The sequence below is a fragment of the Actinoallomurus vinaceus genome (genome assembly GCF_039542055.1).
Lineage (GTDB): Bacteria > Actinomycetota > Actinomycetes > Streptosporangiales > Streptosporangiaceae > Actinoallomurus > Actinoallomurus vinaceus.
On sequence record NZ_BAABHK010000011.1, the window covers coordinates 22,227 to 251,149 of the forward strand.

Below are 228,923 nucleotides of genomic sequence, written 5' to 3' on the forward strand. Positions count from 1 at the left end.
GCCTCCGCGCTCGAATGGGACATCTCCTTGCTGCGCCGCGCCTCCACCGCCATGCTCGGTGCCCTTCGGGCACCTTTGCCATTTCCGGATTCCTTTCGGGTGCGGTCGAGGGTGAGGATGCAGAGGCCGCTTCGCGTGCCCGCAGTCAGGCCACCTGGAGGCGATGCTGTGCCCAGCCCCGGGCTACAGCCGTCAGCCGCGCCGAATGTGGTCGCGCGGACGGCGATCGCGTCTTGTGCCCCCACAGGCCCAGCACAGTGGCCGCGAACGCGCCCGGCCGAAGTCGGCGGCCTCCTCGGGTGTCCAGACGTCGGGCGCCCTCTGGCGGGCCCTTGGTCGCGGACTTCGAGGCGGATCTTGTCTGGGTCAGCGGTCAGTCGAAGGTTGATGTCTTTGCCATCTGCCACTGTGGAGTGCCGGACGCAGTTCGTCGTGTACTCGCTGGCGATGAGCTCCACACGGTCACGGATGTCCTGAGGAAAATCCCGGAGGACTTCCTGTATCCAGTGTCGGACGCCGGGCACTACGGATCGCGAACTCGCGACCTCCATGGCCCGTTCGCCCATCGCCAGCCTCGGCTCACCTGTGGATTCGTCAACATGGATTCCAGGATGTCAAGTCCTCTCCTACGATGGACCTTGATCGACGGGCGCCTTTCGAGGGGAGGCCACCGGAGTGCCAGCCGAAAACCTGCTCTATCTGCGGGTTGCAGACGATTTGCGCCGTCGGATCATCGACGGTGAACTTGCTGCGGGGTCGCGACTCCCCTCGCGCGCCCAACTCGCCGAGCAGTTCGACGTCAGCGAGAACGTCGTTCGCCGAGCCATCGACGTCCTGATGGCCGAAGGACTCATCGAGACTCGCACCGGCGCACGCCCCACCGTCCGGACGCGCCCGCAGCTGCGCCGCCTCACCCGCTCCTGGTACCGCGAGCAACGCGGCGGATCGCCCTTCCGCGCCGACATGGAGGCCCAGGGCCACGAAGCGGATTGGACGTGCAAGTCAAAGACCGCGACCGCACCACCGGCCATCGTCGAGCGCCTACGAATTTCGGCAGACGATCCGGTGATGCGAACGGACTACGTGTTCACCTCCGACGGCGAGCCCGTCATGATGAGCACGTCGTACGAGCCGCTGGAGCTGACGCGCGGCACGCCGGTGACGCTGCCCGAGCACGGACCGTACGCCGGCCGTGGTGTCCGGGATCGGATGTCGGCGATCGGCCAGCGCATCGTGACGGCCACCGAAGTGGTGACGGCTCGCCCCGTTATGCAGAACGAGGCAGCTGCTTTGAAGACCAGCGCGGGAACGATCGTGATGGTGATCCAGCGGACGTACTGGACGGAGGATCGACCAGTGGAGACGGCGGACATCGTCGTACCCGTCGATCGCTATGAGTTGCTATATGTGATCCCCGTCGAGGGTGATTGATCCGTCGTCCTGGACCGATGATCAGGAGCCGGGTGCCGGGTGATGGGCTTGGACTCCGATCCCTTGGACACGCCGTAGGACCGGGCGATCTCGGCCTGTGGGCGGCTCTCTACGATGACCGCGCGGATCACAAATCCTGGCTCGCCGGCACACCCGTGCCGACCTGGTCGGCGGCGGCGCCTACGACAACGACCTCATCGGCCTGTTCGAGTTCAGCACCGACGGCACCCTGTGCCTGCTCACCGAGTACTTCGCCCCCCGCATTCAGCACCGTAACCGGGTCGTGATCATCTGTAGTGGAACCGGACCGTCCGTTGCTTGATCTCAACCATCGGTCAGCGAAACGATCGAGGAGGACCGGTGCGTACCGTCCGTCTGCGGTTCGCGGCGTTCGCCGCGCTCACCGCCGCGCTGTGCAGTGGCTGCAAGAGCGATCCGCCCGACCACCACTCTGCGGCGAGGCCGTCGGTCACCGCCACCTCGCCCACGGTACGACCCTCCGTGACGCCGCACCGTCTCAGTGCGGTACTGGTGAGCGCGCGCAGTGCGGCCGGGCGTACCGAGGTGACGTACCGGCCGGCCAGGATCAAGCACGTCAGGGACCAGTACTCCGAGTACAACAAGGTGATCGTCACCGGTCCGCAGGCGACCCTCGAGCTGAGCCCTGACGTCCGGATCGTGCTCATGGTGCCGCTGCACGGAATGGACCCCAACCCCGACCGGGTCAGCACGGCCGTTTTCGTCGCTGCCCTGGCCAAGAATCGCAGCTATCTGCCCAATATCGGGTTCGAAGTCCAGGTCGGCGCGGACGGCCGGGTCGCCTCCCTGCAGCAGGTCTACACCCCTTAGCGGCTGATTCATGCCGCGTGACCGGGGCGGCTCTCCGGTCTTGTCTTGGCTTCTGTACCTACTGGTATGTACGATCAGTCTATGGATACCAGGGAGCGGCTGATCGAGAGCACGCGGGAGTTGTTGTGGGAGCGCGGGTACGTGGGGACGAGCCCGAAGGCGATCCAGCAGCGGGCCGGGGCCGGTCAGGGCAGCATGTACCACCACTTCACCGGCAAGCCGGATCTCGCGTTGGCGGCGGTGCAACGCAGCGCCAAGGAGATGCGGGCCAAGGCCGACCGTGAGCTCTCCGGGCCCGGCACAGCGTACGAGCGCATCGAGACGTACCTGCTCCGCGAGCGGGAGATCCTGCGCGGGTGCCCGGTCGGGCGGCTGACCCAGGATCCGGATGTCATCGCGGATCCGGTGCTCCGGCAGCCTCTGGAGGAGACGTTCGCCTGGCTGCGGCGACGGCTGGCGGAGGTCCTGGCGGACGGGCAGGAGAGCGGAGAGCTGCGGAGCGGCCTCGACCCCGTCGCCACGGCGGCGACGATCGTGGCCACGCTGCAGGGCGGCTATGTGCTGGCCCGGGCCGCCCAGTCGGTCGAGCCGTTCGAGCATGCGATCAAGGGTGTGCTGGGTCTGCTCGCCGCCCAGACGGCGTCGGCCCCGCAGTGAGCGCGCGGCACGTCACCGAGTACTTCGTCTGACGAGAAGGAGCATGCGCGTGTACGCGATGCAGTACGAGATCACACTGCCCGCCGACTATGACATGAAGATCATCCGGGAGCGGGTGGCGACGAGGGGCCGGGCCACGGACGACTTCCAAGGGCTGGGATTGAAGGCGTTCCTGATGCGGGAGCGCGGGGTCGGCGGGTCGCCGGTGAACCAGTACGCGCCCTTCTACCTCTGGGACTCCGTGGACGGCATGAACCGTTTCCTGTGGGGCGGCGGCGGGTTCCGGGGGATCGTGGACGACTTCGGCCGTCCGGCGGTGCGGCACTGGACGGGTGCCGCGTTCGAGCGCGGGCCGGCGTACGGTGCGACGCCGCGTGCGGCGACCCGCCGTACGGAGCCCGTCCCGGCGGGCGCGGACCCGGAGGGCGTGGTCGCGTCGGCGCTGGAGGAGCTGGGGAGCCGCACCCGTACGGACGGCGTGCACGCGACGGCGCTCGCCGTCGACCCCGGGCGGTGGGAGCTCGTGCACTTCACGCTCTGGGCGGACTCGCCCGCCGCGGCGGACGAGGACCGCTACGAGGTACTGCACCTGTCCACGCCGGACCTGCACGAGCTGACGAGAGGGCGGCAGTGGTGAGCGACGACCTGCGAGAGGCGCGTCTGGACCGGGAGGCGGGCCACCGCCTGCTCGAGGTCCTCCAGGACGAGCGGACCCGGCAGGGCACGTTGCCCTGGTTGGAGGAGCTCGCGCCCGGGTTTCCCGACTGGCTCGTGACCGCGCTGTTCGGCGGCACGTACCAGCGCGAGGGCCTGTCGCTGCGCGACCGGCAGCTGGTGAACCTGGCTGCCCTCACCGCGCTCGGCGGGGTGGATCCGCAGCTGACGGGCCACGTCCGTACGAGCCTGCGGGTGGGGTTGACCGCGGAGGAGATCGTCGAGGTGTTCGTTCATCTGGCGCCCTACATCGGGGTGCCGAAGGCGCTGGCCGGACTGAGGGTCGCCGCGGCCGTGCTGGAGGAGGACAGGTGAGGGCCGCCCGTACCGTTCTCGGCGACGTGCCGGCGGAGGACCTCGGCGTGTGCGACGCGCATGACCATCTGTTCTTCCGGAGTGCTCGGCTGCCTGGGCAGGAGCTCGACGACGTCGCCGCGGCGACCGATGAGGTGCGGGCGTTCCGTGCGCTGGGCGGCCGTACGGTCGTGCAGTGGACGCCGTACGGGCTGGGCCGGCGCGCGGACGCGCTCGCGGAGGTCTCCCGGGCCGGGGACATACATGTGATCGCCGCGACCGGGCTGCATCAGGCGGTGCACTACGAGCCGGAGGTCCTCCGGGAGGTCCGGGGGCGGCTGGACGAACTGTTCGTCGAGGAGCTGACCGACGGCATCCGCGGGGGCGTCCGGGCCGGGATGATCAAGGTGGCGGGCGGGTTCCACGGGCTGGACGAGCACGCCCGGTCCGTGATGGCAGCGGCGGCGCGGGCCCATCATGCGACCGGTGCGCCCATCGGCGTGCACCATGAGCTCGGGACGGCGTCGCTGGACGTCCTCGACCTGCTGTGCGGTCGGCATGGCGTGCCTCCGGAGCGGGTGATCCTCGGGCACCTGAACCGCTTCCCGGACTCGCGCGTACACGCGGAGGCGGGCGAGGCCGGTGCCTTCCTGGCGCTCGACGGGCCGTCGAGGGCCAACCACGCGACCGACTGGCGGCTGTTCGACCTGCTCGCCGCGCTCGTCGAGGCGGGGCACGCCGACCGGCTGCTGCTGGGCGGTGACACGACGACCGCGGCCGCCCGGGCGTCGACCGGAGGCGGGCCCGGCATGCCGTACCTGCTGCGGGTGATGCGGCCGAGGATCGTCCGGGATCTGGGCGAGGACGTTGCCGAAAAGATCTTCGTGGCGAACCCGGCGCGGGCGTTCGCGGTCGACTGGCGGCGCTGACGGCCTGTCCGGAGGGTAAAGGAAACTTGGTGCTCCGGTCGGCCGCATCGGGATCTAACGCGCCGCCACGGACGTCATGCTTACTGACCGGAGTAGTCCGGCCGAGCGCCGGGGGGTAGGGAGGGTCGTGTTCGGTCCACAGGGCTTCCTCACCTTCACCGTGCTCCTGATCGGTTTCATGGGCGCGCTGTACTGGCTGGTCAAGACGCGTCTGCTGGCGTTGAAGATGGTCGCCGGGGCGGTCGCCTTCGCCCCGGCGATGCTGTTCGGCGTCGCGCTGGTGAACAAGTTCTACGGCTACTACCAGAGCTGGGACGACGCGTGGCGCGACCTGACCAACCAGGCCCCGGCGAGCGTCGCGCGCGTGCCGGACCTCGGCGACCGGCTCGACCAGGTGCTGAACGAGGCGGTGAAGAAACGGCAGGCGCGTAAGAACGGTTTCGCCCTCGAGACCGTGCTGGCCGGCGCGAAGAGCAACATCACCCGCCAGGGCATGATCTACCTGCCGCCCCAGTACTTCCAGCGGCCGTACGCGGCGCAGCGGCTCCCCGTCATCGAGCTCATCCACGGCGCGCCGGGGAACCCGGGCGACTACGAGGGCCGGCTGAAGATCTCCGGGATGTTCCGCAAGCTGATCGCCGCGCACAAGGCCAAGCCGGCGGTGCTCGTCATCCCGGACGTCGGCGGCGGGCCGGACCGGGCCACGCAGTGCCTGAACACGGTCGGCGGCGAGCAGGACGAGACGTACGTGGCCTATGACGTGCCGGACCTCGTCGCCTCGCGGCTGCGCGTGGAGCCGCCCGGTCCCGCCTGGGAGATCGCGGGGTTCTCCGAGGGCGGCTACTGCGCGGCCAACCTGGCGCTGCGTCACCCGGACCGGTACGGGATCGCGGCCTCGCTGAGCGGCTATTACGAGCCGTTGCGGCACAACCGGCTGCCGCAGCCGGTCGACCCGTTCGCGGGCAACAAGGCGCTGCGCGACGCGAACTCCCCGCTGAAGGTGCTGGCGCAGCCGCGCCTCAATGGCCGGATGCCCAGGTTCTGGGTGATGACCGGCAGCGGCGTGCAGGTCGACCTGGTGCAGGCGCAGGCGTTCGTCGACCTGGTGAAGCGGATCGAGCCGGACGCGCCGTTCCTGATCGTCAAGGGCGGCCAGCACAACTACGGCGCCTGGCGGGAGGCGTTCCCCAAGATGTTCGAGTGGGCGACGCCACGGCTGTGGAACGCCACTCCCTGCCGGCCGGGGCCCGGCCGTACGTGCTGACCTAGTGCGCGCCCTCGTCCAGGTCGAGTACGCGGGCGTGGAGGACGAGGCGCTGGTGGAGGGCCGCCCGGAGCGCCCGGTGCAGGCCGTCCTCGAGGTACAGCTGGCCCTGCCACTGCACGACGTGCGGGAACAGGTCGCCGTAGAAGGTGGAGTCCTCGGCCAGCAGGGAGTTCAGGTCGAGCCCGGCCTTCGTCGTGATCAACTGGTCGAGGCGGACCTGGCGTGGGGGCACGTTCGCCCAGTCCCGGGAGCTGAGCTTGTGCTCCGGGTAAGGGCGTCCCTCGCCTACTGCCTTGAAGATCACGCCATGCAGTTTAATGCGGCTACGGCCTTAGCGGCGCCTGGACCGCCAGGCCCGGCCATGCGCCCGCCAGTCGTATCGGGTGCCGAACCCGGCGAGGTGCAGCGCGATGAAGAGCAGGCCGAGCGTGTCCAGCGTGGGGTAGTTGAAGAAGTCCGAGCCCTTGCCGAGCCAGTCCGCGAGTAGGGCGACGCCGAAGCAGATCGCCGCGACGATGACGAACATGGATGCCTCCTGAGGTAGATCCGCGTCCCCCGAGACGCCCAAGAGATCTCCAACAGGACGAAGGTCAAACCTCGTACGAGGCCGCTCTCTCCTTCTCGCGCAGGGTGGTCTTCTTCGCGCGGTTGCCGCAGGTCCCCATCGAGCACCAGCGCCGGGTGCCGGGCCGTGAGCCGTCGAGGAAGAGGGCCCCGCACCGCGGACCCGCGCATTCGCGGACGCGGGCGACGGCGGTCGAGGTGACGAGGTCCAGGGCGTCCCGCGCGATCAGGGCGAGCGTGGCCGTGACGGGGTCGCCCGCCCGCCACTGGACCCGCCAGGACGCGTCGAGGCCCGGCACCGGTACGGGGGCGGCGGCGGCCCGGTTGAGGTGATCCCGGACGGCGTCGCCGCAGGACGCCGGGTCTCCGGTACGGACGGCGGCGATGACGAGGGCGTGGACCGCCTCCCGGAGCTCACGGGCGCGGGCGGCCTGGTCGAGGCTCGGCACGACGGTCTCGTCGATCGGGCACGAGCCACACTGCCGGATCCAGGCGGCCAGAGCGGCGCCGTCGGGAAGCTCTTCCGTCTCCGAGGGAGTCCCCCGGTACCGCAGCGTGCGGATGAAGTCCAGGCACAGCCGGCCCGCTCCCTCTCGGAACCGCACGGTGTCGCTCGTCGTGGCCATGCCTCACCCTAACTCCAGAACCGGTTTAACTGGTACCGTTTGGAGAACCAGTTAAACAGGTTCTCCTTGTGAGGTGCCATGTCTCTCCGACCCTCGTCCCCCACCGAGGCGTCACCGTCCGCTCGATCCGTGTCCGAGTCCGGGCCACCGGGCTGGCTGGTGCTGCTGCTCGCGGTCTCCTGCGGCGTGACCGTCGCGAACCTGTACTACGCGCAGCCGCTCCTGGCCGAGCTCACCCGCTCCTTCGGCATCAGCGGCCTCGCCGCGGGCGGCCTGATCACCGTGACGCAGGTCGGATACGCGGCGGGAATGGTGTTCCTCGTCCCCCTCGGCGACCGCGTCGAGAACCGGCGCCTCGTCTCGACCCTGCTCGCGCTGACCTGCGCGGCGCTGCTCGTCTCCGCGACCGCGCCGGTGTTCCCCGTGCTCCTGGCCGCCTCGCTCGTCGGCGGAGCGACCTCCGTCGTCGTGCAGATCCTGGTCCCGTTCGCCGCCGACCTGGCCCCGGACCACACCCGCGGCCGCATCGTCGGACGCGTGGTGAGCGGCCTGCTCACCGGCATCCTGCTCTCCCGTACGGTGAGCAGCCTGGTGGCCGACCTCGCCGGCTGGCGCGTCATCTACTTCACGTCGGCCGTCCTCATGGCGGTCCTGGCGGTCGTGCTCCGGTCGGCCCTGCCGCCCCGCGCCCCCAGCACCGGTCTCCCGTACGGTCGGCTGCTGCGCACCACCGGCCACCTCGTGCGCGTCCACGCGCCGCTGCGGCGGCGGGCGCTCTACCAGGCCGCGATGTTCGGGACGTTCAGCGCCTTCTGGACGACGATCTCCTTCGTCCTGACCGGTCCGCCGTTCCACTACTCCCAGCTCGGGGTGGGACTGTTCGCCCTGGTCGGAGCGGGTGGCGCTCTGGTCGCGCCCTGGGCGGGACGTTGGGCGGACCGTGGACTGACCCGGCCGATGACGGCCGTCGCCTTCGTCGTCGCCGCCCTGTCCTTCGGCGTGGCCGGAGTGGGCCGGCACAGCGTGATCCTGCTCGCCGTCGCGGCGATCCTCATCGACATGGCCGTGCAGACGACCCTCGTGCTCGGCCAGCACACCATCTACGCGTTGGACCCCACCGCCCGCGCGAGGCTGAACAGCGCCTACATCGCGACCCTGTTCCTGGGCGGCGCGGTCGGGTCACAGCTCGGATCGGTCGCCTACCACGAGGGCGGCTGGACCGCGCTGGCCGTCTTCGGCGCGGCCCTGCCCGTCCTCGCCCTCCTCGCGTGGTGCACCGAACGCCGCGTCAAAGAGACAGCGCCCGCAGAGTGAGGACGACGGCGGCGACGATCAGCATCACCAGCGCGTTGGGCAGGCCCTTGAAGTCGCTCTTGCGCAGGTGGGCGCCTGCCGCGCCGATGAAGTAGAGGACGACGCCGATCGCGGCGGCGACGCCCAGCGGGCCGTACCACAGCCCGATGACCAGGCCCGCCGCGCCGGCGATCTCGCAGGCGGCCAGGAACGGGAACATGCCGAGCGGCACGCCGATGCTGGTCATGCCCTCGACGATCATCTTGTTGCGGGTCAGCTTGGCGAACGCGGAGAACAGCAGCGCGACCGCCAGCAGCAGGCCGACGATGGCATAGGCGACGAACATTGAGGCTCCCGACGATTGGGGCATTGGGAGCATGGAGATTAGCAGATCGTTGAAGGTTTTCAATGATATAGATCTGCCGATCATCGACGGCTTGTATCATCGAGGAGTGATCCCGCACCGTCCCGGCCTCGCCCTCGCCTACGCAGGACAGATCGCCAACGGTCGGATCAAGGAGGCCCTTGCGGCGCACGGTCTCAAGCCCGCCCACTCCTACGTCCTGATGCTCCTCACCGACAAGGGCGCCATGGGGCAGCAGGCCCTCGTGGAGGAGCTCAACGTCGACCCGAGCGTGCTGGTCGCCATCCTCAACGACCTGGAGAGCGCCGGCCTGGCCGAGCGCCGCCGCGACCCGGCCGACCGCCGCCGGCACATCGTCGAGATCCGCGACCGCGGCGCGGAGCTGCTCGAAGAGGTCGACCGCGCCGTCGCGGCCGTCGAGGCAGAGCTGTTCGCCGACCTGGACACCGACGAGATCGCGGCCCTGCAGCGCCTCCTCGAGCGCGTCAAACCCGGCACCGACGACGGCTGCACCGAAGACCACTGACGCGTTCGATCGGCCGCGTGGCGCCACCGCATCAGGTGCCGAAGGAGCAGGTTTCGCCTTCTTGGCGCCGACCGCCACGGTGGCCTCGGCGCGTGGTCTCACCGCCGTTCAGATCGGCGAGCGCCGTCAGGGCCGCGGCGATCGCGGGCTGGTGTTCGGCGCCCGCGCGTACCAGTGCCTCGACCGTCCGTCCTCGGCCGGGGAGCGGCAGCACCGCGACGCCTGCCGGTGGGTCGGCGCACAGGAGGTTCGGCAGGACCGTCACGGCGAGGCCGGTCGCTACCAGGGACAACGCCGATCGCAGATCGCTGTACCAGTGGTCGATCCGCGGGGTGAAGTCCGCGTTGCGACAGGCGTGCACGAGGACCTCGTGGCATGCGCTCGACGTGGGCGCCGAGATCCACGCTCGATCGCGCAGGGGCCCGAGTCCGCCGTCTTCCACGGCCTGCCGCAGGTCTTCGGGTATGGCGACCATGAGGGGGTCGTCGAAGAGCGCCACCGCGGTGATTCCGCTCCACGGGGGCGGACCGAGCAGGTGGTAGCGGTACGCCACCGCGAGATCGAGACCATGCTGCTTCAGCCGGGGCACGGAGTCCTCCGGTTCGGACTCGACGATCCGCGGCCGGAGCCGGGGATGGCGGGCGGTGAGCTCGGCGACGAGCGGTGCCGCGACCGTGGCCAGGGCGCTGGGGACGCAGCCGATCTCCAGCTCGCCGCTGGGCTCGGCGTCCAGGGTGCGGACGGCGCCCTCGGCGCGCTCCAGTGCGGCGAGCACGTGCTCGGACTCCGCGGCGAGCGCCGTCCCGGCCGCCGTGAGCCGCAGGATGCGGCCCTCCCGGCGGATCAGCGCCGCGCCGGCCTCCGTCTCCAGGACGCGCAGCTGCTGGGAGACCGCCGAGGGGGTCACGCCGTGGAGCTCCGCGACGGCCGTCACCCTGCCGTGTTCGGCCAGGTCGCGCAGCATCGTCAGGCGTTTCACGTCGAGCATGAGCTCAGCTTAACAAGTGCTGTAGTTGAAGTAGCTGGACTTCACTATGCCGCCGGGCGCATGCTTCCGACCATGAAGATCCTGCTGATCGGAGCGAACGGCACCCTCGGGCGAGCCGTCCACGCGGTCCTGTCGCGGCGCGGCCACGAGGTGGTCACCGCCTCCCGCAAGGACAGCGACCTGTACGTCGACATCACCGATCCCGCGTCCATCGGCGCGCTGTACGAGCGGGTCGGTACGGTCGACGCGGTCGCGTGCGCGGCGGGCCCCGTCCCCTGGCGGCCTCTCGCCGAACTCGACCTACGGGACGTCCGGGACGGCCTCGACGGCAAGGCCGTCAGCCAGATCGAGCTGGTCCGCCAGGGCCTGCACCGCGTCGCCGAGGACGGCTCGTACACGCTCATCACCGGCATCCTGGCCCGCGAGCCGATCCGTACCGGCGCCGTCGCCTCGCTGGCCAACGGCGCGGTGGAGGCGTTCGTACGCGCCGCCGCGATCGAACTGCCCGGCCGGCAGCGCATCAACGCGGTGAGCCCCACGGTCTTCGAGGAGTCCCTCGCGGAGTACGACGCGGTGTTCGCCGGCTTCGACGCCGTGCCGGTGGACCGGGCCGCCGCGGCGTACGTCCGTTCGATCGAAGGGCACCAGACCGGACAGGTCTACCGAGTGGAATGAGCGGTCACCGCGCCCGGCGGTCAGTCATGGCTGATGATCACCTTGCCGAAGCCGCCGCCGGACTCGACGTAGCCGAAGGCGTCGGGCACCTTCTCGAACGGGAAGACCCGGTCGATCACCGGGCGCAGCCGATGCGTCGTGACGGCGCGGTTCAGCTCGAGGAAGTGCGCGCGGCTGCCCGTGGCGACGCGGCGCAGCACCGCGCCCGCGCCGAAGAGGATCCCCGGATCGATCGCCTTCGCCCCCTCCGCGCCGGACAGCCAGTAGCCGACGAAGGCCACCTCGCCACTCGGCGCGACGGACTTCAGCGACTGCTCCAGCGGGCCGGTCGCGTCGACGACGCGATCGGCGCCCACACCGCCGGTCAGGTCGCGTACCCGATCCGACCACTCGGGGTTCTCCCGGTAATCGATCACCTCGTCGGCGCCCAGCTCGCGTAGCCGCGCGGCCTTGGCGGCGCTGGACGTGGTCACGATCACCCGCGCGCCCGCCAGCTTGGCGAACCGCAGGACGAACAGCGACACCGCCCCGGACCCCAGCGTCAGCACGGTCTCGCCGGGACGGGGTGCACCGCCGCCGGCCAGGGCGTTCCACGCGGTCACCGCCGCCAGCGGGAACGCCGCGGCCTCCTCGTACGACAGGTGCTCCGGGATGGGCACGACGCCGTTCTCGCTCAGCACCGCGTACTCGGTGAGCATGCCGTCGATCATCGTGCCGAGCTGCGCGGCGTTGTCGCGGCGGAACGGGCCGTCGAGCCAGTACGGGAAGACGGTGGCCGCCACCCGGTCGCCCGGCTTGACGCGGCCGACGCCCTCCCCGACCGCCACGACCTCTCCGACCCCCTCGCACCCGGGCACCACACCCGGTCTGATCGGCAGGGGATAGTTGTCGGCGAGCACCATCAGGTCACGGAAGCCGAGGGCGTTCGCGCGCACTCTGACCACCACCTGCCCCCGTCCGGGTTCGGGCTCGGCGTGCTCCTGGACCGTCAGACCGGCGAGTCCCCGGCCCGGGTCAAGGTGATAACTCTTCATCGAACGGCCTCTCAGTGTCATGGGTCGGCCCGTGGTGAGCCGCCGGGGGTGATCCTGCGGAGGGGCGTGACATCCGGCAATTCCCCCGAGGGAATCGCCCGGCCTCCCGAACGCCCGGTAGAACTGCGTTTGTGACCATTACGACGGAGCGGATCGGCGTCGGCGCGGAGCTGAAGCGCTGGCGCCGGGCTCGACGGCTGAGCCAGCTCGAGCTCGCCACGCTGACCGGCACGACCCAGCGGCACCTGAGCTTCATCGAGAGCGGCCGCTCTCAGCCCGGCCGCGCGATCGTGATCCGGCTGGCCGAGTCGCTCGGCCTGTCGCTGCGGGAGCGCAACGACCTGCTGACCACGGCCGGCTACGCGCCGGTGTTCAGCGAGTCGGGCCTGGACGAGGAGGCGCTGCGCCCGGTCCGGGCCGCGCTGGAGCAGATCCTGTACGGCCATCTGCCGTATCCGGCGCTCGTCGTCGGCCCGTACGGCCGGGTGGTGGCGGTCAACGACGCCGTCGAGGTGTTCACCGAGGGGGCGTCGCCGGAACTGCTCGAGCCTCCGGTCAACATGCTGCGGCTCATGCTCCACCCGGACGGCATGGGGCGAAGGGTGCGCAACCTGGGCGAGTGGGGCCGGCACGTCACCGAGAACCTCCGCGCCCGGGCACGCCGCAGCCCGGACCCTCGCCTCGACGACCTCGTCGCTGAACTGGCCGGATACGTACCTGACGTCCCGGTCGGCCCGGACCACCTGGGTTTCTCCGTGCCGATGCGGCTGGCGTCGGCGGACGGCGAACTTCGGCTGATCACGACGCTGACGTCATTCGCCACCGCGACCGACGTCACGCTCGCCGAACTCCGCCTGGAGGCATTCCTCCCCGCCGACCAGGCCACCGCCGAGCTCCTCCGGCTCCGGGCCGACCGCCACCAGTAGCATTCCGGCGTGCGGACTCTGGTTCTCTGGGACATCGACCACACGCTGGTCAGCATCACCGGGCTCAGCGCGGAGATCCACGCGGCGGTATTCCAGGCGATCATCGGCCGCCCTCTCGAACGCCTCGCGCACATGGCCGGGCGGACCGACCGCGCGATCATCTCCGAAACGCTGCAGCTGCATTCCCTCACGCCCACCGAGGACGTGATGACCGCCTTCGGCGACGCGCTGGCGACCGCCTTCACCGACCGCGCCGACGACCTCCGGAGGCGTGGACGGATCCTCCCCGGCGTCGAAGAGGCACTGTCGGCACTGGCGGCCCGGCCCGAGGTCGTTCAGTCCGTCCTCACCGGCAACATGGATTCGATCGCGTCCGCCAAGCTGACCGCCTTCGGCCTGCACCGCTTTGTCGATCTGGACATCGGCGCCTTCGGTTTCGACGGCCTGGAACGCCCACCGCTCGTCGGGCTGGCCCGCGAACGCGCGGCCGAGAAGTACGGCGGCTCGTTCGATCCCGCGCACACGGTTCTGGTCGGTGACACGCCGCACGACGTCCTGGCCGGTCACCACGGCGGCGCCCGGGTCGTCGCCGTGGCGACCGGCGCGAGCGACGAGGCGGCGCTGAGGGCGGCGGGCGCGGAACTCGTCCTCGCCGACCTCTCCGACACCGACGACGTCGTACGGTCGGTCCTCGGCCTCAGCGCGCCCTGATCTGGCCACGAAGGCTCAGTCCTCGACGGAGTACGGCGTCCAGGTCGGCGACGACGGGCAGCGGCCGCGCCCCGTACAGCGGCGCTGTCCGTCACAGTCGTCGTTCAGCGCGGCACGAGCCTGAGGGTCGTCTCGCGCGCGTCGGGAGCCACCATCGGGTCGACGTAGGTCGCGCTGTAGCGGCCGTACTTGGTGCGGTAGGCGGCGTCGATCCGGTTGTTGACGCCGGGGTCGGTCTCCTCGACGAAGGCGACGTCCCTGTCGACGCCGCCGGCGCGGATGCGGCCTTCATGGTTCGCCTGCGCGGCGCGGAACCAGGAGCCGCCGCGGCCCCGGTAGGAGCGGACGTACAAGTCGTCGCCGTCGCGGACGACCCAGATCGGCACAGGGGTGCGCGGCGTGCCGTCGCCTCGCAGTGGCGCGATCCGCAGTTCGTCCGCCGTCGCGATCCTCTCGAGCTCCTCGCTCGTCCACGTCATCATCTGTTTCCTCCTGTGACGTCAGGGGAGCAGCAGCGTCTTGATGGCGCGGCGTTCGTCCATCGCCTTGTAGCCTTTGGCGACCTGCTCCAAGGGCAGGGTCAGGTCGAAGACCTTGCCCGGGTCGATCCGGCCGCCCCAGACCCGGTCGATGAGGTCGGGCAGGTAGCCGCGTACGGGGGCCGGGCCGCCGCGCAGCCCGACGTGGGAGAAGAAGAGCTCCTCGCCTGGTATCTCCACGTCGTGGGGGACGCCGACGAAGCCGACGTTGCCGCCCGGGCGGGTCGAGCGCAGGGCCTGGAGCATCGACTCGGCGGTGCCGACGCACTCCAGCACCGAGTCGGCGCCGATGCCGTCGGTCAGGTCCTTGATGCGGGCCACGCCCTCGTCGCCGCGCTCGGTGACGATGTCGGTGGCGCCGAACTCGCGGGCGAGCCTCTGGCGGGGCTCGTGGCGGCTCATGGCGATGATGCGCTCGGCGCCGAGTTCCTTGGCCGCGATGACGCCGCACAGGCCGACGGCGCCGTCGCCGACGACGGCGACGGTGGAGCCCGGCCTGACCTCGGCGGCCACGGCGGCGTACCAGCCGGTGCCCATGACGTCCGACAGGGTGAGCAGGCTGGGCACGAGCTCGTCGGCGGGGCGGTCGGGGGTGGCGACGAGGGTGCCCTGGGCCTGCGGGATGCGGACGTACTCGGCCTGGCAGGTGCTCATGAACTCGCGGTGCACGCAGGAGGACTGGTACCCGTTGCGGCAGTTGGGACAGGTGTTGTCCGAGGTGGCGAACGAGCCGATGACGAACTCGCCCGGCTTCACCGAGGTCACCTCACGGCCGACCTCCTCGACCACGCCGACGTACTCGTGGCCCATCGGGTGCGGCTCGGTGACCGGTTCGATGCCCCGGTACGCCCACAGGTCCGACCCGCACACGCAGGTGGCGACGGTACGGATGATCGCGTCAGTGGGGTTGATGATCGTCGGGTCGTCGCGCTCCTCGAAGCGCACGTCCCCGGGAGCGTGAATGACGGCTCCGCGCATGATGGTCTCCTTGCTCTTGGGCGGGCCGAGCCCGCCCCGTCGTGCGATCGGCGGGTCAGCGGCGCGTGCTGACGCGGGGCCCCTGATACTCGGCGTCGGTGACGTGCTCGAGCCAGGAGACGCCGTCGCCTTCCCACAGCGCCAGGTGGCTCATGAACCGGTCCGGGGCGGCCCCGTGCCAGTGCTCTTCACCCGCCGGGGTGTGGACGATGTCGCCGGGGTGGGCCTCGATGAGCTCGCCGCCACGAGACTGGATCAGCGCGACGCCCTCGACGATGTAGAGGGTCTGGCCCAGCCCGTGCGAGTGCCAGGCGGTACGGGCCCCGGGCGAGAACCTGACCATGTTCGCCCTGGCCTGTGCCGGGAGGTCGGTCGGGGTGGGCCGGGAGGTCGGTCGGGGTCGGTTGGTCGGGGTGGGCTGGTCGGGAGGGAAAGGGTCCTCGCCCCGGTAGATCACGTCGAACCAGACGTCCCCCGTGAACCACTCGGCCGGTCCCTTGGCGGTCGACGGCTTCTTCAGTAGCTCCATCACGTTCTCCCTGATCCGCGCTGAGATGAGGTGCTGCCGCTCCGGCGCTCGCGACGGAAGCGGATTTGTGAGATGCGGCTGAGCCGGCCGCGATGGCGACGAAGCGCGGCCGGGTCGTTCCTGGTCGGCGACCAACGGCAAGGCGCGGCTTCGCCCGCACTACCCATGAAACAGCCGATGCTCCGGGCAAAGAAGGCTCTGCCGGTCCAGGTAATGACAGAACACCCCAGAGTTCGCGAGCCGTACGTAGCCTGGGGCCGTGGACAGCAGGAACGACGTTCGGGAGTTCCTGGCCTCCCGGCGCGCCAGGATCACTCCGCAGCAGGCGGGACTGCCCGCGTACGGCGGCAACCGGCGCGTTCCCGGGCTCCGCCGGGAAGAGGTCGCCATGCTCGCCGGGGTCAGCGTCGACTACTACAACCGCCTCGAACGCGGGAACCTCAGCGGGGCCTCCGAGAGCGTGCTCGAAGCACTCGTCCGCGCGCTGCAACTCGACGAGGCCGAGCGCGAGCATCTCTTCGACCTGGCCCGCGCGGCGAACTCCACGCCGCGACGCCGCCGCCCCGCGCGGCAGCGGATCCGGCCGGGCATCCAGCGCCTCCTCGACTCGATGACCGACGCGCCGGCGTTCGTCCGTAACGGGCGCCTGGACGTCCTCGCCGCCAACCGGCTCGGCCGCGCCCTGTACTCACCGGTCTTCGACGACCCGGCGCGACCCGTCAACCTCGCCCGGTTCCGGTTCCTCAACTCCCGCGCCAGGGACTTTTACCCCGACTGGGAGGATTCGGCCAACACCACCGTGGCGCTGCTGCGCACCGAGGCCGGCCGCGACCCCCACGACCGGGCCCTGCAGGACCTGATCGGCGAGCTCGCCACCCGCAGCGAGGAGTTTCGCACTCTCTGGGCCGCGCACAACGTCCGTCTCCATCACACCGGAGTCAAGAACTTCCACCACCCCGTCGTCGGCGACCTCAGCCTCCCCTTCGAGGCGATGCCGCTGCCGGCCGACCCGGGCCTGACGCTCACCGCGTTCAGCGCCGAACCCGGCACTCCGGCCCAGGACGCGCTCAACCTCCTCGGCAGCTGGGCGGCGAGCCTGGAGCAGACCGACGAGACGCAAGAAGCCAGGTCGGCCGAAGGCCCCGGCGCATAGCGGCCCATCGTCCGGGATACCGGCGACCACAATGGATTCACCGTCGCCTTGGTCGATTCAGCGGCACCCGCTGCGCGCGAACCGCCGGATCCGTCACGGGGGACTTTGCCAATCCTTTACCCTGATGCTGTGACCTGCCCTAAGTGCCACAGCCCGATGCAGACGTTCAACCGACAAGGCATCCACATCGAGCAATGCGCCGGGTGCGGCGGGATCTTCCTCGACCGCGGCGAGCTCGAACAGATCGTGATGGCGGAACAACGGCACTATGCCGCGCCGCCGCCCTACCCCGGCGGTTACTCGGACTCCCCGCCCCCGTACCAGGGGCACCGTGACTCTCCGCCGCCGTACCACCCGGGCCACGCCCCCCACCACGGGCACTACAAGGACTCACCCCCGCCGTACGGACATCGTGGTCGCAGACGGGGCTTCCTCGAGGAGCTCTTCGACTGACCGCCCGGTGAATCCGCTCATCTGCGTACGCTGCGGGGCCCGCGCGGACTCACCGCAGGTCGTCGCCGAGCCGCCCGCCGTCGTCTGTGCCGCGTGCGGCCATCGAGAGCCGTTCGTCCGGCTTCCCCTGTGGTCCCTCACCGGTCCCAGTGGCTGCGGCAAGTCGACCGTGGCCCGGCTCCTCGTCGAGCGACTGAGCGGGCGTTTCGTCGTCCTGGAGCAGGACGTGCTCTGGCAGGCGGGCCTCCACGACCCCGTACGCTTCCGGTCGGCGTGGCTGGCGATGGCCGCGATGATCCAGCAGAACGGCCGGCCGGTGCTGCTGTGCGGCACCGTGGTCCCGCCTGAGTTCGAGCCGCTGCCCGAACGGGCGCTGTTCACGGAGATCAGATACCTCGCGCTCACGTGCGACCCGGACGTCCTCACCGCCCGGCTCCGGGGGCGTCCGGCGTGGCGGGAGTGGTCCGAGCCGCGGATCGCCGAGATGCTGGAGTACAACGAGTGGGTCCGCGCGGAGGCCGCCTCGATGGCACCGCCGATGCGGCTCCTGGACACGACGAGCGCCACCGTCGAAGCCACGGCCGATCAGGTCTGCGCCTGGGTGCAAGAGGACGAGAAGTACGCTGCCGCACATGCCTGAAACCCTCACTTTTGCCAATCTCCTCGACGACGCGGCGATATTTTCGCTGGAGCACCAACTGCACTTGGGGGACGTCCTCGGCGAGCACAGCTGGCACGCGGACCTGCAGGCTCACCTGTTCGAATTCACCGGGAGCCGGCCCCTCACCTGTACCGGTCTCCACCTTCTCGGCAGCGCCGCGCCCGGCCCACGGTCGTGGCTGTGGGGCTGGGCGAACCCGTCCGGATTCCCGGAGCCGGTGACGGCGCTGTCCGCGACACTGCGCGATTTCGGGCAGCAGCACGGCATCGCGGAGCTCGCGTCCGCCGAGGTTCCGTTCGACGCGCTGCCCGGCTCACCCACCGAACCGGCCCAGGCCGTCGGCATCCTCACCGACGCAGCCAAGGCCGTGAGCGCCAACTGGACCTCCTACAACGGCCCCGTCGGCGGCGGCACCCGCGCCGCGTTCCTCATCGAGCACCCCGACTTCCAGCTGCCGCCGCCCGAGCCCGCCCGCGTCATGCACGTCATCCAGCAGGCGCTCTCCGGCCTCTGGATCACCGACCACCGCCGCGCGCTGCACGCCTACGCGGTACGGCGGCGGCTCGGCGCGGCGTTCAGCCCCGACGGCACCAAGCTCACCATCACCGGGCCAGGCCTCGAAGCGGTCATCGACTTCGACCAGTACGGCCGCGTCGCGAACATCAACGCCTCGCTGTCGGCACCCGGCGCGTAGCGGCACTGGGATCGGCCGTCCACCCCCGGCGCTCCGGGTGTCCTCCTAGGCCCGATTAGGCCCTGGGCTTCAACTCACGGCCCGGACAAATGGGCCCCTGGACTCTGTCTCGCGCCGCGGCCGACCGGGCAAGATCAACTTCTTGTACGAGCTTTCCCTCGGCAAGGAGGAACAATCCATGAGACGAGCGAAGCTGATCCCGGTCGCCATCGCCGCGGGCTTCGCGGCGATGACATTGGCCGCTCCGGCCGCCGACGCCGCCACCGAGGCCAAGGGTTCCGTCAGCGTGCAGTCGGTGAAGCTCACGGCGCAAAAGCCGAGTCGCCTCGTGAAGAAGAAGGTCGTATGGCTGCACGCCAGCGCCTTCTACGAGCTCAGTAAGGCCAAGACCTCGATCACCAGGGTCTGCGTGCAGGTGAGCAACTACAAGTCCACCAGGAACTGCGGGTCGGTCCCCCACCCTGTCTCGGGCGGCATCGGGTCGAAGGACCTGAAGTGTGGCAAGAAGGGCACCTGGCACGGGGTGCAGTCGTGGGCGTGGTTCGAGAACAAGAACCACGAGCAGATCGGTAACATGCGCAAGTCGGGGCTGTACATGATCAAGTGCTGACGGCTTCGGGGCCGACTCGTCCGACAGACGTCGGGCCGCATGCGGGCGAGCGACGAGGGGCGGTGGGGCGAGCGATCCCATGCCGCTGCTCGTCCCGCCCGACCAGAACGGTCGGGCGGGGTCTCTTCTCGAAGCGGCCCAATGGCCGACCGAGGCTATTTCTTGGGGCAGAGCACCGCTTCGGCGGCTTTGTTGAGAGCGGCCGGGTCGAAGGTCATGTTGGAGACGCTGAGCGTGGCCGACACGGCGAACTGAAGACGGCCATCGCGAGTGGCGAATGTGGTGGCGGCGAATCCCGGCCCACTCCCCGCCTGCATCTCCAGCGCGGGCTCACCTCCGCATAGGCGAGGGGGCTGCGTCGGCCCGCTCTCCTGCGGCTTTGGCATCGGCGGCACGATCTCCTGTTGAAGCTCCGGCGGCAGCAGTTTGCCCTGATCGAATGCGCGCCGGAAGATGCTGATGTCATGCGCGGTGGAGACGATCCCTCCGGCCGCGCCGCCGAAGCTCGCATTCTGCCGGTCCACGTCGCGTGGCCTGCCTGCGGCGTCGGGGTAGTAGCCATGCCCGTGCGGCCCCTTGATGCCCTGCGGAGGCTTGACGGTCAGATACGTGCTTTTCATTCCGAGAGGCGCGAATATCCGCCGGGCGAATTCTTTCGGCAGGGTATGGCCGGTGAGTCGCTCGATGATCATGCCGATGAGCACGTAGTTGGTGTTGGAGTAGGAGAACTTCTCTCCCGGCTCTCCGGTCCGGGGCAGGCTCCGGGAGGCCTTCACCAGGTCGATCGGGCGGTAGTAGGTCGTGAAGTCGAAGTCGTCGAACCGTCCGCTGCCGAAGAAGTCGGGGATGCCGGAGGTGTGCCGGATCAACTCTCGCACGGTGATCTCATCGGCCCGCTCCACCAGGCCCTGGGCAGCCACCTCCGGCAGGACCTTGCTGAGCTTGTCGTCCAGGCTGAGCCTGCCCTCCTGGACCAGTTTCAGCAGCACCGTGGCGGTGATCTGCTTGGTCTGCGACCCGATGCGGTAGCGGGAGCCGGCGGGGATCCTGCCGCCCGTACCGCCGAGCAGGCGGGAGCCGGCCGACCCCTTGCCGACGCGCCTGCCGTCGACGTACACCTCGCCGATCGCGCCCACCACTCCGGTGGTCTTGGCGAGTGCTTCCATCGCCTTCTGCACATTCCCGACCCGCGTCCGGCTGAGGTCGGAGGTGGCGGCGGTGGCGGGCGCGGCGATGCTCAGCGTCAGCATCGCGCAGGCCAGACCAGCGACCCGCGCTGTTGTCGCACGATTCACAACAATGATTCCTTTGCTCGGACTTCACGTCGTGAACCGTTCTAGGCAACGGACGGTCACACCACGGTCCGAGCACCTGTGACCGCGCTGTGACCGGTAGGGCAGCAACTCCATACCCGAACAGGCTGTGGATCGTGCAACGGTGAGACGGGTCTGGAGGCCAGGCTTGGTTCGATGACGGTCGTACTATGGCGTGACCGCATCGATGTCATCTCAAGGAGTCGCCGTGGCCCGCCCCCGTACCGCCGCTCGGACAGTGGAGCACCCCGACCTGTCGGAGGTCTCGCTCCAGCAGGTCCTGGAGGCGCTGGTGGATCCGGTCCGGCGCTTGGTGGTGTCCCAGCTGGCTCGGGCGGGTGAGGACAAGAGTTGCGGCACCTTCGATACGCCGGTGTCGCTCTCGACGCTTACCTACCACTTCAACGTGCTACGCGAGGCCGGTGTGATCCGGCAGTACTACAGGGGCACGGCGAAGATGAACACGTTGCGCACGGATGAGATGGAAGAGCGGTTCTCCGGCTTGCTGTCGGCCGTGGTGGCGGCCTCCGCCCCGGAGTCCTCGACCACATCGCCGAGTTCAAGAAGACCGCCCGCAAACCCGGCAGCGACCAGCCCATCCCCGTGACCCTCTTCGGCGGCGACCTCGACGACGTCGACGCCTATGCCGCCGCCGGCGTCGACCGCGTCCTGTCCTGGGTGCGGCCCCAGGACACCGCGCAGATGACCCGAACCGTTGACCGGATCGCCCTCCACCTCGGCAGCCGCCTACGGTGGCCCACGACACGTGCCGCCTCCAGTGGGCCCTAAGCCCGTTCCAGAAGAGCGATCCCGAGATCACTGGCCGCGTAATTCACCTCGCGCCGGTACCGGTGGCTCGTCACCAGGCCCGCCTCGCGCAGGATCGCCAGGTGCTGGGAGACCGCTCCCAGGCTCAGGCCGGTGCGAGCGGCCAGTTGGGTCGTGGTGGCAGGAGAACTGGTGTACGTCAACAGTTGGGCCCGGCTGCGACCGAGCAGCCGGGCCAGCCCGTCGCCGGACGTGTCGCGTCGTTCCCACAGGGTGCCTGCGGCCCGCGTGGGGTAGACGACGGCGGGCGGGGCGGGGCCGTCTCCGATGAGGAGGTGGCAGCGGGTCGCGAACGCGGTGGGCGCCAGCGTGATCCCGGCGCCGTCCAGGTCAGGGCCTGACGTCGGCAGGTCCGGCGAGACCAGGCTGTCGCCGACCCAGCGCATTCCCGGATGCAGGTGCGCGAAGACCTGCTGGATGCCGTCCTCGGCCAACTGGCGGGTGCGGTAGACGATGTCCGCCTCCAGGACGGCCCGGATACGCGGCCAGTACGGCTGGACCGCCGCCTGCCACCACGCCCGTACGGCATCGCCGAACTCGGGTGGGGCGGGCAGGAGGGCGAGTTCCTCCTCGATCTCGGCCAGTGGGCAGCGTGGCGGCGGTGTCAGGGGCAGGGCGCGCAGTGGCGCGGTCAGTTCGGCCAGGCCCGCGTCGCGCAGCAGGGCCACGGCCTTGCGAACCCAGGGCAGATGGATCGCGTGCCGCCCGGGATCGAGAGCGGCGTGGTAACTGGCGACGGTCTCCCACAACGGCGATATGGCGAACCTGAGGTTGGCGAGGTCGTCCACGCCGAACCGAACCGCACCCATGCCCACGTCTTCCCGTTGGCGATCGATGTTTTCGCCCAGACTAAAACAATGGTGCCTGCGGCTCCAGTGCGGTGATGTTGCCCGTCATGAAGCCGTCCCGTACCAGCCTCTTCTTCCACGCCGACTTCCGCAGGTTCTGGACGGCCGACTCGGTCAGCCAGGCGGGTGCGGCCGTCACGCTCGTCGCGCTACCGCTCGCGGCAATCGGCACGCTGCACGCCACGCCCTTCGAGACGGGCCTGCTCGTCGTGTTCGAGTACCTGGCCTTCCTGGGCATCGGCCTGCCGGCCGGCGCTTGGGTGGACCGCGTCCGCCGCCGCCCGGTGATGATCGCCGGGGGCATTGCCCGCGCCGTCCTACTGGGGTCGATCCCGCTCGCGTACTGGCTGGACGTTCTCACCCTGGCCCAGTTGTACGCCGTGGCCTTCGGCGTCTCGGTGTGCACGGTGTTCTTCGACGTGGCCTACCAGAGCTATCTGCCGCATCTCGTCGACGACGATCGGTTGCTGGCGGCCAACGTCAGGTTGGAATCCACGCGCAGCATCGCTCAAGTCGGCGGTCCGGCCTTGGGCGGTGTACTGGTCGGGGCGCTGACGGCGCCCGTGGCGATCATCGTCGACGCGATCGGCTTCGGGACTTCGGCGTTCTTCCTGGCGCGGATCCGCAGCACCGAGGCCAAGCCGGAGGACAGACCCGACGCGAAACTGCGGTCCGAGATCGGCGAGGGACTGCGCTTCGTCTTCGGCGACTCCTTGCTTCGGGCGATCACCTTCACCGCCGCGATCTCGAACATGTTCGCCACGCTCGGCGCGTCGATGCTGTTGGTGCTGCTCAACGACGAGCTGGGGTTGTCACCGTTCCTCTGTTCTCTGGTGTTCACCGCGGAGGCGGTGGGCGGCCTGCTGGGCAGCCTGGTCACGGCACGCATCGCGGCCAGGTTCGGGCAGGGGCGGGCGATGTGGTTGTCGGTCATCGGGAGCGGTCTGCTGTGGACGCTGGCGCTGCCGATGTTCCAGTCCGATTGGCGGTTCGCGATCGGCGTCGTGCTCCAGGGCCTCGGGTGGGTGGTGTTCATGACGTTCAAACTGAACTCGGTCACCCTGCGGCAGCAGCTGTGCCCAAAGCCGATGCTGGGCCGGATGACGGCGTCTGTCCGGTTCGTTGTCTGGGGGGCGATGCCGATCGGGGCGCTCGCGGGTAGCGCTCTGGGCCAGAGCATCGGCGTGCGGCAGGCGATGTGGGTCGGTGTTCTGGGCGAGCTGCTCGCCGTGATCCCGGTGCTTCTCTCGCCGCTGCGGACGATGCGCGAGCTGCCGACCCAGCCAGAGCATGCGGACTCGGAGGCCCCGGCCGTGGCCTAATGACGCCCGTCAACGCCCTGGTCAACCCCGCAGGTCCTCGCGAAGCACGTCGGGCCGGCACCTCTGGGGTACCGGCCCGACGTCGTGTCTGATCAGCTGGCGGAGGATGCGAGATTCGAACTCGCGAGGGGTTGCCCCCAACACGCTTTCCAAGCGTGCGCCCTAGGCCACTAGGCGAATCCTCCGCGGCAGAGCCTACCGGTTCTCCGGCAGTGCGCGAACCTCGATAACGGCGCTCGGCGGGATCGGGCCGTAGATGTGGGGGAAGACGTCGTCTCCGACGGGTTCCACCCGGACGTCCAGACCGGTCGGGTCGATGACGAGAAGGACGAGGTCGTCGAGGTCGGCGTAGAAGGCGCGCCGGACCTTGCGCACCTGTTCCTCGTCGCGGGAGGCGTGGATGAAGCCCTCCTCGGCCAGCGTACGGCCGCGGGTCGACACCTCGTACGGGCGGTCGGCGTCGCGGGCGGCCTCCCACTCGGTCCGCTCGGCGATGTGGAAGATCGGTGAACGCGTGTCCTCGGAATCCCCTGCCATGAAGCAGAGCGTACGGGCCGAACCCGTCCGCCGGATGCCATAGACTCGGGCTCAGACCCCTCGCACGGCGTCCATCCTGTGAACCTCCCCAGGGCCGGAAGGCAGCAAGGATAAGCAGGCTCTGACGGGTGTGCGGGGGGTCCTCTTTTCGACGAGGACGGACCCCCATGAGTCTGGCTCTGTACCGCAAGTACCGGCCAGCGACGTTCGCCGAGCTCAAGGGGCAGGAGCACGTCGCCGAGCCGCTTCAGCAGGCGTTGCGCAACGGGCGCATCAATCACGCTTACCTGTTCAGTGGGCCGCGTGGCTGCGGCAAGACCTCGAGCGCGCGCATCCTCGCCCGCTCGCTGAACTGCGAGAAGGGTCCGACTCCGGAGCCGTGCGGCGTGTGCGAGTCCTGCGTCGCGCTCGGGCCCTCCGGTTCGGGGCACATCGACGTCATCGAGATCGACGCGGCGTCCCACGGTGGTGTCGACGACGCCCGTGATCTTCGGGAGCGGGCGTTCTTCGCGCCGGTGGCGGCGCGCTACAAGATCTACATCATCGACGAGGCGCACATGGTGACCCGTGAGGGGTTCAACGCGCTGCTGAAGCTCGTCGAGGAGCCCCCGCCGCACCTGAAGTTCATCTTCGCGACGACCGAGCCCGAGAAGGTCATCGGGACGATCCGGTCGCGGACCCACCACTACCCGTTCCGGCTGATCCCGCCGGGCACCCTCCGCGAGCTGCTCGAGGACATCCTCCAGAAGGAGGGCGTGCCGTACGAGCCCGCCGCGATCCCGCTGGTCGTGCGGGCGGGCGCCGGGTCGGCGCGTGACTCCGAGTCGATCCTCGACCAGCTCCTGGCGGGTGCGGGCGAGGAGGGCATCACGTACGCCCGCGCGGTGTCGCTGCTCGGCTACACCGACTCGGCCCTGCTGGACGAGGTCGTGGACGCGGTGGCGTCCCACGACGGGGCGGCGGTGTTCGCGGCGATCGATCGCGTGATGGAAGGCGGGCAGGACCCGCGGCGGTTCGCCGCCGACCTGCTGGAGCGGTTCCGCGACCTCGTCATCCTGTCGAACGTCCCCGACTCCGGCGCGACGGGCCTGCTGAACGTTCCGCCGGACGAGCTGGAGCGGATGCAGGCCCAGGCGTCGCGGCTGGGCTCCGCCGAGCTGACGCGCGCCGCCGATCTGCTGCACACCGGCCTCACGGAGATGCGCGGGGCGACGTCGCCGCGGCTGCTGCTCGAGCTGATCTCCGCCCGGATCCTGCTGCCCAGCGCGTACGACGACGAGGCTTCGCTGCTCACCCGTCTCGAGCGGCTCGAGCGCCGCGTCGCGGTCGGTGGCCCGGCTCCGGCCGCGCCCATGCCGCACACTCCCCAGGCCCCGGCCGCGTCGCCGCAGCCCTCGCCCGTAGCCTCGTCCCAGCCGCCGGCCGCCCAGAGCCGGCCGCAGCCGGCGCCGCAGGACCGGGTCGCGGCTCCGCCCGAGGCCGATCGGCCGCAGGTCCCTGCCTCGCACGGGCCGCAGGCCACAGCTCAGACCCGGCAGCCCGCGCCCGCCGCGCGGGAGCCCGGGGGTGACGGGCCCGCCGGAGCCGGGAGCGCGGACTGGCCGGTCCCCGCCCGGCCTTCCAGCGGCGCGCAGCCATCCGGCCGCTCCTCGGAGGCCGGCCCGGCGCCCTCGTACGGCCAGTCGCCCGCCCCGGGGGGATCCTCGCCGTCGGCGGCTTCCAGCGCCCCGGCCGGCGGGGTGGACGTCGCCGCGATCCGGCGGATGTGGGTCGACATTCTCGAGGCGGTCAAGCAGCGGAGCAAGGTCGCCTGGATCGTCCTCATGGAGGGCGTCGAGGTGGCGTCCCTCGATGGGCAGGTGCTGACCCTCGCGTTCGCCAACGAGGGTAAACGGCGCGGCTTCACGACCGGGGGCAAGGACGTCGTCCTCCGCGACGCGCTGAAGGAGATCCTCGGCGTCGAGTGGCGCATCGACGCGGTTCTCGCGGGCGGCTCGGGGCAGGGCTCGCGGTCGGCGCCGCCGCCACCGGACCCCGGCGGGTGGGGCGCCTCGGCGGCCCCGCCGCGCGAGACCCGTACGACGCCGCCGCCCGAGTCGGCACCGGTTCCGCCGCCCAGCCCGCCGCCGCCTCCGCCGCCCGAGCCGGTGGACGAGGAGGACGAGGTCGACCCCGAGGGCGACGCAGACGCGGACGCCGAGGCCGTGCTCACCGGAATGGCCCTGATCGAGCAGGTGCTCGGCGGAAAGGTCATCCAGGAGTTCGACAACACCTGACGATCGGCAAAAGGCTCGGTAACGGTGTGGTCATGCCGTCCCGACGCCGATCGGTCCGCGGCTTCGCCGTGCCTTTCGTACGGGCCTTCGCCGGGCCGCGGGAGGCGTTTCGGCACGGCCGTACCGGTTGTCCGGAGCCGCATACCGGATTCGGGGCGGACCCCGTAGTCTCGTCTCATTGGACGATCTGAATGAGGAGAGCACCGTGGAACCCGGTGGCCAGCCGAATATCCAGCACATGCTGCAGCAGGCGCAGCGTATGCAGGAGCAGTTCATGAGCCTGCAGCGCGAACTCGCAGAGACGGAGGTCCAGGGCACCGCCGGCGGTGGCCTGGTCACCGCGACGGTCAACGGGCAGAACGAAGTCACGAAGATCGTCATTGATCCGGGTGCGATCGACCCCGAGGACCCGGCGGACACCGCCGAGACGGTCGCCGACCTGGTGCTCGCGGCGATCCACAACGCCGTGGAAGAGGCGCAGAAGCTGGCGCAGGAGAAGATGGGACCATTGACCGAGGGCCTGGGCGGCCTGGGTGGCGGATTGGGCCTGCCCGGTATGTGAGCCCGGGCGGCCGGGTGCCGTCCCCGCGGCGGCACCTGCCGCGCCACGGTCGCCGGACGTGCTTCGATCAGGGAGGTCTCGAAGGACGTCCGGGGACGTGACTCATGGTCGCCGAGTGCCGCATGAGGACCGTCCGCCCGCCGACCCGCCGACCGGGTCACGGGAAAGAGCCTCCCGGATGACACCACCGAAGACGGCGCTCCCGGTGAGCGCGTCGACGAGGAGAAGGGAGGGACCGTGTACGAAGGGGTTGTCCAGAACCTCATCGACGAGTTGGGCAGGCTGCCCGGCGTCGGGCCGAAGAGCGCACAGCGGATCGCCTTCCACCTGCTCGCCGCGGATCCCGCCGACGTCACGCGGCTGACCGAGGCGCTGAGGGAAGTCAAGGACAAGGTCCGGTTCTGCAGTATCTGCGGAAACGTCGCCGAGGCCGAACAGTGCCGGATCTGCCGCGACGCCCGCCGCGACACGCACGTGATCTGCGTGGTGGAGGAGCCGAAGGACGTCGTCGCGATCGAGAAGACGCGGGAGTTCCGCGGCCGCTACCACGTGCTCGGCGGGGCGATCAGCCCGATCGAGGGCGTCGGCCCCGACGACCTGCGCATCCGGGAGCTCATGAAGCGTCTCGCCGACGGCGAGATCACCGAGCTGATCCTTGCCACCGACCCCAATCTCGAAGGGGAGGCGACCGCCACCTATCTTGCCCGGCTCGTGAAACCGATGGGTCTCACCGTCACCCGGCTGGCCAGCGGACTGCCGGTGGGAGGCGACCTGGAATACGCCGACGAGGTCACGCTCGGTCGCGCGTTTGAAGGACGGAGGCTGCTCGATGTCTGAGAACAGCAAGTCTGAGCTCAGCTGGATGACGCTCGCCGACCGTGTGGCGAAGCACGCCGAGAACTACCTGACCGGGCTGACCGCCGTGGCGCGCGGCGAGGCCGGTGGCCATGCGGTGCCGTTGTTGCTGCTCGAGGTGTCGCAGATCGCGCTCGCCGGGGCCCAGCTCGGCGCCAGCACCGACGTGATCCTGCCGGACAACTGGGAGCCGGACGTCGGGGAGGACCCGGATCTGGACTCCACCCGTCAGGGGCTGGCCGAGCGCCTGACCGACGTCGACGAGTACACCGAGGTCTTCGACCCGTACAAGGATCCCGAGACCACCCCGTACCGCCTGTCGGACGACCTTGTGGACGTGGCCAGCGACCTGGTGCACGGGCTGCGTCACTATGACGCGGACCGCAAGCTCGAGGCGCTGTGGTGGTGGCAGTACAGCTACTTCAACCACTGGGGCAACCACTGCGGTGCGGCTCTGCGGGCGCTGTACGCCGTGTCGGCGAGCGCGCGGCTCGACGTCATGGAGGAGCCGGTCGCGGGGTAGATCCGCCGTGGATCCATTTCCGTCGCAAGGTTTCCGGGGCGTTACGCGACTTTCGGGAAATCTCGCATACCGGGACAAATCTGGCCGGGTATTGAGCTGACCTCGGTAGACTCGGATCTCGACCGCCTGATCCCCATCCGAGGAGTGCATACGCGTGGCTCTTGTCGTGCAGAAGTACGGTGGCTCCTCCGTCGCCGACGCTGAAAGCATCAAGCGCGTAGCCCAGCGGATCGTTTCCACGAAGCGGGACGGCCATGACGTCGTCGTCGTGGTGTCCGCCATGGGTGACACGACGGACGAACTCATCGATCTCGCCAACAAAGTCAGCCCCCTGCCGCCCGCGCGTGAGCTGGACATGCTGCTCACGTCCGGCGAGCGCATCTCGATGGCGCTGCTCGCCATGGCCATCGCCAACCTCGGGCACGAGGCGCGGTCGTTCACCGGATCCCAGGCCGGTGTGATCACGGACGGCACGCACGGCAGGGCGCGCATCATCGACGTCACGCCCGGCCGCATCCGGGACGCGATCGACGACGGCTCGATCGCGATCGTCGCCGGGTTCCAGGGCGTCTCCCAGGATTCCAAGGACATCACCACGCTCGGCCGGGGCGGGTCCGACACGACGGCGGTGGCGCTGGCCGCGGCGCTCGGCGCGGACGTCTGCGAGATCTACACCGACGTCGACGGCATCTTCACGGCCGACCCGCGGATCGTGCCCGCGGCGCGCCGCATCCCCGACATCTCCTACGAGGAGATGATGGAGATGGCGGCGTGTGGCGCGAAGATCCTGCACCTGCGCTGCGTGGAGTACGCCCGGCGGTACGGCATGCCGATCCACGTCCGGTCGTCGTTCAGCCACAAGACCGGCACGTGGGTCAAGAACAGCATTGAGGGAAGCCAGATGGAACAAGCGATCATCTCCGGCGTCGCACACGACCGGAGCGAGGCGAAGATCACCGTGGTCGGGGTCCCCGACAAGGTCGGCGAGGCTGCGACGATCTTCTCCACGCTGGCCGACGCCGAGATCAACATCGACATGATCGTGCAGAACGTCTCGGCCGCGGCGACCAACCGCACGGACATCTCCTTCACCCTGCCGCGCACGGACGGGCAGACGGCGATCAAGGCCCTCAACAAGATCAAGGAGCGCATCGGGTTCGACTCGCTCCGCTACGACGACCAGATCGGCAAGGTCTCGCTGATCGGCGCGGGCATGCGGTCCCACCCCGGCGTCACCGCCAAGTTCTTCGGCTCGATCGCCGACGCGGGCGTCAACATCGAGATGATCTCCACCTCGGAGATCCGGATCTCGGTGGTCGTCGACCAGGACGACGTGGACGCCGCCGTCACCGCCGCCCACCGCGCGTTCGACCTGGACGCCGACCAGGTGGAGGCCGTCGTCTACGGAGGTAGCGGCCGATGAGCAACCGCAAGCCCACCCTCGCCCTGGTCGGTGCCACCGGCGCGGTCGGCACCGTCATGCGGGACATCGTCTCCTCCCGCGAGGACGTGTACGGCGAGATCCGCCTCGTCGCCTCCGCCCGGTCCGCCGGCAAGCGGCTCTCCGTACGCGGCGAGGAGCTCGTCGTCCAGGAGCTGACCCCGGAGGTCTTCGACGGCGTCGACATCGCGATGTTCGACGTGCCCGACGAGGTGTCGAAGGTCTGGGTGCCGATCGCCGCCGAGCGCGGCGCGGTGGTCGTCGACAAGTCCGGCGCGTTCCGGATGGATCCGGACGTGCCGCTCGTCGTCCCGGAGGTCAACGCCGAGGCCGTACGGAACCGGCCGCGGAACATCATCTGCTGTCCGAACTGCACGACCCTGTCGATGATGGCCGCGATGGGCGCGCTGCACGAGGAGTACGGCCTGGACTCGCTCGTCGTAGCCTCGTACCAGGCGGTGTCCGGCGCGGGCGTGGCCGGCACGGAGCGCATGTACGCCGAGATCGAGGCCGTCGCCGGGGACCGTACGCTCGGCCAGACCGCCGGCGACGTGCGCAAGGCGATCCAGAACCGCCTCGGCGAGACCGAGTCGCCGTTCCCGGCCCCGATGGCGCTCAACGTCGTGCCCTGGGCGGGCTCGCTCAAGGAGGACGGCTGGGCGTCGGAGGAGCTCAAGCTTCGCAACGAGTCCCGGAAGATCCTCGGCATCCCCGACCTGAAGGTCTCCGCGACCTGCGTACGGGTGCCCGTGATCACGACGCACTCGCTGGCCGTCCACGCGACGTTCAAGCGGCCGGTCACGGTGGAGGGCGCGCGCGCGATCCTGGACGCCGCCCCGACCGTTGTCGTCATGGACGACCCGGCGAACGGCGTCTTCCCGACGCCCGCCGACGTGGTCGGCACGGACCCGACGTACGTCGGCCGGATCCGCCAGGCGATCGACTTCCCCAACACGCTGGAGCTGTTCGTCTGCGGCGACAACCTGCGCAAGGGCGCCGCGCTGAACGCCGCGGAGATCGCCGAGGTGGTCGCCGCCGAGTTCACGGCCTGACTCATTCGAGAGACGTCCCGGCGGTGCGACGCACCGCCGGGACGCGCCGTTCGCGTCCGTAGAAGGTAGCCGGCCGCCAAGGCGTCAGGTCGCCGAGTCTCGGCCAGGCACCGGGCTGTCAGGCGCCCGATCTCGGTCGGCCGCCTGGTGCTAGACCTCGGCCGGGCACCAGGCCGTCAGTTGCGGGGTCTCGGCCGGTCGCCGGGCCGTCAGTCGCCGGGCCTTGACCAGGCGCGATCACCGGCGGGGGCTCGCCGAGATCCCTCATCCGGTCGGGAGCGGGTTCCTTCGTCCGTCGCGGTGACCAGGGCGGTGAAGAGAGTGCCGTCGTCGCCCGCCTCCGGGTGCCACTGAACGCCGATCCCGAACGGGTACCCCGTGAGCTCCGCGGCCTCCACCAGACCGTCGTCCGCCCACGCCGCCGGGACCAGCCCGGTGCCGAGCCGGCCGATCGCCTGGTGGTGATAGTGCGCCACCGTGATCCGCTCCTCCGCGAACACGGCGGCGAGCCGGGTCCCGGATCCGATCGTCACCGGGAGGCGGCCGTACACGCCCGGCGCCGGGCAGTGCCGGTTATCGCCGACGACCTCCGGTACGTGCTGCTCAAGCGTGCCGCCGAGCGCGACGTTCAGCACCTGCAGGCCGCGGCAGATGCCGAGGACGGGGAGCCGCCGCTCGATCGCGGCCCGTACGAGGCCGAGTTCCGCCTCGTCGCGGAAGTCACGGACCTGGGCCGTCCGCTCGTGTGCCTCCGCGCCGTACCGGGCCGGGTTCAGGTCACCCCCGCCCGCCACGATCAGGGCGTCGAGGCGCTCGACGAGCGGTGCCGGATCGCCGACCGGCGGCAGCAGGACCGGCTGCCCGCCGGCCCGGACGACGTGCTCCACGTACGCGTGGGGCAGCAGCGTGGCCGTCATGTCCCAGACGGTGAAGCGGGCCGGCTCGACGTACGCCGTGATGCCCACGACGGGGGAAGAGTCGCTCATTCCGGCCTACAGCGGCGTCACATACGCGCCGGAGATGCCGCCGTCGACGAGGAACTCCGAGGCGGTGATGAAGGACGCGTCATCGCTGGCGAGGAAGGCGACGGCGGCGGCGATCTCCGTGGCCTCGGCGAAGCGGCCTACCGGGACGTGGACGAGACGGCGCGCGGCCCGCTCGGGGTCCTTGGCGAACAGCTCCTGGAGCAGCGGGGTGTTCACCGGCCCGGGGCAGAGGGCGTTGACCCGGATGCCCTCGCGGGCGAACTGAACGCCGAGCTCGCGTGACATCGCCAGCACGCCGCCCTTGGACGCCGTGTAGGAGATCTGAGACGTGGCCGCGCCCATCCGCGCCACGAAGGACGCGGTGTTGATGATCGAACCCTTGCCCTGCGTTCGCATGTACGGGATGACGTGCTTGCAGCAGAGGTACACGCTGGTGAGGTTGACCTCCTGCACGCGCCGCCACGCGTCCAGCCCCGTCTCGAGGATCGAGTCGTCGTCCGGCGGCGAGATCCCGGCGTTGTTGAAGGCGATGTCGACCGAGCCGTACGTCTCCTTCGCCGCGGCGTACATGGCCGTGACGTCGTCCTCGCGGGTGACGTCGGCCCGGACGAACAGGCCGCCGACCTCGTCGGCGGCGGCCTTGCCGGCGGTCTCGTCGAGGTCGGCGACGACGACCTTGGCGCCCTCCTGGGCGAAGCGCCGCGCGGTCGCCAGGCCGATGCCACTGGCACCGCCGGTGATGACGGCGACGCGGTCCTGCAGACGCTGCATGGGGATTCCCTCCGATGGGTGAAGCTGCGATCAGCCGGTGGCGATGAAGACGTTCTTGGTCTCGGTGAAGGCGGCGAGCGCGTCGGGGCCGAGCTCGCGGCCGAACCCGGACTGTTTGAACCCGCCGAAGGGCGTCCAGTACCGCACCGAGGAATGGGAGTTGACCGACAGGTTGCCGGCCTCGATCGCCCGCGCGAGGCGGAGGGCGCGGCTCACGTCGCGGGTCCAGATCGATCCCGACAGGCCGTACGCCGTGTCGTTGGCGATCCGGACGGCGTCCGCCTCGTCGTCGAACGGCAGGACGCTCACGACCGGCCCGAAGATCTCGTCGTTCCAGGCCCGCCGGAACGCCTCGTCACCCGGCGCGGCCGGAGGCGCGAGGACGGTCGGCGGAAACCAGAAACCCGGACCTTCCGGGCATCGACCCTGGAACGCGATGTCACCGGCGACGTAGCCGCGCACCCGCTCCCGCTGGGCGGCGCTGATCAACGGGCCGACCTCGGTGTCCTCGGCCCGCGGATCGCCGACCCGCACTCCCAGGACCGCCGGCTCCAGCAGCTCCATGAACCGGTCGTACACGTCGCGCTGGACGAGGATCCGCGAGCGCGCGCAGCAGTCCTGCCCGGCGTTGTCGAAGACGGCGTACGGCGCGGTCGCCGCCGCCTGCTCCAGGTCGGCGTCGGCGAAGACGATGTTGGCGCTCTTGCCGCCCAGTTCCAGGGTGAGCCGTTTCACGTCCGTGGCGCAGGCCGCCATGATCTGCTTGCCGACCCTGGTCGAGCCGGTGAAGACGATCTTCCGGACCCCGGGGTGCTCGACGAGCCGCCGCCCGGCGACCGGGCCCTCGCCGGGCACCACCTGCAGGACGCCTTCCGGGAGGCCGGCCTCCAGGGCGAGCCTGCCGATGTGCAGCGCCGTGAGCGGCGTCGCCTCGGCGGGCTTGACGATGACCGTGTTGCCGGCGGCCAGCGCGGGCGCCATCCCCCACGCCATGATCGGCATCGGGAAGTTCCACGGCACGATCACGCCGACCACGCCCAGGGGCTCCTGGAAGGTCACGTTGAGCCCGCCGGCGACCGGGATCTGCCGTCCGAACTGGCGCTCCGGCGCGGCCGCGTAGTACGTCAGCACGTCGCGGACGTTCCCGGCCTCCCAGCGGGCCTGGCCCACCGGGTGGCCCGCGTTGGCGACCTCCAGGGCGGTCAGCGCGTCGATGTTCTCCTCGACCTTGGCGGCGAAGGCGCGCAGCAGCCGCGCGCGGTCGCCGGGCGCGACGTTCCGCCAGGTCTCATGTGCCGCGGTGGCGCGCTCGACGGCGACGTCGATCTCGTCGGCGGTGGCCATCGGCACCGAGTCGACGACCTCTTCCGTCGCCGGATTGATCACTTTGAAGTCGGCCACGATCTCTCTCACTCCGGTCCTCAGAGCCGCTCGAAGCCGCGGAACAGCTCCCAGTCGGTGATCGCCCGGTCGTAGGCGTCGAGTTCGACGCGCGCGTTGTTGGCGTAGTGCTCGACGACCTCGTCGCCGAACGCCTCCCGGGCAAGGGAGCTCTTGCACCAGTCCTCGTACGCCTCGCGCAGCGCCGGGCGTACCTGCTCCGCGTCGGACGCGTAGGCGTTGCCGGTGAACGGCTCCTCCAGCGGCAGCCCACTCTCGATCCCGTGCAGGCCCGCGGCGACCAGGGCGGCCACGGCCAGGTACGGGTTGACGTCGCCGCCGGGCACCCGGTTCTCGATGCGCAGCGACGGGCCGTGCCCGACGAGCCGCAGCGCGCAGGTCCGGTTGTCCAGCCCCCACTTGATCGCGGTGGGCGCGAACGAGCCCGGCGCGTACCGCTTGTAGGAGTTGATGTTCGGCGCGTACAGCAGCGTGAAGTCCCTGATGCAGGCCAGCTGCCCCGCGATGAAGTGCTCGCCCAGCGGCGACAGCCCGTACGGCCCGTCGCCGGCGAGCAACGGCGTGCCGTCGTCGGACCGCAGCGAGATGTGGATGTGGCAGGAGTTGCCCTCCCGCTCGTTCGGCTTGGCCATGTACGTGATCGACATGCCGGCCTGGGCGGCGATCTCCTTGGCGCCGGTCTTGTAGAGCGCGTGGTTGTCGCAGCTGGTCAGCGCGTCGGCGTACCGGAAGGCGATCTCGTGCTGCCCGAGGTTGCACTCGCCCTTCGCAGACTCGACGTACATCCCGGCGCCGTCCATGCCGTTCCGGATCCGGCGCAGCAGGGGTTCCACGCGCGAGGTCCCGAGCACCGAGTAGTCGACGTTGTACTGGTTGGCCGGTGTCAGATCCTGATACCGGCGGTTCCACGCTTCTTCGTAGGACTCCTGGTAGACGATGAACTCCAGCTCGGTGCCGACGTAGGCCGTCCAACCGCGCTGGGCGAGCCGGTCGAGCTGGCGGCGCAGGATCTGCCGCGGCGCGGCGACGACGTCGGCGCCGTGCGACGCCTCGGCCCCCCACTCCAGGTCCGCGAACACCATGGCGGTTCCCTCGTGCCAGGGGATACGGCGCAGGGTCGACAGGTCCGGGCGCATGACGAAGTCGCCGTACCCGCGCTCCCAGGAGGACATCGCGTACCCGTCCACGGTGTTCATGTCGACGTCCACCGCGAGCAGGTAGTTGCACCCCTCCGAGCCGTGCCCGGCCACCTCCTCCAGGAAGAAGCGGGCGGACAGGCGTTTGCCCTGGAGCCGTCCCTGCATGTCGGGGATGACGATGAGGACCGTGTCGATCCGGCCCGCCGCCGCCTCGTCCTTGAGTTGCTCGAGTGTGAGCAGACCTCGATCGACCACGCTTCGTCCTCTCCGGACGCCGGACCGGGAGGCGGCCCAGGGGGAATGGTTTGGTTTAGGACCATTGATGGCTAGACCTGGGCATCTGTCAACCCCCTGGCGTCGTCGGGCGAATCCACGGCCGAATAACTACCCCCTTGACGTGAGGTCTTCCTGCTCGCACACTTCCGGGACAGTGAAAGGGCCGCTACGGGCCGTGTTTCGAACGGGTTACGGACAGTCCAAGACCCCCTCCGCTCTGCAGACCCGGCGCGCGCCGGCCGACCCCCCGACTCTCGACCTCCACCACCCCCCGATCCGAGGAGCCTCTATGGCCACCGGTCTCGACGAAGACGCCAGAAGACTCGCAGAACTCGGTTACAAACAGGAGTTGGAGCGGTCCTGGAGCGGCTTCTCCAACTTCGCCATCTCCTTCTCGATCATCTCGATCCTGTCCGGGTGCTTCACGACCTTCGGACAGGCATGGAACAACGGCGGACCCGTCGCCATCACCTGGGGCTGGCCGATCATCGCCGGCTTCATTTTGATCATCGGTTTCTGCCTGTCCGAGCTGGTCTCGGCCTATCCGACCGCCGGTGGCATCTACTGGTGGGCCGCCACCATGGGCAAGCCGGTGCACGGCTGGTTCACCGGGTGGCTCAACCTGATCGGCCTCATCGCCGTCACCGCGTCGGTCGACTACGGCTGCGCGACGTTCCTCAACGTCCTGCTCGGCATGCTGCACAAGGGCTGGGACGGCGGCCTCGGCTTCGTGTTCGTCCTGTTCCTGGTCATCCTGGCCCTGCACGCGCTGATCAACATCTATGGGCACCACCTCGTCGCGATCCTGCAGAACATCTCCGTCTGGTGGCACGTGTTCGGCGTCGCCGCGGTCGTGCTCATCCTGGTCTTCGGCCCGGACTCGCACCAGAGCCTGAAGTTCGTGTTCACCGAGCGGATCAACAACTCGGGCTTCTCCGGCGGGACCTACTGGTTCTACGTGCTGCCGCTGGGCTTCCTGCTGACGCAGTACACGATCACCGGGTTCGACGCGTGCGCACACGTGTCGGAGGAGACCCAGGACGCCGCGCGCACCGCCGCGAAGGGACTGTGGCGGTCCATCGCCTACTCCGCGGTCGGCGGCTGGATCCTGCTGCTGTCCTTCCTGTTCGCCGCCACGGACGTCAAGGGCATCAACGCCGCGCAGGGCTTCGCACCGGCGATCTTCACCAGTGCGCTCAGCCCGGCGCTCGCCAAGATCGTGATCGCGATCTCGGTGATCGGCCAGTTCTACTGCGGCATGAGCTGCGTGACGAGCATGTCCCGGATGACGTACGCGTTCTCGCGGGACGGCGGAGTGCCGGGCTGGCGGCTCTGGTCGAAGGTGGACAAGAACCGGACCCCGGTGAACGCGATCATCATGGGTTCGATCGCGGCTCTCATCCTCACCCTCCCGGCGCTCTACAAGAGCCCGACCGGAACGCCCGTCGCGTTCTACGCCGTCGTGTCCATCGCGGTCATCGGCCTGTTCCTGGCCTTCCTCATCCCCATCTACCTGCGGGTACGGATGGGCGACCGGTTCCAGCCGGGGCCGTGGACACTCGGCCGCAGGTACAAGCTGTTCGGCTGGATCGCGATCATCGAGATCGCCGTCATCTCGGTCTACTTCATCCTGCCGATCGCCCCGGCCGGCGTGCCGGGCAACAAGGCATGGAACTGGAGCGCGGTGAACTACGCTCCGATCGCCCTCGGCGTCGTACTGGCCCTGGTCGGTGGCTGGTGGGCACTGTCGGCGCGGACCTGGTTCACCGGGCCCCGCCGGACGGTCGACACCGACGAGCCGGCACCGACGATCGCCGACGGGCCGGCCGTGGCCGGCGGGCCCGCCCCCGAAGCGTCGCAGGCCTGACCGCGTCCGCCGGGCGGGTCTGAAACGTCCCGCCCGGCGGACGCGGTGGCCCGGCAACCCGCATCGTCGTCGGCATTACGCTGATGCGCATGAGCCCAGGACCGCGCCCCCCGCGCTGCTTTCCCGGCCGGGTGGTGTCCGCCGGGCGCGGTCGTCGCCGGTGCTGAAGGGCGGTCTTCGTTGAGTGACGAGCGGGATCCGGCCACTCTGGCGACCTCAACCGTCTTCCGGCCCGTCCGCGCGGGCAACGCCTTCGAGGAGACCGTGGAGCGCCTCCTCCAGGCGATCAAGCTGGGGGTGGTCGGTCACGGCGAGCGCCTTCCGCCGGAACGGGAGCTCGCCCCGCAGCTGGGGATAAGCCGTGTCACGCTGCGTGAGGCGATCCGCGCCCTGCAGGAGGAGGGATACGTCGAGTCCCGGCGCGGCAGGTTCGGCGGGACCTTCGTGACCTACCGGCCCCGGGCCCCGCGACGCGGCGACCTGGAGCGGGTCGCCGCGGGCATGGGCGAGGAGCTCAGCGACGCTCTGATCTACCGGATGGCGGTCGAGACCGGAGCGGGGCAGCTGCTGGCCGCGCAGCGGCTACGCGACGAGCAGATCGACCGGCTCCGGTCGTGCCTGCGGGACGCCGACACCGCGGCGCCCGCGGACTACCGGCGGCTCGACACCCGCTTCCACCTGACGATCGCCGAGCTGACCGGCTCGCCGCTGCTCGCCGCGGCCTGCGCCGACGCCCGGATGCGACTGAACGACCTGCTGAACGCCATCCCGGTGCTGCAGCGCAACATCGAGCACGCGTCGACGCAGCACGCCGCGATCGTGAACGCCATCCTGGACGGCGACCCGGAGGCGGCGCGCCGCGCGATCGTCGAGCACCTGGAGGGCACCGGCGCGCTGCTCCGCGGCTTCCTCGCCTGATCCCCTCAGGCGGATGTGCGAAACGCTCGGTGATCAGCACGGCAGGCAGCGGACAGACCACCGATAAGCGCGACAAATCGACATGGCCGGTTGAGTCGAGAGTGCTATTCGGTGTGAGGTCCCCTTAGGTGGAATTTCGGTTTCGATGAATGGGGACACTCGGTCGAGTAGCCAGCGTTATATCCGACAGCCCAGCCAAGGAGATAATTAGCAGTACTGGAAAGCTTTCGATGGACTTTGGTGCATGAATTACGGCCATCCTTGATGCCGAATTCGTAGCCGTGGTCATAGCCTGCACTGTATTGGGTATCCGTGTCTGACTGCGTTTCTGTGTCCGACTCGCGACCATGGTCGTCGGCCGGCGGAGAAACGTCGTCAACTATCGTCCTTTCCGACCCGGACGACGTCGATGCCTGTGTTGCAGTGCTGCCGAGAATGAGTCCGGCGCTGAGAAACGACGGCACCAACATGAGATGGTTTATGCGCCACATGCCTTCCTCCCCTGGATCCGACTGCGGGTGGTGGGCGGCCGATAGTCAAGTCTGTTCGCGTGACGGTAAAAAATGCATCCCGAGATCCTCCATTTTTGGCCGAAGTCGACCATGGATATGACTGTAAACAACCTTCTGGTCAACACTTCGCCAAGGCCCATCTCGCCACACCGCCCGATGAATCCGCCGATAGCTGACACGACGGGCCACGACACGATCGGAAGCTAGGGTCGAAGCCTGGAACATCTCCGACGGGTTGATGCACGGTCACATTGGAGCGGGCGATGGCGCCGACTGCGGCCTACGACGAGATCGCGGACTGGTACGAGCACGAGTTCCTCGGCGCGCAGAGAACCGGCAGGCCCCGGGACGGCAACCCCCTCGATCTCAACGACGTCTTGAGTCACCTCCTCGGCGAGGGCAGCGGGACCTGCCTGGAGATCGGGTGCGGCACCGGCGTCCACGCCGCCCAGGTCCGCGCGCTCGGCTGGACCCCCATCGGCGTCGACCTGTCCGCCGGGATGCTACGCCGCACCCGCGGCCGTCTTCCCGTCGCGCAGGCCGACGCCGAGCACCTGCCGATCCCGGACGCCTCGTTGCCCGCCGTCGTCGCGATGATGGTCCATACCGACATGCCCGCCTACCCGGCGGTGCTCCGCGAGGTGGCCAGGGTCCTGCGACCCGGCGGAGTGTTCGTGCACGTCGGCGTCCACCCCTGCTTCTGCGGCGGATTCGCCGACCGCAGCGACCTGGACGCGGTGGTGATCCACCCCGGCTACCTGGACAGCCACTGGACCAAGGCGTCCTGGACCGACCAGGGAGTACGCGCCAAGGTCGGTGCCACCCACCGCCCGCTCCCCGAGTTGATGCACGCCTTTCTCTCCGCGGGGCTAACGCTCGAACGATTCTCCGAAAGCGGCGAACCAACGCCCGTCGTGCTGGCCATCAAGGCCCGGAAGCACACAGAAGTCTGATCTCATCGGTCGGCGACCCTCTAACCGGCAGGGGCTTCGGCACCACCCGCCGCGCTGCCGCCTGGAGCAGGACCCGCACCGGGCCTGACGCGGTCGCCTGGGCTCGTCCGGCGGTGCGCCAGCAGGCCCGGGAACCGGTCGGCGCGGAACGCGGCGAGTGAGGCCGGGCGCCGGCCGGTCGTGATGTAGTCCGCCATCGCCTTCCCGCTCACCGGCGCGAGCGTGATGCCGAGCATGCCGTGACCGGTGGCCACGTACGCGTTCGGGCTGCCGGGCACCCGGTCGAGCACGGGCAGTCCGTCCGGCATCATCGGGCGTCCGCCGACCCATGGGTCGTGGATGAGGGCCATGAGGTCGTCGGCACTGTCGTACCAGTGACCGAGGTAGTCACGGCTGGCGTGGGCGATCGCGACGATACGCCGCCAGTCGAGCCGCCGGTTGTTGCCGCTGAGCTCCATCGTTCCGGCGATGCGTCCTACGAGGACGCGAAGGCCGCGCTGCGGCTCGGATCGCGTACCCGTCCCGCCGCTTCGGTGCATTCCATCGACGAACTGCGGGTGCATCAGCTGCTCGCGGCGGTTCCGCACCGGGTGCGCAGGCGTTTCGCCGAGACGTACGTCGCGGAGTTGTGCGAGCGCCCCGACTGGCCCGTGCTCCGCCAGACGATCACCGTATGGACCGAGCACGGCTTCAACCTCGTCAAGACCGCGGCCGCGCTGAACATCCACCGCAACACGCTGGTCTACCGGCTCGACAAGATCGCTCGCCGCGAGGGCGACCGGGCCGACGGCGACGCGGACCGGCTCGCCCTCTATCTGGCCTGCGTGGCGGATCACCTGGACGGTTGAGGGACCACAGCCGACGGCAACGTCCCAGGTGGGGCCGGACGGACCGAGTCCGTCCGGCCCCACCATGTTTCACGGGAAACCCTCAGTCCTCGTCATCCTCAGGGTCGATCCATCCGGAGACGGAATCGACGTGCCCGCGGCCTGTCTTGGGCCCGGCGGCCCGAGGCGCGCCCACCGACCGCGGGGCCCCGCGCCTCGGCTCATGCCTGCGGGCGCCGCGTCCCGTACCCGGTCCGTCCTTACCGCCCCCGGCCACGGGCTTCACGTCCCCGCTCCCGGTCGTGGGGACGGCCTTGTCGCCTCCGCTCTTCTCCGCTCCGCCGCCGGTGACGATGTCGCCATCTCCGCCGGTCGTGGGCTCGTCGTCCTCGCGCCCGGTCATCGGCTTGTCCTCGCCCTGTCCGATGCCCGGCTTGTCGTCCCCCCGCTCGACCGGCGGCTTGACGCCCTTGTGCCCGATCGGTGAGCCCGGAGCGGCGCCGAAGGTGATGTCCCAGTGGGATCCTTCGCGCGCGAACGTCACGGGCCCCCGCCCGCGATACTGCGCCGCGCCGTCGCCCCGCGTCGCGAGACGATGGAAGTGGTGCGGGATGTAGCCGTCGAGGCACCGGTTGGGCAGCACGTCGAGCTTGTAGCCCGCGTAGTGGCTGTAGCGGCCCGCCGCGTGACCCGCCTCCGTACCGCCGGAGACGGTCAGATGGCAGTGGCTGGCCTGCTTCAGCGCCAGCAGCCCGCTGAACGTCGCCGCCCGCAAGCCCTCGAACGACGTGCAGTGCGGGTTCGCGCGCCGCGCGCAGTGCCCGGTGGAGATCGAGCGGATCCCCCCGGCCCGGAACAGCGCCCCGACCAGCCGCTGGTGCAGCACATCCGGCGAAGACGCCGGGTTGTGGCTGCGCGCCATGGCTGGCGGTCCGGCCATTAACGTGCAGAACCCCGTGGCGCAGCCGACGATGACGGTCGTGCGTATCGACATGAAGCCCTCCCGTACTGTCGCATGCGCCAGTCGCAGCATTGATCGCGTCAAGCGCGACACTCCGGCAAGGGGCGCGCCGCTTTCCCGATTCCGCACCCAGTTATGACCTGTCGCTGACCGACACGGCTGGTCCGCGGAGAGACGTACAGTGTCGGCTGTGGCCGTACCGACCAAGTCCGAGCAGACGAGAGAACTGATCGCGAAGACCGCCCTGCGGCTGTTCCGCGAGCGTGGCTACGAGGCCACCACGATGCGAGTGATCGCAGCCGAGGCCGGGGTGTCCGTCGGCAACGCCTATTACTACTTCTCCTCGAAGGAAGAGCTGATCCAGCTCTACTACGAGCACTCCCAGGACGACCACACCGAGGCGTGCCGGGCCGTGCTGGAGCGGGAGCGGGAGTTCCGCGCGCGGCTGCTCGGCGTGGTCCGCGCGCGCATCGACGTGCTGCAGCCGTACAAGGAGTTCGCCGGGAAGTTCTTCAAGTACGCGGCCGAGCCGACGAGCCCCCTCAGCCCGTTCAGCGCCGAGTCGGCGCCGATCCGCGATGCCGCCGTCGCCGTCTACCGCGAGGTCGTGGAGGGCTCGACGCTCAAGGCCGACGCGGAGATCCGCGCGGACCTGCCGGAGCTGCTGTGGCTCTACTCGATGGGCGTGATCCTGCACTGGGTGTACGACAGCTCGCCGGACGCGGCCAAGACCTATCGGCTCATCGAGCGCACGGTCCCGCTGATCGACCGCCTCGTCGCCCTGGCGCGGGTGCCCGGAATGCGGGGCATCGTCCGCGAGGCCCTGGCCACCTACCGCGACCTGCGCACGTAGACCCGAAAACGGCCATCGCGCTCGCGAGAGGAACGCGATGGCCGTCGGTGCTCAGGTGAGATCGAGGTGCTTGCGGGCGAAGTCGATGGTCGCGGCCATCTGCCGGATGCGCTCCTCGACCACGAGGGAGCCGTGCCCGGCGTCGTAGCGGTACACCTCGTGTTCCTTGCCGAGCTCCCGCAGCCGGCCGAGGTAGTTGTCGATCTGGCGGATCGGGCAGCGCGGGTCGTTCTCCCCGGCCATGACCAGCACCGGGGCGGTGACCTGCTCGACGTACGTGATCGGCGAGGAGGCCTTGTAGCGCTCGGGGACGTCGGCCGGCGAACCGCCGAACAGCGACCGGTCGAACGCCTGCAGCGCCTCCATCTCGTCCTCGTACGCGGCGAGGTAGTCGGCCACCGGGACGATGCCGACCGCGACCGACCAGTCGCCGGGCTGCGTGCCGATGCCGAGCAGGGTGAGGTAGCCGCCCCACGACCCGCCGGTGAGCACGAGCCGCGACGGGTCGGCCAGCCCGGAGGAGACGGCCCAGTCGCGGACGGCCTTGATGTCCTCCAGCTCGGTCAGTCCGGGACGGCCCTCGATGGCGTCGCGCCACGTGCTGCCGTAGCCGGTCGACCCCCGGTAGTTGACGCGGACGACGGCGAAGCCGTGGTCCACCCAGGCGGCGGCGTCCGGGGAGAAGGAGTCGTCGTCGTACGCGGTCGGCCCGCCGTGCACGTCGAAGACGGTCGGGAACGGGCCTGAGCCCTCCGGCTTGGAGACCAGGGCGTGGATGTCGCCGCCGGGACCGGTCACCCAGGCGTCCTCGACCGGCACCGACTCGGGTGCGGGCGGTCCGGGCGGGGTCAGCACCACCGCGCCCGACGTCGAGCGGATCACGGGCGGCGACGCCGACGACGACCAGGAGAACTCGACCGTGCCGTCCGGGCGGGCGGTGGCCGAGCCGATCACTCCGCGCGGCGTGTCGATCTTCTCCAGCGTGCCGCCGGCCAGGTCGTAGCGGTACAGCTCGTCGCGCGCGTGGTGGGAGTGCGAGACGAGCAGCGCCGACCCGTCGGGGTACCAGTTGGCGCCCACCTCGCCGGGCAGGTCGAGGACGATCTCCTGGACGTCGCCGCTGACGGGGTTCCAGATCAGCGGCTCCGGCTTGCCGCGCCGCTCGTGCTCGACGAGCAGCCGCTGGTCGCCGACGACCGGGGAGAACGACAGCCCGCTCAGCCCCTTGCCCGGGCCGTCCCACAGGTCGGCGACGGTCTCGCCGTCCGTGCGCACGACCCGCAGCGCCATATGCCGGCTGTCGCCGTGCTCACTGTGGTTGATCGCGACGAGCGACTCGTCCTCGGACAGGTCGATCGCGTACGCGTCCTCGGCGTGCGCGTACAGGACGTACGGGTCGGCTCCCGGCGGGCACACGTGGATCGTCGTGCCGCCGTCCGTGGACCGGCCGACGACGGCGCGCCCGCTGGAGCCCACGGCGAGGCCGGCGGGGTAGGACGGCTCCAGCGCGGGCACGGCGGGCTCGTCCTCCCCGCCGCCGAACGCCTGCCGCCGCCACACCCCGAACTCGTCCCCGTCGGTGTCGGCGAACCACCAGATCCACTCGCCGGTCGGGTCGATGCCCCCGATCCAGGTGCCGTTCGGCCGGTCGGTGACCTGCCGGCGTTCGTCGGTCGTACGGTCCCAGGAGTAGATCTCCCAGGTCCCGGTGGTGTTCGAGCGGTACACCGAGCGGTGCGGCGCGTAGTGCGCCCAGCCGGGCAGGCTCACCCGGGCGGCCCGAAAGCGAGCCTTCCAGCGTTCGTCGTCAACCATGAGTCAAGTCTGTCAGTCCGTGGCGGTCCCCGAGGGGAGAGAGCGGAGCCGCAGCTGCGCCGACTTGGTGCCGTATGCCCAGTCGAGCATCTTGGCCGCGTCGGTGAACCGGCGGTTCGGGTCGGTGGTCGTGCTGTTCAGGACCACCCCGAACAGCGTACGGCCACCGCGCCGGGCCGCGAACAGCAGGCAGTAGCCCGCGGCGTTCGTGTGGCCGGTCTTGATGCCGATGGCGCCGCTGTAGGAGCCGAGGAGCAGGTTCGTGTTGGTCCACTTGTACGCGTGGTGCCCGCTGGTCTTCGACACCGAGTAGGTCTTGCGGGCGACGACCGCGCGGAACGACGAGCTCGCCATCGCCGCCTTCGCCAGCTTCATCAGGTTGCTCGGCGTGGAGTACCCCTCCTTGTGTGAGGAGGTGGGCAGCCCGTCGGACGTACGGAAGTAGGTGCTCGTCATCCCGAGCGACTTCGCGGTCTTGTTCATCTTGGCGACGAACTTCGTCTGCCCCGGGCCGTACACGTCGGCGAGGGCGTACGCCGCGTCGCAGCCGGACGGCAGGAGCATGCCGTTCAGCAGCTGCCCGACCGACACCTTGTCACCGACCTTCAGCCCGGCGGTCGTGGCGTCGGTGTTCTTGACGTGGTCGAGGTAACTCTTCTTGACGGTGATCTTGCGGTCGAGGCCGCCGGCGCGGATCACGACGAGCGCGGTCATCACCTTGGTGATGCTTCCGATGGGGCGCTTGGTCGTGGTGGCGACGCCCCACAGTTTCTTGCCCTTGGTCGAATCGTAGAGGTACGCGCCCTTCGCCGCGATCCCGGACGGCTGGGACGCCTGCGCGGCGGTGCCCGTTCGGGAGGCGGTGGCGGCGACGGCGTTCGGAGTGGTCAGCGGAATCGAGCCCATCAGGGCCCCCGCGACGGTGGCGGCGACCAGGCGCGCGCTGCGACGCATGCAAACTCCTGGGAATTCTGGGGGGAGGCAAGCATGTTCGCAGTTGATCAATTCGGACGCAACAGGACTCGCAGGACGATCGGGCCAGATGCGGTCAGTCGGATTGGTTTGGATAAGGCCGTTCAGCACCTGTCCGGAATCTTCTGGACGGCGCGTCGTACCGTTGAGGGGTGACGCCGAGATCCTCGACAGAGCTCGCCCTGAGACCGACCGGCAGCGGCGGCGATGAGGTCACACACGGCTACCCGCCGCCCGCCCGGCCCGTCGGGAGCACCGTGGTCGCCTACTGCGGCGCGGTGATCACGGTGCGGGGGGAGTCGTCGTCCACGCCTCCGCCCGACACGTGCGCGGAGTGCGCGAAGATCTGGCGACGCCGTCGCCGCCGTTTCCGCTGAGAATACGTACGCGCCGCTCCGGCCGTGCATGCTGGAGCTCATGGAATCCGAACTGACATTGATGGCCGTGCACGCGCACCCCGACGACGAGGTGATCAGCACTGGCGGGATCTTCGCGCGCTACGCGGATGAGGGCATCCGCACGGTCCTGGTGACGTGTACCAATGGCGAACAGGGAGACGGCCCCGGCGGGGTCAAGCCCGGAGAGCCGGGCCACGACCCGGCCGACGTGAGCAGCCGCCGGCTCGGCGAGCTACGCGAATCGGTCGCTCACCTGGCCATCGCCCACGTGGAGCTGCTCGGCTACCCCGACTCCGGGATGGCCGGCTGGGACGCCAACGCCGACACCGGCGTGTTCAGCAATGTGCCCGTCGAGCAGTCGGCCGCACGGCTCGCGGCCCTGATGGAGAAGTACCGCCCGCAGGTGGTGGTGACCTACGACGAGAACGGCAACTACGGGCACCCCGACCACATCCAGGCGCACCGGATCGCGATCGCCGCCGCCGAGTCGACCGGGATTCCGCGCAAGTTCTACCACACCGCCGTCCCCCGGGCCGGGATCGAGCGGATGATGGACTACCTCCGCAGCACCGGCGCCGACATGGGCGACTTCGAGCTGCCCGACGACTTCGGCACGCCGGACGAGGAGATCACCACGGTGGTCGACGTCTCGGCGTACTTCGAGCGCAAGCTCAAGGCCCTGGAGGCGCACGCCAGCCAGGAGGACGGCATCTTCCTGCTCCGCATGCCCGACGACCTGCAGCGCCAGGTGCTCGGCACCGAGTCGTTCGTCCGCCGCTTCAGCGCCGTGCCCGCTCCCGACCAGGAGACCGACCTTTTCGCCGGCCTCCGCTGAGGGGCCTTTCCGATTGACCAGGGGCGGTTCGTACTCAGTCTCCGCCGAATACGCCCTGAGTACGAACCGCTCGGCGAACGGCGTGTTACTTGATCACCTTGCCGAGGATCGCAACCGGCGCGCCATGCTTCTTGCCCTGCGACACCTGCACGGTCAGCCGCTTCAGCTTCATCGGCACACCGAAGGTGACATCGTCGCTGCCCTTGATCTTAAGGAAGGACCGGGTCTTGATCCCGCTGCCACTGACGTACGTGAAGACCACATCGATGGTCCCCTTGCCCGTCTTCTTGTTGTACGTCTTGTTGGTCGCCTTCCACTTCACCGTCGTCCAGGCGGTGATCGTGGCGGTTCCGGTCACCGTCTGCAGGTGGACGACCTTGCCGTGGGGGAGCTTCTTCACCGCGGGACCGTAGGCCGTGAACTTGTGCGGCTTCGGGGGAGCGGTACCGGCGTGGGCGGCACCCGCGGTGCCGGTCAACGCCAGACCGGCCACGGCGGTCGCGACGATCGTCTTACGAAGAAAAGCCATGACAGGTCTCCTTTGAGACGAGTGAAATCCACGCCGCGCGAAAGGGGTATCGCGGCCAGAGCGGAAACTATCAAGCAGAACGATCACGGCGTAATCCTTGGCAGTGGAATTGAGGCACAGTTCCCATCTCGAATGTCGAGTATTGATCCGGTGGGCTCTGTCCGTTCCGTGACCGATGTGCTATTGAAGCCGTTCTTCGTGCGGGTCGGTGGAGGCGCCGAGTGCGGTGTTTAGTCCCTCGTGTGACCTAAGTCCTGGATGTTAGATTCTGGTGGCCACTGTCTGATCTTGGGAGCGTGCCGGATTGTCGCTGCACAGCCTGCTGGGTCCCCTGCTCCATCCCGCGATCACCCTGGGCGGCACGCCAACGACCTGGGCGGAGGTGCTCGGGTTCGCCACCGGGGTGGTCAACGTCTGGCTCGTCGTCCGGCAGCACATCGCCAACTGGCCGATCGGCATCGCCAACGTCGTCCTGCTCGGCCTGATCTTCGTCGACGGCGGCCTGTACGCCGACGCGGGCCTGCAGGCCGTCTACGTCGTCCTGCAGGTCTGGGGCTGGTGGGAGTGGCTGTACGGCGGGCGGGAGCGGACCGAGCGCGTCGTCCAGCGCACCTCCGGTACGGAATGGGCCGGGCTCGCGGCCGCCGGGATCGCCGCCACCGGCCTGCTGACGTGGGCGCTCAGCGCCTGGACCGACTCGACCGTGCCGTTCTGGGACGCGCTCACCACCGTGATCTCACTGGCCGCGACGTACGGCCAGTGCCGCAAGCTGCTCGAGTCGTGGTGGCTGTGGATCGCCGCCGACCTGATCTACATCCCGCTGTACGCCTACAAGCACCTCTACCTCACCAGCGCCCTCTACGTCGTCTTCCTGGCGCTGTGCGTCGCCGGACTGCTCGCCTGGCGGAAGGACCACGCGGAGCAGGAGGCGGCGGCCGTCCCGGTGGCCTCATGACGTTCCGGCACGGCCTGGTGATCGGGAAGTTCTATCCGCCGCACGCCGGCCATCACCACCTGATCGACACCGCGGCGGACGCCTGCGAGCGCGTGACCGTCGTCGTGGCCGCCTCCACCGTGGAGAGCATCCCCCTCGCCCTCCGTACGGCCTGGCTCCGCGAACGGCACCCGCAGCCGTACGTCGACATCGTTCCGGTCGTCGACGACGTCGAGGTGGACTACGACTCCGAGGAGATCTGGGCGGCGCACGTGGCGGCGTTCCAGGCGGGTCTGGCCGCGGCGTCCGGGAACGGCGTGGGCGCGCTCGACCGCCCGCCGGTCGACGCGGTGTTCAGCTCGGAGGAGTACGGTCCCGAACTGGCCCGCCGGTTCGCCGCCGCGCACGTCCCGGTGGACCCGCCGCGCAGCCGGTTCCCGGTGAGCGGCACCGCCGTACGCGGCGACCCGGTCGCCTGCTGGCCGTGGCTCTCGCCCGCCGTACGCGCGTACCTGGCCCGTCGCGTCGTCATCGTCGGCGCGGAGTCCTCGGGCACGACCACGCTGAGCCGCGCCCTCGCGGCGCACTACTCCGCGCGCGGCGGGGTGTGGGCCGCGACCCGGTGGGTGCCGGAGTACGGCCGCCTGTACTGCGAGGAGAAGCTCGCCCTCGCGCGGCGCACCGACCCCGACCGGTGGATCGGCGACCTTCCCTGGTCCTCGGTGGAGTTCGCCCTGATCGCCGAGCGGCATCTCGCCCTCGAGGACGCCGCGGCCCGCTCCGGCTCACCCCTGCTGATCTGCGACACCGACGCTTTCGCGACCTCGCTGTGGCACGAGCGCTATCTCGGCGCCCTCTCGCCCGACGCCGAACGCGTCCACGCCCGTACCCACCACGACCTGTGGATCCTCACCGACACCGCCGGCGTGCCCTTCGAGCAGGACGGCTGGCGCGACGGCGAGTCGATCCGGGAGCGGATGTCGGACCGCTTCCGCGAAGAGCTGGACCGGCGTGGCCTGCCGTACGTGGTGGTCACGGGCGCCCATGAGGACCGCCTTGCCGCCGCCGTCACCGCCGTCGATGCCCTCCTGGGAAAGGGCTGGACATTCACCGACCCGTTGTGACGTTTGCCCCAAATTCCCGATTCGGGGCTTATTTCGGTAATTTGGGGCGGGTGTGGCCGCGTAGATATTTCGCCAAGATTGTCAGGGATCTGGGCTTACGTCGAAGCTCTGGGTATTCACTGGGAGGCGTGGCGATGCAGGTGGCAATCTGTGCAGCCATTCACATTCATAGGAGGAGTGTATGGTCCTCAAGACGATCGTCCTGTCCGGTGCCGTGCTGACGGCCGTGATCGGTGGAGCCGCTGCGCCCGCGTACGCCCAGCAGCCGCAACCGCCATCAAATTCGAACTTCGGGAACGTTTTCGACCGCGACTCTGGAGGATTCGTCGACAGAGGTAGTGTAGACGCCAGAACCCAAAACCAACCTCAGCAAGTATCGGGCAACGATGCGGCCGCCGTCATTGTGGGGCAGGCCATAACCGAGGACCTACAGTAATACGCATCCGGCGGGGGTGTATGGCGGTGCATTGCCATACGCCCCTTGCGGTCTCGTCTTGCCGGACCGTGCGGCAAGACGGCGATACCTACGAGAAACCGGGGTTCGGCAGCCTCCTTTGATGGCCGGAAACGTCGCCGTCCGAGCGCTCGCCGATTAGTGCCGTCGATGCGCTCCTGGGAAAGGGCTGGACATTCACCGACCCGTTGTGACGTTTGCCCCAAATTCCAGATTCGGGGCTTATTTCGGTAATTTGGGGCGGGTGTGGCCGCGTAGATATTTCGCCAAGACTATCGAGAGTTCGGGCTTAGGTCGAATTCCTGGGTATTCACTGAGGCGTATGGTGATGCGGGCGGGCAATCCGTGCAGCCATTTACATTCATAGGAGGAGTGTATGGTCCTCAAGACGATCGTCCTGTCCGGTGCCGTGCTGACGGCCGTGATCGGTGGAGCCGCTGCGCCTGCATACGCAGACTCGCAGCCATCCAGTAATTCGAACTTCGGGAACGTTTTCGACCGCGACTCTGGAAACTTCATCGACAGAGGTAATGTAACCGCCGTTACGAATGGAGGTTTCAGGCCCGTGCCTGGGGCCATTGCCTCGAGCATCCGCTTCGAATAACCGCTTGGGGCGTATGGCGATGCACCCCATACGCCCCTTGCCGTCTCGCCTTGTCGAACCGTGCATCAGGACGGCGGAACCTCCGTGAAGCCGTGGCTGGAAATCTCCTCTGATGATCGGGAAGCGCTGTCGTCCGGGCGTTCGCCGATCTGCTATAGGGCCCCGGTCCTAGTCGGGCGTTGGGTCTGGAGCATCAACTCGACCGTCGGAGGCGAACGTCCATCGAATCGTGACCAATCGGTATGGACTGGTCGGCTACCCTCCGGTCACACCCGGCCACCTGCCCTGCTCGTCGGAGACGCACTGCATGTACAGCTACTACGTGTTCGAGTCGTCCTTCCCGGGAAGCGGCGACGGGGGAGACCGGCGAGTCCTCACCGACCCGACGACGATGCGGGAGGTCATCGCCGACTTCCTCCGCACCCGCTGGTCCCCGAACTCCGCGGGCACCCTCGTCATCCGCGTGTACCAGCGGGGCGACGAGGTCGCCGTGCGCGACATCTATCCCTTCATCGGAATCAAGCTCCCCGGGCTGACGGAGATCACTTGGGATCGCGAGCGGCGGGTCCACGGCGGGGAGCCCGAGCCGGCGGCGTACTCGCGCCTCGCGACTCAGAGTCCAGATGGGCGCTGCCGAGTGCTGCCCGCCGAGGAGGTCCTGCCGCCCGTGGAACGCCGGTCGCTCGGCGTGCGGGTCGACTGGGCAGGGCTGGACCTGCTGACGCTGATCCCGCCGGTGCTGCCCGAGCGGGCAGGCGTCGGCCTCGTCGAGCGCCGGCCGGCGCTCGACGGTAACGACTCTCGTTGACCTACATCGCCAGGCCGTTCAGCAGGACGTTAAGGCCGCGGCGGAACTCCTCGTCCACCGTGACCCGTGCCGCCTGCCGCGCCGTCTCGGCGAGAAGCGGGTACTCCGCGGCCGGCAGTGCGGCCATGGTCCGCGTGCCCTCGCCCGACAACGGCCCGAGGTGCTCCAGCTGGATCGCCCCGACCAGGTAGCCGACCAGGCTGCGCAGGGCGACGACCCGCCGCTCGCCCTCGATTCCCGCCTCGGTCAGGATGCCGAGCACCGTCTCCGCCCACCGCAGGCTGCTCGGCGAGCCCTGCCGGTGGGTGAGCGTGAGTGGCACGACGTTCGGGTGCGCGCCGACGGCATCGCGGACGCGCTCGACCATGATCGCGATCCGCTCCCGCCAGGATGAGCCGGGCGGGGGCTCGGTGTCGACGCTGCCGAGGACGAGGGCGACGACCAGGCCCTCGAGCTGTTCGCGGTCGTCGACGTAGCGGTACAGGGACATCGTCCCCATCCCGAGCTCCTTGGCGACCGCGCGCATCGTCAGGGCGGCGAGTCCGTCGCGGTCGATGACGGCGAGCGCGGCCGCCGCGATCTGCGTCTCGGTGAGCGAGCGTGGGCGAGGCATGGTCCCGACAGCGTACAAGGTACGCCTAAACGTGTTAGCGTATGTTGTACGCCTACAGGAGGGATCACGTGATGGCCGCCCACGACGATCTGCGCAGGCCCCGCCCCGGCACCGTCATCGACGAGCGCGAGTTCACCCCCGTCTCCGGCCCGCCGATCCGCGTCCCGTCGCATGGACACCTCGTCCACCTGCAGTTCCGTCGCTTCGCCGGCTGCCCGGTGTGCAACCTGCACCTGCGATCGATCGTGCGGCGCCATGCCGAGATCGAGGCGGCCGGCATCCGTGAGGTCGTCGTCTTCCACTCGCCCGCCGACGAGTTGCGCGAGCACGCGGCCGACCTGCCGTTCGCCGTCATCGCCGACCCGGGCAAACGGCTGTACGTGGAGTTCGGCGTCGAATCGGCGCGCCGGGCGCTCCTGCACCCGCGCGCCTGGGGACCGATCCTCCGAGCCGTCCTGCGCAGCACGTGGGCCATCGTCCGCGGCCGTGAGCGCGGCCCGGCCGCCCGCCCGCAGGGCGGACGCTTCGGCCTGCCCGCCGACCTCCTGATCGCCGAGGACGGCACTGTGGTGGCCTGCAAGTACGGCGAGCACGCCTACGACCAGTGGTCCGTCGACGAACTGCTGGACCTGGCCTCCCGCAGCTCACACCCGGCGACTTCGAAGCCGTGAGAGGCGACTGAGGAGCCCGACCCGGCCGCGACGGTTCTCCCGGCGGGTGGAATCTCCGCGGTTGACCGTCGCGAGGATCGGCGGACACGATCGGTCGTACGGTGTTCCCACAACGTCACGGAGGTGCTGCACGATGCCGAAGGTGCTGATCGTCACGGGCGACGCGGCCGAGGATCTCGAGGTGATGTACCCCTACCAGCGGCTGCTGGAAGAGGGATACGACGTGCACATCGCCGCTCCGACGAAGAAGAAGCTGCAGTTCGTCGTGCACGACTTCGTCGACGGCTTCGACACCTACACCGAGAAGCTCGGCCACACCTGGCCCGCCGACGTCGCGTTCGCCGACGTCGACCCGGCCGACTACGCGGCACTGGTCCTGCCCGGCGGCCGCGCGCCCGAGTACATCCGCGGCGACACCGACTGCCGCCGCATCGTCCGGCACTTCGCCGAGGCGGGCAAGCCGATCGCGGCGCTCTGCCACGGCCCCCTCGTACTCGCCGCGGCAGGGGTCCTGGCGAGCCGCTCGTCCAGCGCGTACCCGGCCCTCGCCCCCGACATCGAGGCGGTCGGCGGGTCCTTCGTCGACAGCGAGGCGCACATCGACGGCTCCATCGTCACCGGCCGCGCCTGGCCGGATCACCCGGCCTGGATGCGCGAGTTCCTCAAGGTCCTGCGGGTCGCCGCTCCGGTCGACTGACCGACCGCATCCGAGCCCACCGCCGCGTGGACCGATGCGGCGGTGGGCGTCCCCGGCTCGCGGGGACGCTCCCGCTCGGGCGGCCTACGCTGCGGACACGCTGCTCTCCTGACTCGGGATCAGCTGTAGAAGTAGTAGGGCCCTCGTGTCACCCACGTGTCCCGCTCCCCCCAGTACGTCCTGACCTCGGCGCGGTAGTAGGTGTCCTCGTAGGCGCTGGACAGGCTCTTGCACCAGGGACCCGGGGCGCCGAAGTAGTTGTTCCTGTCCGTCCACCAGGGGTCCGGGCCGGACCGGCTCAGCGGGACGAGGTGCACCTCCACCAGCCGCGCGCCGTCACTGTCATACGCCTTTGCGCAGAACGTGTCGCTCGCGTCGTCGTAGCTGATGACGCCGTCGCCGACGTTCTGCGAGAACGAGTTGGCCGACGCGGGCGTCGCCAGAGCGAAGGTCACGGCCGCGAGCCCAGCGCCCACCACAGCCGTCTTGAAGAGCTTCCTCATCATCCACCCCTTGGTACGGAGCGGTCCGGGAGACCGCCCGCGACGATCTTGAACCAGTAGGCGATTCCGGCAGAAGAGTCGACATGCATTGTTCGTCGGCTGGTCACGCAGACGTCATCCGCCACGAGGCCCGGAGCGGTCAACGAGATCGAAAGGGGGGCCCGGACCATGATCGAAGCCCCCGGCCGGGCTACCGAGCGCATGAGTCCCGTAGGTGCCCGGTCCTGGCCGGATGGACGATGGTCCCGCTTCTCGGGACGTTCGTCCCTGGTGGAACGCGTACCAGCGGAGAAGAGTGGATGTTGGCCTGCGGGACGTGCGAGGGAGCTCGCCTGAACGGATCGCCGGTAAGGGATTCGTAGGGAGGGCTGAGAGGCCGGAGACGGCGACCTCCACTACCTGACCCGGACAATGCCGGCGAAGGGAAATCGCCTCGCAGGTCTTTGTCGTCTTCACGAGGCGGTTCCGGTTCGTGTCGATCACGAGTGACGGGTGCGCACCCTCGCGGCGGACAACGACGCCAGAGTGCTCGCGCTGTACCGTGGAGCGCTCAACCGGGAACCCGACAAGGCGGGCTTCGACAACTGGACCGGCCTGCTGAACGGCGGCATGCCCTGGGCGACCGTCGTCGACAAGTTCTTCGGCAGTGACGAGTTCGACGCTCTCGTCCCGAAGATCTGCACGGGTGCCACGGCATCAGCCGCTGCCCGCACGTCGACGTCGCCGCATCGATCTCGGCCGGCACCGCCTCGGGCACGTTCTCCCCCACCCTTGTCGATGTCGCATTCGACAGCTGCGTATAGCCATTCTCAAGCCTATCAACAAGGGCGGCTCCCGCAGCGGAGTCGCCTTTTTTTACACCGGCAATAATTGTCGGACAGTCAGGTGGCAACTTCCTTCAGGCCGAGGGTCGGCTATTGATCTATCTGGCCGCCGGTTGACCTAGAGTCGACTCTAGGATGAATAATCCCGCCCAACGCCCCGACACGGACGGGCAGCAGGAGAGGGATTCGTATTCGCATGAAGTACCGCACGATTGGCAGCGATCCGAAGACTCGCCGTGAAGTCAGTGTGCTGAGCCTTGGCGCGATGCTGTTCGGCACCGCCACGGACGAGGCGACGTCATACGCCATCCTCGACCGCTTCGTCGAGGCCGGCGGCACCTTCATCGACACCGCCAATAACTACGCCTACTGGGTCAATGGCACTCAGGGAGGTGAAAGCGAAGCGCTGCTCGGCCGGTGGCGACGCAGCCGCAACGTCACCGACGAGATGGTCATCGCCACCAAACTCGGAGGGCGGCCCAACGCTCCGGCGACCGGCCTCACCCACGACCTTGAGGGCCTGTCCGCCCAGGTGATCCGGGAATCCTCGGAGCGCAGCAGGGAACGGCTCGGCGTGGACAAGCTGGACCTGCTGTACGCACACGCGTACCTCGAGGGTTCCAAGGTGCCACTGGAGGAGACCGTCGAGGCTTTCGCGGGGTTGGTCGAGGACGGCACTGTGGGACTCCTCGGGGCGAGCAACCACTGGGCGTGGCGGCTTGAGCGGTCCAGGAACCTGGCGGCCGCGGCCGGCCTCCCCGGCTATGAGGTCCTGCAGTACCACCACTCGTATCTGCGGCCGCGCATCGATCTGCCGACCCTGCGATCGAAGGACGGAAACCTCGGCGTGGTCGACGGAAACCTGCTCAGCTACCTGCGAGCCGAGCCCGAGCTCACGCTGGTCGCCTACTCGCCCTTGCTGGGCGGCGGCTACGTACGTGACGACAAGCCGCTCGATGCCGCGTTCGACCACCCGGGTACGCCTCGGCGTCGTGCGGCGCTGCGGGAAGTGGCAAAGGGTACGGGAGCGACCGTCAACCAGGTGGTGCTCGCCTGGCTGATGGGCGGCGAGATCCCGGTGATCCCGCTGGTCGGCGCTTCCTCCGTCGAGCAACTGGAGGAGAGCCTGGCCGCGGTGGACCTGGAGCTGACGGCGGAACAGCGGGCGACACTCGACGCCGCGTACTGAGATCAGCCAAGCGCGCCCGTTTCCGCAGTGCATCAAGCATCCGCAGCGTGCCCCGCTGTTCCTCCCGCCGGGCGGTCAAACGCGCTCTAAGTCTCTGCCGGTGCCATGCGCGATTGGTCGACTACGGAACGCAGATATTGACCAGCCGGATGAAGATCGCTAACGTCCGGTTCGCATATTGCCGTCTCCGAATCATTGGCGCCATGACGGCAATGCCGGATAGGGAGATTCCGTCGATCTAGTGGCGCGAATCGCGTATCGACTGAACGGGAGCACGACATCAAAGAATCATTTGGTAGAGACCTGAAAAAGCGTCGCCGTTTCCCGCTCGCCCACGCGATGATTCGAAGTTCTCTCTTCGCTGTCGCCGCTCTTATGTTCGTCGCGTCCATCCTCGTCTCTGGTGTCGCCGGCGGCGCCGAATCCCGGGCCCGGGCGACGGCTGCGGGTGTCTTGGCCATCGAGGCGCGGCCTAACGATGGTTCCGGATATTGGCCGGACTTCTCCAACACGGGCTATGCCAACACTCCGGCCAACGCCGGCGGCCTGGGCTTGGGTGCGTATCCAGGCCACCTTACCGACTATGCGTCGGGTATGAGTGCCGACAAACCACTGACACTCGATTAACCGGACAACAGCGTCATCTCCTTCACGCACTTTTTGGCGGGCAAGGTAATTATCTACGGCGACAATCTCACGTTCGTTGGCTGCTTGTTCGAGGGTACCGATCCCAACGATAATCTTGTGCAGATATACTCCGACAACAACATCAAGTTCCTGTACTCGACGTTCAAGCCCAACTCCTACTCGATGCCGCCTGGTAATGATGGCACCGTCTCGTCATCGCATTCCACGCCTGGTACGCCTTTCGACAAGTCCTGGCAGTTGGCCACGACGATGAAGGAAGCCGCTGCCGTCATGGACCACAATGACATCTGGGGTAACGCGGGCTTGGAGATGGTCACGGGCTTCCCGGGACGCCCATCGACCTGGACTAACAACTACATTCACGATATGGCCGATACGTCACACGACGTATATCACCACGACGGCATAGGGCCACAGAGCGAAGGTGATGGCGGCCCCATGATCGTCGACCACAACACCCTGGCCTCTCTGGGCAACACCAACGCCCTGGCCCTGCAGGGCGGCGGTGTCTACGATCACATTTCATTTACGAACAACTATGTTTCCGGCTGGGGTTATGCCGTGCATATCGGCGACGTCAACAACGCCACCAACATCACCGTCACCGGAAATATATTCTCGGCCGAACTCGAGCAGCTGTACGGCTTCCTGTACGGCAATATCTGGGGCGGATCGGCTCGCGGCTCCACCTGGCGTGGCAATCTCATTCAAGCTCGTTCCGGAGACGGCAACCACACCTATTCGACGGCCGACAACGGCAGATATCTGTGGCCGACCGACGGTGCAAGCCATACCACCGACTACACAGGATGAGTCAGAGCCGTGCGTACCCGCCAGGTCGAATGCTCGGGAACCGAGTGCCGAGGACCCGATCGCACGGTTGAAGCCGCTCCGTCTCGCTCATTTCGGCCAACGGCGCGTCCATCGAGCTGATCGCGCCTGGTCGGCCACACGACTACGCCGACGACGGAAGCCGTCTACCGTCACGAGCTCCGCCCTGTCATCACCGAGGGAACCGAGATCATCGGCAAGGCGTTCGGGGCGAAGTCGGCCTGGCCGGAGGCGATAGGCGGCCGACCATGGACAGAGGCCCTGTACCGTCGCGGTACAGGGCCTCTGGGCTGGTCGGGGTGGCTCAGGAACTGAGGCTCTTGCGGCGGGCACGGAACGTGTACGTGGTGCCGTTCGCGTCCGTGTGGTAACCCCAGCCGCCGGTGACCGCCAGGTCCCAACCGCGTTGGATGTCAGTCGGGAACCGGGCCGAGCATGCGCCGGGAGAGATCGGCGAACTTGTGCAGCTCGGGCATTGTCCGGTGTTCCATGTATGCGAGGGCGACCATCCGCGGGGCAACGTCCTCGAGCGTCAGGTACTCAACATCACGCCGACGGTAGAAATCGGCCATGCCGGACGGCATGACGTAGAAACCCGCACCTGATGCCACGGCCTCCAGGCACTCCTCGATCGTCACCGGGAGGCTGCTCAGATCCCTCCCCGGCGCGGCCGGGCTGTAAGAGGCACCGCCCCGCCACTCGGGAACGTCTCTGGGGTCCTGCAGCAGCGGTATGTCACGCAGGTCGTCGATGCCGACCGCCTTGCGGTGTGCAAGAGGGTGCTCACTTGGCAGGGCCGCGACGCGGGGCTCGGGAAAGAGCGGGACGACCTCGAACATGCCGGGAGGCAACGGCAACCTGACATAACACACGTCGACGCGCCCGTCGAGCAGGTAGTCGACCTGATGGGTGATCGAGGTGTGGACGACGTCGACCCGGAGATCCGGCGCCATCCGGGAGAACTCCCTGATGATGGGGGTGACCACGACACCGGGCATGAACCCCACGGTGAAGTGGTTCTCCTCGCGGGCCGCGGTCCGCACCCGCTGCTCCAAGGCCACCGCCGCGGCCAGCATCGGCCGGGCATCCTCCAGCAGTTGACGCCCCGCGCGGGTCAGCGCCGTCCCCTGCCGGTCGCGGACGAAGAGCGCAACGTCGAAATCCTCCTCCAGCGCCCGGATCTGACGGCTCAGGGCCGGCTGCGTCATGTAGAGGCGCGCCGCAGCCCGGACGAAGCTGCTCTCCTCGGCCACGGCGACGAAGTAGCGCAGTCGCCGGATGTCGAGATCCATGGCAGGCATGGTAACCGCCCATACCGGTCCGGCATCGCCCATGCCGGACCGGCATCACGGAGGAGGAGATCGGCATTGGCGGTGCCGGAAGTCGCGGGCCCACCATGGAATGGTCGGCGGAACGCCATTGGGCCCACGGTCCGCTCCGGGCCCGTCGTCGCTGACCGCGACCGCATCGGGGCTCGCGCCGAGAAGTTGGGAAGAGATGAAACACTATGACCTCGTCGTGCTCGGGGCGGGCAGCGGAAACATGCTGCTTGGCCCGGAGACGGCGCACCTGCGGACCGCCATCGTGGAGCCCGCCCGGTTCGGGGGGACCTGCCTGAACCGCGGGTGCATCCCGTCGAAGATGTTCGTCGTGGCCGCCGACGCGGCCACCACGGCCAGGTCGGCGAAGCGGCTGGGCGTACACGCCACGGTCGATCACGTCGACTGGAAGGCCATCCGCGACCGGGTGTTCGGCCGGATCGACCCGCTCCACGACAGCGCGGTCGCATACCGCCGCCTTGCGATGGACGTCTACACCGAACCCGCGCGCTTCGTCTCGCCGACGGTGGTGGAGGTCGGATCGCAACGGATCAGCTCCGACTCGTTCGTCGTCGCGGTGGGGGCACGTCCGGTGGTGCCGGCGATCCCGGGCCTGGAGGATGTCCCCTTCCACACCTCCGACACGATTATGCGGATCGAAGAGGTCCCCGAGTCCCTGGTGATCGTCGGAGGCGGGTTCATCGCGGCCGAACTGGGTTACGTCTTCGGTGCGTTGGGATCAAGCGTCACGATCGTGCAGCGGGGGCCGCGGCTGCTGCCGCAGGAGGACGAGCAGGTGTCGGCCCGGTTCACCGAACTCGCCGCCGAGCGCCACCGGCTCCTGCTGAACACCGAGGTCATGTCCGTCGAGGCCCGGGGGCACGGCGTCGCGGTCCACGTCGCCGGAGCCGCTGGGCGCGAGCCGGGTGAGACAGTCGAAGCAGCCGCGCTGCTCATCGCCGTGGGTCGCCGGCCCAACACCGACCGCCTCGACGCCGCGGCCGCCGGACTGGACCTCGATGAGCACGGCCACATCGTGACCGACGACGCCTACCGTACTTCGGTCCCGCGTATCTGGTCGCTCGGCGACGCCACGAACCACTTCCAGCTCAAGCACATGGCCAACGCCGAAGTACGTGTGGTGCGCCACAACCTCCTGCACCCCGACGACATCCGCACGCTTTCCCCCCGCCTGGTTCCGCACGCGGTCTTCTCCGACCCACAGATAGCCAGTGTCGGGCTGACTGAACGGCAGGCGCGGGAGCGCGGAATCGACTGCCTGATCGGCGTCCGTGACTACGCCGACACCGCTTACGGCTGGGCGCTGGAGGACACCACAGGCTTCGTCAAGGTGCTTGCGGATCCCCGCGACCGGACGCTGATCGGAGCGCACATCATCGGCCCGCAGGCCGCGACATTGATCCAGCCCCTGATTCAGGCGATGACGCTGGGCCTGACCGCGGACCGGATCGCCCGTGAGGTCCTCTACATCCATCCCGCTCTCACCGAAGTGGTCGAACAAGCGCTGCTGGCGCTGTGACGGGCAGCCCACCGTGTCCGCAATCCTTCGCCGATCGAGAACTGCGGTGGGGCGAGCAGCCTCTTTCAGGCCGTGCGGCGAGCCGATGGCCGCGTGATCGTTCACCAGGGCGAGCACACCTGCAGAGCACCGGGCTGCTCTGCTCCTGCTGCCCGGTCCGTACCCGCATGTCCTCGTCTTCCGGCTCGGCGAATCAACTATCAACTGGAGGTAAGTAATGGCGAAGCTTGAGCTGCCGACGTGGCTTGAGGAATACGTCGACGCGGTCAACACGCACGCCCCGGTCGACGTCGTCGCGATGATGAGCGAGGACGTCGTAGTGGTCGACACGGCCTTCGGCGGCTCGTACGCCGGCAGGGCGGCCGTGGAACAGCTGTTGTCGGGTATGGATGCCGGCCTTTCCAGCGACTATCGGTTCACCGTCAAGAAGTTCATCGTCTCCGGCGACTCCTACGCATTCGAGTGGGACTTCTCCGGAACGAACGACCGGGCGAATCCGGCCATGGGCCTTCCCGGAACAGGACAGGAGTTCACTGTCCCAGGTCTCACCATCGGGGAACGACGCAACGGCCTGATCTCGGAGAACCGGGACTACTGGAACGTAGCGGCGCTCTTGATGCAGCTCGGCGTCATGCCCGCACCGGGCGGCGAGCCGAAGTGACCCGCCCGAGGCTCACACGCTGATTTGGAAAGGCTTGTTGGTCAGGCCGAGTTGGCAACTGTGCTGCGGTCATGCTCGATCGGCATGACGGTCCACAAGAACCCAACGCCTTCGGGGCGGGGTTGAGGTCCGTGGGCTCCGACGTCGGCGTCAGGCTGTAACCGCCTTCCGCCTGACGGAGGGCCCGAGCATGGAAGAGGTACCAGAGTATGCCCAGCACACAGTGGCGCGAAGTTTTCCTGCCGGACGAAAGTGACCAGCACGCGGTTCAGGCACGAGTTTTCAGTGAACTGCAGCGTCAACGGTTGGGGAAGCATGGTCACGGGAGGGCGTTGCACCGCAAACAGGTGGCCGCTCTGAGGGCCACGCTCACTGTGGAAGAAGGTCTTCCTGACTATGCGAGCCAGGGAATATTCTCCACTCCATCTGTTTATGACGCACATGTGAGGCTGTCCAACGGGAATTTCTCCTCTGACCGGGCTCCTGATATCCGCGGCTTCGCAATAAAGGTGCTCAGTGCCTCTACGCCGTCGACTGCCGATGTCGAGCAGAACTTCACCCTGGTCAGCCAGGAGACGCTGAAGGTCAGCGGCAGCGCCGAAGTCGTCGGAATCGTCGAACTCTCCACAGGTGCGCCCGGCGCTGCACTTCGTAAAGTCGCCACGAAGCCGCATCTGACTCGCAGTGCCGTTGCGAACTTCCGCGACATGGTGAAGCCGTTCAGCGGATTCGCCACGCATGAATTCTTCAGCATCATGCCGATCGCCTTCGGTGCCTACGCGGCCCGGGTGAAGCTGTGCGCCGCCTCGACGGCGATCAACAAGGAAGCCCGCAAGAATCTGGCCGCTGACCTTTATGGGCGACTGGCCGGAGGCGACCTGGAGTTCCTTTTTCAAGCTCAGTTCTTCGAGGACGAGGGCCGTACGCCCATCGAGAACCCGGCGGTCCGCTGGGACGCGCCGTGGCTCACTGTGGCGCGACTGCGCGTGCCCCGGCAAACGCCGGAGGAAGAACTGGCCCGGACAGTCGAGAAGAGCAGCTTCAACCCTTGGATCACGGCGCCGGAGCATCGCCCCCTCGGAGAGTTGATGCGCGCTCGCCAGGAAGCCTACTCACTCAGCTGGCGCAACCGCGACGTCGCTCCCTGACACCTGCGTCCGCGCGTGACTGTCGTCTTCGCGGGTCTCGAGCCGGCGCTTTCGCTCGTCGGGCAGAGGGCCGACGTTCCTGCGGGAGTGGTGGCATGTCGTGCCACCGCTCCAGTGGAGGTCCTGGACGCCTTAGTGGCCGGGCTGCTGGAACGGTGCGTGGCCGTTGCTCACCTTTGGGCGGACAAGCTGCGGGAGGAGGCTGACCGGGTCAGGGCCGAGCCTGCCACTGTGCCCTCAGCCGTCGCACTTCAGACGGCCTCACCGGTCACCCCCTGAGAGAAGCCGACCAAGATCTTCTCCCAGATTTCTCCCAAACGATCTCCATAAACCCGCCAGGGGCCTGATCCACTTGGTGAATCAGGCCCCTGGCCTGGTATTTCTCTGTCGGGGTGGCGGGATTTGAACCCACGACCTCTTCGTCCCGAACGAAGCGCGCTGCCAAGCTGCGCTACACCCCGGTGGTCACAGGTCGTCTTCAACGCCTGCGCCTCGACGAGTCTAGCGGACTTTTCACCGTGCCCGCGCCACAGTATTCCCGGCAACCGATCGACTGCGCCCGTACGAGCCGGTCCCCGAAGCGGCTCGTACGGGCTCGATGGGGTGGTTCAGGCGGCGACGGCGTCGATCGCGGGGGTGCGGATGGTCCGCCGTGCGGTGCCGATGCTCGCGGTGAAGGTCAGGACCACGGCGAGGGCGACCATGCCCAGGAAGATGCCGACGCCGGAGTCCGGGAGGAGAGTGTCGGCGCGGGCGCTGCTGTAGGCGATGCTGGTGAAGAGGGAGGCGGCCGCGCCGAACAGGACGCCGGTGGCGGTCAGCACGGTGCTCTCGAGCGCGACCACGCGCAGGACCTGCACGGGCGTCGCGCCGGCCAGCCGCTGCTGCCCGAATTCGCGGCGGCGGTGGGTCGTCGCGGCGACCAGGGTGTTGATCAGCATGATCGCCGCGAACAGCGCGATCATCGCGATGACGACGAGGTTGAGGGTCTCGATGTTCTTCTGATCGGCGGTCTTGGCGACTCCTGCGGCGGCGGTGACGGCGTTCTCGGTGCTCTGCATACAGAGGGTGCCGATGCTGATGCCGGTGAACAGGATGATCGGCATCAGCGCGGTGGCCATCTGGTCACTACGCCGGCGGAGGTTCTCCACGGCCAGGTGGCCGCTCGCCCCGCCCAGGCGCTCCAGCGGAACGGCCGCGATCGCGATGACCTTCCGGATCAGTGCCGGCCCGAGCAGCGCGAACCCGATGGCGGCGAGGCCGTCGGCCGAGCCGGCCGTCGACATCGCGTCCGTGGCCTTGCCTCGCATCGCGGTGACGGTCAGCACGGCCAAGTAAACGCCGAGGGCGAGGAAGACGCATGCTGTGGCGATCCGCTTCTTGGTCATCCGGCCGGGTTCGGTCGTGGCCTCGATCATGGCCTCCGCCGCCCGTACACGGGTGGCACGCCGGGCCGCCAGCATCGCGGCGGCGGTCGCGGCGACGAACGTGATGCCGAGCCCCATGCTGATGGCGATCGGCCCGAAGGTGTACTCGACGTTCGGCGCGATCTGGTGGGTGTCGACGAGCATGGCGAACAGCCCGTGGCCGGCCAGGAGCGCCAGGGGTATGGCCGATGCGGCCGCGATGACGGCGACGACGGCCGACTCACCGACGATCATCCGGCGGATCTGGGCGGGCGTCGCGCCGATGCTCTTCAGCAACGCGAGCTCGGTGCCGCGCTGGCGCACCGACAGGGTCAGGGTGGAGGCGACGGCGAAGATCACGATGAGGAGGCCCCAGCCGCCGACGACGTTCGCCATCGTGACCAACGTCTCCCGGTTCGCCGACGGCACTCCCTTGCCCAGGGAGGTGTCGAGGAGGGAGGCGAAGGCCATGAGGATCGCCGCACCGAGGAAGATCGCCAGGAAGGTCGCCGTGAACGCGCCGGCGCGTCGCCGCAGTGATCGGAGGGCGAGAGCGAACATGGTCACACCACCGCGATCGCGTGCCGCTCGGCGACGGCGTCACCGAGATGGGTCATGCGCTCCGCGACCGCCTCGGCCGTGGGGTGTGTCATCCGCCCGACGATCCGGCCGTCGGCCAGGAACAGCACCGCGTCGGCATAGGAAGCCGCGACCGGGTCGTGGGTCACCATCACCACCGTCTGCCCGAACGTGCGCACGGCCTCCTGGAGAAGGGCGAGGACCTCGCGGGCGCTTCGGGTGTCCAGGGCCCCGGTCGGCTCGTCGGCGAAGATCACACTCGGCCGGGACACCAGCGTCCGGGCGATCGCGACGCGCTGCTGCTGACCACCCGACAACTCCGCCGGCAGGTGGTCGAGCCGGCCGCTCAGACCAACCCGCTGGAGGATCGTCTCGCAGTACGCGCGGTCCACCTTCCGCCGGGCCAACCGCATCGGGAGCATGACGTTCTGCAGGACGGTCAGCGTCGGCAGCAGGTTGAAGTGCTGGAAGATGAACCCGACGTGCTCCCGGCGGAACTTCGTCAGGGCCGTCTCGTCGTCTCCGGTCATCTCGGCCCCGGCCACGAGGACGTGTCCTCGCGTCGGCCGGTCGAGGCCCGCGGCGCACTGCAACAGCGTGCTCTTGCCCGAGCCCGATGGCCCCATCACCGCCGTGAACGTTCCGGACGGCAGCGTCAGCGACACGTTGTCGAGCGCCGTGACCTGGGTACTCGCCTCACCGTACGTCTTGCTGACCGCGAAGAGCCGCAGGGCCTCGGCCGTCCGGTGCTGTGCGGTGCTTCCGCCCCGTGTTCCCGCCATCGTCCACCTCCCGGTGGGCGCCCCGTGCGCCCTACAGGGAAGACGCTATGGGCGGCCGAAGTTCGGGACGATCGGCGTAACAGGCCGATCGGGGGTGGAGGTAGCGACACCCTCGCCGGGGGTCTGGACCGGCCCGGCGACCTCGTCGCGACGCCACGACCCTCATTGAAGATCGCGTGCAACCATCCACCGATCGCGTCCCATCTATCGGGCATGGAGCAAGCGACGTGAGCCGCGTGGACGACGAGTACACCGCGCACGTCCAGGAGCTGCTGCCCCGGCTGCGGCGGACGGCGTATCTGCTGTGCGCCGACTGGCACCGGGCCGACGACCTCGTCCAGGCCACGATCACCCGGCTGTACGTGAAGTGGAGGCGGGCGCGGATGGCGGACAACCTGGACGCCTACGTGCGGACCATGCTCGTGCGGCAGTTCCTCGGTGAGCAGCGGACCGGGTGGCGGTCCCGGGTGAGCGTGGTCGAGAGCACTCCGGAGCCGGCGGCGACCGGTTCGGACGTGGAAGCGGGGCTGGACGTACGGCGGGCGCTGACGGCCGTACCGGCGCGGCAGCGGGCGACGCTGGTGCTGCGCTTCTACTGCGACCTCACCGTCGACCAGACCGCCGAGGTCCTCGGGTGTTCGTCCGGAACCGTCAAGAGCCAGACGTCCAAGGGGCTGGCCGCGCTGCGGCGGATTCTCGAACCGGCGTCCGTACGTGAGGAGGGGGCCCATGGGCGAGCATGAGGCCAGGTCGCTGATCACCACGCTGGCCGCCGAGCCGCAGCCGCCGTCCACGATCGACGTGGAGCGGGCCGTACGGGACGGGCACCGCAGGCGGAGGCGGCGGCTGCTCATGGAGTGCGGGGCCGTCGTCGCGGCGGTGGCTCTCGTCGCGGGTGGCGTGGGCCTGCTCGGCAGGAGCGGTGGACGCAGCGCTCCGGCGCCCGTCGCGGCCCCGGCACCCACGCGGTTCGACCCGCTCGTGCGGTACGCCGACTTCGGGTGGCTGCCGCCGGGCATGTCGGAGCGGTCGGTGTCGGTGTCGAGCGACGGTATCGTCCTCGAAGCCCGGACCCCGAAGGGGAAACCGTACGAGTGGTTCGAATCGCAGGTCGGCGTTGCTCTCTCCCCTGCCGGTCGTAACGTGGACGACGAGTCGCTGGTGCCCATATCCCAGGGCTCGGACGAGAACTGTCCGCACGATGAGCAGGCCGGTGCCGCGTCCGCGATTCAGGGGCGACCCGCGCAGTGGGTCTTCCGGAGCGACGTCGCCGGCACGCATTGCCGCTGGACTGCGACCGAGCTTCGCTGGCAGTACGCCCCAGGCGCGTGGGCGGCCGCGAGGATCGCGCGAGCACCCGGCGTCACGGACATCCCGGCGACGCTCGTCCACATCGCCGAGACTCTTCAAGTGGACCGGAAGGAACCGGTGCGCATGCCGTTCCAGGCCCGGTACGTTCCGGCCGGGCTGCGGCTCGCCGAGAGCCTGAGTGATCAGGGCGTTCCCGGCTCGAAGAAGTGGCGCGTCGAGCTCTACTTCGAGCCCTCGGGCAGGAAGCCGTCCTCGGGCGTCGGTTCCCAGGACGACGATTCCGGGCCTGGTGTGTCGATCGACGTCCTCCCGATGTCCGCCAGCGACCCGAACGACGAGACGGGACCGCCGAACACGACCGTGGACGGCCACCCGGCGGTACGCATGAGGACCAAGAACGGGTCGGGGACCGACGAGGTGCTCCGCGTTCTCGACGTCCGGGGCTTCGAGGTCTCGATCATGACGTCCCGGCTACGCAAGGGCGAGCCGGAGCGGATCCTGCGCGGGCTGACGCTCCTCGGCCCCGACCGTACGGCGTGGACGACGAGGCCGCTCGGCTGACCGTTGCGCCCGCCAGGGTCAGGCGGACGGGACCAGCGTCAGGAGGGAGGCCTCCGGCGGGCAGCAGAAGCGCACCGGCGCCCATGGGGAGGTGCCGAGGCCCGCGGAGACGTGCAGCCAGGCGGGGCCGTGCCGGTTGAGGCCCTTGACGCGGGCGCGGTCGATGCCGCAGTTCGTGACCAGCGCGCCGAACATCGGCACGCAGAGCTGGCCGCCGTGCGTGTGGCCGGCCAGCAGGAGCTGGTAGCCGTCGCCGGCGAACCGGTCGAGGTTGCGCGGCTCGGGCGAGTGCATGACGCCGATGCTGAGCGGGCCCTGGGCCGGGCCGGCGATCTCGTCGTAGCGGTCCTTGCCGATGTGGGAGTCGTTGATGCCGCCGAACCAGATCTCGGTGTCGCCGGCCTTGAGCGTGCCGGTGGCGTTGTTGAGGTCGAGCCAGCCGGCGGCGGTCATCGCGGCGCCGAGCTCGCGGTACGGCAGGTCGGGGACCGTGCGCCTGTTGTAGTCGGTCCGGCTGGTGCGCCAGAGGTAGCGCGCGGGGTTCTTCGGGACCGGGGAGTACATGTCGTTCGAGCCGTAGACGAACACGCCGGGGCGGTCCAGCAGCGGCCCGAGCAGGTCGAGGAACGGGCCGATGGCGTCGCGGTGCGAGATCGAGTCGCCGGTGTTGACGACGAGGTCGGGCTCGAGGGCGTCGAGCGCGCTGACCCACTTGATCATCCGGCGGCGGCCCGGCGTCAGGTGCGTGTCGGAGATGTGCAGGATCTTGATCGGCCGACGGCCGGGAGCGAGCACCGGCACGTCGTAGCGGCGCAGCCGGAACCAGTTTCGCTCGATCACCGAGGCGTAGCCGACTCCGGCGATCCCGGTGCCGACGACGCCCAGGGGGACCGCGTATCTCTTTCGCACGCTCCCATCGTGCCAGAACGACGCCCCGATTATTGCCGGGCGCCGAAGCCCGTGAGCAGGGCAAGATTGTTCTCATGTTGAAGGAGAAGCTGCAGGCCGACCTGTCGGCCGCGATGAAGGCACGCGATGAGGTGCGCACCCGTACGCTCCGCATGGCGCTGACGGCCGTCACCAACGAGGAGGTCGCGGGCAAGCAGGCGCGCGAGCTCTCCGACGACGACGTCGTCAAGGTGCTGCAGCGGGAGTCCAAGAAGCGCCGTGAGGCGGCCGAGGCGTTCGCCGACGCGGGCCGTACGGAGCAGGCGGAGGCGGAGCGGGCGGAGGGCGTCGTCCTGGACGACTACCTTCCGGCCCAGCTGTCCGACGAGGAGCTCGCCGAGCTCGTCCGCGCGACGATCGCCGAGACGGGCGCGGAGGGGCCCCGGGCCATGGGCCAGGTGATGAAGGCCGTGACGCCGAAGGTCGCCGGCCGCGCCGACGGCAAGCGGGTGTCGGGAGAGGTCAAGCGCCAGCTCGCCGGCTGACGGGCGAAAGAGAAAGGTCCCGTACGCGGCCGGAGCCGCGCACGGGACCTTTCGTTCCGGTCAGTTGCCGAACGGGAAGGTCGGCCCGCCCTTGCGGGGCTTGCCGTTCTTCTTGCCCCGGCCGGGGCCGGCGGCGCCACTGCCGTTGCTGACGAACAGCATCACGGTGGTGGCCTGGTCGGTCTGGCTGCCGCCGCTCGGCGAGGTGTACGCGACGGTGCCGGCCGGCTGGTCCGACTGCACCGCGCGCGGGGAGACCTGCACCGAGAAGCCGGCCTTCTCGATCTGCTTCGTTGCCTGGTCCACGGGCATGCCCTGGACGTTCGGCACCTTCGCCTGGTCGAGGTTGCCGAAGTCGTTCACCGGCGTGTGAAACGACGACGGGCTCACCCCGCTCAGCGCGCCGTTCATCGACGCCCGCCAGATCGGTGCGACGTCCTTGCCGAAGACGTTGTAGTTCCGGTTCGCCCACGGCGCCGCGGGGTCGCCGTACCAGACGGCCGCCGCGAGATCCGGGGTGTACCCGGCGAACACCGCGCAGGTGAAGCTCTCGCACGTGCCGGTCTTGCCCGCCGCGGGACGGTTGAGGCCCATGCCGGCCGCCGTGCCCTTGGTGAGAACGCCCTGGAGGATCTTGGTGACCTCGTCGGCGGTCTCCGTGTCGACCGCCGTGGAGCACTTGGACTTCGGCACCCGGATCTTCTTGCCCGCGCTGTCGGTCACGTCGGTGATCGCGATCGGCGTGCAGTACTTACCGCGGGCGCCCAACCCGGCGTAGGCGGCGGCGAGGTGCGTGACGTCGATCTCGTTGGCGCCGAGCACCTGGGAGGGCACCTGCTTCAGCGGCTTGCCGTCCGCGCGCTTCAGGCCGAAGGCCTCCGCCATCTTGACGGCGTCGCACAGGCCGACCCGCTGCTCGAGCTCGGCGTAGAAGGTGTTGACCGATTCCCAGGTGCCGGTCTGCAGGTTGGCGCTCTTGCCCTTGGACTTCTCGGCGTTCTGCACGGGCCACGGTGCGGAGCCGTTGCCCTTGCAGTCGCGGAAGCCCGAGACCGTCGTGCTGTACGGCGCGGGGAGCGAGGTGCCCACGTCGATGCCCTTGTCGAGCGCCGCGGCCAGCGTGAAGACCTTGAAGGTGGACCCGGCGGAGTAGCCGAGGTTGCCGCCGTGCGCGTAGTCGGCGGCGAGGTTCAGGGTCGTCTCGCCCTTCTTGACGCTGTCGCCGTACGTCTTGCTGACCACCATCGCCTTGATCTCGCCGGTGCCCGGCTTGACCATCGCCTCGGTGGCGGTCCGGCTGTGGCTCGGGCGCCGGGCGAGCGCCTGCTGCGCGGCCCTCTGGGCCTTCATGTCGATCGTCGTGCGGATCGTGAGGCCGCCCCGGTAGAGCAGCCGTTCACGGTCCTTGGACGTCTTGCCGAACGCCGGGTTGCCCATGATCTCGTACTTGAGGTACTCGCAGAAGAACGGCGTCTTGCTGTCGACGCAGTCGCTCTTGGGCAGTTTGGGGTGCAGCTTGATCTTCTGGGCGGCGGCCTGGTCGGCCTGCTGCTTGGTGATGATCTTCAGCTCGGCCATGCGGTAGAGCACGGTGTTCCGCCGCTGCAGCGCGTGGTCCGGGTGGAGCGTGGGGTCGTAGAGGACAGGGCTGTTCGTGATGCCGGCCAGGAGCGCCGCCTCCGGGAGCGTGAGCTGGGAGGCGTCCTTGCTGAAGTAGCGTTGGGCCGCCGCCTCGACGCCGTACGCGCTCGCGCCGAAGTAGGCGATGTTGAGGTAGCCCTGCAGGATCTGGTCCTTGGTGAGCCGCTTCTCGATGTTCACCGCGTAGCGCAGCTCCCGCAGCTTCCGTCCCACGTTCGGGGCGTTCGCGGCGGCCAGCTCGGCTGGCGTGTCCGCGGCCTCGACCAGCAGGTTCTTGACGTACTGCTGGGTGAGCGTGGAACCGCCCTGCTTGACGCCGCCCTCCTGGGCGTTGGTGATCAGCGCCCGGACGGAGCCCTTCATGTCGAGGGGGCCGTGCTGGTAGAAGCGGGAGTCCTCGATCGCGACGACCGCCTTCTGCATGATCGGCGCGACGTGGTCGAGGCTTACGGACTCCCGGTTGTGGTGGTAGAACGTCGCGATCACCTGGCCGTCCGCGGAGTAGACCGTGGTCCGTTCCGGCGGCGGCTGGATGTTGAAGTCGTCCGGGAGGTTCTTGAAACCGTCGGCCGCGTCCCGGGTCGCCATGCCGGCGCTGCCGACGGCCGGTAGGGCGATGAGACCGACCAGAAGCCCGGCCACGATCGCTGCCCCGAGGAGGCGTAGCAGCTTGATGATGGCGTGTTCCTGATCTGATCTCTGAGTCACGCGACATAGGTTACGCGGGACGAGAGGTGCATATGGGACAGCACGCGAAGAGGGATGACTAGTTCGTTGCCGTCACATGGCCCGTAGGGGCTATCTCAAGAATGGACCCTACGGGGGCTGTTGAAGCGCCGCGCTCTTCCGTAAGTTTCTCCCCACGGCTTTCGTATGGCGGCCTGACGTCCGCGCCCGTCCGGCCGGGGCTCGCAAACGACAACCGACCCAAGGGGAGTGGGGCCAAGATGTGGATCACGGATTGGACCGCCCGCGCCGCCTGCCGTAACGCGGATCCCGACGCGTTGTTCGTGCAGGGGGCGGCTCAGAATCGGGCCAAGCTGATCTGCCGCGGCTGCCCAGTGCGCACCGAGTGTCTCGCCGACGCTCTCGACAACCGCATCGAGTTCGGTGTCTGGGGTGGCATGACGGAGCGCGAGCGCCGCGCGTTGCTCCGCCGGCGCCCGGACGTCTCGTCGTGGCGAGAGCTCCTCGAGACCGCCAAGGAGCAGTACGAGCAGACGCAGGACCCGGACGAAGAGCTCGTCGCGAGCTGATCGGCGGATCGACGGCCTGGCCGCGCCCGGCCGGCCAGGCTCAAGCACACGGATCGGCCTCTCAGGCGGCCGGTTCCTCCAGTTCGCCGGCGAGTTCGCTCGCGATGCACCGAAGCCCTTCGAGGTCGTGGACGTCTTCGGCCATGGCCGCGACGGTGGCCCGGGGCACGGTCGGGTGCGATGAGGTGAAGCTCTCGCACAGCCGCGTCTCCCGCGCGGTGACCTGCATCCGCTCGGCGTGCAGGCGCAGCAGCGCGGCGGTCAGCGGGTGCGCGCCGCGGTCGTCCAGCGTCTCCGCGGCGGCCTGGCTGCGTACGGCCGACAGCTCCGACGCGTCCGAACGGTGCACGCGGTTGACGACCATTCCGGCCAGCGGCATCTGCTCCTCGGCGAGCCGCTCGATGAAGTAGGACGCCTCGCGCAGCGCGTCGGGCTCCGGAGCGGCGACGACGAGGAACGCCGTGCCGGGCGCCTGGAGCAACCGGTAGGTCTGCTCCGCCCGCTCGCGGAACCCGCCGAACATCGTGTCGAAGGCCAGCACGAACGTCTGGACGTCCTTCAGGAGCTGCCCGCCGAGCACCTTCGTGATCGCGCTGGTGAACATCCCGAAGCCGGCGGTCACGACCTTCATCCCGAAGCGCCCGCCTGCCTTCGCGGGGGCCATCAGGATCTTGATGAGGCGGCCGTCGAGGAACCGTCCCATCCGCTCCGGCGCGTCGAGGAAGTCCAGGGCCGACCGGGACGGCGGGGTGTCGACGACGATGAGGTCCCAGTCGCCGGACCGGTGCAGCTGGCCCAGCTTCTCCATCGCCATGTACTCCTGCGTGCCCGACAGGCTGGACGACAGCGACTGGTAGAAGGGGTTGGCCAGGATCTGCCGCGCGCGTTCGGGCTCGGCGTGCGCCTCGACGATCTCGTCGAAGGTGCGCTTCATGTCGAGCATCATCGCGTACAGCTCGCCGTCGACGTCGTCGACGAGGCGTGGGGTGTTGTCCAGCTCGGTGAGCCCGAGGGCCTGGGCGAGCCGGCGGGCCGGGTCGACGGTCAGGACGACGACGTCCCGGCCGCGTTCGGCGGCGCGGACGCCCACGGCGGCGGCCGTCGTGGTCTTGCCGACCCCTCCGGACCCGCAGCAGACGATGATCTTCGTCTCGGGGTCGTCGATCAGGTCGTCGATGCAGAAGGCCGGCGGGTCCTTCTCGGCTGCGGCGCTCACGCTGCTCCTTGCGTCCTCAGATCGGCGGCGAGCTCGTACAGGCCGGCGAGGTCCATGCCGTCGCTGAGCATCGGCAGTTCGTACTGCGGCGCGTGGGCCTCGGCCAGGCGGGCCTTCTCGCGCTCCTGCAGGGCGGTGCGGCGCGCGTGGTCGGCGGCCTCGACGGCGAGGGCGTCGGCGAGCTCGGCGGTGCGGTCCTCGATGCCGGCCGCCTTGATCCCCATGCGGATCGCCTCGACGTCGAGCTCGTCGCGGGCGGCCAGGACGAGATCCTCCGGGTCGAGCAGCGGCGGCCGCACCATGTTGACCACCAGGCCGCCGACGGGCAGGCCGATCTCCCGCAGCTCCGTGATCCCGTCCAGGGTCTCCTGGACCGGCATCTCCTCCAGGAGCGTGACGAAGTGGACCGCGGTCTCCGGGCTGCGGATCACCTTCATCACGGTGTCCGCGTGGTTGCGGATCGGGCCGACCTTCGCCAGCCCCGCGACCTCGGCGTTGACGTTGAGAAACCGGCCGATGCGGCCGGTCGGCGGGGCGTCCATCACCACCGCGTCGTAGACGAACCGGCCGCTCTTGTCGCGGCGGCGGACCGCCTCGCTGGCCTTGCCGGTGAGCAGGACGTCGCGCAGGCCTGGGGCGATGGCGGTCGCGAAGTCGATGAGGCCCAGCTTGGTGAGCGCCTTGCCCGCCCGCTTGAGGTTGTAGAACATCTCGAGGTAGTCGAGCATCGCCTCTTCGGGATCGACCGCGAGGGCGTAGACGTCGCCGCCGTCGGGCGCGACCGCGACCTTGCGCTCCTCGTACGGCAGCGGCGGGCAGTCGAACAGCTGGGCGATGCCCTGGCGGCCCTCGACCTCGGTGAGCAGGACCTTCTGGCCGCCTGCGGCCAGCGCCAACGCGAGGGAGGCGGCCACCGTGGTCTTCCCGGTGCCGCCCTTACCGGTGACGACGTGCAGCCGTACACCGTCCCAGTCGGTGTCTCTCCCGCTCACTCTTGTGAGGTTATCGTCCGTCCGCCGACGCGTTCGCAGCGCCGGAAAGTGACCTCTGACACCTCGGGGTATCCGACGACTAGTGTCGGACATGAGGGAATCGGCCGTCAGAAAGGTGAGCGCCGTGGCTGAAGCGGCATTCGTGCTCCTGGGAATCCTCGGATTCCTGATATTGCTGGTCATCCTGTCGTCGATCAAGGTCGTTCAGCAGGTCGAACGCGGCGTGGTCTTCCGCCTCGGTCAGGTGCAGCCACACTTTCGGCCGCCGGGCCTGACGCTGATCTTCCCCGTGATCGACCGGATGACGAAGGTCAACATGCAGACGGTCGCCATGGGGGTCCCCGCGCAAGAGGGCATCACGCAGGACAACGTCAGCGTTCGCGTCGACGCCGTCGTCTACTTCCGGGTGATCGACCCCGTGAAGGCGATCGTCAACGTGCAGAACTACAACTGGGCGATCTCGCAGGTGGCCCAGACGTCGCTGCGTGCGGTCATCGGCCGGGCCGACATGCAGCAGCTGCTGTCCGACCGTGAGTCGATCAACGCCGAGCTCCGCCAGATCATGGACGGCATGACCGAGGCGCCCTGGGGCGTCAAGATCGAGCGCGTTGAGATCAAGGACGTCTCGCTGCCGGAGGGCATGAAGCGGTCCATGGCCCGCCAGGCCGAGGCGGAACGGGAGCGCCGGGCCCGCATCATCGCCGCCGACGGTGAGTTCCAGGCGTCCAAGCGGCTGGCGGCCGCCGCCGAGGTCATGGCCCAGGACCCCGCCTCCCTCCAGCTGCGTCTCCTCCAGACGGTCGTCGAGGTGGCCGCGGAGAAGAACAGCACCCTCGTGATGCCCTTCCCCGTCGAGCTGCTGCGCTTCTTCGACCGCGCCGCCGGCGGCGACCAGACGCCGCGCGAGGGCACGGGCCGGCCCGACCTGGCCGAGCGCCTGGCCAAGGCCGAGGAGGAGCTCGCGCAGGCCGGCGAGCCGGTCTCGATCGACTCGGCCGACAAGGTGCCGCCCGTGGCCGGCATGGAGACGAAGGAACAGCCGGGCATCGCCCCGCCCGTACAACAGGAGGAGCCGCCCGCGCAGCGCTAGGAGACCGCGCCCGTACGACACGAGGTGCCGCCCGCGCGGCGGTGAGGCGCGCCACTAGTGTTCACCCCATGAAGAAGTGGGAGTACGCGACCGTTCCGCTGCTCGTGCACGCCACGAAGCAGATCCTCGACAACTGGGGCGAGGACGGGTGGGAGCTCGTCACCGTCATCCCCGGTCCCAACCCGGAGAACCTCGTGGCCTACCTCAAGCGGGAGAAGCAGTGACCACGCCGGAGGAGCGGGTACGGGAGCTCGGGCTGGAGATCCCGGACGTCGTGCCGCCCGTGGCGTCGTACGTCCCGACCGCCCGGACCGGAAACCTGGTCTACACGTCGGGGCAGGTGCCCATGGTCGACGGCAAGCTGCCCGCGACCGGCAAGGTCGGGGCCGAGGTGAGCGAGGAGCAGGCCACCGAGCTCGCCCGTACGGCCGCGTTCAACGCGGTCGCCGCGCTCAAGGCCGAGGTCGGGGAGCTGTCGCGGGTACGCCGCATCGTCAAGGTCGTCGGCTTCGTGGCCAGCGCGCCGGACTTCTTCGGTCAGCCGAAGGTGATCAACGGGGCGAGCGACCTGCTGGCCGAGGTGTTCGGCGACGCGGGCCGGCACGCGCGCAGCGCCGTGGGCGTGGCGGTGCTGCCGCTGAACGCCCCGGTCGAGGTCGAACTGATCGCCGAAGTCGAATAGCGTTCGGTCTGGAAGCCCGGCGGGGCGTCGTCCTGCGCGGACGGCGTCCCGGCCCACGCCTGAACGAGGAGGCTCCGTTGGCGGACGTCCCCGGCCTTCGGCTACCGGATGAGCTGGCCGAACGCGCGCGCGACATCGAGGAGGGCCGGGCGGAGCCGGCCGTGTCACGGGACGCCTCGACGGTCGTTCTGCTCCGTGACGCCCCCGACGGCGGCATCGAGGTGTACATGCTGCGCCGGGTGACGTCGATGCCGTTCGCACCCGGCGCGTACGTCTTCCCGGGCGGTTCGGTGGACGCGCGGGACGGCGACCGTACGGTCGGCTGGTCCGGGCCGTCACCGGAGGAGTGGGGCACCGCGTTCGGGGCCGGGGAGACCCTCGCGCGCGAGCTGGTGTGCGCCGCCGTACGCGAGACGTTCGAGGAGTCGGGCGTCCTCCTCGCCGGGCCCGCCCCCGACACGATCGCCGGCGACATCAGCGGCGACGACTGGGAGGCGGACCGCCTGGCCCTGCTCGACCGCTCGCTGTCGCTCGCCGCGCTGCTCGACAAGCGCGGCCTGGTCCTGCGGAGCGACCTGCTGCGCCCCTGGGCACACTGGATCACGCCGGTGATCGAGGAACGCCGGTACGACACGCGCTTCTTCGTCGCGGCCCTGCCGGCCGGGCAGCGCACCCGCGACGTGAGCACCGAGTCCGACCGGGTCGCGTGGGTACGGCCGCATGAGGCGGTGGAGACCGCCCGGCGCGGCGAGATGGCGCTGCTGCCACCGACCTTCGTCACGCTCACCGAGTTGGCGGCGTACGACTCGGTCGCCGCGGTGCTGGCCGCCGAACGGGACGTACGCCCGCGGCTGCCCGAGACCCGCGTGACCGATGACGGCGCCTATCTGATCCTGCCGCCGGAGCTCGACGGGCACGTCCCGGGGGCCCGGCCGTGACGGACGGGAACGCGATGACGGACATCGACGGAATGGCCACCGAGCGGGTGCGGCCGTGACGGATGGGGGCGCGATGACGGGCATCGACGGAATGGGCACCGAGCGGGCGCGGTGCGTGCTGGCCCCGAACCCCTCGCCCATGACGCTGGACGGCACCAACACCTGGGTGCTGCGTGAACCGGGCGCCGAGCGGTCGATCGTCGTCGACCCCGGGCCGGAGCACGAGGAGCACCTGCGCCGGGTCGTCGCCGAGGCGGGACGCGTGGTCCTGGTGCTGCTCACGCACGGCCATCCGGACCACGCCGAGGGCGCGCGGCGGTTCGCCGAGCTGGCCGCCGACGGCACCCGGCCCGTGCCCGTGCGGGCCCTGGACCCGGCGCTGCGGCTGGGCGAGGAGGGACTGGCCGAGGGCGACGTCGTCGAGCTGGACGGGCTGGAGCTGCGCGTCATGGAGACGCCGGGCCACACCCCCGACTCGCTGTGCTTCTGGCTGCCCGGCGACCGGGCCGTGCTCACCGGCGACACCGTGCTCGGCTACGGCACCACCGTGGTGCACCGGCTCGGGGACTACCTCGGCTCCCTCGACCGGCTGCGGGCGATGGCCGAGGGGACGAGCGTGATCCTGCCGGGCCACGGTCCCCGGCTCGACGACCCCGTGGGCGCGCTCGACCACTACATCGCCCACCGGCGCGAACGCCTCCAGCAGGTCGAGGCCGCGGTCGCGGCCGGCGCGCGTACGGCCCGGGACGTCGTGGAACGCGTGTACGCCGACGTCGACCGGTCGCTGTGGCCGGCCGCCGAGTGGGCGGTCCAGGCCCAGCTGGACTATCTCGCCGAGCGAGGGGTGGTCTAGTCGCGACGGTTGAGGGCCTCGCGGACGGCTTCGGCGTGAGGTCCGTCGCCGTTTACCCCCAGCCAGGTCTGGGCGTGGCCCTTGACGTAGGTCAGGCGAGGCTCGATCACGCGAAGATCGTCGAGTAGCGCGACGAGGATGATGCCTGAGGGGCTTCGCTCCGCCTGGGCGGCGAGGTAGGTCAGGGCGTACTCCACCGTCCCGTCGAAATGGTCGTCCGTCAGTTCGGCGTGGCGAGGAAGGAGCTCGCACAGGAGCCGGCCGTAGTCGCTGTTCGGAGGACGGCCGTCGAGCCAGCCGTGGGCGTGGGTGACCGCTCGTGCCAGCGGTTCGCCGACGACGTCACGCCTGGACAGTAGGGCAAGAAGGATGTACCGGGCACCGTTGGTAGTGCCGCGCGTCGTAAGCCAGGAGAAGGCGACCTCAAGCACGAGGTCGAGGGAACCGTGGTGAAGAGGCCAATGGAGTCTCTTGCCAGTGGCGAAACGCGGGATGGCACGGTCGGCGAGTGCGGTGCGGATTTCTCCGGGGATGGCGTATTCGGGCTTCAGGAGGCCGGCGATCTCGTCCAGCGGGGCGTCTTCGTTCGCGTCGATCCACGCGGGGATCCGTTCGGCGAGCACCGTCCGCTGGTCGGAGTCGAGCAATGGATGCTCGAACAGAGGAAGGAACACATAGGGCGCGTTCCGGACGGTGGGGTGCAGTCCCCACCAGGTGACGGCCTCCGCGACGGCCTGGCGCGCGACCTCGCGGTCGAGGTCCTGACGCCGGAGGAGGGCCGCGAGCACGAACGACGCCGCGGCCTCGGAGCCGTGTTCGTCGAGCCAGTCGAACGCGCCGGCCGTGTGGTCGACGAGGACCTTCTCCCGCAGGTCGGGGCGCCTGAGCAGCTTCTCGAGCACGAACCTGGCCTCCCAGGTGACGCCTCGCGGCGGCTTCAGCCACCGACTCGCGTAGGTGATGGCGTCCGAGGCGTCCTGCTCCGGCAGGTCGGAGCGGGCGAGCAGCTTCTCGAGCACGTATGACGCGACGTCCTCGGTGCCATGCTTGTGAAGCCAGCGGAGCGCGTACGTCACGGTGTCGAGGGCATGGCGGCGGCTCCGGAGCAGGTGCTCGAGGACGTAGCTTGCCTCCAGCCTCTCCCAGTGCCTGGTCAACCACTGGAAGGCCTGGTCCAGGGCAGCATGGAGGGCTTCGCCGCTGGACCGCTCGATGAGGCTGACGATGACGGGCCTGGCGTAATAGCCGTCGCCATGCTCCTCGAGCCAGCCGAAGGCCTTCTCCGCGATCGTCTCGGTAGGGACCGGGGAGTCGTGGAGCAGCCGATTGACGATGAAACGAGCCTCGGCGGTGTTCCCATGAAGCTCGAGCCAGGCCAGCCCCAACTCCCGCAACCGGTCCTGCCGGTCGGCGGGGACGGCAGGGTGACCGATGATCGGCGCCAGCAGGAAGCTGGTCTCCAGTGCTTCGGGAGACTGCTCCACGTGCGCGTGGGCCAGCTCCACCGTCGAGGACACGCACTCGCCGGGCATGTCATCCCGGTCCAGGAGCGCCCTGACCACGTAGCCCGCGGCTTCGGGGCCGCAGGTGCCGAGCCACGCGACGGCCCTGGCTCCGACCGCATTGAGCGTGTCCGGCGGCAGATCGGGTCGCCGGAGCAGAGACATGAGCAGGAAGCTCGCGTTGTCTCGTGAGCCGTACCGTTTGAGCCAGCGGAACGCGAGGCTCGTCACGGAGCCGAGGGGCACGTCGGTGAGATCGTCCGCGTCGAGCAGGGCGCAGAGGAGATGGTCCTGCTCCAGACGGGGCGGCCGGTCGGCGAGCGTGCGGATGGTGTCACGGGCGAGCCGGGCTCTGCGGTCAGGGTCGAGTGACTTCAGCCCGTACTCCAGCACGCGGAGAGCGGGAAGCGTTCCGCCATGGCGTTCGAACCAGGGGCCGGCCAGTTCGTCCCAGCGGGAGGAGACCACGGGTCTCAGGACCGCGCTGTTGATGAGGGCGGTGAGGGTGGTGGCGCCCTCGGTGGTGGGCTCGGCCAGCAGCGCGCCGATCCGCTCGGCGTGGCCCTCGACCCAGCCGACGTACCGCTGCTCCAGCTCATTGGGCCGGCCGGGGACGTCCAGCTCTCGGATCAGGCGGGTCAGGTTGGCGGCGTGTCGGGCGATGCTCCGCCCCCTGTGCAGACCGCCGTCGAGCATCCGGTCGAGGATCTCGCCGCGCAACACACCGCTGCCGGGGCGGAGTAGACACTGTTCGAGCAGGTGGTCGGCGACGATGTCATGGACGGTCGCGAGCCCCTGCGGGGTGTCGACCAGCCACCCCATGCCGCGCACGAGGCCGAGCAGGTGACGGGTGTTCTCCTCGTCGTCGAGGACGCCCGCGGCGCAGTCGAGAAGGGACTGTTCGTCCTGCGGGGCGGCGGCGACCATCGCGGTGATCGCCTGGAGGTACGCGGGGGGCGGCTTGGGCGGCTGATCGCTGAGCGGCTTGCCGTCGTCCGGCACCGCCAGTCCGTCCTCGCGCAGCCGGCGGCGCAGCCAGTCGATGAGCATGCCGGAGCGGGGGGTCGGGCCGTCCGCGGTGAGCGTTCCCCGTTCGGTGCTCGCCTGAAGTTCGGCGGCGATCAGCATCGCGATGACGGGACGAGTGCCGCACAGGGCGGCGACCTTCTCCTCGGTGAGGATGCGGCAGGCGTCCTTGGCGAGGCGGTTGATGACCGTGTCGCGGATGGAGCCGCTCTGAACGTCATCCGGTTCCAGATCGACCTTGCGAAAGAGCCGGGACAGGTATGGATCGTCCTGGTTCCTTTGATTGAACCAGGCGGTGCGGGCCGAGGCGAGCAGGGCGACGCGCCTGCCTTCGCGGCGGGCGTCCGGGAGGACTCGCGCGTGCAGGGTGGAAAGACTGAGGGTGCTCTCGTGGAGATAGTCGACGATGACCAGGACGTCGCCCGTGGTGGCCGCGATCGCGGCGGCGAGCTGCTCGGTGGTCACGGCCGGCTCGCCGGTCCGCACGTGCAGGACGGTCCAGCCGTGCTCCTCCTCGGCGAGGGTGCCGACCTCCAGGCAGGTCCTCGTCTTACCGACGCCGGCCGCGCCGACGAGCAGGACGCCCCGGTCGTCGGTGGGATCGGAGAGCAGGGACAGCAGCTGTTGCGGGTGCGTGTCGGAGGTCTCGGCGGGGGCGACGAACGGCAGTCGGTCCTCGGTGAGGTTCGCCCGCATGCCGGCGAGCCCGCGGATCTCGTCGGAGTGCCTGACGATTCCGTCGGCGAACGTTTCTTCGTCGGTCGGCGGCCAGGGCACCGGCTCGCCCGCACCAAGGAACCGGCGGAAGGCGGAGTCCTTCAAGAGCGCGGAAGCACGGATCGCTTCGGTGCTCCCCAGGTACCGCGCAGGGTCGACGACGACCAGGCCGAGGACGACGGTCTCGTCCTCGCTGAGGAGGGCGGCCCCGGACAGACCGGCCCAGGGTGAGCGGTACTCCTTGGTCTTCGGATCGGGTTCCCGGTCACGGGGCAAGGCCATCGTGGTGCTGATCAGGTATCGGCCGGTCTCGGCGCCGGTCGTGCCCATGGCCGTCCAGGGGCGATTCTCATGCCGGCAGACTCCGGCGATCTTCCGCACGATCGGATACCCGTAGGTCACGCAGTCGGCCCGATCGGCCGGCTCGGTGAGCTCGCCGAATCTCAGCGGGAACAGGTCCTCGGCCCAGGGGCCGGCGCCGTCGAGCTCGATGAGGGCCGCGTCGAGGTGGGGATCGTCCGGCTTCCAGAGGACCTTGCCCGTGAGCCTCACGCCCCCGTGTGGGGTGACGTGCCAGACCTGCCGAACCGGCTCGACCACATGACGGCAGGTCAGCACGAGGTCGGGTCCGACGGCGAAACCGGATCCCCAACTGTCGGAGTCGTCGGGGTCCTCGATCAGGCAGAGGAGGCGAAGGCCTGGGCGATCAGTACTCCCCATGACCCTTGATGCTGACCTCGGTGATCTCCCCGCGGTCGGTGTGCTGGGGCTTGAGCTTGAGGATCATGCGGTGGGTCTCCTGCCGTCCCCTCTCGCGGCCGCCCCCTGCCGACACCTTCCACAGGCCGAGCCTGCCGTCGTACTTGTTGCGGGTGTCGAGTACGAGGTTCAGCTCGAGATCGATGGACTCGACCGTGAATTTCAGGCCCTCCGCCTGGCCCTCCTCCGTCGCCGCGAGGAGTTCGGCCCGGAGTTGCCGGACGGCCTCCGCGAGCGGCAGCCCGGATTCTTCGTCGAAGGATTGCGCCTCGGACATGGCCCTCCAATGGTAAAGGCGGCGAAATCCCTTATACCACCATTGAAAAGCTCGGGGCCGAGGTGAGCCGACGGCCCGCATCCGCCGATACGGGTACGTCCGGCGTCGCGCGCCGACGGCGACCCGCCTGTGATCTGATGCGTGGCCGCCGGCCGCCGGGGACACCGGCGGCCGGAACGGCGGCACTGGACTTTCGATGGTCTCCAGGCCGCTCGATTACAGGGATGAGAATGGGCGAGCTTTCGGCGGCTGGCCTTCTATCCCTTATTAACGGGTGTGACCACTTCTATCCCGTTTTTCCGTAGCGCTTCCCACGGTGTCCGCCACTTGCCGCGGTCTGGCGGTGAGCGTTCGCCGCCGTATCAGCGGGAGCGCTTGCGAAGGCGGTCGATGTCGAGGACCTGCACGGCGCGGGCCTCGATCCGCAGCCAGCCGCGCTGGGCGAAGTCCGCGAGGGCCTTGTTCACCGTCTCCCGGGACGCGCCGACGAGCTGGGCGAGCTCCTCCTGCGTCAGGTCGTGGTGGACGTGCAGTCCGCTCTCGCTGGGCTGGCCGAACCGTTCGGCGAGGTCGAGCAGGGCCTTGGCGACCCGGCCGGGCACGTCGGTGAAGACGAGGTCCGCCATGTTCTCGTTGGTCCGACGCAGCCGCTGGGCGAGGGCCCGCAGCAGGTGAATGCTGATCTCCGGGTGCCCCTTGAGGAACGGCCACAGGTCGCTGTGGCCCAGCGCGGCCAGGCGCGCCTCGGTCACGGCGATGGCGCTGGCCGTGCGCGGCCTCGGGTCGAACAGGGACAGCTCGCCGAACATCTCGCTGGGGCCGAGCACGCTCAGGAGGTTCTCTCGCCCGTCGGGCGCCGTCCGGGTCAGCTTGATCTTGCCCTCGAGGACGACGTAGAGTCGGTCGCCTTCTTGATCTTCGGAGAAGAGGGTCTGACCGCGGGACAGGTGGACCTCTGACACGATGGCGCGCAGCGCCTTGGCCCCCTCCTCGTCGAGAGCTTCGAACAGCGGGGCCCGTCCCAGAACCTCCACGTCGCGGTCGTTCACGTTTCCTCCTCGCTCACGTACGACCACAGTGTGACGTACATCGCAGGATGAGTTTTGGGCGACCCCCCCGTTACCCTTGCGTTCGTGCCACGCAAACCGGAGTCGCGTCTCGCCCTGGTACGCCGGGCTCGCCGGATCAACCGAGAACTGGCGGAAGTGTACCCGGACGCACACTGTGAGTTGGATTTCGACAACCCGTTCCAACTGCTGGTTGCGACGATCTTGTCCGCGCAGACGACGGACAAGCGGGTCAATATGGTCACCCCGACCCTCTTCGCCCGCTACCCGGCCGCAGCGGACCTCGCGGCGGCCGACCGCGAGGACGTCGAGAAGATCATTCAGTCGACGGGCTTCTTCCGGGCGAAGACCAACAGCCTGCTCAAACTCGGCCAGGAGCTGTGCGACCGCTTCGGCGGCGAGGTGCCGCGCACCCTCGAGGAGCTCGTGACGCTGCCCGGCGTGGGCCGCAAGACCGCCAACGTCGTACTCGGCAACGCCTTCGACGTCCCGGGCATCACGGTCGACACCCACTTCCAGCGGCTGACCAGGCGGTTCGGCTGGACCACCGAGACCGACCCGGTGAAGATCGAGTACGAGGTCGGGGAGCTGATCCCGCGCAAGGACTGGACGATCCTGTCCCACCGGCTGATCTGGCACGGCCGGCGCATCTGCCACGCCCGGCGCCCGGCCTGCGGCGTCTGCCCGATCGCCCGCCTCTGCCCGTCGTACGGCGAGGGCCCCACCGACGAGGAGACCGCCCGCAAGCTGGTCAAGTCCGGTCCCTTCTCGTGACCGGGAAGGATCCGGAGGCCGACTCCGTTGAACCCTCAATGATGTCGGTCGAACCCCCCATGGCGACGGACTGCCCGGAGTGGCTACGTGACTTCGCGGCCACGGCCTCCCGCGTCCAGGTCCCCGCCCTGTTGCGTCCGCCCGCGAACGGCGCCCGCGCCGCCGCGGTGCTCATCCTGTTCGGTGAGGGACCCGACGGTCCCGACGTCCTGCTCCTCCAGCGCGCGGACACCCTCCGCAAGCACGCCGGGCAGCCGGCCTTCCCCGGCGGCGGCATCGACCCCGGCGACGGCGGACCGGAGGGCGCCGCCCTGCGCGAGGCCGTCGAGGAGACCGGCCTCGACCCCTCCGGCGTGACCCTCCTGGCCACGATGCCGGAGCTGTACATCCCCTACAGCAGGTACCGCGTCACCCCGGTCGTCGCCTGGTGGCGGGAGCCGTCCTCCGTCGCCGCCGCCGACCCTCGCGAGGTCGCCTCGGTCGCCCGGGTTCCGCTGTCCGAGCTGACGGACCCCGCCAACCGGCTGCGCGTCCGCAGCCCCTCCGGCCACCTCGGCCCGGCGTTCCGCGTCCAGGGGATGCTGGTGTGGGGATTCACCGCCGGCCTCCTGCACACGGTGCTCGAGGCGGCCGGCTGGGATCGCCCCTGGGACAAGAGCCGGGTCGAGGACCTTCCGGCCGAGGTCATCGACCTCGCCGGCAGCGAGTAGTCCTCCGTTCGTACGCCGTCGAAGCGGAACTGGTCCGGGGAGGGGACGTCCTCGGACCCCGAACCGCTATACGGTTGTCCGGTGCTGGGCGATCACATCCTTGATCTCATCCTGCTCGTGCTCGTCGTGCTGTTCGCCATCTCGGGCTACCGGCAGGGCTTCATCGTGGGCGTGCTCAGCTTCGTCGGCTTCGTCGGGGGCGTCGTCCTCGGCATGCTGATCGCCCCGCCGCTGGTCAAAGCGGTCGTCGACGGCGCCGCGCAACAGGCGCTGCTCGCCGTCGTCATCGCCTTCCTGGCCGCGACCCTGGGGCAGCTGATCGCCTCCTCCGTCGGTTCCGCCCTGCGCAGCCGCGTCACCTGGGAGTCGGCCCGCAGCGTCGACGCCGTCGGCGGGGCGTGCGTCAGCAGCGTCGCGTTGCTCGTGGTGGCGTGGTTCATCGGCAGCGCCCTGGTGACGTCGCCGATCGTCTGGCTGCGCACCCAGGTCAAGAACTCCGAGGTGCTGCACGGCGTCGACGCGTTCATGCCGCAGCAGGCCAACACCTGGTTCTCCTCCTTCCGCGGCTTCGTCTCGAAGACGGAGTTCCCCCAGGTGTTCGGCGGGCTCGGCGGTGAGCCCATCGCCGAGGTGCCGCCCCCGGACACCAAGGTCCTCAACACCCCGGAGCTGCTCGCGGCCGAGAAGAGCATCGTCAAGATCATGGGGACGGCGCACAGCTGCCAGCGCCGGATCGAGGGCACCGGCTTCGTGTACGCCCCCGGCCGCGTGATGACCAACGCCCACGTCGTCGCGGGCGTCGACAGCGGCCCCACGGTGTACCCCCTGGGCAAGAGGGGCCTCCCAGCCAAGGTCGTGCTGTACGACGACAAACGCGACATCGCCGTCCTCGACGTCCCGAGCCTGCGCCTCCCCTCCCTGCAGTTCGACGAGGGCGGGCAGAGCCGCGACAACGCCGTCGTCGCCGGCTACCCGAAGAACCAGAATTTCACCCCGCGCGCCGCCCGGATCCGCGCCAAGCAGAAGGCCAAGGGCCCGGACATCTACCACTCCGGCCAGGTCACGCGCGAGATCTTCGCCATCCGCGCGCTGGTCGAACAGGGCAACTCCGGTGGTCCGCTGCTCGCGCCGAGCGGCAAGGTGTACGGCGTGGTCTTCGCCGCCGCCCTCGACAACAAGGACACCGGATACGCCCTGACGGCCCACGAGGTCGCCCCGGACGCCCAAGCGGGCGTCAACGCCAGCGGAAGCGTCTCGACGGAGGCCTGCTCGGACTGAGCGCCTCCAGGACTAGCCGCGCAGCCGGGGAGCCAGGTCCGCGTCCGTGACCGCGTCCAGGCCGTCGCGTTCGATGCGGTCGGCCAGCGCGTAGGCCGCGCGGGCGAGTTCGGCGACCGCGATCCCGTGCGGCGTGCTCCCGGCGTACGGGGCGATGCGGTCGGCGGCGCGGCGCAGCAGCGTGGCGGCCCCTCGCGCGTTGCCGCGCCGTACGTGCGTGAATCCGACGGCCAACTGGGCCAGCCCCTGCCACAGGGCGCGCTCGGCGTCCGGAGCGGCCTTCCAGGCGGCCTCCAGGACCTCGTGAGCATGGAAGGGACGGTCGGCGTCGAGCAGCCGCTGTGCCTCGGTCAGCGCCTCCGCCGGCTCCGCGGCGTAGTCGTCGGGGACGCGTTCCTCTCCGACGGCGTCGTGCGGCAGCGGCCGGCCGTACGCGTCCCGGGGCCGTGCGTTGCGTGCCCGTCCCACCTCATCCCGATCGCGCATGCCCCTATTGTCCGGCCTCAGGCCGCGCACGCCCCATCGTCGGTCCCCGTCCTCCTCGCGTTCGCGCATATGCCTATTGTCCGGCTGCGAGCCAGGAGAGGAGCTCGGTGTCGAAGGCCTCGGGGCGTTCCTCGTGGGGGAAGTGCCCGACCCCCTCGATCAGCCTCCATCGGTAGGGCGCGTCGACGTACCGGCCCGAACCCTGGGCGCTTCGGGGCAGCACGTAGCGGTCCAGCGAGCCGTGCAGCTGCAGCGTGGGGACGCGGACGGGGGCGCGCATCCGGCGGGCGTACCGCAGGCCGTCCGGGCGCACGATCGAGCGCACCGCCCAGCGGTGGTACTCCAGCGCGCAGTGCGCGACTCCGGGGATCTGGAAGGCCGAGCGGTACAGTCGCTCGCCGGCGGTGTCGGGCCAGCCGGGGGCCGACCAGGCGCGCAGCAGGTGGCCGACCTGGGCGGCGTCGTCCCGGACGAGCAGCCGCTCCGGCCCCATCGGCAGTTGGAAGCCGAGCGTGTGCCGGGCCGCCCAGCCCTGACCGAGTGGATCCGTCGCGATCGCGGTGCGCAGGCGCAGCGGGTGGGGCGCCGACACCACGGCGAGCCGCTGGACGACTCGGGGCTGGTAGACACCCATCGTCCAGGCCAGCAGGCCGCCCCAGTCGTGCCCGACGACGGTGGCACTGGCCGCGCCGAGCGCGCGGACCAGCCCGGCGGCGTCCCGGGTCAGCGTGATCAGGTCGTACCCGCGCGGTGGTTTGTCGCTTCCGCCGTATCCACGCAGGTCGACGGCTGCCGCGCGGAACCCCGCCCCGGCCAGCGACACCAGCTGACGGTGCCACGACCACCAGAACTGCGGGAACCCGTGCAGCAGCAGCACGAGCGGACCCTCCCCGGCCTCGACGACGTGGAAGCGCGTGCCCCCCGCGCTCACCGACCGGTGCCGCCACGGACCATCGATCTGGACGACGGACTCGTCGGCCATGTCCGGCCCCCTCTTCATCGGCCCGCGGGCGTCACCCCGCCCCGCCGGCGGACGTCACTCGGTCAGCGCGGGCTTCTCGTCGTCCGAACCGCTGTTTCGCCGCAGCATGGCGAAGTCCTCCATCACGGACTGCCGGGACCGTTTGGCGCCGCTCATCTTCTTCATCCGCCACAGGCCGATGAGGATGAGCACGGCCGCCAGAAGTACGTAGAAGCCCGCCACGATGAGGAACGCCGCCCATTGCCAGATACCGGCCGCGACCAGGCCGTACGCGGCAGCGATCGACAGCAGGATGACGACGACGCCGCCGATGACCCCGGCCACGGCGAAGAGGGTCCCGCCGAGCGCCGCCTTCTTGGCGTCGCCCTTCAGCTCCAGCTTGGCGAGCTCGATCTCCGACTTGACGAGGCGTGACACGCTGCCCGTGGCGATGGCGACCAGCTCGCCGAGTGATTTGTCGTCATACTGCCCGTTCGGATACTGCCCGTCCGGCCGTACCTCGGTCATGTTTCTCCTCTCAGTGCCGGTCGCCACTCTCTCGGATGGCGCGTGATCCGAATAGGCCGAATCGCCGATGAGGAAGTGAACCAGCGAACTACCGGCGCAAGAACGGCTTCTCGGCACAGGACTGTCCGAGGTTACCGGTGGCGGGGCGGGCCGATTCGCGCGGTGGGCCGTTATCGCCGCGCGGCCGTCACCCGCCGTGACACGGCCGTACGGCCGGGGCCGGGAAGGTGGAATGAGAGAGCGCGGCCCCGGGAGGCGGGGCCGCGCTCGGTCGTCGCTATTCGTCGCCCGACGCGGACGGCATCTTCGTCTTGATGAGGTCCATCACCGTGCTGTCCGTCAGCGTGGTCACGTCCCCGAGCGAGCGGTTCTCGGCGACGTCACGGAGCAGCCGTCGCATGATCTTCCCGGACCGCGTCTTGGGCAGCTCCGGAACGATCATGATCTGGCGGGGCTTGGCGATCGGGCCCAGGTGCTTGGCGACGTGGTCGCGCAGCTCGGCGACGAGCGCCTCGCCGTTGTCGACGGTCTCCCCGCGCAGGATGACGAACGCGACGATGGCCTGCCCGGTGACCGGGTCGGTGGAGCCGACCACCGCCGCCTCGGCGACCTTGGAGTTCGACACCAGCGCCGATTCGACCTCCGTGGTCGAGATGTTGTGCCCGGAGACGAGCATGACGTCGTCCACCCGGCCGAGCAGCCAGAAGTCGCCGTCGTCGTCCTTCTTCGCGCCGTCGCCCGCGAAGTACAGGCCGTCAAAGCGCGACCAGTACGTCTTGATGTACCGCTCGTCGTCGCCCCAGATCGTGCGCAGCATCGACGGCCACGGCTCCTTGACGACGAGGAAGCCGCCTCCGCCGTTCGGCACCGGCGTGCCCTGGTCGTCGACGATGTCGGCCTCGATGCCGGGCAGCGGCCGCATCGCCGCGCCGGGCTTGCCGTGCGTCACGCCCGGCAGCGGGCTGATCATGATGGCGCCGGTCTCGGTCTGCCACCAGGTGTCCACCACCGGCGTACGGTCGCCGCCGATGTTGTGGCGGTACCAGACGTACGCCTCCGGGTTGATCGGCTCGCCGACCGAGCCGAGCAGCCGCAGCGACGACAGGTCGTGCTGGGCGGGGATGTCGTCGCCCCACTTCATGAACGTGCGGATCGCGGTCGGCGCGCAGTACAGGATCGACACCTTGTACTTGGCGACGGTCTCCCACCAGCGGCCCTTGTGCGGGGTGTCGGGCGTCCCCTCGTACATGACGCTGGTCGCGCCGTTGGACAGCGGTCCGTAGACGATGTACGAGTGGCCGGTCACCCAGCCGATGTCGGCCGCGGTCCAGTAGACGTCGGTCTCCGGCTTCAGGTCGAACACCGCGTTGTGGGTCCAGGAGACCTGCGTGAGGTAGCCGCCGGTGGTGTGCAGGATGCCCTTCGGCTTGGCGGTCGTGCCCGAGGTGTACATGACGTACAGCGGGTGCTCCGCGTCGTGCGGCTCCGCCTCGTGCTCCTCGCTCTGCCGGTCGACGACGTCGTGCCACCAGACGTCGCGCCCCTCCGTCCAGGCGACGTCCTGGCCGGTGCGGCGGACGACGAGGACGTTCCGTACGTGGTCGATGCCCTCGATGGCCTCGTCGACGTTCGGCTTGAGCGCGCTCGGCGCGCCCCGCCGGTAGCCGCCGTCCGCGGTGATCACGACGTGCGCGTCACAGTCCTCGATACGGCCGCGCAGCGCGTCGGCGGAGAACCCGCCGAACACCACCGTGTGCGGCGCGCCGATGCGGGCACAGGCCAGCATCGCGAACACCGTCTCGGGGATCATCGGCATGTAGATCGCGACCCGGTCGCCCTTCTGGACACCGAGCTCGAGGAGGGCGTTCGCGGCCTTGGACACCTCACGCTGCAGATCGGCGTACGTGATCGTGCGGGTGTCGCCGGGCTCACCCTCCCAGTGGTAGGCGACCCGGTCGCCGATACCCGCCTCGACATGCCGGTCGACGCAGTTGTACGCGGCGTTCAGCTTCCCGCCGACGAACCACTTGGCGAACGGCGGGTTCGACCAGTCCAGCACGGTGTCCCACTCGGTGTTCCAATGCAGGCGCCTCGCCTGCTTCTCCCAGAACGCGAGCCGATCCGCCGCCGCCTCCTCGTACGCCGCCGAGGTGACGTTCGCGGCCTCGGCGAGATCTGCGGGGGGAGCGAACCGCCGGCTCTCCTGGAGCAGGTTGGAGAGTGTCTCGTGTGGGGTTTCCTGCGTCACGACGCGCTCCTCCATCGGTCAGAAGGTCAGGATGGTCCATGCCAACTTCACCAGCTTCGCGTATGTCGTTACAAGGGGCGCACGCCGCGTAGGGTCATGCGATGGCGCCGTCTCCGCCCGTGAGCGGGGATCGCGCCGCGTCCACCCCGCGCCGTGCCGTGACGGCCACCGATGTTCCAAGGAGGAAGCGGCGTCTCCGTACCGGCCCGCCGCCGGGGCGGGCTCCGAACGCCGCGCGTCCGATGAGCGATCCGTTTGCCAACGTCGCGACCCTGCCCGACGTGCCCGAGGCCGTCGAGCGGACCCGGGAGGCCGTCGACCGGCTGCTCGGCCACCGGATCCTGCGGCGGCGCAGCGCCGAGGTCTCCGCGGAGTCGGCACTGCGCGGCGCCCGGGCCTCGGCCGCCCTCGAAGGCGTCTCGGCGCCCCTTGACGAGGTTCGCGGCGGCCTGTCGAACGATCCGGTCGTGCAGGGCGCGCTGCGGGTGTCGGCCGAACTCGGATCGCTCGCGGACATCTGGCGGAAGGCCCCGCGCCAGGCGCTCGCGCGGCTCCACGCCCTGGCGGCCGCGGACGCCGTCGACCCCGACGCGTTGGGCCGGCCACGCCCGGACGACGACGCGGCCGACCCCCTCGAACTCGGCCCGCCGCCGTCGGCCAAGGAGGTCGCCGCGCGCCTCGACGTGCTCAGCGACCTGCTGACCGCCCCGACGGAGGCGCCGGCCGTCGTCGTCGCCGCGATCGTGCACGGCGAGCTGCTGGCGCTGCGGCCGTTCGGCTGGGGCGACGGCATCGTGGCCCGGGCGGCGGCGCGGCTCACCCTGGTCGACCGGGGCCTCGATCCCAAGTCGCTGACCGCCCCGGAGGTCGGGCACCTCGAGCTCCAGGACACGTACGGGAACGCCCTGCGCGGTTACACGACGGGCACTCCGGACGGCGTGGCGCGCTGGGTGTGCCACTGTGCCGAGGCCGTCGAGCTGGGCGCGCGCGACGCGCTCGCGGTCTGCGAGGCGTTCCTGCGCGGCTGAGGCGTCCCGCGCGGTCCGAGACGGCGCCTTGCGGTTGAGGCGTGCCTCGCGGTCGGCGGGGCGCGGGTGACATCTTGCGGTCGACGGGCGCGGACGGTGCTTCGACCGGCGGGATGTGGAGCCGTTCGCTTTTCCGGGCTCTCGGGACACTTTCTCGGTACGGAGAGGCGTTGGTGCCGGCCGTCCGTCAAGGCAATGTCAGGACGCGCGGGGTGATCTCCGCATCGTCGGCGGGGTGAGAGGGTTCAGTCGATCCGGTTACCCCACGTGCGGGTGCCGACGGGTCCATGGACGGCGCGTAATCGATATCGGCGCGGCGGAACGGGGATGGCCGACGACGCAGAGCGAACGGACCGGCGCAAAGCGAACGGCGCTCCCGGAGGAACGCCGTCGCCGACACGTCACACCGGGTTACCAAGCGTGCACCTCTATTCGTCGGATCGGGTCAAGCCCGTCTCGACGCGCCTCCCGCGGCTGGTCGCGCGTGGGTGCCCGGCTGCCGTGCTCGGACACTAGGTCCGTGCAACCTGTCTACGCCGAATCAGCCCAGTTGGCAAGCCCTCGATTCGCCGGACCGGGGTACGCGAGGCGATCTTCGAGGGCGGAACCGTGAACCCGCACAAGAGATCGACTTCGGAAATGCGGCATTGGTCGCGGTGGTCGGGCGTCACTCCGGCGACGGGAAAAAGATCACGCAGTGTGATCTACCTCTGTATCAATCAAGCGTGCCCGAGCGCAGAACGATCTCGCCTGCTTCCGCTACGCTGCAGCCACTTACGGCAGGCGTTCTCGACGCACCCCCCGCGTAGCAAACGCCCGAATACTCCCGTTATGGGCGGTCGGCCAATGATCACGAATTGGTCGCCACTTCGACGGAACACCGAGTGATCGGGCGACATTATGTTGAACCTGCATACACTGGGGGGCGCCGGGTTTACCGTCCGCTGACGAGTGCCTGGCTTCGACTTGGCCTTCGAGACCTCCCGGGAAAACGGGACCGGCTCTACCCCCCCGGAGCCGGACCGTCCGGCGACCCCCGCTCTCCCCCCCGGCGGGGGTCGTCTCGTATCCCCAGCCGTTTTGTCTCCTGGCGGCACCGCCGACGACGGAGTTATCCACAGGTTGGGGAAGGCTTCTTTCGGCGTCGACGACGGTGGGCGCATCGTTGACCTCGCGAAAGCGAGGAGATGCCATGTCCGCCATCGTGCTGATCGCCTCTGCCGATTCCGTGCTCGTCGACGACCTGCTGCGCCTGGCCGCGGCGGCGGACGTCGAGACCCGGCTCGCCGCCGACCCGGCGGGCGCCCGGGCCGCCTGGCGCGATGCCGCGCTCGTCGTGGTCGGCGCCGACTTAGCCGGGGACCTCGCCCGGTCATCGCCCGAGCGGCGGCCGGGCGTGATCCTCGCCATGGACGAGACCGGCGGCGACGACGTCTACCGGTTCGCCGTGGAGATCGGGGCGCAGCAGGTGGTGGCCCTGCCCGAGGCCGAGACCTGGCTGGTCGACCAGATGGCGGCGGCCGCCGAGCCGGCCGGCGGGCGGGCTGCGCTGGTCGGCGTCCTGGGCGGGCGCGGCGGGGCGGGCGCGAGCGTGCTGGCCGCGGCACTGGCCGGCGTCGCCGCGCGGTGCCGCCTTCGCACGCTGCTCCTCGACGGGGATCCGCTCGGCGGCGGCATCGACCTGGTCCTGGGCGCGGAGGGGACGCCCGGGGCCAGGTGGTCCGACTACGCCGACCGGCAGGGGCGGTTGAGCACGGCCGCGCTCCACGACTCCCTGCCGGCGCGTGACGGGCTGGCGGTGCTCTCGTGGCATCGCGGGGCGGCCGAGCCGGTCTCGGCCGAGACGATGCGGTCGGTGCTCGACGCGGCGGTCCGCGGCTACGACCTGGTGGTCGCGGACCTGCCGCGGCAGGTCACCGACGCGAGCGCGGAGGTCCTGGCCTCCGCCGACACCACGCTGCTCGTCGTCCCCGCGGAGGTGCGCGCCACCGTCGCGGCCGACCGGGTCGCGGGGCTGGTCCGCGCCTACTCACGCGACCTCCGGGTCGTCGTCCGCGGTCCCGCACCCGGTGGTCTGAAGCCCGCCGTCATCGCCGAGTCGCTGCGCCTGCCTCTGGCCGGCGTCGTGTCCACGGACAGGCGACTGGCGAGCGCGATCGAGCGGGGCGACCGCCCAGGGAGGGGCGGTGCGCTTGATGGGTTCTGCCGCCGGTTCCTCACCGACCTGGCGCACGACCGGCCGCTGCGCGGAGAGATCCGCTGATGGGCGCCGCCGGTCCCGGGGCGGTGCCTCGGCGCTTTGCCCGCCTGCGGCCCACCCGCCGGGACGCGGGCGGTAGTTGCCGGCGATGCCCGGCCCCGACCGCGTCTCCTCGGCCGCTCCCGATGTCCCGGAGCGGACCGGACCCCGGCCGGGCACCGCACCTTGGGGCCGCCCGGCTCAAAGGGTGTCCGGCGGATCTCGTTCGTAGCGAGCGGCGGTCCAGAGCGTGCCTCGCAAGCGTTCAGGCGGAAGGAGTGCTCACCTGCCGACGGCCACCAGGCACCGAGCCCGCCGGACAGCAGCTCGGCAAACACTTGCGGAGAAGGGAGGCGGCCCGGCGTCGGCCGGCGACTCCTCCCGGGGTCCCCGCGGAGACGCGGAGGCCGGCGGGGCCGTCTCTGCGCGTTTTCGTGGGATGGGCCGGCAACGCGGCGAGGCGCGCTCTGGGCGCCACGCGGCCGGACAGAGATCCACCGGGCACCTCTGGGGCGGCCCGCACAGCGATCACGAAAGGGAGGGCGTCATGAGCGATCTGACCGAGGCGGTCCGCGGGCGGCTCGTCGGGACGGGCGCGGCCCCGACCGCCGCGCACGTGGCGGCCGCACTGAGAGCGGAGGAGCGGGTGCTCGGCGACACGGAGGTGCTGTCCCTCGCGGACGAGGTCCGGGCCGACCTGGTGGGCGCGGGCCCTCTCGAGCCTCTGCTCCGCGCCCCCGAGGTGACCGACGTCCTGGTCAACGGCCCAGGCGAGGTCTGGGTCGACACCGGCGCGGGTCTGCGCCTTACCCGCGTGCGATTCCCCGACGACGTCGCGGTGCGCCGACTGGCCCAGCGGCTCGCCGCCGCGGCCGGCCGACGGCTCGACGACACCGCCCCGTACGCCGACGCCCGGCTGCCCGGCGGGGTCCGGCTGCACGCCGTGCTGCCGCCGATCGCCTCAGGGGGCACCACACTGTCGCTGCGCCTGCCGCGGCACCGGGCCTTCACGCTCACCGAGCTCATCTCCGCCGGGGCCGTCCCGCCGGAAGGCGCCCACCTGCTGGACGCCCTGGTCGCCGCCCGACTGGCCTTCCTCATCACCGGCGGTACGGGCACGGGGAAGACGACCGTCCTGTCGGCACTGCTCTCGCTGGCCGACCCGGGCGAGCGCCTGGTCCTGGTGGAGGACTCCGCCGAGCTGCGGCCCGCGCACCCGCACGTCGTGGGTCTGGAGACCCGCCCGCCGAACATCGAGGGAGCCGGCGGTGTCACCCTCCACGACCTCGTCCGCCAGGCCCTGCGGATGCGACCAGACCGCCTCGTGGTGGGCGAGGTCCGCGGCGCGGAGGTCGTCGACCTGCTGGCCGCCCTCAACACCGGGCACGAGGGCGGCTGCGCCACCCTGCACGCCAACGCCCCAGCCGACGTACCCGCCCGGCTCGAGGCCCTCGCGTGCGCGGCCGGGCTGAGCCGCGAGGCCGTGCACAGCCAGCTCGCCGCGGCCCTCGACGTCGTCGTGCACCTCGTCCGCGAGGCGCCGGGCGGGCGACGCCGGGTGGCCGAGATCTGTGTATTCCAACGGCGGTCGGACGGCCTCGTGGAGGTGGTCCCGGCCGTCTCCTACGGCGCCGACGGCGCGATCCACGAGGGCCCGGGCGCCCCGGCCCTGGCCGCCCGGCTCGGCGGGCCACCGCCGTGATCGCCTTCCTGGCCGTGGCGTGCGTGTCCGCCGGCGTTTGGGTCCTGTCGCTGCCCTCGCCGGCCGCGTTCCGGCTGACCTCGGTCATGCCGGCGCGGTCCGGGGCGGCGTCCGAGCGGGTCTCCGGTCCCCGCATGATCGACCGGATGCATCGCCTGCGCGACGTGCTCACCGGCGGGCGACGCGACCTCGCGGCACGGCGGGCCGCGGTCGTCGAGCTGTGCGACGGGATCTCGGCCGAGCTCGCGGCCGGACGCCCACCCGGTGCCGCGCTGTCCGGTGCCGCCGAGGGCCTGTCCCTTCCCCGGTTCGGACTCGTCGTGGAAGCCGCCCGGTCGGGCGACGACGTCGCGACGTGCCTCGAACGAGCGGCCGCGACCCCTGGCTGCGAGGGGCTCCGCCTGCTCGCCGGCTGCTGGCGCATCGGGGTCGACCGCGGCGGCATGCTCGCCCGCGTCATCGACGGTCTCGCCGCGGCGCTCCGCGACGAGCAGGAGCACCGTGAGGAGGTCGCCCTCCAACTCGCCGGCCCGCGTGCGACGGCGCGGCTGCTCGCCGGGCTGCCCCTCCTCGGCCTGCTCATGGCCGTCGCCCTGGGCGCCCGGCCGTTCGCCTTCCTGTCCGGCACGGTGCCCGGAGCACTGTGTCTGGGATTCGGCGTCGGTCTGGACGTCCTCGGCCTCTGGTGGACCAGGCGCCTGGCCGCCGCCGCCGAGGAGATCCGGTGACGCGACAGCGCCCGGCCGACGCCGACGGCATGCGGTTCTGCCCGGCCCGAGCACACGACGCCGTGGTTGCTTCTGGGGGCGGCGGGTCTTTGGTGGGGCTTCGGTGGTGGTCTTCGGATGCGCGCCGTGGCCGCTTCTGGGGGCGGCGGGTCTCCGGAGGGGCTCCGGTGGTGGTCCTCGGACGCGCGCCGTGGCCGCTCCTGCGGGCGACGGGTCTTCCGCAGGACCCCGACGACCACCGTCGAACATGCCGCCTGCCGACCCCGGCGGAAGCCGAAGCGGAGCGCATCCGACTGTGCGGAGGGATCATCGATGTTCCTCGAGCTGACCGTGATCGGCTGTGCCGGCCTCGCGGGGTTCATCGCCGTCTCGGGCGACTCGGCGGGTGGGCGGCTCGGCAGGCTGTTCGCCGATAGGCGTCGGCCTGCCGATACAGAGGCCGCAGCGGCGTGGACGGAGAGCCGCTCACGGCAGCTTGTGAGCCCTGCGGGAGCGGCCGTGAGCCGTTCTCGTGGACAGACCACACGTCGTTCTCATCGATCGCTCTGGGGCCGTTCTGGAACGGTCGCGGGCCGCACGGGGAGCCCGGACGACGGCTCGGCGGCCGTCGACGGCCGCCGGAGGTCGGCCGAGGGCCGCCCGGACCCGGGCGAAGAGCGGAGGAATGATCGCCTCAAGCCCGGAGTGAGTGTGTTGGCCGGCATCACCTGCGCGCTGCTGCTGGGAGGTCCGGTGGGCTGGGTGGCGGGCGTCCTGGTCGCGGTGGGGCTCATGCGCTTCCTCGGGCGGCTGGAGCCGAAGGCGGCTCGCGAACGCCGAGGCCGCGTCGTCGCCGAGCTGCCCATCGCGATCGATCTACTGGCGGCGTGCCTTCGGGGCGGCGGCGCCTGGCACGAGTCGGTCGAGGCCGTGGCCGGTGCCGTCGGCGGACCGCTCGGCGCCGAACTGGCCCGCGTGGCGGCCCGTATCCGGCTCGGCGCGGACCCTGCCGTGGAGTGGCTCACGCTCGCCCAGGACCCTGTCCTGGCGCCGCTGGGCCGCGCGGCGGCCCGTGCCGCGTCCGGGGGCGCACCCCTTGCCGCCACTCTCGCCCGTCTGGCGCGCGACCAGCGGCGCGTCGCGCGGGTGGCCGCCGCGAAGCGTGCGAGGGCCGCGGGGGTCCGAGCCGTCGCCCCGCTCGGCCTGTGCTTCTTGCCGGCATTCATCCTGCTGGGCATCGTCCCGGCCGTCGCCGGCATCGCGGCCACGTTGCTCCTGCCCTGAGCACTCCGCTCGCCTGCCGGCCTCGCGTCCAGAACCCGGTACGGGGACCCGCAGCGGTGATCTGGGCCTTCGCGATGCTTCGGGGCGGCCGGTCAGGGGTTGCCGAAGGTGATGATGCCGCCCGCTGATTCCTGCACCCGGCCTCCCCGAAGGCCTGTCCTTCGGCCGGGTCACGGCCAGGGCAGGCTTGCGAACACCCATCGGTTGGCGGCCAGTGCGTCGTGCCGTTCGGGCTCGGGGTGGGGGCCGCGCCCGTGGCGGCGGGTGAATTCGAACGCGGTGTGGACCGATGTGGACCAGCCCTGGGCGGCCAGGTCCGCGGCGGAGTCGGGCCTCGGCTCCTCTCCGAACAGGACGAGAAGATCGATGCCGATCCGTCGCCTGGCAGCCGAGTAGATCGGGCTTGCGCGGACGGCCGCAGACTCCGTACCGATCTTGACCTCGTAGGCCAGAGCGCTCCCCGCCGCGCTCAGCCTGTCCACTGCCTCGATGAGGGCGCGTTCGGCTGCATGGGGAAGGTAGAGCAACAGCCCCTCGGCGAGCCAGGCGGTCGGTGCCGCCGGGTCGAAGCCCGCGTCGGTCAGCTCCCGAGCCCATTCGAGGCGTAGATCGCCCCCGATCGTGATGCGCTCGGCCTTCGGCACGGCACGCAGCTCGTCGAGCACGCGGTTCTTGAACGCGAGGACGTCCTCCTGGTCGATTTCAAAGATCGTGCAGCCGGGCGGCCAGCCGAGCCGGTACGCCCGCGTGTCCAGGCCGGCCCCGAGGAGGACGACCTGCCGGGTCCCCGCGCGCACCTGCCGTAGAAGGAAGTCGTCGAGGACCCTCGTCCGCAGGCCGAAGTAGCGCGCGAACCGGCCCCAGAACGGATCGGCGTCGCCGTCTGGAACCTGCTGCAGGCGCACCGGCCAGGCCGCGGACGCCCGTGCCGCTCGAACGAAATGCTCGGCGTAGACGTCCCGCGCCAGGGCGTCGTGGCGGTGGGTCTCGATCGCCCGCGCTGCGGCGACCATGAGGGCGGTCCGTCCGACACCTTCTTCCACGCCGGTGTTACCGGCCATGGGCTCTCCTCTCCGGGCCCCACGCACGGTCGGCGAGTTCATCCTCGAACCGTCAGGCGCAGGTGAGACGGGGAACATGCGTCGAGCCGATGGCCGGCATCGACACCGGTCGCCGGGGTGTCAGACCAGCGTGTCGCTGACGGCGTGGCTGCCTTTGGCGAGGAAGAAGTCCTCGATGGCGGTCCGCCACTCGCTCCTGGAGATCAGGCCGGTGCCTTGTGGGTCGAGCGCCTGGGAGAGCCGTTCGATGTTCTCCACGGGGAAGCCCACAGCCCCCAGACCCCGCACGAGGTCGGCGTGCTGGACGAAGCCGTCGTCATCGCGATCGCATATCGCGGTCAGCGCCTCCGCGTAGGGCCGGACGTTCTCCTCGTACCCGTTAGGTTCGTGGAACCGGGCGTACTCCTCAGAGCTCAGCCTCCCGTCGTTGTTCCGGTCGAGGCTGTCGACCAGTCCCTGCCAGTAGAGCCGGCAGCTCGTGTGGAGCGCTTGGGCCTTGGGCGAGCTCTCCGCCACGTTCAGAGCCTGGATGATCCGGTGCCCGAGCCCGTCGAAGTCCTCCGCTTCCAGGTAGCCGTTGGAGTTCGTGTCGAGAGCGTCGAACGCGGCCTTGATTCGATCCAGACGTGCATCCATCGGGGGAACCTCCAGCAAGGAGTCGATGCAGACAGTAGTAGTATAACTACATAAAGTGATCAATCAAGAGTCACTCGCATCACGGGCACGGAGACCCGGCAGGGTCATGTCATTCGGCGGGGATGTGGCCGTTCCGTCGTTGCTCAAGCCCCGTATCCGCCGGTTGCCGCCGGCGCCAGTTTTCCACAGAACCGTGTTCGGGAGTGGTCGGACTCTGGGCGTCCCGCGAGGCTGATGACGGGCGCTCTCGCGTCCGTCGTCCGGATAGGAGGATCACATGCGCATCGTCTCCGCGCTGAGGTGCCGTCGGCGTCGCTACGGGAGCGACGACGGCATGTCCACCGCCGAATACGCCGTCGGCACGGTGGCGGCCGCCGCGTTCGCCGGCCTGTTGTTCAAGATCGTGACCAGCCCCGAAGTCCGGCAAATGCTCTTAACGATCATCCATCGCGCGCTCAACCTCGTCGGTTGAACGGCTGCAATGCGGGCGATGATCAGCGGGGGCGGGTCTCAGCCGTGGCTTCGGGTCCCATGCTCATCGGACTGGGGGCGGTGACCGGATCCGAGAGCGCCGCGATGGGGTGCGGGCGTGTCGGCGAGTCCGGGCAGGCCGTACGGGATGTCGCACGGATCGATGCGCCGACGGGTGCCCGGATTCCGGCCGCGGCGGTCGCCGGAGGCTCTGGCGGTCAATGCGGGACACCGATACGACGCCGAGCGGGCACGGCGGATGCGGGCCACACGGCCCGCACCGCACCGCCCGGTGGCCCGGTACGGCGACGCGGAGTCCTCAAGTCCGGTGATCGAGGGTCGGTGACCGTCGAGACGGCGGTTGCCTTCCCGGCGCTCGTCCTCATCCTCGCGATCGCGATGTGGGGGGTCAGCGCCGCGGCCGCCCAGGTCGCATGCGTGGACGCCGCGAGAGCCGGTGCCCGCGCCGCCGCCCGAGGCGAGCCCCTGGCCGAGGTCAGGGCAGCCGCTCGGCGTGCGGCCCCTCCAGGCGCGAGCGTCTGGATCGACCGAGACCCTCGGACCACCCGTGTGGTCGTACGAGCCGTGGTGAGCCCTCCGGTGCGGAGCCTCTTTCCATCCCTGAGGTTGCGAGCGCAGGCCGCCGCCGCCACCGAGCCGGAAGGAGGCACCCAGACGCCGGCCACCCGCGGCTGAAGTGTCGAAGATCCGGCGGAAACGCTGGTAGGGCGGGAGTCCCGAGGGTGGGGGTGCCGGGGTGGAGGTGCCGAGGGCGGAGGTGCTTAGGGCGGAGGTGCTGAGGGGCAGGTGCTGAGGGGCAGGTGCTGAGGGGGAGGTGCTGAGCAGGGAGGAGTTTGAGGGGGAGGTTCTGGGCGGATGGGAGTCTGTAGAGGGATGGGAGGTCGGAGCAGAGGCGCTGCGGGAAACGGCGTCGGTATCGGCGCGCTGACGCGCAGGACGATCGAGAGCGCACGCTGGTCCAGGAAGAGGGACTCCGGCGACCGAGGTTCGGGCACCGTGTGGACGGTCGCGCTGATCGGAGCCGTCTGGGCGGTGGCCGCCATGGCGATGGTCGTGGGTGGGGCACGCGCCGCCCGGCATCGTGCGTACGCCGCAGCCGATCTCGCGGCACTCGCAGCAGCCGCACACGCGGCCGAGGGATCCGAGCGTGCCTGCCTGCTCGCGGCACGAGTGGCGCGCGACTCTCAGGCGCGGCTCCACGAGTGCGGGGTTCACGGCTCGGTTGCGGACGTCATCGTCACTTCCCAGGTCCGGTCGCTGCCGCGATTGGGTCGGCTGACCGTCACCGCCCGAGCCCGCGCCGGCCCGGTGGACGGCGGCGGCGTGCCGGAACCTGATTCACCGGGGAAGGGCGTGACCGGAGGCGACTTGGCTCGTTGAATCCGTAGATGGGATGCGTACCTCTGCCCCACGCATAGTGGGGCATTGGTATGGATCTGTGACTCTATTGGAGATAGTGTCCGATAAGCTGCTGCGAACAATTACCACCATCGGCTTCAGAAACCCCTAGAGTCACTCGGAACGGCCGTGACGTTCTTCTCACCCGGTCGTTTCGATCAAGGGATCGGCGTCGTCGCCGGTGTTCCGAGCCGGTGCGACGGAAGAGTTGTCGAGGAAGGGACGGCGTCGTGAGGAAGGTCGCCAAGGCCGCCGCAGTCGCCCTGATGACTCCACTGACCGTAGCCGTCATCGCCGTCGGTGAGAGCGGCCCCGCGAACGCCGAGGACTCGTGCTGGTACGGCCTGGCGAGTGCTTCGATCACTCCTCCCTCCGGGTCGATCACCGCCGGATCGAGCGTCCACGTCAGTGCGAAGGTCAGCGGCATGCTCGCCGGCGCCCACCTCCAGATCTCCGGGCCCGGTCTCGACCGGCAGATAGGACCGACCGTCCACGACGGCACTATCTCGGGAGACGTGGCTGTTCAGGAGGACGGATACTTCGTACTGAAGGTGATCGGCAACCTCACCACCTGCACGTACGACACGAGCGGGTTCTCGGTGAACGCCCGTTCGACCTCGCCGAAGCCCAAGCCGACGCACCACAAGACGACGCCGAGCAAGACGCCGAAGTCCGGCGGTTACCCGACGGTTCCAGGATCGGGCCCGACCCTGCCCAGCGGCACCGGGACCGGCACCGGCGGTGTCCCGACGCAGCCGCTGGGCAACAACTCGCCGTTCAGTCTGCCGTCGTTGGGCCCGGGCGGCTCGGGGGTCGGATTCCAGTACCCCACGCCGGATCCGCAGATCGCCGCTCCGAACACCAAGCAGGTGCGGGCGGACAATGTCTCCGCGACCACTCCGATCAAGTGGGGTCAGAGCGTCGCGGCCGCGTTGGTGCTCCTGCTGCTGTCCGCGCACTTCGGCATGTGGTCCCGCCGTCAGCGACTGGCGGCGGAGGCACGCGCCGCCCAGACCGGCCCCGGCGGTCGCACCGGTCGTGCCGGTGGGAAGTCGTCCCGTGGAGGGACGCCGACCGTCCGGCGGCGGCGAAGGGCACCGGTGACCGAGCTCGCCACTACGGGCGCTGGGACGGCCGAAGCGGCCGATGACGCCCGGGACGCGGGGACAGGCGATTCCAAAACCGCTGCTTCGGTTGTGGAAGCCGCCGCCGGCCCGCGCCAGAAGGCCGATGGCGCGGCGGTAGCAGAGGATCGGGCCGGCGACCACCAGAAGGCCGGGGAGGCCCGGGAGGAATCTTCCGCAGACGTCGGCCACCGGGAGGCTGCCCCTGCCCGCCGCGGCTACCGCGGGCGGCGGCGCCGGAGCTGACCTCCGACGGACGACCTCGTCCGTCGCTGCGCGCGAGGCGTGTGCCCGGCAGCGATGCTTGTGCCCCGCGACACCTGTGCCCTGCACGATGCTGGTGCCCAGCGCAATTCCTGTGCTTTGGGCGATGCCTGTGACATGGCGCGATTCCGCGCCTTGCCTGGCCGCGGCGGGCGCGGGGCCGGCTTTCATGAGGGACGGTTGGCGGGCTCCAGGGCTGGGGGGTGCCAGGAGAGTGCGGGAGCGAGCGCCCTCAGGAGGGAGGAGGACGGGCTCAGGCGCAGGGCTCGGTCCCGCAGGCCGGCGGCGGGCTGCCAACTCCATTGCGCGACCATTCCGATCAGACGGGACCGGCGGGCGATCATCTGCGTGCGGGCGCGGCGCTGGCGGTCGTAGACGGCGAGAGCGGATTCCACGTCCGGGTGTGCGGCGAGCATCGCGGCCAGCGTGACGGCGTCCTCCAGAGCCTGGTTGGCGCCCTGCCCCAGGGTCGGGGTCATGGCGTGCGCGGCGTCGCCGAGCAGTGCGGTGCGGCCATGGACGAAGGTGCGCAACGGCGGCAGTTCGTAGATGTCATGACGCATCACCGTGTCCTCGGAGGCGGCGGCGAGGAGTTCGGGGATCGGCGCGTGCCAGTCGTTGAAACGCCGCCGGATCTCCGCCAGCTCGCCGTCGGGGCTGCGCTGCCCTTCGGGAGCGCTCGCGGCGCCGAAGAAGTAGGTGCTGCCGTCGGCGAGCGGCACGATCCCCGCTCGCTGGCCGCGTCCCCAGGTCTCGCCGACCGCCGACGGATGACCTCCCGTATCGACGATCAGGCGCCAGGCCGTGTATCCCGCGTAGCGGGGTGCGCGATGGTCAGGCCAGAGCGAACGCCGGACGACGCTCCGGATCCCGTCGGCGCCCACCAGCAGGTCGGCTTGGGACACCCCTGCCGTGTGCCGGACCTCGACCCCGGGGCCTGCGGCTTCGACGCCGGTGACCTCGGCGTTCATGTGCAGCGCGGCCGTGGGTACGGCCTGGCGTAGGACCTCGGTCAGATCGGCGCGGTGTACGGCGACGACCGGACCGTATCGGCGTCCCAGTTCTCGTACGTCGGTTCGGGCCAGCCAGCGGCCGGAAACGTTTCGGATGCCGCCTTCGGTCTCCGTCATGGCCCGCCTGCGAACGTTCTCGCCCAGACCCAGCGCGTCCAGGGCGCGTACCCCATTGGGCCACAGGGACAGGCCGGCGCCGACCTCTTCGAAGGCAGGGGCGCGCTCGAGGACCTCCACCTGCCATCCGCATCGGATCAGCGCGACGGCGGCCGCCAGCCCGCCGATTCCACCACCGACCACGATCGCGTTGCGCCCGTTCGTTCCGTTGGCGTGCGCTCTGGCGTCCATCCCGCCGTTCTACACCTGTAGCGGGGGCGGTCAGTCGGTGCGGTCGAAGAACGTGGAGACCGGGTCGCGATTGGGCCTCTGGCCGCCGGCGACAGGGATGTCGTCGGCCGTCCTCGCGGTGCCGCCGGTGGCGCTGCGGGCGCGGGCCAGGTCGCGCTGCAGCTGCTGCTTCTCCATCTCCAGCGTGGTGATCGACTCGCGGTGCTCGTCCCGCAGGTCGCGGAGCTCGCGGCGTGCTCGCAGGGCGCGGCCCATCGTCAGGAAGGCCAGTGCCAGGCCGAGCAGGAACACGAACGCCACGAGTACACCCGCGGCGAAGACCTGTCCTTCGGTCTGCACGCCTGGCACGTGCTGCCCGAAGACGTCGATCGAGGCGGATGATGAGTTCCCGGCGATGACGCCGATGCCAACGGCCACCGCCGCGGCAGCCAGCACGATTCCCAGGATGACCATCGATACGTCTCCTCTCCCATGACCCTGGAACGCGAGCCACGACCCGCGGCGGCATGTCGTGCCACCGGCGATTTGTCGGATGGGCCAAGTTAGCGGGAAGTCGCCGCCTTCAACAGGGGCCACCCCTGCCACAGCGGTCACGGACCAGCCGACCGGACGGCGCGTCAGCGAGCCGGAGAGATGCGACGCCGTCCGGCTCGCCGCAGCGCGGGCAGGGCGGCCGTGGGCGGTCTCGCCGCCCCGCCCGCGGCCGGCTCGGTGATCTGCGGCGCCCTGACCCCCGAAGCCCCCGACCCCGAGGGCTTGCGACCCCCGAGGGGCCCCGACCTCCGAGGGCTCATGAGCCCCGAACAGGTCGCCGCCAACCCCGCCGGTGGCCCGCCCGCGGAGCACCGTGGGCCGGGTCGCGTGATCAGCGAGAGGGTGCCTGCTTCAGCAGGGCGTCGAGCAGGTCGAGCGCGCCCTGCTTGTCCAGGGGATCGTTGCCGTTGCCGCACTTGGGCGACTGGATGCAGGAGGGGCAGCCGTGTTCGCACTCGCAGTCGCCGATGGCCTCGCGAGTCGAGCGCAGCCAGCGTCCGGCCTGTTCGTAGCCGCGTTCGGCGAAGCCCGCGCCGCCGTCGTGGCCGTCGTACACGAAGACCGTCATCCGGCCGGTGTCCGGGTGGAGGGCCGTCGAGACCCCGCCGATGTCCCAGCGGTCGCAGGTCGCGAACAGCGGCAGCAGGCCGATCGAGGCGTGCTCGGCGGCGTGTGCCGAGCCGCCGACGTCGGCGTCGCCCAGGACCCGCAGCGCCTCGTCGGGCAGCGTCCACCAGACCGCGCGGGTGCGCAGCGTACGGGGTGGCAGGTCGAGCGGGCGTTCGCCGAGGACCTCACCGCTCGCGAGGCGGCGCATCTGGTAGGAGACGACCTGCTGGGTCACCTCCACGGTGCCGAAGCACAGGGTCGCCTCGCCCCAGGACGTCGACCGGAGGGTCTCCAGGATGGAGATGTCGGTGACGTCGCGGGCGGTGGTCGTGTAGTCGGGGTCGGCCGCCTCGACCAGCGCCACCGAGTCCTCCAGGTCGAGGGTCTGGACGACGTACGACTCGCCCTGGTGGAGGTAGACGGCGCCCTGGTGGACCGTGGTGTGCGCGGACGGCTCGTCGACGGTGCCGAGGAGGCGTCCGGTGGCGGCCTCGACGACCTGGACGGGCGGGCCGCCGGCGCCGCGGATGTCGGCGAGATCGGTGGCGCGTTCGCGCTTGGTCCAGTACCAGCCGGTGGGCCGGTGCCGCAGGAGCCCGCGGCGTACGAGGTCGGGCAGGAGGTCCTTGACCGACGGGCCGAACAGCGGCAGGTCCTTCTCGGTGAGCGGGAGTTCGGCGGCGGCGGCGCACAGGTGCGGGGCGAGGACGTACGGGTTGTCGGGGTCGAGGACGGTCGCCTCGACGGGCGTGCCGAAGATCGCCGACGGGTGGTGCACGAGGTAGGTGTCGAGGGGGTCGTCGCGGGCGATCAGGACGGCGAGGGCGTCCTGGCCCGAGCGGCCCGCGCGGCCGGCCTGCTGCCACAGCGACGCGCGCGTGCCGGGCCAGCCGCAGATGATCACCGAGTCGAGGCCGGAGACGTCGACGCCGAGTTCGAGGGCGTTCGTGGAGGCGAGCCCGACGAGCTCCCGGGACCGCAGGGCCTTCTCCAGCGCCCGTCGCTCCTCGGGCAGGTATCCGGCCCGGTACGCGGCGACACGGGCGGGCAGGTCCGGAGCGACCTCGGCGAGGGCCCGTTTGGCGCCGAGCGCGACCGCCTCCGCGCCGCGCCGCGAGCGTACGAAGGCCAGGGTCTGCACGTCCTCGATGACGAGGTCGGCGAGGAGGTCGGCGGCCTCGGCCGTGGCCGTGCGGCGTACGGGGGCGCCGTGCTCGCCGCGCAGCTCGGTCAGCGGCGGCTCCCACAGCGCGAACGACGTCGCGCCGCGCGGCGAGGCGTCCTCGGCCACCTCCGCGACATCGACCCCGGTCAGCCGGGACGCCGACACGCCCGGGTCCGAGGCGGTCGCCGACGCGAGGATGAACACCGGCTCGGAGCCGTACCGGGCGCAGACGCGCCGCAGCCGCCGGAGGATCTGGGCGACGTGGGAGCCGAACACCCCGCGGTAGCCGTGCGCCTCGTCGACGATGACGTAGCGGAGCCGCCGCAGGTACGGGGCCCAGCGCGCGTGGCCGGGCAGGACCGTGCGGTGCAGCATGTCGGGGTTGGTGAGGACGTAGTCGGCGAACTGGCGGACCCAGGTGCGCTCGTCGGCCGGAGTGTCGCCGTCGAACGTCGCGGCGCGCAGCTGGGCGAGCTTGAGGCCGCGCAGCGAGCGGAGCTGGTCGGCGGCCAGGGCCTTAGTCGGCGCGAGGTACAGCACGGAGCCGCCGCCGAACACGGCCTCCAGGGCGGGCATGAGGTAGGCCAGCGACTTGCCCGAGGCGGTGCCCGTGGCAATGATCACAGACCGGCCCGCGTGCGCGAGCTCGGCCGCCCGCGCCTGGTGCTCCCAGGGCCGCTCGACGCCGGCCAGGCGCAGGCGCTCGATCAGGAGAGGCGGCACCCAGGCGGGCCAGTCGGCGGTACGGCCCTCGCCTGCGGGAACGCTCTGCACGTGGGTGATACGGCCGTGGCGCCGCGGGTCGTCGCGCAGGCGGCGCAGGATCAGGGGAGCCCGCCCTCGCGGGCCCGTGGCCGGCGAGGTGCCGTCGTCGGAGGGGAGTGCGGAGTCCGCTTCTATGGCCTGCGTCACCCCTTCGGTCGAAAGCGGTTCGGCTTACGGAGGTTTCCAGTCTGGCATCCTGGGCACAACGCTTGCGCCGCCATGCGTGCTACCCCCTGCCCGCACGAGGGCGCCGGCACGCTGGGCGAGGTCGCCCTGTGTGGTGATTTCGTGTAGACACGATGGCGGAGCGTGGTTGAATCACGGCGGGGTTCCATGGCCCCGACTTCCATACGCGGCACGGCGCAGGAGGATCTGTGGACCTGAAGGTGAACGACTACACCACCGACGATGACCTCACCGTCATCAACGTGGAGGGAGAGATCGACGTCTACACCGCGCCGAAACTCCGCGAAAAGCTCATCGACCTGGTGAACAAGGGCAAGTACCACCTCCTCGTCGACATGGAGAAGGTCGAGTTCCTCGACTCCACCGGCCTGGGGGTCCTGGTCGGCGGGCTCAAGCGGGTACGGGCGCACGACGGCTCGCTGGAGCTCGTCTGCACGCAGGAGCGCATCCTGAAGATTTTCCGGATCACCGGCCTGACCAAGGTCTTCGGCATCTTCGACTCGGTCGACGACGCGCGAGAGCACCGCAAGAAGCAGAAGTAGGGCCGGGATGGCGCCCGAGACAGCCATGGTCGAGCTCACGTTCAGCCCCTTGCCGGCTCACGTCCGCACCGCCCGGTTGATCGCGACCGCCGTCGCCCGGCGGGGCGGGGTCGAAGAGACGCTCCTCGACGAGGTGCGATTGGCGGTCGGCGAGGCCTGCTCCCGTGCGGTGGAGGCCCATCGCCAGCAGTGCCCGGAGGAGCCCGTCCGGGTGGAGCTGCGCGACGGTGCGGATCGGTTCGAGGTCGTGGTGACCGACCGCGTGCCCGACGACGATCCGGCGGGCAGCGGCGTCCCGGGGACGCCGGTGGACCTCGTGGAGCTGAACGGCGATCTCAACCTGGGGTTCGCCGTCATCGCGGGTCTGGCCGACGACGTGGACATCGCGTCGACTCCCTCCGGTGTCGAGATCACGATGAGCTGGCCGGTCAAGAAGGACTGAGCCGGCCCGCCGGTCGGCGGCGACCGACCGGCCTGGAAGTCCCCGCCCCCGGGGTCGCGTGAGACGCGGCCCCGGGGGTCTCTGCTTTATACGGCCGCTACACTTTTCCCAGTTTTCGCAGTCCTAATCATGATCGCCCCTTATGGACTGCCTTTTGATCAAGAAGTGGATCGCCCTATAAGTCGCGATTGACCAGCGAAGATGCCCCTCGCTAGCGGCGTAGGATTAATTTCTGGTGCAGCGCGTGTCACATCTCGGTCGCATTACTGTTAAGCAACCGAGCAGGCTTCTAATTCCAGCTACGCCTGCGTAGACTCCCGGCACCATTGCCCCGCCCGACGCGTGGCGGTGGCCGGTCACCCCCCGGGGCGACCGGATCGAACGCGGCTGTCGAGGAGGATGCATGTCTGGGCTTACCCTGCCCGCCCAGGCCAGCGCAGAGGTGAATCTCGGCGGCAGCGACCTGAGTCTGGTGGTCGTTGTCGGTGTGATCGCCTTGTTGGCGCTGGCCGTCGCAGGTGTACTGGTCCGCGAGGTACTCGCGGCAGGCCAGGGCACCGAGAAGATGCAGGAGATCGCACGAGCGGTGCAAGAGGGCGCGTTGGCGTACCTCAAGCGCCAGTTCCGTACGGTGGGCATCTTCGTGGTCCTGATCCCATTCCTGTTGCTCCTGCTACCAGCGGAGTCGACCGGGGTGAAGATCGGCCGATCGGTATTCTTCGTCGTCGGCGCGCTGTTCTCCGGGATCACGGGATTCACCGGCATGTGGCTCGCGGTGCGCGGCAATGTCCGGGTCGCGGCGGCGGCGCGGGAGAGCGGCGAGAAGATCGCGATGCGGATCGCCTTCCGCACCGGTGGCGTCGCCGGAATGTTCACCGTCGGACTCGGCCTGTTCGGCGCCGCCGTCGTCGTGTTCGCCTACAAGGGTCATGCCCCGGGCGTGCTCGAGGGCTTCGGATTCGGCGCGGCCCTGCTGGCGATGTTCATGCGGGTCGGCGGCGGCATCTTCACGAAGGCCGCCGACGTCGGCGCGGACCTGGTCGGCAAGGTCGAGCAGGGCATCCCCGAGGACGACCCGCGCAACGCAGCCACGATCGCCGACAACGTGGGCGACAACGTCGGTGACTGCGCCGGCATGGCGGCCGACCTGTTCGAGTCGTACGCCGTCACGCTCGTCGCGGCCCTCATCCTCGGCCGGGTCGCGTTCGGCACCGAGGGCCTGGTCTTCCCGCTGATCGTGCCGATGATCGGCGTGGTCACCGCGGTGATCGGCATCTTCGCGGTCGCACCGCGGGCCAAGGACCGGTCGGGCATGAGCGCGATCAACCGGGGCTTCTTCATCTCCGCGATCGTCTCCGCGATCGCGGTGGCCGTGGCGACGTTCCTGTACCTGCCCGACTCGTTCGCCAAGCTGCACGGCGCCAACGCCTCAATCAGCGGCGACTCGAACCTCGCGGACGTCGACCCGCGCTGGGTCGCCCTCGGCGCCGTGCTGGTCGGCATCGTGCTGGCCAGCGCCATCCAGCTGCTCACCGGCTACTTCACCGAGACCAACCGCCGCCCGGTCAAGGACGTCACCGACAGCGCCCGTACGGGCCCGGCGACCGTCATCCTGTCCGGCATCTCGCTCGGCCTGGAGTCGGCCGTCTACACCGCGCTGGTGATCGGCGCGGCCGTGTACGGCGCGTTCCTCCTCGGCTTCAACAACACGACCGTCGCGCTGTTCGCGGTCGCGCTGGCCGGTACGGGTCTGCTGACGACGGTCGGCGTGATCGTGTCCATGGACACGTTCGGCCCGGTCTCCGACAACGCCCAGGGCATCGCGGAGATGTCCGGCGACGTCGAGGGCGAGGCCGCGAGCGTGCTGGAGAGCCTCGACGCGGTCGGCAACACCACCAAGGCGATCACCAAGGGCATCGCCATCGCCACGGCGGTACTCGCCGCGACCGCGCTGTTCGGCTCGTTCCGTACGACGGTCGTGGGCGAGCTCAGCGGGGCGAGCGACAGTGTGAAGAAGGCCCTCGGCCCGACGTTCCAGCAGTTCAACCTCGGCGTCGACAACCCGAACGTGCTGATCGGGTTGATCATCGGCGCCTCGGTGGTGTTCCTGTTCTCCGGGCTGGCGATCATGGCGGTCGGCCGCGCGGCCGGCCGGGTCGTGGTCGAGGTGCGCAACCAGTTCCGCACCAAGCCCGGGATCATGGACTTCACCGAGAAGCCCGACTACGACCGCGTGGTCAGCATCTGCACCGCCGACGCCCAGCGCGAGCTCGCCACGCCGGGCCTGCTGGCGATCATGACGCCGATCGCGGTCGGCTTCGCGCTCGGGTACGCGCCCCTCGGCGCGTACCTCGCGGGCGCGATCGCGGCGGGCGCGCTGATGGCGGTGTTCCTGTCCAACTCCGGCGGCGCTTGGGACAATGCCAAGAAGCTCGTCGAAGAGGGCAACCTCGGCGGCAAGGGCTCTCCGGCCCACGAGGCGACGATCATCGGGGACACGGTCGGCGACCCGTTCAAGGACACCGCCGGCCCGGCGATCAACCCGCTGATCAAGGTGATGAACCTTGTGTCGCTGCTGATCGCCCAGGCCGTCGTCACGTACGCCGCGAACACCGCGCTGCGCGTCACCGTTACCGTCGTCTCGGTCGCCGTCATCGTCGGCGCAATCGTCGTGTCGAAGCGGCGGGCCTCCTCCATCGGCGGGGAGACCGAGCCGGCCGTCGAGAGCGGCGACGCGAAGACGCCGGGCGGCGCCGACACCACCGACGAGGAGGAGGCGGCGGCCGCCAAGGCGTCGTGACCTGAGCCAACCCTGGAAAGAAGGGCAGAGGGGGCCGGACGGACCACCGTCCGGCCCTCTCCGCGTCTGCCGACCGCCGTACCCGCCGAGCCCTCTGGTCTCGATGGACAGGGCAGGGGGCCGGCCCCTCCGGGCCGGCCCCCTGTCGTCGTTCTCTCCGCCATGCCTCTTCGGTCGGAAGGCGGGGGGTGGTCGGGGCGCGCGGAGGGCACGGCAGACTGGAGGCATGCAGAAGTCCCAGCCGTCCGGCGCGAAAGGGTTCGCGATCCTCGTCGGCATCATGGTCGCGATCGTCCTTGTGCTCATGCTGATCGCCGTGATCTTCTCGCCGCACCACCGCCTCTGATGCCCACGCTGATCGTGCTCCGGCACGCCAAGGCCGACTCCCCCTTGGGCACACCCGACTTCGATCGACCCCTCGCCGCCCGGGGCCGGCGCGACGCGCGGGCGGCCGGCGACGAGCTGCGCGCCGCCGGCCGGGTACCCGACCGGGTGATCTGCTCGCCCGCCCTGCGCACCCGGCAGACCCTCGAGGGGCTCCGGATCGACGTCCCCGTCGACTTCGAGGAGCGGGTGTACGACAACGACCCCGTGGCGATCCTCGACCTCCTGCGCGCCCAGCACGAGGAGCCCGGCACGCTGCTGCTCGTCGGCCACAACCCGTCGATGCACCGGCTGGTGCTCGACCTCAGTGGCGAGGCGGCCGAGCGCTTTCCGACGGCGGCCACGGCGATCATCGAGTTCGACGGTGACTGGTCCGACCTGTGGCCGGGCATCGGCCGCCTCACCGCGTACTGGACTCCGCGCGCCCGTTGACGCGTGCGACGCCGGGCGAAGAGCTCGGTGAACGCACCGAGCCCACGGCGACTCGCCCCGATTCGACGGTCGTCGCCGTCTGATCATTGAGCCTTCCGCGCGCATCGTTCCCAGGCCGGGCGCGGACACGGCGTCGTCCGCGCCGGTCGGTCCGGCACGGAGCCGAGTCGCGCGAAGACGCAGCGTGGTGACACTCACAGTTACTTACAGGTTTACCTTGTGGCCGGATCCGGCCACACACTCTTGTCGGCGACCCTCTTGTCCGTACTGATCACAGCGTCCGCGACTGGCCGTCAGAAGCCCAGTCACGCCTGTTACGGAACGTCATAGGGGTGCCATTGGCCCCGACCGGATCTCTAACCTGCCGACGGACGCAGGCAGGGGACCGTGCCGGACAACGGCGGGGAGCCGGCGTCGTTCGCTCGGGCCAGCCGATGGCCCGTGCCCGCCGCATCCGAGAGACGGATGGGGCCGAACGAACGGAGAGGTCGTGAAGAGGCTCGCAATCCTCCCCCTCCTCGCACTGCCGATGGCCGCCGTCGCCCCTGCCGCGTCGGCCACGCCCCTAGCGCCCTTGGTCGCAGCCCAGGGCAGTGCGGCGTCCGGTCAGTACATCGTCACCGTCAAATCCGGCACCGCGCGGCGCAGCGACGCGATGGACCGGGTGCCGCAGCGCGCGATCACCCACGTGTTCTCGGCCGTCACGAACGGCTTCTCCGCCCGGCTCGACGCCGCGCAACTGGACCGCCTGCGCCGGGACCCGAACGTCGTCAAGGTCGCGCAGGCGACGACCGTGCACACCATGGAGACCCAGTCGAACGCGGACTGGGGACTGGACCGCCTCGACGCGGCCTCCGGGCTCGACAAGAAGTACACCTACAAGAACACCGGCAAGGGCGTCACCGCGTACATCATCGACACCGGCATCGACGCGTCCGATTCCGACTTCGGTGGCCGCGCGGCGGTCGGCTACGACGCGACCGGCGGTGACGGCAAGGACTGCAACGGCCACGGCACCCACGTCGCGGGCACGATCGGCGGCAAGACGTACGGCGTCGCGAAGGACGTGACGCTGAAGGCCGTCCGCGTGCTGGATTGCCAGGGCTCCGGCACCGACGCGGACGTGGTCGCGGGCATGGACTGGGTGGCCCAGCACGCCGCCAAGCCGGCCGTCGCGAACATGTCCCTCGGCGGCGCCAAGTCCGCCTCCATCGACAACGCCGCGAAGAAGCTCACCGGCGCGGGGGTGTTCCTCGCGGTCGCGGCCGGCAACGAGAGCGCCGACGCCTGCGACGGCTCGCCGTCCGGGGCCAACGGGGTCCTGGCCGTCGCCGCCTCCGACCGGACCGACGCCTCGGCGAGCTTCACCAACTTCGGCAAGTGCGTCCAGGTGTACGCCCCGGGCGTGGACATCACCTCCGACTGGCTGAGCGGCGGCACCAAGACGATCAGCGGGACGTCCATGGCCACCCCGCACGTCGTCGGCGTGGCCGCCCTCTACAAGCAGGCGAACGGAGACGGCTCCCAGTCGGCCGTCACGACCTGGATCACCTCGCACGCGGTCAAGGGCGCGATCAGCGGCGTCCCGGCCGGAACTCCCAACCTGCTGCTGAACTCGGGCGGTCTGTAAGCCGTGCAGGGGGCTGTCCCCGATCCAGCCTCCTGTTGACCGTCTGACGATGCCGGGGCCGCGCGGGCCCCGGCATCGTGCTGTGTGGAGCAGGTGGACGGCGGCCACGTCGTGGTGGTCGATGACGCCAGCAAAAGGGATAAACGGTGTCTTAATTCACGCTGCCCATGCGGCGTGCCGGCCGGTCGTCGTGCTGTAGTAGAGGTGGGTTTTTCGGACAGGGAGGACGCGGATTGCGGTCGTCGCTGGCCTGGCTGCGCGAGACGTACGCCGAGTCCGAAGGGCGCCCGTCGGGCGTGTACGGCGCCGTCGCGTCCATCGGCATCGCCACGCCCCTCGTGATCGGCACGGTGACCGGCCATCCCGCCCAGGGCGGGCTGGCGGCCCTCGGCGCGTTCTTCGTCGTCAACACGACGCCGCAGGGCCCGTACGGCGCCCGGGCCCGCGCCCTGCTGGCCGCGGTGCTCGTCGTGACGGGCACCACCATGTTCGGCGGCCTGCTGGCCGGCCACGGCTGGCTCGCCGTCGCGGTCGTGCCCGTCGTCGCGGCGCTCGCGGTGGCCGTCCCCTGGCTGGGCGTCACGGCGACGCTGTGCACGGTCGTCGCCACGGTGCGGCCGCCGGGCAGTCCGGCCGTGTTCAACGGCCTCATGGAGATGGTCGGCGGGCTGTTCGTGGCCCTGCTGATGGTCGTCCCCCTCCTCACCCACCGCCTGAAGCCGCTGCGGACGGCGCTGGCGGACGCGGGCACGGCGGTGGCCGCCGCGCTCGACGTCCTGGCCGAGCCCGAGCCGTCGAGGGACGAGTGGACTCGGCGCCGCCGCCGGGCGTACGACACGATCCGGAAGGCGCGGGCCACCTACGGGCTGTACCTGGGGGGTGGCCGGGACGACCACCAGCGCCCGAAGAGGCTGATCGAGGCGTTCGCCCGCGTGATGGACGAGGCCGTGGCACTGCAGCTGCTGCACGACGCGGCCCTGGAGGTGCTTCCGCCGGAGGAGTGGGAGCGGGAGCGCCGGGTCGCCGTCGCGGCGATCGCCGCCCGGCTGCGGCTGGTCGCCGGGGCGATCGAGACGCGTGGTGGCGCGGATCTCGGCGCCGACGAGCCGGTCGCGCTGCAACGGTTCACCCGGGTGAGCGAGGACCTCCGCCTGGCGTGGCTGGCGGAGCCGGACCACCTGATCGAGACGGCGCTGATCGTGCAGGTCCGCCGGTTGGTCTCCCGGATGACCGAGAGGGTGGACGGCGCCCGGAAGATCATCGCCCCGGGCTTGAAGATCGGCTTCGACTCGCCGCGCCTCCCGGAGCGGCCGACCGGCGGCTGGACCCGGTTCCGGGAGGCCGTCCGCACGCGCTCACCGGGCTTCCGGTACTCCACGCGCATGGGCGTGGCGATCGCGGTGGCCATGGCCGTGACCACCGCGCTGCGACTGCCGCACGGGCACTGGTTGACGATCACGGTCGTCGTCAGTCTGCGCGACTCGTACGGCGACACGGTCTCGCGGGTCGTCAAGCGGATCGGCGGCACGGCGATCGGCGCGATCGTCGCCGCGCTGGCCCTCGCGCTCGTGCCGCAGCAGGCCACCCTCATCGTCCTCGTCTTCATCGGCGCGGCGCTGGGCTTCACGGTGCGGCCGGTCAACCACGGGCACTGGATGGCCTTCGCCACCCCGATGATCATGCTGCTGGTCGACTACTCCAAACCGATGAGCTGGTCCGCCGCCGCGTGGCGGATCGGGCTCACCATTGCCGGCGGGCTCTTCGCGCTCGTCGCGGCACGGGTGCTGTGGCCGGCCGGCACGGTCGGCCTCCTGCCCGGTCGGCTGGCCCGGCTGATGCGGACGCACGCCCGGCTGGCGCGGACGGTCGCGGCCCACTTCGACGGCGACCGGGAGGTGTCGATCCGCCGCCGCATGGAGGACGCCAACTCGGCGGCATCCGACGTGGAGGAGTCGGCGATCGGGCTCGGCCGCGAACCGGCGCCGCCCGACGACCTCATCCGGCGGCTCCGCCGGGTCGGCGCGGAGGCGCGGCGGCTCCGCGACGACGTGAAGGCCCTCATCGCGCTCCAGGAAGAGGACCGTTCGGATCCCGGCCCGCTGCCCGCGATCCTCGAACGCGTCGCCGACCACCTCGAGGAGGGCGCCGACGCCGTGCTGTCCGACGAGCGGACGGACGCCGAACTACGGCTCGACGATCTGCTGGACGAGTTCGACCAGCACCTGGCCGAGCTGACGCGCCGCCGCCGCGACGAGCTGGACAGCGGCGTCGGCACGGATGCGGTCACGACGCTGCGCCGCTCACTGGTTCAGGTCGCGGCCGCCCGGCACGCCCTGCGCGGGCTCGTCGCGGACGCCGAACGCCTGCGGACCGCCGTCCAGGGCGACGCCGCCTCCTGATCCGGCGCTCCGCCTCCGGCCGCCGGCTCCTCTCGGGGCGGGGCGACAACGCCGCGAGACGGAGCCTCTGGGCGCCGCGCAGCCGGACAGAGATCCGCTGGACCCCTACGGGATGTCCGGGTCCTCGGCGTCGGCGGCGTCGATCTCCTCGCGGGAGATGCCGAGCAGGAAGGCGATGGTGTCCATGTACGGCACGTTGACGGCCGTGTCGGCGGCCTCGCGTACGACGGGCTTGGCGTTGTAGGCGATGCCGAGCCCGGCGGCGGCGAGCATGTCGAGGTCGTTGGCGCCGTCGCCGATCGCGACGGTCTGGCTGACCGGCACGCCCGCGGCGGCCGCGAACCGGCGCAGGGCCGCGGCCTTGCCGGCCCGGTCGATGATGGGGCCGACGAGGCGGCCGGTGAGCTTGCCCTCCTCGACCTCGAGGACGTTGGCGGCCGTGTAGTCGATGCCGAGATCCGCGGCGAGCGCGTCGGTGATCTGCGTGAACCCGCCGCTGACGATCGCGAACTTGTAGTCGAGGCGCTTGAGCGTACGGACGAGGGTGCGCACGCCCGGCGAGAACTCGATGCGGTCGCGGACCTTCTCCAGCACGGCCTCGTCGAGGCCGGCGAGCATCGCGACCCGCTCGCGCAGCGCGCCCTCGAAGTCGAGCTCGCCGCGCATCGCCGCCTCGGTGATCTCGGCGACCTGGCCGGCCAGCCCGGCGTGCTCGGCGATGAACTCGATGACCTCGCCCTGGATGAGGGTCGAGTCGACGTCCATGACGATGAGCCGTTTGGCCCGCCGGGCGAGGCCGCCGCGCTGGACGGCGACGTCGACGTGCTGTTCGGCGGCCTCCGCGGCGAGCGCGGCGCGCAGGCCGTCCGGGTCGGCGCCGGAGACGTCCATCTCGATGCACGTGACCGGGTGGTGGGCGAGCCGCTCGATGCGGTCGATGTTGGCGCCGTGCGCGGCGACGCGGCCCGCGATCCCGGCCATCGCGGCGGGCGTGAGCGGGTTGCCGAGGATGGTGACGTGCAGCCGCCCCCGGCGCCGCGGGCCGCCGTTGCCGGTGCCGGTGGCCAGCTCGATCTCCAGCCCGAGATCGGCGGCGATCTTCTCGGCGGCCGCCCAGACCCGCCCGATGTCGGTGTCGGAGCCGTACGAGACGAGCACGCCGAGGACCAGGCGGCCGCGGATCACGACCTGTTCGACGTCGGCGACGACCACGGGAAAGGCGGCGAGGGTGCTGAACAGGCGAGACGTGACCCCGGGACGGTCACGGCCGGTGAGCGTGATGAGCAGTGTGCGCGTCTTGGCATTCATGCTGTTCACCACGGTACTTGGCTCTGATCGCGCCTTGCGCGGCGGTCCACCATGCGGACACCAGGGCTTCCGCGCCTGTTCGCCGCCGGGCCCAGCCGCGCCCACCGAGGGTTCATCCGGCGTTCGAGAGCCGTCCTGCGGGGCGGGCGCGCTCCTTAGCGAACCGGGAGATCGGTCGGGGCCGGGAGGTCGGTCGGGGTCGGTTGGTCGGGAGAAGCCGGTTGGTCGGGAGAAGCCGGTTGGTCGGGAGAAGCCGGTTGGTCGGGAGAGAACCGGATCATATGCCGGAACGAAGATCATTCGTCATGGAAGCAGCAGGTTCAGGTCGCCGAACTCGTGCCAGCGGTAGCCGCCCGCCAGGGCCTCGGCGTAGACGCGCTCGAGCAGGCCCTCGCCGGCGATCGCGGTCAGCATCCGCAGGTGGGAGGAGCGCGGCTCGTGCAGGCCGGTGAGCAGGCCGTCCACCACCCGTACGCCCCCCTCCGGGCTGACCACGTGCGAGGTCCAGCCACGGGACGCCCGGACGAACCCGTCACCGGCGACGGCGGTCTCCAGCGCCCGCACGACGGTCGTGCCGACGGCGATCACCTTGCCGCCTTCCCAGCGGACGTGATTGACGAGCGCCGCCGTCGAGGCCGGGATGTCGTACCGCTCCGGGTACGGCGGTTCGTCCTTCTCCGGGGACGCCACGCCGGTGTGCAGGGTCAGCGGCGCGATCAGGACTCCCCGGGACACCAGGCGGGTCACCAGCTCCGGGGTGAAGGGACGCGCCGCGCTGGGCATCTCGGCGCTGCCAGGGCGGCCCTCCGCGGCGAGCGCGTCGGCGAAGACGGTCTGGTAGGCCGCGGTCGGATGGTCGTGGTCGACGTAGCCGTAGCGGATCGGCACGCCGTACCGCCGAAGGTACGGCTCGACGTCGGTGTCGAGCCGCGCCCGCCACAGCCGGGGCGTGTAGCGCTCCAGGAGGGTCAGCGTCGCGCCGCCGGGCAGGGGGAACCACTCGCCCCGGCATCCGCCGGCGTACGGCTCGGTCGCCCGACCGGTGCGCAGCCGCAGTTCGACGAGCCAGGAGTCCGGCTCGGCGGGCATCGGCCCGGAGAAGTGCACGGCGATGCGGTCGAGCCGTACGGCGGCGGGCAGGGTGGCCGAGGTGTTCACGACGAGCAGGTCCCCGGGCCGGAGCAGGTCGGGCAGGTCGGTGAAGGCGTGGTGGGTCACGCCGTCCCGGGTGGCCGCGAGGAGGCGGACGGCGTCGCGGCGAGGCGGGGGTTCGTGCGCCTCGAGGGTCGGGGGAAGGGCGAAGTCAAGCACGGGAGACCTCCACACGATGGGCGGCCGCGGCCGCCACGAGGCCGATGGCGAGGGTCCAGGCGAGCCCGGCTCCCAGGCCCGCGGCGTTGACGAGGGCCCCGGCCACGCCGACGGCGAGCGACGAGCCGAGGGTGTCGCTGACCTGCAGGGCCGAGGAGTTGGTGCCCTGCTCGGACGGTGCGGAGAGGCTCAGCACCTGGACGCTGAGGGTGGGGAAGGCCATGCCCATCCCGACCCCGGCGACGATCCAGGCGGGGACGGCCGCCCAGCCGGAGATGTACAGGGCCAGCGTGATCCCGGCGACGCCGGTGGCGAGCAGGGCGGCGCCCAGCACCGCGAACCGCGCCCGCGAGGCGTCCGTGAACCTGCCCTGCCACCAGGAGCCCGCGCTCCAGCCGAGGGCCCCGGAGGTGAGCACGACCCCGGCGGCCGTCGGGGTGAAGCCGTGCCGCGTGACCAGGGCGAGCGGGATGAACGCCTCCGTCCCGGCCATCGTGCCCATCATGAGCCCGCGCATGGCGATCGCGGTCGGCAGTCCTCGGCCGAGGCGCAGCGTGCCGCGCGGCAGCAGGACCCGCAGCCCGTACACGAGCCCGGCCAGGCCCGGCAGCGCGAGCGGCGAGCGGTGGTCGATGCCCCAGAGCAGGAGGGCGGCGCCGGCGGCCAGCGCGCCGGCGGCGAGCGTACGGCCCCGGGGGAGCGCGCCGTGCGTCCGTGAGCCGCGCAGGACCGGTGTCAGCATGACCGCCGCGGGGAGCACGAGGGGGACCAGCCCGAGGAAGACCCAGCGCCAGCCCACGTGCTCGGCGACGAGCCCGCCGACGGACGGACCGACCAGTGACGGCACGACCCACGCGGCCGACATCGCCGCGAACACCTTCGGCCGGGACTCCTCCGGGTAGACGTGCGCCACGATGACGTACAGCGGGACGACCGCCAGGCCCGAGCCGAAGCCCTGGACGGCGCGCCCCGCGACGAACCAGGCCATCCCGGGGGCGGCGCCCGCGATGACGAGCCCGGCCACGAACACCGCCAGCCCGGTGAACAGCGGGTGGGCGGGCCCCCGAGCGTCCGCCCAGCCGCCCGCGAGGACGTTGGCGACCAGGCCGCTGATGAACACCGCGCTGAAGCCCCAGGCGTACATCGACAGGCCGTGCAGCTCGCGCGCCGCGACCGGCATCACCGTGCCGACCGCCATCTGCTCGAACGCCAGCAGCGTGACGACGAGCAGGATCCCGACCGTGGCCGTGCGGTACGGGCCGGCCAGCAGGCGGGGGCGCCGGACCGCCCCCGCCGCCGGGTCGACCGTCTCCACAGGGGCGCTCACAGCGCCTCCTTCGTCGGCACTGTGAGCGAAGCCGCCGTGCCCATTGGTCCGCTCACAGGTCGCCCACCGCGTAACGGCCGCTCGCGGGCCGCCCGGCGATCAGGCGGCGCAGGGCGGGGACGGCCACGTCCTCCGGCAGGGGCGCGGCGTCCGCGTCCTCTCCGGCGTCGGCCAGCATCCGCGTGCGCATCTCGCCCGGGTCGACCGACCAGACGGCGACGTCGGTCTCCTCGGCGGCCAGCACGTTGGAGAGCTGGTCGAGGGCGGCCTTGGTCGCGCCGTACCCGCCCCACCCCTCGTACGGCTCACGGGCGGCGTCCGAGGTGACGTTGACGATCGCGCCGCGGCGTTCGCGGAGGGTCGGCAGCAGTCTCTGGATGAGGCCGAGCGGGCCGAGCACGTTGACGGCGAACGCCCGCTCCAACTCGGGCAGCGGGTACCCGGCCAGCCGGGGCAGCGGCGTGGCGCCGAGGGTGCTCGCGTTGTTGACGAGGAGGTCGAGCCCGCCGGACGCGCGGACGAGCGCCTCCCGGTGGGCCGGGTCGGCGATGTCGCCGACGACGGCGGTGGCGTTCAGGTCGGCGGCGATCTTCTCCAGGTCGGGTGCGCCCCGCGCGTCGAGGATCAAAGTCCAGCCGTCCTGGGCGAGCGAGCGGGCCAGCGCCAGGCCGAGTCCGCGGGACGCTCCGGTGATCAGTGCCTTCATGCCCTCGACGGTAGGTAGAGGGCCGTACGGCCGACATCGGTCGCGGGACCGGGGCCGGCAGGGCGGATGGTCGTAGGTCTCTCGGGCACACTCAACGTATGAAGTACGCGATCCGGCGGCCGTGGGGCGTGCCCACACGGGTGGTGCTGCTGCTGACGGGGGTCGTCGGACTCGCCATGCTGCGGATTCCGCGCCCGCCGACGCTGTGCCTGCTACGCCAGGCGACGGGTGTTCCCTGCCCGCTGTGCGGGTTCACCACGGCCGCGGTCCACCTCGGCCACGCCGACGTCGTGGGAGCCCTCGGCGCGTCGCCGCTGGCGGTCGCCACGTGTGCGGCGTTCGTTCTCGTGCCGGTCACCCGGCGTTCCCGGTTGATGACTCGCTGGCGTGAAATGTCGCATAGAACGCGACAAATAGCGCCCGTTGTCGTTATCGTCACGATCCTGATCATTTCGGAAGGCTGGCAGCTCGCCCGCTTCGGCATCATCTGACAGGAGGAACCGTGGGATACCCGCCTCAGGACCAGCCCCCGGGTTACGGCGGCTACCCGCCCCAGGGACCGCCCCCCGGCTACGGCGGCGGATACGGACAACCCGCCCCGCAGCCGCAGTCCAGCACTCCTCAGGTGCTGTCGATCATCGGCATCATCTGCTGGTTCTGCTGCTCGCCGGCCGCGATCGCGCTCGGGCTCGTGGCCCAGAACCAGTTCCGCGCCCAGGGACGGCCGGACACCATCGCCAGGGTGGCCTGGATCGGCGGCATCGTCTTCCTGATCCTGGGAGTCATCGGCACCGTCGTCCGGCTGCAGAACGGCGGCTGACCGACGCCGCCGGGTTTCCCGACCGGATGAGCGGGGACCCGGCGGCGGTACGGTCGGAGCCGTGGAAACGGATCGGGACGCCACACTGCACGCCGTCAGCACGGCGGTGCTCGCGGTCACGCGGCACCTGTCCGTGCACGAGGTCCTGCAGGTGATCGTCCGGGCCGCCGCGCAACTCCTCGACGCCCGGTACGCCGCCCTCGGCGTGCCCGACGACGAGGGGTCGTTCGCCGAGTTCGTCGTGGAAGGCGTCTCGGACGAGCAGTGGAAGCGGATCGGCCCGTTGCCCCGGCAGCACGGGCTGCTCGCCCTGATGCTCCGCGACGACCGGGTGCAGCGGCTGGCGGACGTGCGCCGGGATCCGGCGTTCGAGGGCTGGCCGACAGCGCATCCGGTCCTCAAGGACTTCCTCGGTGTCCCGATCAAGGACGGCACCGAGACCCTCGGCATCATCTTCCTCGCCAACCGGCGCACGCCCGGCGGGTTCACCGCCGCCGACGAGGAGCTCCTCACGCTGTTCGCGGCGCACGCGGCGATCGCGATGACGAACGCCCGGCTGTACGAGCGCAACCGCGAGCTGACGGTGATCGAGGAACGCACCCGGCTCGCGCGGGAGCTGCACGACGCGGTGGCGCAGAAGCTCTTCTCGCTCCGCCTGACGGCCGCCGCCGCGCTGTCCGCGCCGGACCCCCGCGCCGAGCTCGAACGCGTCCAGACCCTCGCCAAGGAGGCCCTGGCCGAGCTGCGCGAGGTCATCTTCGAGCTCCGTCCGGCGGAGCTGGCGGGTGACGGGCTCGCCGAGTCGCTGCGCAAGCACGTTCGCGTCCTGGACCGCGCCTGGGGGGCCGGGCGCGGACGGCGGCCGCGCGTACGGTTCGAGGGCGACGACGTCGCGCTGCCGACCGACGTCGAGGCGGTCGTCTACCGCGTCGCCCAGGAGGCGGTGTACAACGCGCTCCGCCATGGCGATCCTTCGGAGGTGACGGTGCGGCTCACCCCCGGGGTGCTGGAGGTTCGCGACGACGGCGCCGGATTCGACGTCGGGGCCGGCTCCCGCGACGGTCTCGGGCTCGCCTCCATGCGCGACCGCGCCGAGGCGGTGGGCGGCTCCCTGACCATCGATTCCACCGCCGCCGGCACCGTCGTACGCCTGGAGGTACCCGCGTGATCGGGACGCTGATCGCCGGTGGGCGCCCGGCCGTACGCCGGGAGACGCGCGCGTTGCCGATCGCCGGTGGCCCATCCGGCCATACGTCTGCGGGCGCCCGCGTGATCGAGATGGGCCGTCCGGCCGTACGTTTGGGGGTGCCCGCGTGATCCGAGTGCTGATCGCCGACGACCATCCGGTGGTCCGCCAGGGCCTGCGGACGTTCCTCGGCGTGCAGGAGGACGTCGAGGTCGTGGGCGAGGCGGCCGACGGCGCGGAGGCCGTCTCCCGCGCCGAGGCGCTGCGGCCCGACGTGATCCTCCTCGACCTGAAGATGCCCGGCGTCGACGGCCTGACCGCGCTACGGGAGCTTCGCGGGCGCGGCGTCGACGCCCGCGTCCTCATCCTGACGAGCGTGGGCGAGCGGGAGCAGGTCCTGCCGGTCGTCCGCGCCGGCGCGTCCGGATATCTCTACAAGGACGTCGACCCGCAGGCCCTCGTACAGGCGATCCGCGCCGTCCACGACGGGCACATGCTGTTCGCGCCGGAGGCGACGGAGGCGATGCTCACGCCCGCGCCGGCCGACCCGGGCGGCGGAGCGCTGACCGAACGCGAACGCGAGGTCCTCGTCCACATCGCCCAGGGCCGGTCGAACCGCGAGATCGCCCGCGCGCTCGTCGTCTCGGAGAAAACCGTCAAGACCCACGTGTCGAACATCCTCCTGAAGCTCGGCCTGCAGGATCGCACCCAGGCGGCCCTGTACGCTGTGCGCCACGGCCTCGCCGATCGGTGACTCGCGAGTATTCGCGTGAGATCGAGGAGGCGTAAGACGCGCCGGTCGAATATCTTGATGAACCTCAGTAGTCGGCTGAGTGAACCGCATCGCCGAGGACGTCATCGGAATTCACATGAGAGTCGCCATGCGCTACGCCGCGGGATCGGATGTCGGTCGTAACCGCGAGAACAACGAGGATTCGGCGTATGCGGGCCCATGGCTGCTCGCAGTCGCCGACGGTATGGGGGGTCACGTCGGTGGGGAGATCGCAAGCTCCCTCACCGTCCAGACCCTCGCGCCGATCGACGCCGAGGTCTCCCAGGACGCCCTGGTGGAGACCCTCGAACGAGCCGTCCTGTCCGCCAACCAGGCGATCGCCCAGCGCGTCGAACAGGAACCGGCCCTGCAGTCGATGGGCACGACCTGTACGGCCATGCTCTGGTCGGGCACGCACCTGGCCCTCGCGCACATCGGGGACTCCCGTGCGTACATGCTGCGCGAGAGCATCCTCTACCAGATCACCGAGGACCACACGCTGGAGAAGATGCTCACCGGCGAGGACGGGGCAGCGCCGCACCTGGCGAACCGCCTCGTCCGGGTCCTCGACGGCAAACCGGACCGCAAGCCGGACCTGTCGCTGCGCGAGGCCCTGCCGGGCGACCGCTACCTGCTGTGTTCCGACGGGCTGACCGGTCCGGTCGACGCCGAGACGCTGCATCAGGTCCTGACGACCCAGCAGGAGCCGGACGCCGCCGTTCAAACGCTCATCGATCTGGCCAATCAGGGTGGCGGACCGGACAACATCACTGTCATCGTGGTGGACGTCATCGCGGAGGGCGTGGAGGCGCGGCCCCCGGTCGTCGTGGGCGCCGCCCGGCGCTGACGCCGACCCGTTGCCAATGTCTCTGTGCGGTCACGTTCTGAGCTCTGAGGGTTCGGCGACTTGACCGTTGCCCGCCTTACTGCGATATAGGGTCCACAGGGCGTACAACGGCACCGGGTTGGAGGGGCGACTTTGGACGTCGCACGGGGGACTAGGGTCGCCCCTGGTGCGCCGACCGCGCCGGCGCGGATGGTCGACCGTCTCACCTCCGCCGCAGGCGACGGTGTACGGGGCGTGGTGATCCGCACGGGCGGCATGGCCGTCGCGGCGGTGATCGCGGCGTTTGTGCATCGTGCCCACGATCCCGGCATACTGTGTCCGCTTCGGGCTCTTGCCGGAGTCCCCTGTCCTCTGTGTGGCGGTACGACCGTTTTCATGGAGCTGGGGGCCGCCCATCCGGTCAGGGCCGCCCTCGCGAACCCCTTCGCACTCGCGGGGGCGATCAGTGCGGCAACGGCGCCGCTGGGGCTCGGGCGCCGATGGTGGGCGTTCTCACCGCGTACCCGCGCATGGATGCTCGGCGTCGTGGTGACCCTGTCCTGGCTTTGGCAGCTTGCCCGGTTCGGGCTCCTGCAGTGGTGAATTTCATATCTCGTCACGGCGATCGCGGGCCCGGCTTGGCAGACGGGCGTCATTCGATGAAGGAGTAACAGCGTGAGCACCCCCTACGACCCGTACGGCCAGGGTCAGCAGCAGCCTGGCTACGGTCAGCAGCCCGGATATGGGCAGCAGCAGCCGGGCTATGGCCAGCAGCAGCCTGGATACGGGCAGCAGCAGCAGCCCGGGTACGGCCAGCAGCAGCCGGGCTATGGCCAGCAGCAGCCTGGGTACGGGCAGCAGCAGCCGGGCTATGGGCAGCAGCAGCCTGGCTATGGCCAGCAGCAGCCCGGATACGGCCAGGACTACGGGCAGCAGCAGCAGCCTGGGTACGGCCAGCAGCAGCCCGGGTACGGGCAGCAGCAGCAGGGGTACGGCCAGCAGCCCGCCGCGTACGGCCAGCAGTACCCGCAGCAGGGCTACGGCACCGGCTACAACCAGGGCCAGTACGCCAGCTGGTTCTCGCGCGTCGGCGGGTACATCGTCGACGGCCTGATCGTCGGCGTCCCCTACGGCATCTTCTACGGCATCGGCGGGGCGATCGGCGGGGGCGGCGGCGCCGCGCTCATCTTCCTGGGACTGCTGATCGGCTTCGGCCTCGGCCTGTGGCTGTGCTACCAGGAGGGCACGACCGGTCAGACGCCCGGCAAGAAGGTCGTCGGAATCAAGCTCATCAGCGAGACCACGGGTCAGCCCATCGGCTTCGGCATGGCCTTCGTGCGCAGGCTCGCGCACTTCCTCGACGGCCTCGCCTGCTACATCGGCTTCCTCTGGCCGCTGTGGGACGACAAGGGCCAGACGTTCGCCGACAAGGTCTGCACCACCATCGTCGTCCAGGCCTGACACCGAGGCCACACGACAGACGCCTCGGCGACCGCGAAAGCGATCGCCGGGGCGTTTCGCGTACCAGCGGACGGAGTCCAGGGCGCCGTCCCACACCTCGTACGCCGTACCGCTGGGCGTCGGCCGACGGCGCGCGCGGCGCCGGCGGATCAGGCCAGGCGCGCACGCGCGCCGGCACGCCGAGTCGCTTCGCGGCGTGCGCGTGCCGCCCTACCGCTCGGGGTCGGCCGACTGGGCGGGCGTGGAGTCGGCAGATCGGGTTCGGGGCGTCGTTCCAAACGCCCACGCGTGCCGCCGCGTCGCTCGGCGTCGGCCGACTTGGCGGGCGCGGAGTCAGCGGACGGGGTCCAGGACGCTGTTGCAGGCGGCGACCCGGGCCCGCCGCACCGCGCGGTCGAGCGTGCGCAGCGCCTCGGCGCGGCGCTGGACGTGCGCGGCGGACAGCCCCACGTTCTCGGTGGAACGTGCCAGGTCCACCACCACCGCCAGTCGACTCGCGAGCGCCGCGACCCGGTGCGCGCGTGCGGCGTACCCCGGTGCGAGGCCGCCGACCTGCTCGTGGCGGTGAGACTCGCGCAGCGCGCTGAGCGCCTCGGCGATCTCCGGTCGCCACTCCTGGCCGCCGTCCACGGACAGCAGCGCCTCGGTGGCCTCGCGGACGACCATCGTCAGCTGATGATCGGCCTCCGGCAGCGACGGCGTGTCCGGGGTGCCCTGGCGCGTGTCGTGTATCTCCCAGCGCGTACCGACGTACGACGAACCCCGCCGGTCCTCCGCCGGGATCAGCCCGAGCGACCGCTCGCCGACCGCGGCGAGCACGGCCTCTCCGGCGTCGATGGCCGCCGTGTTGAAGTCCGGCGGACCGGTCAGCCCGAGCGGGTCGCCGGGCGCGGGCAGCGCGAGGCGCAGCGCGGTGAGTCCCGTCACGCGGAGCGCACCGAGGCCCCGCCGCAACGGCAGCTCGCCGTCCTCGCCGGGTACGCCGACGACCACGTGCGGACCGCCATGACGCTCGACGGCGTCGGCGGCCTCGTCGAGCCCCACGTGGCCGGTCAGCCAGGCGTTGCCCCAGGCGACAAGCCCGGTGGAAGGGTGAGTGAGGCGCATGCCGACCACCATAAGCCGTTCATAATGCCGTAGGTTCGTTCCGAGACCCGACAGCGCCCGGCGGCACTCCGCCGGCCGCTCCGCGCGCTTGGGGAAGGATGCGATGGCCGGCGAGGTACTCCGACTCAAGGGCGTCGAGGTCCGGCGCGAAGGCGCGTCGCTGCTGCGCGACGTGGACTGGACGGTCGCGGAAGACGAGCGGTGGGTCATCGTCGGTCCCAATGGCGCCGGCAAGACGACGCTGCTGCAGGTCGCGGCCGCCATGCTGTTCCCCACCGAGGGCAGTGTCGAACTGCTGGGGGAGACCCTCGGCAAGACCGACGTCTTCGAACTCCGGCCCCGCATCGGCCTGTCCAGCGCGGCGATCGCCGACAAGATCCCGTCCGACGAGAAGGTCATCGACATCGTCCTGACGGCGTCGTACGCCATCATCGGCCGATGGAAAGAGGAGTACGACTCGACGGACGTCACCCGCGCCGTCGAGCTCCTCGACGCCCTCGGCTGCGCGCACCTGATCCGCCGCCGGTTCTCCACCCTGTCGGAAGGTGAGCGCAAGCGGGTGTCGATCGCCCGCGCCCTGATGCCCGACCCCGAGCTGCTCCTCCTGGACGAACCGGCCGCCGGCCTCGACCTCGGCGGCCGCGAGGACCTCGTGGCCCGCCTCACGGCCCTGGCCACCGACCGTCTCGCGCCGACGATGGCCCTCGTCACCCACCACGTCGAGGAGGTGCCCGAGGGGTTCACCCACGCGTTGCTGCTGCGCCGCGGCTCGGTGGTCGGCACGGGCAAGGTCGACGAGGTGTTCACCGACGAGCTGCTGTCCGAGTGCTTCGGCCTGCCCTTGAAGGTCGAGCGACAGGACGGCCGCTGGCACGCCCGCGCCGTGTCCCCGCGCGCCTGAACGAAGGACGCGTGACGGTCACCACCGACCGGCCGGCCACGATCTCGACGACCAGGGGACCCGTGCCGCGCGGATCATTGCCGAGGCGTTCGCGCTGTGGGTGCCCGCCGACGCAAAGTGCCGCGGACCGGCAGGTGATTGCGTGACCACTTGATTACTTTCGGCGTCTGATGCATGATGATCGCAGCCTCGGGCACTAGCCTGAGAAGTGAGCCCGACTCCTGTCCGGACGGTCAGCAGTCGGGTTTCGCGCTTTCAAGAGACATCGCCGACGTTCGTGGTCGGTTTCGATGACGGGTCGCGTGCGGCGCTTCCGATCACCTTCCGCTCCATACGCCCATGCGATTGCGTCGGGTAGCCACAGCCCTGGCTCTTCGTGTGGTTTGAGATGCACGTAGTTCAAGGGCGCGGACGTCTTACGGAGTGTCTCGAGAAGGCATCCTGCGGACATCCTCCTCGCCGTGGCCGCGGCGCTGACGTATTCGGTGCCGCCCCATATCTCGCTGCCGCGTTCGCAGTTCTCCTCGCAGCTCACAGCCTCTTACGAACACCGTCCAGGGCGCGGGACCTCAAATCCGTTGACTTTTCCGCCAGCTTCCAGTGAACAAGATCACAATCGCGACCTATCCGGCCCATGCCCACGAGACGAACCGTGATCATGTAACTGGTCTCCCCGCCGAAGGAACCGCGTGTGTGCCGTATGGAAGCCGTCCGGCCCGTCGTTTCTCGCGGGGGAGTGTCATCACACATGCCGTCCGCTCAAAAAGATGAGGACATCGCCGATGAAGAAGGTTCTGCTGTCGAGCGCGGCCGCCGCCGTGTTCACGGTCACGGGTCTCGGCCTGGCCGGCGCCGCGTCCGCCGCCACGCCGGCCCTCCAGCCCCAGTCCCCCACCGTGTCGGCCACCAAGCACTGCGGTACGGGCTACGAGCTCAAGGCGCGGTACAACGTTGGGATCCGCAAGAAGCCGACCATGGCGAAGAAGGGCAACCCCATCCTCGGCACGTTCCTCGCCAACGGGCGATGGGTCTGCGAAGACAAGTTCCAGGTGGGCGGAAAGTACAAGTACACGGACAAGTGCAAGCACAGGCCGGGATCGGGCTACAAGAACGGTTGGTCCCACATCACCTACCGGCAGAAGAAGAACAGCCCAACGATCAAGGGCTGGGTTCCCACCGACTGCGTTGCGTGGAAGTACCTCGGCCGCTGACGTGACGAGCTCCTGAGCTCATCACGTACAGCGCGATCAGAAACCGGCTCCGCGTCGCCCAACCCCCTGGGGCGCGGGGCCGTCCGCTGTCCGGGGGCGTCCGGTGCGTTTCTTGCCGGGCAGCATCCGGCCCTCGGCCTCGCGGCGCTTGGCCGCGACGATCCCTTCGGCCTGACGCTCGGCGCGCAGCTCGACCGCCACCGCGGCCGATCCGCTCGACGGCCGGACGCCTGCTCCTCGAACAACGCGTCATAGCCGTGCTCGCGCAACGCGTCGAGCTGGAGTTGGGGGTTCTGACGGTTGGGGGGTAGATCGGCGGGTATTAATCGAATATGCGTTCGAAAGGGGTGCGGTGTGAAGGGTGACCGGGTTGAGATCGTGATCGATGCCGGAGGGGCGACCCGCACCTATGAGGTCGTGGCGACGCGCGCGGGTCGCCGGGTCGAGGTCGTCACGCGCCGGGGTGTCGTCGAGGTCATCGAGGTCACGCGTACCGGTACGCCCGTACGGACCGCTCGCTTCATGGCGAGTCGCATCCTCGCGCTGGTCGAGCACCCGGTGAACGATCGGGGAGAGTCGCGGGCCGAAGCCGAGGACTAGGAGCCCTATCGGGCGGGGCGTACCTGGATCATGCCGTTGTCGCCGACCCGTGTCTCGAAGGCGGGCTGGCGGCCGGTGGCGGGGCCGTGGACGACGGTGCCGTCGCTGACCCGGAAGGTGCTGCCGTGCCAGGGGCAGACCACGCACGTCTCCTCGTCGACCTCGATCATGCGGCCCTGGTGCAGTGGCCCGTCGAGGTGGGAGCAGCGGTCGGCGAGGACGTAGACGTCATCGCCCTCCCGCAGGACGAACAGGCTGATGTAGCCGAGGTTCCGGTGGACCGGCCAGCCGTCGGGCAGCTCCTCCACCGTGCACAGGTCGTGCCAGCCCAGTGGGCCGAGGTGCGTGATCGACTCGGCGTGGCTCGGCCCGGCTCCCTGCCGGAACGCCAGGTGCCCGCCGAGGTACGCGCCGGCGACCAGCGCGGTCAGGCCGGCGAAGGAGAGTGCCTTGCCGGTGCCGAAATAGCCGCGCCTGCGGGCGACGAGCGAGGCGGTGTAGAACGTGCCCGCGGTGATGTTGCTGACCGCGTGGACCAGGCCGACGCGCTGCTGCTCACTGTGCAGGGACGACCAGTCCGCGATCCCCGTGAGCGCGGTCGGCACGGAGGCCGCCAAGCCGGTCGCCACGAGCACTTCGGCCGCCCGATCGGTCCCCGGGAGCAGGTCGAGCACGGCGGCCGACATGAAACAGCCGATCGGAATGTCGGTCAACGGTGGATGGGCGGGATGGCCCACCGGGACTCCGTGCAGCAGATCCTTGACGGGACCTGGGGGCAGCAACCGCCGTACGACCTTGGTGAAGAACCGGGAGGACCCGTCGAGGGCGTCGGCGTGTTCGAGATCTTCGGCGACCTGCAAGGGCCGGGGCCGCACCAGCGACCGGGAGATCCTGCTCACCCGTTGGCGGTTCACCGCACCTCCTCGGCTGGCTTCGCTTTTCGGACACTAGTCTGCCGTCCTTACGTCCCCGGCACCCGGGGTCCTACCCGTAACGATTTTCCCCGGCACCCGGGAGGACGGTCGGGGCCGGGAGGTCGGTCGGGGTCGGTTGGTCGGGGTCGGTTGGTCGGGAAGAGCAGGTTGGTCGGGAGAGATTCCGCGGGCACGACGTGATTCCTCGAAGTATCGCCCGTTCGGGCGGCGGCAATCGGCGCGTGCGGAGTTACCGTGGATTCAGGGCCGTGCGTCCTTGAAGGAGTGCCCCATGCCGGCGTGGGTGGTCTGGCTGGTCGTGGCGGCGGTTCTCGGAATCGCCGAGGTGACCACGTTGACGTTCGCGCTCGGCCTGATGGCGGTCGGCGCGCTCGTCGCCGCCGTGACCGCGTCGGCCGGGCTTCCCTTGGTGGTGCAGGTGATCGCGTTCGGCGCGACCTCGGCGGCCGGGCTGGCCGCGGTACGCCCGATCGCCGTCCGGCACATCCGGCAGCCACCGCTGCTCCGCAGCGGCACCGCGGCGCTCGTCGGCCGTGAGGCGCTGGCCCTCACCGAGGTCTCCCGCTACTCGGGCCGGGTGCGCATCGGCGGCGAGGAGTGGAGCGCGCGCCCGTACGACCCCGGAGTCGTCATTCCTGAGGGGGCGGCCGTGGACGTCCTCGCCATCGAAGGCGTCACCGCCCTCGTTCATCCCAGGGAGGACCCATGGCCGACCTCGCCCTAGCGGTCATCATCGCGCTGGTCATCGGACTGCTCATGGTGGCGACCGTGGTGATGCGGACCGTCTGGATCGTTCCCCAGGCCCGCGCGCGGAACGTCGAGCGCTTCGGGCGCTACCGCAAGACCCTGCAGCCGGGCCTGAACGTCATCGTGCCGTTCGTCGACCGGGTCAAGCCGCTGATCGACCTGCGCGAGCAGGTGGTGGCGTTCCAGGGACAGCCGGTCATCACCGAGGACAACGTCGTCGTGCACATCGACACGGTGCTGTTCTTCCAGGTCACCGACCCGCGGGCGGCCGACTACGAGATCGTCGACTACATCAAGGCGATCGAGCAGCTGACCGCGACGCAGCTGCGGAACGTCATCGGCACGCTGGACCTGGAGGCGACGCTGTCGTCCCGCGACCGGATCAACACGGCGCTGCGCGGCGTGCTGGACGACGCCTCCGGCAAGTGGGGCATCCGCGTGACGCGGGTGGAGATCAAGGCGATCGAGCCGCCGCAGTCCATCAAGGACGCGATGGAGAAGCAGATGCGGGCGGAGCGGGAGAAGCGCGCCACCATCCTGCAGGCCGAAGGCGTCCGCCAGTCCCGGATCCTGACCGCCGAGGGGGAGAAACAGGGCGCGATCCTGCAGGCGGAAGGCGCGCGGCAGGCCGCGATCCTCAAGGCCGAGGGCGAGGCCAAGGCCATCGCGCAGGTCTTCACCTCGATCCACGAGAACGATCCCGACCCGAAACTGCTCGCCTACCAGTACCTCCAGACGCTGCCGAAGCTCGCCGCCGGTGAGGGGAACACCTTCTGGGTCATCCCGGGCGAGATGACGTCCGCGCTGCGGGCCGTCACCGCGGCGTTCGGCGGTGCGGCTCAGGAGTCCGAGACTCCGGAGGGGGAGCGGGGCCGGCGGTCCCGGGCGGCCGAGGTGCCGGAGCCGCGGCCCGGAGCCATCGACGCGGCTGATGAGCAGAACGCCCTGCACGAGCACACGCCGCCGTTCGAGCTCGCCCCGGGCCGGGTGGACGCCGCCAAAGAGTGATCACCCGGAATCGCCGCGTGACCAGGGAAAACGTGGCGCGGGTTTTGTGGGTTATGTGACAAGCGTCACGCAAGGACCTCGGTTACGTTCGCGTGGCCGGGCGCCGGCCCGGCCACGCTCCAGTGCCGTGCCGAGGTGCGAATGTCTCTTCAGCCACGCCTGCAGCCGAACGCCGTGATGGCGATCGTCACCGCCGGTCTCCTCGCGGACGCGCTGTGGCGGCGGAGCCGCGCCGCGCGCCTCCAGCCACTCCCGCCCGCACCGGACACGCTTCCCGATTCCGCGCGGCAATACCGCGTCATCACCGCGGCCGGAGTCGACGTCGACGAACCGACCCGCCGGGCGGCCGTCGCGTACGCCCACCGTGAGGGTCTCGCCGTCCTCGACCTGGTACCGCGCGGGCTGGACGCGTTACGCGCCATGGAACTGGTACGACGCCTGGACCCGGCGTCGTACCGGACCGCGCGGCTGGCCCGCGGCGAAGGCGGCGGCCACGCCCTGCTGGTCGCGGCCGACGTGGTGGAGCGCGCCGGCCTCACCCGCTTCGAGGGCCTGACCACCGCCGAGATGGACGCGTTGACCGAGAGGCTCAAACGGTACGCGTCCGTGGCCACCGACCTGGCCGTGACGCCGGCGATCGACCCCGTCGACGCGACGGCCGCGGACCGGAGGGCGATTCTGCGCCGCCGCTGGCTGAGCGACCTTCCCACGTACCTGACCGCGAGAACCTGCTGGGCCTCGGGGCGTTCGCCGCCGGCGTCCTGCTCAGCCCCGGGTGGGGCACCAGCCGCTCGACCTGACCATGATCACGATGCTCGTCGTGCACCGGATGGTGCCCGATCCGGGCAAGCCGTGGCGCTATGAACCGTATCCCCGGCTGCGGGGCGCGGCCCGTACCGCCGCGTTCGTCACCGGAGGTCCGGTCATGCTCGCCGCCGCGATGGCCGACCAGCTGGCCTATCCCGTCATCCGGCGGAGCGGCCGGGGCAACGCGTACCGGGTGCTCGCCCGCAAGCGGGTGCGCTGAGCCCGGTCCAAGGCCGCCGTAAAGAAACCGTAAGCGCTCTCCCGCATGGTGAAGCCACGAAAGTGGGAGGGCGACATGGTGCGGCTGGCGGTCATCATCGCGAGCACCCGTAAGGGCCGGTTCGGTCCCACGGTGGCCGAGTGGTTCGCCGCCCGGGCCCGCCGACGCGGAGACCTTGAGGTCGATCTCGTCGACCTGGCCGCGATCCGTCTGCCCTCGACTCTCGGCGACCACGACGAGGCGGTACCGCCGCGGGTGGCGGAGTTCGGCACGCTCCTGGCGGCGGCCGACGCGTTCGTGGTCGTGACGCCGGAGTACAACCAGAGCTTCCCCGCCCCGCTCAAGACCGCGATCGACTGGCTGTACGAGGAGTGGCACGCCAAGCCGGTGGCCTTCGTCTCGTACGGCCGGGAGTCCGGCGGCCTGCTCGCCGTGGCCCAGCTGCGGCAGATCTTCACCGAACTGCACGCGGTGCCGATCGCGACGGCGATCAGTCTCCCGTGCTACTGGGATCTGTTCGCCGCGGACGGCAGCTGGCCGAAGGCCACCGCCTCCTGCAACACCGCTGTCAAGCCCCTGCTCGACCAGCTCGTCTGGTGGGCCCGCGCCCTGCGCGACGCCCGCACCGCCCGGCCCTACCCGGTCTGAACGACGATCACTCGGCCAGCGCCCGCGCGAAGGCCTCGTGGACATCGGCGGTGAACAGCACGAACCGCACCTCCTCCACTCGGCTCGGCGTCGCCCGTACGGTGCCGACCGCGACACGGGCCGCGTCGTCCAGCGGCCAGCCGTAGATCCCGGCGGACACGGCGGGGAAGGCGACCGTCGCGGCGCCGAGCTCGTCGGCGACCCGCAGCGATTCCCGGTAGCACGAGGCGAGCAGCTCGGACCGGTCCTCGGACCGGGAGTACACCGGCCCGACCGTGTGGATCACCCAGCGAGCGGGCAGCCGGCCCGCTGTCGTGGCCACCGCCTGCCCCGTCGGCAGGCCCTTGCCGTACTGGGACGCCCGCAGCTCGCGGCAGGCCGCGAGGATCTCCGGCCCGCCGCGGCGATGGATCGCGCCGTCCACGCCGCCCCCGCCGAGAAGCGAGGAGTTCGCGGCGTTGACGATCGCGTCGACCTCCTGCTCGGTGATGTCTCCCTGAACCAGCGTGATGGACGTCATCCGACCATCCAATCGCCTGCCGGTCCCGCCGTCGACCGCTCGGGCGGGGCACTCGCGGCATCGAAATTCCGCTCGATACCAATGTCGATGTTGGCGGCCATATTACGACCTTCTGGGGTTTTGGGTCGATTGGCGGGTGATACTGGCTACGTGACGCCCTGAAATGTGATCTTAAAAGGGCGTAAGGGGCAATAATTGCGCACCTCAAGGTAAGAAGGTGACTTAACGTGCTGAAAAAGGCGATTGCCGTCTGCGGTCTGGTAACCGCTGCCACGGCGGGTTCGCTGGGCATTACATCGTCCGCGTCCGCCCAGCAGTATCCGCCCGTCAACTACACTCCGACGGCGCTGACGCCCGGCGTGTCGTACACGCCGGCCATAGCGACCTACACGCCGTCCTTCGTTCCCGGGGGGCTCGTCACCGTCCCGACGCAGATCACCCAACCGGTCATCCTCCCTGGGCGGCTGGGCACCGTTGAGCTGCAGAAACTGGGGGAGCAGCTGAGCTCGCAGGCGGTCCAGATGCGTCTCCAGCATCAGCAGACGATGGAGCAGCTGAGCTCCCAGGCGCGCCAGACCGCCCTCCAGCACGACATCGCCATCGAGCAGATGAGGTCCCAGGAGCGCCAGACGGCTCTGGAGAATCAACGACTCGCCGAGCAGATGAGGTCTCAAGAGGCGCAGACCAGCCTCGAGAACGAGAAGCTGATGCAGCAGGCGACGAGTCGGCAGCGGTCCAGCGAGCTCCAGAGGGGACGCCCGACCGGCGGCGTCATCTTCGCCCAGACCTCATCGGAGCGGGTCTCGTCCGTCGGCTCGGAGGAAGCGACCAGCCCGCGGCAGGACGGGGACGGGTACGGGTACGGCGGCGAGGAGACTGCGGTGGAACAACCCTCGGAGAACGGCACGACGAGCGAGGGCTCTGCCGAAGGTGGCGGTTATTGATCGCGATACCGGCGTGCTCTCCGACGCCGGGTAGAAGTGAGCCGGGCCACCGATTCGGTCGGTGGTCCGGCATCGCGTCTGTGGTGAATCGTCAGTTTTTGCAGTGGACGGCGCGCATCCGTGAATAGGGCGCCGACGCTCCGCTGAGAACAGGTTCCGGCCGTGACCGTACGGCGTGGTCGAGGAACGCGGCCAGGTACACGCCGGTGATCCGCAACCCCAGGCCGCCGTCGATGGGGCCGAGGTCGAGAAGGCGGCGGAGAGGCGCGGCCAGGTAGTAGGAGGCGTAGTCGCTGAAGTTGAAGTGGTGGCTTCCCGCCAGCTCGTAGCACCACGCCGCTCCGGTGCTGGCGGCCAGCAGCGTACGGGCGGCGGCGGCGTCGGCGCGGCTCACGGCGTCGGTGGCCCGGCATACGCCGGTCACGCAGGATCCCGCACTGCCCACGATCATCGTCGGCCGGCCGAGCCCCGTCCGTACGACCGGCCCGAACTGGGTGCCGTCCAGGTCCACGGCGCCCGCGCAGTGCGCGTCGAGACGACAGGCCTCCAGCGACGCCGCACCGCCGAAGGAGTGTCCGACGTACGCCGGGTGCGCCGCGTCGACGTGGCCCGCGAACGGCTGCCCCAGCCCGGCCACCTGTCCCGCGGCGAAGCGCGCGTCGGCGGCCCAGATCGCCATGAGCGGGTCGCCGGCCTGGGCGGCGGCGCCGGTGCGGAGGTTGGCGGCGTTGAGCGCCGGGGGATTCCCCGCCGCCGTCGCGCGCACGGCGCGGCCGTGCAGCACGGTGAGGTTCGCGGTGTACGTCGGGGTGACGCCGGCGACGAGGTATCCGTGGCTCGCCAGGTCCTCGGCCAGCGCGGTGTACTGCGGCGCGGCGAGGCCCAGCCCGGGCAGCAGGACGACGATCGGAAACCGGCCGGCCGCCAGCGGCGCACCCTCGTACGCGTGCACCCGGACGGCGCCGAATCCCGTCTCGCCCAGCCCGGGCAGGCTCCCGAAGTGCAGACCGTTCCACGCGCCGGGCAGGTACGCCGCGCGCCGTCCGCCGGAGGGTACGGCCGGGTACCAGAGCCAGACCGACAGCTCGCGCGGGGTGCCGGGACGCGGGGCCAGCGGGTCGGTGCGCGTCCGGTCCGTCCAGTCGAACGTCGCCCGGCCCACGGCGTACGGACCGGTCGGAGTGGGCAGCGTGACCGGCCGGTCGTGCCGGATCGCGGCATAGCCGACGTACGTCCCGGTGGCGAGCACGACGGCGGACAGGATCGCCAGTGTCACCGTCACGACCGCCCGCCATCTCGGGCGTTCGCGCGTCGCAGGGTTCCGTTCGCTCATGTCGGGGAATAGTACACGTCGCGTAGTACGTAACGCGTAGTACAGTAGCCGCATGCGGGCGGGCGCCTCGATCCGCTCACCGCCGCCGCGGGTGCCGGCCTGCTCGTGCTGCCTGCGGCGTTCGTGGTCACCCTTCTCGACATCCGCCGCATCCCGACGACCGGCTGAACGCCGCGATCGGTATGGCCTTGCTCTCCCGGCACACCGGATCGCCCGACCGGGCGGCCCCCCAATGGAGGTGACGATGCCCACCCTTCTTCACGCGCTCTACGCCCGCCGCCTGCGTCGACAGGTCATGAACGGCCCGCTCCCCGAGCACGTCGGGCTGATCATGGACGGCAATCGCCGCTGGGCGCGGCAGATGGGCCTGGAGAACCCGAGTCTCGGGCACAAGTACGGCGCCGAGCACGCCGAGAACGTCCTGTCCTGGTGCGAGGCCGTGGGGATCAAGCACGCGACCGTGTTCCTGTGCTCGACGGAGAACCTCCAGAACCGCGGCGACGCCGAGGTCGCCTTCCTCATGCAGGTCATCGAGCGAATGGTGGCGGATCGGCTCGGCCGCCGGGACGCCCGCTGGCAGGTCCACGTCGCCGGCATGCTCGACGCGCTCCCCGACACGACCGCCCGCGCCCTGAAGGACGCCGTCGAGGCCACCCGCGACTGCGCGACCGGCGCGCACGTCACCCTGGCCGTCGGTTACGGAGGCCGGCAGGAGGTCATCGACGCCCTGCGTGATCACCTGTACGAACGAGGCGAGGCCGGAGAGTCCTTGGCCGACGTGGCATCGACCTTGAGGGTGGATGACATCGCCCGGCACCTCTACACGGCCGGGCAGCCCGACCCGGACCTCATCATCCGCACCAGCGGCGAACAACGAATGTCGAACTTCCTGCTCTGGCAGAGCGCCTACTCGGAGCTGTACTTCTGTGAGGCCAACTGGCCCGCGTTCCGTGAGATCGACTTTCTCCGGGCGCTACGCAGCTTCGCCGGCAGGCAGCGGCGCTACGGGTCCTGAACCGCCCCTCCCCGGGCTCCCCGGCCATCGCGCACCGCGTGGCCGGTCGAGGGCCGCCGCAGAAGAGCCGCTGTCCGTCGCGGCGTCGGCCGGATGCGGCGTGCCGCGCCACAGCGCGGGGCGCCAGGTGGCGGACGGCGAACGCACGCCTCCTGTCGCTGAGGGGGCTCCGCACCGGCCCGGATGGCCGCTACGGCTCGAAATCACACTCGATAGCGCTGCCGCAACGAATGGTCCGATTTGCGCTGTTATTACACTTTTATGGTCGATGGTGCCGCTTATCTGGACATACTGAACTCATGACCACCCTGAAGTTAGATGGTAAAGGGTGGAAGGAGTAATAGTTACCTAAGTTAAGGTAAGAGGGTGACCTGACATGTTGAAAAAGGCAATCGCTGCTTGCGGCGTGGTGACCGCCGCGTCGGCCGCATCGCTGATCGCCGCGTCACCGGCGTTCGCCCAGCAGTACCCGCCGCCTTATACGCCTACGACGGTCTACACGCCAACGACGGTGTACACACCGACCAACGTGCCCTTGTATCCGCCGAGCGTCTCGCCGATGTTCAACCCTTACGTCTCGCCGATGTTCAACCCTTACATCTCACCGGCGATCAATCCAAACATTTCACCGGCGATCAACCCTAATATCTCGCCAGCGATCAACCCAAACATCTCGCCGGTGATCAACCCGAATATCTCACCAGTGATCAACCCTAATATCTCGCCGACGATCAACCCAAACATTTCACCGGTGATCAATCCTAATATCTCACCGGCGATCAACCCTTATATCTCGCCGACGACGGTGCCACCGGGGCTCTACCCGCAACAGCCGACAACAGTGGTGGTCGTGACGCCGCGTTCACCGCAGTATGTCGCAGGCGCGGGGCAGAGTTCGCCCACGCGGGAGCGGGGCACGGAGCAGGGTTCACTCCAGCGCCAGAGCTCGGGCATGGAACAGAGTTCATCTGAGCAGGCGCCCGGCACGGAGCAGGGTTCACTCCAACGGCAGAGCTCGGGCACGGAACAGAGCTCATTCGAGCAGGCGCCCGGCACGGAGCAGGGTTCACTCCAGCGCCAGAGCTCGGGCATGGAACAGAGTTCATCCGAGCAGGCGCCCGGCACGGAGCAGAGTTCGGTCGAGGGGACGACCGGCATGGAGCAGAGCTCGGCTGAGGGGACGGCCGGCATGGAGCAGAGCACCGGCACGAGCCAGAGCTCTGGCGAAGAGAGCCTGGGTTGACGCCGACACTGAGTGAGAATTCTCAAGAGAGCCGGGCCCACGATCGATCGTCGGCCCGGCTCGGCGATGTCGGCTCCAACGGCCGTCTCGGTATGGCCGAGCGGTCGGCGCGGTGTCATGATCAGTCCGTGGAGACGCCCTTAGCGACGTGGCGGATGGGGACCGGCATCCGGGTCTTCGTGGGCCTGGTCATCGTCGCCCTGGCCGTGTTGGAGATCGGGTTCGCGAGCGTGCTGGTCGATCGGCGTGACCCGGGGTTGGTCGCCCCGTTGCTGTTGCTCCCCGGCTTGGCCGGGTGGCTCTGGTGGAGCTTCTTCCGGCCCTCGATCAGCCTCACGTCCACCGAACTCGTGCTCCGCAACAAGAGCCGGACCGAGCGGGTCGACCTGCGGACGATCGAGGCGGTCATGCCGAGCTCCGAGGGGCTGGTCGTCTTCGTCGGTGGCCGGCCCGCGTACGTCGGCTGGGCGGTCCAGAAGTCGAACCTCGCCATGTGGCTGCGCCGGGTGGGCCGCGCCGACCAGGTGGCGGAGCAGATCAGGCAGGCGGCGTTGGCCGTCGGCGCGCCCGTACGGCCGGCGTTCGGACTGCCGGACACGCCGCCGCCCGACTCACCCGCATGAACGCCTACCTCGATGCGGCTTATGCGACTCTTTATCACTTTCGGTGTGATCGCGCGCCGTTGATTTGCGGGCGGTCGCCTATTTCTCGGGAGGCGGAAGGGAGATAGTCCAGGTCCCCGCATCCGGAAGGTCCGGTGCCCCCACACTGGAGTGACCGATGAGACCGACGGTGTCCAGAACCGCTCTCATCCTGCCGATCGCCGCTGCCGCCCTGACCCTCGTGGCGGGCACCGCGTCGGCGGTCGACCCGCCGCCCGCCGGCTCGGTCCCCCCGGACCAGGACCCCTTCTACAGCGCGCCGGCCGACATCGGGTCCTACCGGCCGGGTCAGGTCGTCGACGAGCGGAAGATCACCCCGAAGGCCGGTGACCTGGCCGACAAGGTCGACGCCCGGCAGATCTCCTTCCGCACCGACGACTCGCACGACGGGCCCGAGCTGGCGGTCACGACCCTGCTCGTCCCGAAGAAGGCCTGGACCGGCGGCGGCTCCCGGCCCGTCGTCTCGGTGCAGGCGGCCGAGGACTCCACCGGCACCCAGTGCGCGCCGTCGTACGGGATCTCCTCGGGCGATGGGTACGCCGCGTCGTCCGCCTTGTTCGCCGGTTCCGTCCTCGACAAGGGCTGGGCGGTGGCGATGCCCGACTTCGAGGGGCCGAAGTCGGTGTTCATGGGCGGCCCGCAGGCCGGGCACGCCGTGCTCGACGGCATCCGGGCGGTGAGGAACCTCGGCGCGGGCGGCGTCGGCGCGAGCAACCCGTGGGCGCTGGACGGCTACTCCGGCGGCGCCCAGGCGACCGGCTGGGCCGCCGAACTCCAGCCCTCCTACGCTCCGGACGTACGGCTCGCCGGCGTGGCCATGGGCGGCACCCCGGCCGACCCGACGGCGGTGGCGCGGTCGCTGGACGGCGGGGCGTTCTCCGGCTTCGAGGCCGCCGCCACCGTGAGCCTGGCCGCGGAGTACCCCGAGGCGGGCATCGACGACCTGACCAACGCTCAGGGCAAGGAGGCGCTGCAGAAGGCGCGCGGTAAGTGCCTGACCGACCTGATCACCGGGTTCGCCTTCAAGAGGCTCGCGGACTACACGACCGTGCCCGACCCGCTGTCCGTGCCGTCCGTCGCCGCGATGCTCCAGAAGAACACCATGGGCGCGGCCGCCCCGGCGGCACCGGTCTACGACTACCACGCGAACACCGACGAGATCGTGCCCGTGGCCCAGGCCGACGCGCTGACCAGGGCATGGTGTGCCAAGGGCGCCACCGTGCAGGTCGTCCGGGACGTCATCGGCGAGCACGCCCTGGAGGCCGTCGTCCGAGGCGGCGACGCGCTGTCCTACCTCGCGGACCGCTTCGCCGGCAGGACACCCCCCGACACCTGCGCGTAGGCGCCACGGAGTCGTCGCGGATCAGGCGGCGGACCGCGGATTCCGCGCGGGCTCGGAGCGCGGCATCCAGCGGCGTACCGCCCAGACGAGGATCGCGAGGACGAACCCGTACACGGCGACCAGGCCGTGGCCGTTCTCCTGCAGGAACCACATCAGCAGCCCGACCACCGGGACGCCGATCGCCAGGGCCTGGTGCTTCCTGATCCTGGCCTGGGTCAGCAGGGCCAGGGCCAGGGTCGCGCCGAGGAAATAGGTGGCACCGGAGCTTCCGGCGAAGTTGCGGGGGTCGGTGCTGCGGCTCCCCAGGCCGAGCAGGGCGTCGATCTGCTCCGGAAGGAGGATGCCGGCGAGGAAGAAGGCGACGGTCAGCCGGCCGCCCCAGTACCACTGGGCGAGCGCGGCGACGATGGCGAGCGTGGCGATGTTCCAGGCGGCGCCGGAGACACCGCCGTTCTGCATGAAGACGGAGGTGAACACCCGCCACCAGCCGGCCTTGGAGGGGTCGTCGTCGAGCGCGGCCATGGCCCCCGACCAGCACAGCTGCAGGGCGACGCCGGCCAGGGCCAGCGCGGTCAGGCCGACGGCGGCCCACGGGATGGGACGCCCGCGCAGCGAGTCACGTCCAACGACCGCGAGCCCGCTGTTGATCATCATGATCATCAGCGCGGCCGTGGTCGCGAAGAACAGGAGTCCGCCCATGGCAGCCGCCCTTTCCAACACCGTTCGAAAGCAGTGAGGACACGCTAGCACAGGATTCAAACGGTGTTCGAAAATCGGGGTACGGTAGGGGCATGAAGCTCACCAAGGAGCGGATCGTCGACGCCGGCATGGCCACGTACGCGGAGGTCGGATACCACGGACTGTCCATGCGCCAAGTGGCGGAACGACTCGGCGCGCACGCGGGCAGCCTGTACTACCACGTGCGCAACAAGAACGACCTGCTCACGATGATGGCCGACCGCGTCTGCCGGCAGGCCTACGACGCCGGCACCGCCGCCTTGACCGCGCTCCCACCCGAGTCCACCTGGCAGGACGAGATCGAAGCCCAGGCCACCGCGCTGCGCCGCGTCATCGGCGAACACGCCGGCGGGGCCATCCTGCTGGCCGAGAGCCCCAAGATGCTCAGCCCCGGCGCCATGTCGATCATGGAACGCCTCCTGCGGACCCTCCTGAAGGCCGGCGTGCCCATCGACCATCGCATCGTCGCCGCCGACACCCTTCTCAGCCACGTCACCGGGTTCGTCCTCCAGGAACAGGCGACGTTCGAGACCCCGGCCGTCACCCAGGAGACCTACGCCGACCTGCTCACCCGCTTCCCGCACGTCTTCGAGGAGGCGCCCCGCCTGAGCCAGGACGAGAAGTTCCGGCACAGCGTCCGCCTCCTGTGCACGGCCGTCGAGGCCCTCATCAAGAGGTGAGCGCGGCGACGAGGGCGTGGAGTGGTCCCATCACAGTCGTCCGCGGTACCGCGTTCGGGTATCACGTCGCCGTCCCGGCTCTTTGCGGCGCATCGAGATGACGGAGGCCGCACCGGACGCCGCCGTACCGAGTCCGGCGATGACGGCCCCGATCGCGGCGAGCAGCGCCGTGCCGTCCGGTCCGCCACCCTGGCCCCCGCTGAGCGGTCCGATGGTCGGCAGAGCGGTGACGGTAACCGTGACCGTGGGGACCGGGTCGCTGGTGGAACTGGGCGATGGGGCGGTGGTGGAGGTCGGTGAAGAGACGGTGGGTGACTCCACGGACTGGGTCGTGCCAGGTCCGGGGGGCGAACCGTTGTTGCCCGACCCGCTCGAGAGCACCATCACCACCGCGCCGGAGAGGACGATCAGGGCGAGGACGGCCCCCGCGGCGAATCCGACGCAGCCCGGTCGGCGCGCAGCCGAGCTCGTCGTCTTCGCCTGGGGCGGTGCCGGGAAAGGTGCCGCTGGTGGGCCCGGCCAGGTCGGCTCATACTCCACGCGACGAGCCGGAGCCGGCTCGTCGGGCTCCCCGGCGAAGGGCTCCGATCGGCGGTTCTGCCGGAGCTGTAAACCGGCGAGCGTAACGCCGAGCGCGCCAATGATCGCTGCGAGGAGTGCGGTCATCGTCGCCGTCTGCATGTATGGAGACTAAGGTCCGTCACGGAAAGTGGGCACCGGATGGCTGAATGTGGCCTGGTCCGTAACGGCCACGGCAGGTCGAGGGCCATGTCCGCCGACGCGAGACGCACCGGCGTGAACTCGGCTCCCGGCTTGTGGCGAGATACGGGTGACCGATCCCCCGAGTGAAAGGGCCGCCCATGCCCGGACAGGCCACCCCGAGATGATCGCGGAGCCCGTGACACAGCCGGACTCCGTGGTCATCGCGGCCTCCCGCGACGATCCGGACGCCTTCGCCGCGATCTTCGATCGGTATTCCGCGATGCTCTACCGGTACGTCGTCAAGCGCCTCGGACCGGAGGTCGCGGAGGACCTGGTCGGTGAGACGTTCCTCATCGCCTTCCAGAAGCGTCACCGGTACGACCAGGATCACGCCGACGCCCGGCCGTGGCTGTTCGGCATCATCACCAAGCTGATCTCGCGGTATCGCCGCCGGGAGGCGGCCCGATACCGGGCGCTGGAGCGCACCCCAGCGGAGCACGCCGCCGTCGGCCCGGACGAACAGGTGCTGGCGGACGTCACCGCGCAGACGGCGCGCCCCGAGCTGGCGCGGGCGCTCGCGGGGCTGTCGCGCGGCGACCGTGACGTGCTGCTGCTGATCGCCTGGGCCGACCTTTCGTACGAGGAGACCGCGGGCGCGCTCGGCATCCCGATCGGCACGGTGCGCTCGCGCCTCAACCGCGCCCGGCGCAAGCTCCGCGACGCACTCGGCGGAACCGACCCCACGAAGGAGCGGAACGATGGATGAGATGACGATGCTCCGAGAGCTCGGCGAGCGGCTCAACCAGGAACCCCCCAGCACGCTCGCCCGCCAGCGAAATCGTCTGTCGGCCGGTCCCGCACGCGCCCGCGCGGTATGGCGGTGGCGGGCGGCCGTCGCCGGCGGACTCGCCGTGATCCTCGCCGTGGCATTCGCCCTGGTCCAGACCGTACGGTTCGGATCCCGGGAACCGGCCGCGTCGGCGCAGGCGGCGGACGTGCTCATCAGGGCGGCCGCGACCGCGGCGAAGGAACCGGCACCACGTCCGGGCCAGTTCGCGTTCGTGCACTTCAAAGAGGGGCAGGACGGGGAGACGCAGGAAGGAACGGACTGGCTGTCGGTGGACGGGCGCCATGTCGGGCTGCTTCGCAGAAATCCGCCTCTCGGCGGGCCACCCGGCCGTACGGGATGGGGCCAGGAGTGGGCGTGCGAGGAGGGAGACCACCCCGCGACCGACCTTCGGCATCCGCCGTCCTGCGAACCGTCGCGGACGTACCGGAGCGATCTGCCCACCGACGCGGGCCGGATGCTGGCCTATCTCTACGAGCAGGGCGAGGACGGTTCCAAGGCGGACGCCGCATGGGAGCAGGCCTCGGATCTGACGGCAGAGGTTCTCCCTCCCAGGTCACGGGCGGCGCTGTTCGGCGCGATGGCCCGGATCCCGGGGGCGACGGTCGTCAAGGACGTGGCCGACGAAGCCGGGCGCCGGGGCATCGGGGTGGCCTACGTGAGCGGGAGCACCGAGCACCGGGAGCGGGACATCTTGATCTTTGATCGGAGCACGTACGCGTTCCTGGGTGAGAAGGACGTGCTCGTGAAGAGCTACGACGGTCGTCCGCCGGGGACGGTCTTCGCCTACAGCGTGCTGTTGCGCACGGCGTACGTCGACCGGGTCGGGCAGCTCCCGTGACACACAGGGGCGGTCCCGGGCATCCGGGGCCGCCCCTCGTGAGGTGTCAGAGTGCGGTGATGAGCTGCCGGATCTCGTCCTCGGTGGTGTAGTAGTGCACCGACGCGCGTACCCGGGGTGCCGGCCGCACGCCCTCGTCGTACCGGTACGTCTGCTCGGAGACCCGCACGTTGATCCATCGCTCGGCGAGCGACGCGACGATCTCGGCGGGCTCCCGGTCGCGGTGCGTGAAGGTCACGATGCCCGACCGGTGCAGGCCCCGGTCCCGTACGGTGACGGCCGGGTTCTCGGCCAGGGCCGCCCGCAGCAGCGCGCCGAGCTCCAGCACGCGCCGTTCGATCGCCTCCATGCCGACCTCCAGGGCGTACTCCGCGGCGGCGCCGAGGCCGAGCTGCCCGGCGACCGAGCGTTCCCACGACTCGAACCGGCGCGCGTCGCCGCGCAGCTCGTACGAGTCCGGTCCCGTCCAGTCGGCGGCGCGCAGGTCCAGGAACGGTGGGTCGAGGCGGTCCAGTACCGACCGCCGTACGTAGAGGAAGCCGGTGCCGCGCGGGCCGCGCAGGAACTTGCGGCCCGTGGCCGACAGCACGTCGCAGCCGATCTCCTCGACGTCCACGACGAGCTGGCCGACGGACTGGCAGGCGTCGAGGAGGTAGAGGGCCCCCGCGGCGCGGGTCAGGCGGCCGACCTCGGCGGCCGGGTTGATCAGTCCGTCGTGGGTGGGGACGTGGTTGATCGCCACGAGCCGTACGTCGTCGTCGAGCGCGTTCGCCAGGGCGTCGAGCGAGATCTGGCCGTACTCGTCGTCCGGCACGACCTCGACCTTCACGCCGTGCCGGCGGACCGCGTGGAGGTACGCGATCGTGTTGCTGGAGTACTCGCTCGCCGTCGTGAGGATGCGGTCGCCCGTGCGGAAGGGGATGCCGTAGAACGCCATGTCCCAGGCGCGCGTGGCGTTCTCCGCGTAGGCGATCTCGTCGGGGTGCGCGCCGATGAGGCGGGCCAGGGAGTCGTACGTGCCGGTGATCCGGGAAAGGACGGCGTCGGCCGCCTCGTACCCGCCGATGCGCGCCTCGAGGTCCAGGTGGTCGCGTACCGCGTCGATCACGGCCCGTGGGGGCAGCGCCGCTCCGGCGTTGTTGAGGTGGACGACCTCCGCGCACCCGGGGGTCTCTGCGCGAATGCCCGAGATGTCCAGCAAGATCACTCCATTATCCGTGACGGGCGAAACGTGCCATCCTTGTGACCTTTCCCGGGGGAAGGGGGTGTGATGCGGCGTACGGTTGCGGCGGCGGCGCTGGTCGGTCTGGCCGGCGTGGCGGCGGCCTGTGGCGGTGGCGGCGACGCGAAGCGTCCACCGAAGGCCTCCGCTCCGTCCGGCCCGGTGGCGGGCGGTGTGCAGGACGGGCCGATCACGGTGGGGTTCGCCGGTGACGTCCACTTCAACGGGCCGCTCGCCAAGCGCCTCGCCGACCCGGCCACCGCGCTGGGGCCGACGATTCCCGAGCTGAAGCGTCCCGACCTCATGATGGTCAACCTGGAGACGGCCATCACGACGCGGGGGAAGAAGGCGCCGAAGGAGTTCACGTTCCGCGCTCCGGCGAGCGCGTTCGACGCGCTGCGGTCCGCCGGCATCGACGTGGTGACCATGGCCAACAACCACGCGATGGACTACGGGACGGTCGGCCTGCGCGACTCGCTCGCCGCCATCAGGAAGTCGCGGTTCCCCGTCGTCGGCATCGGCGCGAACGCCGCCCAGGCGTACCGGCCCTACTACGTGACGGTGAAGGGGAACCGGATCGCGGTGCTCGGCGCCACCCAGGTCCTGGACGACAACCTGGTCACGGCGTGGACGGCGACCCCGAAGAAGGGCGGCCTGGCCTCGGCGAAGAACGTCCCGCGCCTCGTCCAGGAGGTCCGCGCGGCGCGCAAGAAGGCCGACACCGTCATCGTCTACCTGCACTGGGGCCAGGAGCTGAATCCCTGCCCGCTGCCCCGCCAGAAGAGCCTGGCCCGCGCCCTCGTGCGGGCGGGCGCCGACGTGGTCGTCGGAGGGCACGCGCACATCCCGCTCGGCGGCGGCTTCATGAAGGGCCGGTACGTCGACTATGGGTTCGGCAACTTCTTCTTCACCGCACCGGACCGGAACGACCCCCACTCCGGCATCCTCGAGTTGACCCTCCGCAAGCGGAAGATCCTGAATGCCGAGTGGAAGCCGGCGTACATCACCAAGGGCGTGCCGCGGCTGCTCACCGGCGCGGCGGCGACCCGCGATCATACGAAGTGGGACAAGCTGCGCCGCTGCACCGGCCTCATCGCCACCCCCTGATCAGGAGGTGGCCGCGATGAGGTCGCGATACCAGGCGTACGACGCGCGCGGCGTCCGCTTCTGCGTCGCGTAGTCGACGTGGACGAGGCCGAAGCGCGGATGGTAGCCCTCGGCCCACTCGAAGTTGTCCAGCAGCGACCACACGTAGTAGCCGCGTACGTCGATGCCGTCGCTCATCGCCCCCCGTACGGCGCCGACGTGCGCGTTCAGGTAGCCGATCCGGGCGGTGTCGTCGAGTGACTCGTCGTAGGAGCAGCCGCTCTCGGTGATGTACACCGGCGGCAGCGCTGCACCGTACCGCTCCCGCAGGTCGACCAGCAGCCGGTGCAGGCCGTCGGGGACGATCGGCCAGCCCATGCCCGTCGTCGGGAAGCCGGTCAGGTCCCGCATCGCGAACGGCAGGGTGTCGTCGTCGGGGGCCGCGACTCCGGTCGGGTTGTAGTAGTTGACGCCCAGCGCGTCGATGGGCGCGGCGATGACCTCCAGGTCGCCGTCCCGGACGTAGGACAGGTCCAGGCCGAGGCCGGGGTAGCGGCCCAGCAGGATCGGGTCGGTGAACTGCCAGTTCAGCAGGGCGTCGAAGGCCACGGCCGCCGTGACGTCCTCGGGGCCGTCGCCGGCCGGCCAGGCGGGCGTGTAGTGGTTGGCGATCCCGATCCGGCCCGCTCCCTCGGCGCGCAGGGCGGTCGTGGCGAGGCCGTGGCCGAGCAGCTGGTGGTGGGCGGTGGGCAGGGCGTCGAGCATCATCGCCCGCCCCGGCGCGTACAAACCGAAGGCGTAGCCGTAGGCCATCACGACCATCGGCTCGTTCAGCGTGATCCACAGGTCGACCCGGTCGGCCAGCCGTTCGGCGACCAGCGCGGCGTACTCGGCGAACCGGTGGGCGGTGTCACGGTTCATCCAGCCGCCCTCGTCCTCCAGCGGCTGCGGCAGGTCCCAGTGGTACAGCGTGGGCACGGCCGCCACCCCGCGTTCGGCGAGACCGTCGACGAGCCGGTCGTAGAAGTCCAGGCCCTTGGGATTGGCGGGACCGCTGCCGGTGGGCTGGATCCGAGGCCAGGCGATGGAGAAGCGGTACGCGCGGGCGCCGAGCCCGGCGATCAGGTCGAGGTCCTCGGCCCAGCGGTGGTAGTGGTCACAGGCGACGTCGGCGGTGTGCCCGTCGCGTACCCGGCCGGACTGCCGGCAGAAGGTGTCCCACGTGGACGGGCCCCGGCCGTCCTCCGTCGTCGCGCCCTCGATCTGGTACGCCGATGTGGCAACGCCCCATTGGAAGTCAGAGGGGAACACGGGCGGCCTCCGCAGAACGTGAATGGTTCTCGGATCCTACGCGCCGGTATACGCGTCGTAAAAGGCATGATTGGACGTGTGACGACGGATAGCTCGGCGCTGCGGCGCCGACCTGCGCAACGACGGAGTGCCGAACGCGTCCAGCGCATGCTGGACGCCTGTGCGGAGATCCTCGACGAATCCGGGTACGACGGCCTGTCCACCACCAAGATCGCCCAGCGGGCGGACGTCGCGATCGGCTCGGTCTACCAGTTCTTCCCCGACAAGAAGGCCATCGCCCAGCAGCTCGCGCTGCGCAACCTCGACATGTTCGGCGACCGAGTAGGGGAGGCGCTCGCCGCGGAGGAGTTCGCGCACTGGTACGACGCCGTCGGCATCGTGATCGAGATCTTCGTGGACATGCACCGGACGGTCCCGGGCTTCCGCGTCCTGCGCTTCGGGGACATCGCCGACGTCCACCTGCTCGACGTCGCGGCCGAGAACAACGCCGTCGTCGCCGACCGGCTGAAGGCACTGCTCGTCTCGGCCTTCGACCTGCCGGACAACGGGGAGTTCGCCACCGCGCTCGCCGTCGCCGTCGAGGCGGCGGACGCGGTGCTCAAGCTCGCGTTCCGCCACGATCCCGAGGGCGACCCGGCGCTGCTCGCCGAGGTGAAACGCCTGATCCACGGATACCTGGCGGATCACCTCGGCGGACGATGACGACGCGGGCCCGCCCCCGGTACGGGGCGGGGCCCGCAGGTGGCGTCTGTCGGGGAAGAAACCCGGCCGCGTAGACGGGGACCGGGCCCGCGTCGTGCCGATGCGGCCCGGGCCGGCGCGCCGGAGACGGCGCCCGGCCGGACCGTCAGATCAGCGGCGGAGGAGCCGCCAGGCGCCGGGCAGCAGTCCGGCGGCGAGGGCGATCTTGATCGCGTCGCCGATGAGGAACGGCCGGACGCCCAAGCTCAGCGCCTTGCCCAGGTCGCTGTGGGTCCAGGCCATCAGCCACGGCACCCCGGCGGCGTAGATCACCGCGAGACCGATCGCCATCGTGCCCACGGTCCGCAGCGGCGACCGGTCGCCACCGCGCGCGGCCAGGGCGCCCACGACGGCCCCGGCGAGCACGAAACCGATGATGTAACCGAACGACGCCATGTGCCAGCCCGAGGCGCCCTCGGCGAACCACGGCACGCCGACCATCCCGGCGAGCGCGTACAGCAGCATGGAGGCGGCACCTCGGCCGAGCCCGAGCGCAGCCCCGGACAGCAGCACGGCGAACGTCTGGCCGCTCACCGGCACCGGCGTTCCGGGGATGGGCACGCTCACCTGCGCGGCGATCCCGACGAAGACGGCCGCGCCGACGACGAGCGCGACGTCACGAACCAGCCGGCCCGGCACCAGATCGCCGAGGACGGCCGGACGGGTCGCCACAGCCTGCGTGTTGGACACGAAGTACCTCCCTTTCGAGGGTTATCGCGCTCATTGTCGCTTCTAGGGGCCGCTCTCGGCGGGCGGCGTTCCCGCCAAAAGATGCCACCCCGGCTTTGTAATCCCGCTCGCGTCGCAGTGGAGACCGTCGGCAGGTCGTCCTCACCGTTGTCCGTCGGCGACGGACAGCAGGACGTCGACCAGCCGGTCGGCCGCGTCAGGACGGCCCATGGAACGGGCATGCTGCGCCATCGTCGTACGCCGGGCAGGGTCGGTGAGCAGCGGCTCGACGGCGGCGCCCAGGGCCTCCGGCGTGGCCTCACCGACCAGCGCGACGGCGGCGCCGACCTCCTGCAGGTGGCGCGCGTTGTGCGCCTGCTCGTCACCCGCCGAGGAGGCGAGGGGGATGAACACGGCCGCCTTGCCCAGGGCGGTCAGCTCCGCGATCGTGCCCGCGCCGCTCCGGGAGATCACCACGTCGGCCAGGGCGAGGACGTCGGGCAGCTCCGGACCCACGTAGCCGGTCAGCAGGTAGCGCGCCGCGGCCTCGTCCGGCAGACCGGCGGTGTGCTGCCGCAGGTCGGCGAGGTTGTCCGGCCCGCACTGGTGGATGACGTTGGCGTGGGACAGCAGCCACGGCAGGATGGCGGCGACGAGGGTGTTGATCTGCTGTGACCCCTGGGCGCCGCCGGTGACGTACACGGTGGGGCGGCGCGGGTCGAAGCGGTGCAGGCCGAGCCCGTGGATCGCCTTGTCCGGCTGCCCGGACAGCACCTCGGGCCGTACCGGGTTGCCGGTGACCACCGCCGCCGAGCGCACCGACTCGGGAAGCAGCGGCAGAGTGGACTCCGAGGACACGGCGACGCGTGTCGCCCGGCCGGCGAGGGACCGGTTGGCCAGACCGAGGCGGACGGTCTGCTCGTGGACCACCAGGGGACGGCGGCGCATGCTGGCCGCCAGACCGACCGGAACGGCGACATAGCCGCCCGTGGCCAGCACCACGTCGGGCCGGAATCGCTTGACGATCCGGCGAGCCTGGAGCACGCCCAGCGGCACCCGCAGCATGTCCTTCACATTGGCCGGCGACAGCATCTTCAACGGGTTGCTGGACCGGCGGATCTTGCCGGTGGCGACCGACGCGAACCGGATGCCCTCGCCGGTCGCGACCCGGGACTCCAGACTGTCGGCGGTCCCCACCCACAGGACCTCCAGCCCCCGGCCGGAGGCCGCGAGCCTGGCCTGCAGCGTACGAACGGCGGTGAGAGCGGGGTACGTGTGGCCGCCCGTCCCACCACCCGTGACGATCAGGCGGAAGACCTGATCCGGAGCGGACGGGAGACGGCCGGCGGTATCGCTGTACACGGAGAGAGCGCCAATCTGATCACGTGGACGGAATCCATCCCACGGTATAAGTGATCAAGGCACTCCCTGCCGACAACGAGAGATCGCCCGGTCTTCATCCCCAGCCGTGGAGGGCGAGGGGCGTGCCGGTCAGGTAGGCGTTGATGCCGGCGGCCGGGTAGCTGATGGTGTTGGACGGCCCGGTCGCGAAGAACATGCCCAGCCGGGCGAGATCCGGTTGCCGGCAGTGGTGGACGACGGCGGCCAGGCGCAGGTCGGAAGGATCGATCCGGACGCCGACCTCCTCGCGCGCTTCTCGCGCGGCGCCGTCGGTGACGGATTCGCCCTGCTCAAGATGGCCGCTGGGCAGGTGGAACATGCCGTCGCCGTACCCGGTGCCCTGGCGTTCCAGAAGCAGGATCTCGTCGCCGCGTTCCAGGATGACGTGCACGTCGATGATCGACCGATACCGCTCCGGCATGCGCCCCCTGTTCACGTAAAGACGATTCCGAAAATGCGCCACAGCATGGCCGTATCTCTCGGCCGGGTGCTCACTCAGGCCTTTGGGTTTGAGGGGACCCGGAGCCTCCCTTTGTCGGCGAGCGATCGGATCTCCAGCGCGGCCCTGGGCAGGTTCGCCGCGTAGGGCTGTCACAAACATGGGAGCCGTCTTGTCCTTACTGCGGACAGTCTCTGTTTGGAGGAATACATGAGCGCTGAGCACGCACACCTGCCCCCGGGCGTTGAGGTGATCGCGACCCTGCCGGAGGCGGCGGCCCGGATCCCGGCCGGTGCCGAGGCCAGGACCGTCCGGATCACCCTGTCGCCCGGTGACCCCGGCGCACCGCCGCACCGGCACCCCGGGCCGATCTTCGGCTACGTGACCCAGGGCGAGATCCTCTTCGAGCTGGAGGGGCAGCCGCCCCGGGTGCTCAAGGCCGGTGACGCCGTGTTCGAGCCCGGGGGCGACGTGATCCACTACCAGGGCGGCAACAACCTTTCCGACGCGCAGTCGCAGCTGGTGGTGACCATGTTCGCGCAGCCGGGTACCCCGATTCTGACCGTGGTCAGCGCGGAGGAACTGGCCGAACGACGACACCTCCGGTTTACCCGGCCATGATGGCCACCGGTGCCCCGGATCTCCCTTTCCGCGCTGGCCGAGCAACAGCCGGCCGCCCCCACGGCGGCTAGCAGCGGCCGCAGCGCGGTCACCGTGCACCGGCGGGCACGGTTCTGACGTGAGACAGCGGCAGGACCGTGTTCCGGCCGTACGGCCCTCAGGTCGGGGGTCGTACGGCCGGCTTGCAGAGGACGGCGGCGAGGTCTGGCATAACGCCTGAATGCCGCCAACGGGCGAGGGTCTTTGTTCTGCGCTGTACCTTCAGGCGGGAAAATTGTCGTGTGGCGGGACAGCGCAGAACGAGGGCAGCCGTCCCGGCCGGAAAAGGGTCCCGTTTGCTCCAGGGATCGCCCAGGTTGCGTCAGCTCTTGAGGTCCTCCAGGCCGGTCGCCACCAGTAGCGGCGTGAACTCGGTGATGCTGTGCTCGGCGACGCCGTTGATGAGGTACGGGTCGGTGGCGAGCATGCGGTCGAGCTCTTCGGCGGGCATGTCGGGGACGAGGTAGATTCCGCCGATCAACGGGACCTGGCGTCCGGCGACGAGGAGCAGGCGTCGTGAGATGAGGTCCTTGAGCCAGTCGCCGTGCGCCGGGCGCAACGGGTCCACGTCCTCCAGTGGTGCGGTGTAGGTCACCGTGACGATGAACATGCGTGGATTGTGGCAGAAGTGGATCATGACACGGCGTCGCGGAGCCGGATCCTCTAGAGCCAGCCCTGGCGTTGGGCGGCGCGTACGGCCTCGATGCGGTTGCGGGCGCCGGTTTTGCGGATCGCGGCGGACAGGTAGTTGCGCACCGTGCCCTCCGAGAGGTGCAGTTTCCGGGCCACGTCGCCGATGGTGGAGCCGTCGGCCGCGGCGGCCAGTGCCTCGCGTTCGCGGGGGGACAGGGGGTTGGGGCCGGCGCTGAGTGCGGCGGCCGCGAGGGCCGGGTCGATCACCCGCTCGCCGGCCAGGACGCGCCGGATCGCGGCCGCCAGTTCCCGCGCGGGGCTGTCCTTGACCAGGAATGCCGACGCACCCGCCTCCATGGCGCTGCGCAGGTAGCCGGGACGGCCGAACGTCGTCAGGATGATCACACGGCAGTCGGGCAGCGTGTCGTGGAGAGCGGCGGCGGTGTCGATGCCGTTGCGGCCCGGCATCTCGATGTCGAGCAGCGCCACGTCGGGGTGGGTGCGGGCGGCGACGGTGAGTGCCTCGTCGCCGTCGGCGGCCTCGCCGACCACCTCGATGTCGTCCTCGAGGTTCAGCAGGGTGGCGAGCGCGCCCCGGACCATGCCCTGATCCTCGGCCAGCAGTACGCGAATCATCCCGTGATCCTCAAGCACCCGATGACCCTCTCACGCGGACGCGGCCGGCGCGTCGAGCGGAGCGCGGACGACCAGCCGGAAGCCTCCGGCCGGGCCTGGGCCGGACTCGATCGATCCGCCGACCTCGGCCACGCGTTCGCCGAGCCCCGTCAGCCCGTTTCCGCCGGTGTCCGGGGGATCGTCCGTCGCGGCCGGGCCGGACCCGTCGTCGATGATCTGCAGGACGGCGCCCTCGTCCCGGCGGGTGATCGAGATGCCGGCGGTACGGGCGCGGGAGTGCCGGACGATGTTGGTCACGCCCTCGCGGACCGCCCAGGCGAACAGGTCGTCGAGTCCCTCCGGCAGCGGCGTGCCGAAGGTGCTGATGGACGGCTCGATGTCGGCGGCGGCCAGGACTCCGCGGGCGTTGTCGAGCTCCTCGGCGAGGCTGCGCCGCCGGTACCCGGTGACGGCCGCGCGGACGTCCGTCAGGCCCTGCCGGGCGACGGTCTCGATGTCCTTGATCTCTGCCAGGCTCCTGGCCGGATCGCGGTCGGCGATCCGCACCGCGACCTCGCTCTTCAGGACGATCAGTGAGAGCGTGTGGCCGAGCAGGTCGTGCAGGTCGCGGGCGATGCGCAGTCGCTCCTCGTTCGCGGCCAGCCGGGCGACCTCGCTCCGTGCCTCCTGCAGCTGGACGACCAGCATCCGGCTGCCCCGGAAGCCCAGCAGGATCAGGCTGATGCTCAGCGTCTGGAAGGCCAGGAACGGGAGCGTCGTGCCGGATACGTGCGTCGCCAGGCCGAGGGCCGCCGTCAGCGCGGTCGCGACCAGGACGCCGCGCAGGGCCCACGCGGGCGGCAGCGTCATCGCGTAGGCGACGCCCAGGTAGATCGGCAGGCCGTCCCACTGTCCCCCGAGCAAAAGGGGGAAGCCGATCGCCATGGCCGTGACGATTCCGAGCAGGACCCAGGTGCGGCGGCTGGTCTCCCTACTCCCCAGCCTGTTGCCGATGGCCAGGGCGAGGAAGAACCCGATGAACGCCGCCAGGGCCACCAGCGACACCACGATGCGCGCCGTCGACCGTTCGTGCTGCAGGAGCTCGGCCAGGGGCCAGAAGAAGAGGTAGGCCAGGCCCATCGACATCCACACAAGGCGGTGCCACCGAGGCGTGGTGGTCTCGGCGGCGCCTCGGGGCAGGAAAGCGTTCATCAGGAGCGCACGGTAGCGCGACGGTACGCCGCGAGGGCGAGGACGCCGAGGAGGAGGCCCCATCCGGCCAGTACGAGCCCGTCCGAGGCGGACGGCGCGTGCCCGCCGACGATGCTCCAGCCCAGCCCGGCGAACCGGTTGGAGGGCAGCCAGTGCGCGACGTGCCGCAGCGTCTTGGGCAGCGAGTCGACCGGCATCCACAGCCCGCCGAGGATGGACAGTGTGAAGTAGCAGACCAGCGTCACCGGCTGGGCGGCGTCGGCGCCGACGAGGGAGCCGATCAGCGTGCCGAGCGCGGCGAACGGCAGGGTGCCCAGCCACATCAGGCTGATCATCCCGGCCCACTCACCGGCCGACAGGTGGACGTGCTGCGTCAGTACGCCGGCGAGGCCGACCAGGATGATCGCCGGGAGTGCGAGGCACATCGACGCGATGATCTTTGCGGTGATCACGGCCCAGGGGCGCAGCGGGGTCACCTGGAGCTGCCGTAGCCAGCCGATCTGCCGTTCGGTCGCGAGCCGGGCCCCGGTCGTCGTCAGCGCGGCCCCTACGGCGCCGTAGGAGGCCATCGACACGAGCAGGTAGGCCCGGGCGTTCAGATCCGTCCCGGCGACGGAGCCGGAGCTCTTGCCGTAGACGTTCGCCCACAGGAGGTAGAAGGCGACCGGGATGGCCATGGTGAAGAAGATGAAGCGCCGGTCGCGGATCGTGCGCCGGATCTCCACGCCCAGGTAGCGAAGCATTGTGCGGTCCTTTCCGAAAAAGCCGTGGTCGTCGGGTCAGCGGTCGCGCGTGAGGGAGACGAAGGCGTCCTCGAGGTCGGCGCCCTTGACCTCCAGGCCGGTGACGCGCAGGCCCGTGGCGTACAGCGCCTGGACGGTCGCGTCCGGGTCGGTGGTCCGCAACTGCGCGATCGGCCCGCGGATGTCGACCGTGTGCACGCCCGGCAGCGCGTCGAGCCCGGCCGTGGGCTGGTCCCCGATCGTGAACTGGACGGTGCCGGTGCCGACCATCGCCTTGATCTGCCGCGGGGTGCCGTCCGCGACGACCCGGCCCCGGGCGATGACGATGACCCGGTCGGCGTTCTCGTCCGCCTCCTCCAGATAGTGGGTGGCGAAGAGGATCGTCCGGCCGCCGTTGACGTAGTCCCGCATGCTCGCCCAGAACGACCGGCGGGACTCCACGTCCATCGCCGCCGTGGGCTCGTCCAGCACCAGCAGCCGGGGCGCGCCGGCGATGGCGATCGCGAACCGCACCCGCTGCGTCTGCCCGCCGGACAGCCGGTCGACCCGGCGCCCGGCGATGTCGGTCAGGTTCGCCAGCTCCAGGATCCGCTCCAGCGGCATCGGCTCGGGGTACATGCTCCGGACGAAGGAGACGACCTCCCGGACGGTCAGGCCGGGGACGAGCGCGCCGTCCTGCAGCATCGCGCCGACCTGGCCGCGCTTGACGGCGGTGTCGGGGGTCTCGCCGAAGACACGGACCTCGCCCGCCGTCGGCCGTACGAGGCCGAGCAGCATCCCGATCGAGGTGGACTTGCCGGCCCCGTTCGGGCCGAGCAGTGCGACGGTGCTGCCGGCGTCGATCGTGACGTCCAGCGCCTCGACGGCGCGGACCGTTCCGTAGCTCTTGGACACCCCGGTGAAGGCGATTGCGTTCATGCCTAGAACGCTAGATTCGCGCCGGTCAGCGCCCTAGTGTGCTCGATCCTCGGTTCGCGATGACATTTGTCATCGCCGTTCCGGTGACCGAGGTCGTACGAGCCCCTTGTCGTAGGCGAAGATCACCAGCTGGACCCGGTCGCGGGCGTGCAGCTTCGTCATGATCCGGTGCACGTACGTCTTGGCGGTGGCGGGACTGAGATGCAGCTTCGTCGCGATCTCCTCGTTCGTCAGGCCGATCGCGATCTGCAGCAGGACCTCCCGTTCCCGCTCGCTCAGCACGTCCAGGTCCTTGGACCCCGGCTCCGGCTGCTGCGGCTGCGCCGCGAACTCCTTGATCACCCGGCTGGTCAGTCCCCGGCCGAGGAGCGCCTCTCCGGAGGCGACGACCCGGATCGCGTCCAGGAGATCGTCCGGATCGGTGTCCTTCAGCAGGAATCCGCCGGCGCCGGCCCGGAGAGCGCCGAAGATGTACTCGTCGTGCTCGAACGTCGTGAGGATCAGGACGTGCACGGTGGACAGCGCCGGGTCGGACGTGATCCGGCGCGTGGCCTCGATGCCGTCCATTCCGGGCATCCGGACGTCCATGAGGACCACGTCGGGCACCGTGGCGCGGGCCATCTCGACGGCGCGGGCGCCGTCGGCCGCCTCGGCCACGACGTGCATGTCCTCGGTCGAGTCGATGAGCATCCGGAACCCCGCCCGTACGGTGGTCTGGTCATCGGCCAGTAGGACACGAATCGTCATCGGGATGCCTCCTTCAGCGGCAGACGCGCGTGTACGCGGAACCCGCCGCCGGGAAGCGCCGTGGTGTCGAGGCGGCCCCCGATGGCGGTGACGCGTTCGCGCATGCCCTGGATGCCGATGCCGCCGCCCTCGACGATGGAGGCCGGAGCGCCGTCGTTCACGACGGTGACATCCAGGTGATCGTTTGCACAGATGACGGCGACAATGACTCTGGTGACGTCTTTGGCGTGCCGGGTGATGTTGGTCAGGCTCTCCTGGACGATGCGGTACACCGTGAAGCCGATGATCGCCGGGATGCCCCGGTCGGTCATGGACTCCTTCAGCGTCACCGGCAGGCCGCTCAGCCGGGACTGGTCGATGAGCGCCTCGAGGTCGTCGAGTCCGCGTTCGGGGCTTTTGAGTGGTTCGGTGCCCTCCCGCAGCAGGCTCAGCGTGCTGCGGATCTCCCGCAGCGCCGAGTTGCTGACCTCGCTGATCGTCCGCAGCGCGTCCCGTCCCGCCCGGGTGTCGCGTTCGATGATCCGGGAGCTCACGGACGACAGGACGTTGATCGACATGAGCGCGTGGCCGACGATGTCGTGCAGCTCCCGGGCGATGCGCACGCGCTCCTCCGCGACCCTGCGCCGTGCCTCTTCCTCGCGGCCGCGCTCGGCGCGCTCGGCCCGCTCCTCGACGTCACGAACGTACGTCTTCTGGGTCCGCACCCACGCACCGGCGAGAATCGCGAAGACCACCCAGCCGAGGTTCACGACGTTGTGCAGGGTGTACGACGGGATGCTCGCGGCCACCTGGGCGACGGCGAACCCGATCAGGATCGTCACCACCGCCGCCGCCAGCGCCACGCTGCGAGAGCAGTAACGGCCGACCGCGTACAGGGCGATGAAGGTCGCCGGGGTCACGGGGTAGGACCGTCGCAGCAGCACCGACAGTATCCATGTCAACAGCAGACACCCGGCGAGCGTTATCAGTGGGAATCGTTTCTTCGCGAGCAACAGGCCGGCGTTCGCGGCGCCGAGCGACAGCGTGAGGTGCAGATTGTCACTCGTGTGAATGTAGGGAATGAACACCGCGAACACCCCGGCCGACAGAATGACGTCGGCCAGACTCACGCGTCCGCCGGCCCTCGCCGGCGACCCCCTCACAGTCACATTCCGATCATCGGTCGATACTTGCCTTGCCAACCCCAAAAGAGGGCAAAGCCGCAGGTCAACCGGGGGTGTACGGGGAAGTGTCAACCAGAGGTGGACGGAATGCCGCTTCCGTCTCACGTACCGTAGCTACTGCAAGAACACGGACCACCCTATACGGCTGACGCGTCGCGATGAATTGGGGGATTCAACGGGGGACGCGATGCGACGGCCGGATCCGCAGGCTTGGATCTGTACCCGTCCAAGCCGCAGGAAGGTGAACGTCCGCGGGTTGAGCTTCTTTGGGGGAAGGGGCCTACCCGCGGGCGTTCACTCATTTTAGGCGGGGATCGTCCTCAGACGGGGATCATCCGCTCAAATTCCCGCCAACACCTCGTACCGCACCGGGATGACGCCCGAGAGCACCCCTCCGACCACCCGCATCGCCGCCGTGGACAGGTCCAGGCATCGCCCCGGCACGAACGGCCCCCGGTCGTTGATCCGTACGACGACGGACCGGGCGTTGCCCAGGTTGGTGACGCGGACCAGCGAGCCCATCGGCAGCGTACGGTGCGCGGCGGTCAGCGCCCGCGGATCGAACGGCGCGCCGCTCGCGGTCGCCGGGCCCGTCCCGTAGAACGACGCCTCGCAGGTCCCCTGGTCCACCACCTCGGTCCGCGTTGCCGTACGGCGCGCCCTCTTCCGCACCGTACGATGCCGCGCCGACCGGGCCCGGAGCGGACTGCGGCGGTGCGCCCGGCTCGCCCGTTCGGGGACGATCGGCGGGGCCGCGGGGGCCACCGCCGCCCCGACGTCAGCCCGGGGCGCGGACCGGCCGGATCCGATCAGGGTCGCGACGGCGGCCGCGAGCAAGGCGGCGGCCAGACCCGCGATCGCGAGCAGGCGCGTACGGAGACGTGTGAATCGATGGACCCGGCGATGTCGGCCCGAACCACCCACAGAGCGTCCTTCGGTAGGGGACAGGACATCGGGCCTCGGCCGGAGGCCGGTAAGGCCCGAGCGGCACCGCGCCCGGAGGCGCCGCGCACAAGTCCCCGACGATAGGGGTAGCGGTCTGTGATCGTGGGTAACTCACCGGTTTCGGCATGCTGGAGCCGCGCCACCCGCCGGTGACCAGGGGCACCCCCCGGCGGTGACCGGGCGTGCGCCGCCCGGCGTTGATCGAGAGCCGTCCGACGGTGACGGGACCGTCCACCCGGCGGTGCCAACGGTCGGCCACCCGGCGGTGACCCGGTTGCCCCTTCCGGGATGACGCCGGAGGGCGGGCTACTCCGCGGCGCCGTCGGCGATCGCCGCCTGGACCTCTGCCCGGCGCTCGGCGAGCTCGCGCTCGTGCTTGGCCCGGTCGACCTCCTCGGCGATCTCCTCATCCTGCTTCATCAGCTGGACCAGATCGCCCTTGGCGGCGTCGAGCACGCCCATGTCGGCGTAGGCCTTCTGCACCTTGTCGCCCCACAGGCCGATGTCGCGGACGCATGGGACGATCCGGCTGAACAGCAGCGACTGGTACAGCGAGTAGATCGGCCCGTTGTCGACGTACTCCATGCACTCCTTGACCGGCATCCCGAGGTTCTCGAAGATCTCCCTGCCCTTGAACCGGTCGCGCATCAGGTAGCAGCCCTCGACGACGAACTCCTCGCGCTCCGCGCGCTCCTTCTCCGTGAGCTCGGCGTAGTAGTCCTTCAGCGCCAGCCGGCCGAACGCGACGTGCCGCGCCTCGTCCTGCATGACGTACGCGAGGAGCTGCTTGACCAGCGGGTTGGTCGACATGTCGCGGTAGAGCCCGAAGGACGCCAGGGCCAGGCCCTCGATGAGGACCTGCATGCCGAGGTAGGGCAGGTCCCAGCGGCCGTCGGTCAGCGACTCCTCCAGGAGTTTCGCGAGGTCCTGGTTGATCGGGTAGTACATGCCGAGCTTCTCGTCGACGAACTTCTTGTACAGCTCGACGTGCCGGGCCTCGTCCATCACCTGGGTGGCGGCGTAGAACTTGGAATCGAGGTCGGGCACCGACTCGACGATCCGCGCGGAGACGGTCAGCGCGCCCTGCTCCCCGTGCAGGAACTGGCTGAACAGCCAGGCGCCCTGGTGACGGCCGAACTCATCGCGCCCGTCCTGGGGCATGCGCTCCCAGATGTCGGATCCGACGAGCGGGTTGAACTCGTCGGGCAGCCCGGCGACGTTGTTGACGTCGACCGGCAGGTCCCACTCGATGCGCTTCTGGGCGTCCCACTGCTTGTCCTTGCCCTTCTGGTAGAGGGACAGCAGGCGGTCGCGGCCGTCGTCGTACTCCCACGAGAACCGCGCGGCGCCGGCGGCGGGCACCTCCCACGTCATGTCGGTGACAGGGGTGGTGTAGCGGTCGCGCATCGTCATCGGGGGACCTCCCGAGGGACCCGAGGGTTTGGCTTTACATTTGTTGGTAGCACGTAAAGCAGATGCCGTCGAGGTCGTTACCGGAACATCTCTATGAGGCTCTCGCCGCGCGGCGTACGGGACACGTGCACCTGGCGTCCGCGCCGCTCGCGCTGGACCAGGCCGATGGCCGCCAGCCGCTCGCAGTGGTACGTGACCGCGCTCGGCGCCAGCTCCGTGAGCGCCGCCAGCTCTCCCATCGTCTGCGGCCGCGCCAGAACGCCCAGCACCTGAGCGCGTACCGGACCGAGCAGAAGCTCTAGGGCGTCGTCGCCGACCGATTCGGGCTCGCCGCGGAAGAGCCGTTCCACGCCCGGCATCGGATAGCCGATCCACACGGCGTCGGGCCGGTCGAAGTTGCAGATCAGCGCGTCACCGCCGGACAGCATCGGCACCAGCACGAGCGGCCGGCCGCCGAGCTCGAATCGGGTCGGCTCCGGGTCGCTGATCTTGAGGACGCCGTCCTCGTACCGGCTGCGCGGATGCAATCCGCCGAGGACCACGTCGAGCCGGCCGCGTACCGCCGCGGTGCCCACCCGCTCGACCTCGCGGTGGAGCAGCGGGCGGGCCTGCTGCCACAGCGGCCGTACCGCGGACCAGGCCTCCCTCGTGGCCTCCGCGTGGTGGTACAGCCAGTACCGCGGGCGCTTGGCCACCGACCCCCAGTCCGCGGGCGGCCGCCCGCCGAAGACGCCTTCCACGTCCGACCGGAGCTCGTCGGCGGAGATGTCGCGCAGCCGCTCGATGAGGTCCGTGACCGGAGCCTCCGCCACCGGGTTGATCGGCGTCACGGACTCCGGCACCACGGAGCGCCCCGGCGCCACCATCGGGCGGATCGCCGCCGCGTTGGGAGGCGAGATCGTGGCGCGGATCCGATGGCGCCACCGTTCCGGAGCCCCTCGGCGTCGCCCGAGGGCGTCGGTCGTGAGAGCCAGCAGTGAGATGTACGGATCGAGGGCCACACGGACACGTGAGGCGTCGGGTCCGCTGATGTGCAGTTCGGTCATTCCTGCGTGAGTTCCGGGCACCGTTTCCCCGTTCCGCGTTCTTATTCGGATCTGGGACGTCGGCATCCATGATGAGGTTCCGCGGTCGCTCGCGGAACGGTCATCGGAACATCGTGTGGTTCAGGTCTGGCGCGCGGCGAAATAGACGGCGGCCATGTCCTCGTCGCCGTGGCCCAACTCGATGGCGCGGCGCAGCTGGTCGCGTACGGCCTCGGCGACCCGGGGATTCGCCCCGGCGGACCGCCCGTCCGAGGCGACCAGGGCGGCGTCCTTGGCGGCGCTGACCGCCTTGAAGGTCGGCGCCAGCTCACCGGTCAGGATCGCCTTGCCCTTCATCTGGGCGTACTGCGAGTCGAGAGACCCGCCCGCGATCGTCTCGAGGAACCGCCGGGGATCCAGGCCGAACGCCTCCGACAGCGCGAGCGCCTCGCCCGTGGCCGCGGTCAGCGCGAGGACCCAGCTGTTCAGGACCAGCTTCATGCGCGATGCCTCCGTGCCCTGGCCCAGCCACACCGTACGAGAGCCGACCGCGGCGAAGACCTGCTCCGCGCGCTCGTCGCGCGGACCGGAGGCGAGGACGATGAGCGCCCCGTCCTCGGCGGCCTTGCGGCTGCCGAGCACGGGACAGTCGATGAAGGGCACGTCACGCTTGCCGGCGAGGTCCGCGAGGCGGTCGGCGGCCTCGGCCCCGACGGTGCTCATCTGTGCCCACACCGCCTCTTCCTCCATCGCCGGGAGCACTCCGGCCATGACGTGCTCGACGGTCTCGCCGTCGTGGAGCATCGTGACGACGACGTCCGCACCGTCGGCCGCCTCGGCGGGCTCGTCGCACACCCGTGCGCCGTCCGCGGCGAGCGGCTCGGCCTTGGCCCGCGTGCGGTTCCACACGCGTACCAGGTGTCCGGCGCCCAACAGGTTGCGGGCGATCGGCTCGCCCATGATCCCGGTCCCGAGTACGGCGACGGTGAGCTCGTTCATGGCGGTTCCATTACCCAGAGCGCGGTGCGACGACCCTGATCCGCCCGATATTTCCCCACTTGATAGGCGCGGGACGACTGAACGGACGGCCTCGTTCGACGGCCGGCCACCGCAGGGCTCAGGCCCACGCCGGTAGGGCTCAGGCCGACAGGCGCCGGGCGAGCTGTCCGGCGGTACGGCGCATGATGGGCACGACGTCCTCGATCACCTCGTGGGTGAGGCGGCCGTGCGGTCCGGACACCGAGATCGCCGCCGGAGTGGGCGTGCCGGTCACCGGGACGGCGACGCACCGCACGCCGATCTCCTGTTCCTGCTCGTCGAGGGCGTACCCGCGCTGCCGGATACGCGCCAGCTCCTCCATCAGCGCGGCCACGTCGGTGATGGTGTGCGGGGTGTACGCGGGCATGCCGGTACGGCCGATGATCTCCCGGACCATCGGCTCGGGCAGCTGCGACAGCAGGGCCTTGCCCACGCCGGTGCAGTGCGGCAGGACACGCCGGCCGACCTCGGTGAACATGCGCATCGAGTGCCGGGACGGGACCTGCGCGACGTAGACCGCCTCGTCGCCCTCGAGCAGCGCCATGTTGGCCGTCTCCCCGACCTCGTCGACGAGCTGGGCGAGCGCCGGCCGCGCCCACGAGCCGAGCAGCCGCTCCGAGGTCTCCCCGAGCCGGATCAGCCGCGGGCCGAGCGCGTACCGTTTGGACGGCTCCTGACGGACGTATCCGCGGTTCACCAGGGTCCGCATCAGCCGGTAGATGGTCGGCATCGGCAGCCCGGAGACCTCGGCCAACTCGGTGAGGGCCAGTTGGCCGCCCGCGTCGGCCAGATGCTCCAGCAGTTCGAACGCCCGCTCCAGCGAGCGCACACTGGACGCCGAGCGCTCAGGCGTGGCCGCCCGTGCCTCCCCGTCGATCGCCACTCGAACTCCTCTCGACATCTGTCGGAAGTGTAGAAAGCCGGGAGGTCGGTCGGGGCCGGGAGGTCGGTCGGGGTCGGTTGGTCGGGAAAGACGTCGGTCGGTCGGGAAAGACAACGTGTCGCTTCCCCGAAACGCCCGCCGGGCCGTGGTTACGGCCGGCGATCGTGCGGTAGTAGTGGGAAGCGATCACCTCGCGGGCTCCCGGCCCGTCCCCCCGGAGGAAGACGGGCGTGCGTGTGGGGGGAAGCTCGATGAAGGCGGTGTCCAAGACCGTTCTGACCGCCATCGGTACCACTGCGATGACCGTTCCGGCGGTCACGTGGTCGGTCCCACTGCCAGGGCAGGTCACGCCCGCGTCGGCGGTCACCGTACCGGTGGTCGCGTCACCCACGTCGACGGCGTCACCCGCGTCGGTGGTGTCGATGGCGTCGCCCGCGTCGGTGGTGTCGCCGGCGACGCCTGCGGAGGCGACGCCATCCATCTCCGCGACCGCGGCTCCGGCGACACCGGGCCGCGAGGTGCGTCTTGAGACCACCGTCCTCGTCGTCGCGGTGACGCCCGGGGCGGTCGAGTACGCGGTCACGGTACGCCCGGTCGGCGGACCGGCGATCGGCGTACGGCTGGTGCTGACGACCGCACAGCCCGCCAGCTGGGAGAACTCCGAGACCGCCTGCGCGGCCATCCGGTCGGCGACCGTGCTCGGCTGCGACCTCGGCGACCTGACGGCGGCGCGAACACTCCACGTGTCGGTACGGACGGGCGCGTCCGTGCCGATGGAGCCGCCCGTCACGGTGGAGGCGAGCGCGGTCAACGCCCCCCGCCGTTCGCTGGTGGCACTCCAGGCCATCCAACTCCCGGCCGCCGGTTCGCTCACCCGGCCCGTCTCCACAGCGGCCCCCTCTGGCGCCACTCCCAAACGGAGCCCGGAATCACCATCCGCCCCCACCGGCTCACCCGCGCCTGCGTCCCTCGGTCTCACGGGCCACGCCATCCCACCGGCCGGCCCACTGGGGTCCAACAGGCCGGCGGGCCTAGTCGGCTCGGCTGCGGGCAGCAGCCCTGCGGGCCCGGCCGGTTCCTCGGTACCCGCGTCGTCCGATCTCGCGGGTGCCGCGCCTCCGGTCGGCCCATCGGCTTCCGATCAACCCGCGGGTCCGGTCGATCCGGCTGTGGAGGGAAGCCCCGCAGGGCCGGTCGGCCCGACCATGGGGAGCGGTCCTGCGGGTCCGGGCGGCTCGGCTGTGAGCGGCGGCCCTGCGGGCTCCGCTAGCCCGGCCGTGGGTACCGGCCCTGCGAGCCCGGCCGGCTCGTCGGCGTCCGACGGCTTCCCGGCCGCTACGCCTGCGGCTGCCGGGCCCCTGGCCCAGGGGCCGTTCGCCGTGTTCCCAGGGCCGTCGTCGTCGCCGGTCGCGACCGGCGGTGCTGTACCGCCGGCCTCGTCGGCTCCGCGAGCGGCCGCCTCTCCTGGCGCGACGGCCTCGTCGCCGGGGGTGCCGCGAGGGGGTGCCTCGCCTGGGCAGGCGTCCGCGACGGCCTCGTCGTCGGCGGTGCCGCGAGTGGCCGCCGCCGGCGGGCGGCCGTCCCGTACTGCGGCTCCGGCGCGGGCCGGGTCCGCATCCGGCGCAGCGGCGGGAGGCACGGTCGCGAAGGCGACGCCGCGCCGGGCCGGCGCGGTGCCGCCGCGTCTCCCGGTGGGCGGTGTGCGGAGCGGCCTGCCCGCGCGACTCGCCGCGCCGACCGGAGCACACGCCGCGGGACTGGTGCCGTCTCCGATCTCCGCCGTCCCGACCCCGGCGGCGGGTGCGCCGTCCGCGAGCGGCGCGATAGGGCGGCCGGGCGACGCGGCGAAGACCGGCATGCCCATCAGGTCGGTCAAGTCCGCCAAGCATGCGCACAACGCGGCGCCCGTCGCGCCTCCCGCGCCGGTCGGGCCCGTGGGCGGTGCCGGGGCGGGGGCCCCTGCCGGACCGGGCTCGGTGGTCGGCCCGGCGGGGGCGGGTTCCCCGATCGGGACGGGTTCCCCGGCCGGCCCGCCGAACGCGCTGGCGGGTGGAGCGACGTCGTCGTCCTCTCAGGCGGCCGTACCGCTGCTCCCGAGCGTCGCTCCGGACCGGACGCCGTCGGGGTCCCGGCCGGAGGGCACCTCCGAGTTGACGGCCGTCGCGCCGGCCGGGTCACTGCGGGAGGGGCGGCGGTCCTGGACGGCGGCGCTCGGTATCGCTGTGGTCGCCGAGGCGCTCCTGCTGTGGCTCGCCGGTTTGGTCATCGTGCGGCGCGACCGCGTGAGGCTGCCGTTCGGGAAGCGGAGCCGTCCCGTACGGGCGGAGAGCCCCGAGCCGACGCGCTGAACGCGGCGGCCTCACACCCCGTTTCGGCCGGGCCGTTCCGCGCGGTGACCGGGACTTCGCCGCAGGATCGACGTTCACACGCCGATCCTGCGGCGTTCGGTTCATTGCGTGAAACCTGCCGAGCCCATTGTGATCATTACCGCGCCACGTGAAAAACGTTCCCTCAAAGGGCGAAGGTTATTAGTCTTGCCTGATCGTCGAATTCGTTCACAGGGGAGCCACAATGGCTGCGACGGGGATGACGTGTCCGAAGTGTTCCGGGGTTTGGGACACGCGGGTGCGCAACGGGGTGATGATCGAGGAATGCGTCGGCTGCCAGGGCGTATTCCTCGACCGTGGGGAGCTGGAGCGGCTGATCGACGCGGAGAGTGACTACCTCGCCAAGCTCGATCCGGGCACCGACGACGTCAACGCGTCGTACCACGGCCGCCATCGACGGGGGATCATGCACCAGATCTTCACGCCCGCCGAATAGCGGGGGCGGTGCTCTGGAGGCGTTCCGCCTCCCAGAGGTCGCGATAGGGGCCGTGTCGTTCGACGAGGTCGCGGTGGGCGCCGCGCTGGACGATCCGGCCCCGGTCGAGCACGATCACCTCATCGGCGGCCGCCAGGGGCGCGAGCCGGTGGGTGACCAGCACGACCGTACGCCGCTCGGCCAGCAGGGCGGAGACGAGGCGGTCCGCGGTCGCGAGGTCGAGTCCTTCGGTGGGCTCGTCGAGGACGAGCACCGGCGGATCGGCGAGCAGTGCGCGGGCGAGCAGTAGCCGTTGCCGTTGCCCGCCGGACAGCCGGGTGTCGCCGGCGAGGGTGTCCCAGCCGTCGGGCAGCCCGTCGATCCAGTCGAGCAGACCGGCGCGGCGTGCGGCGTCGGCCGCTTCGGCGTCGGGGGCGTCCGGCCGCGCCAGCGCCACATTCGCCCGGATCGAGGCGTCGAACACGTGCGCGTCCTGGGTGAGGCCGCGGACGGCCGCGCGTACGTCCCTGGGGTCGTAGGCGCTCTGGGGCGCGTCTCCCAGCAGCACCATGCCCTCGGGCCGTACCTCGCCGGACAGGACGCCGAGCAGGGTGCTCTTGCCCGCGCCGCTCGCGCCGACCACGGCGATCTTCCGTCCGGCGGGGACACGCAGGTCGATCCCGTCCAGCGCGGTCACGGAGCCGTACGACACCCGGACGCCGCGCAGCTCGATCGCGGGGCGCAGGAGCGGTGGCGCGGCGAACCCACGGTGGATGCGCCGCCGTCCGCCGGCCCGCAGCAGGTCGGCGACCCGGCGCGCGGCCGGGCGGATCTCCGACAGCCGCCGCGCGGCATCCGCGACGGGCAGTACGGCGTCGACCGCGGCGAGCGCCGTCAGGGCGAGAACCGTGACGAGTACGCCGTCCGCGCCGTGCCGCCGTGCCGTCCAGATCACGGCGAGCACGGTCGCGCCCTGGACGGCCGCGCCGAGTGCCGCGATCGCCGCCTCGACCGCCCCGGACCGTTGCTCCAGCCGTTCCAGCCTTGCCGCCGCCGCGTCCGCGCGGGCGGCGAAGCGCTCGGTCGCGCCGAACGCGGCGAGGTCCACCGCGCCGCGTTCCAGATCGAGGCCGTGAACGGCGAGGTCGGCGCGGGCGTCGGCGGCGCGGCGGGCGTCCGCCCGGGCGGCGAGGGTCGCGAGGGCGGGCAGGAGCGTTCCGGCGAGGACCACCCCGCCGGCCAGGACCGCCCCCGCCGCGGGCAGCAGCAGCGAGGTCACCACGATCGCGGCCACACCGGTGATCCAGGAGACCGCGGCCGGAAGGAGGCAGCGCAGCAGCAGGTCCTGGACCGCCTCGACGTCGGAGACCATCCGCTGGACCGCGTCCGCGTCCCGGATCGGCGCCGAAGAGCCGTGTTCGGCCGGGTCCGTGGAGCGGCGCAGCGCCTCGTACACGCGGACGCGCAGACCGGCGAGGACACGGAGCGCGGCGTCGTGGCCGGCGAGCCGCTCGGTATAGCGGAGGACGCCCCGGAACAGCGCGAACGCCCGTACGCCCACGATCGCCAGGGCGAGCACCGACAGCGGCGGGTGCTGTCCCGCCCGCGCGATCAGCCAGGCGGCGGTCGCGGTGAGCGCGACCGCGCACAGCTCCGCGCCCGCGCCGGCGGCCAGCGCGGCGGCCAGCCGAGGCGCCTCACGTGGACCGAACAGCCGAAGCATCGCCCCCCTGGACGTCAGACGTGCGTCACGTTCACTGATCACGCGTACACCTCACGTCCGGGCAGGTGGATCACGCGATCGGCGAGGGACAGCAGCGCCGGGCGGTGGGCGACGAGCAGCGCGGTGCGCCCGTCGAGCAGCCGGCGGGCGGCCTCGGCGACCGCCGCCTCGGCCGCCAGATCGAGCCGCGCTGTGGGCTCGTCCAGCACCACGATCGGCGCGTCCAACAGGTACGCGCGGGCGATCGCGATGCGCTGCCGCTGGCCGGTGGACAGGCCGACCCCTCGTTCGCCGAGCGGCGTCTCGTATCCGCCGGGCAGCCCGATGATGAAGTCGTGGGCGGCGGCGGCCTCCGCGGCGGCGCGTACGGCATCGTGCCCCGCGCCCGGGCGGCCGAGCCGGATGTTGTCGGCGACCGTACCGGCGAACAAGTGCGGACGCTGCGGCACGTACGCGACGCGGCGTCGCCACCCGGCCAGGTCGAGGTCGGCGAGGTCGACGCCGTCGACGAGGATCCGGCCGCTCTCGGGGACGACGAAGCCGAGCACCGCCCGCAGAAGCGTGCTCTTGCCGGCGCCGCTCGGACCGGCGAGCGCCACCCGCTCGCCAGGCGCGACGGTCAACGCGAAGCCGTCCAGAGCGGGCACGTCCACACCGGGGTACCGGACGACGAGATCCGCAACCTCGATCCGCGCGGCCAGCGCCGCACCGCCCCGTTCGGAGGACACGGACCCGGCAAGGCCCGTCCCCGTGCCGGGCTGCTGGGATGCGGCGCGTTCGGCGAGAGTCGCCGTCCCCGTGCCGGGCCGCTGCGGAGTGGCGGGTTCGGTGAGGATCGCCGTCACCTGGTCGAGGACGGCGCGTCCCTCGGCCGCGGCGTGGAACCGGGTGCCGAGGATTCGCAGTGGCAGGTACGCCTCGGGGGCCAGCAGCAGGACCAGCAGCGCCGTCCGGAGGTCGAGCGAACCGTCCAGCAGCCGCAGCCCGGCCGGTACGGCCACCAGCGCCACCGACAGCGTGCCGACGATCTCCAGCACGAACGAGGACAGGAACGCGATCCGCAGTGTGCGTACGGTCGCCTGCCGGTGGCCGTCCGCCATCGCCCGGACCACTGCCGTCTGCGCCTCGTCCCGGCCGTACGCCCGGAGTGTCGGCAGCCCGGCCACCACGTCGAGGAAGTGGCCGCCGAGCCGGTGCAGCAGGACCCACTGCCGTTCGGTGGCCTGCTTGGTCTTCCATCCGACGAGCGCGCCGAAGACCGGGATGAGCGGCAGCGTCACCAGGATGACGAGTGCCGACGGCCAGTCCGCGACGGCCAGCCGTACGAGCACGATCAAAGGGACGACCGCGGCGGCGTACCTCTGGGGCAGGTAGCCGCCGAAGTAGGGATCGAGGGCGTCGAGGCCGCGCCCGAGCAGCGTCACGTCGCCCCGCGAGCCGCCGGCGCGGCCGACGCGACCGGAGCCGTCGTTTGAGCCGCTTGAGCCACCAGCCTCATGGCGCAGCAGCCGGGTGCGCAGCTCGCGCTTACGCCGGGCCGCCGCCCACCGGAACGCGGTGCCCTGTCCTGCGAGGAGGACGGCGCGGCCGGCGACGACCGCGACCAGCGGCAGCAGCAGGGCGCTTCCGGCAAGCACCCGGGACAGCAGGTCGGCCTGGGTCACGACGAGCGCGCCCTGGGCAAGCGCGAACAGCAGGTACGTCATCACAGGTACGACGGTTCTTCGACGCGGCCGCGGAAGGTCCACCACATCCACGCCTGGGCGGCGACCAGGAGCGGGGTCACCGGGCCGACGACCGCGAGCGTGAGGGCGGCTTCGTGCGCGAGGTCGGCGTCCGGCAGGTTCAACCCGGCGAGGACAGGCACCGTCGTGATCGCGAGTGCGGACGCCGCCAGCGCCAGGCCGTCCCGAGCCCTGCCGTTCCGAGCCTGGCCGCCCGCCGGGCGGGCGAGGGCCATCCACACCCCGGCGAGCGCCGCCGCGAGCAAAGCCGCTACGGGAACCGTCGCCGCCAGGTCGTCGGCTCCCGCGCCGACGGCACAGGGCACGCCCACCAGGAGAGCCGCCCGTACGATCCACCGCGCCACCGCACGCGCGGTCTCGGTCCCCAGCCGTACCGTGGCGAAGACCGCGCCGTGCAGCGCGAACAGGCCGCACGTCGTCACGGCGAACAGCGGACCGCCGCCGCCCAGGAGCGCGCCGACCGCCACGCCCCACGACGCTGCGACTCCCCAGCTGCCCGCGACGATCGCTCCGTCCCAGGCCGTCCGCCACGTACGTTCCGTACGGCGTCCGCGCAGCCACAGGCCCATGTCGCGGAGGATCCAGGCGGGGACGAGGACGCTCAGCGCGCCCCAGACGCGGCCGAACAGGTCCGCCTCGAGGACGGGGAACAGCGCGGTCAGCAGGCCGGCGGAGCCGACCAGCCACACCTCGTTGCCGAGGAAGAACGGCGCGATCGCCGCGATGGTCAGCCGGCGTTCACGGTCGAGGAACGGCAGCAACATGCCCACGCCGATGTCGGCGCCGGCGAGCACGAAGTAGCCGACGAGGAAGAAACCGAGCAGGCAGAACGCGAAGGTGTCCATGGGGAAGGCTCCGGTCAGAACGAGGGGACGGGCTCGGGCCGGGCGGCGGGTTCGGGCCGCCCGAGCGCGGAGCCGTCGGGGCCGCCGCGCGCGTACCGCCGCAGCAGCGCGATGTTGACCACGACGAGGACCGCGAACAGAGTCGTCACGCCCGCGAACACCGCGATCATCGCTCCGTGCCCGATCGGGCGTACGGCGTCCTCGGTGCGCAGCACGCCGTAGATCAGCCAGGGCTGGCGGCCGCTCTCCCGATAGATCCAGCCGGCGAGCATCGCCACGTACGGCACGGGGAGGGTCATCATCACGACGCGAAGGAAGATCCGTCCTCGCATGAGCCAGGCGGTGAACGGCAGCTTCACCAGTGCCATGACGGCCACGACGAACATCCACGCCCAGGCGAACATCATCGTCGCGACGGCGAGCCCGGTCGCGGGCTGCGCGCCCACGGTCTCGCGGATGAAACCGAACTGGACGCCGCCGAACACGGCCGACGGCACGATGGCGACGACGACCGAGATCAGGCCGATCCGCAGCGACCGGCGGTAGAACTCCGGCTCCTCGGACCGGCGCAGGTGCCACGCGCTCACTCCGGCCATGAAGAAGCCCGCGGTGAGGAACGCGCCGGCCGTGATGTGGCCGAGCGGCAGCAGCGCCGCCGGGTTGGTGAAGAGCGTGCCGGCGGAGTCGACGCGCAGCTCGCCGCCGAACCGCACGTACCCGACCGGGTTCTTAAGGAAGCCGTTGGCGACGAGGATGAAGTACGCGGAGGCGTACGCGGTCAGCGTGACGACCCAGATCAGCGTGAGGTGGGCGTACCGGTTCAGCCGGTCCCAGCCGAAGATCCACAGGCCGAGGAACGTCGACTCGATGAAGAACGCGACGAGGGTCTCCATCGCGAGCGGCGCCCCGAAGACGTCACGGGCGTGATCGGTCAGTCCGGGCCAGTTCAGCCCGAACTGGAACTCCATCAGCAGACCAGTGACGATCCCCACCGCGTAGTTGATGACGTACAGCTGCCCCCAGAACCGCACCATGCGGAAATGCACGGCACTGTCCCCGAAGACCGCCCTGGTCTGCATGATCGCGACGAGCGTCGCCAGCCCGAGTGTCAGAGCGACGAACAGGAAATGAGTGCCCGCCGTCAGGGCGAACAGCGATCGGGCAAGCGACAGTGTGCTCAACGATCCCTCCAGGTCTGGTCGCGGGATCCGCGACGAGGCCCCTGAGGAGGTCCCGGGGGCCGACACCCTGGAAGCAAATCGGACACGGCGGGCGTACGGCGTCCTGCTGTGCTCGACATTCGCCGTACATCTCGCGATGAACCCGGCACCCGCGCCGTACCGCGCGGAGTGTAGGACCTCGTCCGTAAGGAGGAGCGAGGGCTACCGGGGGATGATCAGCCGAGCCAGCCCGGGCGTACCAGCCCGGACTCGTACGCCAGCACGACGAGTTGCGCGCGGTCGCGGGCGCGCAGCTTGGTGAGGACCCGGCTGACGTGCGTCTTCGCCGTCGCCGGGCTGACGACGAGCCGTTCGGCGATCTCGTCGTTGGACAGTCCGGCCGCGACGAGTTCGAGGACCTCTCGTTCGCGGTCGGTGAGGGCGTTGAGCTCGACGGACGGCGGGGGCTCCTTGATCCGCGCCGCGAACTCGCCGATCAGCCGGCGGGTGACCGAGGGCGCGAGCAGCGCGTCGCCCCGGGCGGCGACGCGGACCGCGTGGATCAGCTCGATCGGCTCGGTGTCCTTCACCATGAACCCGCTGGCCCCGGCCTTCAGCGCGCTGTACACGTAGTCGTCCAGGTCGAACGTCGTCAGGATCACGACCTTGACGTCACGGAGCCGCTCGTCGGCGACGATCCGCCGGGTCGCCTCCAGCCCGTCGAGCACGGGCATCCGGATGTCCATGAGGACGACGTCGGGCCGCTCGGCGGCCGCGAGGCGCACCGCCTCGGCCCCGTCACCGGCCTCGGCGATCACACTGATGTCGTCCTCGTTGTCGAGGATCGAGCGGAACCCCGCCCGTACGAGCGTCTGGTCGTCGGCCAGGACGACCCTGATCGGGGAGTGCACGCCCCAATCATCACATCCCGTCGTAGAACCCGCCCCCGCCCGACGTGATCACAGTGACTCGGTCCTGTCCAAGCAGGTCGCCGTGTTGGAGAAGGCCGGTTACGTCAAGGTCACCAAGGGCTATGTCGGCAAGCGGCCGCGTACGTGGCCGGCGCTGACCCGCGAGGGCCACGCGGCTTTCAAGGCCCACTGCCAGGCGCTGCGCGCCATCGCGGGTGATGCCTGACCCACTGCCGCCGTAGCAGCATCCGGGTTCGGTGAGCGGACCGGCGTCGTTGCCCGGCTCGTGCCCGCATCGGAGTATCGGTGCCCCCGCTCGTCCGGTCCACCACGTCCCAGCGATGGCGGGAGCAGACGGGCATGGCCAGTGGGAGGCTCATTGCGCTCCACCATCCGGCGAGGAATCGTGGCCATCGCGATCCTCATGGCTTCGGCGGCCGGCGTGTCGCCGATATCGGCGTCAGCGGCTTCACCCTCATCGACGGTGTCAACCGACAAGGGCGCGGTCGAGGGCGCCGCCGTGGACGGAATCGACAGGCTCCTCGGCATCCCGTACGCCGCGCCGCCGGTCGGCGGTCTGCGGTGGCAGCCGCCCGCGCCCGCGGCGAAATGGTCGGGGGTTCGGTCGGCGACCGGCTACGGTTCGCGCTGTCCCCAGGCGGCCACCGACAGCAGCGTGGGCATGAACGAGGACTGCCTGTACCTCAACGTCTACACCCCGACCAAGCGAACGAACCGCCCGCTGCCCGTGCTGTTCTGGATTCACGGTGGCGGCTTTATGAGCGGCTCGGGCGACCTCTACGACGGCTCGACGATCGCACGGACCAACAACATCGTGGTCGTGACGATCAACTATCGGCTCGGCGTGCTCGGCTTCCTCGACGTGCCCGGGCTGAGCGAGCGCGGCGGAGGCAACTACGGCCTGCTCGACCAGGAGGCGGCGCTGCGCTGGACCCAGCGCAACATCGCCGCGTTCGGCGGGGACCCCAGCCGCGTGACCATCGCGGGTGAGTCGGCGGGCGGCCACTCCGTTTGTGCGCTGCTGGCCTCGCCGCCGGCACACGGCCTGTTCGGCGGAGCGATCATCCAGAGTGGTGGGTGTCCGAGTCATACGGTCGCGCATGCGACGGCGAAGGGCGAGACCTTCGCAGCGGCGGCCGGCTGTTCCGATTCGGCGACCCGAGCGACGTGCCTGCGGGCCAAGTCGTCCAGCGAGTTGCTGACCGCGGGCAAGGACTTCGGCGGCATCCTGACCGGCCCCCTGCCCGTCGCCGGGGTCCCGGAGCTGTCGGTCGCGCCGGACGTCGCGGTGCGATCCGGCCGGTTCAACAACGTCCCCATCGTCATCGGCGCCACGCGCGACGAGGTTCGGCAGTGGGCGTTGCCGTTCGCGAACGCGACCCAGGTTCAGTACGAGCGGGCGATCCGGCAGGAGTACGGCGCCCACGCCGACGAGGTGCTGGCGCGCTACCCGTACAGCGCCTATGAAAGCCCGTACCGCGCGACATACGCGCTCGGCGCGGTGTGGACCGACAGCAGCGTCTTCTACGGCCTCGGCGGCTGCCAGTACCAGAGCCTCGCGGGACGGTTCGCGACCCGGCAGCCGAGGACCTTCTTCTATGAGTTCGACGATCCGCACCCGCCCGTCCTCGGCTCCATGCCGCCCGGTTTCGACTCAGGCGCCCCGCACGCCTCGGAACTCGCCTACCTGTGGCCCAGCGCCGCTTCGAAGTCGCTGACGCCGGCCCAGCAGGAACTGTCCCAGGCGATGGTGCGGTACTGGGGTGCGTTCGTGAGGAACGCCAACCCCACCGCCGGTGGACAGGCGGACTGGCCGTCGTACCGAAGCGGCAAACTGATGTCGCTACTGCCCGGCGACGGCAGCCATGCCGTCACAAGCGCGGCGTACTCCACGCAGCACAAGTGCACCCTCTGGAACCGGATCAGTTACAACTGGCTCCCCGACAATCCGGATCGCCTCGCCACACAGGCCGGGGTTCCAACGTCCTGACCTCCGGCAGATCGTCGGCACCCAGCGGCAAGCCCGGTAATGCCATGCACGGTCATCCTGTCTCGCCCGCCGGCCACCGGCGGGCGAGACAGGATCTTCCGCCCTCAGGCGACGCGGCATGCCACCAGTGGGCTGCAACACGCCTGCCACGCCACACATCGACTAGCCACCGAGATGGTCCCCCGGCCGGTTCCGGGCGCGCACCACTCTGACGACCGCGGTCACGACGAGCGTCGCGAGGCCCAGCACGGCCGTGGTGAGAACCCCGAAGATTCCGTTCCACCACCAGCGGACCTCGTTTATCGAGAAGCAGAGATTGTCCGGCGAGCAATAGGTGCCGTTCAATTCCGCTCGGGCAGCGAGCATGCCGGCCGGGAAGCAGAGGATCGCCAGGAGCAGTCCGGCGACGAAGAACCACAGCGGCACCCGTCGGCGGGTCGCCCACAGCGTGAGCCAGGCCAGGAGAAGCATCGTCGGCAGAACCCAGATGAGCGGTAGGGCCGAGGAGTAGGTCATGCTGTGCCTCCGGCTGCACAGGGGTGGCGCGCCGACGAAGATCGTGCCGCGCGGCCCGAATCATGTCAGCCGTCCGCCACATCCGCAAAGATCGCGTCGGTCCGGGTGAGGGTCTCCCGCCCGGTCAGGCGCTGCGTCGTTGTGGTGGCACCGGATGCCACCACAACGACGACCGGGTGCTTGACGCCGGGCAACTGACGATCCGGAACACGGTGGCGATCTTGAGGCGAACGTTCTCGATTCGCCGGTCGCACCGTGATCGAAGCCGAACCCGTACGTACACAAACTCGTCCTTCGGCGTGCGTTCTCCCAGGAGAGTCGAGATCGCGGAGCCCATTTGTGTGCGTACCGGTGCGGCCTATCGGCGGGTGGCTGGCCCGCAACCCGTCCGCTCCCGGGCCGCACTGATTCGAGGGACGTATGGCCGTTACCCGCACCGGCCGTACGCAGAGCCTCGCCCGCCCATGGCCGCCCGGCCTCGCCAGCGTATTCACCGGCGAGGTCGGCACTTCACGCGACGAGGCGCGCCACCAGCGGACGTTCGTGCTTGGGCAACTCGGCCAGCCCGCGGCGCACGACGAGAGCGGCGGAGATCAGCGCGCAGGCGCGCGCGGTCTCGACGGCCACGTGGTCCACTTCGCCGAGCTTCGCACCATGGAGCCAAGCGGACACATCTGCCCAGGAGTACAGGCTCGCCTTAGGCCGAGCCACTCGGGGGGCGGGAAAATCGCCTGGCCCCCGATCGCCGCTGATCCAGTACCGCGCCGACGCGGCCGTGACCCTGGCGCGGTCGGCGATATCCTCGGCCGTCACCAGGTCTTCAGTGACACCGATCGCCGTCATCCCGGCCTTCTCCACGTCCATGACCGCCGAGATGATCGCTTGCACCGCGTCGTCGGCCTCTCGGGAGAACATGACCGACCCGCCGTCCCGTCCCGCCTGGATCGTGGCGTCGATGCCGTCGGCGGCAGTCAGCACCTCTCCCAGGGCCTCGGCGTGGGCCTCGGTGGCGGGCCCGGCCACATTGACGTCGAACCAGTACATGTTCACTCGTCCTCCTCACTGCCGGAACAGGTATGCGGGCAGCGCGTCAGCATCCGCTGGATCTTCTTCGCCTCGTGTTCCAGGACCTTCGGCGTACCGTAGATCATGAGAGGAGCGCATCCCTCGTGGCCTCCTGGGCAGAGCGCCTTCGCATAAGTGTGGGCGTGTCCGGAAGCGATGATGACGCGCCAGCCGGCAGCCTCTAAATCGCGGATCGCTGCGACGATCTCCTTGGCAGGCATGTTGCGTACAATACAACTATCGTTGTTCCCAGGAAAACAATCACCACACATCGACTAGCCAGCGAGATGATCCCGCGGCCGGTTCCGGGCGCGCACCACACACCGTGATGGAAGCCGGACCCGTACGCACACAAACTCGTCCTTCGGCAGGCGTTGCCCCAGGAGAGTCGAGATCGCGGAGCCCATTTGTGTGCGTACGGGTCCGGCCTCTCGGCGGATCGCTGGTCCGCCAGCGATCGCTGCGCTCTGGAACGCAGCGGACACCGGGGATCACGAGCCCATGGATGAGGGCGCATCGGCGGTTGTCAGCGGGAGGGAGGCGCGGACGAGGAAGCCGCCGCCGGGGCGGGTGGTCGCGGTCAGGGTGCCGCCGACGGTGGCGGCGCGCTCGCGCATCCCGCGGATGCCGTTGCCCGCGGCGGCGTCGGAGCCGCGCCCGTCGTCGGCGATCTCCACGGTCACCTGGTCGGCGTCGTACCGGACCAGGACCGTCGCGGTGGCGGGGCCGGCGTGGCGGAGGGCGTTGGTCAGGGCCTCCTGGACGATGCGGTAGGCGGTCAGGTCGACCGTCGACGGCAGCGGGGGCCGGTCGCCGGAGACGGTCAGCTCGACGGGGAGCCCGGCGCTCCGCGTCCGGGAGATGAGGTCGTCCAGGTGGTCGAGTGACGGTGCGGGCGCGAGCGGCTGGGCCTCGTCGACCTGGCGGAGCACGCCGAGCGTGGTGCGCAGTTCGCGCAGAGTCTCCTTGCTCGCGTCCTTGATCGCGCTCAGCGCGGCGTACGCCTGCTCGGGGTCGCGCCGGTGCAGCGCCGCGCCCGCCTGCACGTTGATGAGCGAGATCTTGTGCGCGAGCACGTCGTGCAGTTCCCGGGCGATGCGCAGGCGCTCCTCGGTGGCCCGCCGCAGCGCCTCCTCCTCGCGGGTGCGCTCGGCCTCCGCGACCCGTCTCCGGGCCTCGTGGATGTAGGCGCGGTGGTAGCGGGTGACCTCGCCGGCGATGACGATGACCAGCACCCACGCCAGCACGCCGAGGAACCGGAACACGTCCGGCCGATGCCCGATGCCGAACTCGGCGACCGCGAAGACCGACAGTCCCGCCGCCGTGCCGACGTACGCGGCGACCCGCTGGCCCTGGGCGGCGGCCAGGTAGGAGGCGACCGCGAACGTCGCCATCTCCATGCCGTCCGGGAACGGGCCGACGTAGTAATACGCGGTCGAGACGGCGACGACCGTCGTCGCGAGGACCGGCGCGCGGCGGCGGAAGGCCAGCGCGACGACGCCGACGCCCATCATGAGGTACGCCTTGGGCCCGACCGCCGCGATGCCGCCGGCGTGCCACATCGTGCTGACGATCACGATCACGGCGACGACCGCGGCGATGAGGAAGTCGACGCGTTGCGCGCTGGGCCGCCGGGGCTTCTTCACCTCTCGCACGGTATCCGAGCCCGCTGGGTTGTCACGCAGGTGACAACAGGGCTCCGGCGAATGTGGTGTGCGAGGCAAGTCGCCGCTTCGCGCCCTGCGATAGCGTCACGCGGTCACGATGATCACGGGTGGTGTCGGCCTCGGCGCCGCGGCGAGGCAGGGAGTGCGGACATGGCACTGATCGGTCGCCGTCTCGACTCCGGAACCCTGAACGAGCCGCTCATCACCTTGGTGGCCCGCTGGGCGGCGGAGATGCCGTCCGCGCCGGCCTTCACGTTCGTCGACTACGCCGCCGACCCGGCGGGAGAAAAACACACGCTCACGTGGGGTCAGGTGCACCGGCGGGCGCGGGCCATCGCCGCCCGGCTGCGTGAGGTCGCCGAGCCCGGGGAGCGCGTCGCGCTGCTCATGCCGCAGGGCCTCGAGTACCTCACCACGATGATCGGCGCGTTGTACGCCCGGCTCATCGCGGTCCCGCTCTTCTCCCCGGACCTGCCCGGTCACGCCGACCGGCTGATCCGTGTGTACGGCGACGCGGACCCGTCCGTGGTCGTCACCACCACCACCGCGCTTCCGCAGGTGGAGCGGTTCCTGGACGAGCAGAGCGCGCCGCGTCCCAAGGACATGGTCCTCGCCGACGCGGTCGCCGTCTCGCTCGCCGCCTCGTGGCAGGGCGAGGAGCTCGCCCTCGACGACGTCGCGTACCTGCAGTACACATCGGGGTCGACCCGGGCCCCGGCCGGCGTCCAGATCACGCATCGGAACCTCACCGCCAACGCCCTGCAGGTGTGGACCGCGTACGACGCGCGGCCCGGGGAGACCTCCGGCGTGAGCTGGCTGCCGCTGTTCCACGACATGGGCCTGATCCTGTCGCTGGCGCTGCCGGTGGTGCACGGCAACCACGTGGTGCTCACCGACCCGGTGGCGTTCGTGATGCAGCCGCTGCGCTGGCTGGAGCTGCTGTCCGAGCACGACGACGTGGTCACCGCGGGGCCGAACTTCGCGTACGAGTACTGCGCCTCCCGCGTCACCGCGGAGGAGAAGGCCCGGCTCCGGCTCGGCGGCGTACGGGTCGCGCTGAACGGCGCGGAGCCGATCCGCCCCAGCACCGTGGGCGGCTTCGCGGACGCGTTCGCCGAGGCGGGGCTGCGCTCCGAGGCGCAGTCACCGGCGTACGGCCTCGCCGAGGCCACGGTCTACGTCACCAGCACGACGCGCGGGGGACCGCGGTTCACCGCCTTCGACCGGGCGGCGCTGACGGAGGGCGTGGCGCGGCCGGGCACGGACGCCACCCTCGTCTCCTGCGGAACGCCGACCGGCCAGGTCGTCGCCATCGTCGACCCCGAGACGCGGGCCGAGGTGCCCGACGGGCGGGTCGGCGAGATCTGGGTGAACGGGCCGAACGTCTCGCCCGGCTACTGGCGCAACCCCGAGAAGACCGCCGAGGTGTTCAGCGCCGTGCTGGAGGACCCGGCCGACGGGCTGCCCGCCGAGGGCTGGCTGCGCACCGGCGACCTCGGCGTCGTCCACGAGGGCGAGCTGTACGTCACCGGCCGGATCAAGGACCTCATCATCATCGACGGCCGCAACCACTATCCCCAGGATGTGGAGGTCAGCGCGCAGCAGGCGCACGAGGGGATCAGACGCGACCACGTGGCGGCCTTCGCGCTCTCCGGTGAGGACGGCGATCGGGTCGTGGTCGTCGCCGAGCGCGGTCGGCGCGGCGAGGGCGTCCCCGCCGAGGACATCGGGCGCGCGGTCCGCAGCGCCGTGAACGCCGTCCATGAGCTGCGCGTGGACGACTTCGTGCTCGTGGAGCCGGGCGGGGTCCCGCGGACGTCCAGCGGCAAGATCGCGCGGAGTGCCTGCCGGGAGCGGTACCTGGCCGGGACACTGCCCGTCGTCCCCTAGCGAAGGGCAGCGATGTTCGCAGGTCTGGGACGGCTCGTCCATCGACGACGGCTGACCTGCCTCGCGCTGTGCCTGATCTTCATGGTCGTGTCCGGCATGTGGGGGGCGGGCGCGGTCGCACGCCTGAAGAGCGGCGGCTTCGACGACCCGCACTCCTCCTCGTCGCTCGTGGCCAAGCTGTCCGCACAGTACTTCAGCAACTCCACGCCCGACGTCTTCGTCATCTACCGCAGCGACCGGCTGACCGTCGACGACCCCCGCTTCCGGGGCGCGGTCACCACGGCGCTCGCCCGCCTGCCCAAGGACAAGATCCGCAACGTCCTGACGTACTGGAGCCAGACGCCCCGGGTGGCCGAGCTCGCGTCCAAGGACCGGTACGCGACGTTCGCCGCCGTGCAGCTGGCCGGGGACGACACGGCGAAGGTCAAGGAGTACGACGCCGTCGCCGGGCTGTTCACCGCGTCCGGCCTGAGCGTACGGGTCGGCGGCGGCGTGCCGCTCGCCAAGGAGTTCAACACCCAGACTCAGCGTGACCTGGCCCGGGCGGAGACGATCTCGTTCCCGGTGCTGCTCGTCCTGATGCTCTTCGTGTTCGGCAGCCTCGGGGCCTTCTGGCTCCCGCTCGTCGTCGGGGTCTTCTCCATCGTCGGCGCGTTCACCGTCCTGCGGCTGCTGACGATGGTCACCGACATCTCCTCGTTCAGCGCCGAGGTCATCACGATGATGGGGCTCGGCCTGGCGATCGACTACTCGCTGTTCATCGTCAACCGGTTCCGGGAGGAGTTGGCGCGCGGCACCGACCGGCCGACGGCCCTCGCCAACACGATGGCGACCGCCGGCCGCACCATCGCCTTCTCCGGCATCACGGTGACGACCGCGCTCAGCGGGCTGCTGCTGTTCCCGCAGATGTTCCTGCGCTCGGTCGGCATCGGCGGCATGGCGGTCGTCGCCGTCGCGATCGTCGGCGCGCTGTTCCTGCTGCCCTCGCTGCTCGCCCTTCTCGGTCACCGCGTCGAGTTCGGCCGCATGCCCTGGCGCCGCCGATCGCGGGGGGACCGGCGTACGAGCGGCCCGTGGTACCGCCTCGCGACCAGCGTCATGCGCCACCCGATCCTGTACTTCATCGCCGTCATGACGGTCCTCGGCGTCCTGACCACGCCGTTCCTGCACGTCCGGTTCGGCACCACCGACGTGCGGGTGCTGCCCGTGAGCAGCCCGAACCGCCAGCTGTATGAGGCGTTCCAGCGGGAGTTCCCGACCGGCTCGAAGGACCCGATCGACGTCGTCCTGTCCGGCGACCTCGTGCCGAAGAACTTCGTGCCAACGAAGAAGCGGCCGGTCCCGTCGTTCATCACCGACTACGAGGCGCGGCTGCGGCAACTGCCCGGCGTCACCAGCGTGGAGATCACCGGGTACGCCGAGAAGTACGCCGCCGTCCGGATCTCGGTACGGCACCAGTACGGGGCAATGACCGACCAGGCACGGGACCTGGTGCGGCGCATCCGCGTGATCCCCCTGCACCGCGAGGCGCTGTACGCCGACGTGGGCGGGGGCACGGCCGCCCAGATGGATCTGATGGACAGCCTGAAACGCGGCCTGCCCACGGTCGGCGCGATCATCGGGCTCGTCACGTTCGTGCTGCTGTTCATGGCGTTCGGGTCGCTCGTGCTGCCGCTCAAGGCCGTCGCCATGAACCTGCTGTCCCTCGGCGCGTCCTTCGGCGCCATCGTCTGGGGGTTCCAGGACGGCCACCTCGCGCGCCTGCTGCACTTCACCCCGACCGGCACGACCGAGCCGACGACCATCATCCTCGTCCTGCTCACGGTCTTCGGGCTGTCCATGGACTACGAGGTGTTCCTGCTCAGCCGGGTCCGCGAGGAGTGGGACCGTACGAGGGACAACGCGCGGTCGGTCGCCGTCGGGCTGCAGCGCACCGGCGGCATCATCTCCAGTGCGGCGCTGCTGTTCCTCGTGGTGATCGCGGTGTTCTCGACCGCGGACATCATGCTGGTCAAGCTGATCGGCGTCGGCATGTTCGTCGCGATCGTCGTCGACGCCTCCCTCGTGCGCATGCTGCTGGTCCCGGCGACGATGCGCTTCCTCGGCGCGGCGAACTGGTGGCTCCCCCGCCCGCTGCGCGCCCTCCACTCCCACCTCGACCTGGGCGAACACGACGACCCTCCACCCGCCGCGACCGTACAGGCCGGGAAGAGCGCGCCCACTCCCGAGCACGTACGACCAGCGGAGACCGCACTCACGCCCGGGACCGTACGGGCACCGGGGGAAGAACTCGCGCCGGGGAGCGTACGGGCGTCTGGGAGTGAACCTGCGCCGGCGAGCGTACGGGTGTCTGAGAGCGAACCTGCGCCTGCACGCGTACGGGTGCCCGGGGGCGAACCCGCGCCTGCGCGCGTACGGGCGACGGAGCGCACTGTTCTGGGGCACGCTCCCGAGAGCCCGCCCGCGCCGAGGGTGCGGCGGCAGGCGGCGCGGCTGGCCGAGCTTCGGGCGGAGCGCCGGGCGCTCCGGACCGTACCCGAGCGGGCGGCCCCCACCGACACGGCGTTCCGGACCGGCTCCGAACGAGCCGCCCCCACCGACGCGGCGGACGAGCCCACGCTCGCCGACGAGATCCTGCGCCGGGTCGCGGAGGTCAACGGCCGCGCCCCGGCATCCCCGGAGACGCGCGAGACGGCACCCGGCCGCCACGCGTCCCGCCCCCAGCGAGAGATCGTTCCCAACCCGGATGGACCCGGGTGGCACTGGAAGACACCGGAGGATTGAGCATGCCAGCTAGTCCGCTGCGCCGCGCCGTCGCGTCGACCCTGGGCGCAGCCCTGGCCGTCGCCATGGCGGGGGCCGCTCCCGCCGCGGCGGCGAGCAAGCCGAGTTCGAAGGTTCCGAAGAGCGCCAAGGCGAGCGACGGGGCGCGGGTCACCGCCCAGAAGTGGCTGACGAGCCATGAGGTCGATCTGACGGTCAAGTCGGTCGCGCTCGGCCAGACGGTCAAGGTGCGGATCCTGGTGCCGAAGGCCTGGAAGACCTCGACGACCAAGAAGTTCCCGGTGCTGTACGCGCTGCACGGCGGCCGCGACCACTACGTGTCGTGGACGCGGAGCACCGACATCGAGACCTACGCGTACCGGTACAACGTCATGGTCGTCATGCCGGAAGGCGGCGTGAACGGGTCATATACGAACTGGTACAACTACGGCAAGTACGGCAGCCCGCAGTGGGAGACCTTCCACAACTTCGAAGTCCGGGAGATCGTGGAGCGCGCCTACCACGCGGGCACCTCCCGGGCCGTGATGGGCAACTCCTCCGGCGGGCAGGGCGCGATCACCTACGCGGAGCGGTACCCGGGCCTGTACCGCTACGCCGCCTCGTTCAGCGGCCTGCTGTCGATCCGGTCGGTCGGCGTGCCGGCGCTGCTGATGTTCACGATCGTCGGGGCGGGTGACGGCACCGACCCGTTCCGCATCTGGGGCGTTCCCGGGGCCGACGACGTCAACTGGCGCCAGCACGACCCGCTGTACCTGATCCAGCGGCTCAAGGGCACCGGCGTCTACATCTCGGCCGGCACCACCGGCAAGCCCGGCCCCGGCGACAACCCCAAGACCGCTCCGTGGGACATCGGCCTGCTCAGCGAGCGGGTCGTCGGCGCCACGGACGTGACGTTCCTCCAGAAGGCCCAGCAGCTCGGCGTTCCGATCACTTCGCACATCTACGGCAACGGCCGTCACGCGTGGCCCGCCTGGACCCGCGAGATGCACAACGCCTGGCCCAAGCTCATGGCGGCCATCGGCGCCAAGCGCGTCTGACTCCTACCCTCGGCCCGCCGCATACCGCCGCCGAAATCCTCGGTGGTCGCGGCGGGCCGGGCCGGCACATTCCCTGGTTCTACGCGGACCGCGGGTAGCGGTTGGCCCCAGCGTAGAAATCGTTGGACGCGGCTGCGTTGCTCGCCCAGACCGTATTCGGCACCGTCCGGTCGTACTTATGTACGTTCGGATCGAACTGCGGCGCTTGATCTACGATGAACTGCGGTGTGTTGTATTGCCAGTTCGCATAGCCCGGGATGAAGGTGTTTCCCGCGAACTGGTAGTAGCCGTTGGTTTCCTCCTTGACGTGCACGTGACCGACGACGTGCACGATCCAGTTCTTGAGGGAGACCTGGTGGTAGAGGACGAAAGAGTGTTGGTAGTCCTTGTTGCTGGGATGGGCATCGTGCATCGTGATGAACAGCGGTTGCGCGTTGCTTTTTTGCAACTCGTCGATCACTTCTTGGCCGGTAAAGGTCGGTGTCCCGCCAACGCACTTCTTCGGATCCCACTGCGGAGGTACTAACTTTCTTCCTTTTTGCCCTGATGGCATCATGTCGGATCCTCCAGACATGTGAGGGAAAGTGCGCTCAGTCTATGACCGGTGGTTGCGCTGTGGAAGCGGACGACCACCGTCAGTTCTGGCCGATCCTGGCCGACCGAGACACCCTGTACCACCACGGCCTCCGCCTGCGTGCTCACGAATCGGCCGCCTGTCAGCAGCCGCCGGTCCTCTCGTTTGGTGAGCAGCCGGGGGTATTTCAGCCCCCGACTCTCGCGATCGAGACAGTGCTCGGACGCCGCCTCGACGACCCCGAAGACCTCCTCCGCGTCCAGCTCGCAGTCCTCGCTCTGCACCTTCTCCAGGACCCGCTCAGTGGGCCGTGGTGAGCAGGTGCAGAGCGAGGACGCAGATCACGATGCTGGAGGTCACGGTCGTGATCAGCCGCCCTCGGCTGCCGGTCAGCGCGCGGCCGAGCAGTGCTCCACCGCCGGCCAGGAGCAGTTGCCAGCTGGCGGACGCGGCGAAGGCGCCCAGGACGAACACCGCTTGTCGCAGGTGATCCGGTGCCGCCGTGCTCTGGTCGCCGAGCACGAGTGCGGCGAAGTAGATCACGGTGATGGGGTTCATCATGGTCAGTCCCAGCAGCGCCACGTAGGCCCGGACGGGGCTGATCGGCGTCTCACCGTCCTGGGCCGTCGCCTGGGTCCTGCGGTACTGACGGATCGTCCGGGCCGCGGATCGGACCGCCAGCGCGATCAGCACCAGGGCCGAGGCCCAGCGCAGGGGTGTCATGATCGGCTGGATCGCCGGGGCGACCGCTGAGCCCGCCAACGCGGCGATCAGCGCATACAGGCCGTCGGCGGTCGCGACGCCGAGTGCGGCGAAGGCGCCGATCCGCAGGGTCGTCCGAGCGGTGAGGGCCACCAGGTATGTCGCGACGGCTCCCACCGGCATGGCGATGCCATAGCCGGCGAACAGGCCCGCGACCAGGGCGGCGATCACGCTCGGAAGAGCGTCGGCCTCCACGGTCGGCCGGACTGCTGCTGGCCCCGCACCGATCGGACGGTGTGGAACAGCGGCAGCGAGACAGTGGTCCTGGTCATAGCGAGATCCTCAGTGTGGCGAGCGTGCCTGCGCAACTCAATTTCAGCTCGGAGTGCCCCTCGCGGTGGTGCGGCGTCGCTCACGAGTCGGCTGCCGCGGCGAACGCCGTCAGTTCGCCGGCGATGTCCGGGCCGGCGGGGGTGTACACGACCTCGGTCACTCCGGCGGTGCCGGCCTCGTCGAACCGGGCGGCGATGACGCCGGCGTCGCCGGTCCAGCCTGGCTCCAGGATCGCCGGTCCGGCGGCGGCGACGATGGAGCGGTCGCGTTCGGTCAGCCGGGACAGGTGGCCCTGGTGGGCGACGAGGTGCCGTTGACCCTCGGGCCGCGCGGTCTCGACGGCGGCGCGCCACTCCTTCCCGCCGGGCATCGCGTCGACCGCGTCACCCGCGTTCTGCCAGACGGCGTGCACGATGCTCGCGTAGCCGGGACCGGCGGCCTCGATGACGCGGGTCGTGGTGTGGTCTTCGCCCGGCCGCAGGACGGTGCCGAACCTGAGCAGCGCGCACTGCGCCCACCCTCGATCGCCGTCCGCGGGGATCGCCGTCATGACGACGCCCGGCGCGGCGAGCGCCCGTGCCGTCGCGAACCCCTTCGGGCCCGAGGCCGCCACCCACAGGGGCACGTCGATCGGGCGCGCGGGCCCGTGACCGGGCAGGTGCATCATCTGACAGGGGCGGCCGTCGACCTCGACGACCTCGCCGTCGAGCAGCGCCCGTACCTGCCGGTACTGACGGGCGAGGTCGGCCCATGCGATGGGCTTGCGCCCCACAGCGTACCGGGCCGTGTAGCCGGTTCCGAAGGCGACGATGAGGCGGCCGGGCGCCAGCTCATGGATGGAGCCGATGGCCGACGCGGTCACCATGGGATGACGCAGGCTCGGCACGGCCACGCCGGTGGCGAGCCCGATCCGCTCGGTTCCGGCGGCGACGCGCGCCAGCGCCACCCACACGTCGCCGTGCAGGGCCGGCGAGTCGAACAGCCAGACGCGCCGATACCCGAGTCGTTCGGCGAGCCGGGCCTGGTCGACGACGTCCACGGTCGGCGGAAGCGCGCAGGAGTGCGCGGGCCGCGCCGTCACGACAGGCTCGCGGCAGGCTCCCACAGCGCGACAAGGGCGCCTTCGGGATCCTCGATGACGAGCACGGAACCCACGGGAAGATCCACCCGCGGCCGGGCGATGGTCGCCCCCAGCTCCGTCGCCCGTTTCGCCGCGTCATCCAGGCCGGCCACCTCCACGTAGGGGATCCACTGCGGCTTCCGATCGTCGTCCGGGGCGAGCTGCGTGAGCCCTCCCCACGGTCCTTCCGCGTCGACGAACATCGGAACGGCCGAGGGCCCGGCGGGGACGTCGGCGACGGTCCAGCCGAACAGCTCGGTGTAGAAGCGCCGGGAAGTCTCGGCGTCGGCGGTCCGCAGATCCATGAAGACGAACGGTGGGGTCACGACTGCTCTCTCTCGTCGGTGCGATGCGTCCGTACGCTCCGGGTTTCAGGACGCGTGTCCTAGGACGCGTGTCCCAACTTAGGACACGCGTCCTGATCGTGCAATGAAACGAGTACGCTCCTCGCCTATGGGGTCATCCGCGGAGAGGCGAGGGTCGCCGAGCCGGCGTGCCAAGAAGGAGCAGATCATCGAGGCGGCCATGGAGGTCCTCGCGCGGGACGGCCTGGCCGCGTGCACCGCGCGAGCCGTGGCCGACGCCAGCCCGCTGACCAAGAGCGCGATCCATTACTACTTCGATGACATGGACGAGATCATCGACGGCGCGATGGACCGGCATATGCGCGGCTGTCTCGTACGCATCGGTGAGGCCGCGGACCGGCATGAGCGCCCGGCCGATCGCTTCTGGGCGGCCGTCGAGGCGTACCTGGAGATCTTCGCCGAGCGGCCGAACGCGGCCCTCCTGTGGTTCAGCTACTGGGTCGATGTCGGGCAGAAGGGCCGCCTCGAGCCGATCGACCGGATGCACCGGGCGATGATCGACGTCCTTCGCGACCTGCTGGCCGAGATCCCGGTCGACGACCCGCCCAGGCGAGCCCACGCGCTCTTCTCCTACCTGCTCGGCACCCTTATGCAGCAGGCCGTACGCCCCCTGCCGTTCGCGGACCTGAGGCCGGAGATCGCCACCGTGTGCCGCCTGGACTCCGCGCTCTCCCTCTAGCCCGCGAGTGCGAGAAGGAGTGATCGTGATGCGAATCGACGTGCACGCCCATCTGTGGACCGACGAGTACCTGGATCTGGTCGAGCCGTACGGGCAGAACACCTCCGCGCACCGCGGCGTCGGCGCGGGCGGTAGCCCCGAGGAGCTGGAGGCCCGGCTCGCGCTGATGGATTCGGCCGGCGTCGACCGGCAGGTGCTGTCGGTCGCCCCGCGGGTGCCGCACTTCGCCGACGAGGCGCAGGCGGTGCACGCGGCCCGGCTCGCGAACGACCTGTACGCCGGGTTCACCACGCGGTATCCGCAGCGGTTCTCGGCGTTCGCCGCCCTGCCCCTGCCGCACCTGGACGCGGCGCTGAAGGAACTGGCGCGAGGGCTGGACGACCTGGGAATGGTCGGCGCGACGGTGACCACGGCGGTGCTCGGTGGCTCACTGGCCGACCCGTCGCTGGCGCCGTTGTGGGAGGAACTGGACCGGCGCGGCACCGTCCTCTACGTACACCCGTCCGGGGAGGCGGCGCGTACCCCGCTCATCGCCGAGCACAACATGCGGTGGATGGTGGGCGCGCCGGTCGAGGACACGATCGCGGTGACGCACCTGCTGCTGGCGGGCATCCCCGGCCGTTACCCGAACGTGAAGATCATCATCTCCCACCTGGGTGGCGCGCTGCCGATGCTGCTGCAGCGGATCGACAACCAGTACGGCTGGGAGTCGCCCGGCACGCCGGAGAAGCCGAGCGACGCGGCCCGGCGCCTCTGGTACGACACGGTCGGACACGGGCACGTGCCGGCGGTGCGGGCCGCCGCCGAGACGCTCGGCGCCGACCGGCTCGTGCTCGGCACCGACTTCCCATACGAGAACGGTGACCTGTTCCGCCGCGCGATCGGCTACATCCAGGAGGGCCTCGGCGCGGACGCCGCAGGGGTGCTCGACCGCAACGCCGCCGCCCTGCTCGGACTGTGACGCCGGGGAGCCGTCAGGCGGTGCTGGTTCGCGCGGCGGTGGCCGCCAGTGTGGTGTACGGCATCGTGAATCCGCCCCCGACCTTGTCGATGGCGGCCCCGACGTCTTCCAGCACCTCCGCGAGCTTGTCCTGCGGGAGCTGGGTGAGGGCGCCTGTGGTGGGCAGCAGGTCCAGCCACTCGTCCCGGGTGTAGGACTGCTCCCAGTCGAACCGCCACTGCTCCGGTTCGCCGAACCCGCCCGCCTGCCGGATCCCGTCGGCGGCCGCGGCGAACATCGCCTGGTAGATGTCCATGGGCGTCCTGGCCGGCCCCGCCGACGGGAGGTTCACCGGCGAGTCGGGTGCCACCCGCCGGAGTGCCGAGGCGAGGGCCTCCCTCGCCTCGGGCGGGGCGTCGAACACGTGCCCGAACACCGCCAGCCGGCCGCCGGGCCGCAGGACCTGCGCCGCCTTGGCCACGCCCGCGACCGGATCCACCCAGTGCCAGGCCTGCCCGGCGATGACCGCGTCGAACACCCGGCCGGCGGGGTCCCACGCCTCGAAGGTCGCCACTTCGACCTCGACCCCGGTCCGCCGGGCGAACTCGGCCATCCGCGCGTCGGGGTCGACGCCGAGCACCGTGCAGCCGGCCGCCTGGAACTGCCGGGCCTCGATGCCGGTGCCGCAGCCGACGTCGAGGACGTCGCGGCCGGGGCCGGCGGCGACGATCCGCTCCACCAGGGCGTCGGGGTAGCGGGGCCGGGCTCGGTCGTAGCGTTCGGGGTCCACCCCGAACGACTCCGCCATCGCGCGGGCTCGATGCGCCTCACGAGCCTCGCGCTCGGAAGGACGTGGCTGCTCCTGCGGTATAGTGGGCATGCGCCCACCTTAGTGGGCGCATGCCCACTCGGTCAACGGGCGAGGCTCGTTCGAGGTACGGAGGGATGCACGATGCCGACCGGAGTGCACATCCGCGACGCGCGTCAGCAGCTGTTCGACGCCGCCGAACGCGTCCTGCTCCGGGACGGGCCGAGCGCGCTGACCAGCCGGGCCGTCACCACCGAAGCGGGCGTCGCCAAGGGAGTCCTGCACCGGCACTTCGCCGACTTCGACGCCTTCCTCGCGGAGCTCGTCCACGACCGCATCGCCCGCGTCGAGGGCCAGGCCGTCGCCCTGCGCCAGTCCGCCGGAACCGGCACCGTCGCCGGCAACCTCACCGACGCGCTGATCGAGCTGTTCGACCCGGTCGCCGTCGGGATCGTCGGTCTCGTCATCTTCCGGGACGAGCTGCGCGCCCGGCTGCGCCAATCCGGCCTGGCCCAGGGCATCCCGATCATGACGGAGGCCAGCGCCATGATCATCTCCTACCTCACCGAAGAGCGCGCACTGGGCCGTATCGCGGCCGACGCCGACGTCGACTCGCTCGCGCTCTCGCTGATCGGCGGCGGGCACATGCTGTTCGCCGACCGGAAGGGCACCCCACCGGACGCCGAAGCCGTCGACAAGGTCGTGACCACGGTCATCGCCGACGTCGTGCAACGACGACTGCTCTGAGCCGCCCGGCGGCAACCTGGCTCCGATCGATCGGCCCGATGCGCGGAACGACCGGTCTCGAGATTCGGCTTTCGCATAATCCAGGTTTTGTCCGGAGTTATCCGGTAGAACTCTGGGCGTCCCCCTTCGTCACGCGTCCCTGCTGAAGGATCTCGACGTCCTTGGTCGCGTCCGCTCCTGAGCCCTCCGGCGCCTGCGGCTGCTAACCGCTGGAGTCCTCCGTATCGCCCGGCAGCGCGCGGCAAGGCGTCGACCTGCACCCCCTCTCACTCATCGGCTGACGCCCCCACAGATTCGGGTTGTGACCCCCATGAAGATCCTCTGCCTCGAATGCCGGACCGCCGAATACGCCTTGGAATACCCCACTCAGGCCAGTGCCGAAGTCGACCATGCGATGCCGCCGCCACTCGCGTGGGACAATTGCCTGCTGCTTCTTGTCGCAGTTGAACCCGGAGATCTGGCGAAAATTCGTCACGCGGCGAAAGCGATACGTAGAGTCCTCCGTAAGACCGATGCCAAGTCGGTTGTGATCAATGCTTTCGCGCACCTATCGCATACGCTGGCGTCACCCGAAGAATCGCACCAGGCCATCGCCGACCTACGTGATCGACTTACGGAGAGCGTGCTCTGCCAGGTGGAGATGACGCCTTTCGGCTGGCAGAAGAGCTTCAAGCTCGACGTGTTGGGAAACACGGGATCGCAGCGGTTCATTCACATATAGCGAGTCGCTTAGGTCCGCCGGGCTCGCCCAGGGGGGACGGCCTGAGAGTGGACCGTCGAGAGGTCGCAACGTCCCGAATGCTCCTCTCGACGGCCGCCGTCTTGGGGCCGCCGGGCCCGTCCCCTCAAACGGACCCGGCGGCGGTGTCCCGACCCGGCTCGGGGTGGCTTGGGGCCGGGACGTCTTTGGGCTGGGCCGCCAGGCGGAGGGCGCGACCGCCCAGGGAGTGGGGACGGCCGCGCGGGAGTACGGTGACTTACGGGCTCATGCGGCCGCCAACTCGATCGCGCGGCACTGCTGTATGAGCCGCGCCGGGTCGGCCTCGTCGATGATCACGGGACGCTTCGTACACGCGCCGAACGCCGTGTAGGCGCGACGCCACCGCGACCACATGATCAGCCAGCCCGTGCAGGCGGCCTGCAGGGCGGCCAGGTCTCGGGGAGAGGGATCTGGCACATTCATTAACCACGATCGGGGCGGCACCGGTTCGGCCGGCTCGAACCCCAGCAGCCGACGGGCGCCGGCGATCACCGCTCGGCTCCGGTCGGTTCGGTGATGCTGAGGACGGTGATGATCCGGCGGGCCGCCTCCTCGACGTCATCCGCGGCCACCATCGGTTCGAGTTCGGGTGGTGCGTCACGGCTCGGCCCGGACCACGCCCAATGCCAAAAGAGAGCGCCTTGGTGCTCGCGGAGGACGAGGGGTTGCCTCATCCGGAGGTCGCGGGGGTTTCGTACTTCGACGGTTCCGTCTCGGCTGACGGTGACGTTTAGGTCCTGGCGGATGAGCAGGGGCGCGAGTCGTAGGGCCGCCGTCTGGACGACGTCGATCGGCGGCGGAGGGGTGGTGTGTGCGTGCACCCGGTCTCCCGGTTTCCGTAGCGAATGCGTCACTGATAGTGAAGTCCTGCGGATCCGGTGACGTCACCGTGATACTGGGGGACACGCGCGGATATGCGTCCCTGAATTCGTGACCCCCACTCGGCCGAGGTGCACGCAACATGTCAGCCGATAACGCCCGTATCGGTGCTCGCCTGCGCACTGAACGCAAAGCCCGGCGAATGACCGTCGAGGCACTCGCCGAAGCCTTCCGTGAGCACGCCACCGAGCGTGACCGCCAACGCCTCCCCAAGATCAAGGATCTATGCCGCACGATCCGTGGCCACGAAGCCGGCGAACACCCTCCCGGTCCCCGCTATCGGATGCTGTACGCGGCCGTGTTCGACATGACGGAAGACGACCTTTTCGGTGACGACAGAGACGTTCAGATGTCACCATGGCGCCTCCCCGGCGTCGAACTGAACGATCGGTTCACACCCGATGACGAGGACCGACTCATAGTGGCCACCAGGCGCAGAATGCGGCCCGACTCGCACATCGTGGAGTGCTTGGCGGCCATCCTGGCCGAGCAGCGCCGACTAGAGGACGCTGTGGGTTCAGTGCCGGTCCTGCAGTCCGTCCGGGCGCAACTTCCGATGGTGCAGCGGCTCGTCACCGAGGCTCGCGGCCCGGTACGGCCGAAGATGGTCGACGTCGCGGCTCAGTGGGCACAGTTCTCCGGCTGGTTGAACATCGCCGCAGGGGACGCGCCGGCAGCCCGCATGTCGCTCGACCGCGCGGCCGAACACGCCGAGGAGATCGGCGACACCTCCATGGTGGGGACGGTGCTGTCGTGGAAGGCGTATCTCGCCGAACGCATCGGGCAGGTCGGCCCGATGGTCGGAATGGCGCAAGCGGCACAGCGCAATCGCATCGGTCCTGGCCACGCCTATGACCTTTTTCTCGAAGCACGCGGGCACGCCCTCGCTGGTGAACCGTGCGCGGCAGAGCGGCTTCTTGACGAGGCACAAACAGCCGTAGCCAACGCCGACCCCGCCAGCGCTCGGCCATGGGAGTACTACTACCTGGAGCCTGGATTCTTTGCCCTTGAGGCAGGGGTTACGAACGTCTATCTCGGGCGGGACGACTTGGGGCGGAACGCTCGGGCCGTCGAGCACTTGGCGGCCGGTCTCGCCGAGTTGCCCGCTGCGATGCGCCGCGCCGAGTGGGCGGGTGAGTACATCGCTCACCAGGCCGTCGCGCATCTTCAAGCGTTGGAGGCTGAGGCCGCATGCGCGGCTGTGCTCGAAGCAGCAGGGATCGCGCGTGCGACGTCGTCTGAGTCGTTGCTGAGGAGGTTGCGGGACATCTACCACCAGATGTGCAGCAGGTGGCCGACCGATCCGGCTGTCACCGAGCTGCTCGACGCTCTGGTCTGATGCCCGCGTGCACCGGCACCGCGTCAGCTAGTCAGACCGGGGGGCGGTGCGCAGGAGGCTGTAGGTCACGCCGCGTGCGGGACCTTCGCGAACGCCGTGGCAACCGCCGACGAGCGGATCGAACCGCGCTCCCTCAGCGTTGCTCCGCTCACCGCTGAAGGCCGATACGTTCGAGGACATGGGCAAACACCGCCGACCGGGACCACCGAATCAGCCGTCGCGCGCCACACCGCGCGTGGACCCCGCCGACCCGCTCGCGTCGTACGAGAAACGACGCCGCCCGCCCGTTGATCAATACCGGCGTCACCGTCCGATCCATGGCGGTGCCAGTCACCTTCGCCCTGACGAACCCCGTGTCCTTGAGGAGTGGGACGGCTTCATCTATGCGCCGGTCGGGACCGCGCCCGACCTGGCGACTGCCCAGATATGGGTGAACGATCTCGCTCCGGGCGACGAGCCTGCCGGATAGGCCTGGTACGGGGCTGTCCTTATCGATGGTGAGTGGTCGTGGATCGTGGCGTGCACGACGCATTGCACCAGACGAGCCGACCGGGGGCAGCTCGAGGTCCGCGGAGCAGCCCCAGGCCAAGATACGGAGTGACTTCTCAGGACGTTGTCCGGCTCACTGTGTTGCGGTCAGAAGTGTGGCCAGGTCGAGGTGTTCGCCGTGGATGTCGGCGAGCCATGGGTCGTGGACGTATTCGAACTCGTCGGTCCGGGTGTCGAGTAGGCCGATGCTGCCTGGCGTGACCTGTTGCCGGGGGTTGACCGAGGTGGAGTCTCTTATGTTCACCTTGGGGCCGACGAGTAGGCCCAGGGCGTAGGAGGTCGTCGCCCCGTAGTGGCGTGGGCCGTTTTGATGGTGGTAGTGGCCGCTGATGTGCAGGCGGGGCTGTAGGCGTTCGATGAGTTCGGTCAGTTTCCTGGACCCTTGGGTGGTGCCGCGCCAAGACGACATGCCGTACGGACCGTCGTGAGTGACCAGGATGTCCACGCTGCCGGGTTCGAGGGCCAGGAGCCGGGTGTAGGCGTCATCGTCGAAGTCCATCGAGCCCGGCCATTCGATCTTTCCCAGGAACGCCACGCGTTGTCCTGCGACTTCGGTGATGTGTCCGCAGGTGACATGGCGGTAGGCGCCTAGTGGATCAACTGGCGTCACGGGGGAGTCGGCGGCGTGGTGCAGACCGGCGAGCCATTGGTGATCCTCGTGGTTGCCGCTGACGAACAGGAACGGGGGGATCTCCCGAAGGGCGAGGCGGACGCCCTCCGCCAGACGCGGTGAGGGGGCCAGGAGGCGGAAGAAATCACTCTGAGCTGGATTGTCTGCTCCGAACCGACGGCTTGCCTCGTCCCACCGCTCAGGTGACGGGAATGCGCCCAGATCTCCGACCTGGATCACCGCGTCGAGCTGGATGCCCCGGTGGCGGGCGAGCGTGACGGCTGCTCCCAACGCATGCAGCACGCAACCGTGGACATCGCCGAAGAACGCGACCTTCATCCGTCAGACCGCTGGGTCGGTGCGCAGGAGGCTGTAGGTGACGCCGTCACGCCAGGCGCCGTCGCGCCACCCGCAGCCGCGCATCACGCCTTCGCGGCTGAAGCCAGCCTTCTCCAGGGCGCGCTGTTCGGCGACGTTCTCGACCTCGGTGTCGGCCTCGATGCGGTGCACGGTGGTGTGCGCGAACAGGTAGCGCGCCAGCAGCCGGTGCGCTTCGGTGCCGTACCCCCGGCCGCGGGCCTCCGGGAGAAGCGCGATGCCCATGCTCCAGCAGTAGGCCGCCGGTGTGGTCTGCCGGCGACGCCAGGCCACGAACCCGAGCCGCTCGTCGCCGTCGACCACCAGCAGTGTGCCGCCGTCCTCGCCGATCAGGCCGTTCTCGGCCCACCGGCGCCGGTAGCGGCCCGGGTCGAACCAGCCGAACCGCGCGAACTCCCCTGCCTTCTCCGGGTCCTGCGTCAGATCCTCCAGGATCTGGAGGTCGTCCTCCTCGACCGGCCGCAGCCCTATCTGATCACCCATGTGCCGATCATCCGTTCCGGAAGAGCGCCGCGTCCGGCTTTCTTCGCAAGTCTCGGCACCAGATGTTCGGGAGCCCGGCCGCAACGCCGTGCCGCGGATCAGCCGGTTGCCGGAACAGGGGCTGCCTGAGCGAGCCGGCTGATATCAGTCGCGGTCCTGCCAGGTGCACAGGCAGACCCGGTTGCCTTCGGGGTCGGCGAGCACCCAGAAGCTCGGTGCCTCCGCGTCGCTGACCAGCGTGCCGCCGGCGGCGAGCGCGGCATTTATGCGCGGCCGGACCTGCGCGGGATCCACCCACAAGTCCACGTGCCAGCGCTGGCGGGGTTCCTCACTGCCGGACGCCTGGAACCACACGGTCGGCAGAACGTCGCCCGGGTCGCGAACCTCGTCGGTGACGTCGGGCCCGGACAGATGTTCCATCGCCAGCACCGCGGCCCAGAACGGCGGAATCGCCTCGCCGGCCGGCGTGTCGAGGGCGAGTTCGAGCCGGGAGACGTTCGAGGACTCCAGCCGTACCCCGGCATCGGCGGCGATGGAGGAGATGGCGCGGCCCAGCCGGATGTCGCGGTCTGTGACCGCGCGCTCATCGTGGCTGGTCAGCCGGACGTCCACATGGGTGTGGCGCAGGTCGAGGTCGGGATGATGGTTCATCTCCTCGGCTGCCGCGCCGATGGCGTTGACGACCGAGAGCCCGGTCGCGAAGTTCTCGGTGTGGATGCGGGTCTGCAGGCCGCCGAGCAGGTACGCCCACCCGTCCAGCCCCTCGTCTGCGATCTGCTGTCCGGTCAGCTTGCTCATGGGACACCCTTGCATGTCGGTGAAGCCTGGCGACGAGGCGGTCACACATGCGCACGGGCCCGTGGCCACGTCGTCTCAGCCGATCACGCCGAGGCGTTCTCCGACCGTCGTCAGGATCGGGCCGGAGCGCGGGAGCAGGTAGAAGTGGTCGCCGGGATGGGCGTCGAGGGCGAACTCCGCGGTGGTCAGCTCCGCCCAGCGCTTCATCTCCGCGGGCTTGACGATGGGGTCGTCGTCCGCGGCGAACGCGGTGATCGGGCGGTCGAGCGGCGGACCGTGCTCGTGCTCGTACGTCTCGACCAGCCGGAAGTCGCCCCGGATGTACGGGAGCACGAGCTCGCGCAGCTGCGGGTCGGCGAGGATCTCCACGTCGGTGCCGCCGAGCCGGTTCAGCGCCCCGACCAGGGTCTCGTCGTCCTTGTCGTGGATGATCTCGTCGTCGCCCGGACGGTCGTGGGCGGCCCGGGAGGCGGAGACGAACAGCTGCATCGGCGGGTGCCCGCGCGCGGTGAGCAGGCGCGCCGTCTCGTACGCGACGGTCGCCCCCATACTGTGCCCGAACAGCGCGACCGGCCGGCCCGGCAGCGGCGTCAGCGCGTCCGCGACGGCGCGGGCGAGCGATCCGATGTCATCGGCCAGGGGATCGCCCAACCGGTCCGCGCGCCCGGGGTACTGCACGGCATGGACCTCGATCCCCGGCGGCGCGGCCCTCGCCCACGGGCGGTAGAACGCGGCCGACCCACCGGCGTGCGGAAAACACAGCAGCCGGACGGCGGCGGACGGCCGCGCGTCGAAGCATCGGAACCAGCCCGGCACCCTCAGCCTTCCTGTTCCATGGCCGCGATGAGGCTCTTCGGCCGCATGTCGGTCCAGTGCTCGTTCACGTAGTCGAGGCAGGCCTGCCGGGTGTCCTCGCCGTGGGCGATCGTCCACGCGGCGGGGATGTCGATGAACACCGGCCACAGCGAGTGCTGCCCCTCGTCGTTGACGAGCACGAGGTAGCGGCCGTCGGGATCCTCGAACGGGTTGGTCATGGTTCCAGAGTCTCCTTCAATCTCGCGGCGATCCGGGCCAGCGGACCGGGATCGGCCATCTCGGTGTGCGCGCAGTCGACGACGTGCTCCTCGACGCGTGCGGCGTACGGCCGCCAGACGTCGGGAGACGGTCGCTCGTCGTTGCGGGCTGCGGTGAACAGCAAGAGGTTCCCGTCGAATCGCCCGGGAACGAACCGGCGCCCGTTGCGCAGGGCGTTCAGGTAGGCGCGGTACATCCCCTCCAGGTGACGGCCGTCGATCCCGCCGAGCGTGCCGCCCTCCAGGAGGGCGGCGACGTCCCCGGTCGTGACGTCGTCGGCCACGTCGAATCCCAGGTCGCGCAGCAGGTCGGGAAGGGGTACGTCGGCGTCCGGATCCCCGTCGAGCGGGTAGGCGTCCATGAGCGCGAGCAGCGCCACCCGCTCGCCCTCGGCCCGCAGCCGTACGGCCATGGCATGCGCGATCAGGCCGCCGAGTGACCAGCCCAGCAGGTGGTACGGCCCGGCGGGCTGGACGGCGCGGAGCACCGCGACGTAGTCGGCGGCCGTCTCCTCGATCGACCGGGGCAGCTCCTCGTCGCGGGCGATGCCGCGCGCCTGCAGGCCGTACACCGGGCGGTCCGGAAGCTGCCGGATCAGGCCCGCGTACGACCAGGCCACCCCGATCGCGGGATGCACACAGAACAGCGGCGGCCGGTCTCCTCGCGTGCGGAGCGGCAGGAGCACCTCCAGTGGCGCCATGCCCCCGGATCCGGTCACGCCGGAGTCCGTCGCATCGTCGGCGCCGGCGGGGTGTGCCGTGCCGAGCCGGCGGGACAGCGTCGCGACCGTCGGCGCCTCGAACAGCGTGCGGACCGGCGTCTCGACGCCGAGTTCGGTGTGGATCCGGCCGGCCAGGCGTGTGGCGAGGAGGGAGTCGCCGCCGAGTTCGAAGAACCCGTCGTCGACCCCGACCCGGTCCAGGCCCAGGACCTCCGCGAACAGGCCGCACAGGATCTCTTCCAGCGGCCCGAGCGGCGGCCGGGAGGCCTGGCAGAGCTCCGGGGCGGGCAGCGCCGCGCGGTCGAGCTTGCCGCTCGGGCCCAGCGGGAGGGCGTCCAGGACGACGACGGCGGAGGGGACCATGTGGCCGGGCAGGGTCCGCGCCACCGCCCGCCGCAGCTCCGCCGGGTCGGCGTCTCCGGTGACGTACGCGACGAGGCGGCGGTCGTCCGGCCGGTCCTCGCGGACGACGACGGCGGCCTGGGCGACGCCCGCCTGCTCGGTGAGCACCGCCTCGATCTCGTCGAGCTCGATCCGGAAGCCGCGGACCTTGACCTGCGCGTCGGTGCGTCCGAGGTACTCCAGGCCGCCGTCGGCCCGCCGGCGGACGAGGTCCCCGGTCCGGTACATGCGGCCGGGCGCGAAGGGGTCGGCCACGAACCGCTCGGCGGTCAGGGCGGGGCGGTTCAGGTAGCCGCGGGCCAGGCCGATCCCGGCGACGTACAGCTCACCGGGCACACCGGGGGGCACCGGCCGCAACCGGCCGTCCAGCACGTACACCCGCGCACCCGTGATCGCCCGGCCGATCGTCGACGCGTCGCGGGTCAGCGGCGCGCTCATCGTCGCCGCGACGGTCGTCTCCGTCGGCCCGTACGCGTTGATCATCCGGCGGCCGGGCGCCCAGCGTTCGGCGAGACCGGGCGGGCATGCCTCGCCGCCGACGACGAGGGTGCGCAGGTTCGCCAGGCCCTCGGGGTCGACACCGGCGAGCACGGCCGGCGGGACGAAGCCGTGCGCGACCTGCCGTAGCGTCTCCGTGAGTGCCTCGCCGCCGTACACGTCCGGGGGCACGATCGTCACCGTTCCACCCGACGTGAGCCCCATGAGCAGCTCGAACACCGACGCGTCGAAGCTCGGCGAGGCGAAGTGCAGCGTCCGGTCGCCCGGGGCGATGCCGAACCCCTCGACCTCGGCCGCGGCGAGGCTCGCCAGCCCCGCGTGCGAGACGACGACACCCTTCGGCCGCCCGGTCGAGCCCGAGGTGTAGATGACGTACGCCGCGTTCTCCGCCCGCACCCGTCGAGCGCGGGAGACCTGCCCGTCCCCAGCCGGGAGGTCCGCCCGCCCCTGTTGAGTAGGGGAGACCCGCCCTTCGGCGGCCGTTGGGAACGGTGATCCTCCCGCGGTCAACGAGGGCGGAGGGAGGCGTGGGCCGTCGTACGGGAGCGGCGCGCCGTCCTGGGCGATCACGCAGGCGGGGCGGGCGTCGTCGAGCATGTACGCGATGCGGTCGGGCGGATAGCCGGGATCGATCGGCAGGTACACGCCGCCCGCCCGGCTTACCGCCAAAGCCGAGACGACGAACTCCGCCGATCGGGGCAGGGCGATCGCCACGATCGTCTCCGGGCCCACACCGAGCCGGGTCAGTTCGGCCGCGAGTTCACCGGCCCGCGCCCACAGCTCCGCATAGGTCAGCGCGTGGTCAGCGAAGGTCACGGCCAGGGCGTCGGGGGTGCGCTCGACCCAGTCACCGACCAGTTCCGGCAGCGTACGGAGCGGTACGGCGGGCGGGCCGGACGCCCAGTCGCCCAGGATCCGCTCGCGTTCGCCGGGCAGCAGGACGTCCAGGTCCGCGACCGGGGCGTCCGGCCGCGCGGCCATCGCGTGCAGCAGTCGCTCGACGCGGGCCAGGAGCAGTTCCGCCTCCGCGCGGTCGTACGCGTCCGGCCGGTGGTCGAGACGGAGCCACAGCCGGTCGGAGCCGAGGGGCGCGGCGACCAGGGCGAGGGGATAGTGCGTCGCGTCGAACAGGTCGACGCGACCCACCCGGACGTCACCGAGCGCGATATCCCCAGGCTGGGGATAATTCTCGAACGCCGTCATCGTGTCGAACAGCGGCGTCCGGCTGATCTCGGTCAGCCCGAGGTGCTGGTGCGGGAACAGCTCAGCCTGCTCGTCCTGCAGACGGGTCAGTAGGGCCGCGACGGATTCGCCCTCGTCGATCCGTACCCGCACCGGGACGGTGTTGATGAACAACCCGACCATTCGCTCCACGCCGGGGATCTCCGGCGGACGCCCGGACACGGCCGTCCCGAACACCACGTCGTCGCGGCCGGTCAGCCGGGACAGCAGCAGGCCCCACGCGCCCTGGACGAGTGTGTTCGCCGTCAGGCCGTGCCGCCGGACGGGGGCCAGGTCCAGGGCGATCTCCGCGGTGACCCGTTCCGGCGGCAGCGGCGGGCCGGTCACGGTCGCCGGGGCGACCAGCGTGGGTTCCTCCACTCCGTCGAGGGCCTTGGCCCACGCCTCCCGGGCGGCCGTACGGTCCCGGCCGGCCAGCCATTCGAGGTACCGCTTGTACGGCGTGACGGGCGGGAGCCCACCGCCGAGGTACAGCGCGAAGAACTCCTCGGCCAGGACCGGCATCGACCAGCCGTCCAGGAGGATGTGGTGACCGGTGACGATGAGCCGGTGCCGGTCCGGGGCCTCCGGGACGAGCGTGAAGCGCAGCAGCGGCGGCCGGGCCAGGTCGAACGGGCGGATCCGCTCGCGCTCGGCGACGGCGTCGGGGTCGTCGGGCGTCTCCTCCCACGGCAGGGCGACCTCGCGGTGTACGAGCTGCACCGGTTCGCCGTTCTTGCGCTGCCGGAAGCCGCACCGCAGGTTCGCGTGCCGTGCGAGCAGGGCCGACGCGGCCCGCTTCAGCGCCGCGACGTCGAGCGGGCCGACCAGGTCGAGGACCAGCTGCGTCGCGTACAGGTCCCGGTCGTCCAGCGCGGCGTGGAAGTACAGCCCCTGCTGGAGGGGGGACAACGGCAGGATGTCCTCCAGCCGCCCGCCGTGGGCCGTCACAGGTCCTCCAGCTCTGCTTCGAACTCGTCGATCTCGTCCTGGCCGACGTCGACGAGGGAGATGTCGGACGGCGTGTGCCCGCCGTCCTCGGTGACGGCCAGCTCCCGCAGCGCCGCCGACCAGGCCTCGGCGAGTTCCCGCACGTCGTCCTCGTCGTACAGGCCGGACGCGTACGACCAGGTGACCTTCAGGTGCGGGCCGTCCGGCAGGTCATGGGTCACCGCGTTGACGTCGATGCCGTGCGGCAGCGGCGTGCCCGCGCCGTGGCCAATACCGAGGAGGTCGGACTCGGGCGCGGTCGACCACTCGCCCTGTCCCGGGGCCACCCGGCCCTGGTAGTTGAATCCGAGCTGCGGCGTGGCCGTGAGCCTGCCGCGCGTCGTCGGGTTCAGGTGGCGCAGCAGCCCGTACCCGAGACCGTCGCCGGGGACGGCCCGCAGCTGCTCCTTGATCCGCTTGAGGGCGCGGCCCGGCTCGGTGGTGCCCGGGGTCAGCCGCACGGGATACAGGCTGGTGAACCACCCGACCGTACGGGACAGGTCCACGTCCAGGTCGGCGCGGCCGTGGCCCTCCAGGTCGACGAGCACGGTGTCGCGGCCCCGCCAGCGCCGTACCGCCAGGGCGAGGGCGGTGAGCAGCACGTCGTTCACCGTGCCGTGGAAGGCCGCCGGGACGGTCGTCAGCAGCGGCTCGGTGACCTCCGGCGGGAGGGCCGACCGCAGGTGGCGCACGGTCTCGGCGGTGTCCTTCGCCGGGTCCAGGGCGCGGGCGGCCAGGGGCGGGTCGTCCTCGAGCGCGGCCCAGAGCGCGAGTTCGTCCACACGCTGTGGATTGTTCGCCGCGGCGACGAGCAGCCCGGCCCATCGCCGGAACGACGTCGGCACCGGGTCGAGCGGATGACCCTCCAGCGCGAGCACGAGATCGGGCAGCAGGATCCGCCACGACACGCCGTCGACGACGAGGTGATGCAGCGTCAGCAGCAACCGGCCCGGCGTGTCGCCCGCGTCGAACCACACCACCCGCACCATCGCGCCGGTCGACGGGTCCAGGGACCGCTGGGCCGCCTCCGCGTGTTCGGCGATCTCCCCGAGGCCCTCGACGCGGGTGACGTGCGGACGCACCGAACCCGGCGGTGTGACCTCGGCGTGCCGCCCGTCGAACCGCAGGCGCAGCGCGTCATGGTGGTCCAGGAGCGTCGCGACCGCCTGCGTCAGCCGGTCCAGGCCGAGGTCGGCCGGCACGGTGAGCAGCGCCGACTGGTGCAGCGACCCGCCCAGCTCCGCGAACCAGCTCATGATCGGCGTGAGCGGCACCGGCCCGACGCCCGCCCCTTCCGGCTCCGGCTCAGCGCCCCCCTCCGCGGCGGGCCGTGCGACCGCCGCCAGCGCGCCCGGCGTCCGATGCCGGAACACCTCCCGCGCCGTGAACGCGAGACCCTCCCTCCGGGCCCGCGCGACGAGCTGGATCGCGACGATGCTGTCCCCGCCCAGGTCGAAGAAGCCGTCGTCGGCACCGGCCGGACCGTCCAAGCCGAGAACCTCCGCGAACAGCCGGCACAGCACCTCCTCCTCCGGCGTGCGCGGTGCCCGGCCCGAGACCCGGTACTCCGGGGCGGGCAGCGCCGCGCGGTCGAGTTTGCCGTTCGCGGTCAGCGGCAGCTGGGGCAACGGCACGACCGCCGCCGGGACCATGTACTCCGGCAGCCGGTCCCGGACGAACCCCCGCAGCCCGGCCGGGTCGGCGTCGCCCACGACGTACGCGACGAGACGCCTGCCGCCCGCGTCGTCCCGTACGACCACGGCAGCCTGCGACACGCCCTCGTGCCCGGCCAGCACCGCCTCGATCTCCCCGGGCTCCACCCGGAATCCACGGATCTTGACCTGGTGGTCCGTACGGCCGAGGTACTCGAGCCGCCCGTCGGCACGCAGCCGGACGAGATCCCCGGTGCGGTACATCCGCTCGCCCGGCGCGCCGTACGGGTCGGCGACGAACCGCTCCGCGGTGAGGCCCGGACGGCCCAGGTAGCCGCGGGCCAGGCTGAGACCTGCCGCGTACAGTTCGCCGGGCACGCCGGGCGGCACCGGCCGCAGGCGCTCGTCCAGCACGTACACGCGGGTGTTCGCCACCGGCGTGCCCATCGGTGGCGTGACCCGGCCGGACAGCGGCGCGCTCACGGTCGTCGCCACGGTCGTCTCCGTCGGCCCGTACGCGTTGATCATGCGATGGTCCCGCGACCAGCGCTCCACCAGCTCGGGCGGGCACGCCTCACCGGCCACGACGAGCGTCAGCCCCGGCGGCAGCCCGTCGAGCGTGGGCAGCGCCGCCGGCGGCAGCGTCACGTGCGTGACCCTCTGCTCGGCGACCAGCTCGGCCATCGGCGCACCCGGGACGAGACGGTCCTCGGGCGCGAGCACGAGCGTCGCCCCCGACAGGAGCGCGACGAGCTCCCAGAACGCCGCATCGAACCCCGGCGACGCGAACTGCAGCACCCGGCTCCCCGGCCCGATCCCCAGCCGCGCTCGCTGCGTCGCCGCCAGACTCGCCACCCCCCGATGCGTCACGACGACCCCCTTGGGCCGTCCCGTCGACCCGGACGTATAGATCACGTACGCCGCACCGTCCACCCCAGCCCGACCCTCAGCAGCCACACGCCGCCCGCCCCGAGAACGACCCCCGACTTCCAAACCGCCTCCGCCCTCCGGGCCGCCTGTGACCTCCGGGCGGACTGCGACGGCCGAGTCGCCTCCGACCTCCGCGCCGCTTGCGACTTTCGGGCCGCCCTCGACAGCCGCGTCGCCTCCAACCCCCCGGTCGGCTGTGACTCCCGGGCCGCCTGCGGCAGCCGAACTCGGAGTGAGGAGCCCGGTCCGCGGAAGGTCCAGGCGCGGTAGGTCGCCTGGGAGTTCGACGCCGGCCCGGGTGACGACGCACACGGGCTTCGCGTCGTCGAGGGCGTACGCGACGCGGTCCTGCGGGTACGCGATGTCGATCGGCAGATACGCCGCGCCGGTCAGGGACACCGCCAGCATCGCCACGACGAGGTCGACGGAGCGGGGCAGGGCGATGGCCACGATCCGCTCCGGCCCGGCGCCCGTTCCGGCGAGCGTGTCGGCGAGTTCCCCGGCGCGCGCCGCCAGCTCGGCGTACGTGAGCTCTTCGCCTTCGAAGACGACCGCCGACGCGTCCGGGGTCCGGGCGACCTGCTGCCCGAACAGCTCAGCGATTGTGGCGGACGGCACAAGCCGGGCGGTGTCGTTGAAGTCCTGGAGGGTCCGCCGTTCGTCCGCCGTGAGGAGATCGACCGCGCCGACGCGGATCTCGGGGTCGGTGGTGACGGCGGCGATCAGCCGACCCAGCCGCGCGACGATCGCCTCGGCGGTCGAGCGGTCGAACAGGTCCGTCGCGTACTCCAGGACGCCCTCGAGGTTCTCCTCCAGGCTCAGCGTCAGGTCGAACTTGGCGGTGCCGGCGTGGAGGTGAAGGGGTTCGGCGGTGAGGCCGGGGAGGGTGAGCTGGGCGCGCGGGTTGTTCTGGAAGGCGAGCATGACCTGGAACAGCGGGTGGCGGGCCATGCTGCGGGGCGGGTTCAGGATCTCCACGAGGCGTTCGAAGGGCAGGTCCTGATGCTGGTACGCGGCCAGGCCGGTGTCCCGCACCCGCGCGACCAGTTCGCGGAACGTGGGGTCGCCGGAAAGGTCCGTGCGCAGGACGAGCGTGTTGACGAACATCCCGACCAGGTCGTCCAGCGCCTGATCGGTCCGCCCCGCGATCGGCGTGCCGATGGGGACGTCGGTGCCCGCGCCCAGCCTGGTCAGCAGTGCCGCCAGCGCCGCCTGCACCACCATGAACACGCTGGCGTTCAGCTGCCGCGCCAGGGCCGTGACGCCGTCCGCGTCGAGCCGTACGGGGACCTGCCCGCCCGCGAAGGACGCCTGGGCGGGGCGGGGGTGGTCGGTGGGCAGGTCGAGCTGGTCGGGCAGTCCGTCCAACGTCGCGTGCCAGTAGGCGATCTGCCGGGAGATCAGGCTGGAGGGGTCGTCCTCGGAGCCGAGCAGTTCGTTCTGCCAGAGCGTGTAGTCGGCGTACTGGGCCGGCAACGGCTCCCAGGAGGGTGCACGTCCTTCGGCGCGTGACGCGTAGGCGCCGATCAGATCGCGGGCCAGTGGCGCGAAGGACCACCCGTCGGCCGCGATGTGGTGCAGCACGACCAGCAGCACGTGCTCGCCGGGCCCGGTCGCGTACAGGTGGGCGCGGACCGGGATCTCGCTCGCCAGGTCGAACCCGCATGCCGCGTCCCGGGCCAGGGCCGCCGCCAGGTCCTCGGGCTCCTCGACCCGCAACTCCGGGCGCTGGTCCTCGAGGATCACCTGGTACGGCCTGCCGTCCGACTCCGGGAAGATCGTCCGGAGCGTCTCGTGCCGGTCGACGAGGTCGGCCAGGGCCGCCCGCAGCGCATTGACGTCCAGGTCGCCGGTCAGGCGCAGCGCCAGCGGCATGGCGTACGTGGCGGTGCGGCCCTCCAGCCGGGCGAGGTACCACAGGCGTCGCTGCGCGTGCGAGAGCCGCGGCGCCGTGAGCGCACGAGGCCGGGGCATCAGCGGCGGGCGAGCGGTGTCCGCTCCCTGCACGGCCTCCGCGAGCCCGGCGACGGTGGGGGTCTCGAACAGCGCACGGACGGGCAGCTCGACGCCGAGCACCGACCGCACACGCGCTACCACCCGCGTCGCCAGCAGCGAGTCCCCGCCCAGGTCGAAGAACCCGTCATCGACCCCCACCGACGCCGTCCCCAGCACCTCGGCGAAGACCCCGCACAACACCTCCTCCACCGGCGTACGCGGACCCCGCGACGACGCCCCCACCTCAGGCGCCGGCAGAGCACGCCGATCCACCTTCCCGTTCGGTGTGAGCGGCAGCGCGTCCAGTGTCACGACCGCCGACGGCACCATGGAAGCGGGCAGGCTCTGGCCCGCGAACTTCCGCAGTTCCCCGGCGTCCACGTCTCCTTCCCGACCAACCAACCCGCGTCTTTCCCAACCAACCGACCCCGGCCGACCTCCCGGCCGACCTCCCGGCCCGACGACGTACGCGGTGACGCGCCGGTCGCCGGGCCGGTCCTCCCGCACGACGGCGACGGCCTGGGAGACCGCGTCGTGCGCGGTGAGCACGGCCTCGATCTCGCCCAGCTCGATCCGGAACCCCCGGACCTTCACCTGGTGGTCCACCCGGCCGAGGTACTCGATCCGCCCGTCGGGAAGGTGCCGGGCGAGGTCGCCGGTGCGGTACATGCGGCCGGGTCCGTACGGGTCGGCGACGAACCGCTCGACGGTCAGGTCCGGGCGGCCGAGGTAACCGCGCGCCAGACCCGCTCCCGCGATGTACAGCTCGCCGGGGACGCCCGGCGGCACCGGCCGCAGCGCGGCGTCCAGGACGTAGACCCGGGTGTTGCCGATGGGACGTCCGATCGGCGGCCGGGCCGCCGTCGCCGCGTCGATCGGCGCACCGGTGGACCAGATCGTCGTCTCGGTCGGTCCGTACAGGTTGAGGACCGGGCATCCGCGGTTCAGCAGGGCCTGGGCGAGCCCGGCGGGCAGCGCCTCCCCGCCCACCAGCACACGGAGTCCTTCGATGCCCGGCAGGTCGACGAGCTCCTGCCACAGCGTCGGCGTGGCCTGCATGATCGTCGCGTCGGCGATGAGCCGGTCGAGCCGGACCGGATCGGCGACCTCCTCCTCCCGCGCCAGCCGGATCCGCGCCCCGGACAGCAGCGGCAGGTAGATCTCGACGACGGAGATGTCGAAGCCGACCGTGGTCACCGCCACGAACGTGTCCTCGGACGTGAGAGGCACCCATTCGGCCATCGAGCCGAGGAGGTTGGTGACGGTCCCGTGCGGAACGACGACACCCTTCGGCCGCCCGGTCGACCCCGAGGTGTAGATGACGTACGCGGGGTGTTCCGGGCGCGAGCGCGGTCGGGCGAGAGCGCCGGTCGAGTCGTCGAGCCGCAGCGGGAGCCGCACTCGGGGCAGGTCGGGAGGCAGCACGTGCGCGGTCGTCTCGCCGGTCACGGCCGCGATCGGACGCGCGTCCTCGATCATCATGGCGATGCGGTCGGCGGGAAAGCGCGTGTCGACCGGCAGGTAGGCGGCGCCCGTCTTGTGCACGGCGAGCATCGCGATGACGAGTTCGGCGGTACGCGGCAGGGCGAGGGCGATGAGCCGTTCCGGACCGGCCCCGTGCTCCTCGATCAGGTGCCGGGCCAGCCGGTCCGCTTCGTCGTTCAGCCGCGCAAAGGTGAACGTCACGGGGGTGGCGGGATCGTCGAGCGTCCCGGCGACGAGCGCCGGCGCGTCCGGCGTCCGCGCGGCCTGCGCCTCGAACAACTCCACCGGCGTCGCGTCGGGGACCGGACAGTCCGTGGCGTTCCACTCCTCCAGGACCCGCTGCCGCTCACGCGTGTCCAGGACGTCGATGTCGCCCACCCGGACGTCCGGGTTCGCGACGGCCGCACGGAGCAGCCGGACGAACCGCGCCACGAGCGTCTCGGCCGTCTCCCGGTCGAACAGATCGGTCGCGTACTCCAGCACCCCGCTCAGCTCATCCCCGTCGTCCTCCAGTACGAAGTGCAGGTCGAACTTGGCGGTGCCGGCATGGAGGTGAAGGGGTTCGGCGGCGAGGCCGGGGAGGGTGAGCTGGGCGCGGGGGTTGTTCTGGAAGGCGAGCATGACCTGGAACAGCGGGTGCCGGGCCATGCTGCGGGGTGGGTTGAGGATCTCTACGAGGCGTTCGAAGGGCAGGTCCTGGTGCTGGTAGGCGGCCAGGTCCCCCTCGCGGACCCGCCCGATCAGCTCCCGGAAGGTGGGGTCCCCGGACAGGTCGGTGCGCAGCACGAGCGTGTTGACGAACATGCCGACCAGGTCGTCCAGGGCCTGGTCGGTCCGTCCGGCGATCGGTGTGCCGATGGGGATGTCGGTCCCGGCCCCGAGCCTGGTGAGCAGCGCGGCCAGCGCCGCCTGCACCACCATGAACAGGCTGCACCGGTCGCGCCGGGCGAGCGCGGCCAGCCCGGCGCGGAGCTCAGCGTCGACCTCGACCGGAACCCGGCCACCTTCGTACGACGCCTGGGCGGGCCGGGCCCGGTCGGTGGGCAGGTCGAGCTGCTCGGGCAGCCCGTCCAACGTCGCGCGCCAGTACGCGACCTGGCGCGCGATGAGGCTGCCGGGGTCGTCCTCGGACCCGAGCATGTCCCGCTGCCAGAGGGCATAGTCGGCGTACTGCACCGGCAGCGGCTCCCAGGCGGACACGTGTCCCTCGGCCCGCGCGGCGTACGCGCTGATCAGGTCGCGGGCGAGCGGGACGAAGGACCAGCCGTCGGCGGCGATGTGATGCAGCACCACCAGCAGCACGTGCTCGCCGGGGCCGGTCGCGTACAGGTGAGCGCGAACGGGGATCTCGCTCGCCAGGTCGAACCCGTACGCCGCGTCCTCGGCCAGGGCCGCCACCACGTCATCGGTCTCGGCGATCCGCAGTTCGAGGCGCGGATCGTCCAGGACGACCTGCCACGGCTCGCCGTCGACCTGCGGGTAGACGGTGCGCAGCACCTCGTGTCGATCGACGACGTCGGCCAGCGCCGCCCGTAGCACGTCGACGTTCAGGCCGCCGGTCAGCCGCAGCGCCAGCGGCATAGTGTACGTGGCGCTGCGCCCCTCGAACTGATCGAGGAACCACAGCCGCCGCTGCGCGTACGACAGCGGGACCTGCTCAGGCCGTGGCACGGGCACGAGCGCCGGCCGAGCCTGGTGACGGGTCTCGTCGACGCGTTCGGCCAGCGCGGCGACGGTCGGGGCGTCGAAGAGGGTGCGGACGCCGAGCTCGACGTCGAGCACGGCCCGGATCCGGCTGACCATGCGGATCGCCAGGAGCGAGTCGCCGCCAAGGGCGAAGAAGCCGTCATCCGGGCCGACTCCGTCGACACCGAGGAGCTCCACGAACAACCCGCACAGGATCTCCTCGGTCGGCGTGCGGGGCGCCCGCGACGAAGAGGCGGCGAACTCCGGCTCCGGCAGGGCCCGGCGGTCCAGCTTTCCGCTGGTGGTCAACGGCAGTTCGGCGAGGACGACGATGGCCGCCGGGACCATGGCGTCCGGAAGGTGGCGCGCGGCGAGCGCGCGCAGATGCACCGCCAACCGGGCGTGATCGTCGACCTGGGCGACGACGTACCCCACGAGCCGCGCCCCGTCCGCCCCGTACGGCCGGGCGACCACCGCGCGGTGGTCGACGTCCTCATGACCGGCGAGCACGGTTTCGATCTCGCCGAGTTCGATGCGGATTCCGCGGATTTTGACTTGGTGGTCGAGGCGGCCGAGGTATTGGAGTTCGCCGTGGGTGTTCCAGCGTGCGAGGTCTCCGGTGCGGTACATGCGGCCGGGTGCGTAGGGGTCGGCGACGAACCGTTCTGCGGTCAGGCCGGGCCGGTCGTGGTAGCCGCGAGCGAGCTGGACGCCTGCGAGATACAGCTCCCCGGGGACACCCGGCGGCACGGGCCGCAGCGCCGAGTCCAGCACGTACGCGCGCGTATTCCAGATCGGCCGCCCGATCGGCACACTCGCCGCTTCCGGAGTGCACTGCCAGGCGGTGACGTCCACCGATGCCTCGGTCGGCCCGTACAGGTTGTGCAGTTCCGCGTCGGGCAGGACCTGGTGGAATCGCGCCGCGAGCTCGGGGGAGAGCGCCTCGCCGCTGCACAGCACCCGCCGCAGCCCCGTACAGTCGGTGGCCTCGGGTTCGGTGAGGAACGCCGCCAGCATCGATGGCACGAAGTGCGCGGTCGTGACCTTCTCCTCGCGGATCAGCGCGGCGAGGTAGCGAGGATCGCGGTGCCCGTCGGGACGGGCGATGACCAGCGTCGCGCCGGTCTGCAGGGGCCAGAAGAACTCCCACACCGACACGTCGAACGTCGCCGGCGTCTTCTGCACCACCCGATCACCGGACTCCAGCCCGTACTCGTCCTGCATCCACAGCAGCCGGTTGACGATCCCGGCGTGCGGAACGACGACTCCCTTGGGCCGGCCGGTGGACCCGGAGGTGTAGATCACGTACGCGGCGTTGCCCGGCGAGACGGCCCGGGCCGGAGCGGTGCCGGGGAACCTGGCCAGTTCCTCTCGTACCTCCGGGTCGTCGAGGATCAGCACCGGCGCGTCGCCGGGCAACCGGTCTGCGACGCCCGCCGTGGTGAGGACCAGTACTGGGTCGGTGTCGGCGAGGACATAGGCGAGGCGGTCCACCGGATGGTCCGAGTCGATCGGCACGTAGGCCGCGCCCGCTTTGACGACCGCGTACATCGCCACCAGCAGGTCGAAGGAGCGGGGCAGGGCCAGGGCGACGCGGCTCTCCGGTCCGATCCCGCATTCGCCCAGGTAGTGCGCCAGCCGGTTGGCCCGCGCGTCGAACTCCGCGTACGTCAGCCCCGCGCCCTCGTACACCAACGCGACCGCATCGGGCGTGCGGGCGACCTGCGCCTCGAACAGGTCCGCCAGCGTCACCGACGGAACCGGGCGCGCCGTGGCGTTCCACTCCTCCAGCACCCATCGCCGTTCGCCGGGCAGCAGCAGGTCCACGGCACCGACGGGCGTGTCGGGCGCGTCGGCGATGGTACCCAGCAGCCGTGAGAACCGCGTGAGGACTGTCGCGGCGGCGTCCGTGTCGACGACGTCGGGCCGGTGGTCGAGGCGGAGGGTCAGCCGGTCGCCGGGGACGACGTACAAGGTCAGGGGATAGTGGGTGGCGTCCCGCTGCGCCGCGCCGGTCAGCCGGAGGCCCGCCACGGACTCGCCCATCGCCGACGGGTCGAACGGATAGTTCTCGAACACGGTGAGCGTGTCGAACAGCGGCGTCCCGGACGGCGTCCCGTCCACCAGGCCGGTGATCTGCGAGAGGCCGAGATACTGGTGGCCGAGCAGCGCGGCCTGTTCGGCCTGGAGGCGGGTGAGCAGCCGGCCGAGGGTCTCGTCGTCCCGGACCCGGAGCCGTACGGGCACGGTGTTCACGAACAGCCCGATCATCTGCTCGACGCCCGGGATCTCCGGCGGGCGGCCGGAGACGACCTGCCCGAACACCACGTCGGACCGGCCGGTCAGCCGCGCGAGCAGCAGCCCCCAGGCGGCCTGGACGAGCGTGTTCACGGTGACGCCGTGCCGGCGGGCCCGCACACGGAGCCGGGCGGTCAGGTCCTCGGGCAGTTCCTCCGAGACGGCCGACGGCAGCACGGGAGGGAGCCCGGCGGCCTCGGGTGCCAGCAGTGTGGGCTCCTCGACTCCGTCCAGGGCGGCCGTCCAGGCGCGGGTCGCGGCGGCCTGGTCCTGCCGCTTCAGCCAGGCGAGGTACTCCTTGTACGGGGTCGCGGCCGGGGGCTCGGCGCCGGCATAGCGGGTCAGCAGCTCGGTGACCAGGATCGGCGTGGACCAGCCGTCGAGCAGGATGTGGTGGTTGGTGAGGACGATCCGGGCGCGGTCGGACCCGAGCCGTACGAGCGTGAGCCGGATGAGCGGCGGGCGGGTGAGGTCGAAGGGCGCGACGCGGTCGGCGTCGGCGATCCGGTCGGCCTCGTCCTCGTCGGCCGCCTCCACCTCCCGGAACGGCAGCTCCACCGCGCGCGGAATCACCTGCACCGGCTTTGTGAGCCGGTCGTGCGGGAACGCCGCGCGCAGGTTCGGGTGGCGGCGCAGCAGGTCCTGGCCCGCCTTCCGGAGCGCGTCGGCGTCGACCGCGCCCGTCACGTCGAGCACCACCTGTGCCGCGTACACGTCCCGCTCGTCGAGGAGTGCGTGGAACAGCAGGCCGTGCTGCAGCGGTGACAGTGGCCAGACGTCCTCGATCTGTGACCGGTTCAACCCTGCTCCCAAAGGTCTTCGAGCGCGTCGATCTCGTCCTGGTCGAGCTCGACGAGGGTCAGATCGGAGGGGGTGTGCCCGCCGCCGTCCGCGGCGGTCAGCTCCCGCAGCGCGGCGAACCACCGGTCGGCGAGGTCGCGCACCTGCTCCTCGGGCAGCCATCCGTCCGGCCAGACCCACGTCGCCCGTAGGTCGCCGTCCCGCGTCACGGCGTCGATCTCCAGGCCGTGTGCGACCGGCATGGCCGGGTCGTGGCCGGTGCCGAGGACGTCGGACTCCGGGGCCAGGCTCCAGTCGCCGTCGCCGCTGTCGACCCTGCCGAGGTAGTTGAAGAGGATCTGCGGTGTGGACAGGGCGGCCAGCCGCTCGCGGGTGCGCGGGTTGAGGTGGCGCAGCAGTCCGTACCCGGTATCGGACGGGACCGCCCGCAGCTGCTCCTTCACCCGCTTGAGCGCCTGTCCCGCGTCGTCCGTGCCGGGGTTGAGACGTACGGGGTGGAGGCTCGTGAACCAGCCGACCGTCCGCGTCAGGTCGAGGCCGTCGCCGTCACCGAGGCCGTCGAGATCATCGCGCCCGTGGCCCTCCAGGTCGATCAGCACGCCCTCGCCCGCGTCCCGCCCGTGGTCGCGGCGCCATGCCGTGACGGCGAGGGCGAGCCCGGTGAGCAGGACGTCGTTCACGCCGCAGTGGAAGGCGGCGGGGACGGCGGTCAGCAGGGGTTCGGCCTGTTCGCGCGGCAGGGTCACGGTGAATCGCCGCAGGTCCGCTCCGGTGTACGCGGTGACGTCCCGCGAGCCCACGCCGAGCGGCGGGTCGGCGACGTCGAGGATCTCGGCCCAGCGCGGGAGTTCGTCCACAACCTGTGGATTGTTTGCGGCCGCCACCAGCCGCTGAGCCCATCGGCGGTACGACGTCGGCACCGGGTCGAGGGCCGCGCCCTCCAGCGCCAGTACGAGGTCGGGCAGCAGGATCCGCCACGACACCCCGTCGACGACCAGGTGGTGCAGGACCAGCAGCAGCCGTCCCGGCGCGTCGCCCGCGTCGAACCACACCACCCGGACCATCGCCCCCGCCTCCGTGTCGAGGCTCCGGCGGGCGGCCTCGGCGCGTGCCGCGATCGTCTCGCGGTCGTACCCCTCGTCGCGGCTGACGCACGCGGCCGCGTCCACCGTGCCTGGCGGCGCCGTCTCCAGCAGCCACGAGACGCCCTCCGTCCGGCGCACCCGCATCCGCAGCGCGTCATGGTGGTCGAGGAGGGCCCGCACCGCCGCGGCGAGCCGCTCTAGGCCCAGGCCCGGCGGCACGGTCAGCAGCATCGCCTGGCTGAACCCGTCGAACCGGCCGCCGCGTTCGGCCAGCCACGACACGATCGGCGGGCGCGGCACCGGACCGACGCCCGCGCCGGGCGGCTCCGGCCGCTCGGCCACGTCGGCGGCTGCCCGGGCGACCGCGGCGAGAGCGGCCGGCGTCCGATGCTCGAACACCTCCCGCGCGCTGATCACAAGCCCGGCGGCCCTGGCCCGCGACACGAGCTGGATCGCGAGGATGCTGTCCCCGCCGAGATCGAAGAACCCGTCCTCGGCCCCGGCCGCATCGACGCCCAGCACCTCGGCGAAGATCTCGCAGAGCTGCCGCTCGGCGGGCGTCCCCGGCGCCCGCGACCCGGCCACGGAGGCGAACACCGGAGCGGGCAGGGCGGCGCGGTCCACCTTCCCGCTGCCGGTCAACGGCAGCTCGGCGAGCACGACCACGGCCGCCGGGACCATCGACTCCGGCAGTACCCGCGCGGCGGCCCGCCGCAGCTCCGCCGGATCGGCGTCGCCGGTGACGTAGGCGACGAGACGCCGGTCGCCCGGACGGTCCTCCCGCGCCACGACGACGACCGAGGTCACGCCCTCCTGCTCGGCCAGGACGGTTTCGATCTCGCCGAGTTCGATGCGGATTCCGCGGATTTTGACTTGGTGGTCGAGGCGGCCGAGGTATTGGAGTTCGCCGTGGGTGTTCCAGCGTGCGAGGTCTCCGGTGCGGTACATGCGGCCGGGTGCGTAGGGGTCGGCGACGAACCGTTCTGCGGTCAGGCCGGGCCGGTCGTGGTAGCCGCGAGCGAGCTGGACGCCTGCGAGATACAGCTCCCCGGGCACGCCTGGTGGCACGGGCCGCAGCGCGGGATCCAGCACGTACGCGCGCGTGTTCCATACCGGCCGGCCGATCGGGACGCTCCCGGATCCCGGGCGATGACGCCATGAGGTCACGTCGACGGATGCCTCGGTCGGCCCGTACAGGTTGTGCAGCTCCACGTCGGGCAGGACCTGGTGGAATCGCGCCGCGAGCTCGGGGGAGAGCGCCTCGCCGCTGCACAGCACCCGCCGCAGCCCCGCGCAGTCGGTGGCCTCGGGTTCGGTGAGGAACGCCGCCAGCATCGATGGCACGAAGTGCGCCGTCGTCACCCGGCGTTCCTGGATCAGCTCGGCCAGATGACCGGCGTCCCGATGGCCGTCCGGCCGGGCGATCACCAGGGCCGAGCCGGTCTGCAGGGGCCAGAAGAACTCCCACACCGACACGTCGAACGTCGCCGGCGTCTTCTGCACCACCCGGTCGTCGGATCCCAGCCCGTACTCGCCCTGGGCCCACAACAGCCGGTTGACGATCCCGGCATGCGGGACCACGACGCCCTTCGGCCGGCCCGTCGACCCCGACGTGTAGATGACGTAGGCGGCGCCGGCGGGCGTCACCGTACGGACGGGAGGATCGGCGGCGAATCCGGCCAGCTCCTCTCGTACCTCCGGGTCGTCGAGGATCAGCACCGGCGCGTCGCCGGTCAGCCGGTCCGCGACGCCCGCCGTGGTCAGGACCAGCACCGGTCGGGTGTCGGTCAGGACGTACGCGACACGGTCGTCGGGATGGTCGGGGTCGATGGGCACGTAGGCCGCGCCCGCTTTGACGACCGCGTACATCGCCACCAGTAGCTCGACCGAGCGCGGCACCGCGAGCGCGACGAATCGCTCCGGCCCGATGCCGCATTCGACCAGGTAGTGCGCCAGCCGGTTGACCCGGGCGTCGAACTCCGCGTACGTCAGCTCCGCGCCCTCGTACACCAACGCGACCGCATCGGGCGTGCGGGCGACCTGGGCCTCGAACAGGTCCGCCAGCGTCACGTCCGGCACCGGACGTGCCGTGGCGTTCCACTCCTCCAGCACCCGCCGCCGCTCGGCGTCGTCGAGCAGGTCGATCGCGCTGATCCGGACGTCCGGGTCGGCCACGGCCGTCTCCAGCACGCGGACGAAACGGGCCGCGATCCGCTCGGCGGTTCCGGCGTCGAACAGGTCGAGGGCGTACTCCAGCGTTCCGCCGAGCCCGGCCGGGCCGCCGTCGGCGCCGCGGTGCTCCTCGAGCATGAGGTGCAGGTCGAACTTTGCCACTCCCGCGTGCACCGGTTCGACGGCCGCCCGCAGTCCGGGCAGGTCGACGGCCGCCCGCTCGGTGTTCTGGAACGCGAGCATGGTCTGGAAGAGCGGGTGCCGGGCCATCGAGCGTTCCGGGGCGACGATCTCGACGAGCCGCTCGAAGGGCAGGTCCTGATGCTGGTAGGCGGCCAGGTCCGTCTCGCGTACCCGGGCCAGGAGTTCCCGGAACGACGGGTCGCCGCTCGTGTCCGTGCGCAGCACCAGCGTGTTGACGAACATGCCGACCAGGTCGTTCAGCGCCTCGTCGGTGCGTCCCGCGATGGGCGAGCCGATCGGGACGTCGGTGCCCGCCCCGAGGCGGGTGAGCAGTGCGGCGAGCGCCGCCTGCGCGACCATGAAGACCGTCGCGCCGCTTTCGCGGGAGAGGGCCTCCAGCCGGGCGTGCAGCGCGGCGTCGACGTCGACGGCGACGGTCGCGCCCCGGTACGACGCGCGCGCGGGGCGCGGCCGGTCGGTGGGCAGGGCGAGCCGGTCGGGAAGGCCCGCGAGGGCGTCCCGCCAGTACGCGATCTGCCGTCCGATGAGGCCGTCGTCGCCGTCCTTGTCGAGGAGGGCCCGCTGCCAGAGGGCGTAGTCGGTGTACCGGACCGGCAGCGGATCCCACTGCGGGGTGTCGCCGTCCGCCCGCGCCGCGTACGCGGTGATCAGGTCGCGGGCCAGCGGGGCGAGCGACCAGCCGTCACAGGCGATGTGGTGGACGACGATGAGCAGCAGGTGCTCGTCCGCGCCGAGCGCGTACAGGTACGCGCGCAGCGGCGTCTCGACCGCCAGGTCGAAGCCCCGCGCGGCGTCCGCCGTCAGGCGCTCGTCGAGTTCCGCGCCGGTCGCCGTGGCGACGTCGGCGACTCGCAGCTCGGGGGCCATGCCGTCGACGACCAGCTGGTACGGCGTGCCCCCGGAGACGGGGAAGACGGTCCGCAGCGGCTCGTGCCGTTCGGCGAGGTCGCACAGCGCGATCCGCAGGGCGGCCTCGTCGAGCTTGCCGGTGAGCCGCAGCGCGATCGGGATGTTGTACGTGCCGGAGGGTTCGTCGTCGAGGCCGTCGAGGAACCAGAGCCGCTGCTGCGCGTACGACAGCGGAACGATCGGCGGGTGCTCCACGGGCCGCAACGGCGGCCGGGCCGAGCCCGCCTCCTCGAGCGCCCGTACGACACCGGCGGGTGTGGGTGCCTCGAACAGCGCCCGGATCGTCGGCTCCACGCCGAACGCCGACCGGATCCGGCTGATGACGCGGGTGGCGAGCAGCGAGTTGCCGCCCAGATCGAAGAAGTCGTCGTCCGGGTCGACCCGCCCGGCCCCCAGGACGTCGGCGAAGATCCCGCAGACGATCTCCTCCGCCGGGGTCCGGGGCGCCCGGGACGTCCCCGTGGCGGACACCTCCGGGGCGGGCAGCGCGGCCCGGTCGAGCTTCCCGCTCGGGCCCAGCGGAAAGGCGTCGAGGACGACGACGGCGGACGGCACCATGTGGCCGGGCAGCCGGTCGGCGGCGAACCCGCGCAGCTCGGCCGGGTCGGCGCCTCCTTCCCGACCAACCTGCTCTTCCCGACCACCCTGTTCTTCCCGACCACCCGGCCCCGACCGATCTCCCGGCCCCGACCGATCTCCCGGCCCCGACCGATCTCCCGGCCCGGTGACGTACGCGACCAGGCGCTGGTCGCCGGGCCGGTCCTCCCGCAGCAGCACGACGGCCTGGCCCACCGCCTCGTGCGCGGCGAGCACGGCCTCGATCTCGCCAGGCTCCACCCGGAAGCCGCGGATCTTCAGCTGATGGTCGGTACGGCCGAGGTACTCCACCTGACCGTCGGCGGTCCAGCGGGCGAGGTCGCCGGTCCGGTACATGCGGCCGGGGCCGAACGGGTTCGCGACGAACCGCTCGGCGGTGAGGCCGGGCCGGTCGTGGTAGCCGCGCGCCAGGCCGCTGCCGGTCAGGTACAGCTCGCCGGGAACACCGACGGGGACGGGATTCAGCCAGGCGTCGAGGACGTACGCGCCGGTGTTGGTCAGCGGCCTGCCGATCGGGGCCCGCGCGTCCGGCGAGCCGTCGTCCTCCCAGGCCAGGGCGTACACCGTCGCCTCGGTGGGACCGTAGATGTTGGCGATGCGGGCCTCCGGCAGGGCGTCCCGCGCCTCGCGGAGCAGCCGCGGCGGAAGCGCCTCACCGGCCAGCGCGAGCGTGCCGGCCTTCGGCCGCGCCCCCTGTGCGAGGACCGCGGACAGCGCCGAGGGCACCGCGCAGATCAGGTCGACGTCGACCGGCCGGTCGAGGAGGGTGAGCAGGTCGGGGACGATCTCGATCGAGCCGCCGACCAGCAGCGGCACGAGCGTGTCGAACACCGAGACGTCGAAGTTGAGCGAGGTCGCGGCCAGCACCCGGGACAGCCGCTCCCGCCCGAAGTCGCGCACGGCCCAGTCGACCAGGTCGACGACGCCCCGGTGCGCGACGACGACACCCTTCGGCCGTCCCGTGGACCCGGAGGTGTAGATCAGATAGGCGGCGCCGTCCGGCCGCACCCGCCGCGCGCCCGTCGCCGCTCCCCGGAACGCCGGCTCGGCGTGGGCCGTCTCCTCCGCGGAGATCGCGTCCGGGGTCTGTTGGAGCGGTTCGGCCGGGACCGGCGCGGGGACGTCCGGCGGCACCCGCGGCAGCGCGCGGGGCAGCACGGTGCCCTCGTGCGCGATGACGCAGGCGGGTCCGGCGTCGTCGAGCAGGAGGGCGATGCGCTCCGCCGGGTGGCTCAGGTCGATGGGGACGTACGCGGCGCCCGCCTTCAGCACCCCCCACAGCGCCACGATCAGCTCCGCCGAGCGCGGCAGCGCGACGGCCACGAAGTCCTCCGGGCCGATACCCCGGGCGACCAGCGCATCCGCCACCCGCTCCGCCCGCGCGTCCAGCTCGGCGTAGGTCAGCTCTTCGTCGTGGCAGACGACCGCCGTCGCGTCCGGCGTCCGGGCGACCTGCTGCTCGAACAGCTCGGCCAGGGAGGCGGGCGGGACCTGCCGGGCGGTGCCGTTGAACTCCTGAAGGATCCGACGGCGTTCGTCCGGGTCGAGGAGGTCGACGGCACCGATGCGCGTGTCGGGGTCGGCTGCGACCGCGGCGATCAGACGGTCGAGCCGTGCGACGAGCGCCTCGGCGGTCGAGCGGTCGAACAGGTCGGTCGCGTACTCCAGCGCCCCCGCCCCACTCGGGTCCAGATCGAGCAGCAGGTCGAACTTGGCGATCCCCACGTCGACCGGCCGTACGGTCGCCGCCAGGCCCGGAAGGTCGAGCTCGACCCGGTCGGTGTTCTGGAAGGCGAGCATGACCTGGAACAGCGGGTGCCGGGCCATGCTGCGGGGTGGGTTGAGGATCTCTACGAGGCGTTCGAAGGGCAGGTCCTGATGCTGGTACGCGGCCAGGTCCGCGTCCCGAACCCGCCCGATCAGCTCCCGGAAGGTGGGGTTTCCGGACAGGTCGGTGCGCAGCACGAGCGTGTTGACGAACATGCCGACGAGGTCGTCCAGGGCTTGGTCGGTGCGTCCGGCGATCGGTGTGCCGATGGGGATGTCGGTCCCGGCCCCGAGCCTGGTGAGCAGCGCCGCCAGCGCCGCCTGCACCACCATGAACACGCTCGCGTCCGTCTCGCGGGCGAGCGCGGCCAGCGCTTTGGGGTCCAGCCGCACCGGAACCCGCGCACCCTCATACGACGCCTGCGCGGGCCGGGGCCGATCCGTGGGCAGGTCGACCTCGTCCGGCAGCCCGTCCAACCGCTCGCGCCAGTATGCGACCTGGCGCGCGATGAGGCTGCCGGGGTCGTCCTCCGACCCGAGCACGTCCTGCTGCCAGAGCGCGTAGTCGGCGTACTGCACGGGCAGCGGCTCCCACGAGGGCGCACGCCCCTCGGCCCGCGCGGCGTATGCGCCGATCAGGTCCCGGGCCAGCGGCGCCGACGACCATCCGTCGGCGGCGATGTGATGGAGCACCACCAGCAGCACGTGTTCGCCGGGGCCGGTCGCGTACAGGTGAGCGCGCAGCGGGATCTCGTCCGCGAGGTCGAACCCGCGCGCGGCGTCCCGGGCCAGCTCGGCGTCCAGGTCGCCGGTCTCGGTCATCGGCAGCTCGGGCCGTACGCCGTCCAGGACCACCTGGCACGGTTCGCCGTCGACCTGCGGGTAGACGGTGCGCAGCACCTCGTGCCGATCGACGAGGTCCGCCAGCGCCGCCCGCAGCGCGCCGACGTCCAGGTCGCCGGTCAGCCGGAGGGCGGCGGGCATGGTGTAGGTCGTCGTGGGGCCGTCCAGCCGGTTCAGGAACCACAGCCGTCGCTGCGCGTACGACAGCGGGACCGGTTCCGGCCGCGCTCTGGCGGCGACGAGTGGGGGCCGGGCCGGTCCGGCGGCGTCCAGGTCGGCGGCGAGTCCGGCGACGGTCGGCGTCTCGAACAGGGCGCGGACGGGCAGTTCCACGCCGAGCACCGACCGGACGCGGGCGACGGCGCGGGTGGCCAGCAGCGAGTCCCCGCCCAGGTCGAAGAACCCGTCATCGATCCCGACCGCCGACGTGCCCAGCACCTCGGCGAAGACCCCGCACAGCACCTCCTCCACCGGCGTACGCGGGCCACGCGACGACGAGGTGATCTCCGGCGCGGGTAGAGCCCGGCGGTCCAGCTTGCCGTTGGGTGTGAGCGGCAGGGCGTCCATCCGTACGACCGCGGCCGGGACCATGTGCGCCGGGAGGTTCCGCCGCGCCAGGTCGCGGAGCGCGGCGGGGTCCGCGCCGGGACCGGTGACGTACGCGACGATCCGCCGGCGCCGGTCGTCGTCCGGCCCGTCCTCGCGGACGACCGCCGCGACCTCGTCGACACCCTCGTGACCGGCGAGCACGGCCTCGATCTCGCCGAGTTCGATGCGGAAGCCGCGCAGCTGGATCTGGTGGTCGGCGCGGCCGACGTACTCCAGACGGCCGTCGGCGTGCCGCCGGGCCAGGTCCCCGGTGCGGTACATGCGGCCGGGCCCGTACGGGTCGGCGACGAACCGCTCGGCGGTCAGATCGGGGCGGCCGAGGTAGCCGCGCGCGAGACCGGCCCCCGCGACGTACAGCTCGCCCGTCACGCCGGGCGGCACCGGCCGCAGCGCCGCGTCCAGGACGTACAGCCGCAGGTCCGGGATGCCCACGCCGATCCCGCCGCCCTGCCTGACACCGATCCCGCCGCCCTGCCCGGCGACGATTCCGCTGCCTTGCCCGACACTGATCCCGCTGTCCTGGCCGACGGCGATCCCGCCGCCCTGGCCGACACCGATTCCGCTGCCTTGCCCGATGGCGATTCCGCCGCCCTGGTCGGCGGTGGTGCTCGCGGCGTCCAGCGGCGCGTAGGTGACGTGCACCGTGGTCTCGGTGATGCCGTACATGTTGACCAGGACGGGCGCGTCGTCGGCGTGCCGGGAGTACCAGTCGGCGAGGCGGGACGGGTCCAGCGCCTCACCGCCGAAGATCACATACCGCAGCATGAGATCCCGGGCCTTGTCCCGGTCGGCGCGCATGAGCTGGTGGAACGCCGACGGCGTCTGGTTGAGGACGGTGACGCGCTCGTCGTCGAGCAGGCGCAGGAAATCCTCGGGGGAGCGGCTGACGTCGTACGGGACGACGACGAGGCGGCCCCCGTACAGCAGGGCGCCCCACAGTTCCCACACCGAGAAGTCGAAGGCGTAGGAGTGGAAGAGCGTCCAGACGTCCGACGGCCCGAACCCGAACCACGGGTCGGTGGCGGCGAGGAGCCGCACGACGTTCTGATGGGGGACTACCACACCCTTCGGCCGTCCGGTCGACCCGGACGTGTAGATGACGTACGCGGGATGCTCGGGCCGCAGTGGCATGACCGGGTCGTCCTCGGGGTACCCGTCGAACGCCTCGTCGTCGAGCATCACCCGTTCGACGCCCGCAGGCAGGTCCGCCGCCGAGGTCGTGAGCACGAGCACGGGCGCGGCGTCCTCCAGCATGGCCGCGACGCGGTTCGCCGGGTAGTCCGGGTCGATCGGGACGTACGCGGCACCGGACTTGAGCACGGCGAGGACCGCCACGACGAGGTCGGCGGACCGGGGGAGGGCCAGGGCGACGAGCCGTTCGGGGCCGGCGCCGAGGGCGATGAGGTGGTGGGCCAGCCGGTTCGCGCGGGCGTTCAGCTCTCCGTACGTCAGGGACGCGTCGGCGTCGGTGACCGCGACCGCTTCCGGGTCGCAGGCGGCGCGGGCCGCGAACAGGCCGGGAATGGTCGCATGTCGGGTCTCCAGCACCTGGGAAGGGCCGACGGCCGCAAACAGGCCCGGGACGGTCGCTTGGTGGGCCTCCGGCGCCCGGGGGTGGCCGAGGGCCGCGAACACGCCGGGGGCGGTCGCTTGGTGGGGCTCCGACAGCCGGGGATGGTCGGGGGCCGTGAACAGGCCGGGGAGCGTCGCGTCATGAGTCTCCGGCGCCCGGGGGTGGCCGTGGGCCGTGAACAGGCCGGGAAGCGTCGCGTCGCGAGTCTCCGGCACCCTGGGGTGGCCGAGGGCCGCCGCCCGCTCCTCCGGGAGGGCGACGTCGAGGACGCCGATCGGTCGGTCCGGGCCAGCGGTCGCGAGCGCGCGCAGGAAGTTCAGGAAGCGGGCGTGGTGGGCGGCGACCTCCGCGGGGGCGTACCGCTCCGGGTGGGCGTCGATGTCGATGCGCGTACCCTCGCCGGCGGAGCCCTCGTACACGTTGACGGCGAGGTCCTCGACCGGGCCGGTGGTCAGCACGTGGGGGACGCCCCGGTGGCCGGCGAAGTCCAGGTCGCGTTCGAACCCCATGATGTTGATCAGTGGCCCGTACAGCGGGCGGGCGTCGCCGAGGAGGCCGAGGTCACGGCGCAGGTCCTCCAGGCGGTACCGCTGGTGCCGCAGCAGCCGCCCGACCTGCTCGGTCACCTGCCTGGTGAGGTCGCGGACCGAGTCGGCGGGCCGGACGCTCAGCCGGAGCGGCAGGACGTTCGACAGCATTCCGGGGGTACGGCGTGCCGCCGGGGTGGTCCTCGCGGTCACGGCCAAGCCGAGGACGACGTCGGAGACGCCGCACAGCCGGGCGGTGTACGCCGCGGCGGCCGCGATCGTCAGCCCGGTGAGAGTGGTGTCGAGCACCCGGGCCGCGGACGCGATCGCTTCGGCCTCGGCCGGGCTCAGCCCGCCGGACTCCCGGATGAACGTCGCGGACGGCCGGGTGCCGTGGGCGGGGCGGACGGACAGCGACGGGGCCTCGGGCAGATCCGCGCAGCGGTCCAGCCAGTACGCGCGGTCGCGTTCGAAGCGGCGGGACGCGCGGTACTCCTCGTCTTCGGTGAGCAGGACCTCCAGTGAGCCCAGGGTCCCCGCGCCGTACGGCCGTCCCTCGGCCATCGCGGTGTACACCTCGGCGAGCCGCCGCGTGATCAGCGGGCCGCTGTAGCCGTCGACGGCGAGGTGGTGGCAGCGCAGGTACCACAGGTGGCGGTCGTCGCCGAGGCGCAGGAGCGCGTTGCCGAACAGCCGCCCGCCCATCAGGGCGACCGGTGTGGAGGAGTCCGCGCGCATCCACGCGTGCGCGGCCGCCATGGGATCGGCCTCGCCGCTCAGGTCGACGACGGGCACCTCGACCGGCGCGACGTCGAGAACCTGCTCCGGCGGCCCCTGCGGCTCCGGCCGGTCCGTGGACCGGCCGGAAGGGCCACCTGGCTCCGGTCGGCCTGTGGACCGGCCGGAAGGGCCACCTGGCTCCGGTCGGCCTGTGGACCGGCCGGAAGGTCCAACCGGCTCCGGTCGGCCCGTGGACCCACCCGGAGGCTCACTCGGCTCCGGTCGGCCCGTCGGCCGACCCGAAGGCGCACCCGGCTCCGGCGCGGACGGCCCAGGGGGCTCGACGAGGCGGACGTGCACCGCCTCGACCTCGTGGGCGCAGGCGCGCACCGCGGCGGCGAAGAGGTCCGGGTCGACCGGCCCGGCGATCTCGACGTACTGCGCCACCTGGACGGGGGCGTCCGGGTTCAGCAGCTGGGCGTACCAGACTCCGCGCTGCGCGGCGGACAGCGGCCAGGGGATGGACATGGGAGGGTCAGGCCGGGAGGTCGGTCGGGGTCGGTTGGTCGGGAAAGGCCGGGAGGTCGGTCGGGGTCGGTTGGTTGGGAAGGACAGCGTCGGGGGCTGGGCGGTCACCGACGCGCTCGCTCAGGTGGGCGGCGAGGGCGTCGATGGTCGGGTGGGTCCAGGCGAGGGTCGGCTCGACGTCCAGGTCGTACTCCGCCTCGATGTCGCCGCACAGGCTCATCGCGTACACCGAGTCCATGCCGTACTCGGCCAGCATGGCCGCCGGGTCGATGTCGGCGGGGGAGCGTTCGAGGTACTCGGCGACGCGCTGCGTGAGCCAGTCGCGGATCAGCGTTTCGCTGGGCAAGAGGGCCTCCGTAGAAGTGGTGCACCGGGTGAGGGGAGCCCGGTCTATCTGCCGGTGAGGGCGCGGAGCTCGGGTTCGAGCTCGGCGTGCAAGGGGCTGATCTCGCCGGCCAGGAACATCTCGCGCATCCGCCGCCGCTGGATCTTGCCGCTGGTGGTCTTGCCGACGCCGCCCCGCTGGACGAGTACGACGTTCATCGAGGGCAGGCCGAAGGCCCTCGCCAGCTCACCCTTGAGCTTTCTGGCGAGGTCCTCGTACGTGAGGTCGCCCAGGTCCTTGGGGCGTACCTCCTGGACCAGCACGACGTGCTCGCGCCCGTCCTCCACGCCGAACGCGGCGGCGGCCCGCGCCGCGGGGTGGACGTCCCGGCTCGTCTCTTCCACATCCTGTGGATAGATGTTCCGGCCGTTGACGATGATCAGATCCTTGAGCCGGCCGGTGACGTACAGCTCGCCGTCGTGCAGGAAACCGAGGTCGCCGGTGCGCAGGAACGGCCCCTCCCCGGTGGCCAGGCGCGCCCGGAAGGTCTCCTCGCTCGCCTCGGCGCGCTGCCAGTACCGCAGCGCGACGCTGCCGCCCGCGACCCAGATCTCGCCGATCCGGCCGTCGGGTAGCGGCTCGGCCGACTCGGGCCGGACGATCCGTACGGTCAGGTCGATGGGCCGGCCGCAGGCGACCAGCTCCACGCTGTCTCCCTCCCGACCAACCCACCCCGACCGACCTCCCGGCCCCTCCCGACCAACCCGTCCCGACGGTCCTTCCCGATCAGCCCGCCCCGGCCGGCCTTCGGGTTCTTCCTGACCGACCTGCTCTTCCCGACCAACCGGCCCCGGCCGACCTCCCGGCCCCGGCCGACCTCCCGGCGCTGACGGCTCGGCGCGGTCCTGCTCCAGCGCGGCGGCGTCGAAGCGGCCGACGACCGGCCCGCGCCCGCGCTCGGTGCCGGTGACGAGCAGCGTCGACTCGGCCATGCCGTAGCCCGGCGCCCAGACCTCCCGGCGGAACCCGAGGGGGCCGAACCGCCGTACGACCTTCTCCAGCGTCGCGGTGCGTACGGGCTCGGCGCCGTTGAGCGCCCAGGCGAGCGAGGACAGGTCCAGCCCGTCGAGCTGGTCGTCCTTGACCCCGCGCACCAGCCACTCGTAGGCGAAGTTCGGCGCGACGGTGTACCCGGCCCGGTAGCGGCTGATCATCCGCAGCCACAGCACCGGCTTCATCACGAACGACACGGGCGAGGTGAACGCCAGGCTGCCGCCCGCGTACAGCGGCTGGAGGAGCAGCCCGATCAGCCCCATGTCGTGGTAGTGCGGCAGCCAGCCCGCGCCGATCCCGTTCTCGGGACGGCCGAGCACCGTGTAGATCTGCGCCGAGTTGTGCAGCAGGTTCCCGTGGGAGAGCAGTACGCCGCGCGGCTCGCTGGTCGAGCCGGAGGTGTACTGCAGGTACGCCGGCGTGTCCGGCTCCAGCTCCGGCGTTCTCCACACGTCCGGGTCGGGGAGCTCGACGGCGTCGGTGGCGACGCACTCCACCCGGCCGTCGAGGCCGGCGTCGCGTAGCCATGCGGCGAGCAGCGGCGCGTTCGCGCTGTCCGTGAGCACCATCCGGATGTCGGCGTCCTTGATGATGCCCTCCGCGCGTTCCAGCGCGCGCGGATCGGTCGACGGCAGCGGCGACGGCACCGCGATCACCTGTGAGTACAGGCAGCCGAGGAACACCCGGAGGAACTCCAGCCCCGCCGGGTAGAGCAGCAGTGCCGCCTCCCCGCCCAGCCCGGCGCGGCCGAGCCACGCGCCCGCCGACCGCGCGCGGCGGTCCAGCTCCGCGAACGTCGCCCGCTCGACCTCGACCAGGTCGCCCTTGCGATCGTCGACGAACGCGTACCAGCGCTCGTCTCCGAAGCGCGCGACCTGGGCGCGCAGGTGGTGCACGAAGCTCGTCATCGACCGTCCCCGTTCATCCGATTCATCGGCCTGTCCAGCGCGGCGCAGGCGCGGCCGACGCCGTCCTCCGCCGCGATGCGCCGGCCGATCAACGCCGCCCGGCGGCGCATCCCGCCGTCGCGTACGGCCCTGGTGATCCGCTCGGCGAGCGACCCCGGCCCGAGCCGCTTGATCGGCAGCGGCGGCGGCCCGGCGCCGATCGCCGCCACCCGGTCGCCCCAGAACGGCTGGTCGCCGAAGAACGGGCAGACGACGGCGGGGATCCCGGCGCGCAGGGCGGCGGCGGTGGTGCCCGCGCCGCCGTGGTGCACGACCGCGAGCGTCCGCGGGAAGAGCCACGAGTGCGGCACGTCGCTCACGACGAGGACGTCGTCGTCCGCGTTCCCGTCGTCCCCGAGGGCGACGATCCCCCGGACGCCCGCGACGCGCAGCGCCGCCCGTACGGTCCGGAAGGTCGCCTCGGGGTCGCGGGGCACCATGCTGCCGAACCCGACGTAGACCGGCGGCGGACCGGAGGCGAGGAAGTCCGCGAGCCGAGGGTCCGGGGTCCAGGAGGGCTCGTCGAGGAACCAGTAGCCGGTGACGTGCACGGACGAGGGCCAGTCCGGCGGCCGCGGTACGAGGGCCTCGCTGAAGCAGGCCAGCACGGGGACGTCCCGGACGCTTCGCATCGGGCCGCTCAGGGAGAGCTTCGGCAGGCTGAGCGTGTCCCGGCGCCACGCGTTGACGATGGGCCGGCCCAGCTGCCAGGCGATCTGGTCGACGAGGTGGAAGCTCAGGCGCTCGGCCCCGAACGCCCGCGGCACGAGCGGGTGCGGGAACGCGTTCGTCGGATGGCTGGGCTGAAAGTGGATCAGCGCCTCGTCGACGCCCAGGTACTCGGCGAGATGGTGCCCGACGAATCCCAGCGTCGGGAACAGCAGCAGGTCGGCGTCCTTGCAGGCGGACCGGATCTCCTCGAGGAGCATCTCGGCCATCGGCCGGATGAGCCGTTTGAACCCGCTGACGAACCGCACGGGGTTGCGGCCGCCCAGCAGCCACTCACGGACCTCGTCGGTCTCCAGGAGCCGGGCCGGGTCGATGGACAGGACGGCGGTGTCGAGTCCCGCGGCCAGCGGCTCGTGGCCGGCGGCGATGATCAACCGTACGGCGTTGCCGCGCGCGGCGAGTTCCCGGCCGAGCGCGACGCAAGGCTGGACGTCCCCCCGGGAGCCGGCCGCCAGTATGACGATGGTGCGCGCCACCGCGGTCACCGGGTGCTCTCGGCAGGCGGCGACCAGGTCAGCAGCGGCGGCCGCTCCGGCGTGTCGGTTTCGGCAGGCGGCGTCCAGGTGAGCAGCGGCGGCGGTTCCAGGGCGGCGGGTGCGTCGGCGGTTGCCGACCGGGTAGGCAGCAGCGGCGGTTCCGGCGAGGCGGTGGTCTCGGCGGGCGGCGTCCAGGTCAGCAGGGGAGGCGGCTCCGGCGTGACGTGAGCGTCGGCGGCCTCGCTCCACGGCGGCCGGGCGTGCCGGGCACGGCGCTTCCGGGCCGGCAGCGTGACGAGGGCGATCAACGCGCCGAGGCAGACCAGGCCGGCGCCGCACAGCAGGCCGATCGAGGTCGCGTGCTGGAACGCTGCGGCGTGAGTCGCTCCGGAGGTCACCTCGGAGTCCTGCCGCGCCGCGATGATCAGACCGATGACGGCGATCCCGAACGCCCCGGAGACCTCCCGCCCGACGCTGAGGATCCCGCCCGCGACGCCGGCCCGCTCGTCGGGGATGGAGGTCAGAACGTACTGGGTGAGCGGCATGTTCAACGCCGAGCCGATGCCGATCAGGGCGACGCCGGGCAGCAGGTCGGTGTAGCCGTCGCCGGGGCGCAGCAGCGCGAACGCCGTCATCCCGACGGCCATGAGCAGCAGGCCCCAGGCGATCGTGGACCGCGCGCCGATCTTCCGGCCCACCCAGAACGACACCGGGGTCAGGAGCGCGATCACCACGGCCGGCGGCAGGAACACCGAGCCCGTCCTGGTCGGGGAGAACCGCAGCACCTCCTGCAGGAACAGCGAGGCGTAGAAGAGCACGCCGTTGAAGCCGACGCCCCACAGGATCTGCACCGCGACGCCGCCCGCGAACGCCCGGCTCCGGAAGAACACCAGGTCGATCATTGGCGTGGCCGCCCACCGCTCGACGACGATCAGCGCCACGAGCCCCACGGCGGCCAGGGCGAACGCGCCGAGCACCAGGCCACTGCCCCACCCGTTCGCGGAGACCTCACTGAGCGCGTACGTGACGGCGAACAGCGTCGTGCCGGAGGCGAGCATGCCGGGCAGGTCGACGCCCTCTGCCGTGGTGTCCCGCGACTCCGGGATGACCAGGAGGCCCAGCAGCACGACCAGCACGCCGGGCGCGAGGTTGATGAGAAAGATCCAGTTCCACGCCCAGTGCTGGGCGATGTACCCGCCGGCCACCGGGCCGAGCGCGAGGGCCAGCGCCGCGGAGCCCACCCAGACGACGGTGCCGGTCGCCTGCTCGCGTTCGGTACGGCCGACGGTGACGAGCGCGAGCCCGGCCGGGATGACCAGTGCGCCGCCGGCGCCCTGGACGACCCGGGCGGCGATGAGCGTCTCGGCGGTCTGCGCCAGCCCGGCGAGCCCCGACGCCGCCGTGAAGATCGTCAGGCCGATCAGGAAGATCTTCTTGCGGCCGTACACGTCCGCCATCCGGCCGCCGGCGAGCATCACGCTGGCGAAGATCAGGATGTACGAGGTGGCGACCCACTCCAGCGTGGGCAGGGAGATGCGCAGGTCACGCTGGATCGACGGCAGCGCGACGTTCACGACCGTGTTGTCCAGCGTGGTCATGAACCCGGCGACCGCGATCACAGTGAGCGTCCATCCATGTCGCGCGCGGGTCATTCGCCCTATAACGCCATATTCGCCACGGGGAGTCTTGTCATCGCAGTGATAAGGCGCGTGGGAGAAAAGTGGCCTATGTGCGCATCGAGACTCATGCCGGATAAGACACGGTGTTCACTCCTCAGCGTCTTTTCCCATGTGACCGTGTGTAATGGGGGTAGCACAAATGGCGGCTACCGAACCGGGCGAAGCCGGCCCCCGCCGACTCGAAAAGTCGGCGATTCGCCGCTTTCTCGTCGACGCCGTGGCGAGCCGATGCCGGGTGCCCTCTTCCGAGGTCGACCCGGACCAGCCGCTGGATGAGTTCGGCCTGACCTCGCGCGATGCGGTCGCCATCGCCGGTGAACTCGAACGCCTCATCGGTATGCGGCTGCCCGCCACCCTCGTTTACGAACATCCGACCATTGCCCGGCTCACCGACGCCATCGCCCACGGTGAATTCTCCGCTCCGGACGGTGATTTCGCGAATCGGCCGGAATCGGCCACAACTGATTTCGCCCACCCTATTGCGGTTGTCGGAATCGGCTGTCGTTTCCCTGGTGGCGTGTCCGGACCGGAGGCGTACTGGCGATTTCTCCTCGACCGCGGCGACGCGATCCGCGAGGTGCCCGACGGCCGCTGGGACGCCTTCGACGACGGCTCACTCGAGGACGTCACCCGGCTCGGCGGGTTCCTCGACGACATCGCCGGCTTCGACTCGCGGTTCTTCGGGATCACGCCCGACGAGGCCGACGTCATGGACCCGCAGCAGCGGCTCCTCCTCGAGGTCGCCTGGGAGGCGTTCCAGCACGCGGGCCTCGCGCCCCCGAGCCTGCGCGGCAGCCGCACCGGCGTGTTCGTCGGCGTCTCCGCCCCCGAGTACGGCTACGTCACCGGAACCGCGCCGCTGCGACCCTGGACCGCGACCGGCGCCGCGCTGAGCATCGTCGCGAACCGCCTTTCCTACCTCCTCGACCTCCGCGGCCCCTCGATGATCGTCGACACGGCCTGCTCGTCGTCGCTGGTCGCGACCCACCTGGCCGTACGGTCCCTGCGCGAGGGGGAGAGCGACCTGGCCGTCGCCGGCGGCGTCAACGTCCTGCTCTCCCCGCTGATCACCAAGACGTTCGACCTGGGCGGCGCGACCGCTCAGGACGGCCGCTGCAAGCCGTTCGACGCGTCCGGGGACGGCATGGTGCGCGCCGAGGGCTGCGGCGTGCTGATCCTCAAGCGGCTGTCGGACGCGCAGCGCGACGGCGACCGCGTGCTGGCGCTGATCCGCGGCTCGGCGGTCAACTCCGACGGCCGCTCCAACGGTTTGGTCGCGCCGAACGCCGAGGCCCAGGTCGCGGTCGTCCGGTCGGCGTACGCGGGCCTTCCCCGGCCCGACTACGTGGAGGCGCACGGCACCGGCACGTTCCTCGGCGACCCGATCGAGGCCCGAGCCCTCGGCACCGCCCTGGACTGGATCGGCCCGGCGACGGGTGCCGGGGGCGTGGTCGGGCCGGCGGCGGACGGCCTGGACGGGGAGGGCCGGGACACGGCCGGTCGGCCGGTTCTGATCGGGTCGGTCAAGTCCAATCTCGGGCATATGGAGGCCGCCGCCGGCGTCGCCGGGCTGATCAAGGTCGTTCTCGCGCTGGCCCATCGGCGGATCCCAGCGAGCCTGCACTACCGCGAGCCGAATCCGCACATCGACCTCCCCGGGCTCGGGCTGGCGGTCGCCGCCGACGAGACGCCGTGGCCCGGGACCGGCCGGCCCGCTCTCGCCGGGGTCTCCGGCTTCGGATTCGGCGGCACGAACGCGCACGTCGTCCTCGAAGAGGCCCCCGCGGCGGAGGACCTGCCACGCCCCCGCCGCGGGCCGGCCGTGCACACCCTCCTGCTCTCCGACGTCGAGGCCGACCGGATCGGGCCGTACGCCGCCGACCTCGCCGACCGGCTCGAGGCCGCGCCCGACTCGGCCCTGCCGGACGTCGCCCACACACTGAGCCGCCGCTTCGGGCGGGGCCGCGCGGCCGCCGCCGTCGTCGGCCGCGACCGAACGGCACTCGCCGAGGCGCTCCGCGCGCCGCGCATCACCGGCGCCACGATCGGCCGCGACGCCCGCCCGGTCTGGGTGTTCTCCGGGTACGGCGCGCAGCGGCCCGGCATGGGCCGGCGGCTCCTCGCCGAGGAACCGGCGTTCGCCGCCGCGATCGACGCGCTCGACGGGCCGTTCGCGGCCGAGGCCGGCTTCTCGCTGTGGGACGTGCTGGAGAGCGGTGAACGGGTCACCGGCGTGTACCGCACGATGACCACGCTGTTCGGCCTGCAGGCCGGGCTGGCCGCGCTGCTGCGCTCGTACGGCGCAGAGCCCGGCGCGGTGATCGGCCATTCGATGGGCGAGGTCGCCGCGGCGGTCGCCGCCGGGGCGCTGTCCCTCGCCGACGGCGTCAAGGTGATCACCACCCGCGCGCGCCTGCTCGACGGTCTCGCCGAGACGAGCGACGGGGCGATGCTCGTCCTCGGCTGCGCGGCCGACGACGCGCTCGGCCTCGTACGGGACGGCGCCGACGTGCACGTCGCGGTCCGCTCGTCGCCGCGGCAGACCGTCCTGACCGGAGACGCCGACGAACTCGCCCGGGTCGCCGCCCGTGCCACCGACGATGGCCTGCTGGCCCGGCTCGTCCAGGCGGAAGGCGCCGGCCACTCGCCCGCCGTCGACCCGATCCTCGACCCGCTGCGTGCCGAACTCGCGCACGTCCGCAGCGGCGCGGCCGA

General features: G+C 70.7%; 214 protein-coding genes, 2 tRNA genes and 1 other RNA gene (1 of these 217 only partly in view). 113 read left to right on the forward strand and 104 right to left on the reverse strand.

Going from position 1 to position 228,923, the window contains the following annotated elements:
- Positions 1-566: ATP-binding protein (locus tag ABEA24_RS53760; protein WP_425551267.1), on the reverse strand; the 566-nt coding region annotated here is incomplete at its 3' end.
- Positions 567-675: 109 nt separating this feature from the next.
- Between ABEA24_RS53760 and ABEA24_RS32850 the strand changes: the two genes are divergently transcribed.
- From ABEA24_RS32850 to ABEA24_RS32880, 7 genes are all read left to right on the forward strand, one after another.
- Positions 676-1,431: a GntR family transcriptional regulator gene (locus ABEA24_RS32850; RefSeq protein ID WP_345435567.1), complete on the forward strand. Its 756-nt coding sequence runs from the start codon at positions 676-678 to the stop codon at positions 1,429-1,431.
- A gap of 360 nt (positions 1,432-1,791) precedes the next feature.
- Positions 1,792-2,280, forward strand: coding sequence for a hypothetical protein (locus ABEA24_RS32855; protein WP_345435569.1), 489 nt, complete (start codon positions 1,792-1,794; stop codon positions 2,278-2,280).
- A gap of 81 nt (positions 2,281-2,361) precedes the next feature.
- Positions 2,362-2,937, forward strand: coding sequence for a TetR/AcrR family transcriptional regulator (locus ABEA24_RS32860; protein ID WP_345435571.1), 576 nt, complete (start codon positions 2,362-2,364; stop codon positions 2,935-2,937).
- A 43-nt stretch (positions 2,938-2,980) separates the two neighbouring features.
- Positions 2,981-3,574, forward strand: coding sequence for a DUF4865 family protein (locus ABEA24_RS32865; RefSeq protein ID WP_345435573.1), 594 nt, complete (start codon positions 2,981-2,983; stop codon positions 3,572-3,574).
- On the forward strand, positions 3,571-3,966 hold the full coding sequence (locus tag ABEA24_RS32870; RefSeq protein ID WP_345435575.1) for a carboxymuconolactone decarboxylase family protein: 396 nt from the start codon (positions 3,571-3,573) through the stop codon (positions 3,964-3,966). The genes ABEA24_RS32865 and ABEA24_RS32870 overlap by 4 nt, the downstream gene beginning before the upstream one ends.
- Positions 3,963-4,874 (forward strand): phosphotriesterase family protein, encoded by a 912-nt coding sequence (locus ABEA24_RS32875; protein WP_345435577.1) that lies wholly within the window; start codon positions 3,963-3,965, stop codon positions 4,872-4,874. Before ABEA24_RS32870 ends, ABEA24_RS32875 begins: the two co-directional genes overlap by 4 nt.
- Before the next feature lie 127 nt (positions 4,875-5,001).
- Positions 5,002-6,138: an alpha/beta hydrolase gene (locus ABEA24_RS32880; protein ID WP_345435579.1), complete on the forward strand. Its 1,137-nt coding sequence runs from the start codon at positions 5,002-5,004 to the stop codon at positions 6,136-6,138.
- Between the two features lies 1 nt (position 6,139).
- Here the strand turns inward: ABEA24_RS32880 and ABEA24_RS32885 are convergent, their stop codons facing one another.
- From ABEA24_RS32885 to ABEA24_RS32895, 3 genes are all read right to left on the reverse strand, one after another.
- Complete coding sequence (locus ABEA24_RS32885; protein WP_345435581.1) at positions 6,140-6,445, reverse strand: type II toxin-antitoxin system VapB family antitoxin; 306 nt, start codon at positions 6,443-6,445, stop codon at positions 6,140-6,142.
- A gap of 27 nt (positions 6,446-6,472) precedes the next feature.
- Positions 6,473-6,667: a hypothetical protein gene (locus ABEA24_RS32890; protein WP_345435583.1), complete on the reverse strand. Its 195-nt coding sequence runs from the start codon at positions 6,665-6,667 to the stop codon at positions 6,473-6,475.
- A 64-nt stretch (positions 6,668-6,731) separates the two neighbouring features.
- Positions 6,732-7,331: a CGNR zinc finger domain-containing protein gene (locus ABEA24_RS32895; RefSeq protein WP_345435585.1), complete on the reverse strand. Its 600-nt coding sequence runs from the start codon at positions 7,329-7,331 to the stop codon at positions 6,732-6,734.
- A gap of 129 nt (positions 7,332-7,460) precedes the next feature.
- Here ABEA24_RS32895 and ABEA24_RS32900 point away from each other — a divergent pair, with 129 nt between their 5' ends.
- Entirely contained in the window at positions 7,461-8,645 is a 1,185-nt protein-coding gene (locus tag ABEA24_RS32900) for an MFS transporter (RefSeq protein ID WP_345435587.1), read from the forward strand.
- On the opposite strand, the gene ABEA24_RS32905 is transcribed toward ABEA24_RS32900, so the two are convergent.
- Positions 8,620-8,970: a DoxX family protein gene (locus tag ABEA24_RS32905; protein WP_345435589.1), complete on the reverse strand. Its 351-nt coding sequence runs from the start codon at positions 8,968-8,970 to the stop codon at positions 8,620-8,622. The two genes, ABEA24_RS32900 and ABEA24_RS32905, sit on opposite strands and share 26 nt — an antisense overlap.
- Before the next feature lie 106 nt (positions 8,971-9,076).
- Between ABEA24_RS32905 and ABEA24_RS32910 the strand changes: the two genes are divergently transcribed.
- A complete protein-coding gene (locus ABEA24_RS32910; RefSeq protein ID WP_345435591.1) occupies positions 9,077-9,514 on the forward strand; it encodes a MarR family winged helix-turn-helix transcriptional regulator in 438 nt (145 codons plus the stop codon).
- A 31-nt stretch (positions 9,515-9,545) separates the two neighbouring features.
- Here ABEA24_RS32910 and ABEA24_RS32915 read toward each other — a convergent pair whose 3' ends face one another.
- Positions 9,546-10,502 carry a LysR family transcriptional regulator gene (locus tag ABEA24_RS32915; RefSeq protein WP_345435593.1) on the reverse strand — a complete coding sequence of 319 codons (957 nt, stop codon included), beginning with the start codon at positions 10,500-10,502 and terminating at the stop codon, positions 9,546-9,548.
- A 72-nt stretch (positions 10,503-10,574) separates the two neighbouring features.
- Here ABEA24_RS32915 and ABEA24_RS32920 point away from each other — a divergent pair, with 72 nt between their 5' ends.
- Positions 10,575-11,177, forward strand: coding sequence for a short chain dehydrogenase (locus ABEA24_RS32920; RefSeq protein WP_345435595.1), 603 nt, complete (start codon positions 10,575-10,577; stop codon positions 11,175-11,177).
- Between the two features lie 20 nt (positions 11,178-11,197).
- Here the strand turns inward: ABEA24_RS32920 and ABEA24_RS32925 are convergent, their stop codons facing one another.
- On the reverse strand, positions 11,198-12,211 hold the full coding sequence (locus ABEA24_RS32925) for a zinc-dependent alcohol dehydrogenase family protein (RefSeq protein WP_345435597.1): 1,014 nt from the start codon (positions 12,209-12,211) through the stop codon (positions 11,198-11,200).
- A 131-nt stretch (positions 12,212-12,342) separates the two neighbouring features.
- Between ABEA24_RS32925 and ABEA24_RS32930 the strand changes: the two genes are divergently transcribed.
- Both ABEA24_RS32930 and ABEA24_RS32935 read left to right on the forward strand, forming a co-directional pair.
- Complete coding sequence (locus ABEA24_RS32930; protein WP_345435599.1) at positions 12,343-13,137, forward strand: helix-turn-helix domain-containing protein; 795 nt, start codon at positions 12,343-12,345, stop codon at positions 13,135-13,137.
- Between the two features lie 9 nt (positions 13,138-13,146).
- Positions 13,147-13,848, forward strand: a complete 702-nt coding sequence (locus ABEA24_RS32935; protein WP_345435601.1) for an HAD family hydrolase — start codon at positions 13,147-13,149, stop codon at positions 13,846-13,848.
- Positions 13,849-13,952: 104 nt separating this feature from the next.
- Here ABEA24_RS32935 and ABEA24_RS32940 read toward each other — a convergent pair whose 3' ends face one another.
- The 3 genes from ABEA24_RS32940 to ABEA24_RS32950 are packed head-to-tail and all read right to left on the reverse strand — an operon-like array spanning position 13,953 to position 15,894.
- Entirely contained in the window at positions 13,953-14,330 is a 378-nt protein-coding gene (locus ABEA24_RS32940) for a DUF2255 family protein (RefSeq protein ID WP_345435603.1), read from the reverse strand.
- A gap of 18 nt (positions 14,331-14,348) precedes the next feature.
- Positions 14,349-15,365 (reverse strand): zinc-dependent alcohol dehydrogenase family protein, encoded by a 1,017-nt coding sequence (locus ABEA24_RS32945; RefSeq protein WP_345435605.1) that lies wholly within the window; start codon positions 15,363-15,365, stop codon positions 14,349-14,351.
- A 55-nt stretch (positions 15,366-15,420) separates the two neighbouring features.
- Positions 15,421-15,894, reverse strand: a complete 474-nt coding sequence (locus ABEA24_RS32950; RefSeq protein ID WP_345435608.1) for a cupin domain-containing protein — start codon at positions 15,892-15,894, stop codon at positions 15,421-15,423.
- Between the two features lie 259 nt (positions 15,895-16,153).
- Between ABEA24_RS32950 and ABEA24_RS32955 the strand changes: the two genes are divergently transcribed.
- From ABEA24_RS32955 to ABEA24_RS32975, 5 genes are all read left to right on the forward strand, one after another.
- On the forward strand, positions 16,154-17,047 hold the full coding sequence (locus ABEA24_RS32955) for a helix-turn-helix transcriptional regulator (RefSeq protein WP_345435609.1): 894 nt from the start codon (positions 16,154-16,156) through the stop codon (positions 17,045-17,047).
- A 129-nt stretch (positions 17,048-17,176) separates the two neighbouring features.
- The gene (locus ABEA24_RS32960) at positions 17,177-17,500 is read left to right on the forward strand and encodes a TFIIB-type zinc ribbon-containing protein (RefSeq protein WP_345435610.1); all 324 of its coding nucleotides are present in this window, start codon (positions 17,177-17,179) and stop codon (positions 17,498-17,500) included.
- Positions 17,501-17,507: 7 nt separating this feature from the next.
- Positions 17,508-18,140: an AAA family ATPase gene (locus ABEA24_RS32965; protein WP_345435612.1), complete on the forward strand. Its 633-nt coding sequence runs from the start codon at positions 17,508-17,510 to the stop codon at positions 18,138-18,140.
- Positions 18,133-18,855 (forward strand): DUF6882 domain-containing protein, encoded by a 723-nt coding sequence (locus tag ABEA24_RS32970; RefSeq protein WP_345435614.1) that lies wholly within the window; start codon positions 18,133-18,135, stop codon positions 18,853-18,855. Before ABEA24_RS32965 ends, ABEA24_RS32970 begins: the two co-directional genes overlap by 8 nt.
- Before the next feature lie 178 nt (positions 18,856-19,033).
- The gene (locus ABEA24_RS32975) at positions 19,034-19,465 is read left to right on the forward strand and encodes a hypothetical protein (protein WP_345435616.1); all 432 of its coding nucleotides are present in this window, start codon (positions 19,034-19,036) and stop codon (positions 19,463-19,465) included.
- 155 nt (positions 19,466-19,620) lie between these two features.
- Here ABEA24_RS32975 and ABEA24_RS32980 read toward each other — a convergent pair whose 3' ends face one another.
- Positions 19,621-20,760: a serine hydrolase domain-containing protein gene (locus tag ABEA24_RS32980; protein ID WP_345435618.1), complete on the reverse strand. Its 1,140-nt coding sequence runs from the start codon at positions 20,758-20,760 to the stop codon at positions 19,621-19,623.
- A 226-nt stretch (positions 20,761-20,986) separates the two neighbouring features.
- Here ABEA24_RS32980 and ABEA24_RS32985 point away from each other — a divergent pair, with 226 nt between their 5' ends.
- Both ABEA24_RS32985 and ABEA24_RS32990 read left to right on the forward strand, forming a co-directional pair.
- The gene (locus ABEA24_RS32985; RefSeq protein ID WP_345435620.1) at positions 20,987-21,385 is read left to right on the forward strand and encodes an ArsR/SmtB family transcription factor; all 399 of its coding nucleotides are present in this window, start codon (positions 20,987-20,989) and stop codon (positions 21,383-21,385) included.
- Entirely contained in the window at positions 21,382-21,567 is a 186-nt protein-coding gene (locus tag ABEA24_RS32990; protein ID WP_345435622.1) for a hypothetical protein, read from the forward strand. The genes ABEA24_RS32985 and ABEA24_RS32990 overlap by 4 nt, the downstream gene beginning before the upstream one ends.
- On the opposite strand, the gene ABEA24_RS32995 is transcribed toward ABEA24_RS32990, so the two are convergent.
- Entirely contained in the window at positions 21,564-22,415 is an 852-nt protein-coding gene (locus tag ABEA24_RS32995; protein ID WP_345435625.1) for an ArsR/SmtB family transcription factor, read from the reverse strand. The two genes, ABEA24_RS32990 and ABEA24_RS32995, sit on opposite strands and share 4 nt — an antisense overlap.
- 86 nt (positions 22,416-22,501) lie before the next feature.
- On the opposite strand from ABEA24_RS32995, the gene ABEA24_RS33000 reads away from it, so the two are divergent.
- Positions 22,502-23,776: an MFS transporter gene (locus ABEA24_RS33000; protein WP_345435627.1), complete on the forward strand. Its 1,275-nt coding sequence runs from the start codon at positions 22,502-22,504 to the stop codon at positions 23,774-23,776.
- Positions 23,777-23,873: 97 nt separating this feature from the next.
- On the opposite strand, the gene ABEA24_RS33005 is transcribed toward ABEA24_RS33000, so the two are convergent.
- Both ABEA24_RS33005 and ABEA24_RS33010 read right to left on the reverse strand, forming a co-directional pair.
- Positions 23,874-23,961 (reverse strand) — tRNA-Ser (locus ABEA24_RS33005).
- 10 nt (positions 23,962-23,971) lie between these two features.
- Complete coding sequence (locus ABEA24_RS33010) at positions 23,972-24,313, reverse strand: DUF952 domain-containing protein (protein WP_345435628.1); 342 nt, start codon at positions 24,311-24,313, stop codon at positions 23,972-23,974.
- Positions 24,314-24,364: 51 nt separating this feature from the next.
- Here ABEA24_RS33010 and ffs point away from each other — a divergent pair.
- The 7 genes from ffs to ABEA24_RS33045 all read left to right on the forward strand — a co-directional run bounded on the left by ffs (position 24,365) and on the right by ABEA24_RS33045 (position 31,022).
- Positions 24,365-24,461: signal recognition particle sRNA small type (gene ffs, locus ABEA24_RS33015), an RNA gene on the forward strand.
- Positions 24,462-24,480: 19 nt separating this feature from the next.
- Entirely contained in the window at positions 24,481-26,589 is a 2,109-nt protein-coding gene (locus tag ABEA24_RS33020; protein ID WP_345435630.1) for a DNA polymerase III subunit gamma and tau, read from the forward strand.
- 178 nt (positions 26,590-26,767) lie between these two features.
- A complete protein-coding gene (locus ABEA24_RS33025; protein ID WP_345435633.1) occupies positions 26,768-27,151 on the forward strand; it encodes a YbaB/EbfC family nucleoid-associated protein in 384 nt (127 codons plus the stop codon).
- 237 nt (positions 27,152-27,388) lie between these two features.
- Positions 27,389-27,988, forward strand: a complete 600-nt coding sequence (recR, locus tag ABEA24_RS33030) for a recombination mediator RecR (RefSeq protein WP_345435636.1) — start codon at positions 27,389-27,391, stop codon at positions 27,986-27,988.
- On the forward strand, positions 27,981-28,529 hold the full coding sequence (locus ABEA24_RS33035) for a DUF5063 domain-containing protein (protein ID WP_345435638.1): 549 nt from the start codon (positions 27,981-27,983) through the stop codon (positions 28,527-28,529). The genes recR and ABEA24_RS33035 overlap by 8 nt, the downstream gene beginning before the upstream one ends.
- A 154-nt stretch (positions 28,530-28,683) precedes the next feature.
- Positions 28,684-29,952 (forward strand): aspartate kinase, encoded by a 1,269-nt coding sequence (locus ABEA24_RS33040; RefSeq protein WP_345435641.1) that lies wholly within the window; start codon positions 28,684-28,686, stop codon positions 29,950-29,952.
- On the forward strand, positions 29,949-31,022 hold the full coding sequence (locus tag ABEA24_RS33045; RefSeq protein ID WP_345435643.1) for an aspartate-semialdehyde dehydrogenase: 1,074 nt from the start codon (positions 29,949-29,951) through the stop codon (positions 31,020-31,022). The genes ABEA24_RS33040 and ABEA24_RS33045 overlap by 4 nt, the downstream gene beginning before the upstream one ends.
- A 209-nt stretch (positions 31,023-31,231) precedes the next feature.
- Here ABEA24_RS33045 and ABEA24_RS33050 read toward each other — a convergent pair whose 3' ends face one another.
- From ABEA24_RS33050 to ABEA24_RS33065, 4 genes are read right to left on the reverse strand one after another with little or no spacing between them, the layout of a single operon-like run.
- A complete protein-coding gene (locus ABEA24_RS33050; RefSeq protein WP_345435645.1) occupies positions 31,232-32,008 on the reverse strand; it encodes a gamma-glutamyl-gamma-aminobutyrate hydrolase family protein in 777 nt (258 codons plus the stop codon).
- 6 nt (positions 32,009-32,014) lie between these two features.
- Positions 32,015-32,779, reverse strand: a complete 765-nt coding sequence (locus ABEA24_RS33055) for a 3-oxoacyl-ACP reductase (protein ID WP_345435647.1) — start codon at positions 32,777-32,779, stop codon at positions 32,015-32,017.
- 30 nt (positions 32,780-32,809) lie between these two features.
- Positions 32,810-34,192 carry an aldehyde dehydrogenase family protein gene (locus tag ABEA24_RS33060; RefSeq protein WP_425551262.1) on the reverse strand — a complete coding sequence of 461 codons (1,383 nt, stop codon included), beginning with the start codon at positions 34,190-34,192 and terminating at the stop codon, positions 32,810-32,812.
- Between the two features lie 8 nt (positions 34,193-34,200).
- On the reverse strand, positions 34,201-35,574 hold the full coding sequence (locus ABEA24_RS33065) for a glutamine synthetase family protein (RefSeq protein WP_345435649.1): 1,374 nt from the start codon (positions 35,572-35,574) through the stop codon (positions 34,201-34,203).
- A 310-nt stretch (positions 35,575-35,884) separates the two neighbouring features.
- Between ABEA24_RS33065 and ABEA24_RS33070 the strand changes: the two genes are divergently transcribed.
- The 3 genes from ABEA24_RS33070 to ABEA24_RS33080 all read left to right on the forward strand — a co-directional run bounded on the left by ABEA24_RS33070 (position 35,885) and on the right by ABEA24_RS33080 (position 39,845).
- A complete protein-coding gene (locus tag ABEA24_RS33070) occupies positions 35,885-37,462 on the forward strand; it encodes an amino acid permease (RefSeq protein ID WP_345435651.1) in 1,578 nt (525 codons plus the stop codon).
- Between the two features lie 180 nt (positions 37,463-37,642).
- Positions 37,643-38,380, forward strand: coding sequence for a FadR/GntR family transcriptional regulator (locus ABEA24_RS33075; protein ID WP_345435654.1), 738 nt, complete (start codon positions 37,643-37,645; stop codon positions 38,378-38,380).
- A gap of 775 nt (positions 38,381-39,155) precedes the next feature.
- The gene (locus ABEA24_RS33080) at positions 39,156-39,845 is read left to right on the forward strand and encodes a class I SAM-dependent methyltransferase (protein ID WP_345435656.1); all 690 of its coding nucleotides are present in this window, start codon (positions 39,156-39,158) and stop codon (positions 39,843-39,845) included.
- A gap of 20 nt (positions 39,846-39,865) precedes the next feature.
- On the opposite strand, the gene ABEA24_RS33085 is transcribed toward ABEA24_RS33080, so the two are convergent.
- Positions 39,866-40,408, reverse strand: coding sequence for an NAD(P)/FAD-dependent oxidoreductase (locus ABEA24_RS33085; RefSeq protein WP_486303928.1), 543 nt, complete (start codon positions 40,406-40,408; stop codon positions 39,866-39,868).
- Between ABEA24_RS33085 and ABEA24_RS33090 the strand changes: the two genes are divergently transcribed.
- Positions 40,379-40,693, forward strand: coding sequence for a PucR family transcriptional regulator (locus tag ABEA24_RS33090; protein ID WP_345435660.1), 315 nt, complete (start codon positions 40,379-40,381; stop codon positions 40,691-40,693). The genes ABEA24_RS33085 and ABEA24_RS33090 overlap by 30 nt on opposite strands.
- Before the next feature lie 82 nt (positions 40,694-40,775).
- Here ABEA24_RS33090 and ABEA24_RS33095 read toward each other — a convergent pair whose 3' ends face one another.
- Complete coding sequence (locus ABEA24_RS33095) at positions 40,776-41,666, reverse strand: hypothetical protein (RefSeq protein ID WP_345435662.1); 891 nt, start codon at positions 41,664-41,666, stop codon at positions 40,776-40,778.
- 157 nt (positions 41,667-41,823) lie between these two features.
- On the opposite strand from ABEA24_RS33095, the gene ABEA24_RS33100 reads away from it, so the two are divergent.
- Positions 41,824-42,486: a TetR/AcrR family transcriptional regulator gene (locus ABEA24_RS33100; protein ID WP_345435664.1), complete on the forward strand. Its 663-nt coding sequence runs from the start codon at positions 41,824-41,826 to the stop codon at positions 42,484-42,486.
- A 51-nt stretch (positions 42,487-42,537) separates the two neighbouring features.
- Here ABEA24_RS33100 and ABEA24_RS33105 read toward each other — a convergent pair whose 3' ends face one another.
- Together ABEA24_RS33105 and ABEA24_RS33110 are read right to left on the reverse strand one after the other, a co-directional pair.
- Positions 42,538-44,301, reverse strand: coding sequence for a S9 family peptidase (locus tag ABEA24_RS33105; RefSeq protein WP_345435666.1), 1,764 nt, complete (start codon positions 44,299-44,301; stop codon positions 42,538-42,540).
- Positions 44,302-44,313: 12 nt separating this feature from the next.
- Positions 44,314-45,255 carry a D-alanyl-D-alanine carboxypeptidase family protein gene (locus ABEA24_RS33110; RefSeq protein WP_345435668.1) on the reverse strand — a complete coding sequence of 314 codons (942 nt, stop codon included), beginning with the start codon at positions 45,253-45,255 and terminating at the stop codon, positions 44,314-44,316.
- 170 nt (positions 45,256-45,425) lie between these two features.
- Between ABEA24_RS33110 and ABEA24_RS33115 the strand changes: the two genes are divergently transcribed.
- A complete protein-coding gene (locus ABEA24_RS33115) occupies positions 45,426-45,650 on the forward strand; it encodes a hypothetical protein (protein WP_345435670.1) in 225 nt (74 codons plus the stop codon).
- A gap of 40 nt (positions 45,651-45,690) precedes the next feature.
- Positions 45,691-46,506 carry a PIG-L family deacetylase gene (locus ABEA24_RS33120; RefSeq protein WP_345435672.1) on the forward strand — a complete coding sequence of 272 codons (816 nt, stop codon included), beginning with the start codon at positions 45,691-45,693 and terminating at the stop codon, positions 46,504-46,506.
- Positions 46,507-46,591: 85 nt separating this feature from the next.
- Here ABEA24_RS33120 and ABEA24_RS33125 read toward each other — a convergent pair whose 3' ends face one another.
- Complete coding sequence (locus ABEA24_RS33125) at positions 46,592-47,035, reverse strand: hypothetical protein (protein ID WP_345435674.1); 444 nt, start codon at positions 47,033-47,035, stop codon at positions 46,592-46,594.
- A gap of 304 nt (positions 47,036-47,339) precedes the next feature.
- Here ABEA24_RS33125 and pnuC point away from each other — a divergent pair, with 304 nt between their 5' ends.
- The 4 genes from pnuC (at position 47,340) to ABEA24_RS33145 (ending at position 50,959) form a co-directional block, all read left to right on the forward strand.
- Complete coding sequence (gene pnuC / locus ABEA24_RS33130; RefSeq protein WP_345435676.1) at positions 47,340-47,990, forward strand: nicotinamide riboside transporter PnuC; 651 nt, start codon at positions 47,340-47,342, stop codon at positions 47,988-47,990.
- Positions 47,987-49,093, forward strand: coding sequence for an AAA family ATPase (locus tag ABEA24_RS33135; protein WP_345435678.1), 1,107 nt, complete (start codon positions 47,987-47,989; stop codon positions 49,091-49,093). Before pnuC ends, ABEA24_RS33135 begins: the two co-directional genes overlap by 4 nt.
- A gap of 181 nt (positions 49,094-49,274) precedes the next feature.
- Entirely contained in the window at positions 49,275-49,529 is a 255-nt protein-coding gene (locus tag ABEA24_RS33140) for a hypothetical protein (RefSeq protein ID WP_345435680.1), read from the forward strand.
- 851 nt (positions 49,530-50,380) lie between these two features.
- Positions 50,381-50,959 (forward strand): hypothetical protein, encoded by a 579-nt coding sequence (locus ABEA24_RS33145; protein ID WP_345435682.1) that lies wholly within the window; start codon positions 50,381-50,383, stop codon positions 50,957-50,959.
- A gap of 1 nt (position 50,960) precedes the next feature.
- On the opposite strand, the gene ABEA24_RS33150 is transcribed toward ABEA24_RS33145, so the two are convergent.
- A complete protein-coding gene (locus ABEA24_RS33150) occupies positions 50,961-51,572 on the reverse strand; it encodes a TetR/AcrR family transcriptional regulator (protein WP_345435684.1) in 612 nt (203 codons plus the stop codon).
- 71 nt (positions 51,573-51,643) lie between these two features.
- On the opposite strand from ABEA24_RS33150, the gene ABEA24_RS33155 reads away from it, so the two are divergent.
- On the forward strand, positions 51,644-52,243 hold the full coding sequence (locus ABEA24_RS33155) for a peroxiredoxin-like family protein (RefSeq protein WP_345435686.1): 600 nt from the start codon (positions 51,644-51,646) through the stop codon (positions 52,241-52,243).
- Positions 52,244-52,376: 133 nt separating this feature from the next.
- Positions 52,377-52,940 carry a DJ-1/PfpI family protein gene (locus tag ABEA24_RS33160; RefSeq protein ID WP_345435688.1) on the forward strand — a complete coding sequence of 188 codons (564 nt, stop codon included), beginning with the start codon at positions 52,377-52,379 and terminating at the stop codon, positions 52,938-52,940.
- A gap of 119 nt (positions 52,941-53,059) precedes the next feature.
- Here ABEA24_RS33160 and ABEA24_RS33165 read toward each other — a convergent pair whose 3' ends face one another.
- A complete protein-coding gene (locus ABEA24_RS33165) occupies positions 53,060-53,446 on the reverse strand; it encodes a hypothetical protein (protein ID WP_345435691.1) in 387 nt (128 codons plus the stop codon).
- A 489-nt stretch (positions 53,447-53,935) separates the two neighbouring features.
- On the opposite strand from ABEA24_RS33165, the gene ABEA24_RS33170 reads away from it, so the two are divergent.
- The 3 genes from ABEA24_RS33170 to ABEA24_RS33180 all read left to right on the forward strand — a co-directional run bounded on the left by ABEA24_RS33170 (position 53,936) and on the right by ABEA24_RS33180 (position 56,917).
- Positions 53,936-54,313, forward strand: a complete 378-nt coding sequence (locus tag ABEA24_RS33170) for a DUF4214 domain-containing protein (RefSeq protein ID WP_345435693.1) — start codon at positions 53,936-53,938, stop codon at positions 54,311-54,313.
- A gap of 150 nt (positions 54,314-54,463) precedes the next feature.
- Positions 54,464-55,456 carry an aldo/keto reductase gene (locus tag ABEA24_RS33175; protein WP_345435695.1) on the forward strand — a complete coding sequence of 331 codons (993 nt, stop codon included), beginning with the start codon at positions 54,464-54,466 and terminating at the stop codon, positions 55,454-55,456.
- 711 nt (positions 55,457-56,167) lie between these two features.
- Positions 56,168-56,917 (forward strand): hypothetical protein, encoded by a 750-nt coding sequence (locus ABEA24_RS33180; protein ID WP_345435697.1) that lies wholly within the window; start codon positions 56,168-56,170, stop codon positions 56,915-56,917.
- Positions 56,918-57,348: 431 nt separating this feature from the next.
- On the opposite strand, the gene ABEA24_RS33185 is transcribed toward ABEA24_RS33180, so the two are convergent.
- Positions 57,349-58,227, reverse strand: a complete 879-nt coding sequence (locus ABEA24_RS33185) for a LysR family transcriptional regulator (protein ID WP_345435699.1) — start codon at positions 58,225-58,227, stop codon at positions 57,349-57,351.
- A 205-nt stretch (positions 58,228-58,432) separates the two neighbouring features.
- Here ABEA24_RS33185 and ABEA24_RS33190 point away from each other — a divergent pair, with 205 nt between their 5' ends.
- The 3 genes from ABEA24_RS33190 (at position 58,433) to ABEA24_RS33200 (ending at position 61,603) form a co-directional block, all read left to right on the forward strand.
- Positions 58,433-59,794: a mycothione reductase gene (locus tag ABEA24_RS33190; protein WP_345435702.1), complete on the forward strand. Its 1,362-nt coding sequence runs from the start codon at positions 58,433-58,435 to the stop codon at positions 59,792-59,794.
- A 217-nt stretch (positions 59,795-60,011) separates the two neighbouring features.
- On the forward strand, positions 60,012-60,455 hold the full coding sequence (locus ABEA24_RS33195) for an ester cyclase (protein ID WP_345435704.1): 444 nt from the start codon (positions 60,012-60,014) through the stop codon (positions 60,453-60,455).
- A gap of 209 nt (positions 60,456-60,664) precedes the next feature.
- Positions 60,665-61,603, forward strand: coding sequence for a catalase family protein (locus ABEA24_RS33200; RefSeq protein WP_345435706.1), 939 nt, complete (start codon positions 60,665-60,667; stop codon positions 61,601-61,603).
- Between the two features lie 387 nt (positions 61,604-61,990).
- Here ABEA24_RS33200 and ABEA24_RS33205 read toward each other — a convergent pair.
- The 3 genes from ABEA24_RS33205 to ABEA24_RS33215 form a co-directional block, all read right to left on the reverse strand.
- A tRNA-Pro gene (locus ABEA24_RS33205) sits at positions 61,991-62,064 on the reverse strand.
- A gap of 147 nt (positions 62,065-62,211) precedes the next feature.
- Positions 62,212-63,570: an FtsX-like permease family protein gene (locus ABEA24_RS33210; protein WP_345435708.1), complete on the reverse strand. Its 1,359-nt coding sequence runs from the start codon at positions 63,568-63,570 to the stop codon at positions 62,212-62,214.
- Between the two features lie 2 nt (positions 63,571-63,572).
- Entirely contained in the window at positions 63,573-64,370 is a 798-nt protein-coding gene (locus ABEA24_RS33215) for an ABC transporter ATP-binding protein (RefSeq protein ID WP_345435710.1), read from the reverse strand.
- Positions 64,371-64,597: 227 nt separating this feature from the next.
- Here ABEA24_RS33215 and ABEA24_RS33220 point away from each other — a divergent pair, with 227 nt between their 5' ends.
- A complete protein-coding gene (locus ABEA24_RS33220; RefSeq protein WP_345435712.1) occupies positions 64,598-65,113 on the forward strand; it encodes a SigE family RNA polymerase sigma factor in 516 nt (171 codons plus the stop codon).
- Positions 65,100-66,242, forward strand: a complete 1,143-nt coding sequence (locus ABEA24_RS33225) for a hypothetical protein (protein WP_345435714.1) — start codon at positions 65,100-65,102, stop codon at positions 66,240-66,242. The genes ABEA24_RS33220 and ABEA24_RS33225 overlap by 14 nt, the downstream gene beginning before the upstream one ends.
- 18 nt (positions 66,243-66,260) lie before the next feature.
- On the opposite strand, the gene ABEA24_RS33230 is transcribed toward ABEA24_RS33225, so the two are convergent.
- Positions 66,261-67,151, reverse strand: a complete 891-nt coding sequence (locus ABEA24_RS33230) for a metallophosphoesterase (protein ID WP_345435716.1) — start codon at positions 67,149-67,151, stop codon at positions 66,261-66,263.
- A 74-nt stretch (positions 67,152-67,225) separates the two neighbouring features.
- On the opposite strand from ABEA24_RS33230, the gene ABEA24_RS33235 reads away from it, so the two are divergent.
- The gene (locus ABEA24_RS33235; protein ID WP_345435718.1) at positions 67,226-67,675 is read left to right on the forward strand and encodes a GatB/YqeY domain-containing protein; all 450 of its coding nucleotides are present in this window, start codon (positions 67,226-67,228) and stop codon (positions 67,673-67,675) included.
- Between the two features lie 60 nt (positions 67,676-67,735).
- Here ABEA24_RS33235 and ABEA24_RS33240 read toward each other — a convergent pair whose 3' ends face one another.
- Positions 67,736-70,024, reverse strand: coding sequence for a penicillin-binding protein (locus ABEA24_RS33240; RefSeq protein ID WP_345435720.1), 2,289 nt, complete (start codon positions 70,022-70,024; stop codon positions 67,736-67,738).
- A 239-nt stretch (positions 70,025-70,263) separates the two neighbouring features.
- Between ABEA24_RS33240 and ABEA24_RS33245 the strand changes: the two genes are divergently transcribed.
- On the forward strand, positions 70,264-70,572 hold the full coding sequence (locus tag ABEA24_RS33245; RefSeq protein WP_345435722.1) for a WhiB family transcriptional regulator: 309 nt from the start codon (positions 70,264-70,266) through the stop codon (positions 70,570-70,572).
- 61 nt (positions 70,573-70,633) lie between these two features.
- On the opposite strand, the gene bagB is transcribed toward ABEA24_RS33245, so the two are convergent.
- A complete protein-coding gene (bagB, locus tag ABEA24_RS33250) occupies positions 70,634-71,788 on the reverse strand; it encodes an ATPase BagB (RefSeq protein WP_345435724.1) in 1,155 nt (384 codons plus the stop codon).
- Positions 71,785-72,780 (reverse strand): ATPase BagA, encoded by a 996-nt coding sequence (gene bagA / locus ABEA24_RS33255; protein WP_345435726.1) that lies wholly within the window; start codon positions 72,778-72,780, stop codon positions 71,785-71,787. Before bagA ends, bagB begins: the two co-directional genes overlap by 4 nt.
- A gap of 124 nt (positions 72,781-72,904) precedes the next feature.
- On the opposite strand from bagA, the gene ABEA24_RS33260 reads away from it, so the two are divergent.
- From ABEA24_RS33260 to ABEA24_RS33280, 5 genes are all read left to right on the forward strand, one after another.
- Complete coding sequence (locus ABEA24_RS33260; protein ID WP_345435728.1) at positions 72,905-73,870, forward strand: SPFH domain-containing protein; 966 nt, start codon at positions 72,905-72,907, stop codon at positions 73,868-73,870.
- A gap of 68 nt (positions 73,871-73,938) precedes the next feature.
- A complete protein-coding gene (gene sp36 / locus ABEA24_RS33265; protein ID WP_252781158.1) occupies positions 73,939-74,094 on the forward strand; it encodes a Sp36 family protein in 156 nt (51 codons plus the stop codon).
- Positions 74,091-74,552 carry a RidA family protein gene (locus tag ABEA24_RS33270; RefSeq protein ID WP_345435730.1) on the forward strand — a complete coding sequence of 154 codons (462 nt, stop codon included), beginning with the start codon at positions 74,091-74,093 and terminating at the stop codon, positions 74,550-74,552. The genes sp36 and ABEA24_RS33270 overlap by 4 nt, the downstream gene beginning before the upstream one ends.
- 77 nt (positions 74,553-74,629) lie before the next feature.
- Complete coding sequence (locus ABEA24_RS33275) at positions 74,630-75,490, forward strand: NUDIX hydrolase (RefSeq protein WP_345435732.1); 861 nt, start codon at positions 74,630-74,632, stop codon at positions 75,488-75,490.
- A gap of 73 nt (positions 75,491-75,563) precedes the next feature.
- Complete coding sequence (locus ABEA24_RS33280) at positions 75,564-76,343, forward strand: MBL fold metallo-hydrolase (protein WP_345435734.1); 780 nt, start codon at positions 75,564-75,566, stop codon at positions 76,341-76,343.
- Here the strand turns inward: ABEA24_RS33280 and ABEA24_RS33285 are convergent.
- From ABEA24_RS33285 to ABEA24_RS33295, 3 genes are all read right to left on the reverse strand, one after another.
- A complete protein-coding gene (locus ABEA24_RS33285) occupies positions 76,340-80,308 on the reverse strand; it encodes a serine protease (RefSeq protein WP_345435736.1) in 3,969 nt (1,322 codons plus the stop codon). The genes ABEA24_RS33280 and ABEA24_RS33285 overlap by 4 nt on opposite strands.
- Positions 80,295-80,624, reverse strand: coding sequence for a trypco2 family protein (locus ABEA24_RS33290; protein WP_345435738.1), 330 nt, complete (start codon positions 80,622-80,624; stop codon positions 80,295-80,297). The genes ABEA24_RS33285 and ABEA24_RS33290 overlap by 14 nt, the downstream gene beginning before the upstream one ends.
- A 362-nt stretch (positions 80,625-80,986) precedes the next feature.
- On the reverse strand, positions 80,987-81,673 hold the full coding sequence (locus ABEA24_RS33295) for a Crp/Fnr family transcriptional regulator (RefSeq protein WP_345435740.1): 687 nt from the start codon (positions 81,671-81,673) through the stop codon (positions 80,987-80,989).
- 84 nt (positions 81,674-81,757) lie between these two features.
- On the opposite strand from ABEA24_RS33295, the gene nth reads away from it, so the two are divergent.
- From nth to ABEA24_RS33310, 3 genes are all read left to right on the forward strand, one after another.
- Positions 81,758-82,465: an endonuclease III gene (gene nth / locus ABEA24_RS33300; RefSeq protein ID WP_345435742.1), complete on the forward strand. Its 708-nt coding sequence runs from the start codon at positions 81,758-81,760 to the stop codon at positions 82,463-82,465.
- 41 nt (positions 82,466-82,506) lie between these two features.
- The gene (locus tag ABEA24_RS33305) at positions 82,507-83,175 is read left to right on the forward strand and encodes an NUDIX hydrolase (RefSeq protein WP_425551268.1); all 669 of its coding nucleotides are present in this window, start codon (positions 82,507-82,509) and stop codon (positions 83,173-83,175) included.
- A 96-nt stretch (positions 83,176-83,271) separates the two neighbouring features.
- Complete coding sequence (locus ABEA24_RS33310; protein WP_425551269.1) at positions 83,272-84,453, forward strand: MarP family serine protease; 1,182 nt, start codon at positions 83,272-83,274, stop codon at positions 84,451-84,453.
- Positions 84,454-84,465: 12 nt separating this feature from the next.
- Here the strand turns inward: ABEA24_RS33310 and ABEA24_RS33315 are convergent, their stop codons facing one another.
- From ABEA24_RS33315 to acs, 4 genes are all read right to left on the reverse strand, one after another.
- Positions 84,466-84,939 carry a DUF309 domain-containing protein gene (locus ABEA24_RS33315; RefSeq protein ID WP_345435744.1) on the reverse strand — a complete coding sequence of 158 codons (474 nt, stop codon included), beginning with the start codon at positions 84,937-84,939 and terminating at the stop codon, positions 84,466-84,468.
- Between the two features lie 73 nt (positions 84,940-85,012).
- The gene (locus ABEA24_RS33320; RefSeq protein WP_345435746.1) at positions 85,013-85,921 is read right to left on the reverse strand and encodes an alpha/beta fold hydrolase; all 909 of its coding nucleotides are present in this window, start codon (positions 85,919-85,921) and stop codon (positions 85,013-85,015) included.
- Positions 85,922-85,975: 54 nt separating this feature from the next.
- Positions 85,976-86,428, reverse strand: a complete 453-nt coding sequence (locus ABEA24_RS33325; protein WP_345435749.1) for a phage holin family protein — start codon at positions 86,426-86,428, stop codon at positions 85,976-85,978.
- Between the two features lie 277 nt (positions 86,429-86,705).
- Positions 86,706-88,691 (reverse strand): acetate--CoA ligase, encoded by a 1,986-nt coding sequence (gene acs / locus ABEA24_RS33330; RefSeq protein ID WP_425551263.1) that lies wholly within the window; start codon positions 88,689-88,691, stop codon positions 86,706-86,708.
- A 227-nt stretch (positions 88,692-88,918) separates the two neighbouring features.
- Between acs and ABEA24_RS33335 the strand changes: the two genes are divergently transcribed.
- From ABEA24_RS33335 to ABEA24_RS33355, 5 genes are all read left to right on the forward strand, one after another.
- A complete protein-coding gene (locus tag ABEA24_RS33335; protein ID WP_345435753.1) occupies positions 88,919-89,704 on the forward strand; it encodes a Fic family protein in 786 nt (261 codons plus the stop codon).
- Positions 89,705-90,896: 1,192 nt separating this feature from the next.
- A complete protein-coding gene (ssd, locus tag ABEA24_RS33340) occupies positions 90,897-91,967 on the forward strand; it encodes a septum site-determining protein Ssd (RefSeq protein ID WP_345435755.1) in 1,071 nt (356 codons plus the stop codon).
- A 523-nt stretch (positions 91,968-92,490) separates the two neighbouring features.
- Positions 92,491-93,645 (forward strand): TadA family conjugal transfer-associated ATPase, encoded by a 1,155-nt coding sequence (locus ABEA24_RS33345; RefSeq protein ID WP_345435757.1) that lies wholly within the window; start codon positions 92,491-92,493, stop codon positions 93,643-93,645.
- Positions 93,642-94,373, forward strand: coding sequence for a type II secretion system F family protein (locus tag ABEA24_RS33350; protein ID WP_345435759.1), 732 nt, complete (start codon positions 93,642-93,644; stop codon positions 94,371-94,373). Before ABEA24_RS33345 ends, ABEA24_RS33350 begins: the two co-directional genes overlap by 4 nt.
- A 690-nt stretch (positions 94,374-95,063) precedes the next feature.
- Positions 95,064-95,636, forward strand: a complete 573-nt coding sequence (locus ABEA24_RS33355) for a type II secretion system F family protein (RefSeq protein WP_345435761.1) — start codon at positions 95,064-95,066, stop codon at positions 95,634-95,636.
- A gap of 170 nt (positions 95,637-95,806) precedes the next feature.
- Here the strand turns inward: ABEA24_RS33355 and ABEA24_RS33360 are convergent, their stop codons facing one another.
- Entirely contained in the window at positions 95,807-96,697 is an 891-nt protein-coding gene (locus ABEA24_RS33360; RefSeq protein ID WP_345435763.1) for a class I SAM-dependent methyltransferase, read from the reverse strand.
- A 120-nt stretch (positions 96,698-96,817) separates the two neighbouring features.
- Positions 96,818-97,333 carry an EF-hand domain-containing protein gene (locus ABEA24_RS33365; RefSeq protein WP_345435765.1) on the reverse strand — a complete coding sequence of 172 codons (516 nt, stop codon included), beginning with the start codon at positions 97,331-97,333 and terminating at the stop codon, positions 96,818-96,820.
- A gap of 277 nt (positions 97,334-97,610) precedes the next feature.
- Here ABEA24_RS33365 and ABEA24_RS33370 point away from each other — a divergent pair, with 277 nt between their 5' ends.
- The 4 genes from ABEA24_RS33370 (at position 97,611) to ABEA24_RS33385 (ending at position 100,593) form a co-directional block, all read left to right on the forward strand.
- Positions 97,611-97,805 carry a DUF4244 domain-containing protein gene (locus ABEA24_RS33370; RefSeq protein WP_345435767.1) on the forward strand — a complete coding sequence of 65 codons (195 nt, stop codon included), beginning with the start codon at positions 97,611-97,613 and terminating at the stop codon, positions 97,803-97,805.
- A gap of 341 nt (positions 97,806-98,146) precedes the next feature.
- The gene (locus tag ABEA24_RS33375; RefSeq protein ID WP_345435769.1) at positions 98,147-98,500 is read left to right on the forward strand and encodes a TadE family type IV pilus minor pilin; all 354 of its coding nucleotides are present in this window, start codon (positions 98,147-98,149) and stop codon (positions 98,498-98,500) included.
- Between the two features lie 264 nt (positions 98,501-98,764).
- Positions 98,765-99,205: an Rv3654c family TadE-like protein gene (locus tag ABEA24_RS33380; protein WP_345436214.1), complete on the forward strand. Its 441-nt coding sequence runs from the start codon at positions 98,765-98,767 to the stop codon at positions 99,203-99,205.
- A gap of 248 nt (positions 99,206-99,453) precedes the next feature.
- Positions 99,454-100,593 (forward strand): hypothetical protein, encoded by a 1,140-nt coding sequence (locus ABEA24_RS33385; protein WP_345435771.1) that lies wholly within the window; start codon positions 99,454-99,456, stop codon positions 100,591-100,593.
- A gap of 185 nt (positions 100,594-100,778) precedes the next feature.
- Here ABEA24_RS33385 and ABEA24_RS33390 read toward each other — a convergent pair whose 3' ends face one another.
- From ABEA24_RS33390 to ABEA24_RS33400, 3 genes are all read right to left on the reverse strand, one after another.
- Positions 100,779-101,972, reverse strand: a complete 1,194-nt coding sequence (locus ABEA24_RS33390; RefSeq protein WP_345435773.1) for an FAD-dependent monooxygenase — start codon at positions 101,970-101,972, stop codon at positions 100,779-100,781.
- A 30-nt stretch (positions 101,973-102,002) separates the two neighbouring features.
- Complete coding sequence (locus ABEA24_RS33395) at positions 102,003-102,425, reverse strand: hypothetical protein (RefSeq protein WP_345435775.1); 423 nt, start codon at positions 102,423-102,425, stop codon at positions 102,003-102,005.
- 412 nt (positions 102,426-102,837) lie between these two features.
- The gene (locus ABEA24_RS33400) at positions 102,838-105,108 is read right to left on the reverse strand and encodes a DEAD/DEAH box helicase (RefSeq protein WP_345436216.1); all 2,271 of its coding nucleotides are present in this window, start codon (positions 105,106-105,108) and stop codon (positions 102,838-102,840) included.
- Positions 105,109-105,419: 311 nt separating this feature from the next.
- On the opposite strand from ABEA24_RS33400, the gene ABEA24_RS33405 reads away from it, so the two are divergent.
- From ABEA24_RS33405 to ABEA24_RS33430, 6 genes are all read left to right on the forward strand, one after another.
- On the forward strand, positions 105,420-105,773 hold the full coding sequence (locus tag ABEA24_RS33405) for an STAS domain-containing protein (protein ID WP_252843406.1): 354 nt from the start codon (positions 105,420-105,422) through the stop codon (positions 105,771-105,773).
- Between the two features lie 7 nt (positions 105,774-105,780).
- On the forward strand, positions 105,781-106,215 hold the full coding sequence (locus tag ABEA24_RS33410) for an ATP-binding protein (protein WP_345435777.1): 435 nt from the start codon (positions 105,781-105,783) through the stop codon (positions 106,213-106,215).
- Positions 106,216-106,618: 403 nt separating this feature from the next.
- On the forward strand, positions 106,619-109,015 hold the full coding sequence (locus ABEA24_RS33415) for a sodium-translocating pyrophosphatase (protein WP_345435779.1): 2,397 nt from the start codon (positions 106,619-106,621) through the stop codon (positions 109,013-109,015).
- 345 nt (positions 109,016-109,360) lie between these two features.
- On the forward strand, positions 109,361-109,831 hold the full coding sequence (locus ABEA24_RS33420; RefSeq protein WP_345435781.1) for a SixA phosphatase family protein: 471 nt from the start codon (positions 109,361-109,363) through the stop codon (positions 109,829-109,831).
- 490 nt (positions 109,832-110,321) lie between these two features.
- A complete protein-coding gene (locus ABEA24_RS33425; protein ID WP_345435783.1) occupies positions 110,322-111,461 on the forward strand; it encodes a S8 family peptidase in 1,140 nt (379 codons plus the stop codon).
- A gap of 233 nt (positions 111,462-111,694) precedes the next feature.
- On the forward strand, positions 111,695-113,860 hold the full coding sequence (locus tag ABEA24_RS33430) for an FUSC family protein (protein WP_345435785.1): 2,166 nt from the start codon (positions 111,695-111,697) through the stop codon (positions 113,858-113,860).
- Between the two features lie 105 nt (positions 113,861-113,965).
- Here the strand turns inward: ABEA24_RS33430 and serB are convergent, their stop codons facing one another.
- The 4 genes from serB to ABEA24_RS33450 all read right to left on the reverse strand — a co-directional run bounded on the left by serB (position 113,966) and on the right by ABEA24_RS33450 (position 118,512).
- Positions 113,966-115,168 (reverse strand): phosphoserine phosphatase SerB, encoded by a 1,203-nt coding sequence (gene serB, locus ABEA24_RS33435; RefSeq protein ID WP_345435787.1) that lies wholly within the window; start codon positions 115,166-115,168, stop codon positions 113,966-113,968.
- A gap of 303 nt (positions 115,169-115,471) precedes the next feature.
- Complete coding sequence (locus ABEA24_RS33440) at positions 115,472-116,479, reverse strand: S-adenosylmethionine:tRNA ribosyltransferase-isomerase (protein WP_345435789.1); 1,008 nt, start codon at positions 116,477-116,479, stop codon at positions 115,472-115,474.
- Positions 116,472-117,806 (reverse strand): MFS transporter, encoded by a 1,335-nt coding sequence (locus ABEA24_RS33445; protein WP_345435791.1) that lies wholly within the window; start codon positions 117,804-117,806, stop codon positions 116,472-116,474. Before ABEA24_RS33445 ends, ABEA24_RS33440 begins: the two co-directional genes overlap by 8 nt.
- Positions 117,807-117,858: 52 nt before the next feature.
- On the reverse strand, positions 117,859-118,512 hold the full coding sequence (locus ABEA24_RS33450; protein ID WP_345435793.1) for an SDR family NAD(P)-dependent oxidoreductase: 654 nt from the start codon (positions 118,510-118,512) through the stop codon (positions 117,859-117,861).
- A 98-nt stretch (positions 118,513-118,610) separates the two neighbouring features.
- Between ABEA24_RS33450 and ABEA24_RS33455 the strand changes: the two genes are divergently transcribed.
- From ABEA24_RS33455 to ABEA24_RS33485, 7 genes are all read left to right on the forward strand, one after another.
- Positions 118,611-119,003 (forward strand): DUF2752 domain-containing protein, encoded by a 393-nt coding sequence (locus ABEA24_RS33455; RefSeq protein ID WP_345435795.1) that lies wholly within the window; start codon positions 118,611-118,613, stop codon positions 119,001-119,003.
- Between the two features lie 11 nt (positions 119,004-119,014).
- A complete protein-coding gene (locus ABEA24_RS33460) occupies positions 119,015-119,332 on the forward strand; it encodes a hypothetical protein (protein WP_345435797.1) in 318 nt (105 codons plus the stop codon).
- Positions 119,333-119,393: 61 nt separating this feature from the next.
- Positions 119,394-120,500, forward strand: a complete 1,107-nt coding sequence (locus ABEA24_RS33465; protein WP_345435799.1) for a GAF domain-containing sensor histidine kinase — start codon at positions 119,394-119,396, stop codon at positions 120,498-120,500.
- Positions 120,501-120,645: 145 nt separating this feature from the next.
- Complete coding sequence (locus ABEA24_RS33470) at positions 120,646-121,272, forward strand: response regulator (protein WP_345435801.1); 627 nt, start codon at positions 120,646-120,648, stop codon at positions 121,270-121,272.
- A gap of 115 nt (positions 121,273-121,387) precedes the next feature.
- Positions 121,388-122,137: a PP2C family protein-serine/threonine phosphatase gene (locus ABEA24_RS33475; protein ID WP_345435803.1), complete on the forward strand. Its 750-nt coding sequence runs from the start codon at positions 121,388-121,390 to the stop codon at positions 122,135-122,137.
- Between the two features lie 255 nt (positions 122,138-122,392).
- The gene (locus ABEA24_RS33480; protein ID WP_345436218.1) at positions 122,393-122,719 is read left to right on the forward strand and encodes a DUF2752 domain-containing protein; all 327 of its coding nucleotides are present in this window, start codon (positions 122,393-122,395) and stop codon (positions 122,717-122,719) included.
- A gap of 72 nt (positions 122,720-122,791) precedes the next feature.
- Entirely contained in the window at positions 122,792-123,577 is a 786-nt protein-coding gene (locus ABEA24_RS33485; protein ID WP_345435805.1) for an RDD family protein, read from the forward strand.
- Between the two features lie 333 nt (positions 123,578-123,910).
- On the opposite strand, the gene ABEA24_RS33490 is transcribed toward ABEA24_RS33485, so the two are convergent.
- Positions 123,911-124,684, reverse strand: a complete 774-nt coding sequence (locus ABEA24_RS33490; protein ID WP_345435807.1) for a hypothetical protein — start codon at positions 124,682-124,684, stop codon at positions 123,911-123,913.
- A 103-nt stretch (positions 124,685-124,787) separates the two neighbouring features.
- On the opposite strand from ABEA24_RS33490, the gene ABEA24_RS33495 reads away from it, so the two are divergent.
- Positions 124,788-125,585 (forward strand): ABC transporter ATP-binding protein, encoded by a 798-nt coding sequence (locus ABEA24_RS33495; protein WP_345435809.1) that lies wholly within the window; start codon positions 124,788-124,790, stop codon positions 125,583-125,585.
- 782 nt (positions 125,586-126,367) lie between these two features.
- Positions 126,368-126,796: a hypothetical protein gene (locus ABEA24_RS33500; RefSeq protein WP_345435811.1), complete on the forward strand. Its 429-nt coding sequence runs from the start codon at positions 126,368-126,370 to the stop codon at positions 126,794-126,796.
- 36 nt (positions 126,797-126,832) lie between these two features.
- Here the strand turns inward: ABEA24_RS33500 and ABEA24_RS33505 are convergent, their stop codons facing one another.
- Positions 126,833-126,997 carry a hypothetical protein gene (locus ABEA24_RS33505; protein ID WP_345435813.1) on the reverse strand — a complete coding sequence of 55 codons (165 nt, stop codon included), beginning with the start codon at positions 126,995-126,997 and terminating at the stop codon, positions 126,833-126,835.
- A 153-nt stretch (positions 126,998-127,150) separates the two neighbouring features.
- Here ABEA24_RS33505 and ABEA24_RS33510 point away from each other — a divergent pair, with 153 nt between their 5' ends.
- A complete protein-coding gene (locus ABEA24_RS33510; protein ID WP_345435815.1) occupies positions 127,151-127,396 on the forward strand; it encodes a hypothetical protein in 246 nt (81 codons plus the stop codon).
- Positions 127,397-127,401: 5 nt separating this feature from the next.
- On the opposite strand, the gene ABEA24_RS33515 is transcribed toward ABEA24_RS33510, so the two are convergent.
- On the reverse strand, positions 127,402-128,310 hold the full coding sequence (locus ABEA24_RS33515; protein ID WP_345435816.1) for a Rieske (2Fe-2S) protein: 909 nt from the start codon (positions 128,308-128,310) through the stop codon (positions 127,402-127,404).
- Positions 128,311-128,602: 292 nt separating this feature from the next.
- On the opposite strand from ABEA24_RS33515, the gene ABEA24_RS33520 reads away from it, so the two are divergent.
- From ABEA24_RS33520 to ABEA24_RS33540, 5 genes are all read left to right on the forward strand, one after another.
- Entirely contained in the window at positions 128,603-129,055 is a 453-nt protein-coding gene (locus ABEA24_RS33520) for an NfeD family protein (protein WP_345435818.1), read from the forward strand.
- Entirely contained in the window at positions 129,037-130,086 is a 1,050-nt protein-coding gene (locus tag ABEA24_RS33525; protein WP_345435820.1) for an SPFH domain-containing protein, read from the forward strand. The genes ABEA24_RS33520 and ABEA24_RS33525 overlap by 19 nt, the downstream gene beginning before the upstream one ends.
- A 141-nt stretch (positions 130,087-130,227) precedes the next feature.
- Positions 130,228-130,950 carry a hypothetical protein gene (locus ABEA24_RS33530; RefSeq protein ID WP_345435823.1) on the forward strand — a complete coding sequence of 241 codons (723 nt, stop codon included), beginning with the start codon at positions 130,228-130,230 and terminating at the stop codon, positions 130,948-130,950.
- Positions 130,898-131,113, forward strand: coding sequence for a hypothetical protein (locus ABEA24_RS33535; protein WP_345435825.1), 216 nt, complete (start codon positions 130,898-130,900; stop codon positions 131,111-131,113). Before ABEA24_RS33530 ends, ABEA24_RS33535 begins: the two co-directional genes overlap by 53 nt.
- 45 nt (positions 131,114-131,158) lie before the next feature.
- Complete coding sequence (locus ABEA24_RS33540; protein WP_345435827.1) at positions 131,159-131,761, forward strand: NADPH-dependent FMN reductase; 603 nt, start codon at positions 131,159-131,161, stop codon at positions 131,759-131,761.
- Between the two features lie 7 nt (positions 131,762-131,768).
- On the opposite strand, the gene ABEA24_RS33545 is transcribed toward ABEA24_RS33540, so the two are convergent.
- On the reverse strand, positions 131,769-132,281 hold the full coding sequence (locus tag ABEA24_RS33545) for an O-acetyl-ADP-ribose deacetylase (RefSeq protein WP_345435829.1): 513 nt from the start codon (positions 132,279-132,281) through the stop codon (positions 131,769-131,771).
- A 227-nt stretch (positions 132,282-132,508) separates the two neighbouring features.
- Between ABEA24_RS33545 and ABEA24_RS33550 the strand changes: the two genes are divergently transcribed.
- The gene (locus ABEA24_RS33550; protein WP_345435831.1) at positions 132,509-133,225 is read left to right on the forward strand and encodes a hypothetical protein; all 717 of its coding nucleotides are present in this window, start codon (positions 132,509-132,511) and stop codon (positions 133,223-133,225) included.
- A gap of 91 nt (positions 133,226-133,316) precedes the next feature.
- Here the strand turns inward: ABEA24_RS33550 and ABEA24_RS33555 are convergent, their stop codons facing one another.
- Entirely contained in the window at positions 133,317-134,558 is a 1,242-nt protein-coding gene (locus ABEA24_RS33555) for an alpha/beta hydrolase (RefSeq protein ID WP_345435833.1), read from the reverse strand.
- A 244-nt stretch (positions 134,559-134,802) separates the two neighbouring features.
- Here ABEA24_RS33555 and uppS point away from each other — a divergent pair, with 244 nt between their 5' ends.
- The 4 genes from uppS (at position 134,803) to ABEA24_RS33575 (ending at position 138,820) form a co-directional block, all read left to right on the forward strand.
- Complete coding sequence (gene uppS / locus ABEA24_RS33560; protein ID WP_345435835.1) at positions 134,803-135,573, forward strand: polyprenyl diphosphate synthase; 771 nt, start codon at positions 134,803-134,805, stop codon at positions 135,571-135,573.
- A 376-nt stretch (positions 135,574-135,949) separates the two neighbouring features.
- Entirely contained in the window at positions 135,950-136,816 is an 867-nt protein-coding gene (locus ABEA24_RS33565) for a hypothetical protein (protein ID WP_345435837.1), read from the forward strand.
- Between the two features lie 128 nt (positions 136,817-136,944).
- Complete coding sequence (locus ABEA24_RS33570) at positions 136,945-137,439, forward strand: hypothetical protein (RefSeq protein ID WP_345435839.1); 495 nt, start codon at positions 136,945-136,947, stop codon at positions 137,437-137,439.
- A 169-nt stretch (positions 137,440-137,608) separates the two neighbouring features.
- Positions 137,609-138,820 carry a lipase family protein gene (locus ABEA24_RS33575; protein WP_345435841.1) on the forward strand — a complete coding sequence of 404 codons (1,212 nt, stop codon included), beginning with the start codon at positions 137,609-137,611 and terminating at the stop codon, positions 138,818-138,820.
- A gap of 21 nt (positions 138,821-138,841) precedes the next feature.
- On the opposite strand, the gene ABEA24_RS33580 is transcribed toward ABEA24_RS33575, so the two are convergent.
- Entirely contained in the window at positions 138,842-139,519 is a 678-nt protein-coding gene (locus ABEA24_RS33580) for a hypothetical protein (protein ID WP_345435843.1), read from the reverse strand.
- A gap of 92 nt (positions 139,520-139,611) precedes the next feature.
- Between ABEA24_RS33580 and ABEA24_RS33585 the strand changes: the two genes are divergently transcribed.
- On the forward strand, positions 139,612-140,238 hold the full coding sequence (locus ABEA24_RS33585) for a TetR/AcrR family transcriptional regulator C-terminal domain-containing protein (RefSeq protein ID WP_345435845.1): 627 nt from the start codon (positions 139,612-139,614) through the stop codon (positions 140,236-140,238).
- Positions 140,239-140,268: 30 nt separating this feature from the next.
- On the opposite strand, the gene ABEA24_RS33590 is transcribed toward ABEA24_RS33585, so the two are convergent.
- Complete coding sequence (locus ABEA24_RS33590; protein ID WP_345435847.1) at positions 140,269-140,919, reverse strand: hypothetical protein; 651 nt, start codon at positions 140,917-140,919, stop codon at positions 140,269-140,271.
- 217 nt (positions 140,920-141,136) lie between these two features.
- On the opposite strand from ABEA24_RS33590, the gene ABEA24_RS33595 reads away from it, so the two are divergent.
- Positions 141,137-141,706: an RNA polymerase sigma factor gene (locus ABEA24_RS33595; RefSeq protein WP_345435849.1), complete on the forward strand. Its 570-nt coding sequence runs from the start codon at positions 141,137-141,139 to the stop codon at positions 141,704-141,706.
- A complete protein-coding gene (locus ABEA24_RS33600) occupies positions 141,699-142,628 on the forward strand; it encodes a CU044_5270 family protein (RefSeq protein ID WP_345435851.1) in 930 nt (309 codons plus the stop codon). The genes ABEA24_RS33595 and ABEA24_RS33600 overlap by 8 nt, the downstream gene beginning before the upstream one ends.
- 46 nt (positions 142,629-142,674) lie before the next feature.
- Here ABEA24_RS33600 and ABEA24_RS33605 read toward each other — a convergent pair whose 3' ends face one another.
- Positions 142,675-143,835 carry an aminotransferase class V-fold PLP-dependent enzyme gene (locus tag ABEA24_RS33605; RefSeq protein WP_345435853.1) on the reverse strand — a complete coding sequence of 387 codons (1,161 nt, stop codon included), beginning with the start codon at positions 143,833-143,835 and terminating at the stop codon, positions 142,675-142,677.
- Between the two features lie 63 nt (positions 143,836-143,898).
- Here ABEA24_RS33605 and ABEA24_RS33610 point away from each other — a divergent pair, with 63 nt between their 5' ends.
- Positions 143,899-144,957 carry a CapA family protein gene (locus ABEA24_RS33610; RefSeq protein ID WP_345435855.1) on the forward strand — a complete coding sequence of 353 codons (1,059 nt, stop codon included), beginning with the start codon at positions 143,899-143,901 and terminating at the stop codon, positions 144,955-144,957.
- Here the strand turns inward: ABEA24_RS33610 and ABEA24_RS33615 are convergent, their stop codons facing one another.
- The gene (locus tag ABEA24_RS33615; RefSeq protein WP_345435857.1) at positions 144,958-146,247 is read right to left on the reverse strand and encodes a GH1 family beta-glucosidase; all 1,290 of its coding nucleotides are present in this window, start codon (positions 146,245-146,247) and stop codon (positions 144,958-144,960) included. It abuts the gene before it with no gap.
- A 78-nt stretch (positions 146,248-146,325) separates the two neighbouring features.
- On the opposite strand from ABEA24_RS33615, the gene ABEA24_RS33620 reads away from it, so the two are divergent.
- The gene (locus ABEA24_RS33620) at positions 146,326-146,949 is read left to right on the forward strand and encodes a TetR/AcrR family transcriptional regulator (protein ID WP_345435859.1); all 624 of its coding nucleotides are present in this window, start codon (positions 146,326-146,328) and stop codon (positions 146,947-146,949) included.
- Between the two features lie 150 nt (positions 146,950-147,099).
- Here ABEA24_RS33620 and ABEA24_RS33625 read toward each other — a convergent pair whose 3' ends face one another.
- From ABEA24_RS33625 to ABEA24_RS33635, 3 genes are all read right to left on the reverse strand, one after another.
- Positions 147,100-147,678 (reverse strand): biotin transporter BioY, encoded by a 579-nt coding sequence (locus tag ABEA24_RS33625; protein WP_345435861.1) that lies wholly within the window; start codon positions 147,676-147,678, stop codon positions 147,100-147,102.
- A 141-nt stretch (positions 147,679-147,819) separates the two neighbouring features.
- The gene (locus tag ABEA24_RS33630) at positions 147,820-149,019 is read right to left on the reverse strand and encodes a UDP-N-acetylglucosamine--N-acetylmuramyl-(pentapeptide) pyrophosphoryl-undecaprenol N-acetylglucosamine transferase (RefSeq protein WP_345435863.1); all 1,200 of its coding nucleotides are present in this window, start codon (positions 149,017-149,019) and stop codon (positions 147,820-147,822) included.
- Between the two features lie 94 nt (positions 149,020-149,113).
- Positions 149,114-149,494 carry an NUDIX domain-containing protein gene (locus ABEA24_RS33635; protein ID WP_425551264.1) on the reverse strand — a complete coding sequence of 127 codons (381 nt, stop codon included), beginning with the start codon at positions 149,492-149,494 and terminating at the stop codon, positions 149,114-149,116.
- 213 nt (positions 149,495-149,707) lie between these two features.
- On the opposite strand from ABEA24_RS33635, the gene ABEA24_RS33640 reads away from it, so the two are divergent.
- Entirely contained in the window at positions 149,708-150,118 is a 411-nt protein-coding gene (locus ABEA24_RS33640) for a cupin domain-containing protein (protein ID WP_345435865.1), read from the forward strand.
- A gap of 361 nt (positions 150,119-150,479) precedes the next feature.
- Here the strand turns inward: ABEA24_RS33640 and ABEA24_RS33645 are convergent, their stop codons facing one another.
- The 14 genes from ABEA24_RS33645 to ABEA24_RS33710 form a co-directional block, all read right to left on the reverse strand.
- Positions 150,480-150,767, reverse strand: coding sequence for a YciI family protein (locus ABEA24_RS33645; RefSeq protein WP_345435867.1), 288 nt, complete (start codon positions 150,765-150,767; stop codon positions 150,480-150,482).
- Positions 150,768-150,820: 53 nt separating this feature from the next.
- Complete coding sequence (locus ABEA24_RS33650) at positions 150,821-151,426, reverse strand: response regulator (RefSeq protein WP_345435869.1); 606 nt, start codon at positions 151,424-151,426, stop codon at positions 150,821-150,823.
- Positions 151,427-151,456: 30 nt separating this feature from the next.
- Positions 151,457-152,617 (reverse strand): sensor histidine kinase, encoded by a 1,161-nt coding sequence (locus ABEA24_RS33655; RefSeq protein ID WP_345435871.1) that lies wholly within the window; start codon positions 152,615-152,617, stop codon positions 151,457-151,459.
- The gene (locus tag ABEA24_RS33660; RefSeq protein ID WP_345435873.1) at positions 152,617-153,360 is read right to left on the reverse strand and encodes an ABC transporter permease; all 744 of its coding nucleotides are present in this window, start codon (positions 153,358-153,360) and stop codon (positions 152,617-152,619) included. Before ABEA24_RS33660 ends, ABEA24_RS33655 begins: the two co-directional genes overlap by 1 nt.
- Before the next feature lie 36 nt (positions 153,361-153,396).
- Positions 153,397-154,278 carry an ABC transporter ATP-binding protein gene (locus tag ABEA24_RS33665; protein WP_345435875.1) on the reverse strand — a complete coding sequence of 294 codons (882 nt, stop codon included), beginning with the start codon at positions 154,276-154,278 and terminating at the stop codon, positions 153,397-153,399.
- A gap of 69 nt (positions 154,279-154,347) precedes the next feature.
- Positions 154,348-155,025, reverse strand: a complete 678-nt coding sequence (locus tag ABEA24_RS33670) for a response regulator (RefSeq protein ID WP_345435877.1) — start codon at positions 155,023-155,025, stop codon at positions 154,348-154,350.
- Complete coding sequence (locus ABEA24_RS33675; protein WP_345435879.1) at positions 155,022-156,134, reverse strand: sensor histidine kinase; 1,113 nt, start codon at positions 156,132-156,134, stop codon at positions 155,022-155,024. Before ABEA24_RS33675 ends, ABEA24_RS33670 begins: the two co-directional genes overlap by 4 nt.
- 393 nt (positions 156,135-156,527) lie before the next feature.
- Complete coding sequence (locus ABEA24_RS33680) at positions 156,528-157,112, reverse strand: septal ring lytic transglycosylase RlpA family protein (RefSeq protein ID WP_345435881.1); 585 nt, start codon at positions 157,110-157,112, stop codon at positions 156,528-156,530.
- Between the two features lie 327 nt (positions 157,113-157,439).
- The gene (locus tag ABEA24_RS33685) at positions 157,440-158,546 is read right to left on the reverse strand and encodes a ferritin-like domain-containing protein (protein ID WP_345435883.1); all 1,107 of its coding nucleotides are present in this window, start codon (positions 158,544-158,546) and stop codon (positions 157,440-157,442) included.
- A gap of 77 nt (positions 158,547-158,623) precedes the next feature.
- Positions 158,624-159,592 carry an ArsR/SmtB family transcription factor gene (locus ABEA24_RS33690; protein ID WP_345435885.1) on the reverse strand — a complete coding sequence of 323 codons (969 nt, stop codon included), beginning with the start codon at positions 159,590-159,592 and terminating at the stop codon, positions 158,624-158,626.
- Positions 159,593-159,712: 120 nt separating this feature from the next.
- Positions 159,713-160,570, reverse strand: a complete 858-nt coding sequence (locus ABEA24_RS33695; protein WP_425551265.1) for an NAD(P)-dependent oxidoreductase — start codon at positions 160,568-160,570, stop codon at positions 159,713-159,715.
- A gap of 139 nt (positions 160,571-160,709) precedes the next feature.
- Positions 160,710-161,438 (reverse strand): IclR family transcriptional regulator, encoded by a 729-nt coding sequence (locus ABEA24_RS33700; protein ID WP_345436225.1) that lies wholly within the window; start codon positions 161,436-161,438, stop codon positions 160,710-160,712.
- Positions 161,439-161,454: 16 nt separating this feature from the next.
- Entirely contained in the window at positions 161,455-162,075 is a 621-nt protein-coding gene (locus ABEA24_RS33705; protein ID WP_345435887.1) for a hypothetical protein, read from the reverse strand.
- Positions 162,076-162,633: 558 nt separating this feature from the next.
- Positions 162,634-163,368, reverse strand: a complete 735-nt coding sequence (locus ABEA24_RS33710) for a hypothetical protein (RefSeq protein ID WP_345435889.1) — start codon at positions 163,366-163,368, stop codon at positions 162,634-162,636.
- Between ABEA24_RS33710 and ABEA24_RS33715 the strand changes: the two genes are divergently transcribed.
- Both ABEA24_RS33715 and ABEA24_RS33720 read left to right on the forward strand, forming a co-directional pair.
- Positions 163,349-163,840 carry a hypothetical protein gene (locus ABEA24_RS33715; protein ID WP_345435891.1) on the forward strand — a complete coding sequence of 164 codons (492 nt, stop codon included), beginning with the start codon at positions 163,349-163,351 and terminating at the stop codon, positions 163,838-163,840. The two genes, ABEA24_RS33710 and ABEA24_RS33715, sit on opposite strands and share 20 nt — an antisense overlap.
- Before the next feature lie 238 nt (positions 163,841-164,078).
- Positions 164,079-164,315: a TFIIB-type zinc ribbon-containing protein gene (locus tag ABEA24_RS33720; protein WP_345436227.1), complete on the forward strand. Its 237-nt coding sequence runs from the start codon at positions 164,079-164,081 to the stop codon at positions 164,313-164,315.
- Here ABEA24_RS33720 and cydC read toward each other — a convergent pair.
- The 5 genes from cydC to ABEA24_RS33745 form a co-directional block, all read right to left on the reverse strand.
- Entirely contained in the window at positions 164,299-166,059 is a 1,761-nt protein-coding gene (gene cydC / locus ABEA24_RS33725; RefSeq protein ID WP_345435893.1) for a thiol reductant ABC exporter subunit CydC, read from the reverse strand. The two genes, ABEA24_RS33720 and cydC, sit on opposite strands and share 17 nt — an antisense overlap.
- The gene (gene cydD, locus ABEA24_RS33730; protein WP_345435895.1) at positions 166,056-167,723 is read right to left on the reverse strand and encodes a thiol reductant ABC exporter subunit CydD; all 1,668 of its coding nucleotides are present in this window, start codon (positions 167,721-167,723) and stop codon (positions 166,056-166,058) included. Before cydD ends, cydC begins: the two co-directional genes overlap by 4 nt.
- Positions 167,723-168,607, reverse strand: a complete 885-nt coding sequence (locus ABEA24_RS33735) for a cytochrome d ubiquinol oxidase subunit II (RefSeq protein ID WP_345435897.1) — start codon at positions 168,605-168,607, stop codon at positions 167,723-167,725. The genes cydD and ABEA24_RS33735 overlap by 1 nt, the downstream gene beginning before the upstream one ends.
- A gap of 14 nt (positions 168,608-168,621) precedes the next feature.
- Positions 168,622-169,788, reverse strand: coding sequence for a cytochrome ubiquinol oxidase subunit I (locus ABEA24_RS33740; RefSeq protein WP_345435899.1), 1,167 nt, complete (start codon positions 169,786-169,788; stop codon positions 168,622-168,624).
- Between the two features lie 215 nt (positions 169,789-170,003).
- Complete coding sequence (locus ABEA24_RS33745) at positions 170,004-170,678, reverse strand: response regulator (protein WP_345435901.1); 675 nt, start codon at positions 170,676-170,678, stop codon at positions 170,004-170,006.
- Here ABEA24_RS33745 and ABEA24_RS33750 point away from each other — a divergent pair.
- Complete coding sequence (locus ABEA24_RS33750) at positions 170,590-170,904, forward strand: transcriptional regulator (RefSeq protein ID WP_345435903.1); 315 nt, start codon at positions 170,590-170,592, stop codon at positions 170,902-170,904. The genes ABEA24_RS33745 and ABEA24_RS33750 overlap by 89 nt on opposite strands.
- Before the next feature lie 258 nt (positions 170,905-171,162).
- The gene (locus ABEA24_RS33755) at positions 171,163-172,689 is read left to right on the forward strand and encodes a carboxylesterase/lipase family protein (RefSeq protein ID WP_345435905.1); all 1,527 of its coding nucleotides are present in this window, start codon (positions 171,163-171,165) and stop codon (positions 172,687-172,689) included.
- 162 nt (positions 172,690-172,851) lie between these two features.
- Here ABEA24_RS33755 and ABEA24_RS33760 read toward each other — a convergent pair whose 3' ends face one another.
- From ABEA24_RS33760 to ABEA24_RS33775, 4 genes are all read right to left on the reverse strand, one after another.
- On the reverse strand, positions 172,852-173,205 hold the full coding sequence (locus ABEA24_RS33760) for a hypothetical protein (protein ID WP_345435907.1): 354 nt from the start codon (positions 173,203-173,205) through the stop codon (positions 172,852-172,854).
- A gap of 510 nt (positions 173,206-173,715) precedes the next feature.
- A complete protein-coding gene (locus tag ABEA24_RS33765; protein WP_345435909.1) occupies positions 173,716-174,249 on the reverse strand; it encodes a hypothetical protein in 534 nt (177 codons plus the stop codon).
- Between the two features lie 2 nt (positions 174,250-174,251).
- Positions 174,252-174,491, reverse strand: a complete 240-nt coding sequence (locus tag ABEA24_RS33770) for an HAD family hydrolase (RefSeq protein WP_345435911.1) — start codon at positions 174,489-174,491, stop codon at positions 174,252-174,254.
- Between the two features lie 270 nt (positions 174,492-174,761).
- Positions 174,762-175,916 carry a sensor histidine kinase gene (locus tag ABEA24_RS33775; protein WP_345435913.1) on the reverse strand — a complete coding sequence of 385 codons (1,155 nt, stop codon included), beginning with the start codon at positions 175,914-175,916 and terminating at the stop codon, positions 174,762-174,764.
- Between the two features lie 171 nt (positions 175,917-176,087).
- Here ABEA24_RS33775 and ABEA24_RS33780 point away from each other — a divergent pair, with 171 nt between their 5' ends.
- Genes ABEA24_RS33780 through ABEA24_RS33790 form a run of 3 tightly spaced genes read left to right on the forward strand, consistent with a single transcriptional unit; the run spans position 176,088 to position 181,648 of the window.
- Complete coding sequence (locus ABEA24_RS33780) at positions 176,088-177,827, forward strand: fatty acyl-AMP ligase (RefSeq protein WP_345435915.1); 1,740 nt, start codon at positions 176,088-176,090, stop codon at positions 177,825-177,827.
- Between the two features lie 12 nt (positions 177,828-177,839).
- Entirely contained in the window at positions 177,840-180,611 is a 2,772-nt protein-coding gene (locus ABEA24_RS33785; RefSeq protein ID WP_345435917.1) for an MMPL family transporter, read from the forward strand.
- Between the two features lie 2 nt (positions 180,612-180,613).
- Entirely contained in the window at positions 180,614-181,648 is a 1,035-nt protein-coding gene (locus ABEA24_RS33790; protein ID WP_345435919.1) for an alpha/beta hydrolase, read from the forward strand.
- A gap of 79 nt (positions 181,649-181,727) precedes the next feature.
- On the opposite strand, the gene ABEA24_RS33795 is transcribed toward ABEA24_RS33790, so the two are convergent.
- The 5 genes from ABEA24_RS33795 to ABEA24_RS33815 form a co-directional block, all read right to left on the reverse strand.
- Positions 181,728-182,108, reverse strand: coding sequence for a hypothetical protein (locus tag ABEA24_RS33795; RefSeq protein WP_345435921.1), 381 nt, complete (start codon positions 182,106-182,108; stop codon positions 181,728-181,730).
- Between the two features lie 92 nt (positions 182,109-182,200).
- Complete coding sequence (locus tag ABEA24_RS33800) at positions 182,201-182,506, reverse strand: hypothetical protein (RefSeq protein ID WP_345435923.1); 306 nt, start codon at positions 182,504-182,506, stop codon at positions 182,201-182,203.
- 16 nt (positions 182,507-182,522) lie between these two features.
- A complete protein-coding gene (locus tag ABEA24_RS33805; RefSeq protein WP_345435925.1) occupies positions 182,523-183,155 on the reverse strand; it encodes a LysE family transporter in 633 nt (210 codons plus the stop codon).
- A gap of 181 nt (positions 183,156-183,336) precedes the next feature.
- Positions 183,337-184,338, reverse strand: a complete 1,002-nt coding sequence (locus ABEA24_RS33810; protein ID WP_345435927.1) for an LLM class flavin-dependent oxidoreductase — start codon at positions 184,336-184,338, stop codon at positions 183,337-183,339.
- Positions 184,335-184,703, reverse strand: a complete 369-nt coding sequence (locus tag ABEA24_RS33815; protein WP_345435928.1) for a VOC family protein — start codon at positions 184,701-184,703, stop codon at positions 184,335-184,337. The genes ABEA24_RS33810 and ABEA24_RS33815 overlap by 4 nt, the downstream gene beginning before the upstream one ends.
- A gap of 127 nt (positions 184,704-184,830) precedes the next feature.
- On the opposite strand from ABEA24_RS33815, the gene ABEA24_RS33820 reads away from it, so the two are divergent.
- Together ABEA24_RS33820 and ABEA24_RS33825 are read left to right on the forward strand one after the other, a co-directional pair.
- The gene (locus ABEA24_RS33820) at positions 184,831-185,421 is read left to right on the forward strand and encodes a TetR/AcrR family transcriptional regulator (RefSeq protein WP_345435930.1); all 591 of its coding nucleotides are present in this window, start codon (positions 184,831-184,833) and stop codon (positions 185,419-185,421) included.
- Positions 185,422-185,449: 28 nt separating this feature from the next.
- Complete coding sequence (locus tag ABEA24_RS33825; protein WP_345436229.1) at positions 185,450-186,382, forward strand: amidohydrolase family protein; 933 nt, start codon at positions 185,450-185,452, stop codon at positions 186,380-186,382.
- 13 nt (positions 186,383-186,395) lie between these two features.
- Here the strand turns inward: ABEA24_RS33825 and ABEA24_RS33830 are convergent, their stop codons facing one another.
- Positions 186,396-187,241, reverse strand: coding sequence for a class I SAM-dependent methyltransferase (locus tag ABEA24_RS33830; RefSeq protein ID WP_345435932.1), 846 nt, complete (start codon positions 187,239-187,241; stop codon positions 186,396-186,398).
- Between the two features lie 72 nt (positions 187,242-187,313).
- Between ABEA24_RS33830 and ABEA24_RS33835 the strand changes: the two genes are divergently transcribed.
- Entirely contained in the window at positions 187,314-187,916 is a 603-nt protein-coding gene (locus tag ABEA24_RS33835) for a TetR/AcrR family transcriptional regulator (RefSeq protein WP_345435933.1), read from the forward strand.
- A 310-nt stretch (positions 187,917-188,226) separates the two neighbouring features.
- Positions 188,227-188,637 carry a threonyl-tRNA synthetase editing domain-containing protein gene (locus ABEA24_RS33840; protein WP_345436231.1) on the forward strand — a complete coding sequence of 137 codons (411 nt, stop codon included), beginning with the start codon at positions 188,227-188,229 and terminating at the stop codon, positions 188,635-188,637.
- A 264-nt stretch (positions 188,638-188,901) separates the two neighbouring features.
- On the opposite strand, the gene ABEA24_RS33845 is transcribed toward ABEA24_RS33840, so the two are convergent.
- Together ABEA24_RS33845 and ABEA24_RS33850 are read right to left on the reverse strand one after the other, a co-directional pair.
- Positions 188,902-189,093: a hypothetical protein gene (locus ABEA24_RS33845; protein ID WP_345435935.1), complete on the reverse strand. Its 192-nt coding sequence runs from the start codon at positions 189,091-189,093 to the stop codon at positions 188,902-188,904.
- Positions 189,094-189,164: 71 nt separating this feature from the next.
- Entirely contained in the window at positions 189,165-189,497 is a 333-nt protein-coding gene (locus ABEA24_RS33850; RefSeq protein ID WP_345435937.1) for a hypothetical protein, read from the reverse strand.
- A gap of 140 nt (positions 189,498-189,637) precedes the next feature.
- Between ABEA24_RS33850 and ABEA24_RS33855 the strand changes: the two genes are divergently transcribed.
- Complete coding sequence (locus tag ABEA24_RS33855) at positions 189,638-190,894, forward strand: helix-turn-helix domain-containing protein (RefSeq protein ID WP_486303929.1); 1,257 nt, start codon at positions 189,638-189,640, stop codon at positions 190,892-190,894.
- A 178-nt stretch (positions 190,895-191,072) separates the two neighbouring features.
- Positions 191,073-191,363 (forward strand): DUF6087 family protein, encoded by a 291-nt coding sequence (locus ABEA24_RS53765; protein ID WP_425551270.1) that lies wholly within the window; start codon positions 191,073-191,075, stop codon positions 191,361-191,363.
- 153 nt (positions 191,364-191,516) lie between these two features.
- Here ABEA24_RS53765 and ABEA24_RS33860 read toward each other — a convergent pair whose 3' ends face one another.
- From ABEA24_RS33860 to ABEA24_RS33915, 12 genes are all read right to left on the reverse strand, one after another.
- Entirely contained in the window at positions 191,517-192,392 is an 876-nt protein-coding gene (locus ABEA24_RS33860; protein ID WP_345435941.1) for a metallophosphoesterase family protein, read from the reverse strand.
- Between the two features lie 3 nt (positions 192,393-192,395).
- Positions 192,396-192,914, reverse strand: a complete 519-nt coding sequence (locus ABEA24_RS33865) for a GNAT family N-acetyltransferase (protein WP_345435943.1) — start codon at positions 192,912-192,914, stop codon at positions 192,396-192,398.
- Between the two features lie 144 nt (positions 192,915-193,058).
- On the reverse strand, positions 193,059-193,712 hold the full coding sequence (locus tag ABEA24_RS33870) for a 4a-hydroxytetrahydrobiopterin dehydratase (RefSeq protein WP_345435945.1): 654 nt from the start codon (positions 193,710-193,712) through the stop codon (positions 193,059-193,061).
- Between the two features lie 75 nt (positions 193,713-193,787).
- Positions 193,788-194,528 (reverse strand): thioesterase II family protein, encoded by a 741-nt coding sequence (locus tag ABEA24_RS33875; RefSeq protein WP_345435947.1) that lies wholly within the window; start codon positions 194,526-194,528, stop codon positions 193,788-193,790.
- Between the two features lie 2 nt (positions 194,529-194,530).
- A complete protein-coding gene (locus ABEA24_RS33880) occupies positions 194,531-194,746 on the reverse strand; it encodes an MbtH family protein (RefSeq protein ID WP_345435949.1) in 216 nt (71 codons plus the stop codon).
- Positions 194,743-198,579 (reverse strand): amino acid adenylation domain-containing protein, encoded by a 3,837-nt coding sequence (locus tag ABEA24_RS33885; RefSeq protein WP_345435951.1) that lies wholly within the window; start codon positions 198,577-198,579, stop codon positions 194,743-194,745. The genes ABEA24_RS33880 and ABEA24_RS33885 overlap by 4 nt, the downstream gene beginning before the upstream one ends.
- Entirely contained in the window at positions 198,576-209,465 is a 10,890-nt protein-coding gene (locus ABEA24_RS33890) for an amino acid adenylation domain-containing protein (RefSeq protein ID WP_345435953.1), read from the reverse strand. Before ABEA24_RS33890 ends, ABEA24_RS33885 begins: the two co-directional genes overlap by 4 nt.
- The gene (locus tag ABEA24_RS33895; protein ID WP_345435955.1) at positions 209,462-220,999 is read right to left on the reverse strand and encodes an amino acid adenylation domain-containing protein; all 11,538 of its coding nucleotides are present in this window, start codon (positions 220,997-220,999) and stop codon (positions 209,462-209,464) included. The genes ABEA24_RS33890 and ABEA24_RS33895 overlap by 4 nt, the downstream gene beginning before the upstream one ends.
- A 7-nt stretch (positions 221,000-221,006) precedes the next feature.
- Positions 221,007-221,345 carry an acyl carrier protein gene (locus tag ABEA24_RS33900; protein ID WP_345435957.1) on the reverse strand — a complete coding sequence of 113 codons (339 nt, stop codon included), beginning with the start codon at positions 221,343-221,345 and terminating at the stop codon, positions 221,007-221,009.
- Positions 221,346-221,389: 44 nt separating this feature from the next.
- Complete coding sequence (locus ABEA24_RS33905; RefSeq protein ID WP_345435959.1) at positions 221,390-223,285, reverse strand: fatty acyl-AMP ligase; 1,896 nt, start codon at positions 223,283-223,285, stop codon at positions 221,390-221,392.
- Entirely contained in the window at positions 223,282-224,529 is a 1,248-nt protein-coding gene (locus ABEA24_RS33910; protein WP_345435961.1) for a glycosyltransferase, read from the reverse strand. Before ABEA24_RS33910 ends, ABEA24_RS33905 begins: the two co-directional genes overlap by 4 nt.
- A gap of 5 nt (positions 224,530-224,534) precedes the next feature.
- A complete protein-coding gene (locus ABEA24_RS33915; RefSeq protein WP_345435963.1) occupies positions 224,535-226,148 on the reverse strand; it encodes an MFS transporter in 1,614 nt (537 codons plus the stop codon).
- Between the two features lie 199 nt (positions 226,149-226,347).
- Here ABEA24_RS33915 and ABEA24_RS33920 point away from each other — a divergent pair, with 199 nt between their 5' ends.
- Positions 226,348-228,923, forward strand: the 5' end (the start) of a protein-coding gene (locus tag ABEA24_RS33920; protein WP_345435965.1) for an SDR family NAD(P)-dependent oxidoreductase. Its footprint extends 4,399 nt past the window's final position; the window shows 2,576 of its 6,975 coding nt (coding positions 1-2,576); it begins with the start codon at positions 226,348-226,350; the stop codon falls past the right edge of the window.

Bases quoted from the DNA above. Each gene is read 5' to 3' on its own strand.
- ABEA24_RS32940 (WP_345435603.1), bottom strand. From the start codon at position 14,330: ATGATGACGTGGACGAGCGAGGAGCTCGAGAGGATCGCGACGGCGGAC.
- acs (WP_425551263.1), bottom strand. From the start codon at position 88,691: ATGGAGGAGCGCGTCGTGACGCAGGAAACCCCACACGAGACACTCTCC.
- ABEA24_RS33195 (WP_345435704.1), top strand. From the start codon at position 60,012: ATGGCGAAGCTTGAGCTGCCGACGTGGCTTGAGGAATACGTCGACGCG.
- ABEA24_RS33860 (WP_345435941.1), bottom strand. From the start codon at position 192,392: ATGAAGGTCGCGTTCTTCGGCGATGTCCACGGTTGCGTGCTGCATGCG.
- ABEA24_RS33760 (WP_345435907.1), bottom strand. From the start codon at position 173,205: ATGACCTACTCCTCGGCCCTACCGCTCATCTGGGTTCTGCCGACGATG.
- ABEA24_RS32920 (WP_345435595.1), top strand. From the start codon at position 10,575: ATGAAGATCCTGCTGATCGGAGCGAACGGCACCCTCGGGCGAGCCGTC.
- ABEA24_RS32860 (WP_345435571.1), top strand. From the start codon at position 2,362: ATGGATACCAGGGAGCGGCTGATCGAGAGCACGCGGGAGTTGTTGTGG.
- ABEA24_RS33045 (WP_345435643.1), top strand. From the start codon at position 29,949: ATGAGCAACCGCAAGCCCACCCTCGCCCTGGTCGGTGCCACCGGCGCG.
- ABEA24_RS33070 (WP_345435651.1), top strand. From the start codon at position 35,885: ATGGCCACCGGTCTCGACGAAGACGCCAGAAGACTCGCAGAACTCGGT.
- ABEA24_RS33665 (WP_345435875.1), bottom strand. From the start codon at position 154,278: ATGAACGCAATCGCCTTCACCGGGGTGTCCAAGAGCTACGGAACGGTC.
- ABEA24_RS33345 (WP_345435757.1), top strand. From the start codon at position 92,491: ATGAGCGATCTGACCGAGGCGGTCCGCGGGCGGCTCGTCGGGACGGGC.
- ABEA24_RS33735 (WP_345435897.1), bottom strand. From the start codon at position 168,607: ATGGACACCTTCGCGTTCTGCCTGCTCGGTTTCTTCCTCGTCGGCTAC.
- ABEA24_RS33095 (WP_345435662.1), bottom strand. From the start codon at position 41,666: ATGTCGATACGCACGACCGTCATCGTCGGCTGCGCCACGGGGTTCTGC.
- ABEA24_RS33410 (WP_345435777.1), top strand. From the start codon at position 105,781: ATGGCGCCCGAGACAGCCATGGTCGAGCTCACGTTCAGCCCCTTGCCG.
- ABEA24_RS33120 (WP_345435672.1), top strand. From the start codon at position 45,691: ATGGAATCCGAACTGACATTGATGGCCGTGCACGCGCACCCCGACGAC.
- ABEA24_RS33320 (WP_345435746.1), bottom strand. From the start codon at position 85,921: ATGGCCGACGAGTCCGTCGTCCAGATCGATGGTCCGTGGCGGCACCGG.
- ABEA24_RS33830 (WP_345435932.1), bottom strand. From the start codon at position 187,241: ATGCCCACTATACCGCAGGAGCAGCCACGTCCTTCCGAGCGCGAGGCT.
- ABEA24_RS33000 (WP_345435627.1), top strand. From the start codon at position 22,502: ATGAAGCCGTCCCGTACCAGCCTCTTCTTCCACGCCGACTTCCGCAGG.
- ABEA24_RS33865 (WP_345435943.1), bottom strand. From the start codon at position 192,914: ATGGGTGATCAGATAGGGCTGCGGCCGGTCGAGGAGGACGACCTCCAG.
- ABEA24_RS33610 (WP_345435855.1), top strand. From the start codon at position 143,899: ATGCGGCGTACGGTTGCGGCGGCGGCGCTGGTCGGTCTGGCCGGCGTG.
- ABEA24_RS33565 (WP_345435837.1), top strand. From the start codon at position 135,950: ATGTTGAAAAAGGCAATCGCTGCTTGCGGCGTGGTGACCGCCGCGTCG.
- ABEA24_RS33690 (WP_345435885.1), bottom strand. From the start codon at position 159,592: ATGACCGAACTGCACATCAGCGGACCCGACGCCTCACGTGTCCGTGTG.
- ABEA24_RS32890 (WP_345435583.1), bottom strand. From the start codon at position 6,667: ATGTTCGTCATCGTCGCGGCGATCTGCTTCGGCGTCGCCCTACTCGCG.
- ABEA24_RS33455 (WP_345435795.1), top strand. From the start codon at position 118,611: ATGAAGTACGCGATCCGGCGGCCGTGGGGCGTGCCCACACGGGTGGTG.
- ABEA24_RS33210 (WP_345435708.1), bottom strand. From the start codon at position 63,570: ATGTTCGCTCTCGCCCTCCGATCACTGCGGCGACGCGCCGGCGCGTTC.
- ABEA24_RS33650 (WP_345435869.1), bottom strand. From the start codon at position 151,426: ATGATTCGCGTACTGCTGGCCGAGGATCAGGGCATGGTCCGGGGCGCG.
- ABEA24_RS33720 (WP_345436227.1), top strand. From the start codon at position 164,079: ATGACGTGTCCGAAGTGTTCCGGGGTTTGGGACACGCGGGTGCGCAAC.
- ABEA24_RS33415 (WP_345435779.1), top strand. From the start codon at position 106,619: ATGTCTGGGCTTACCCTGCCCGCCCAGGCCAGCGCAGAGGTGAATCTC.
- ABEA24_RS33315 (WP_345435744.1), bottom strand. From the start codon at position 84,939: ATGCGCGATCGGGATGAGGTGGGACGGGCACGCAACGCACGGCCCCGG.
- ABEA24_RS33285 (WP_345435736.1), bottom strand. From the start codon at position 80,308: ATGGGGAGTACTGATCGCCCAGGCCTTCGCCTCCTCTGCCTGATCGAG.
- ABEA24_RS33450 (WP_345435793.1), bottom strand. From the start codon at position 118,512: ATGAAGGCACTGATCACCGGAGCGTCCCGCGGACTCGGCCTGGCGCTG.
- ABEA24_RS33225 (WP_345435714.1), top strand. From the start codon at position 65,100: ATGGGCGAGCATGAGGCCAGGTCGCTGATCACCACGCTGGCCGCCGAG.
- ABEA24_RS33050 (WP_345435645.1), bottom strand. From the start codon at position 32,008: ATGAGCGACTCTTCCCCCGTCGTGGGCATCACGGCGTACGTCGAGCCG.
- ABEA24_RS33360 (WP_345435763.1), bottom strand. From the start codon at position 96,697: ATGGCCGGTAACACCGGCGTGGAAGAAGGTGTCGGACGGACCGCCCTC.
- ABEA24_RS33580 (WP_345435843.1), bottom strand. From the start codon at position 139,519: ATGGGCGGACTCCTGTTCTTCGCGACCACGGCCGCGCTGATGATCATG.
- ABEA24_RS33555 (WP_345435833.1), bottom strand. From the start codon at position 134,558: ATGAGCGAACGGAACCCTGCGACGCGCGAACGCCCGAGATGGCGGGCG.
- ABEA24_RS33080 (WP_345435656.1), top strand. From the start codon at position 39,156: ATGGCGCCGACTGCGGCCTACGACGAGATCGCGGACTGGTACGAGCAC.
- ABEA24_RS33490 (WP_345435807.1), bottom strand. From the start codon at position 124,684: ATGCGCCTCACTCACCCTTCCACCGGGCTTGTCGCCTGGGGCAACGCC.
- ABEA24_RS33235 (WP_345435718.1), top strand. From the start codon at position 67,226: ATGTTGAAGGAGAAGCTGCAGGCCGACCTGTCGGCCGCGATGAAGGCA.
- ABEA24_RS32975 (WP_345435616.1), top strand. From the start codon at position 19,034: ATGAGACGAGCGAAGCTGATCCCGGTCGCCATCGCCGCGGGCTTCGCG.
- ABEA24_RS33825 (WP_345436229.1), top strand. From the start codon at position 185,450: ATGCGAATCGACGTGCACGCCCATCTGTGGACCGACGAGTACCTGGAT.
- ABEA24_RS33660 (WP_345435873.1), bottom strand. From the start codon at position 153,360: ATGCTTCGCTACCTGGGCGTGGAGATCCGGCGCACGATCCGCGACCGG.
- ABEA24_RS33200 (WP_345435706.1), top strand. From the start codon at position 60,665: ATGCCCAGCACACAGTGGCGCGAAGTTTTCCTGCCGGACGAAAGTGAC.
- ABEA24_RS33175 (WP_345435695.1), top strand. From the start codon at position 54,464: ATGAAGTACCGCACGATTGGCAGCGATCCGAAGACTCGCCGTGAAGTC.
- ABEA24_RS33420 (WP_345435781.1), top strand. From the start codon at position 109,361: ATGCCCACGCTGATCGTGCTCCGGCACGCCAAGGCCGACTCCCCCTTG.
- ABEA24_RS33395 (WP_345435775.1), bottom strand. From the start codon at position 102,425: ATGGTCATCCTGGGAATCGTGCTGGCTGCCGCGGCGGTGGCCGTTGGC.
- ABEA24_RS33325 (WP_345435749.1), bottom strand. From the start codon at position 86,428: ATGACCGAGGTACGGCCGGACGGGCAGTATCCGAACGGGCAGTATGAC.
- ABEA24_RS33780 (WP_345435915.1), top strand. From the start codon at position 176,088: ATGGCACTGATCGGTCGCCGTCTCGACTCCGGAACCCTGAACGAGCCG.
- ABEA24_RS33280 (WP_345435734.1), top strand. From the start codon at position 75,564: ATGACGGGCATCGACGGAATGGGCACCGAGCGGGCGCGGTGCGTGCTG.
- ABEA24_RS33590 (WP_345435847.1), bottom strand. From the start codon at position 140,919: ATGCAGACGGCGACGATGACCGCACTCCTCGCAGCGATCATTGGCGCG.
- ABEA24_RS33335 (WP_345435753.1), top strand. From the start codon at position 88,919: ATGAGCGATCCGTTTGCCAACGTCGCGACCCTGCCCGACGTGCCCGAG.
- ABEA24_RS33475 (WP_345435803.1), top strand. From the start codon at position 121,388: ATGAGAGTCGCCATGCGCTACGCCGCGGGATCGGATGTCGGTCGTAAC.
- ABEA24_RS33530 (WP_345435823.1), top strand. From the start codon at position 130,228: ATGTCTCTTCAGCCACGCCTGCAGCCGAACGCCGTGATGGCGATCGTC.
- ABEA24_RS33245 (WP_345435722.1), top strand. From the start codon at position 70,264: ATGTGGATCACGGATTGGACCGCCCGCGCCGCCTGCCGTAACGCGGAT.
- ABEA24_RS33715 (WP_345435891.1), top strand. From the start codon at position 163,349: ATGCCCATCAGGTCGGTCAAGTCCGCCAAGCATGCGCACAACGCGGCG.
- cydD (WP_345435895.1), bottom strand. From the start codon at position 167,723: ATGACGTACCTGCTGTTCGCGCTTGCCCAGGGCGCGCTCGTCGTGACC.
- ABEA24_RS33765 (WP_345435909.1), bottom strand. From the start codon at position 174,249: ATGTACTGGTTCGACGTCAATGTGGCCGGGCCCGCCACCGAGGCCCAC.
- ABEA24_RS33125 (WP_345435674.1), bottom strand. From the start codon at position 47,035: ATGGCTTTTCTTCGTAAGACGATCGTCGCGACCGCCGTGGCCGGTCTG.
- ABEA24_RS33835 (WP_345435933.1), top strand. From the start codon at position 187,314: ATGCCGACCGGAGTGCACATCCGCGACGCGCGTCAGCAGCTGTTCGAC.
- ABEA24_RS33365 (WP_345435765.1), bottom strand. From the start codon at position 97,333: ATGGATGCACGTCTGGATCGAATCAAGGCCGCGTTCGACGCTCTCGAC.
- ABEA24_RS33305 (WP_425551268.1), top strand. From the start codon at position 82,507: ATGTCGGTCGAACCCCCCATGGCGACGGACTGCCCGGAGTGGCTACGT.
- ssd (WP_345435755.1), top strand. From the start codon at position 90,897: ATGTCCGCCATCGTGCTGATCGCCTCTGCCGATTCCGTGCTCGTCGAC.
- ABEA24_RS33140 (WP_345435680.1), top strand. From the start codon at position 49,275: ATGGTCCTCAAGACGATCGTCCTGTCCGGTGCCGTGCTGACGGCCGTG.
- ABEA24_RS33010 (WP_345435628.1), bottom strand. From the start codon at position 24,313: ATGGCAGGGGATTCCGAGGACACGCGTTCACCGATCTTCCACATCGCC.
- ABEA24_RS33520 (WP_345435818.1), top strand. From the start codon at position 128,603: ATGCCGGCGTGGGTGGTCTGGCTGGTCGTGGCGGCGGTTCTCGGAATC.
- ABEA24_RS33290 (WP_345435738.1), bottom strand. From the start codon at position 80,624: ATGTCCGAGGCGCAATCCTTCGACGAAGAATCCGGGCTGCCGCTCGCG.
- ABEA24_RS33820 (WP_345435930.1), top strand. From the start codon at position 184,831: ATGGGGTCATCCGCGGAGAGGCGAGGGTCGCCGAGCCGGCGTGCCAAG.
- ABEA24_RS33545 (WP_345435829.1), bottom strand. From the start codon at position 132,281: ATGACGTCCATCACGCTGGTTCAGGGAGACATCACCGAGCAGGAGGTC.
- ABEA24_RS33870 (WP_345435945.1), bottom strand. From the start codon at position 193,712: ATGAGCAAGCTGACCGGACAGCAGATCGCAGACGAGGGGCTGGACGGG.
- ABEA24_RS32895 (WP_345435585.1), bottom strand. From the start codon at position 7,331: ATGGCCACGACGAGCGACACCGTGCGGTTCCGAGAGGGAGCGGGCCGG.
- ABEA24_RS33640 (WP_345435865.1), top strand. From the start codon at position 149,708: ATGAGCGCTGAGCACGCACACCTGCCCCCGGGCGTTGAGGTGATCGCG.
- ABEA24_RS33670 (WP_345435877.1), bottom strand. From the start codon at position 155,025: ATGACGATTCGTGTCCTACTGGCCGATGACCAGACCACCGTACGGGCG.
- ABEA24_RS32925 (WP_345435597.1), bottom strand. From the start codon at position 12,211: ATGAAGAGTTATCACCTTGACCCGGGCCGGGGACTCGCCGGTCTGACG.
- ABEA24_RS33840 (WP_345436231.1), top strand. From the start codon at position 188,227: ATGAAGATCCTCTGCCTCGAATGCCGGACCGCCGAATACGCCTTGGAA.
- ABEA24_RS33390 (WP_345435773.1), bottom strand. From the start codon at position 101,972: ATGGACGCCAGAGCGCACGCCAACGGAACGAACGGGCGCAACGCGATC.
- ABEA24_RS33770 (WP_345435911.1), bottom strand. From the start codon at position 174,491: ATGCCTGCCAAGGAGATCGTCGCAGCGATCCGCGATTTAGAGGCTGCC.
- ABEA24_RS33685 (WP_345435883.1), bottom strand. From the start codon at position 158,546: ATGACGATGCGCGACCGCTACACCACCCCTGTCACCGACATGACGTGG.
- serB (WP_345435787.1), bottom strand. From the start codon at position 115,168: ATGAATGCCAAGACGCGCACACTGCTCATCACGCTCACCGGCCGTGAC.
- ABEA24_RS33215 (WP_345435710.1), bottom strand. From the start codon at position 64,370: ATGGCGGGAACACGGGGCGGAAGCACCGCACAGCACCGGACGGCCGAG.
- ABEA24_RS33655 (WP_345435871.1), bottom strand. From the start codon at position 152,617: ATGAACGCTTTCCTGCCCCGAGGCGCCGCCGAGACCACCACGCCTCGG.
- ABEA24_RS33055 (WP_345435647.1), bottom strand. From the start codon at position 32,779: ATGCAGCGTCTGCAGGACCGCGTCGCCGTCATCACCGGCGGTGCCAGT.
- ABEA24_RS33535 (WP_345435825.1), top strand. From the start codon at position 130,898: ATGCTCGTCGTGCACCGGATGGTGCCCGATCCGGGCAAGCCGTGGCGC.
- ABEA24_RS33895 (WP_345435955.1), bottom strand. From the start codon at position 220,999: ATGTCCATCCCCTGGCCGCTGTCCGCCGCGCAGCGCGGAGTCTGGTAC.
- ABEA24_RS32905 (WP_345435589.1), bottom strand. From the start codon at position 8,970: ATGTTCGTCGCCTATGCCATCGTCGGCCTGCTGCTGGCGGTCGCGCTG.
- ABEA24_RS33880 (WP_345435949.1), bottom strand. From the start codon at position 194,746: ATGACCAACCCGTTCGAGGATCCCGACGGCCGCTACCTCGTGCTCGTC.
- ABEA24_RS32970 (WP_345435614.1), top strand. From the start codon at position 18,133: ATGCCTGAAACCCTCACTTTTGCCAATCTCCTCGACGACGCGGCGATA.
- sp36 (WP_252781158.1), top strand. From the start codon at position 73,939: ATGAAGAAGTGGGAGTACGCGACCGTTCCGCTGCTCGTGCACGCCACG.
- ABEA24_RS32950 (WP_345435608.1), bottom strand. From the start codon at position 15,894: ATGGAGCTACTGAAGAAGCCGTCGACCGCCAAGGGACCGGCCGAGTGG.
- ABEA24_RS33155 (WP_345435686.1), top strand. From the start codon at position 51,644: ATGGCCGCCCACGACGATCTGCGCAGGCCCCGCCCCGGCACCGTCATC.
- ABEA24_RS32945 (WP_345435605.1), bottom strand. From the start codon at position 15,365: ATGCGCGGAGCCGTCATTCACGCTCCCGGGGACGTGCGCTTCGAGGAG.
- ABEA24_RS33020 (WP_345435630.1), top strand. From the start codon at position 24,481: ATGAGTCTGGCTCTGTACCGCAAGTACCGGCCAGCGACGTTCGCCGAG.
- ABEA24_RS33540 (WP_345435827.1), top strand. From the start codon at position 131,159: ATGGTGAAGCCACGAAAGTGGGAGGGCGACATGGTGCGGCTGGCGGTC.
- ABEA24_RS53765 (WP_425551270.1), top strand. From the start codon at position 191,073: ATGGGCAAACACCGCCGACCGGGACCACCGAATCAGCCGTCGCGCGCC.
- ABEA24_RS32915 (WP_345435593.1), bottom strand. From the start codon at position 10,502: ATGCTCGACGTGAAACGCCTGACGATGCTGCGCGACCTGGCCGAACAC.
- ABEA24_RS33855 (WP_486303929.1), top strand. From the start codon at position 189,638: ATGTCAGCCGATAACGCCCGTATCGGTGCTCGCCTGCGCACTGAACGC.
- ABEA24_RS33190 (WP_345435702.1), top strand. From the start codon at position 58,433: ATGAAACACTATGACCTCGTCGTGCTCGGGGCGGGCAGCGGAAACATG.
- ABEA24_RS33905 (WP_345435959.1), bottom strand. From the start codon at position 223,285: ATGACGAGCTTCGTGCACCACCTGCGCGCCCAGGTCGCGCGCTTCGGA.
- ABEA24_RS33105 (WP_345435666.1), bottom strand. From the start codon at position 44,301: ATGGTTGACGACGAACGCTGGAAGGCTCGCTTTCGGGCCGCCCGGGTG.
- ABEA24_RS33495 (WP_345435809.1), top strand. From the start codon at position 124,788: ATGGCCGGCGAGGTACTCCGACTCAAGGGCGTCGAGGTCCGGCGCGAA.
- ABEA24_RS33790 (WP_345435919.1), top strand. From the start codon at position 180,614: ATGCCAGCTAGTCCGCTGCGCCGCGCCGTCGCGTCGACCCTGGGCGCA.
- ABEA24_RS33600 (WP_345435851.1), top strand. From the start codon at position 141,699: ATGGATGAGATGACGATGCTCCGAGAGCTCGGCGAGCGGCTCAACCAG.
- uppS (WP_345435835.1), top strand. From the start codon at position 134,803: ATGCCCACCCTTCTTCACGCGCTCTACGCCCGCCGCCTGCGTCGACAG.
- ABEA24_RS33165 (WP_345435691.1), bottom strand. From the start codon at position 53,446: ATGATGAGGAAGCTCTTCAAGACGGCTGTGGTGGGCGCTGGGCTCGCG.
- ABEA24_RS33370 (WP_345435767.1), top strand. From the start codon at position 97,611: ATGCGCATCGTCTCCGCGCTGAGGTGCCGTCGGCGTCGCTACGGGAGC.
- ABEA24_RS33150 (WP_345435684.1), bottom strand. From the start codon at position 51,572: ATGCCTCGCCCACGCTCGCTCACCGAGACGCAGATCGCGGCGGCCGCG.
- ABEA24_RS33035 (WP_345435638.1), top strand. From the start codon at position 27,981: ATGTCTGAGAACAGCAAGTCTGAGCTCAGCTGGATGACGCTCGCCGAC.
- ABEA24_RS33160 (WP_345435688.1), top strand. From the start codon at position 52,377: ATGCCGAAGGTGCTGATCGTCACGGGCGACGCGGCCGAGGATCTCGAG.
- ABEA24_RS33135 (WP_345435678.1), top strand. From the start codon at position 47,987: ATGACGTTCCGGCACGGCCTGGTGATCGGGAAGTTCTATCCGCCGCAC.
- ABEA24_RS33480 (WP_345436218.1), top strand. From the start codon at position 122,393: ATGGCCGTCGCGGCGGTGATCGCGGCGTTTGTGCATCGTGCCCACGAT.
- ABEA24_RS33500 (WP_345435811.1), top strand. From the start codon at position 126,368: ATGAAGAAGGTTCTGCTGTCGAGCGCGGCCGCCGCCGTGTTCACGGTC.
- ABEA24_RS33085 (WP_486303928.1), bottom strand. From the start codon at position 40,408: ATGCACCCGCAGTTCGTCGATGGAATGCACCGAAGCGGCGGGACGGGT.
- ABEA24_RS32865 (WP_345435573.1), top strand. From the start codon at position 2,981: ATGCGCGTGTACGCGATGCAGTACGAGATCACACTGCCCGCCGACTAT.
- ABEA24_RS33645 (WP_345435867.1), bottom strand. From the start codon at position 150,767: ATGTTCATCGTCACGGTGACCTACACCGCACCACTGGAGGACGTGGAC.
- ABEA24_RS33185 (WP_345435699.1), bottom strand. From the start codon at position 58,227: ATGGATCTCGACATCCGGCGACTGCGCTACTTCGTCGCCGTGGCCGAG.
- ABEA24_RS33525 (WP_345435820.1), top strand. From the start codon at position 129,037: ATGGCCGACCTCGCCCTAGCGGTCATCATCGCGCTGGTCATCGGACTG.
- ABEA24_RS33695 (WP_425551265.1), bottom strand. From the start codon at position 160,570: ATGAACGAGCTCACCGTCGCCGTACTCGGGACCGGGATCATGGGCGAG.
- ABEA24_RS33110 (WP_345435668.1), bottom strand. From the start codon at position 45,255: ATGCGTCGCAGCGCGCGCCTGGTCGCCGCCACCGTCGCGGGGGCCCTG.
- ABEA24_RS33585 (WP_345435845.1), top strand. From the start codon at position 139,612: ATGAAGCTCACCAAGGAGCGGATCGTCGACGCCGGCATGGCCACGTAC.
- ABEA24_RS33785 (WP_345435917.1), top strand. From the start codon at position 177,840: ATGTTCGCAGGTCTGGGACGGCTCGTCCATCGACGACGGCTGACCTGC.
- ABEA24_RS33750 (WP_345435903.1), top strand. From the start codon at position 170,590: ATGTCGTCCTCGTTGTCGAGGATCGAGCGGAACCCCGCCCGTACGAGC.
- ABEA24_RS32995 (WP_345435625.1), bottom strand. From the start codon at position 22,415: ATGGGTGCGGTTCGGTTCGGCGTGGACGACCTCGCCAACCTCAGGTTC.